General features: G+C 35.1%; 163 protein-coding genes, 32 tRNA genes, 6 rRNA genes, 7 pseudogenes and 1 other annotated feature (1 of these 209 only partly in view). Of the genes and pseudogenes, 26 read left to right on the forward strand and 182 right to left on the reverse strand.

Features of this window, described 5'->3' with window-relative positions; genetic code table 11:
• From MN187_RS08890 to MN187_RS08925, 8 genes are all read right to left on the reverse strand, one after another.
• On the reverse strand, positions 1-60 hold the 5' end (the start) of the coding sequence (locus tag MN187_RS08890) for a hypothetical protein (protein WP_241699545.1). It extends 507 nt beyond the left edge of the window; only the first 60 of its 567 coding nucleotides appear in the window; it begins with the start codon at positions 58-60; its stop codon lies beyond the left edge, outside the window.
• Positions 61-143: 83 nt separating this feature from the next.
• Entirely contained in the window at positions 144-1,028 is an 885-nt protein-coding gene (gene rsmA / locus MN187_RS08895) for a 16S rRNA (adenine(1518)-N(6)/adenine(1519)-N(6))-dimethyltransferase RsmA (RefSeq protein ID WP_241699544.1), read from the reverse strand.
• Positions 1,021-1,596, reverse strand: coding sequence for a ribonuclease M5 (gene rnmV, locus MN187_RS08900; protein WP_117973583.1), 576 nt, complete (start codon positions 1,594-1,596; stop codon positions 1,021-1,023). Before rnmV ends, rsmA begins: the two co-directional genes overlap by 8 nt.
• Positions 1,589-2,365: a TatD family hydrolase gene (locus MN187_RS08905; RefSeq protein WP_241699543.1), complete on the reverse strand. Its 777-nt coding sequence runs from the start codon at positions 2,363-2,365 to the stop codon at positions 1,589-1,591. The genes rnmV and MN187_RS08905 overlap by 8 nt, the downstream gene beginning before the upstream one ends.
• A 78-nt stretch (positions 2,366-2,443) precedes the next feature.
• Positions 2,444-4,453, reverse strand: coding sequence for a methionine--tRNA ligase (gene metG / locus MN187_RS08910; RefSeq protein WP_117973587.1), 2,010 nt, complete (start codon positions 4,451-4,453; stop codon positions 2,444-2,446).
• Positions 4,454-4,582: 129 nt separating this feature from the next.
• Positions 4,583-5,200, reverse strand: a complete 618-nt coding sequence (locus tag MN187_RS08915) for a DUF1054 family protein (protein WP_199500925.1) — start codon at positions 5,198-5,200, stop codon at positions 4,583-4,585.
• A 285-nt stretch (positions 5,201-5,485) separates the two neighbouring features.
• Positions 5,486-5,722, reverse strand: coding sequence for an MmgE/PrpD family protein (locus MN187_RS08920; protein ID WP_117973589.1), 237 nt, complete (start codon positions 5,720-5,722; stop codon positions 5,486-5,488).
• A gap of 139 nt (positions 5,723-5,861) precedes the next feature.
• Positions 5,862-6,032 (reverse strand): hypothetical protein, encoded by a 171-nt coding sequence (locus MN187_RS08925; protein WP_242093869.1) that lies wholly within the window; start codon positions 6,030-6,032, stop codon positions 5,862-5,864.
• Between the two features lie 290 nt (positions 6,033-6,322).
• On the opposite strand from MN187_RS08925, the gene MN187_RS08930 reads away from it, so the two are divergent.
• The 7 genes from MN187_RS08930 (at position 6,323) to MN187_RS08960 (ending at position 12,462) form a co-directional block, all read left to right on the forward strand.
• The gene (locus MN187_RS08930) at positions 6,323-6,919 is read left to right on the forward strand and encodes a TetR/AcrR family transcriptional regulator (RefSeq protein WP_117973591.1); all 597 of its coding nucleotides are present in this window, start codon (positions 6,323-6,325) and stop codon (positions 6,917-6,919) included.
• Positions 6,920-6,930: 11 nt separating this feature from the next.
• Positions 6,931-7,335, forward strand: coding sequence for a DUF2871 domain-containing protein (locus MN187_RS08935; protein WP_117973593.1), 405 nt, complete (start codon positions 6,931-6,933; stop codon positions 7,333-7,335).
• Positions 7,336-7,391: 56 nt separating this feature from the next.
• Positions 7,392-8,459 carry an ABC transporter permease gene (locus MN187_RS08940; protein ID WP_117973595.1) on the forward strand — a complete coding sequence of 356 codons (1,068 nt, stop codon included), beginning with the start codon at positions 7,392-7,394 and terminating at the stop codon, positions 8,457-8,459.
• A gap of 5 nt (positions 8,460-8,464) precedes the next feature.
• Positions 8,465-9,145, forward strand: coding sequence for an ABC transporter ATP-binding protein (locus tag MN187_RS08945; RefSeq protein ID WP_117973596.1), 681 nt, complete (start codon positions 8,465-8,467; stop codon positions 9,143-9,145).
• 142 nt (positions 9,146-9,287) lie between these two features.
• Entirely contained in the window at positions 9,288-10,241 is a 954-nt protein-coding gene (locus MN187_RS08950) for a glycosyltransferase family 2 protein (protein WP_117973598.1), read from the forward strand.
• Positions 10,242-10,243: 2 nt separating this feature from the next.
• Positions 10,244-12,025, forward strand: coding sequence for a putative glycosyltransferase family protein (locus MN187_RS08955; protein ID WP_147340783.1), 1,782 nt, complete (start codon positions 10,244-10,246; stop codon positions 12,023-12,025).
• Positions 12,022-12,462, forward strand: coding sequence for a GtrA family protein (locus tag MN187_RS08960; RefSeq protein WP_117973602.1), 441 nt, complete (start codon positions 12,022-12,024; stop codon positions 12,460-12,462). The genes MN187_RS08955 and MN187_RS08960 overlap by 4 nt, the downstream gene beginning before the upstream one ends.
• Before the next feature lie 25 nt (positions 12,463-12,487).
• Here MN187_RS08960 and MN187_RS08965 read toward each other — a convergent pair whose 3' ends face one another.
• The 5 genes from MN187_RS08965 to MN187_RS08985 form a co-directional block, all read right to left on the reverse strand.
• Complete coding sequence (locus tag MN187_RS08965) at positions 12,488-13,354, reverse strand: MurR/RpiR family transcriptional regulator (RefSeq protein WP_242093871.1); 867 nt, start codon at positions 13,352-13,354, stop codon at positions 12,488-12,490.
• 117 nt (positions 13,355-13,471) lie between these two features.
• Positions 13,472-14,431, reverse strand: a complete 960-nt coding sequence (locus MN187_RS08970) for a siderophore ABC transporter substrate-binding protein (RefSeq protein ID WP_117973606.1) — start codon at positions 14,429-14,431, stop codon at positions 13,472-13,474.
• Positions 14,432-14,449: 18 nt separating this feature from the next.
• Complete coding sequence (locus tag MN187_RS08975; protein ID WP_117973608.1) at positions 14,450-15,208, reverse strand: iron ABC transporter ATP-binding protein; 759 nt, start codon at positions 15,206-15,208, stop codon at positions 14,450-14,452.
• A complete protein-coding gene (locus MN187_RS08980; RefSeq protein ID WP_117973611.1) occupies positions 15,205-16,161 on the reverse strand; it encodes an iron chelate uptake ABC transporter family permease subunit in 957 nt (318 codons plus the stop codon). The genes MN187_RS08975 and MN187_RS08980 overlap by 4 nt, the downstream gene beginning before the upstream one ends.
• Complete coding sequence (locus MN187_RS08985; protein WP_242093873.1) at positions 16,158-17,105, reverse strand: ABC transporter permease; 948 nt, start codon at positions 17,103-17,105, stop codon at positions 16,158-16,160. The genes MN187_RS08980 and MN187_RS08985 overlap by 4 nt, the downstream gene beginning before the upstream one ends.
• Positions 17,106-17,248: 143 nt before the next feature.
• On the opposite strand from MN187_RS08985, the gene MN187_RS08990 reads away from it, so the two are divergent.
• Positions 17,249-17,716, forward strand: coding sequence for a DUF1694 domain-containing protein (locus MN187_RS08990; protein WP_242093875.1), 468 nt, complete (start codon positions 17,249-17,251; stop codon positions 17,714-17,716).
• 394 nt (positions 17,717-18,110) lie between these two features.
• On the opposite strand, the gene MN187_RS08995 is transcribed toward MN187_RS08990, so the two are convergent.
• The 16 genes from MN187_RS08995 to MN187_RS09070 form a co-directional block, all read right to left on the reverse strand.
• Positions 18,111-19,490: an aldehyde dehydrogenase gene (locus MN187_RS08995; protein WP_242093877.1), complete on the reverse strand. Its 1,380-nt coding sequence runs from the start codon at positions 19,488-19,490 to the stop codon at positions 18,111-18,113.
• 351 nt (positions 19,491-19,841) lie between these two features.
• Positions 19,842-22,124: a bifunctional glutamate--cysteine ligase GshA/glutathione synthetase GshB gene (gene gshAB, locus MN187_RS09000; RefSeq protein WP_117973619.1), complete on the reverse strand. Its 2,283-nt coding sequence runs from the start codon at positions 22,122-22,124 to the stop codon at positions 19,842-19,844.
• A 125-nt stretch (positions 22,125-22,249) separates the two neighbouring features.
• A complete protein-coding gene (locus MN187_RS09005) occupies positions 22,250-24,196 on the reverse strand; it encodes a PTS fructose transporter subunit IIABC (RefSeq protein ID WP_241699539.1) in 1,947 nt (648 codons plus the stop codon).
• A gap of 11 nt (positions 24,197-24,207) precedes the next feature.
• On the reverse strand, positions 24,208-25,128 hold the full coding sequence (gene pfkB, locus MN187_RS09010) for a 1-phosphofructokinase (protein WP_117973623.1): 921 nt from the start codon (positions 25,126-25,128) through the stop codon (positions 24,208-24,210).
• Complete coding sequence (locus tag MN187_RS09015; RefSeq protein ID WP_117973625.1) at positions 25,125-25,877, reverse strand: DeoR/GlpR family DNA-binding transcription regulator; 753 nt, start codon at positions 25,875-25,877, stop codon at positions 25,125-25,127. Before MN187_RS09015 ends, pfkB begins: the two co-directional genes overlap by 4 nt.
• Before the next feature lie 104 nt (positions 25,878-25,981).
• On the reverse strand, positions 25,982-27,676 hold the full coding sequence (gene argS / locus MN187_RS09020) for an arginine--tRNA ligase (RefSeq protein WP_117973627.1): 1,695 nt from the start codon (positions 27,674-27,676) through the stop codon (positions 25,982-25,984).
• Between the two features lie 218 nt (positions 27,677-27,894).
• A complete protein-coding gene (locus MN187_RS09025) occupies positions 27,895-29,355 on the reverse strand; it encodes a YfcC family protein (protein ID WP_117973629.1) in 1,461 nt (486 codons plus the stop codon).
• 57 nt (positions 29,356-29,412) lie between these two features.
• The gene (locus MN187_RS09030) at positions 29,413-30,105 is read right to left on the reverse strand and encodes a Crp/Fnr family transcriptional regulator (protein ID WP_117973631.1); all 693 of its coding nucleotides are present in this window, start codon (positions 30,103-30,105) and stop codon (positions 29,413-29,415) included.
• A 20-nt stretch (positions 30,106-30,125) separates the two neighbouring features.
• A complete protein-coding gene (gene arcC, locus MN187_RS09035) occupies positions 30,126-31,061 on the reverse strand; it encodes a carbamate kinase (RefSeq protein ID WP_117973633.1) in 936 nt (311 codons plus the stop codon).
• Between the two features lie 76 nt (positions 31,062-31,137).
• A complete protein-coding gene (gene argF / locus MN187_RS09040; RefSeq protein WP_117973635.1) occupies positions 31,138-32,160 on the reverse strand; it encodes an ornithine carbamoyltransferase in 1,023 nt (340 codons plus the stop codon).
• 28 nt (positions 32,161-32,188) lie between these two features.
• Positions 32,189-33,415, reverse strand: a complete 1,227-nt coding sequence (gene arcA, locus MN187_RS09045; protein ID WP_117973637.1) for an arginine deiminase — start codon at positions 33,413-33,415, stop codon at positions 32,189-32,191.
• 411 nt (positions 33,416-33,826) lie between these two features.
• Positions 33,827-34,306, reverse strand: a complete 480-nt coding sequence (locus MN187_RS09050; protein WP_117973639.1) for an arginine repressor — start codon at positions 34,304-34,306, stop codon at positions 33,827-33,829.
• Between the two features lie 154 nt (positions 34,307-34,460).
• Positions 34,461-35,972: a phosphohexomutase domain-containing protein gene (locus MN187_RS09055; protein WP_242093879.1), complete on the reverse strand. Its 1,512-nt coding sequence runs from the start codon at positions 35,970-35,972 to the stop codon at positions 34,461-34,463.
• Between the two features lie 1,092 nt (positions 35,973-37,064).
• Positions 37,065-38,057 carry a tagatose-bisphosphate aldolase gene (gene lacD / locus MN187_RS09060; protein ID WP_242093881.1) on the reverse strand — a complete coding sequence of 331 codons (993 nt, stop codon included), beginning with the start codon at positions 38,055-38,057 and terminating at the stop codon, positions 37,065-37,067.
• Positions 38,058-38,078: 21 nt separating this feature from the next.
• Positions 38,079-39,239 (reverse strand): SIS domain-containing protein, encoded by a 1,161-nt coding sequence (locus tag MN187_RS09065; RefSeq protein ID WP_242093883.1) that lies wholly within the window; start codon positions 39,237-39,239, stop codon positions 38,079-38,081.
• Between the two features lie 19 nt (positions 39,240-39,258).
• Complete coding sequence (locus MN187_RS09070) at positions 39,259-39,981, reverse strand: GntR family transcriptional regulator (protein ID WP_242093886.1); 723 nt, start codon at positions 39,979-39,981, stop codon at positions 39,259-39,261.
• Between the two features lie 171 nt (positions 39,982-40,152).
• Between MN187_RS09070 and MN187_RS09075 the strand changes: the two genes are divergently transcribed.
• Complete coding sequence (locus tag MN187_RS09075; RefSeq protein WP_242093887.1) at positions 40,153-40,878, forward strand: hypothetical protein; 726 nt, start codon at positions 40,153-40,155, stop codon at positions 40,876-40,878.
• A 3-nt stretch (positions 40,879-40,881) separates the two neighbouring features.
• A complete protein-coding gene (locus tag MN187_RS10655; RefSeq protein ID WP_371821038.1) occupies positions 40,882-41,157 on the forward strand; it encodes an FUSC family protein in 276 nt (91 codons plus the stop codon).
• Positions 41,158-41,239: 82 nt separating this feature from the next.
• Here the strand turns inward: MN187_RS10655 and MN187_RS09080 are convergent, their stop codons facing one another.
• The 14 genes from MN187_RS09080 to kduI form a co-directional block, all read right to left on the reverse strand.
• Positions 41,240-43,165 carry a heparinase II/III family protein gene (locus MN187_RS09080; protein WP_242093889.1) on the reverse strand — a complete coding sequence of 642 codons (1,926 nt, stop codon included), beginning with the start codon at positions 43,163-43,165 and terminating at the stop codon, positions 41,240-41,242.
• Positions 43,166-43,237: 72 nt separating this feature from the next.
• Complete coding sequence (gene yajC / locus MN187_RS09085; RefSeq protein ID WP_117973655.1) at positions 43,238-43,513, reverse strand: preprotein translocase subunit YajC; 276 nt, start codon at positions 43,511-43,513, stop codon at positions 43,238-43,240.
• 3 nt (positions 43,514-43,516) lie between these two features.
• Positions 43,517-43,969, reverse strand: coding sequence for a PTS sugar transporter subunit IIA (locus tag MN187_RS09090; RefSeq protein WP_242093891.1), 453 nt, complete (start codon positions 43,967-43,969; stop codon positions 43,517-43,519).
• A 15-nt stretch (positions 43,970-43,984) separates the two neighbouring features.
• Positions 43,985-44,800, reverse strand: a complete 816-nt coding sequence (locus tag MN187_RS09095; protein ID WP_079346280.1) for a PTS system mannose/fructose/sorbose family transporter subunit IID — start codon at positions 44,798-44,800, stop codon at positions 43,985-43,987.
• Positions 44,790-45,569, reverse strand: coding sequence for a PTS mannose/fructose/sorbose/N-acetylgalactosamine transporter subunit IIC (locus MN187_RS09100; RefSeq protein ID WP_117973659.1), 780 nt, complete (start codon positions 45,567-45,569; stop codon positions 44,790-44,792). Before MN187_RS09100 ends, MN187_RS09095 begins: the two co-directional genes overlap by 11 nt.
• Positions 45,570-45,587: 18 nt before the next feature.
• A complete protein-coding gene (locus MN187_RS09105; RefSeq protein ID WP_117973661.1) occupies positions 45,588-46,088 on the reverse strand; it encodes a PTS sugar transporter subunit IIB in 501 nt (166 codons plus the stop codon).
• A 12-nt stretch (positions 46,089-46,100) separates the two neighbouring features.
• On the reverse strand, positions 46,101-47,279 hold the full coding sequence (locus MN187_RS09110) for a glycoside hydrolase family 88 protein (RefSeq protein ID WP_117973662.1): 1,179 nt from the start codon (positions 47,277-47,279) through the stop codon (positions 46,101-46,103).
• A 131-nt stretch (positions 47,280-47,410) separates the two neighbouring features.
• The gene (locus tag MN187_RS09115) at positions 47,411-50,167 is read right to left on the reverse strand and encodes a sigma 54-interacting transcriptional regulator (RefSeq protein ID WP_242093893.1); all 2,757 of its coding nucleotides are present in this window, start codon (positions 50,165-50,167) and stop codon (positions 47,411-47,413) included.
• A 109-nt stretch (positions 50,168-50,276) separates the two neighbouring features.
• Entirely contained in the window at positions 50,277-51,083 is an 807-nt protein-coding gene (locus MN187_RS09120) for a hypothetical protein (RefSeq protein WP_117973666.1), read from the reverse strand.
• Between the two features lie 16 nt (positions 51,084-51,099).
• On the reverse strand, positions 51,100-52,113 hold the full coding sequence (locus MN187_RS09125) for a sugar kinase (RefSeq protein WP_241699532.1): 1,014 nt from the start codon (positions 52,111-52,113) through the stop codon (positions 51,100-51,102).
• Between the two features lies 1 nt (position 52,114).
• Positions 52,115-52,762, reverse strand: coding sequence for a bifunctional 4-hydroxy-2-oxoglutarate aldolase/2-dehydro-3-deoxy-phosphogluconate aldolase (locus MN187_RS09130; RefSeq protein ID WP_242093895.1), 648 nt, complete (start codon positions 52,760-52,762; stop codon positions 52,115-52,117).
• Positions 52,762-53,949 (reverse strand): MFS transporter, encoded by a 1,188-nt coding sequence (locus MN187_RS09135; RefSeq protein ID WP_241699530.1) that lies wholly within the window; start codon positions 53,947-53,949, stop codon positions 52,762-52,764. Before MN187_RS09135 ends, MN187_RS09130 begins: the two co-directional genes overlap by 1 nt.
• A 69-nt stretch (positions 53,950-54,018) precedes the next feature.
• Entirely contained in the window at positions 54,019-54,810 is a 792-nt protein-coding gene (locus tag MN187_RS09140) for a gluconate 5-dehydrogenase (RefSeq protein WP_117973674.1), read from the reverse strand.
• 15 nt (positions 54,811-54,825) lie between these two features.
• Positions 54,826-55,656, reverse strand: coding sequence for a 5-dehydro-4-deoxy-D-glucuronate isomerase (gene kduI, locus MN187_RS09145; protein WP_117973702.1), 831 nt, complete (start codon positions 55,654-55,656; stop codon positions 54,826-54,828).
• A 188-nt stretch (positions 55,657-55,844) separates the two neighbouring features.
• Between kduI and MN187_RS09150 the strand changes: the two genes are divergently transcribed.
• Positions 55,845-56,039, forward strand: coding sequence for a transposase (locus MN187_RS09150; RefSeq protein ID WP_371821060.1), 195 nt, complete (start codon positions 55,845-55,847; stop codon positions 56,037-56,039).
• A 655-nt stretch (positions 56,040-56,694) separates the two neighbouring features.
• Here the strand turns inward: MN187_RS09150 and MN187_RS09155 are convergent.
• Together MN187_RS09155 and MN187_RS09160 are read right to left on the reverse strand one after the other, a co-directional pair.
• The gene (locus MN187_RS09155) at positions 56,695-57,327 is read right to left on the reverse strand and encodes a DUF421 domain-containing protein (RefSeq protein WP_241699529.1); all 633 of its coding nucleotides are present in this window, start codon (positions 57,325-57,327) and stop codon (positions 56,695-56,697) included.
• A 14-nt stretch (positions 57,328-57,341) separates the two neighbouring features.
• Positions 57,342-57,782, reverse strand: a complete 441-nt coding sequence (locus tag MN187_RS09160; RefSeq protein ID WP_241699528.1) for a DUF3290 family protein — start codon at positions 57,780-57,782, stop codon at positions 57,342-57,344.
• Between the two features lie 786 nt (positions 57,783-58,568).
• Between MN187_RS09160 and MN187_RS10660 the strand changes: the two are divergent.
• Positions 58,569-58,663: pseudogene (locus tag MN187_RS10660) on the forward strand (IS6 family transposase); the annotation flags it as partial.
• Between the two features lie 112 nt (positions 58,664-58,775).
• On the opposite strand, the gene MN187_RS09165 reads toward MN187_RS10660, so the two are convergent.
• The 4 genes from MN187_RS09165 to amaP form a co-directional block, all read right to left on the reverse strand.
• Positions 58,776-58,973 carry a CsbD family protein gene (locus MN187_RS09165; protein ID WP_241699527.1) on the reverse strand — a complete coding sequence of 66 codons (198 nt, stop codon included), beginning with the start codon at positions 58,971-58,973 and terminating at the stop codon, positions 58,776-58,778.
• A 75-nt stretch (positions 58,974-59,048) separates the two neighbouring features.
• Positions 59,049-59,630 carry an Asp23/Gls24 family envelope stress response protein gene (locus tag MN187_RS09170; protein WP_241699526.1) on the reverse strand — a complete coding sequence of 194 codons (582 nt, stop codon included), beginning with the start codon at positions 59,628-59,630 and terminating at the stop codon, positions 59,049-59,051.
• A gap of 40 nt (positions 59,631-59,670) precedes the next feature.
• Positions 59,671-59,841 carry a DUF2273 domain-containing protein gene (locus MN187_RS09175; protein ID WP_117973682.1) on the reverse strand — a complete coding sequence of 57 codons (171 nt, stop codon included), beginning with the start codon at positions 59,839-59,841 and terminating at the stop codon, positions 59,671-59,673.
• A gap of 14 nt (positions 59,842-59,855) precedes the next feature.
• Positions 59,856-60,416, reverse strand: coding sequence for an alkaline shock response membrane anchor protein AmaP (gene amaP, locus MN187_RS09180; protein ID WP_241699525.1), 561 nt, complete (start codon positions 60,414-60,416; stop codon positions 59,856-59,858).
• A gap of 219 nt (positions 60,417-60,635) precedes the next feature.
• Here amaP and MN187_RS09185 point away from each other — a divergent pair.
• Positions 60,636-61,122 (forward strand): annotated as a pseudogene (locus MN187_RS09185) (DDE-type integrase/transposase/recombinase); the annotation flags it as partial.
• 260 nt (positions 61,123-61,382) lie between these two features.
• Here the strand turns inward: MN187_RS09185 and MN187_RS09190 are convergent.
• The 7 genes and pseudogenes from MN187_RS09190 to MN187_RS10665 form a co-directional block, all read right to left on the reverse strand.
• Complete coding sequence (locus MN187_RS09190) at positions 61,383-62,174, reverse strand: TraX family protein (RefSeq protein WP_256463828.1); 792 nt, start codon at positions 62,172-62,174, stop codon at positions 61,383-61,385.
• Positions 62,175-62,306: 132 nt separating this feature from the next.
• A complete protein-coding gene (locus MN187_RS09195) occupies positions 62,307-62,696 on the reverse strand; it encodes a DUF1093 domain-containing protein (RefSeq protein ID WP_242093897.1) in 390 nt (129 codons plus the stop codon).
• A 335-nt stretch (positions 62,697-63,031) separates the two neighbouring features.
• Positions 63,032-64,840 carry an FtsX-like permease family protein gene (locus MN187_RS09200; RefSeq protein ID WP_242093900.1) on the reverse strand — a complete coding sequence of 603 codons (1,809 nt, stop codon included), beginning with the start codon at positions 64,838-64,840 and terminating at the stop codon, positions 63,032-63,034.
• A 17-nt stretch (positions 64,841-64,857) separates the two neighbouring features.
• On the reverse strand, positions 64,858-65,610 hold the full coding sequence (locus MN187_RS09205) for an ABC transporter ATP-binding protein (RefSeq protein WP_117973691.1): 753 nt from the start codon (positions 65,608-65,610) through the stop codon (positions 64,858-64,860).
• Positions 65,611-65,875: 265 nt separating this feature from the next.
• A pseudogene (locus MN187_RS09210) lies at positions 65,876-66,438 on the reverse strand (IS30 family transposase); the annotation flags it as partial.
• A 704-nt stretch (positions 66,439-67,142) separates the two neighbouring features.
• Positions 67,143-71,564 (reverse strand): Ig-like domain-containing protein, encoded by a 4,422-nt coding sequence (locus MN187_RS09215; RefSeq protein ID WP_242093902.1) that lies wholly within the window; start codon positions 71,562-71,564, stop codon positions 67,143-67,145.
• 443 nt (positions 71,565-72,007) lie between these two features.
• Positions 72,008-72,833: pseudogene (locus MN187_RS10665) on the reverse strand (IS30 family transposase); the annotation flags it as partial.
• Here MN187_RS10665 and MN187_RS09230 point away from each other — a divergent pair.
• A complete protein-coding gene (locus tag MN187_RS09230) occupies positions 72,831-72,953 on the forward strand; it encodes a transposase (RefSeq protein ID WP_233519210.1) in 123 nt (40 codons plus the stop codon). The pseudogene MN187_RS10665 and the gene MN187_RS09230 overlap by 3 nt on opposite strands.
• A gap of 162 nt (positions 72,954-73,115) precedes the next feature.
• Here the strand turns inward: MN187_RS09230 and MN187_RS09235 are convergent, their stop codons facing one another.
• From MN187_RS09235 to MN187_RS09260, 6 genes are all read right to left on the reverse strand, one after another.
• Complete coding sequence (locus tag MN187_RS09235; RefSeq protein WP_242093904.1) at positions 73,116-76,820, reverse strand: Cna B-type domain-containing protein; 3,705 nt, start codon at positions 76,818-76,820, stop codon at positions 73,116-73,118.
• Positions 76,821-77,082: 262 nt separating this feature from the next.
• Positions 77,083-77,853 carry an IclR family transcriptional regulator gene (locus MN187_RS09240; RefSeq protein WP_242093906.1) on the reverse strand — a complete coding sequence of 257 codons (771 nt, stop codon included), beginning with the start codon at positions 77,851-77,853 and terminating at the stop codon, positions 77,083-77,085.
• A 96-nt stretch (positions 77,854-77,949) separates the two neighbouring features.
• On the reverse strand, positions 77,950-78,822 hold the full coding sequence (gene pepI, locus MN187_RS09245) for a proline iminopeptidase (protein WP_242093908.1): 873 nt from the start codon (positions 78,820-78,822) through the stop codon (positions 77,950-77,952).
• Positions 78,823-78,915: 93 nt separating this feature from the next.
• Entirely contained in the window at positions 78,916-80,028 is a 1,113-nt protein-coding gene (locus MN187_RS09250) for a VanZ family protein (RefSeq protein ID WP_117973869.1), read from the reverse strand.
• Between the two features lie 36 nt (positions 80,029-80,064).
• Entirely contained in the window at positions 80,065-80,385 is a 321-nt protein-coding gene (locus MN187_RS09255; RefSeq protein ID WP_199500931.1) for a PTS sugar transporter subunit IIA, read from the reverse strand.
• A gap of 151 nt (positions 80,386-80,536) precedes the next feature.
• On the reverse strand, positions 80,537-80,761 hold the full coding sequence (locus MN187_RS09260; protein ID WP_242093910.1) for a hypothetical protein: 225 nt from the start codon (positions 80,759-80,761) through the stop codon (positions 80,537-80,539).
• Between the two features lie 95 nt (positions 80,762-80,856).
• Between MN187_RS09260 and MN187_RS09265 the strand changes: the two are divergent.
• Positions 80,857-81,306, forward strand: a pseudogene (locus MN187_RS09265) (IS30 family transposase); the annotation flags it as partial.
• Here MN187_RS09265 and MN187_RS09270 read toward each other — a convergent pair.
• The 6 genes and pseudogenes from MN187_RS09270 to MN187_RS09295 form a co-directional block, all read right to left on the reverse strand.
• Positions 81,291-81,536, reverse strand: a pseudogene (locus MN187_RS09270) (C1 family peptidase). The pseudogenes MN187_RS09265 and MN187_RS09270 sit on opposite strands and share 16 nt — an antisense overlap.
• A 278-nt stretch (positions 81,537-81,814) precedes the next feature.
• Positions 81,815-83,338, reverse strand: coding sequence for an amino acid permease (locus MN187_RS09275; protein WP_241699606.1), 1,524 nt, complete (start codon positions 83,336-83,338; stop codon positions 81,815-81,817).
• 22 nt (positions 83,339-83,360) lie between these two features.
• Positions 83,361-84,761: a C69 family dipeptidase gene (locus MN187_RS09280; RefSeq protein ID WP_117973878.1), complete on the reverse strand. Its 1,401-nt coding sequence runs from the start codon at positions 84,759-84,761 to the stop codon at positions 83,361-83,363.
• Between the two features lie 77 nt (positions 84,762-84,838).
• The gene (locus MN187_RS09285; RefSeq protein ID WP_242093912.1) at positions 84,839-86,242 is read right to left on the reverse strand and encodes a C69 family dipeptidase; all 1,404 of its coding nucleotides are present in this window, start codon (positions 86,240-86,242) and stop codon (positions 84,839-84,841) included.
• Between the two features lie 29 nt (positions 86,243-86,271).
• Positions 86,272-87,603, reverse strand: coding sequence for a C1 family peptidase (locus MN187_RS09290; RefSeq protein WP_242093914.1), 1,332 nt, complete (start codon positions 87,601-87,603; stop codon positions 86,272-86,274).
• Between the two features lie 24 nt (positions 87,604-87,627).
• Positions 87,628-89,046 carry an APC family permease gene (locus tag MN187_RS09295; protein ID WP_117973885.1) on the reverse strand — a complete coding sequence of 473 codons (1,419 nt, stop codon included), beginning with the start codon at positions 89,044-89,046 and terminating at the stop codon, positions 87,628-87,630.
• An 837-nt stretch (positions 89,047-89,883) separates the two neighbouring features.
• Here MN187_RS09295 and MN187_RS09300 point away from each other — a divergent pair.
• On the forward strand, positions 89,884-91,455 hold the full coding sequence (locus MN187_RS09300; protein ID WP_117973887.1) for an Nramp family divalent metal transporter: 1,572 nt from the start codon (positions 89,884-89,886) through the stop codon (positions 91,453-91,455).
• Positions 91,456-91,546: 91 nt separating this feature from the next.
• On the opposite strand, the gene MN187_RS09305 is transcribed toward MN187_RS09300, so the two are convergent.
• The 10 genes from MN187_RS09305 to MN187_RS09350 all read right to left on the reverse strand — a co-directional run bounded on the left by MN187_RS09305 (position 91,547) and on the right by MN187_RS09350 (position 101,561).
• A complete protein-coding gene (locus MN187_RS09305; RefSeq protein ID WP_242093916.1) occupies positions 91,547-92,410 on the reverse strand; it encodes an SDR family oxidoreductase in 864 nt (287 codons plus the stop codon).
• Between the two features lie 154 nt (positions 92,411-92,564).
• Positions 92,565-95,072 carry a sigma 54-interacting transcriptional regulator gene (locus tag MN187_RS09310; protein WP_241699603.1) on the reverse strand — a complete coding sequence of 836 codons (2,508 nt, stop codon included), beginning with the start codon at positions 95,070-95,072 and terminating at the stop codon, positions 92,565-92,567.
• 178 nt (positions 95,073-95,250) lie between these two features.
• Positions 95,251-96,075 carry a PTS system mannose/fructose/sorbose family transporter subunit IID gene (locus MN187_RS09315; RefSeq protein ID WP_079346344.1) on the reverse strand — a complete coding sequence of 275 codons (825 nt, stop codon included), beginning with the start codon at positions 96,073-96,075 and terminating at the stop codon, positions 95,251-95,253.
• Complete coding sequence (locus MN187_RS09320) at positions 96,072-96,881, reverse strand: PTS mannose/fructose/sorbose/N-acetylgalactosamine transporter subunit IIC (protein WP_241699602.1); 810 nt, start codon at positions 96,879-96,881, stop codon at positions 96,072-96,074. The genes MN187_RS09315 and MN187_RS09320 overlap by 4 nt, the downstream gene beginning before the upstream one ends.
• Positions 96,882-96,893: 12 nt before the next feature.
• Positions 96,894-97,391 (reverse strand): PTS sugar transporter subunit IIB, encoded by a 498-nt coding sequence (locus MN187_RS09325; RefSeq protein ID WP_241699601.1) that lies wholly within the window; start codon positions 97,389-97,391, stop codon positions 96,894-96,896.
• 11 nt (positions 97,392-97,402) lie between these two features.
• Positions 97,403-97,819, reverse strand: a complete 417-nt coding sequence (locus MN187_RS09330) for a PTS sugar transporter subunit IIA (protein WP_117973893.1) — start codon at positions 97,817-97,819, stop codon at positions 97,403-97,405.
• 186 nt (positions 97,820-98,005) lie between these two features.
• A complete protein-coding gene (locus MN187_RS09335) occupies positions 98,006-98,971 on the reverse strand; it encodes a tRNA dihydrouridine synthase (protein WP_117973895.1) in 966 nt (321 codons plus the stop codon).
• Positions 98,972-99,292: 321 nt separating this feature from the next.
• Positions 99,293-100,405: a lactate oxidase gene (locus MN187_RS09340; RefSeq protein ID WP_117973897.1), complete on the reverse strand. Its 1,113-nt coding sequence runs from the start codon at positions 100,403-100,405 to the stop codon at positions 99,293-99,295.
• A gap of 45 nt (positions 100,406-100,450) precedes the next feature.
• The gene (locus MN187_RS09345; protein WP_117973899.1) at positions 100,451-101,158 is read right to left on the reverse strand and encodes an LrgB family protein; all 708 of its coding nucleotides are present in this window, start codon (positions 101,156-101,158) and stop codon (positions 100,451-100,453) included.
• Positions 101,148-101,561 carry a CidA/LrgA family protein gene (locus MN187_RS09350; RefSeq protein ID WP_117973901.1) on the reverse strand — a complete coding sequence of 138 codons (414 nt, stop codon included), beginning with the start codon at positions 101,559-101,561 and terminating at the stop codon, positions 101,148-101,150. The genes MN187_RS09345 and MN187_RS09350 overlap by 11 nt, the downstream gene beginning before the upstream one ends.
• Positions 101,562-101,734: 173 nt before the next feature.
• Here MN187_RS09350 and MN187_RS09355 point away from each other — a divergent pair, with 173 nt between their 5' ends.
• Positions 101,735-102,640: a LysR family transcriptional regulator gene (locus tag MN187_RS09355; protein WP_117973903.1), complete on the forward strand. Its 906-nt coding sequence runs from the start codon at positions 101,735-101,737 to the stop codon at positions 102,638-102,640.
• Between the two features lie 8 nt (positions 102,641-102,648).
• Here the strand turns inward: MN187_RS09355 and MN187_RS09360 are convergent, their stop codons facing one another.
• The 8 genes from MN187_RS09360 to MN187_RS09395 are packed head-to-tail and all read right to left on the reverse strand — an operon-like array spanning position 102,649 to position 110,775.
• On the reverse strand, positions 102,649-103,278 hold the full coding sequence (locus MN187_RS09360; protein WP_242093918.1) for a WxL domain-containing protein: 630 nt from the start codon (positions 103,276-103,278) through the stop codon (positions 102,649-102,651).
• A 16-nt stretch (positions 103,279-103,294) separates the two neighbouring features.
• Positions 103,295-103,933, reverse strand: coding sequence for a WxL domain-containing protein (locus MN187_RS09365; protein WP_117973907.1), 639 nt, complete (start codon positions 103,931-103,933; stop codon positions 103,295-103,297).
• A 26-nt stretch (positions 103,934-103,959) separates the two neighbouring features.
• Entirely contained in the window at positions 103,960-104,700 is a 741-nt protein-coding gene (locus tag MN187_RS09370) for a WxL domain-containing protein (protein ID WP_117973909.1), read from the reverse strand.
• Positions 104,701-104,727: 27 nt separating this feature from the next.
• Positions 104,728-105,522, reverse strand: coding sequence for a WxL domain-containing protein (locus tag MN187_RS09375; RefSeq protein ID WP_117973911.1), 795 nt, complete (start codon positions 105,520-105,522; stop codon positions 104,728-104,730).
• Between the two features lie 15 nt (positions 105,523-105,537).
• Complete coding sequence (locus tag MN187_RS09380) at positions 105,538-106,278, reverse strand: WxL domain-containing protein (protein ID WP_242093920.1); 741 nt, start codon at positions 106,276-106,278, stop codon at positions 105,538-105,540.
• A gap of 1 nt (position 106,279) precedes the next feature.
• Positions 106,280-106,666 carry a hypothetical protein gene (locus MN187_RS09385; RefSeq protein WP_242093922.1) on the reverse strand — a complete coding sequence of 129 codons (387 nt, stop codon included), beginning with the start codon at positions 106,664-106,666 and terminating at the stop codon, positions 106,280-106,282.
• Between the two features lie 26 nt (positions 106,667-106,692).
• On the reverse strand, positions 106,693-109,620 hold the full coding sequence (locus MN187_RS09390) for a hypothetical protein (protein ID WP_242093924.1): 2,928 nt from the start codon (positions 109,618-109,620) through the stop codon (positions 106,693-106,695).
• A 6-nt stretch (positions 109,621-109,626) separates the two neighbouring features.
• Positions 109,627-110,775 carry a WxLIP family cell surface protein gene (locus tag MN187_RS09395; protein WP_242093926.1) on the reverse strand — a complete coding sequence of 383 codons (1,149 nt, stop codon included), beginning with the start codon at positions 110,773-110,775 and terminating at the stop codon, positions 109,627-109,629.
• Positions 110,776-111,195: 420 nt separating this feature from the next.
• Between MN187_RS09395 and MN187_RS09400 the strand changes: the two are divergent.
• Positions 111,196-111,471: pseudogene (locus tag MN187_RS09400) on the forward strand (5-methyltetrahydropteroyltriglutamate--homocysteine methyltransferase); the annotation flags it as partial.
• Positions 111,472-111,519: 48 nt separating this feature from the next.
• On the opposite strand, the gene MN187_RS09405 reads toward MN187_RS09400, so the two are convergent.
• The 40 genes from MN187_RS09405 to rpsL form a co-directional block, all read right to left on the reverse strand.
• Positions 111,520-112,986, reverse strand: a complete 1,467-nt coding sequence (locus tag MN187_RS09405; protein WP_242093928.1) for a C69 family dipeptidase — start codon at positions 112,984-112,986, stop codon at positions 111,520-111,522.
• Positions 112,987-113,717: 731 nt separating this feature from the next.
• The gene (rpsI, locus tag MN187_RS09410; RefSeq protein ID WP_071457734.1) at positions 113,718-114,110 is read right to left on the reverse strand and encodes a 30S ribosomal protein S9; all 393 of its coding nucleotides are present in this window, start codon (positions 114,108-114,110) and stop codon (positions 113,718-113,720) included.
• 13 nt (positions 114,111-114,123) lie between these two features.
• Positions 114,124-114,567 (reverse strand): 50S ribosomal protein L13, encoded by a 444-nt coding sequence (gene rplM, locus MN187_RS09415; RefSeq protein ID WP_071457735.1) that lies wholly within the window; start codon positions 114,565-114,567, stop codon positions 114,124-114,126.
• Positions 114,568-114,695: 128 nt separating this feature from the next.
• The gene (truA, locus tag MN187_RS09420; protein WP_117973922.1) at positions 114,696-115,460 is read right to left on the reverse strand and encodes a tRNA pseudouridine(38-40) synthase TruA; all 765 of its coding nucleotides are present in this window, start codon (positions 115,458-115,460) and stop codon (positions 114,696-114,698) included.
• A gap of 63 nt (positions 115,461-115,523) precedes the next feature.
• Positions 115,524-116,321 (reverse strand): energy-coupling factor transporter transmembrane component T family protein, encoded by a 798-nt coding sequence (locus MN187_RS09425; RefSeq protein WP_241699591.1) that lies wholly within the window; start codon positions 116,319-116,321, stop codon positions 115,524-115,526.
• Positions 116,311-117,189, reverse strand: coding sequence for an energy-coupling factor ABC transporter ATP-binding protein (locus MN187_RS09430; RefSeq protein ID WP_242094606.1), 879 nt, complete (start codon positions 117,187-117,189; stop codon positions 116,311-116,313). Before MN187_RS09430 ends, MN187_RS09425 begins: the two co-directional genes overlap by 11 nt.
• Positions 117,165-118,004: an energy-coupling factor ABC transporter ATP-binding protein gene (locus MN187_RS09435; RefSeq protein WP_117973928.1), complete on the reverse strand. Its 840-nt coding sequence runs from the start codon at positions 118,002-118,004 to the stop codon at positions 117,165-117,167. Before MN187_RS09435 ends, MN187_RS09430 begins: the two co-directional genes overlap by 25 nt.
• A gap of 263 nt (positions 118,005-118,267) precedes the next feature.
• Entirely contained in the window at positions 118,268-118,654 is a 387-nt protein-coding gene (gene rplQ / locus MN187_RS09440) for a 50S ribosomal protein L17 (protein ID WP_117973930.1), read from the reverse strand.
• Between the two features lie 29 nt (positions 118,655-118,683).
• Positions 118,684-119,622, reverse strand: coding sequence for a DNA-directed RNA polymerase subunit alpha (locus MN187_RS09445; protein WP_071457741.1), 939 nt, complete (start codon positions 119,620-119,622; stop codon positions 118,684-118,686).
• A 77-nt stretch (positions 119,623-119,699) separates the two neighbouring features.
• Entirely contained in the window at positions 119,700-120,089 is a 390-nt protein-coding gene (gene rpsK / locus MN187_RS09450; protein WP_242093930.1) for a 30S ribosomal protein S11, read from the reverse strand.
• A 28-nt stretch (positions 120,090-120,117) separates the two neighbouring features.
• Positions 120,118-120,483, reverse strand: coding sequence for a 30S ribosomal protein S13 (rpsM, locus tag MN187_RS09455; protein WP_071457743.1), 366 nt, complete (start codon positions 120,481-120,483; stop codon positions 120,118-120,120).
• Positions 120,484-120,500: 17 nt separating this feature from the next.
• On the reverse strand, positions 120,501-120,614 hold the full coding sequence (gene rpmJ, locus MN187_RS09460) for a 50S ribosomal protein L36 (RefSeq protein ID WP_071457744.1): 114 nt from the start codon (positions 120,612-120,614) through the stop codon (positions 120,501-120,503).
• 32 nt (positions 120,615-120,646) lie between these two features.
• Entirely contained in the window at positions 120,647-120,865 is a 219-nt protein-coding gene (gene infA / locus MN187_RS09465; protein ID WP_071457745.1) for a translation initiation factor IF-1, read from the reverse strand.
• Between the two features lie 187 nt (positions 120,866-121,052).
• Positions 121,053-121,706 carry an adenylate kinase gene (locus tag MN187_RS09470; RefSeq protein WP_117973932.1) on the reverse strand — a complete coding sequence of 218 codons (654 nt, stop codon included), beginning with the start codon at positions 121,704-121,706 and terminating at the stop codon, positions 121,053-121,055.
• Positions 121,707-121,762: 56 nt separating this feature from the next.
• Positions 121,763-123,061 carry a preprotein translocase subunit SecY gene (secY, locus tag MN187_RS09475; protein WP_117973934.1) on the reverse strand — a complete coding sequence of 433 codons (1,299 nt, stop codon included), beginning with the start codon at positions 123,059-123,061 and terminating at the stop codon, positions 121,763-121,765.
• Positions 123,061-123,501 (reverse strand): 50S ribosomal protein L15, encoded by a 441-nt coding sequence (gene rplO, locus MN187_RS09480; protein ID WP_117973936.1) that lies wholly within the window; start codon positions 123,499-123,501, stop codon positions 123,061-123,063. Before rplO ends, secY begins: the two co-directional genes overlap by 1 nt.
• Positions 123,502-123,544: 43 nt before the next feature.
• Positions 123,545-123,724 (reverse strand): 50S ribosomal protein L30, encoded by a 180-nt coding sequence (rpmD, locus tag MN187_RS09485; RefSeq protein WP_117973938.1) that lies wholly within the window; start codon positions 123,722-123,724, stop codon positions 123,545-123,547.
• 12 nt (positions 123,725-123,736) lie between these two features.
• Positions 123,737-124,237, reverse strand: coding sequence for a 30S ribosomal protein S5 (gene rpsE / locus MN187_RS09490; protein WP_071457750.1), 501 nt, complete (start codon positions 124,235-124,237; stop codon positions 123,737-123,739).
• 20 nt (positions 124,238-124,257) lie between these two features.
• On the reverse strand, positions 124,258-124,614 hold the full coding sequence (gene rplR, locus MN187_RS09495; RefSeq protein WP_117973940.1) for a 50S ribosomal protein L18: 357 nt from the start codon (positions 124,612-124,614) through the stop codon (positions 124,258-124,260).
• 25 nt (positions 124,615-124,639) lie between these two features.
• The gene (gene rplF, locus MN187_RS09500; protein WP_079346405.1) at positions 124,640-125,176 is read right to left on the reverse strand and encodes a 50S ribosomal protein L6; all 537 of its coding nucleotides are present in this window, start codon (positions 125,174-125,176) and stop codon (positions 124,640-124,642) included.
• A gap of 29 nt (positions 125,177-125,205) precedes the next feature.
• A complete protein-coding gene (gene rpsH / locus MN187_RS09505; RefSeq protein ID WP_071457753.1) occupies positions 125,206-125,604 on the reverse strand; it encodes a 30S ribosomal protein S8 in 399 nt (132 codons plus the stop codon).
• 34 nt (positions 125,605-125,638) lie between these two features.
• Entirely contained in the window at positions 125,639-125,824 is a 186-nt protein-coding gene (locus MN187_RS09510; RefSeq protein WP_016184192.1) for a type Z 30S ribosomal protein S14, read from the reverse strand.
• Positions 125,825-125,842: 18 nt separating this feature from the next.
• Positions 125,843-126,382 (reverse strand): 50S ribosomal protein L5, encoded by a 540-nt coding sequence (rplE, locus tag MN187_RS09515; RefSeq protein ID WP_071457754.1) that lies wholly within the window; start codon positions 126,380-126,382, stop codon positions 125,843-125,845.
• Positions 126,383-126,408: 26 nt separating this feature from the next.
• Positions 126,409-126,720: a 50S ribosomal protein L24 gene (rplX, locus tag MN187_RS09520; RefSeq protein ID WP_117973942.1), complete on the reverse strand. Its 312-nt coding sequence runs from the start codon at positions 126,718-126,720 to the stop codon at positions 126,409-126,411.
• Positions 126,721-126,754: 34 nt separating this feature from the next.
• Complete coding sequence (gene rplN / locus MN187_RS09525) at positions 126,755-127,123, reverse strand: 50S ribosomal protein L14 (RefSeq protein WP_071457756.1); 369 nt, start codon at positions 127,121-127,123, stop codon at positions 126,755-126,757.
• Between the two features lie 50 nt (positions 127,124-127,173).
• A complete protein-coding gene (rpsQ, locus tag MN187_RS09530) occupies positions 127,174-127,440 on the reverse strand; it encodes a 30S ribosomal protein S17 (RefSeq protein ID WP_117973944.1) in 267 nt (88 codons plus the stop codon).
• A 23-nt stretch (positions 127,441-127,463) separates the two neighbouring features.
• Complete coding sequence (gene rpmC / locus MN187_RS09535; protein ID WP_071457758.1) at positions 127,464-127,655, reverse strand: 50S ribosomal protein L29; 192 nt, start codon at positions 127,653-127,655, stop codon at positions 127,464-127,466.
• Positions 127,645-128,079: a 50S ribosomal protein L16 gene (gene rplP, locus MN187_RS09540; protein WP_117973946.1), complete on the reverse strand. Its 435-nt coding sequence runs from the start codon at positions 128,077-128,079 to the stop codon at positions 127,645-127,647. Before rplP ends, rpmC begins: the two co-directional genes overlap by 11 nt.
• Before the next feature lie 2 nt (positions 128,080-128,081).
• The gene (rpsC, locus tag MN187_RS09545) at positions 128,082-128,738 is read right to left on the reverse strand and encodes a 30S ribosomal protein S3 (protein WP_117973948.1); all 657 of its coding nucleotides are present in this window, start codon (positions 128,736-128,738) and stop codon (positions 128,082-128,084) included.
• A 13-nt stretch (positions 128,739-128,751) separates the two neighbouring features.
• Entirely contained in the window at positions 128,752-129,102 is a 351-nt protein-coding gene (gene rplV, locus MN187_RS09550; RefSeq protein ID WP_071457761.1) for a 50S ribosomal protein L22, read from the reverse strand.
• Positions 129,103-129,121: 19 nt separating this feature from the next.
• Entirely contained in the window at positions 129,122-129,400 is a 279-nt protein-coding gene (gene rpsS / locus MN187_RS09555) for a 30S ribosomal protein S19 (protein ID WP_071457762.1), read from the reverse strand.
• 39 nt (positions 129,401-129,439) lie between these two features.
• Positions 129,440-130,273, reverse strand: coding sequence for a 50S ribosomal protein L2 (rplB, locus tag MN187_RS09560; protein ID WP_071457763.1), 834 nt, complete (start codon positions 130,271-130,273; stop codon positions 129,440-129,442).
• 33 nt (positions 130,274-130,306) lie between these two features.
• Positions 130,307-130,594 (reverse strand): 50S ribosomal protein L23, encoded by a 288-nt coding sequence (rplW, locus tag MN187_RS09565; RefSeq protein ID WP_117973950.1) that lies wholly within the window; start codon positions 130,592-130,594, stop codon positions 130,307-130,309.
• Positions 130,594-131,217 carry a 50S ribosomal protein L4 gene (rplD, locus tag MN187_RS09570; protein ID WP_117973952.1) on the reverse strand — a complete coding sequence of 208 codons (624 nt, stop codon included), beginning with the start codon at positions 131,215-131,217 and terminating at the stop codon, positions 130,594-130,596. Before rplD ends, rplW begins: the two co-directional genes overlap by 1 nt.
• A gap of 23 nt (positions 131,218-131,240) precedes the next feature.
• Positions 131,241-131,876, reverse strand: a complete 636-nt coding sequence (rplC, locus tag MN187_RS09575) for a 50S ribosomal protein L3 (RefSeq protein ID WP_117973954.1) — start codon at positions 131,874-131,876, stop codon at positions 131,241-131,243.
• Positions 131,877-131,900: 24 nt separating this feature from the next.
• A complete protein-coding gene (rpsJ, locus tag MN187_RS09580; RefSeq protein ID WP_071457767.1) occupies positions 131,901-132,209 on the reverse strand; it encodes a 30S ribosomal protein S10 in 309 nt (102 codons plus the stop codon).
• 356 nt (positions 132,210-132,565) lie between these two features.
• Positions 132,566-133,753, reverse strand: coding sequence for an elongation factor Tu (gene tuf, locus MN187_RS09585; RefSeq protein ID WP_117973956.1), 1,188 nt, complete (start codon positions 133,751-133,753; stop codon positions 132,566-132,568).
• Between the two features lie 135 nt (positions 133,754-133,888).
• Complete coding sequence (gene fusA, locus MN187_RS09590; protein ID WP_117973958.1) at positions 133,889-135,976, reverse strand: elongation factor G; 2,088 nt, start codon at positions 135,974-135,976, stop codon at positions 133,889-133,891.
• A gap of 71 nt (positions 135,977-136,047) precedes the next feature.
• Entirely contained in the window at positions 136,048-136,518 is a 471-nt protein-coding gene (gene rpsG / locus MN187_RS09595) for a 30S ribosomal protein S7 (RefSeq protein ID WP_071457770.1), read from the reverse strand.
• Between the two features lie 41 nt (positions 136,519-136,559).
• Complete coding sequence (gene rpsL, locus MN187_RS09600) at positions 136,560-136,973, reverse strand: 30S ribosomal protein S12 (RefSeq protein ID WP_071457771.1); 414 nt, start codon at positions 136,971-136,973, stop codon at positions 136,560-136,562.
• Positions 136,974-137,254: 281 nt separating this feature from the next.
• Between rpsL and rpiA the strand changes: the two genes are divergently transcribed.
• Both rpiA and gpmA read left to right on the forward strand, forming a co-directional pair.
• A complete protein-coding gene (rpiA, locus tag MN187_RS09605) occupies positions 137,255-137,935 on the forward strand; it encodes a ribose-5-phosphate isomerase RpiA (RefSeq protein ID WP_117973960.1) in 681 nt (226 codons plus the stop codon).
• A 32-nt stretch (positions 137,936-137,967) separates the two neighbouring features.
• Positions 137,968-138,654 (forward strand): 2,3-diphosphoglycerate-dependent phosphoglycerate mutase, encoded by a 687-nt coding sequence (gene gpmA / locus MN187_RS09610; protein WP_117973962.1) that lies wholly within the window; start codon positions 137,968-137,970, stop codon positions 138,652-138,654.
• An 18-nt stretch (positions 138,655-138,672) separates the two neighbouring features.
• On the opposite strand, the gene brnQ is transcribed toward gpmA, so the two are convergent.
• The 39 genes from brnQ to MN187_RS09805 form a co-directional block, all read right to left on the reverse strand.
• Positions 138,673-140,022: a branched-chain amino acid transport system II carrier protein gene (gene brnQ / locus MN187_RS09615; RefSeq protein WP_117973964.1), complete on the reverse strand. Its 1,350-nt coding sequence runs from the start codon at positions 140,020-140,022 to the stop codon at positions 138,673-138,675.
• Positions 140,023-140,096: 74 nt separating this feature from the next.
• Positions 140,097-140,168: transfer RNA gene (locus tag MN187_RS09620), tRNA-Glu, on the reverse strand.
• A 14-nt stretch (positions 140,169-140,182) separates the two neighbouring features.
• A tRNA-Ser gene (locus MN187_RS09625) sits at positions 140,183-140,270 on the reverse strand.
• Positions 140,271-140,287: 17 nt separating this feature from the next.
• Positions 140,288-140,361 (reverse strand) — tRNA-Ile (locus tag MN187_RS09630).
• Between the two features lie 13 nt (positions 140,362-140,374).
• Positions 140,375-140,445 (reverse strand) — tRNA-Gly (locus MN187_RS09635).
• Positions 140,446-140,458: 13 nt separating this feature from the next.
• Positions 140,459-140,531: transfer RNA gene (locus MN187_RS09640), tRNA-Asp, on the reverse strand.
• 3 nt (positions 140,532-140,534) lie between these two features.
• Positions 140,535-140,608 (reverse strand) — tRNA-Met (locus tag MN187_RS09645).
• Positions 140,609-140,617: 9 nt separating this feature from the next.
• Positions 140,618-140,707, reverse strand: a tRNA-Ser gene (locus tag MN187_RS09650).
• Positions 140,708-140,718: 11 nt separating this feature from the next.
• Positions 140,719-140,790: transfer RNA gene (locus tag MN187_RS09655), tRNA-Glu, on the reverse strand.
• 21 nt (positions 140,791-140,811) lie between these two features.
• Positions 140,812-140,885, reverse strand: a tRNA-Ile gene (locus MN187_RS09660).
• A 13-nt stretch (positions 140,886-140,898) separates the two neighbouring features.
• A tRNA-Gly gene (locus tag MN187_RS09665) sits at positions 140,899-140,969 on the reverse strand.
• A 9-nt stretch (positions 140,970-140,978) separates the two neighbouring features.
• Positions 140,979-141,051 (reverse strand) — tRNA-Phe (locus MN187_RS09670).
• Between the two features lie 8 nt (positions 141,052-141,059).
• Positions 141,060-141,132, reverse strand: a tRNA-Asp gene (locus MN187_RS09675).
• Between the two features lie 3 nt (positions 141,133-141,135).
• Positions 141,136-141,209: transfer RNA gene (locus tag MN187_RS09680), tRNA-Met, on the reverse strand.
• Positions 141,210-141,218: 9 nt separating this feature from the next.
• Positions 141,219-141,308, reverse strand: a tRNA-Ser gene (locus MN187_RS09685).
• Positions 141,309-141,328: 20 nt separating this feature from the next.
• Positions 141,329-141,402 (reverse strand) — tRNA-Ile (locus tag MN187_RS09690).
• Positions 141,403-141,418: 16 nt separating this feature from the next.
• Positions 141,419-141,492 (reverse strand) — tRNA-Met (locus MN187_RS09695).
• Between the two features lie 35 nt (positions 141,493-141,527).
• Positions 141,528-141,601: transfer RNA gene (locus MN187_RS09700), tRNA-Arg, on the reverse strand.
• Positions 141,602-141,610: 9 nt separating this feature from the next.
• A tRNA-Leu gene (locus MN187_RS09705) sits at positions 141,611-141,696 on the reverse strand.
• Between the two features lie 14 nt (positions 141,697-141,710).
• Positions 141,711-141,782: transfer RNA gene (locus MN187_RS09710), tRNA-Gly, on the reverse strand.
• 7 nt (positions 141,783-141,789) lie between these two features.
• Positions 141,790-141,862 (reverse strand) — tRNA-Thr (locus MN187_RS09715).
• Between the two features lie 9 nt (positions 141,863-141,871).
• Positions 141,872-141,953, reverse strand: a tRNA-Leu gene (locus tag MN187_RS09720).
• 5 nt (positions 141,954-141,958) lie between these two features.
• Positions 141,959-142,031 (reverse strand) — tRNA-Lys (locus MN187_RS09725).
• Between the two features lie 9 nt (positions 142,032-142,040).
• A tRNA-Val gene (locus MN187_RS09730) sits at positions 142,041-142,113 on the reverse strand.
• Positions 142,114-142,126: 13 nt separating this feature from the next.
• Positions 142,127-142,242: ribosomal RNA gene (gene rrf, locus MN187_RS09735) — 5S ribosomal RNA — on the reverse strand.
• A gap of 79 nt (positions 142,243-142,321) precedes the next feature.
• A 23S ribosomal RNA gene (locus MN187_RS09740) occupies positions 142,322-145,229 on the reverse strand.
• Positions 145,230-145,407: 178 nt separating this feature from the next.
• A tRNA-Ala gene (locus MN187_RS09745) sits at positions 145,408-145,480 on the reverse strand.
• Between the two features lie 68 nt (positions 145,481-145,548).
• Positions 145,549-147,106, reverse strand: a 16S ribosomal RNA gene (locus tag MN187_RS09750).
• 234 nt (positions 147,107-147,340) lie between these two features.
• Positions 147,341-147,414 (reverse strand) — tRNA-Pro (locus tag MN187_RS09755).
• 12 nt (positions 147,415-147,426) lie between these two features.
• Positions 147,427-147,500 (reverse strand) — tRNA-Arg (locus MN187_RS09760).
• 9 nt (positions 147,501-147,509) lie between these two features.
• Positions 147,510-147,595: transfer RNA gene (locus tag MN187_RS09765), tRNA-Leu, on the reverse strand.
• A gap of 14 nt (positions 147,596-147,609) precedes the next feature.
• Positions 147,610-147,681 (reverse strand) — tRNA-Gly (locus MN187_RS09770).
• A gap of 7 nt (positions 147,682-147,688) precedes the next feature.
• Positions 147,689-147,761 (reverse strand) — tRNA-Thr (locus MN187_RS09775).
• Positions 147,762-147,830: 69 nt separating this feature from the next.
• Positions 147,831-147,903: transfer RNA gene (locus MN187_RS09780), tRNA-Lys, on the reverse strand.
• 9 nt (positions 147,904-147,912) lie between these two features.
• Positions 147,913-147,985 (reverse strand) — tRNA-Val (locus MN187_RS09785).
• A 13-nt stretch (positions 147,986-147,998) separates the two neighbouring features.
• Positions 147,999-148,114: ribosomal RNA gene (gene rrf / locus MN187_RS09790) — 5S ribosomal RNA — on the reverse strand.
• Between the two features lie 79 nt (positions 148,115-148,193).
• A 23S ribosomal RNA gene (locus MN187_RS09795) occupies positions 148,194-151,105 on the reverse strand.
• 178 nt (positions 151,106-151,283) lie between these two features.
• Positions 151,284-151,356: transfer RNA gene (locus tag MN187_RS09800), tRNA-Ala, on the reverse strand.
• A gap of 68 nt (positions 151,357-151,424) precedes the next feature.
• Positions 151,425-152,982, reverse strand: a 16S ribosomal RNA gene (locus MN187_RS09805).
• The 16S, 23S and 5S rRNA genes sit together here with 32 tRNA genes alongside, the layout of an rRNA operon.
• A 438-nt stretch (positions 152,983-153,420) precedes the next feature.
• On the opposite strand from MN187_RS09805, the gene croR reads away from it, so the two are divergent.
• The 6 genes from croR (at position 153,421) to serS (ending at position 159,851) form a co-directional block, all read left to right on the forward strand.
• Positions 153,421-154,107 carry a response regulator transcription factor CroR gene (gene croR, locus MN187_RS09810; RefSeq protein WP_117973706.1) on the forward strand — a complete coding sequence of 229 codons (687 nt, stop codon included), beginning with the start codon at positions 153,421-153,423 and terminating at the stop codon, positions 154,105-154,107.
• Positions 154,097-155,251 carry a sensor histidine kinase gene (locus tag MN187_RS09815; RefSeq protein WP_241699656.1) on the forward strand — a complete coding sequence of 385 codons (1,155 nt, stop codon included), beginning with the start codon at positions 154,097-154,099 and terminating at the stop codon, positions 155,249-155,251. Before croR ends, MN187_RS09815 begins: the two co-directional genes overlap by 11 nt.
• Positions 155,252-155,336: 85 nt before the next feature.
• Positions 155,337-156,602, forward strand: coding sequence for a serine hydrolase (locus tag MN187_RS09820; protein WP_241699655.1), 1,266 nt, complete (start codon positions 155,337-155,339; stop codon positions 156,600-156,602).
• A 51-nt stretch (positions 156,603-156,653) separates the two neighbouring features.
• Positions 156,654-157,937, forward strand: a complete 1,284-nt coding sequence (locus MN187_RS09825) for a serine hydrolase domain-containing protein (RefSeq protein ID WP_241699654.1) — start codon at positions 156,654-156,656, stop codon at positions 157,935-157,937.
• Positions 157,938-157,952: 15 nt separating this feature from the next.
• Positions 157,953-158,252: a MazG-like family protein gene (locus tag MN187_RS09830; RefSeq protein ID WP_117973714.1), complete on the forward strand. Its 300-nt coding sequence runs from the start codon at positions 157,953-157,955 to the stop codon at positions 158,250-158,252.
• Positions 158,253-158,289: 37 nt separating this feature from the next.
• Positions 158,290-158,515: a binding site (T-box leader), on the forward strand.
• A 61-nt stretch (positions 158,516-158,576) separates the two neighbouring features.
• Positions 158,577-159,851: a serine--tRNA ligase gene (serS, locus tag MN187_RS09835; RefSeq protein ID WP_241699653.1), complete on the forward strand. Its 1,275-nt coding sequence runs from the start codon at positions 158,577-158,579 to the stop codon at positions 159,849-159,851.
• Positions 159,852-159,905: 54 nt separating this feature from the next.
• Here the strand turns inward: serS and MN187_RS09840 are convergent, their stop codons facing one another.
• From MN187_RS09840 to rpmH, 17 genes are all read right to left on the reverse strand, one after another.
• A complete protein-coding gene (locus MN187_RS09840) occupies positions 159,906-160,142 on the reverse strand; it encodes a Rossmann-fold NAD(P)-binding domain-containing protein (RefSeq protein ID WP_241699652.1) in 237 nt (78 codons plus the stop codon).
• Between the two features lie 34 nt (positions 160,143-160,176).
• Positions 160,177-160,521, reverse strand: a complete 345-nt coding sequence (locus MN187_RS09845) for a lactate/malate family dehydrogenase (RefSeq protein WP_117973719.1) — start codon at positions 160,519-160,521, stop codon at positions 160,177-160,179.
• A gap of 243 nt (positions 160,522-160,764) precedes the next feature.
• Positions 160,765-162,246 (reverse strand): IMP dehydrogenase, encoded by a 1,482-nt coding sequence (guaB, locus tag MN187_RS09850; RefSeq protein ID WP_241699651.1) that lies wholly within the window; start codon positions 162,244-162,246, stop codon positions 160,765-160,767.
• Between the two features lie 125 nt (positions 162,247-162,371).
• Entirely contained in the window at positions 162,372-163,073 is a 702-nt protein-coding gene (locus tag MN187_RS09855) for a DUF1129 domain-containing protein (RefSeq protein WP_241699650.1), read from the reverse strand.
• 21 nt (positions 163,074-163,094) lie between these two features.
• Positions 163,095-164,195 carry a redox-regulated ATPase YchF gene (gene ychF / locus MN187_RS09860; RefSeq protein ID WP_117973725.1) on the reverse strand — a complete coding sequence of 367 codons (1,101 nt, stop codon included), beginning with the start codon at positions 164,193-164,195 and terminating at the stop codon, positions 163,095-163,097.
• A gap of 34 nt (positions 164,196-164,229) precedes the next feature.
• Entirely contained in the window at positions 164,230-164,415 is a 186-nt protein-coding gene (locus MN187_RS09865; protein ID WP_241699649.1) for a DUF951 domain-containing protein, read from the reverse strand.
• Between the two features lie 94 nt (positions 164,416-164,509).
• The gene (locus MN187_RS09870) at positions 164,510-165,394 is read right to left on the reverse strand and encodes a ParB/RepB/Spo0J family partition protein (protein WP_241699648.1); all 885 of its coding nucleotides are present in this window, start codon (positions 165,392-165,394) and stop codon (positions 164,510-164,512) included.
• Positions 165,378-166,148, reverse strand: coding sequence for a ParA family protein (locus tag MN187_RS09875; protein WP_117973731.1), 771 nt, complete (start codon positions 166,146-166,148; stop codon positions 165,378-165,380). Before MN187_RS09875 ends, MN187_RS09870 begins: the two co-directional genes overlap by 17 nt.
• Positions 166,149-166,206: 58 nt before the next feature.
• Positions 166,207-166,926 (reverse strand): 16S rRNA (guanine(527)-N(7))-methyltransferase RsmG, encoded by a 720-nt coding sequence (gene rsmG, locus MN187_RS09880; protein WP_117973732.1) that lies wholly within the window; start codon positions 166,924-166,926, stop codon positions 166,207-166,209.
• Positions 166,927-167,093: 167 nt separating this feature from the next.
• Positions 167,094-167,333: a hypothetical protein gene (locus tag MN187_RS09885; protein ID WP_241699647.1), complete on the reverse strand. Its 240-nt coding sequence runs from the start codon at positions 167,331-167,333 to the stop codon at positions 167,094-167,096.
• Positions 167,334-167,501: 168 nt separating this feature from the next.
• A complete protein-coding gene (locus MN187_RS10550) occupies positions 167,502-167,627 on the reverse strand; it encodes a hypothetical protein (protein WP_256463833.1) in 126 nt (41 codons plus the stop codon).
• A 151-nt stretch (positions 167,628-167,778) separates the two neighbouring features.
• The gene (mnmG, locus tag MN187_RS09890) at positions 167,779-169,686 is read right to left on the reverse strand and encodes a tRNA uridine-5-carboxymethylaminomethyl(34) synthesis enzyme MnmG (RefSeq protein ID WP_117973737.1); all 1,908 of its coding nucleotides are present in this window, start codon (positions 169,684-169,686) and stop codon (positions 167,779-167,781) included.
• Between the two features lie 14 nt (positions 169,687-169,700).
• Positions 169,701-171,095, reverse strand: a complete 1,395-nt coding sequence (gene mnmE / locus MN187_RS09895; protein ID WP_241699646.1) for a tRNA uridine-5-carboxymethylaminomethyl(34) synthesis GTPase MnmE — start codon at positions 171,093-171,095, stop codon at positions 169,701-169,703.
• A gap of 209 nt (positions 171,096-171,304) precedes the next feature.
• Positions 171,305-172,054, reverse strand: coding sequence for an RNA-binding cell elongation regulator Jag/EloR (gene jag / locus MN187_RS09900; RefSeq protein WP_117973741.1), 750 nt, complete (start codon positions 172,052-172,054; stop codon positions 171,305-171,307).
• 18 nt (positions 172,055-172,072) lie between these two features.
• Positions 172,073-172,855 (reverse strand): YidC/Oxa1 family membrane protein insertase, encoded by a 783-nt coding sequence (locus MN187_RS09905; RefSeq protein WP_117973856.1) that lies wholly within the window; start codon positions 172,853-172,855, stop codon positions 172,073-172,075.
• Between the two features lie 50 nt (positions 172,856-172,905).
• The gene (gene rnpA / locus MN187_RS09910) at positions 172,906-173,244 is read right to left on the reverse strand and encodes a ribonuclease P protein component (protein ID WP_117973743.1); all 339 of its coding nucleotides are present in this window, start codon (positions 173,242-173,244) and stop codon (positions 172,906-172,908) included.
• A gap of 84 nt (positions 173,245-173,328) precedes the next feature.
• Entirely contained in the window at positions 173,329-173,463 is a 135-nt protein-coding gene (rpmH, locus tag MN187_RS09915) for a 50S ribosomal protein L34 (protein WP_071457793.1), read from the reverse strand.
• Positions 173,464-173,835: the final 372 nt, after the last annotated feature.

Genomic DNA, 173,835 nt, shown 5'->3' on the forward strand with positions numbered 1-173,835 from the left:
AATCCCCAACGCAATTAAAAAAGCTGCATAAGTCATATTTAATACCGAATTATTTTTCATTTTTTATTTTCACTCCGTTTATCATTTGTTTATATGATAAACAATGTACAAATTATTGTCAATGAACAATCACTACCGTAATTTTATTTTTTATTCGTGATTAACACGTTTGATAATTTTCCAAATTCTGCAATGCTTAATGTCTCACCACGACGTTTTGGGTCTATGTCACTCTCTTCCAATGATTTTTCTAACCACTGTTTTGTTTGGTCATCTTTTCCAAAATGACTCGTTAAATTGTTCCATAATGTTTTACGACGTTGTGTGAACGAAGCACGTGTTAATTCAAAAAAGAATGTTTCATCTATCACGTCAACAATCGGTGTCTCTCTTTTTTCTAACTTAATAATCGCTGAATCCACATTAGGTTGTGGAACAAAAGCTGTTTTTGGCACAATAAATGCGAGTTTTGCTTCCATATAAAATTGGACGGCGATTGATAACGAGCCATAAGCCTTCGTTGACGGTTTTGCTGTCATGCGATCCGCCACTTCTTTTTGCATCATCACAACCATTGTCGTGATATCTAGTGGTGACATCAATAAATGCATCATGATGGGTGTCGTAATATAATAAGGCAAATTGGCAACGACTTTGATTGGTTGCTCTTCATCAAATACTTTTTTTGCTTCGGCCACGACATCAGCTTTTAAAATATCTTCATTAACGACTGTAATATTATCATAAGGTGACAACGTATCTTCTAATACCGGAATTAAACGTTGGTCGATTTCAAATGCTAGCACTTTTCCAGCATGTCGTGCTAAATGTTCCGTTAAAGCACCGATACCTGGACCGATTTCAATCACACCATCTTCTTTTGACAAGTCTCCTGCTTCGGCAATTTTTCTTAAGATATTAGGTTCTGTTAAAAAATTTTGTCCTAAACTCTTTTTAAATGAGAACCCATGTTTTTTTAGTATTTCTTTCGTTCGACTAGGTGTTGCTATGTCTTTGTATTCATTCATTCGTTTCACCTTCTATTATCTCTTTCATTGCCTCTAAGAATTTTTCTTTTGTTATTTGAAACATACTTAATCGTTTTTTTAATTGTTTTCCATTTGTATAGCCGATATTAAGTAACTCACCTAGTTTTTCTCGTCTAACTCTCGAGCCATTTCCGGCTATTAATCCAAATTGAATTAAATCTTCCACCGTGATGTCAGATTCAAAATGATTGGTTGTGGGTGTTGAAACATCTTTTAGCGCTTGAATAATTGCTTCATTACTGGCATGTTCTACGCCCAAACTACCATGTTTCTTTTTAGGAACTCCCTTTGAGCGAGGGATAAAAGCATGTTTAGCATCAGGCACGACAGCCATAATCTGCTTACGGATTTTTTCACCAGGAAAATCTGGATCAGTAAACACAATCACACCACGCACACGTTGAGCGTGTTTAATTTTATCCAACGTTTCGTTATTTAACGCCGAACCATTCGTTTCTATCGTGTCAACGTCTAACACTTGCTGCAATCGTTTTGTATCGTCTTTTCCTTCTACAACCACTATTTCTGATATTTTTTCTTTAGTCATTTTCTTCTAACCTAAACAATCTATGTGCATTTTTTGTTGTTTCTTTTGCCACTGTTTGATAAGGTAAATTTCTTAATTCAGAAATTTTATCAACGACATAATGTGTATACCCAGGTTCATTACGTTTTCCACGATATGGCACAGGCGCTAAATACGGTGCATCAGTTTCCACTAATAATTTATCCATTGGGACAATTTTTGCTGCTTCTTGAACTTCTAGTGTTTTCTTAAATGTGACAACACCACTAAACGAAATATGCATCCCTAAATCTAAAAAACGTTTCGCCCACTCGCTATCGCCACCAAAACTATGCATAATGCCTCCAATATCTTGAATGCCTTCTGATTTTAAAATCTTATAAGTATCTTCCATCGCATCTCTTGTATGGATGCTAATTGGTAGATTCATCTCTTTAGCAATCGCAATTTGACGACGAAAGACTTTTTCTTGTACGTCAGGATCGTCATTCATCCAATAGTAATCTAATCCAATTTCTCCCAATGTCACAACACGAGGATTCGTTAATTTTTCTTGTAAATCTTTTTCAATCTCTTTTGTGTACCTTCCTGCTTCAGTCGGATGCCACCCAATAATACTATGAATAAAAGGGTACTGTTCACTTAACTCTAACGAGCGTTCAATCGTTGGTGTATCAAATCCTACTACTGCCATTTCAGTTACACCTAGTTGTGCTGCTCGCTCAATGACTTCTTTATAATCGTCATTAAATTGTTCTGCATTTAAATGTGTGTGTGTATCAAAAATCATAGTTTTCACTCCTATCACGATGATTTTAACATAAAAAGAGATTGAAAAAGACCACTTTTTCAATCTCTTTTACATTTTCTATCCAACGATACTGCCGTTTTCTGCTCCTTTTGGTGCTTCAACAACATATAATTTTCCATCTGAATTTTCAGCTGATAAAATCATTCCTTGACTGATATGTCCACGAATTTTTCTTGGTTTCAAGTTAGCCACAATCACCACTTTTTTACCAATTAAATCCATTGGTTCAGGATAAAATTCTGCAATTCCTGATAAAATTTGGCGATTGCCTTTGTCACCAGCATCTAATCTAAATTGCAATAATTTATCTGCCCCTTTAACTTTTTGACAGTCTAAAATTTCAGCCACTTTTAATTCAACTTCATCAAACGTTTCAAATTTTACTTCTTTATCTTTAACAGAAACAAGCTTCACATCTTCTGGTTTCCATTCTTCTTCTTCTGTCTGTTGATTCATACTTTGAGCCATCTGTTCTTTAATATAAGCTACTTCTTCTTCAACATCTAGACGTGGGAAAATAGGCGTTCCTTTGCTGACAACTCTGGTACCAGAAGGGAACTCTCCAAAACGAATATCAATCATAGAGACTGTTTCATCATCCAATCCTAATTGGCTAAAGATTTCTTTTGGTGCTTGCGTCATAATTGGTTGTAGTAAAATAGCAGAAATGCGTAAACTTTCGGCTAAATGAACCATGACACTATTTAATTCTGTTTGTTTTTCTTCATCTTTCGCTAAGTTCCATGGCTCAGTCTCATCAATGTATTTATTCGCACGAGAAATGAGACGCCATACTTCACTTAACGCAATGTTAAACTCTAATTTTTCCATTGCTTTATTATATTTACCAATCACATCTGCAGCAGTTGTTGATAATTCACTATCAAAATCTGTTACCTGAGAGGCGTAGTTTGGTACGACACCATCACAATATTTATTAATCATCGCAATCGTACGATTTAATAAATTACCTAAGTCATTGGCTAAGTCATAATTCACACGAGAAACAAAATCTTCTGGTGTAAACACACCATCTGAACCAAACGGAATTGCACGCATTAAATAGTAACGTAGTGCATCTAATCCGTAACGTCTTACTAACATTTCAGGGTAAACCACATTCCCCTTTGATTTAGACATTTTACCATCTTGCATCACTAACCAACCATGAGCAAAAATTTGTTTTGGTAACGGCAAATCAAGTGCCATTAACATAATTGGCCAATAAATGGTATGGAAACGGACGATTTCTTTACCAACCATATGAACATCAGCTGGCCAGTATTTTTGGAAGTTACTATCATCGTCTGTACCATAACCTAAAGCGGTAATATAGTTTGATAGCGCATCAATCCATACATATACCACATGTTTTGGATCACTTTCAACAGGAATTCCCCATTTGAAAGATGTACGGCTAACAGCTAAGTCTTCTAAACCTGGGTTAATAAAATTATTAATCATTTCATTTTTACGAGAAACTGGTTCAATAAAATCTGGGTGTTCTTCGTAATATTCTAATAAACGGTCTGCATATTTGCTCATTTTAAAGAAATAGCTTTGTTCTTTAACAAGTTCTACTTCATGACCACTCGGAGCTAATCCACCAATAACTTTTCCATCTTCATTTCTAAAGACTTCAGCTAATTGATTTTCAGTGAAATACTCTTCATCTGATACCGAATACCAACCTTCGTATTCACCTAAGTAAATATCTCCTTGGTCAACTAAACGTTGAAAAATCTTTTGAACAGATTGTTTATGAGAAGGATCAGTTGTACGGATAAATTTTGTGTAGTCAATGTCTAATAATTTCCATAATTTCTTAACGTCCATTGCCATATTATCTACGTATTCTTGTGGTTCAATTCCTAATTCTTCTGCTTTTTGTTCAATTTTTTGACCATGCTCATCAAGCCCTGTTAAATAAAAGACATCAAACCCTTTCATTCGTTTATAACGAGCCATTGCATCACACGCTATAGTTGTATACGAGCTTCCTATATGTAATTTCCCACTTGGGTAATAAATCGGAGTGGTGATATAAAAAGTTTTTTTATCTTCCACTGTTCGTCCTCCTTTAAGTCACTCTTCATAAAATTCAGCGACATATAATCACCGTTCATTATAGCATAATTCAATAAAAAAAATCATCATAAGCTAAAATTTCAATCTGTCTAGTTCTCTTACTGCATATTAATTAAACAATTGGAAACAAGCTTGATAAATTGGTATAAGTGATAGATAGGTTTGCAATATGTCGTCAAATAAGACATCAGTCGATTCGGTATTAAATCGATTCTTTTGTATCACTCGACCAATTTGAAATTCTCCTTTTTTAACATCTCTCCATCTAGTTAAATCTTTAATGACTCGTTCTTTTTCTAATGCATGATAGTTATTTTTTGTATGGTCTGTGTTTACAACAAAATCATTTGGCAATGACTCAAACCACTCGAGGTGATCCAAGCATGTTTGTGCCATTAAAACTTCATTTTGTGGGTTATCAATAAATGATAACCATATGACTACATATTCCGGTGTAATCCCCAACTGAAAATGAGGAAATTTTTTATAACCTCTTTTATTTCCACCCATTGCACTCCACGTAAAATTTGGTGCATTTGTTGTGCGTCGTCTGTGTTGTGCTATATGAATAGGCAATTTTTCACCCAACAAAGGTTCTAACTCTTCCACTAATTTTTCATCAATCGACTGAAAAACCGGTTGAATTTTTTCACGAATTCCAATCATTCGACTATCTAATCCTTCTATATTAAAAACTTCAAAACATGCTTCATTAAACATTAACATATACTAACTCCTAACAAATATTATCCACTAAAAAAGCGGTCTAAATAGATTACTTTAAATCTATCAGACCACTGTTATTCTGTCTATTTATTTGTGGTTGGATACTTAATGCCAGTTAAGATATCAACCAAATCTTTTATCGATCTGATTTCAATATCTTTTACGACTTTTGTTAATTTTTCAGCCAATACTGGATTAATATATCCTTTTGTTAAACAATCAAATTTATCGACTGATTCTTCCCAAGTAAATGGTCAACAAGGCATACCTGGGTAATTGCTTACTTCATAAGTTGTAACAGTACCATTCATTTGTGTAATTGGTAATACGTGCACAAAAATCTTTTGGATAACGTTTTGTGAAATCAGCATCTGGTTTCACAAGGGCTTTTTGAAGAAGTGCTTGAACATCAGGTTTTATAATACGTGATTCTTCAAACTGAGGTTGCATCACTTGTCTACCTAACACAGCAACAGCTAACAAGTATGGTAGGGAATAATCAGCTTGTTCTTTTGTTGTGATGGCTGCATCCGTATTACCATGTTATACACCGCCCAGAAAAATCATAGGTAATTTTTGGTACATCTGTTTCAATTGACTTGATACTTTCAGACTTAATAGGCGTTTTGGCTAATAATTCTAATATACATTCTATAGCTAGTTATGTATGAATCATTGCAACAAATTTTTTAATGGTTGATTGTGGTACACCTTTATAATTTTCATGTTCCCAATCAAGATCAATTGGTTGTCCTAGTAAATGTTCAATACCCTGAGTCTCTTCTACAATAAACTTGTTTTTTTCCAGCGAAAGAACCCAACGCCAATACAAAGATAATGGGTGTCACTATTGTGATAGATTGCAGAATATGCGACATTCATAAACCTCCCTTCTCTATTTATTCATAAAATAACCTGTGGATAAGAATGATTATCGGTTATTTTGATATTTTTATATCAAATTTTTTAAAAATTTTCAGTCATATCACCAAGGCATTAGAATTCTTACCATAAATTATATTTTATACTGTAAATCCCCAAGCAAGATAAGTGACAATATGTTACTTTTTGTGTTATCATTTTTTTTAGTTAATCAATTAATCTTTGAAGGGGGGTTATGATATGCCAAAAGATACATTCCTTAATCTATCTGCACCAAAAAAAGAAAAAATGGACATGATTTTATTAGATACTTTTTATAACCAATCTATTAGTCAAGTAAAAGTTTCACATATTGTTGAGCAGATGGAAATGTCAAGAGGTGCATTCTATAAATACTTTGTTGATTTAGAAGATGCCTACGCCTATATCGTGAAAAAACAATCCCTACTTATTCATCAAGATATTTTAGATTATATTGCTCAATATAAAAATGATTTTTTCCATGGAATCGAACAATATTTGGTTTTTTGTTCTCACTTAGAAACAGACAGTGCTTACTGGAAAGGACTATTGTTACTAACACGAGCGGATTATCAACGTACGATGAAACGATTAGATTTAGATGACTCTTCTTACATGTTAAAGGAATGGATTAGCCTATTATGTAACAACGACTTTCAAATCCATGAAACTCAAGAAGCTATTAGTTTTCTTTACTTTACTATGGAAGTAGTCATGAACTCGTTAACAGACTTTATTATTAATAATTGGTCTCCAGAAGAGTTGATTGTGGATTATCACTATAAAATTAAATGGATTATAAAAGGAATTAAATAGGAGGATTTAAGATGCAAAAGTTAGCTAGAGCTAGTTTAAGTTATATGATTATCGGATTGATTAGTGGCGTTTACTTCCGAGAAATGACAAAATTTAATGATTTTGATGGTTGGACGCAATTAAGTGTTGTTCATACTCATACCTTAATTTTAGGAATGTTTTTCTTTTTAATTGTCTTATTATTAGAAAAGAATTTTAATCTTACTAAACATAAAAACTTCAAAAAGTTTTATATTACCTATAATATTGGATTAGGTGTTACACTATTAATGTTATTAACTCATGGTACAATGACTGTCTTAGGAATCGAAAGTTCTGCTGCTATTAGTGGTATTGCTGGTTTGGGTCATGTTATTTTAACAATAGGCTTGGGATTTTTCTTTCAAGTGCTGTTGCAATCAATCAAAAAAGACTAGTTGTCTTTTTAATTATCTAGTGACAACTTGTTACTAAGTGAAATGGAGGAATATTTATGTTCTTAGCTTTAAAAGAAATGCGTTACTCAAAGTTACGTTATAGTTTAATTGTTGGTATTATGTTTTTAATCGGACTCGTTGTCTTTTTACTCTCAGGCCTTGCTGATGGGTTATCTCAAGAATTTAGACAAACAGTCGATGACTGGAACGCAAAAGAAATTGTGTTATCGGATGATGCAAATAACATCCTAGCAGCTTCTCAACTAAAATTAGAGGATGTCAAAGATATCTCTTCAAATGAAAAAGCCCCATTATCTCTTTACAGTGGAGCAATTGGCAAAAAAGATAATAAAGTAAATATTAGCTTATTCGGTACAAATGACGATGCTTTCTTCTTACCAAGTGTAACAAGTGGCAAGTCGTTTAAAAAAGATAATGAAGTAATTATTTCTCAAAATCTGGCGGATAAAGGATTTAAAATTAATGATACTATCACAGTAGGTAGCAATGATTTAAAAGTTAAAGTTGTCGGTATTGTTCCATCAACTTCTTATATTGCAACACCTGTTATGTATTCTAACATCAAAACTGCAACTGAAATTAAGTTTGGTGAAGACATGGTTAAAACAACTGATAACTATCCTATTAATGCTGTCTTAAGTAATGACTCGAATACAACCTTATCAAACGATTCACTCACTAAGCTATCTACACAAAAATTTATCGATAACTTGCCAGGATATACAGAACAAAGTTTGACACTCGATTCAATGATTTATGTTCTATTCGTTATTGCTTCGGCTGTTATTGGAATCTTCATGTATGTCATCACACTTCAAAAAACAGCTATTTTTGGTGTTATGAAAGTACAAGGAATTAATTCTTGGTTTATTTCAAAATCAATTTTAGCCCAATCATTCTTAGTTGGGGTATTCGGCGTCATTCTTTCTGGGGTTGCAACTTATTTTCTAAGTTTAGTATTACCTGAGGCTATGCCATTTGCCATTAACATTACCCAATGGTGCATTTATGGTATTATCTTAGTCATTGTCTCAACAATTGGTGGATTATTCTCAATTGTTACTGTTAATAAAGTTGATCCTATTAATGCCATTGGAGGTTAAATAAAATGAAAACTATTTTAAATATGTCACATATTACAAAAAAATTTGGTAAAGGTCACAATGAAGTGACAGCCTTAAATGATTTAAATTTTCAAGTGAACGAAGGAGAGTTTATCAGTGTTATCGGACCGTCTGGTTCTGGTAAGAGTACCTTTTTAACCATTGCTGGTGGATTACAAAGTACAACAAGTGGAAATATCAGTATAAATAATATTGATTTTACTTCTCTTCCAGAAAAAAAACGTGCAAAAATACGTTTTGATGAGATTGGGTTTATTTTACAAACATCAAATCTCATTCCTTTTCTTACAATTGAAGATCAATTTACTTTAGTCGCTAAAGTAAAAAAAGAGAAAGTCAACAAAGATAAGCTGGATAATTTACTAAAATCTTTGGATATAGACCATTTAAGAAACAGTTATCCAAGCGATCTATCTGGTGGGGAGCGTCAACGTGTAGCAATCGCTCGTTCATTATATAACGATCCTAGCTTAATTTTAGCCGATGAACCAACGGCTAGTTTAGATACAGAACATGCGTATAATGTTGTGAAATTACTGGTAAAAGAGGCTCATAACAAGAAAAAAGCAACAGTAATGGTAACTCACGATACTCGTATGATAAAATGGAGTGATCGTGTTTTCCAAATGGAAGATGGTACTCTTAAAGAAATTCATGATTTTTAATTTACACACCTTAGCCTTATAATAGGTTAAGGTGTTTCTTTTTTATGTAATTGAAATAGATACGACTATCTTTTCAATTTATTTTCATTTAGAATGTATATATTATGACGGGATTCGTTATTATTAAAAAGGGAGTATTATCATGTCAAAAAAAGTTTTATCCATTATTGTTCCTTGTTACAACGAACAAGATACCATTCACCCTTATATCAGTCAGATGACTGATATAGAAGCATTATTACCAGAGCTAACTTTTGAATACTGGTTTATTAATGATGGGTCTAAAGATAACACACTAAATGTATTGAAAGAAATCAGTAAGCAGTCTGAACAATATAATTACTTATCTTTTTCTAGAAATTTCGGAAAAGAGGCTGCTCTTTATGCTGGTCTAGAACATGCTAGGGGGAATTACATTACGGTGATGGATGTTGATCTACAAGATCCTCCCGAACTTCTACCTAAAATGGTAGAATTACTCCAACAAGATGATTATGATTGCATTGGGACGAGGCGTGTCACTCGTGAAGGAGAACCAAAGATTCGTTCTTTCTTTGCTAAAAAATTTTATAAAATCATCAATAAAATTTCAGATATTGAAATCGTAGATGGCGCAAGAGATTATCGTTTAATGTCACGTCAAATGGTAGATGCTATACTCGAATTAAAAGAATATAATCGATTTTCTAAAGGTATATTTAGCTGGGTTGGTTTCAATACATATTATTTAGAATTTGAAAATATTGAACGCGTTGACGGTGAAACGTCTTGGTCATTCTGGGATTTATTACAATATTCAATTGATGGGATTATCTCTTTTTCTGAATTTCCACTAAAATTATCGACGATTTTAGGATTTATATCCTTCGTTGCTTCCATCTTCGCACTGATTTTTATTGTTATTCGTGCACTTATATTTGGTGACCCAACTTCTGGTTGGCCATCACTTGTCTGTATTGTTTTGGCTTTAGGCGGATTACAATTACTTTGTTTGGGTGTTGTAGGACAATATCTAGGGAAAACTTTTTTAGAAACAAAACAGCGTCCTATATACATCATAAAAGATAAAAAAATATCATCTTTAAAGGAGGATTGATGGTGCTACTGAGGTTTAAAAATATAGGAAAAAAATGTTTTCCTTTTATCACTATTGTACTAATTGCACTATTTATTTTGTCACCTCAAATTAATATTCGCTTCATTCCTATTGGTTCTGATATTTCCTTTCATTACAATCGATTCTATGATTTATCAGAACAAATAAGAAGTGGCAACTACAATTATTTCATGTCATTATATGGTTTCAATACTAGTGGGAGAATTATTAATGCCTTATATGGGTATGATATCGCCTTTTTAAATGGGCTAATACTTTTCTTTACACAGTCATGGTTAAAATTTCAACTCATCTCGTCCTTTATTTGCCTTGTGATTGCGGGGATAACCATGTATTTTTTAATGCGAACATTTGACTGTGACAAACGATTATCAACAGTTGGTTCAGTAATTTATATGGCATCTTCTCCTATTATGTATTACGTTAGAGCACTAGGTTTCTCTGGTTGGGGAGCGGCATTTCTTCCTTGTATTTTTATTCAAGCTATTCGCTCGATAAAAAATAAAGAAAAACCAATTAATCCCATTTTTTTGGGACTATCAATGAGTTTACTAGTGAATACACATATACTTAGTGCTGTATTAGCTATATTGGCTATTATCCCTTTTTATCTAGTTAGTTTTATTCAGTCAGATAAAAAGTTAAATTGGATAAAACAATTATCCCTATCTATCACTATTTTTACTCTACTATCTTTAAACACTTTAGCGGCTTACATTGATGTTTTTTTATCAAATAACATCTTACAACCTTTTATCCCAAATTCATTCATGAAAAATTCTACTTACATATCTATTACTGAAATGTATGGCAACCGAAATATTGGTATATTTTTTGGGTTCATTTTTTTATTTCAACTCATTTACTTTATACGACATATAAAATATACAGATACACTAGATCGATTAATGACTACTATAGGCGGTGGATTTTTATTACTTTCAACTTCCTTATTTCCATGGGATAGTATCATAGATACCTTTCCTTTTTTATCAATCATTCAATTTCCATTTCGTTTTTCAGTTATCTCTTATATTTTATTAATTCCGGTTTTTTTAAAAACCATTCATTCTATCGAACAACATATTTCTATTAAACAATTTAAAGCTATTTCCCTTTCCTTGATGATTCTCGTTAGCTTTATTCTGTTTGAAGCAAACAGTATCATGGTAAAAAATGCTCAAAGGTGGCAAGATGATCCTGTGGCAATGGGGAATAATCGTCCCAATCTAATTGAAAAAGACCCTGATATGATTCGAAATAATCTTAGAGGAGCTGATTTGACAAAAATATTTGAGACGATTGAAAAAGGAACACCTGATTATCTCCCTATACCAAAAGAGACATCTAGCCAAGTTATTTATAGTGAAATGGACCCTTACGAAGTATATGAACAGGAAATCTTCAACAATCAAAAAAATATCACAACGACTGTACTGGAGAATGGATCCATAAAACTTACTTGGGATAATAAAAAAAATGTGACTACAAAGAAACAACTTCCTTTAATTGTTTATGATCATAGCATCATTGAACTAAACGGTAAATTATTAACTAAATCAGATTATGAAACGTCAGATATAGGAAGTTTGATTATCACACCTAAGAATGGAAAAAATACTGTCATTTTATCTTACAAACCATTTGTTAATATGACTTATGTTATCTTTATTAAAATAGCGGCAACATTGCTTGTTCTCCTATACTGTGCAAGATATAGCTATCAATATTTTACCGATAAAAAGAAAAGAGAGATCTTATGATTAAACTAAAACATTTTTTTACCCAAACGTTAGGTTTATCTGACACATTATTTGAATTATTTATGTATGTTGTGATGGGAGTCTTTACAACAATCATCAATATTGTCATCTTCTATATAATGGAAAATTTGCTTCATGTTAATTACATTATTTCCAACGTGATTGCGTGGGTTTTTTCCGTTTTATTTGCTTACTTATCAAACAAAAAATATGTCTTCGCTCATGAAGATAATACATCATTCATTAATATGAAAGAGATGATGTCCTTTTTTTCATTTCGCTTTCTATCACTTGGAATTGATACAGTTGTATTATTTGTACTAGTCCAATGGCTCAACCAACAACCACTTATCGCAAAAATTATTAGCAATATTGTCGTATTAATCGCCAATTATCTATTTAGTAAATTCATCATCTTTAAAAAACCATCCAACTAGGTCTTATAAACCTAATTGGATGGTTTTACTTTTTGGATGTTCTTTTTTTATATTCATCAACTAATTTTCTTGATTCTCGGATATTATCCATATTTTCATCATATTCTTCTAATACATAAACATGGAATAATAAATCAATTAAAATAAATTGAGACATCAACGAACTCGTCGCAGCGCTTCGAAGTTCTGCTTCTTTTGATTTCACTGTCTGCATAGAAACATCCACATGCTTGCTTAATGTACTCATCCCAAATTGAGATATTCCAATCGTTTTTATCCCCTGCTCTTTTGCAATACGGTTTATCTCTAATACTTCAGAAGTTTCACCAGAATGCGATATGCCAATAAAAATCGAATCTGGTGCAGCAGATGTTAAACTGGCTATTAACAAATGAATATCTGCTATGCAAATACACACCTTCCCTATACGATTCCACTTTTGAGCGATATTTTCAGCTACAAGATAAGATGACCCTATCCCATAAACATATACGAACGGTGCTTTAGAAATCAATTTTATCGCTTCTTTTAAAGTTTCTTCATTCACTAATTGAATGGTTTCTTGCATAGATTGATAAGCATTTCCTAATAATTTTGCCTTCACATCAGCCATTTTTTCAGTTGGTAAAATATCTGAATATTCTTTTGGAACATCCCACTGTCTCTCTGCAGATAACGCAATTTTTAACTCAGGAAAACTTGGAACATTAATGGATTTACAAAATCGAATCACAGATGCAGGACTGGTCTGAGATTCTTTAGCCAGCTCACTAGCTGTCATTTTTGTGACATCTTCTGGTCTTTCTAACACTAAGTTGGCAATTTTTTTTTCTGATTGTGTTAAATCATTATAGATACTCTTGACTCTTTGATGAATATGTTTGCTTTTCATAAGTATCCCTCCAACCTACATAAGTTATTTACTTCTATTATACTATCATTAAATAGATAAAACTATCCAAACAAAAAACTAGATACTTGATGTTACCTAAGTATCTAGCAAATTATGTTATTTATATGCTGTTTCTACATCTTCCATCATGATTCTTGTTGACTCAATTCCACCTGCAGCTAAATACCAAACATCTGGTGTTAAACTAATCACTTTTCCTTCTTTGCCTGCTGTCGTTTCTTTTACTAAAGCATTTTCTGCTACATTATTTTTACTTGTATCCCCACCGATAGCTTTCGTACGGTCCACTACAAACAAAATATCTGGATTTTTTTCTAAAACATATTCATAGGATACTTCTTGTCCATGGGGAGACGGTTTTATGGTCTCATCTGCTGGTAACACACCAAAGCCTTCATAAACAATACCAAAACGTGATTCAGGTCCAAAAACTGATAATGATCCTTCATTCACTAGACTCATCAATCCTTTTTTACCACTTTCTTTTGCTGTTTTTTCTAATGCTTCACGTTGTTTATTTAATGCGTCGACTTTTTCTTTAGCCACATCTTCTTTATCAAATACTGTTCCTAATGTTTCAATATTCGTCATTGTCGATTCCCACGCTTTTTTACTATCTACAGCAAGATACAATGTTGGCGCGATTTTTTCTAATTCTTTTTGCATATCTTGTTGACGTCCAGAAATAATAATTAAATCTGGTTGCATAGCATTTATTTTTTCCATATCCGGTTCTTTAATACCACCTGATGATTCCACATTTTTGTAACTTGATAAATAACTAGGTAATGTTTTTAGTGGTGCACCTACAACAACGTCTGATTTTCCAAATTCTCTAATCGTATCTAATGCTCCCATATCAAACACAACCACTTTTTTAGGGTGTGACGCTAACTCTAATGCTTTTCCATTACTGTCTGTCACCTTAACAACTTCTTGTTTTTCACTGGAAGTGTTGGTTGTTGTATCGGATGTTTTGGATGTCCCACATGCCCCCAACATCACTAACCCTATTATGGCTAAACTAACTAAACGCCATTTTTTTAATCTCTTCATCCATCTATCTCCTTTTATCTATTCATTAAAATATAAACAAAATCGTTTTCCCTCTAATTCACACACACGCATGTTCATATCATATAAGTCATCTAATACTTCTTTTGTGATAATCTCAGCAGTTGGTCCTGCTTTAAATACCTTCCCAGATTTCATCGCCACAATGTTATCCGCATAACTCGCTGCAAAATTAATATCATGCAACACAATCACCACAGTCTTATTTGCTTCATCAACTAACCGACGAATAGTTTTCATCAACATAACAGCATGATTCATATCCAAATTATTTAGTGGCTCATCTAAAAAAATGTACTCTGTATCTTGAGCAAGCACCATCGCAATGTAAGCTCGTTGCAATTGACCACCCGATAATGTATCAATTGTATCACTTGCCAAATCATCTAATCCTAAATAAGACAAAGACTCATCTATTTTTTTTTCATCAATTTGTGTCAATCGACCCTTACTATGTGGAAATCGACCAAAGGCTACCAGTTCTCTAACTGTTAAACGTAACTGAATCCCATTTGCTTGTTTTAGTATTGATAACTTTTTAGCAAGTTCATGTTGATTCCACGCCTTCACCTCCTCTCCATCTAAATAAATGCCACCTTGATCTTTATCAAGAAGCCGACTCATCATACCTAATAGTGTACTTTTCCCAGCACCATTTGGCCCAATAAAAGCTGTCAACGTTTGTGGCACAATATCATAATCAACTGTATCAACCACACGTTTTTCACCATATTTTTTAACCACTTTTTCAATGTTCATTGTCGTGTTTTCCCCCTTTCAGAGAGCAATTTCCATATAAAGTACATGCCACCACTAAACTCAATCACAACACTCAACGTTGTGTTCATATGAAAGACATGTTCCACTAAAAACTGACCTAACACAAGCATTAATATACTAAGTAGAGCGGCTAATGTAAACAGCCAGTAATGTTTGTATACAGGCAACCATTGATACGTCATGTTAGCCACTATAAAACCTAAAAAAGTAATAGGACCAATTAAAGCAGTTGATAAAGCTACACTCAAACTAATTAAAACTAAAATAAACCAACGAAATTTTTGGACATTAACCCCTAAATTTATTGCCTGACAAGTCCCTAAATGAAAGACATCTAAAATAGGTGCTACTAACCAAAATAACAAAACAATTCCAATCACAATTGGAATGACAATATATAACAAAGACACGTCAACATTAGAAAAACTAGCAAATAATTTTCCTTGTAATTTATCGTATTCATTTGGATCCATTAATACTTGAAAAAACGTGCTAACACTTTTAAAAAATGTTCCTAAAACCATCCCTATCATGAGTAGTAAAAATAAATCTTGAGTTTCTTTCTTCAATAAAAAACCAAACAATGTAACACTAAAAATGACCATTAGGCTAACATTTACCGCAAACATTAATAAGGGATGTGATGGTGATTGACCAAAATAAAAGAATAAAATAGTTTGAACTAATACATACAATGAATCAAATCCTAAAATACTAGGCGTTAAAAAATGATTTTGTGTAATGGTTTGAAAACTAATAGTCGATAAACTGGTTAATAATCCCACTATAATAAAAGCTAGTAATTTTTTCCCTCTAATAGATAACGCAAATTGCCAATTACCATATGTTTGATAAGTCATAAAGAAAGCGATACTAATTAATACGATAATAACTAAGCAAATCACCCTTATATAAAGACTTTTTTGGCTCATCTCTTTGCCCCCTTAACAAGTAATACGACAAAGATGATACTCCCTAAAGCACCAACAATTAAACTAACAGGTATTTCATATGGCGGATAAACTACACGAGATAAAATATCTGCCATCACTAAAAAAATACTCCCCGTAATAGCCGTCAACCACAACGTCTCTTTCATATGATCACCTAGAAACACAGAAACAATATTTGGGATAATCACACCCAGAAATGGTAACCCTCCAATTGTAACCAAAATAACACTACTAGCAATAGAAATTAATAATAGACCGATTAAATGAACAAATCTATAATTCATACCAACAGAAATAGAGAACTCTTCTCCCATTCCCACAATCGTAAATTGATAAGCATACATATAACAAATCAAAAGAACTGGTACAGTGACATAAATCAATTCATAATTTCCTTTTGAAATAGTTGAAAAACTGCCTTGTAACCAAGATGTCATATTTTGAATCAACTGGTATTGATAAGCAAAAAAAATGACAATTGAACCAATAATATTTCCAAACATAACCCCTATAAGTGGTACCATCAATTGATTTTTTCCTGGTAGAACTCGTATTAATTGAATAAATACTATTGTACCTAAAAAAGCAAAAATAAAAGCAATAATAGACTTTGTCAAAATAGTGCCATTTGGAAAAAATAACATTGCCACTAACATACCTAGACGTGCACTATCCATTGTTCCAGCTGTCGTTGGAGACACGAATTTATTTTGAGTTAGATGTTGCATGATTAATCCTGAAACGCTAATTGTTGCTCCAGCTATGATTAAACTAATCGTTCTAGGAACACGCGTGGTCCATAACACTAGTGACTGCATTTCACTTAGCTGAAAGATATCTTGAATAGGAATGCTTTGAACACCAATAAATAAAGAAAATGTTGCTAGTAATAATAAACTAACTATCGGTATACATTTTTTCATCCAAAACCCTCCTAATTGATAATGATTTTCATTTACAGTTAATTTTATCCAAATTTTAACTTAATTGCAATATCTTTTCACAAATTTCCCATGAGATGATATGTTATACTAAAAGTAATTGGCCAATAAAGGAGTGAATAACGATGGGAACAGATATTCAAGACTATTTAGATAAAGGACTATATGGTAGTCCCAAATTAAAACCTGATGAACAAAGGAAGTTTCTAGGTACTTTTAGAGAAAGAGTTGTCTTTATTTTATCCTTGTCTGATTTAACCTCTGCTTCTTACGAAAATTTTGCAATCAGTCAATTTCAAAAATATCCTGGTGGGACATTGCTTGTTAATGCGTTATTAAAACCAGCTATTCAAAAACAGTTAATCCATCTCACACAAACCAATCACGTATCTCTAAAATTAGTGGACACAGAAAACACCCTATTAGCTGATCAAGCTATCGTGGTGGTTTATACTCTCAATCATGCTGTTAATAAAGAAAATATTGAATTACCCTTACAAACTAAATTTTCAAACACCACTCACGATATAAAAAAAGCACCGACTACAACAAAATCTGAAAGTTTTTTTAAGTCCTTATTTTCAAAAAAATAAGATATTAGTTGCTTTATAAAAAAAGTAGTGTTAATACTACTAACAATAATAAAAACGAAAGGATGATCATCATGATAGTAGCAAATCACACAAAAACATGGCAAAACTGGCAAATATGAAGTTGTGTGTATGCTACATTTGGCATAGATGAAACTTTTAGAGTACTTTCTAAAAGCATCTATGTCGGTGATTATCTTTAAAATAGATAAAAGACCACACCGTCAATACAAGGACGGTGTGGTCTTTTTTAGAAGTACTCTCTTAATGGAACAAGTAACAAAGTATTTAAATATAACTGTTTAAATATTTAAGTTAAACCAAACGTGATTTTAAAAAAAAATTCTTTAAAAAACTGTAAAATCCGTTTACTAGACAACGAATTTTACAGGATTTTTCATTTCAGAACACGCTTAATCCATTTTAAATGGTTAGTTGTGTAAGGTGGGTAAATAAACGGAGTATCTATTTTAGGGGAAGATAATATGGCTCGTTTATGTGAAAAAGTATCAAAACTATATTTTCCATGATAGTTTCCTATACCAGATTCTCCTACCCCACCAAAAGGCAAATGACCAGAGACAAGATGAAAAATGGTGTTATTAATACTAACACCACCTGATGAGGTATGAGATACTATTTTTTCTTGTTCCTTCTTATCTTGGCTAAATAAATAAAGTGCTAGCGGTTTAGGTCGAGTAGTTATCTGATGAATCACATCATCTAATGACTGATAAGAAATAATAGGTAAAAGTGGTCCAAAAATTTCATCGGTCATTAATGGTGATTCCCAAGTAGAATCATATAATGTCGGTTCAATATAGCAAGAATTAACATCATACATCCCACCACTAATTAGATCGGCTTTTGATTCTTCCATTAAACGAATCAGACGGTTTGTATGTCGTTCGTTGACAATTCGTGAAAAGCTTTTACTTTGTTTAATATTCCTTCCATAAAATCGTGTCACTGTTTTTTGACACTCATGAATAAATTGATTTTTAACGGATTCATGCACTACCACATAATCAGGGGCGACACATGTTTGTCCTGCATTCATCATTTTTCCATAGATAATCCGTCTTGCCGCTAACGAAACGTCAGCTTTTTCTGTAACAATGGTCGGACTTTTCCCTCCAAGTTCTAGCGTTACAGGGGTTAAATGATTTGATGCAGCTTTCATCACACTTTTTCCAACGGTGGTACTTCCTGTAAAAAAGATGTAATCAAATGGTTGAGCTAATAGTTCAATCGTGATTTCTTTTTCACCTAAAAAAATATCCACATAAGACGAAGGAAATAAATGATGAATCATTTTTTCTATCACTTGCGAAAAAGTTGGTACCAGTTCAGATGGTTTTAAAATAGCCGTATTACCTGCAGCTATCGCTCCTACTAATGGTTCTATTAGTAATTGAAATGGATAATTAAATGGACCAATAATCAAAGCGACACCATAAGGCTCACTAATAACTCGGCTTTTGGAAGGAAGTAAGAATAAAGGAGTTGGCTTTTTTTCTTCTTTCATCCATTTTTTTAATGACTTTTGAGTTGTACGAATACTATTTAAAACAAATCCTATTTCTGTCGCATAAGTCTCTAATGGATGTTTCCCTAAATCTTGTTGTAACGCTTCAATTATTTCTGTTTCATAAGATAATATAGCCAATCTTAATTTTTCTAATTGTTCTAGTCGAAAACTTAATTCTTTAGTTTGCTGTGAATAAAAAAAAGCACGTTGGTTTTGTAAGACTGCTTGAATCGTTTTAATCATCATTCTCATTCTCCTCATTTTATGATGCTTACTTACAGTGTACCAAATAAAAAAGAAAAAAACGAAAAACAGTTTTTTTCTTTAAACGTTATTTAATTATAGCTGACCATTTCTCTTTAAGCTATTTGCAATACCATCCTCATAGGCACTATCGGTAGAATTTAAATCACCTCATTTAAGAAATAAAAAAACACCAAACCAAAGTAGTTATTCTACAATGGATTGATGGTGCCTGATCGTATCAGTTACACTCCGTCTGTTTTATAAATAAACTACAATACCATTAGAAAGCGATTTAGAATATAAAAGATAAAAAAATCTAGACTTGAATCTAGATTTTTTTGAAGATAGTAGTTATTTTTTTAGTTCTGGATATAATAACAACAACACATCCATCGTGAGTCGTTGTCCTGCACCGGCATAAGGGTAAATATGCATATGCATTGCTGGGTTGAAATTTGCTTCAATAATCCCATACGTTTGTCCATCTTCCTTATTCCCATTGATTGAACTATCAGGAATAATTAAATCAATACCACATATTTTAGCTCCTAATGCTTCTACAGCAGACTCAGCTATCTGTTTATAATGTTCACTCATCTCTTCTGTCACATCTAGTGAATCGCCACCTGTACTGACATTTGAATTTTCACGAAGGTAGACACGTTGATTTTTTTCAGGAATGCTTGATTTAGTCAATTTTTGTTCTTTCAACATCAGCTGTTCAATATCACCTAACTGAATTTTTTCTAAAGGCGCTCTATGGTGCGTCCCACGTAGACTATCTTTATTTTTTTCAGCTACCAATTCTTCAACAGTATGTTCCCCATCACCAAGGACATTAGCTGGTGTTCGCAACATAACCGCACGTGTTTTTCCATCTAATACAAAGAAACGATATTCAGTACCTGGAAGAAATTCTTCAACTAAAATGCTATTGTCTTCACTAAATGCAATTCGAACCGCTTCATCATAATCTTCCTTTGTCGCACCATCTTTGAAAATAGAAATACCTAAACCATAATTCGTTGTTTTAGGTTTGACAACAATCGCACTATCTTTAAAAATCGGATAAGAAATAAGCGCCTCATCTACTGTTGAGAATTCTTTTCCTAAAGGAACATGAAATCCTGCTTTATCTAATACTTTTTTAGTGACTGTTTTATTCTCCATCATAAGAGGGACAACATAAGAATCACGACTCGTCATATTCGCATTTTTAACATACTCAACTTGCCCGTTTAATGATAACTTTAAAAACTGATCTGTTCTATCTAACACATCAACTTTGACACCTTTTTGTATCGCATCAAACATAAAAATTTGTGTTGATAATTCCATGTCTCGGTAACCAGCTAACTGATATGGTTTAGCAAATGCTTCATCATAATATAAATCAGCAAAATAACGACCTAAGTCTTCGTTTGTCCAACTTTTTTCTGCCATTAATTCTAACATTTGTCCTGCTAATGTTTTAGTCGGATAATCCATAACATGTTTCATTTCATTAAGTAACTCCGTACAGTCAAATGGTGTCGTTAATTGCTCGTTTAATTCGGTCATTTTTTCTAGCAACCAAGATCCTTCTTCATGTAAAAAGGTCTTATCTAAAGGATGCTCTAATGACACTTTATTGTTATACTCAGTTCCTAAATCTAACATATGAGTCGCATCTGTTGATTCTTCATCTAAGAACAATAGTGTTAGTAAGAACAAGTGCAAGAACCTCAATGTTTCTTTTGAAATACCAATACGTTCAAATGGATCTAAGTCAATATTTCGAATTTCAATATAACTTACACCACGAGTTAAAAGTTCCTCTACTTTATCACTGCCACGTAAACGAACAGACGAATAAAATTCTTTCGTTTCGATTAACTCACCCTTATCTACTAATTCTTCTAAATCAGATACATATTGATCAATTGTTTGATAGGACACAGCAATCTCTGGCCGATTTGTATAACCATACTCGCTATTTCTAATACTACGAACAGGTTGTTCTGGTTCTTTATCTGTAAAATATCTTTTATCAGCAAACGGACTTGCACCAAATAAATAGGTAATTAACCAACGATAGCGTAAATATTGACGAGATACTTTTAAGTAAACATCCGTTCTAAACGCCACAAAGTCAGTGTAATCTGTTTGCAATTGGAACAAACTCATTAATAAATCATGTGAGAACTCAAAATTATAATGAATACCACTCACCATTTGTTTTCTCTTACCATAGACTTTCGCTAAGTAACGACGGTAGTTAATATCTCCTTGATGTTCTAATTTTGCAATTTTAATATCACGATCATCTTCTGGTAAATCAGGTGGCATACTAATTGGCCACAATCTCTCGCCATCTTCCATCGAACGCATCACAACGTCATGTAAGGCTTCTAATTGCTCGATAGCACCTTGATCTGTATCAAACACTTGAGTGATTAATTCAGTTTGTGTTTCACTAAAATCAGTTTGGATGTATGGATGAAAACTACGACTTCCTAAAGAAGACGGATGATCAGTTGTTGCCAATTCACCATTAGCATCGACACGCTGACTTTCTTTTTCTAATCCTATTTTAAAACCAGAAAGAACGGATTGGATTCTTTCATCTGTTAAATATGTTTGTAAACTTTTCATTGTTATTGACCTTTTCCCTTTGTCATTTCTATGAAATATTATATCATTCTATGTTTTGAAACCATAATTTTTTGTTTATCCCACATAAAAAAGCCAGCCATCAAATGTGATGACTGACTATAACATTAAGCATTTGCTTTTGCATGTTTTCTCTTAAGTAATGTTCCTAAAACAAGGGCACTAATGAACGCTCCTAAAATAATGAATAATAGATACATTAATGGATTACTTACTAATGCAATAACGAAGATACCACCATGTGGCGCCATTAATTTAATTCCTAATGACCCAACTAAACCACCTGTAACAGCAGCTCCAATCACAAAACTTGGAATCATACGTAATGGGTCAGATGCAGCAAATGGAATAGCTCCTTCAGTTATAAATGAGAATCCCATGATTAAGTTTGGTAATGCTGATTCTTGTTCTTTTTTAGTAAATTGATTTTTAAATAACATAATCGCAATAAAGATTGCTAACGGTGGAACCATACCACCCGCCATAACGGATGCCATCACCACACTACCACCACTTTCAACAGTTGCTGCAAGTGTTCCTGTACCAAATAAGTAAGCTGCTTTGTTGATTGGTCCACCCATATCAATAACCATCATACTTGCAAGTAACGCTCCTAATAACGCCGCATTTCCACCTGAAAGGTTAGCTAAGAAGTTATTCAATCCATTATTAATAGCAGACATTGGAATATTAATAAATAACATTAAAAATCCGGTAATCAATAACCCAAACACTGGATAGAACAAGATAGATTTAATCCCATCTAATGCTTTTGGTAAGCCTTTAAAGATATATTTCAAGAAAACAATTACATAACCGGCAAGGAAACCACCAACTAAAGCTCCCAAGAAACCTGAAGGAATAGTGTCAGTTAATTGACCAAATGCCACCCCACTTGCTGACATAGCACCTGCAGCAAAACCAACAACCAAACCTGGTCGATCAGCAATACTTGACGCAATAAATCCAGCTAAAACTGGTAACATGAAACCAAATGCAGTGTCCCCAATAGTTTTAAAGTAAGCCGCAATTGGATGATACGTCCCTAATTGACTTAATTGATTTTGTGGCACACCCATCATTTGGTCGATTAGGAAGGCTAAAGCAATCGCAATCCCACCACCGATAACAAATGGTAACATGTGACTAACACCGTTCATTAAATCTTTGTAGATTTTAGCTCCAACTGAACCTGACGTTGTTTCTTCGCTGGATTCTTCATTTCTACTTGATGAGTGGTGATAAACAGAGGCACTACCGTCAGTTGCTAAACGAAGTAATTCTTCTGTTTTCTTGATTCCATCACTTACTGGACGGTTAACTAATTTTTTACCTTCAAAACGAGCCATTTCAACATTTTTGTCAGCTGCGACAATAACACCTGTTGCTCTTGCGATTTCTTCATCAGTTAATTTGTGTTTAACCCCTTCAGAACCGTTTGTCTCAACTTTAATGTTAATACCCATTTCTTTTGCTTTGTTTTTCAATGCATCTTCTGCCATATAAGTATGAGCAATACCTGTTGGACAAGCAGTAACAGCCACAACAAATGGGGCATCTTCTACTTCTTCAACGACTTCTTTTTCTTCTTCGTCTAATTTTTTCTCTGCTTTATCAACAATTGATAATACTTCATCAGGTGTATTGGCTTCTTTCAAATCAGCAATCATTCCTGGATTTAGTAATAAACGAGAAAGACTAGCTAATGCTTGTAAATGGGTATCATTTGCGCCTTCTGGAGCCGCAATCATAAAGAATAAATAAGTTGGTTGCCCATCTAATGCTTCATAATCTAAGCCTGCTTTGCTTCTAGCGAATAAAACAGTTGGTTTAACTACCGCTTTATTTTTAGCATGAGGCATGGCGATTCCGTCACCTAAACCTGTTGTTGTTTGTGCTTCTCTAGCTAGAATCCCTTCTTCAAACACTTCTTTATCATCAATACGGCCTGTTTCATACAATTTGTTTACCATCTCTGTGATGGCACTTTTTTTATCAGTGGCTTTTAAGTCCAAGATCATACAATCTTTAACTAACAAGTCATTAATTTTCATTTTATTTCCCCCTAGTATTCTTTTAAAACGTCAATTTCAACACGTGATAACTGGTGTTTAATTTCTTCAGCTGTCGCTAAATCGGCACTAAATGCTGTCGCGCTTCCACACGCAATCCCTGTTTTAAATGCCTCTACAGCATCACTACCTTGACTTAGCTGACTAACAAACCCTGCAACAACAGAATCTCCTGATCCTACTGAATTAACTAATGTTCCTGTTAATCCTTTGGCACGATAAATACCTGTTCCATTAAATAAGACAGCTCCATTGGCACCCATTGAGATAATCACATTTCTAGCACCTTGTTGAACTAATTTTTCCCCGTAAGGCAACATGTCTTCAAATGTTTTAAACTCAACATTGTATAAATCGGCTAATTCATGTTCGTTTGGCTTAATTAATGATGGTTTGTACTGTAATACATCGAACAGACTAGCATCACTAATATCTACTACAAATGGAACATTTTGTTCATGTGCCATTTTTGATAATGTGACATAAATATCTTTTGGCACGCCCATTGGTAAGCTGCCTGATAAAATCAACCAATCTTCTGGTGTTAAACTACTGATTTGGACATTCAAATCATCTAAATCTTCTTGTTTAATAGAAGGTCCTAAACCATTAATCTCAGTCTCTTCTTCACCTTTTAATTTGATGTTAATTCGTGTGTCACCTGATACATGGATAAAGTTATTTTGCAGACCATGATTGATTAACTGCTCTTCAATAAATTTACCTGTAAACCCACCAATAAAACCAAGATTTTGAGATTGGACACCTAGTTGTGACAATACTCTTGAGACATTAATTCCTTTACCACCTGGAAATTTGTACTCTTTCGTCGTTTTATTCAACTTACCTTCTTCAAATCCTGGTACGCTAATCACATAGTCAATAGCTGGATTTAATGTTAATGCATAAATCATTTTATTACCTCCTTTATTGTTGCAACCCCTTGATACCGTGAGCGTTGTTTCTTTGTTAACTGATTCGTTATGATAATCCCTGTATCAATTGACTCGATTTGAGAAAAATTTAGCTTATCAAACTTTGTATCATCAACTAAAAAATAAACTTGTTGTGCTTGATGAATCGCTGTTCGTTTCATCATGGCTTCTTCTGGGTCAGCTGTCGTTAATCCATAAACTGGGTGAACGCCATTCGCACCCATGAAAGCCTTATCAAAAAAATACCGTTTCAATTGCTCGCCACCAAGCTGACTCACTGATGCTGTTGTGTTCTTTCTAATATTTCCACCGATTATAATCGTGTCGAAACCTAAATCAGTCGAAACGCACGCATGATGCACGGAATTTGTTACGATTGACACATTTTTTACTTTTATAAGTGATAATAATTCCAAGGTTGTCGTGCCAGCATCAATATAAACAACATCGCCTTCTTTTATTAATGATGCCGCATACTGAACAATTTCTTGTTTCTTTTGAACGTTTCTGAAAGATTTTTCCTTCATCGTTAATTCTGGTTCTAAACGAAATGTTAACTTTGCCCCACCGTGAATTCGGATTAGCCAACCTTCTGCCTCTAATTCCTGTAAATCTCGACGAATTGTGGATTCAGACACCCCAAGTTCTTCAATTAATTCTCGAACTTTTATGACCTTTTTTGCTTTTAATTCATCTAAAATTTTTTCTTGTCTTTCTTCAGTCAACATAACTCTCACTCCATACCTGTATTATACAATCAAAAACCGTCAAAATCAATCAAAAACCGTCAAAAAAATCCATAAAAAAGAAGAGGTTTCCCTCTTCTTTTTTATTACATGTTATCTGGTGATTGAATACCAAGTAAACGCAATCCTTCTTTAAGTACAACGGATACTGAATAGACTAAAGCAAGGCGTGCATCTTTTTGACTGTTATCTTCTAAGATTTTTGTTTTTGAATAATACTTATTAAATTTTTGAGCTAAATCGATCACGTATTTAGCCACTACAGAAGGCTCATATTTACGATAAGCTTCTTGTACTTTATTTGGGAAATTATATAAAGCTTTCACAACTTCCCATGATTCATCATCTGATAGTGAGTAATTTGCCTCACTAGTTGGAGCGATCCAGTCGGCTTTTCTTAAAATACTTTCACATCTTGAACGAGTATACTGGACGTATGGTCCTGTTTCTCCCTCAAACTGGATAATATGGTCTAGGTTGAAGTCAAAATTATTTAGACGATCATTTTTAAGGTCATGGAACACAACTGCCCCAACACCCACTTGATGTGCTACTTCTTCTTTGTTTTCTAATGTTGGATTCTTTTCATTGATAATGTTTTGTGTTGCATTAATGGCTTCATTCAACACTTCTTCCAACAGAATAACATTTCCTTTACGTGTCGATAACTTTTTACCATTTGATGTAATCAAGCCAAATGGAATATGTTTAATGTCATCTGACCACTCGTAACCCATCTCTTTTAGCACAGCTTTTAATTGTTTAAAATGAATAGATTGCTCGTTTCCTACAACATAAATTGATTCGTCGAAATCATAATTTTCTTTACGATACATAGCTGCCGCTAAATCACGTGTAATATAAAGTGTTGCGCCGTCTGATTTTCTAATCAACGCTGGATTCAAGTCATATTTTTCAAGATTTACAATATCTGCACCATCATCAGAAACTAATAATTCTTTCTCAAGTAACCTATCTATAACTGGTTGCATTTTATCATTGTAGAAGGCTTCACCATTATATGAATCAAACTCAATCCCTAACATATCATATACTTTTTGGAATTCTTTTAGTGATTCTTCACGGAACCATGTCCATAATTCGATAGCTTCAGTATCACCATCTTCTAGCTTTTTAAACCATTCACGTGCTTGGTCATCAAGTTCAGGGTATTTTTCGGCTTCTTCATGGAAATGAACATATAAAGCAAGTAACTCACTAATTGGGTTTTCTTTGACTTTTGCTTCGTCTCCCCATTTTTTATAAGCCACAATTAATTTACCAAATTGTGTTCCCCAGTCACCAACGTGATTGATTTTAACAGGTGTATAACCCACTTTGTCAGCTAATTCGGCTAATGAATTTCCAATAACTGTTGAACGTAAATGCCCCATTGACATTGGTTTCGCAATATTTGGTGAAGACATATCAATGACAACATTTTTCTCTTGACCCAAAGTTGAATCACCATAATGATTTTTTTCAGATACTACTTCATTTAACACTGCGTTACTCACTTCTGATTTTTTAAGGAAGAAGTTGATATACCCTCCCATTGGAGTAATTTGTTCGTAATTTTTTGTGTCAATTTCTTTTGATAATTCTTCTGCAATGACATTTGGTGCTTTCCTTTGAATTTTAGATAAAGAAAACACTGGGAAAGAATAATCCCCATGGCTACTCATTTTAGGTTTTTCAATTAGGTTTAAGATTTCCTCATAACTCAATTGCTCACCTAGTACTGCTGCTAAATCTTTAGCAATCATTTCTTTAAAATCCATAAATAAACCCCCTCGTTTTAATAAAAAAACGTCTCCTATTAAGTTAATATCTTAATAGGAGACGTCATAAATATTCATAAATCAAGTTTTTTATTCAATATAGTATCCTTAAAAACAGTCTACGATTCGATTGACTAAAACTTATTTTATTATCATTTATAGTTATTAATGAACATCATTCCTACTGTGTTCATTGTATCAAGAATTATCATAAAAATCTAACTAAAAATAAGCATTGCCCCAATTAAAATAATTAGATTTATAATCGTCATAATTATCAATGGTTTTGTTATAAATTTCACCCAAGTTGCATAATTAACTTTAGAGATTTCCAATCCTCCCATAACAACACCTGATGTTGGTGTGATTAAGTTAACCAACCCACACCCTGAAGCAAAAATCATTACCATAACATCTGGGCTTAATCCAACTTCTTTAGCTAACGCTCCCATAACTGGAATTGATACATACGCTAATCCTGAGGTAGATGGAATAAGGAATGACAAGAATAAGTACAATACAAATGCCCCAATGACAAATAATACTGGAGATAAATCTTTTAACATATTTGCCGCACGGTCTAAAATTAATAAATCTAGGTGGGTAGTAGACATCAATACTGACGCTCCACGAGCAACAACGATGATTAATACAACAGATAACATGTCTGCACACCCTGCAACAAATTCGTTAACAATATCTTTTTCTGGAATTTTATTAACAACAGCAATGATGACTGCCATAATAAAGAACCACATTGCCAAATCACCAAAGTACCATTCACCAAAACTATTACCTGTAAGAACCGCTGTCCAACCATCAAAAATCTTAATACCAAAGTCTTGCCAAGGAATTAATGATACAATCATGACAACAAACGTTACAGCAAATAACATCAAAACAGTTTTATGTTTTTTGGTAAATTCTAATTCAGTAGTTCCTTTTTGACCATAAGTTTCTTCCATTTCTTCTCGTTCTTGAAGAGATAAAATGGAAGAACCTTTATCTGCTTTTACTTTTTTCGCATAACCAGTCACAATATAGATAGAAAACGCAGTAGTTGTAATCCACAAAACAGTACCCACGCCTAGGATAACACCGACATTCGGTTGAATGCCTATCCCTTTTAACGCATCCATCGCTGTACCGGTTGAGAATGGGTTGACAGTTGATCCAATTACTCCTGAGCCAGATCCTAAAAGAATCGTTCCTACTGTCACAATGGAGTCAAACCCCGAAGCAACCATCGTTGCTCCAAGCAAAGCATAAAATGGAATCGTTTCTTCACTCATACCATAAGTTGATCCACCGATTGAGAATAATATCATCAAAATAACAATAATAACGATTTCATTACCTTTTAATTTTTTTACAACATTTTGAATTCCGGCTTCAAGAGCCCCTGTTGATGTTACAATATTTAAAAAACCACCCAATACTAAAATAAACACGCAAATGTCAATTGCTTCTTTAAATCCATTAAATGGTGCCATGACAACATCTGACACTGTTGCCCCAACAACATGATCAATCATTTCTTTTCCGCCATCAATCATTTGTGGCGTAAATGTTTGGCCATTTAATAACTTTGTGATAATACCTAATACAATGATAATAATAAACAAAATACTAAATGAAGTTAGTTGTTTTTTTTGCTTTTTCTGTTTTGTCTCAGCCATGTCTTTTTATGTATAACAGCTTGTCGTTGTTATACCTCTCCTCTCCATAAATTATTATTAATCGGTTAGAATCTTTTTGAAGAAATCAATATCTAAGAAACTAAAATACTTTCTGTTATATTTTATTTTTTTTTCTTTTATCAATTGTTTAATGACACCACTGGCTGTTTCTCTGGTCGTTCCACTTGACTTTGCTATATCACTAATTGTAATAGGATAAGGAACAGTCACTATTTTTATAGGGTACTGAACCTCACCTAAATTTTTAAAAATAATAGCCAGTGTAGTAACTACTCTGTAATACGAATTACTCATGTTACTTTTTTGTACCTTAATTATTTGAAGTTTCATAATTTCTGATTGATCATTTACTAATTGGATAAGTTGCGAACTATTTTTCCCAATAATCTCTTCATAAGTTTTAGTTGGAATCAAGACAATATCAATATCTGAATAGGCGACACAGGACAAAAAATATTTTGCATCACTAAATAAACCAATCTTAGGGATTATGGTTTTAGGCTTCACAAAATCTAAACAAGAAAAAGAATCTGTGTTATCTATTTTTTCTAACCGTATAACACCTGATTTTAAGAAGAAAACATGATTACGTTCATCGCCTGGATAAAATAAAACTTGTCCTTTTTTATAATGGCGAACTAAACAGACATCATTTAATTTCGTTATATCTTGTGCTGATAAGTATTGAAATTCTCTATATTGCGTACTAATTTCTTTTTCTACACTCATCTAACCAACCTTTACAAATATTATAGTGTAACGATTGTTCCGACAGAATTTGATCCATTAAACTCGCCTAAGCATTCTAATGAGGTAATCACTGCTTGTTTACCTGGATTATTTTTTGCAAATTGAATAGCCGCTTCAATTTTTGGTAACATACTACCCGGTGCAAAATGACCTTCTAATTTGTATTTTTCTAAATCAGCAACAGTGACATTCGTTAATTTTTCTTCATTTTCTTTACCATAGTTAATATAAACATTATCGACACCTGTCAAAATAACAAACATGTCAGCTTCGACAAGATGTGCTAATTTTTCTGATGCAAAATCTTTATCGATAACTGCTTCAACTCCTTTTAAGTTGCTTCCAACAACTGGAATTCCTCCACCACCACAAGAAATTGTGATAACATCATTATTTACTAAAGTGTTGATTGAGTCTGCTTCACAAATATCAATAGGTTTCGGACTAGCAACCACTTTACGCCAACCTCTACCAGCATCTTCTTTGAATACTGAACCAGTTTTTTCCTCTTCTTCTTTTGCTTGTTCTTCTGTTAAGAAGGGGCCAATTGGTTTTGTTGGGTTTTTAAATGCTGGATCATTTTCATCTACAACAACTTGAGTTAATAATGCTGCCACATCTTTTTGAATATTTGCATCTCTTAATTCATTTGCCATAGCATTTGACAACCAATATCCAATACTTCCTTGAGTCATTGCCACACATGTATCAAGTGGTAATGCAGGATTACTTGGTGAATCTGCTGCTTGTTGTTGTAATAACAGATTTCCTACTTGTGGACCATTACCATGTGAGATAATTAATTTAAAACCTTGCTTAACTAAAGCTACTAGGTATTTTGATGTTTGAATCAATGCTTGTTGTTGTGCTTGTGCACTAGCATCATCGGATAGAATCGCATTGCCTCCTAAAGCTACAACGATTTTTTGTTCCATAAAGAAAAACTCCTCTCCATCAATTAAATTTACTTTTAAAAAAAGCAGCATGTAAAACATGCTGCTTAAACGTTTTTTATACTCGTGGTATGAATAGATTACCTAGAGTAGCAGCCATAATAGCTTTAATTGAATGCATTCTATTTTCTGCTTCTTCAAATTGACGTCCATATTTACTTCTGAATACTTCGTCAGTAATCTCCATCTCAGAGATTCCAAATTTTTCTGCAACCATCTGTCCATATTCAGTTTCTGTGTCATGGAATGCTGGTAAACAATGAAGAACAATTAATTCACCATCTGTATTACCTGTTTTATTTACCATATCCATATTAATTTGGTATGGAGTTAATAAGTTAACACGTTCTTCAAACTTATCTTCTTCACCCATAGATACCCATACGTCTGTGTATAAAACATTCGCATCTTTTACTGCTTTATCTACGTCATCAGTAATCATTAATTGACTTCCTGATTTTTCAGCAAATTTCGTTGCATAGTTTACCACATCATCAGCTGGGAATAATGATTCTGGTGCACAGATTCTTACGTTAACACCTAAGATAGCTCCAGTTACTAATAAACTGTTTGCCATGTTGTTACGTCCGTCTCCAACATATACTAATGTTATACCTTCTAAACGACCGAAATTTTCTTTTATTGTCATAAAATCTGCGATCATTTGTGTAGGATGCCATTCATCTGTTAAACCGTTCCATACTGGGACACCAGAATATTTAGCTAGTCCTTCTACTACTTCTTGGCTAAAACCACGAAATTCGATTCCATCGAACATGCTTCCTAAAACAATTGCCGTATCTTCAACTGATTCTTTTTTACCTAATTGAATATCATTTTTTCCTAAATACTCAGGATGAGCCCCTAAATCAATTGCAGCTGTTGTAAACGCCGATCTAGTTCTTGTTGAAGTTTTTTCAAATAATAATGCAATATTTTTTCCTTCTAAGTAATGATGAGGGATATTACGTTTTTTCAAATCTTTTAAATGAATTCCAAAGTCAATTAGATATTCTAATTCTGCTTTCGTAAAGTCCTTTTCAGCTAATAAGCTACGTCCTTGAAATACTGATGATGTCATTTTAGTTCTCCCCTTTAATTTAATTTTTTTAAATTTCTTCTCTTTCTAATGGCATGCTCATACATCTTGGGCCACCACGACCACGGACTAATTCACTTCCTGGTACATAATTCAACTTAACGCCTGCTTCTTCTAATAATTTATTTGTAATTAGGTTTCTATCATAAACAACTACTTCACCTGGTGCGATAGCTAATGTGTTCGAACCATCATTCCACTGTTCTCTAGCAGCAGCAGTTAAGTTACCGCCACCACAACGGATTAAATGTACTTTCCCTAATCCTAAATATTTACATAAAATATTTTCTAATGTATCTTCTTCTTTAACTATTTGCATTTCACCATTATCATCTTGTGAAATAGAGTAAACTGTCAATTCCCCCTCAATTTCTGGGTGAATTGAAAATTTATCATAATCAACCATTGTAAACACTGTATCTAAATGCATAAATTTACGATACTCACCGATATTAAACGCTAAAATATGTTTGAATCCAATATTTTCATCAAAAATATTTTTTGCCATTTTTTGGATAGACGCTGCATCTGTTCTTTGAGAAATACCTATCGCTAACACATCTTTACTTAAAACTAATTCATCTCCACCCTCGATACGAGTTGTTTCTGTTCTATTGTATACTCGAGGAACATTTTTTCCTGCAAATCTTGGATGATAATCAAATATATACTGAGCGAATATTGTTTCGCGATTCCGTGTTTCTGCATACATATGGTTAATTGATACTCCGTTACCAATAGTAGCAAATGGATCACGAGTGAAATACAAGTTAGGCATTGGATCAATAACAAATGGATAAGATGATTCAACCATGTCTGTTAAGTTATTCATTTCAAAATCTGGCAACTCAACTTTTTGCATACCTGCCATTGCTTTGTCAATTAAATCGCGATTAGTTGGTAATGATAATAGAATTTCTTTTGCTTTTTCTTTAGCAGTTGTGCTCTTAATGTCTGCTTCTTCTAGGTATTGATCAACAAATTTCATTTTAACTTCATCATTAATCAACGCCTCCGCCGCTAAATCTTCTAAATAAACTACCTCCACGTCTTTGGATCTTAACAAGTCAGTAAATGCATCATGTTCTTTTTGTGCTTGTTCCAAATAAGGAATATCATCAAATAATAACCTTTCTAAATAATCAGGCATTAAATTTTCTAATTCTCCACCTGGTCGATGCACCAAAACCGTTTTCAATTTACCGATTTCTGAAAAAACTTTGATTGGACTTTCCATGTCAAAAACCTCCTTACGTTGTTTACATTCATAGATTAACAAATAGTTTATTTTTGAACAATATTGAAGTTAGAATTATAAATGCGAAGTATGCATCATTATGTCAATCACTGGATATAAAATACACAAAAACCTATTAAACACCACTAACTTCCCATTATAGATAAATATTTACCCATATTTATTTTTTTTATTCATAAAAAATATCAAAAAATGTAAGCGCTTGTTTTTTTGATTTTATACAACACTTTTTTCATTAATACATTTACATAAATTGTTAATCTATATATATGTCGTTAATATAGTTATAGTAAAATAAATAAGCCGATATTATTTAAAAGTAACATAACATCAGCTTATTTTAAAAAATATGTGAATCTTTTATCAATTGACGCTTAATTATTAAAAATACTATGCTGGAAAAAGGAAGCGTTCAAAATATTCATTTACAACTGCTGCATCTTCTGGGGACTTCGATAAAATCAAGATCGTATCATCTCCTGCAATACATCCCACAATTTCATCAAATGATTGTCTAACACTATCGATCAGCACACCAATTAGTTGTCCATTACCAGGTAAAACTGTTAAGACATTTGTAAATTCAATCTGATTTAGCGAGACACCTGTTTCAGAAACGGCGCTAATCAAACGTTCCTCATTGGTTAATTTCTTAGAAGTCAGAACCGAGTTGTTTAGCAGACGATAGTAAGAACTGCCATTGGTATTATGACTTTTTATTATATTTAACTCTCTCATATCTCTAGATATCGTTGATTGCGTAGCATTTACATCGTGTTGTTTCAATAAATTAATTAAATCTGATTGTTTTTCTATGTTATGTTCGGAGATAATTTTTTTTAAAACGGCTTGACGTGTTTGCTTATTCACCTTTATCCTCCTTGATGATTAGTTTTTCCAAATAACAGTTCAAATATTTTTATAAAAATCTCATACTAAGATAACTTAACCCAGTTACAATACTAATCTTACTAGATAAAATTTAAGTCATCAATCTTTATTTAAAGGTTATTTTCAATTAAGCCTATACCTTCAATTTATTTGTTAATTTATCTGTATTTAAAAAATCATATTGTGAGAAGAATGAAGACAATTTTTCTAATACTAATTGATTTTTTCCAACTTCATCATTTTCAACTTGAAGAACTAATAATGGTTCATGTAAACTCATACGTAATAAAAACCATCCTAGACCAAATTTTCCACTCACATTGACGCGAATTCCTTCTTCATTATCCATATCAATACTAAAACCTTGCGTTTCTGACACCAAATCATGCATCGCAGCAATAACCGATTCTCCTGATATTCGGTAATCTTCACCGCTAATTTTAAATCGAATTTCAGTTGTTTCTTCAGGTTGTTTTAAGTTGGCAATCAGGTCACTCAATTCTTGATTGTTTTCTTTTAATTTTGGCAATAACATCAGAATTTTAGCCACCACATAAGCACCATCATCTAAGAAATAATTTTCTTTAAACGCAGCATGACCACTTGTTTCAATAGATAGTGGTACATCGATTCCCTGGTTGTTTAATCCAATGCCTTTATTAATAACATTACGATACCCACATAAGTAACGCACTTGTTTTCCATCTAAACTTTCAATAAAATCTTTTAAATGACTAGATGTTGGGGAATTCGTTACAATCGTTGCCCCAGGAGATTCTTCTAACACAATGTGTGATAACACGGCAATCAAATTATTACGATTAATCACTTCACCTGTTTTGTCCACTACAGCTGCTCTATCAACATCCGTATCAAAAATCACACCTAAATCAGCTTGTTGATTTAAAACAGCTTGTTTAATACTCTCCATAGCTTCTTTGTTATCTGGATTTGGGATATGATTAGGAAAATGACCATCAGGATTTAAAAATTGACTACCTGTTGTGTCTGCTCCTAATACTTCTAATACTTTTTCAGCAAAAAAACCTCCCGCCCCATTTCCAGCATCTAAGACAATGCGAAATCCTTTAAGCGGCTCTTTGCTTCCAGTTTCTTTTTGTATTTTCTCTACTAAATCATTTGCATACGTTGATATCACTTCTCGTTTTTCAAGTGTTCCTTTTATCTCATTGTCTTCCATATGTGCGAGAGCATGTTCTAAAATGAACGCGATATCTTCATGCTCTGCTCCACCATCTTTGGTAAATAATTTAATTCCATTATAATAAAAAGGCAAGTGACTTGCTGTGATCATGATACCAGCGTCTGCATTGAATGAGTCAAATTGCGTAGCCATAAACATAGCTGGAGTTGTTGATAATCCTGTATCTATCACATGAACATCTTCTGTTAATAACGACTGAATCAGTCCCTCTTTTATCAAGTCTCCAGACAAACGGCTATCTTGTCCGATAGCAATCCTAATAGGTGAATGTGTCACTTTTTTCTCTGTTCTTAACCAAACAACTATTCCTTTAGCAATTTGTTTTGCTTGCTTTGCTTCTAAATTAGCTTCAAACCCCTCAGCAGAAATTGCTATACCTCGAATATCAGAACCATTTTGTAATCGTTTTAACTCTGTCATATAGACATCCTCCTAGTTAGATACTTATTTCACCTTAACACTATATCTATGATTTATATAGTTATGTGTCATACAAACATTATATCAAAAAAACACCTAACTTTTCCTTTTTACTTTATTTTCATAAACGTTTAAAAAGACAATAAATTTTGTTTTAACAAACCTTATCGTCTTTATTATTATTTATCGATAAAAATATTATCATAAACTTGATTAAATTGGGTCTCATCAACATAACCTGTCGTTTCCTCCATTGCAGTCAACATTCATAAAGTCATTTCATACTTTAAAATGTCTTCTATGGATAACTATTTAGCTAACCCAATCGTAAGCCCCGATAAATTTAAATCGCCACTTCCTGCCGGATTTGTTAGGAATTTTAACTCGGTAAAATGAGTCTTCGTATTTCACAAACGCCCCACTTTTACCTAGTGACAAAGTGATTAACATCACAGCCTTAAATAAGGGATGCCTTAACCTGGTACATTGGCATAATCTTCTGTTACTTTTTCTCCAATTAAAGCCTGTAATTCATCATTATGAGATTTGATGGCATGAGGTTTATATTTCCTTGTTAAATACTATCTCCTGATGTGTCTAAGATTACTTTTATTTGACTGTCAGATAATAGCATCCAACAATTGTGAATAGTAATATTCTGACACACCTTTTGGTAAGCTTCCTGATAATGTCACAACATGTCTTAGTTAAGTTTAAAAAATGGTTTCAAACGCGACAAGGTCTTATTCAGTGATAATCGGACCAAAATCCAACATTTCTGTTTGTTTATGGTTATCATGCCATATTGCAATACAATTTCGTGTGTCACCTTGTATATTGGAAAAATCATGCTTAATCCCTTCCTTGGAGAGTTTCTCTCGAATAAAATCACCTCACACACCACCTAACAGTCCAGTATTAATAACTTCTTCTTCCATTTGATGAATCACTCGTGTCACCTTTAATCCTTTACCACCCGCTGTTTTTTTACCTGATCACAACGATTGACATCGTCAAGTATCAATGTACTTAGTGGATACGAAATGTCGACTGATGGGTTCATCGTAACTGATACAATCATTTTTTCACCCACTATGATAATTTATTATGCCAAGATGAAGCTGTCGCATTTAGAGTCTCATTTAGCTCATCCATATTTTGTTTACCTTGTGTGTTTAACCACTCAACAGCGGCTTTTCTTCCTTCTTTGACAAATACTTCGACACTATCTTTCCATGTTGCACGTCCACACAGCACCCCATTAAATGTTGACTCTGACTCTTTTGCAAAATACAACGTGTCTTGGAATAATTTCGCACTCACGCCTGCACTTAAAAAGATAAACGGCAAGTGTGTGCTGTCACTTTGTTCTTTGAAATAGTTTAACGCTTCTTCTTTTGTATATACTACATCAGTTGCCTCTTTAGCGAATCCTTCCACATAATTCATGTTCACTGGCACTTCTACTTTTAATACATCCACTTGATAACGATCTTGTGAGAATTCTTTCATCATCTCATTGACTTTATGCGGTTTAACTTTTGCGTAATCTTTTCCTTTTGCATCATCTATTAGAGCATCATAAGTTAATAATTCAAGATAAAACGGCATATCTTCAGCCACGCATTCTGACCCGATACGTTCCACAAATGCTTGTTTACGCTCATTAATCTCATCAGACTCATCCACATCATAATAAAGCAAGAATTTCACCGCATCAGCTCCAGCTTCTTTCAATCGTAGCGCTGACCATTCAGGTAATAAATCAGGGAAACGTCCTGGTTCAGTCGCATCATATCCTGTTTTTTCATAAGCTAATAACAATCCTGCATCATCTACTTTTACTTTTGAAGCAGGCAAACCGTATTCTGGATCTAATAAAATCGAAGAGGAGTAAGGGGTTAAATATTCAGAAATAAGTTCTTTAAACTCGACAATCGCCGATTTAACATCTCCATTAAATCCTTGTTCTGACAACATACGTTTCAATGCCCCACGTTGGTCAATAGCAAGAGCCGCGATGATGCCGTCTTTTGTCGATAAATGAGTCATACGCGCTAATTTGTTTTCACTGATTTTTTTCATGATAATAATCCCTCTTTCGTATTAGTTAAATGGATGAATCGTAACACCTTGAACAACGCGATTAACTGTTCCTGTGGGTGATGGTGTGTCTGGTTTATTCTTAACTTTCACTGATGTTAATAAGGCAATGATTTGTGCAATCATCACTAAAGGCAACGCTAAAAATCCGTCTGCCAATTGATAATCATTTGTGAGTGATATATTTTTTCCGCTATATTGTGTTTTATTTTGTGATAAAGCAATTGTTTCGACTGCTATAGCGTTTCCATTAATTTCTTCCAAAATATCCACATCATACTGACTAGTGTATGTGTCATTGCTAATGAACCCAAATACTACTGTTTTATCATCCACAAATGATTTAGGGCCATGTCTAAATCCTAATGAAGAATCAAATACTGTTGCGATTTTTCCTGCTGTTAATTCTAGTAATTTCAACTGAGCTTCTCTTGTTAAGCCTGATAGACTCTCAGATCCTAAATAAACAACTCGATTGAAATCTTGCGCTACAATATTAGACAGCGTATCTTCCATCGTGACTACTTGTTCTCCCATATTTACTATCGTCGATACAATCGTTTCGTGATCAGTGTGAACCAAATCAAAGATTAATAAAGCAGCCAAGGTCATACAAGAAAAACTTCCTGTCATAGCAAACCCTTGATCATTCGAACGAGTTGGCATTAACATAACAAAAGAATTTTTATCATCTTTAGCATTAACTGCAAGTTTTCCCTCAGGAGCACAACTAATAATCAAATGCTTCACATTTTTTACAACTTGATTGGCTAAATCTATCGTCGCGACACTTTCAGGACTATTCCCACTTCTTGCAAAAGACACAAGTAACGTTGGAGAATCTTCTTTAAAATAATTTAAAGGCGCTGACACGATATCAGTTGTTGGGATAGCTTCAAAAATAAAATCAGATGTATTCCCATAACGTGTTAAATGGGGTTTAACAAGATCTCCCACGTATGCAGACGTTCCTGCTCCCGTAAAAATCACACGAATTTTTTCAGTTGTTTCTTTTTTAAACCCTTCTAAAAAAGCCTCTAAACTTTCTTTATGAGAATTAAAAATTTCAAGTGTTTCATTCCATAATTCTGGTTGTTGCTTAATTTCATTTGTTGTAATCACTGCACCTATCTCTTCTAACTGTTGTTTAGTCCAATCTAACATGTAAAGCACTCCTTCTCATTTAATTTTTATGGTGTAATACTTTGTATCTAAATTGATCGGCTCTTGCCACACTTAATGTGTATTCAATGATTTCATTTTCTTGATTCACTGTTTTTCTGACTAAGTTTAAGGCAGCTGAACCTATTGGGACTTCAATGTATTCGGCATCTTTGTCACTCACAATGCTGGCATAAAATTCTTCTTCTGCGTATTTTATTCGTTGATTATATGTGTCATAAAACACATCATACATTGGCTTTTCTTCCAACATCTCACTTGTTAACCCTTCAAAACGTTTGTATGGTAAATACGTTCTTTCTAACATCATTGGCTCCCCATCGGCTAATCTTAATCGTTTAATTTTAATTAACTGACTTCCCTTATGTACTCCCAGTTGTTCACTTAAATAGTTATTACTTTCAACAACTAAAAATTCTAAAATTTTTGTTGAGGGTTCTTTTCCTAAAGACTTCATTTGTTCTGTAAAACTGTAGGCTCCTGTTAGGTTTAAAATGCTATCTGATACACCAGAAACAAACGTTCCTTTGCCATGTTTTTTATAGATAAACCCTAAATTTTCCAATTCTTGTAAAGCTAATCTAACGGTTGTTCGACTAACACCGTGAATCTCTGCTAACTCTCTTTCTGATGGTAATAAATCATGCGCTTGATGTTCTTTTTCAATAGATTCTTTTAATTCATCAACTAGTTGACCATATAATGGTTGCTTCTTATTTTTCATATTCTCCTCCTAATACCACTTTCAATACCAACTGGTAGTAACCACTTATATTATCAATTATTTGTTATTAAATGTCAAGGGTGACATGGATTTAAAACAGACTTATTTACTCTAAATAGGGGATAAAACTGGTTATTCTGCTATAATATAACCATGAAAAGGAGTGTTTTAATGACGTACTTTAAACATCTATTTACCACAAGAAAAACAAATGATTCCTTTCTCCGTCTTTTAAGAGCTGGATTGGCCATGTTTATCACACTTTTATTTGCTATCGTATTAGATAATACTTTGATTGCGACAATTGGCATTATAGGGGCCTTCTCTTATTTGTATTTCCAATATACGTTGGTTAAACAAAATTTTATTTATATATTAGGACACGGTGTTAGCTTGTACTTAGCATTTACACTAGGCATACTATCTAGTTATAAAACGGAAATGATTCCCTTCTTAATAAGCAATATCTCTTTTATCTGTTTCATTACAACGAAATTATTTAATGTTCCAAAACCTGATTACTTTTTTATTTTAATGTTATTTGCTACAGGAACTAACTTACAGAATACTCATAATGTATTACAAACAAGTCATTATTTATTATACGGTATTTTAGGAGCTATTATTTCTGGTATCATTATTTCGTTATTATTAAAATTACCATTAAACCAACAATTAAAAACTAATAATAAACTGAGTGTACAAGACAAGTATTATATTATGATCTATAAAGACCCTGATATTATATTAAAAGCATTGCAATTTTCTTCTATCATTTTCTATTCAGCTTACCTTTCAACTCTGTTTAATGAGCAAAACGGCTATTGGATTTTAATTACTTCTGTCGCTATTTTAGGTGGAGAAAACATGGGTGATATCAAAATCTGTTCCCACTAAAGATTGATTGGTAGTATTGTCGGTTTAGTACTAGGTGTTATTTTAATTAACTTATATTTACCAAAAATCATTATCTATTTATCGGTTGTGTTACTAAATATTGGTGTTGTATTTTTCATACCAAGAAATTATGCCATCGCCAATTTTTTTACTAATCCACAAATCTTATTATTAAGTACCTTGAACTCTACCTCTGTCAACCTATTAATCGTACCTTACCGTTTACTTACTACTCTTATCAGTTGTCTTCATTGTGTTAATACTCATGTATTTATTTGATTACGGGCTATCTATTTCAAAAAAACAATACTAAAAACCACCACTTTACGGCTTAAAGCATAGTAAAGTGGTGACTTCATTTTTAAAACAATCTCATATAATTCTCTTCATTGTTTCTATCTATTTTCACAACACCGAATTGTCCATAGACTGGATGTCCATCTATTTTATATAATTTGTGGCCTGAATAAGTATCTTCAATCATCGAATAAATCAACCACTCTTGTCCATCTATTGTGATTGCCATTCCGTAACATTTTTCCTCTGAGCATAACTTATTATCAGTTTTTTGTACTGTGGTTTCTTTGACTACAACATTACTGTATTTAGTCAGAACAGTATATTGAGTTGGTTGACTACTTGTTGCCATAATTTTTTCATTAACAACTAAATCATTGTATGTTGGGGCAAAAAAACTTTCTTCTACATGTATTGATTCTTCACTGAAATAGGCATAATATCGCTTATTTTTTATATCCAAGCTAACATGATCCTGTTCTTGTCGTGCTTTTATCTTTGGATTTAAATTAAAATAGCGCGTCATATTAGAAAATGCATTATCTCCTATATCAACAACCTGATCTAAAATGATAAAACTATCTAATTCTTTTATATATAATACTGTCCGCACGACTTTAAAATCTCCATTAACTTGAGTGTCGACGTACGCACTTCTTACGGCCCAAAAACGATCATCTTCATAGACACGGTTAGATAAACTTGTTGGAACAGTTTCAAATCTCCATGAATCCAAGACCTCACCAAATGGATGACTATTTATCACAACGGTATTGTGTTGCGGTGCTTCTTTTAATAAATATCTAAGCGGTGACTCGACGTAAGTTAAACGTCCGCTATCTACCAAGATATTATCACCACCAAGTGTGACATCAATGTGGCATAAACTAAGATGCCCATGCCCGCTCCCTAATGGGCCATTGTATAAATGGGCGTACGATGACATAGAATCCCAATCATTGTGGTAATAATAATTCCCTGTAAAATCATCCGTCATTGTTTTCGGATAATTAGTGGCTACTTTTTTTGAAAGATTTTCTTGCCATGCTAAATACTCAGTTTTGTATCGACTAAAATAGAGCAATAAATAATCGACGCTCACTTGACGAGTAAAAAGTTCAGGTAAATCCTGTTGATAAAGTAATGATAATGTCTGTATCACATCTTCCACTCGCATCTCATCTGTGTCCCCTTGTAAAATAGTCGTGCCTTCTGGTGTCACAAAATGTGGCATAAAATGATACATAGATAATATTTTTTCTTCTAATAGTTTCTGTACCGGTTCATCTCTTAGTACTTGGCTTTGATGAATACAGACAATACTTCGCAACACCTCCATAAAATATAACGGCGATTGTTCCCAGTGATTTCCTGAAGGTTGGATTTGCAATCGTAATTGATTTGTTAAACGATTTAACATACGCTGATAGATACCTGATTCTTGTCGTATACCGATGCGTTTTGATGTAATAAAGAAGCCTGTTACTATTAGTATCCCCCAGTTACTCAAGTCATATTTATCAATATAATGATCATCTAGATAGCTTGTCTGTTGTTCGATACTATGTGCTATTTTTTCACTTTCAGAATTACTCAACATAGACCTCTCTTCTAAATAGTGAATCGTCATCTCCCAATACATCAAACGAATCCCCGTATCAATTGTTCGCCAATTTTCGGACGTTTGATTTTGAGTAATCCAATCTAGCAATAAATTTTTCCCTTTTTGTAAATAAATACTGTCCCTTGTGATATCAAAACTTAGACACAAATCTAGTAAATATTCTTGACGATTAAGCATATAATTCCACTCTTCATCTTCAAATGGGACATGTGTCCAGTCAATGCCATCAACAAACGCAATAATGTCACGGCATGGTTCCATATCATATGGGTGAATAAATTGAAATTTGTTTTCTAGTAATAACTGACTATTCGTATGCATCAACATGATATTTGCCTCTTGTTTATCAAAAAATGTCCTCTTCATTCTCTCGTCTCCTCTAACAAAAAGAAGCCACGTTCATCTATATAATAGAGTTATCGTGACTTCTTTACTTGATTATTTTTCTTCGTTGTATCGACCAATGAGTGAGTGTTTATCCACTCGAATAATGGTATCTTTAGCTATTTTTAGATGAACAATATGTTCGTCAATTCGACTAATTTTTCCAATAATCCCACTATTCATCATGACTTGGTCACCAACTGATAATTCATTTAAAAAAGATTGCATATCAACTAATTGCTTTTGTTGATATTTTTTCTTTGCAAGGGGTAAAACAACAACATAAAGTATGACAAGCAGTATGAGTAAGATAATCCCGAATGTTTTCATATTTTAGATACCTTCTTCTTCAGTAACCGATACATCTTCCACTTTTTCTTCAGAAATATCAGGCATTACCATCAACATTTCTTTGCTTTCAGCCATACTATTTGACAGCTCAACAGAAACATTATCTGTCGTTAAAATACCCATGCTGTTTTTCATATATAAATCTAAAATTAGATTTAAGGACACACTAGATAAGATAAATTGATTTTTTTTGCCTAGTTCTAATAACAAACGTGTTGCGATTTGATGAGGCGCGCCCCCTGTCATATCAGCAAAAATCAAGACATTGTCATTTTCTGTTAAAAAGGCTGTTAATTGTTGTTCGTACTCTCCATGAGTTAAATTGTGATCTAAATCAAAATAGTGTAACTGTTCATTACTTCCTGATAATAATTTTAAAGCTGAACAAACTCCTGACGGGAAATTCCCATGACCGACTATGCATACTTTAAACATTTTTATTCCACCCTACTATTTTAAGATTCCTAGCATTGATAAAGCGATACCTAACACAATAAGCAATGCAATCAAACGGTATGTTGACCATTTGTATTTTCTGATTAAGACATATACCCCTGCTGTAACTAAAACTGGTAAAAGATTTGGTGCTATTTTATCAAACACTGTTTGAAGAGCCACTACTTGATCTTTACCTTCAACTTTTGTCACATATTCAAGTGCTAAATTGGCTTTAACAAATGATACAGATAATCCTGAAATGACCGTTACACCAATTGTTGTCGCAATTTTTGCGATACTTGCCATTTTTTCACTCAATGTATCAATGACATTTGTTCCTAGTTTATAACCTAAGTAACCCATCAACATACGTAAACCAAATGTGATACCAAACATACACACGATGAAGAAGATAGGACCAGCTATTAAGCCATCTAATGCCATACCTGCTGCAATGGTTGAGAACAATGGTGCTAAACCAAATTGAGATAATGAATCCCCAATCCCTGATAAAGGTCCCATCAACGCAAACTTAATAGCACGTGTGTCTTCTTCATTTTGTCCACTATCATACATGGCTAATTGCATGCTTGTAATAAATGGAACTAACTGAGGGTTTGTGTTATAAAACTCTAAGTTAGAAATGGTAACGTCTTTCAATTTTTCTTCGTCATCTTTGTAAATTTTTCTAAGAGAAGGGAAAAGAATATTTGCATACCCTGTTCCTTGATAATTTCCATAGTTAAATCCGTTTTGTAACACATATGAACGTAAACTTGCTTTAAAATAATCTTTTTTCGTTAATACTGGTTGTTGGTTAGATGCCATCTTCGATTACCTCCTCTTGTTCGTCTGCTTGTCCATTGCCTTTGTTATAGAAGTTGTTTAATGCAAGGATTGCGCCGGCAAATGCTAACCCAATAACTGGCATTGCTAAATAAGAAATACATACATAACCTAATAAAATAGCTGGAATGAATTCTTTTTTCACCATAACGTTTAAAATCATCGCAAAACCAATAGCTGGTAACAAGCCACCTGCAACAGATAATCCTGAAATAAGTGCTTGAGGAATAATGTTAACAAAAGCACGTAATACTTCAATACTCATTGTTGCAACTAAACCAATGATAAATCCAAATACTCCAAAACCGATAAATGTTAAGTTTGATGTTAATTTAAATGATTTGTAATTTCCTTCTTGGATAGATTTTGTTGCCCAAGAAAGTGATCCGGCATTTAATGAATAGATAAATGTAATCACAAATTGAATCATCACAGCAAATGGGAATGATAAAGACAATGCTGTTGGCACGTCCATTCCTGTATCTTTTAAAGCAATTGCCATAATAGTCCCAACAACACCTGGTCCGATTGGGTTAGGTGGAACAGTTCCTCCAGCCCCAACACCAAATCCCATAAAGGCTAATTCAGCTGTCGCTCCCATTAATAACCCCGTTTGAACATCACCTAAAATAAGTCCGACACCAAATGATAAAAAGATTGCACGGTTAGTGTAAGTACCAATTAACTGACCGATTAAACAAAATGAAACAAATAACCCTACTAATAATGCCTGTACGAATGTTGCATCCATTTATTTTACCTCCAACGATTAATTTTCTTCGACGTATTTGTTTAAATCTAACCCACCACCAGCGTCGCCGCCCATTGGTGTTGTTTGTGTGTTGAAATGTATCCCGTGTTCATTGTGTAATGTTTTCAAGGCAGCTAAATCCTCTTCACCAAGTGAAATGTAATTAGTTAATTGTTTTTTACCTTCTGTAAAGTGAATGTTTCCAACGTTTAATTCTTTGATTGGCACGCCTCCTTCAACTAAACGTAAAACATCTTTAGGATTTTTAGCTACTAGGAAAATCGATTGTTTAGGTGATGCTTTATGGATTTTGTCACATGTTTCTTCTATGCTGAAAAAACGCATCCCAATTGATTTTGAAATTAGTGATTTCATTAATGTTTGTTGAATACTACTTGTTGATACCTCATCATTGGCTACAATTACTAAGTTTGCTCCAAGTGAATTAATCCATAATTGTCCTTGTCCATGAATCAAGCGTTCGTCAATTCTCACCATTTTAATATTTGGTTCTGTCATTGTTTTTTCCTCCTACCAGTATAATGTCCAATCTTTATAAAAACGAAGAAGTGCTTCCATGTAGAAATAATCTCCCCAGATATTTGCCTCATCCACACCTTTTCCTGAATGCCATGAGTAAACACCATGAGTTAATAACCCATTTTCTTTTGCTAAATCAGTGTACGTGTAGTTCTTAATCAAACTACCTAATATAGCGTGAGAAGCGTAACGATACGTCATTGCCAATTCATCTGACTCTGGTAAATATTTCAACATCTCATTCATACCACATACCGCAATCGCTCCAGATGATGAATCTCTTGATTGACCACTGCCATCAGTAAAGATTAAATCCCAATATGGAACTAAATCCTCTGGTAAACGATTTAATAAATAGTTTGTAACAGCTTTAAAATCTTCTACAATGTAATCATTGTGTGTTTGATAATATTGAAGTGCCATACCATACACAATCCATGCCTGTCCTCGTGCCCAACTTGAATCGTCTGAATACCCTTGACGAGTCACGCCTTTTAATGGTTCACCTGTTTTAGGGTCGAAGTAGAATGTATGGAAACTTGAAGCATTTTCTCGAATCGCTGTTTTTAATGTTGTTTGATAGTGCTTGTCCGCAATATCTGAATACGTCATATCTCCCGTTTCTTCTGATGCCCAGTAAAGAAGTGGGATGTTTAACATGCAATCAACGATTAAACGGTAATTATCTTCTGCACCTAACTCGCCCCAAGCTTGAATGAATTCACCTTTTTCTTGGTATCTAGAAATCAGTTGGTCTGCTGCTAAAATGCTAGCTTTTTTAGCCTCTTCATTTCCTGTTAATTTGTATGCGCTCACACAAGACGGGATGTAAAGAAACCCTAAATCATGATGGTCAACTTCTATTTTTTCTTCAATACGATGTAAAAAATCTGTGACATGTTTGTCAGCTAATTGACGATATTTTTCATCACCGGTGTATTCATAAGCCAGCCATAACATTCCAGTCCAAAAGCCATTTGTCCACTCAATGTTTTTCATTTTCTCATAAAAACCATTTTTAGTAGCAGGACTTGGATACGTCTCACCAAATTTTTTAATATTCTCATCTACTAAAGCCACTGCATGATCCAGTGCATCGGTAATGTCTTTTTTAGATAGTAATCCTGATCCATAATAACGTTGTGCATTTAATAAATCTTCTTTTATCATCGCCACTTCTCTCCTTTATTAGTCTCACTTTATATAAAGCAAGTCACGTGCCAACTTTTTAAAACGCTTTATTTATAACGTTTTAAAAACGATAAATTGGATGTATAACCAAAAAAATTGGATTTACTTTATTAAAAAGTAAATCCAATTAGATTTGCTTGAAACAATTGATGCAAGTAGGATATTTCCCCTAAATCAACCGAGACATGATAGACTGACTCAAACCTTTCCAACCCTTGTTTAATAACATTTATAAAATAGGAGTGATTTTTACTAAACTCTTCTTCATCCATTAAAGTGTTTTGAACATACTCTCTAGTAATCACACGCTCAATCATACAACTGATATGAATATATAACGCTGTCTTCAAATTATTGGGAATTTTTATATCAAAAGCTTGTTCCCAATAATCAATCATCTCTGAAATTAACTCAATGGTTTTTTCTGGATTTAAAATACTTAACATTGTAACCAAATTCTCTAATGACAAGGTCTTCATGACACCATTATTCAAATATTGAATGTCCAGTGGGTCTAAATAACGCTCAAATATGGTTGCCAAATGCTTGTACCCATCTTCAGATACCACATCATCAATCCCAATATATTTCACACCGTCAACTTGTGGATCAGCTGTGCCTAAAATGCCAATAATATCATAACGATTAAACATCGTAGTATTGGTTTTCATTTTTTTCAGATGTGCATAATCGGATAAAACAAGTTGAATTGGCGTATTTTTAGGTAAATTTTCAGAAATGACTTCTTGTAATTTCTTGGCTGTCCCCATACCTGATTGGCACGAAATAATTAATGCTGGGACTTTTTTCTTATCCGGTTGGAACATAGAATAAGTTGAAAAATGCTGACGAGAAGATTCTTTTCCAATCATTTCAATATGTTCATTATTCACAATTCTAAAACCAACATCTAGCGCTAGTTGAGTTGAGACATTGTTGATAATCACAATTGATCCGTCCACACGATGCTCGAGCGCTTCTTTTAAGTCTTGTGTATGACCAATATCAATCAATATAATCGTGCCATTGGCTGTTTCATGCAAGGAAAGATAACGTTGCAGCTTCACGATAATCTCATTAAAACTCACATCTAATGACATATCAATTCCTTGATACACCTTTTGACCAATCATAGCGTTCGTTGTTTCCGCTAGACTAGATGCCGTGCTTTTTCCATGGCAAATTATCACACCATTGATTTGTTCTTTATGTTTCAAACGACGATAATAAGTAAAAATCATATTTAAAATCAAATAGTCCCACTCATTTAATTCAATATGGCCGATATTTGACATCTCTTTAAACAAATAAACAAATAAATCAACGGTATTCGTAACATACTCTAGCTTTTCTTTAAACAATTGATTGTACTGTTTTGCTCTATCGACTGCATACTCACTGTCTGATTCTCTAGCTAACAACAGCTCGATAAATAATAATAAAATGTCACGTGTTTCTGGCAATACTTCGATTTGATGCGTTTCATACATCACACGACAAACCTCATCAATCATGGAGACTAACTTGATTTTTAATGGCTTGTCTATCAACACTCGGTTATTAATTGATTTAAACTGTTCCTCTATTTTTTCAAACGACACATTAATCCAGTAATGCGAGTTAAGTTCTTCTCTCAAATATTGCTTACCAATGCTATCAAGCTCTCCATATAACACATCAAAAAACGTCGCAATCGATCGATAACTTGGGTCAATGACCGTCCCAGTCGGTGTGATTTTTATTTTATCTTTTGGCGTTAAATCAATTGCTCGAAACGCTTCTTTTTTCATATTATCAGGTAAATCACTAATCGAAACCGTTAATTCTTCCCCTAAACCCTGACGAACAAAGGCATTACCACAAATGTAACGGATTAAATTTTGTAATTCTCCTACGTTTCCAACAAATTTATAAGCTAATAAAAAATGAAACAGGGCATCTTCAATTAAAATATCTTTTTTCAGTAACAAAGCTTCTTGTCTAAAAAAATGATACAAGAATTCACGTTTTTCTCTAATACCACGACTTTCTAGTGACGGTACTTTCGCTACTATCGGAATACGTCTTGTGAATGTATCAAGCAAGTAATCATCCAATGTTTCAGTTGTCGCAAACATTAATCTCACATCTGCATGTGACCATGTTTCATTTTCTCCTACTGGCTTGTATTTTCCCTCATCAATAAAATAAAATAGTTTCTCTTGATTTTCTGGTGTTAAACGATGGACTTCATCTATGAATAACACACCTTTATCAGCTAATGCTAATAGTCCCTTACTATCCTCATCGGCTCCTGTGAAACTTCCCTTTTTGTGTCCAAATAATTTAGAAGATAATAATTCTGGATTATCTGCATATTCTGCACAGTTAAACATAATTAATGGGGCTGTGTCATCTAGTAAATCCATTTGTTTCGCATAATCATAAAAGCGCTTAACTAAATATGTTTTACCAGAACCAGTTGGTCCGGTTAAAAGAAACGGCATCCCCTTTGGTGGATAACTTAAAGCAATTTTCCCTTGCTTAATCACATGATTCAAACTACTTTGACTGCCAATCAACTGATCAAATACGTCGGTTTTATCTGCCAATAATTCCTCAAAAGAGTCATAAACAGATTTGGATAATTCTTGATTTAAAAAATCTGAGACCAATTGTTTTGGTAAATAATAGACTGGTTTAGAATTAATTTTGATTAATTCACCTTCTTTAAATAAATTATTTAAGTGGTGATTGACAATATTTGTTTTCTTTCCGGTCACCTCAGATATATGATGAGTTGTTGCAAAGTCACATGATTCTTCATTTAATGTATCGACTAATTCAAATCCTTGTTCTAAAAGCAGTAAATAATTTACTTTATTCATCCCTATCATCCTATACTCTGACTTTCTAGTGAAAAAATCCACAAGACGGTTATCTTGCGGATATAACATTAGGTAAAAAAATTATAGTTCATCTCAATCTATTTGTAAATTACAAATCAAACTCTTGACTATATTCTTTTCCAAATACTTCAATTTGTGTTAACGCTGGAAACGGTGAATCATCCTCATGTTTGATGAGATTTTTTAATGTCACACTCGTCACAGCAGTTGATGGAATGTCAAAGAATTGACGATCAAGAGCATTCGTTGTTTCAAGCACATACTCATCTCCTGTCGATAACTCTAAAGTCACACGTGTCCAGTAACTATCATGTGGATAATCTCCACGTAACACAAGTGCTACTTTATCAATTAATACTTCACGCGCAAAATCAATGGTAATTTGAGCGTCGACACGTTGATTGATGCCCCATGACTGGTACGGATATGACCCATGATTTTCATTAGCAACTATGCCATCAATCGCATTTCTAGCAAAGAAAGTTGAATCATTTCGTGTTTCAACATTTGCATAGGCATGAGGATAGCCTTTTGAATCATCTTTCTGATCGTGCGAATTTTTAGCTAAATTTCTGTAGGCGTTAATTTCATCTATTGTCGGTAACCACGCTTTAACAAAATGTCTAGTTCCTTTAAACACGTTTGGCGAATAAGCTAAACCTAACTTTTCATCTAAAATCACTTGATAGCGCCACGTGGTACCCTCTACATAAATCAAACTAGGCTCAATTGCTGCATCCATCTGTACCCACACTAGTTGATTTGGCTCACTTAAAGTCAACTCAAAATAATCTCCTAATTGATAGGGATAATTCTTAAAAACTAAGTACGTCTCACCTTCTCTAGAACGTTCTTGTTTTATTGTTTCTTTATTTTTTAACGATAAAGTTAACATGTTCTCATCCTTTCGATTAACGATTTATTTTACTTGAATCACTATTGATAAACTGCTCGACTTCGTCTTTTGAAATATATAGCGAATCTCCTGAATAAGTATGCTTTAATACAGACATACCCGTAGCCAACTCTATACTGTGTTGTGGGTCATCTTGTGTGAGTAACCCATGTAACATACCAGAAGAAAATGCATCTCCCCCACCAATTCGGTCAACAATATATGGTATATGGAAATTTCTTGATTGATACAGCTGACCATCGTGCCACAAATTACCTTGAAGATAGTTTTCATCAGTTGATACCACGTCACGTGTTGTCGAATAAATCACTGAAATATTTGGATACATCTCTTGCATTTTTTGACTATAATAAGTCAATTCATCGACAGTTGAAGCTGCGTTCTCAAGCGGTGTGACACCGAGTAGATTAATGGCATCTAATTTACCTGCAGAAAAAATATCAACAAATGGTAAGATTTTTTTATAAACATCTGATGCTTTTTCTAACGACCATAATTTTGCACGATAATTGCTGTCAAAAGAAACTGTTACCCCTCGTTCTTTTGCTCGTTTCATCAAATCACATGTTATAGTCACTAGATCCTCACTTAAAGCAGGTGTGATACCAGACACATGGAACAAGTCTACTCCGTCAAATATCGTATCATCTGCCCACATCGTTTCTTTTAGTTCTGCTAAACTTGAGTGCTTTCTGTCATATACCACACTTGTTGCTCTAGGACCTGCTCCTACTTCAACAAAATAAGCACCTAGTCTGTCTCCAGAATAATAAACATCTGAGGTAACCACACCATATTTACGAAAATGCTGTAATGCTCCTTGACCTAATGGGTTTTTGGGAACCACCGACAAAAGTGACACATCATGAGATAACCCACTTAGACCAATACTCACATTGGCTTCACTGCCACCATAATGGAAAAAAAGGCGTGAACTATCTTCTAAGTGTTGACCTTTCTCAGTTGAATAACGAATTAATATTTCACCTAATGTGACAACTTTTCCCATGCTAGTTCCCTCTTATTTCATTTAGTTTTTTCACGTAAGTCTGAGCATTCTCAGTCACCACGTCATAATTATCTCCAGTTAATCCTTTAGTTAAATTGCTGCCAATTCCAACTGCAATCACACCATTATCAAACCATTCTTGCATGTTATCTAAACTCACACCACCAGTTGGCATTAAATTCACATGAGGAAGTGGTCCTTTCACGTCTTTAATAAAGCGTGGTCCCACAATATCTCCAGGAAACACTTTAATAATATCAACTCCATAAGCTAATGCTGTATTAATTTCAGTAATAGACATACATCCAGGTAAATAAGGTATCTGATACAAATTACATATTTGAGCTACATCGGCATCAAATGATGGACTCACGATAAAATCGGCACCTGATAAAATAGCTAATCTAGCTGTCGTCACATCTAAAACGGTACCAGCACCAATTACAACCGAATCATCTTCTTTGTATTCTTGTGCTAAGTCTTCAATCACACCACTCGCATTTGGTGTCGTATACGCCACTTCAATAGCTTTAATATTACCTGCAACTGTTGCTTTTGAAATATTAACACCATCTTCTTTTGAGTTTCCACGAATCACGGCTACTAACCCACATTGTTGTAATTTTGATAATACTTGTACTTTTTTCATCAAATTTCCTCTTTTCTTTGATTAACAAATTGGTACCAAAAGACACCTAATAACATCATAAAAATGGCCAATATAATGGCTACCATGCCCCAGAATATGGTAAATGTTTGGGCAAGATACCCTGTAACGATTGGCATAGTGATACCACCTAATCCACCAATCACTAATATCCAACCTAGTGACATTGGATGTTTTTTAATGGATGAGCCTGCTATTGTCATAGCTGTTGGGTAAATCCCACCCATTGAAATACCTAAACCTAATACTGATACTAAAATCATGGTGATACTGTTACTGGCAAGTAATAGCCCATAAAAAATGGCACTACCAATACTAATAAGAGTAATCAATGTTCCCCGTGACAGGCGACTACCTGAGAAAACACAACCTAATCGACCAATTAAAATTCCTACCCATAATAACGACGAAATCATTTGAGATTGTTGGATAGTTAATAAATCAGACTGAATAAAATATGTCACCAACCAACCTGTGATAGCAGATTCTGCACACAGATAGAAAAAAATAATGATAATCGTATTCCAAAACAGTGAATCTTTAAAAAACGTATAATCTTTTTCTTTAGTTGTTTGATCTTTTGCTAAGCTGTCTCCTTCAATTGGCATATTAAAAAACATCATTTGAGAGACTACAATCAATCCTATAATTCCGACTAATAACCAACGCCATCCATTTAACCCAAATAACTGACCAAATAGCATCACTAAAAATGGCGATAACAATGCCCCAATTGCAAATAAACTATGTAAAAAATTTAATGCTGAAGGGTTACTATCTGTAATATCATTGACCGTCTTATTGTTAAAATTTGAAATACTTCCTCGACTAATTCCGGTAAAGAAAAAAGCAAATAAAAGTATCCACGGTGTTCCTACACCAATTATTAATAAAAAACCAATAATTACAAAACTACTTAAAAACAAAATCGATTTTTTCCGGCCATAATACAGCGGTAATATTCCGGCCACAAAACCTGCAATCAAATTTCCAGCCTGATGACTTGATAACAACATCCCACTGACTGTTTCGTTTACTGAATAAGCGTCACTCAATAACGGTAAAATCGAACCAAATACCATTGAGTACAATCCATTAACAAAAAATATAAAGAAACAACACCATAAAATATATTTATCTACTGCATTTAATTGTTTATAAAACGACATTTTTTCTACTCTCTACCATCTTTCTATTTAAAATAAAAAAGTAGCACGAGAATCGTGCTACTCGCGTGATTAAGGTTGTTTTCCTATATACGCTAAAATTCCACCGTCTACATATAAAATGTGTCCGTTAACAAAATCAGATGCTTCAGATGCTAAGAAGACTGCTGATCCTTGTAAATCTTCAACCGTTCCCCAACGTGCAGCTGGAGTTTTGGCAATAATAAAGTCATTAAATGGATGACCTTCTTCACGTAATGGAGCTGTTTGAGGTGTTGCAATATAACCAGGGCCAATTCCATTACATTGAATGTTATGTTCACCAAACTCGGCACAGATATTTTTCGTTAACATTTTTAGTCCGCCTTTAGCGGCTGCATAAGCACTAACTGTTTCACGTCCTAATTCACTCATCATTGAGCAAATGTTAATAATTTTTCCATGACCTTTTTCAATCATGCCCGGTAACACAGCTTTCGACATAATAAATGGGCCATTTAAGTCAATATCAATAACTTGTCTAAAGTCTTCTACTGACATATCTAACATTGGCATACGTTTGATGATTCCAGCATTATTTACTAGGATATCAATTGTTCCAACCTCTTCTTCTATTTGTTTAACTGCTGCATTTACGGCTTGTTCATCTGTTACATCAAACACATAACCTTTTGCATCAATTCCTGCTGCTTTATAGTTTTCAGCACCTTGAGCCACTGATTCTTCATTAATACTATTGTAGACAATCGTTGCTCCAGCTTCATGCAACGCTTGAGCAATACCAAAGCCAATACCATAAATCCCACCAGTTATTAATGCCACTTTGCCATCTAATCTAAATGAATCCATTGAAAATTTTGTCATTTTCTTACACCCCTATTATTTTAAGTCATCCATAGCGACCATATCCATGTCACCGTATGTGATGTTTTCGCCACACATTGCCCAGATAAATGTATAATCTGCTGTTCCCACACCTGTATGGATTGACCAACTTGGTGAGATGGTTGCTTGTTCATTTCCCATAACTAAATGTTTTGTTTCATCAGGTTTACCCATAAAATGGAAAACTTTTGTATCTGGATCCATATCAAAGTATAGGTAAGTTTCCATACGACGCTCATGTGTGTGACATGGCATTGTATTCCATGAAGAACCTTCTGCTAAAATAGTGTATCCCATTTGTAATTGACAGCTTTCACAAACGTTTGGATGAATATATTGATAGATTTTACGTTTGTTTAATGTTGTTGATTCACCAGTTTCCATCGGTGTGATATTATCAATGCTGATTTTCACATTTGGATAAATTTTATGTGCTGGTACTGACACACAATAGAATTTAGCTGGATTGCTGGCATCATCTGATTTGAATTGAATTTGTTTTGTTTCTTTTCCAATATAGTAACCATCTTGTTTCTTCATAGGTTCTTCTGTTCCATTGATAATAATAGAACCAGGTCCACCAATATTAATGACACCTAACTCACGACGTTCTAAGAAGTAATCAACACCTAATTCTGTTGATAATTTAATTTCTAATGCTTCATTGGTTGGTGTTACCCCACCAAAAATCATACGATCATTATGTGTGTAAGTTAATAATACTTCTCCTGGGACAAATAACTTTTCAACTAAAAATTCATCTCTTAATTGTTCTGTTGAAAAATGACGAATCATTTCTGGACTGCTTCCATATCTTGTTTCCATCTTCATGCCAAATTACCCCTTTTCTTATTTGGAAATAATATTTCTTATTAAGAAATCTATAACCTGATTATAGCGACTTCACCAAAAAAATGCAACCATTTTCATCAAGAATATGTATTCATGAACTCTTTATGCTAATATAAATCGAAAAAAGATATACAAAATGGCTGATTCTTCTGCTTCAACAGATAAACAATGGTACACAAAAGAAAACAGATAAACTTTATAAACAAAGAAAAATTGATATAGAACCAGCCATTAGAAATCTGAAGACTAATTTGCCGTTCACTCGTTTCTCTGTTAGAGGAAAAGACAAGGTAGTTAATGAATTAGTTTTTACATTAATGACAATAAACATAAGAAAATTAACTAGCTATAGGTAGTTGAAAAGTATGAATGAACTCAGAAGGGGCTTCCTCAAAAGTATTAGAATAAAAAAAGTCCCATGAAATCCGTTAATTACAACGTTGGTTTCATGGGATTTTTATTTTTATAGTTAAGTAATTTTTATTAAAAAGTTACTTTTGAGTTAGCCTATTTCTCAATGGGAGGAAATTGAAAATCTGCTTAAAACAGCATAGACCATTACACAAAATCAGAATGTGTCTGTCTATTGTTTTAACATTGCAACAGAATCGTATAAAGCAAAAAAATCTTTTAAACTTAGCTAAAAATAAAAAGGGATTTTTTATTTTATAGCATTGATTTGTTTTTAAAACGGTTTTTTATTGTATTTTTTTATAAACGCTGATTATAAAATTAAGCTAGACAACTAAAAAAAATCATTTGTGATACACTCAAATTGGATTTCCAACCAAAGTGAACAAGGAGAGTGATCACAATGACCTATACACATCTGACTACAGACGAGCTAGTTTTGATAGATTCTTATTACCATCAAAAGTTGAAATTTAATCAAAACAAACTACTAGGCTATTAATATAGCTAACAGCTTTTGACTTCCGTATTTTGATGAAGTAGGTTGACAGATTAACGAGATTTTATCTAGTTTTTAGATTTGCAACACATCCATACTATCTATGTTGGATAAGGGAAAAATTTTAATTCGCCAGAAACATATTCACCAACAAATATTTGATTAATATTTTTCAATCCAGCCTTATTTACTTCTGAGTTTAGCCAATCTAGATCTTTATGAATCATTTCAAGTATATCCATATCAGGTTGTCCATCAATAATCACAGGATATCTAGTTGATTCATCACCGTATTCTGTAATTGTTAATTGTCCATTTTGCTCTATAATTGCTCGTTTAACTTGAGACACGTCACTAATCCCATTTTCTCTCAACTTTAACATCAATTCACGCCCCTGTATTCCCTGCTTCATACATTGACCTACATTAATCATCCCATCTTTAATTAGTACTGAGGTCTTTCCATCAACAATTACTTTCATAAAATGAAAATTTTCTTTTAAATATTTAACTATCATAACCAGTATTGTCCAAATTAATAAAACAACTAGAAATTGTAGTACTGTAACAGATTCATTATAAATAACGCCTCCTATAATCCCCCCCAATACATAATTTTGAATCTGATCCATTGGAGATGATGGAGCTAAGTTACTTTTTCCCATAAGATTAATCTGAAATACAAGACAAATAATGCCTAAAATAAACTTAATAACAATTCCATTCACATTCATTTATTTTCAACTCCCTAATTTTTTTTGATAATTTCTCCGTTTAACAACGTAACTTTTTTCAAACTAAATGCAGACTTATCAGCATTTAGTTCAACCGAATAATAGGATTCATTCAATTTTATAATCGTGTTATCATTTAATTGATATGAATTTATGTATATATTATCTTTATCAATTTTTTCCTTTTCTGATAAAACATTAATAAAATTTAGAACTTCAGAAACTTGATGTTTTTGATTTAAGGATTGAGAATAATCCATGTATTGCATACAAGAAATTAATAATAGTGACAAAAAAGCTATAACTGCTAGATCTCTATACTTTGTTTCAAATCTTTTTTTTAAGAATACAATAATAAGAATAATAAGGCCAAATAGCAAAAACATACCTATGTATCGAATAATGTTATTTATACTTACTTGATTTTCAAGAATATCAACACTGTAAAAATCCATAAAAATTTCCCTCCTTCATAAAATTAACTTATTTCTAAAAATTGTTCATGATGCATGGGCACTTATTTTAAAACATAGTCTTTCCACTAATTTATTATCCTCTCAATTCTCTAGTATGCTCTGCACATTTGATTCAAGTTGAATCTTTAATAGTTACTTTGATATGAATATTTTTTAAAGGATGATCTATGAATAAAAGCAGTAATAGCAATATCCAAATTCCTTGTACAACATCTGTTAAAATCATTGGTCACTTTTTTACGAAGCATTCTACAAATGAGTTAGCGAACATTCCTCCCAACAATTTAGTTAGTAAAATGGACACGCAGCTAAGAATGAAAGTAACACACGTCTTTTTTCTTAATATATCCAATTTTAGATTGTAAAACTAGACATTTTACTACCAAAAGACGCAATAAGTTGATGATTGTCCTTTTATCATTCCTAGTGTGCTATTCTAATCAACATGATATTATTTCCTTTTCCCTACCTACATCCGTTAGTTTAAGTTTAGAATTATATATACCTAAATTGTACTAGTAATTTTAAAAACGCCCCTGTCAATACCCCAAAGGCTAGCGAAAAATATGGTTATGTTGCAAAGGTTAATGAAGTGTGATTTTTCGATATAATGACTTTAACTAAAATGATTGGAGGAACGATGGTGAAATAATATTTTAAGAGAAAACCATACAACTATCAAAATATTATTGAGCCCGTTGACGTATACTGTCATTTTCCTTTAAATTATCGTGATTGTTCTATTATAATAATGAAGTTAGCCACACAACGATTAAAGAAATTGAGGTTGTTTCGGCACTATATAAAGAAAGTCGAAGAGAAATTAACCTCTTCGACTTTTCACGTGGGATAAAATTGAGCTCTGCTTAAAGCAGCATAGCCCATTAAACAAATTTGGGATGCGTCTGTCTAATTTTTTAACTTTGCAACACAAATACTATCAATTTATTGACACTTCTACTTAGCTTTAATTTATTTGTTATCAAACTTTTCTTTAACGTCACCAATAACTTCTTCTGTTTTGTCTTTTATATCAGAACCAACTTCTGTAATTTTACCTTCAACTTGTTTTAAAACACCTTCACCTTTTAATTCTTCATTGTCTGTAACATCACCAGCAGTTTCTTTTGCTTTGCCAACTAATTTATCTGTTTTTCCATTATTTGTCATAATAATAACCTCCTGTTCTTAATTCAATATCGTTATACTATCTTCTAATTCTTACTACTTGCTGAAGTTAATCATCTACTTTACTCTTGAACCCATAACATTATCCTCAATATTTGATACTTGATCGCTTAATTTATCTCTAACATCTGAAGTAGCTTCTTTTACGTTATCTGTCTTTTTAGAAACAAAATTACTCGTATTTTCTGCAGCTTCTGATAACTTATCTTGTACTGTTGTATTCTCTTCTTCGTATTGTTCTTTGGATTTTACATCCACAACATTTACATTTACCTCTACAACATTTAGACCTGTCATCTTTTTGACTTCTCTAGTAGTAATTTCTTTTATGCTATCATAAATGTTATTCATATTTCGACCGTATTCACAAACAACATCTAAATCGACAGCGACTTGTTCTTTACCAACCTCTACATCAATACCCGATGTAACATCATCTGTATTGACAATTTTTCCTGCTAAATTAGATAAAAAACCGCCATCAACAGTTAATAATCCCTCAATTTCTTCCAAAGCAATACCTATTATTTTTTGTATTACTTTATCATCAAACGTCAAATCTCCTTTTATTGTTTGATTTTGATTCTGTCCTTTAGTATCTGTTACTTTACTTTTTTTGTCTTCATTTTTATTACTCATTGTAATTCCTCCTTATATTGTATTAATTATATTAATCAACCTAAAAAATTTTAGATTGTAAATAAAAACCGATATAGCATCCAAGTAATGTGAATATTAGGACAAATAATGTTTTAAAGAAACCAACTATTATAATTGATAAACTAATAAATAGCCCTATAATACCAAATAAAACAGTAAGTTTGTAATCGTTCAAAAGTTCTTGTAACAAAGTTATCCCCTCCTTTAAATAACTCGACTTTTATTAGAATCGCTAGATTTATAGTTCTGAAAATTTACTCGAACTGTCATATTTTCCTCTATACCAAATAGGGTAAACAACCTATGTTCAATAGTCTTTGAAATACTTTCTTTTCTCTTAACTAAATCATTAGTGGATTCGTTAATATTGGCTTCTATATTAACGATAATTTTATTTTTTTTAAGAATAGATGTTACCTTCGGATCATTTAAAAAATACTCCTTTTTTAAAACATTTAGTACAAAATTATCAATTGCTTTGTTTTGAACTGATAAATACCCAGAACTTTCTTTAATTTTTATTTGGTTCTTTTTAATAGGGATAAAAAGAAGAACGACTATGGAGACCAAAGACATACCAATCCAAAAAATACTTAACCAAAAAATAACACTTGATAGATAGGTGTTAAAATATGGATAGTTTTGAATTTTAATTAAAGAGAAAGGTAAACTAACGGCATATTGTGAGATAGTAACAGCAGAAAATAAAGGAATAATTAAAGTCAAAATTAGAATAGTCAAGAATATTTTTATACTAGTTTTCAAACTACTCACCTTCTTTCGAAATGTAATTGTTTAATTAATTGTACTATATTTAAAAAAAAAAAGAAAGTAATTTAAGTGATAATGACAATAGAGATGATCAATTGATGGTTGTGTTACCCAGTTTAATTAAGGGTTGTTTTTCGATATAATAATTTAACTAATATTACTGGAGGAACGACGATGAATAAACATTTTAAGGGAAAATAAAACGACTATCGAATTATTATTGAAGTCATTGGCTTATACTGCCATTTTCCTTTAAGTTATCACGATTGCTCCATTATAATAAATAAAATGCAGCATTAAAATTAAACAAACAACGATTTATTACATGGTAAATTGTTGTATTATATTTGGAAAAAAAGAAATAGAAGTAAAAGGTTTAGTGATTCCTGGAGAATTTACGAGACGTATGTCAAAATGAAAGGGAAGGAGTATTACCTTTATCGTGCGATTGATTCAAATGGAAACTCTCTAGATATGTGGTTGCGAAATCATCGCGATATAGTCTCTACTAAAACTTTTATGAAGCAAATCATTCAAGATTATGGTCAGCCCTATTATATTGTGACGGATAAATGGGATTTTCTTCACTCAAGGTAATTAAAGAACTAAAAGAAAAAAGTATTCTTGATTAAACAGTGAGTCATTTTATACTGTTGCAGCAACGATTAAAGGATTTGAGGTTGTTTCGGTACTACATAAATAGGCTGTACACTAAATTGTGTTAATAGACTAAAATTAGAAAGTAGTCTAATTATGTTACAAAATGTTATTAGTTAGATTTTCTACAGATAATGAATCTCTTGAACCTCTCCTGACTTCTGTCATGAGAGGTTCAAATACTCTTTGTTTTTCGAAACGTGATAAAAAGGTTAAATTTAATCAAAAAAGACTGCTAGTATATTAATACATCTAACAGTCTTTTAATTTCTTTATTTTGTTTAAGTTTCGTGAACTGAAATGTTAATGATTATATAAAAAAGCAGATATTAGATAAAGTAAAGCAATGTGTGCAGGATAGAAGATATAGAAGAAGTACTTCATCCCTTTACCTTTTTGTCCGTTATACATCATAATAGGTATAATAGCAAATATCATAATCCATTGTGTAGACCCCATAAATAAATAGAATAACGCTGTTATTATAATCATCAAAATTTGTATGTTTCGCTTGTTTCTAAAAATATATAACAACGGTATCAATAACACCCTAATACCATTCTCAGCTAAAAATATTGCAGGCACAAACGTCATAATGAGTGTCATGATACTAGAATTTTGTAAAATGGTTGGATTAGATAAAGCAATACTTACTAGAATAGAAGAAATAAATGGTAACAAAATCAATAAAAAGCCACACAATATGTTTAATACTTTCTTATGTTTCTTTCCAGAAATAATTAAATCTATCCCCGCCATCATTAAAGTTCCGATAAATAAATCTCTGAAAATATTATTTATTAAAACCACTTGATCATAGTGTACAATTTTTTCCAAAAAGAATGTAAGGAAAGACATTAAAATCATTGAAATATAAAGTCTTAGCATGTATCTTTTTTTACTTTTGGTATGAGAAAAACCAACAACACTTACAAAAAAGAACAGAGTTGCTACTGGTCTTCCAAACCAATCTACCCAGTTTGGAATACCAAATGGTACAAACATTTGATGTATATGATCAATAAACATCAGTATAATGCCTATAATTTTAATATCAAAAATGGATAACCTCTTAGTCTTTAAAACATTATTCAAATTAATTCCTCCTAAAAAATCATGAGTGTACTATATAACAAATTCAGTAGTAAATACAAATTTAAACCTATTATTCAGATTAAATAATAGGTTTTTCATCTACCAAATAAACAAAATTAACTAACACTCTTGTTATTCATGTAATTTATTTAATACATTTTTGGGGATTTTAGTTTTTGATATCTCGTTAGGTCCTTTAGTAACACGTTTTTTACTTATTTCAGCTTTTACATATGAACCAGGTGTTAGTGGTTTTAATTGATCACTCTCTCCAGTTAAATCGTATTCCATTTTTTGTACACTTCCATCTTCTTTAACAAAATAAAAATCATAGCTGTAAGTTTTACTTCCAGCAACTACACTTCCATCTTGATATTTTGCGTCTTTTATTTCTGGAATTTTATCTGAAACTTTGGCGTAAGCAACTTCACTTTTATATGTTTCAGCATAATATTTATAACCTTTATATCCTACAAATACCATTACTACTAGTAATACACTTAAAATAACTTTTTTTATCATAAAATATCGCTCCTTTATAATTCATATAAAATATTTTTTTAAATTAATTAAACCTTCCAGACATATATAAAAGTATTAATCCTATGATAGATAGGATAGTTCCATAAAACATCTGAGAGATCATGGAAATGTCACCCAATAACAAACGAAAAAGGAACCACTTCCTACCAAAAACAAACAGAAAAACACCGATTAAAAATATAAAGACTCCTAAAATAACTAAAGGATTATCTACATAGTTAGCATTCATTGAATTCTCCCCATTTCTTACCGATATTATATAATAACGTGTAGTATTTTCTAATAATAAAATATATTTGATTGATCTATATTTTTTAATAATCATCTAATTCTTTAGGTATAACGATACTGCTATATAAAACTACGGTTAATACATAATAAATAGTATATAAAAATATAAATATAGAAAAAGGTATCCAAATTCCTTCGTATGGATTACTTATAAACTCTTTGAACATTTGTAAACCAAACAGTACATGGATAATACCTAAAATGCCAGGTAAAAAGAATAAAACACCGATTTCTTGTATGACTGCTTTTTTTAGAAGTGATTGTCTAGTTCCTATTTTACGTAACATTTGGAAACGTGCTTTATCAGTGTTAGCAGATGATAAAATTTTAAACATTAAACAACTTGCTAACATCGTTAAAAATGCTAATCCTAAAAAGAATCCCATAAATTGAAATCCAGCAGAGATAGAATTTATTGTTTGATATGTTTCATATTTTTGTGATACGTTATCCATTTCATTATTCGAATTCATACTTGGGTTATTACGATTATTTTCTAAAACTAATTTTTTGATTTGTGGCAAACTGTCTTTAAAGTTAACTACTTTGATTAGTTCTAGGTTTGTCTTAGGTAGATTTAGTATGTTAAACTCCGCATTAGAGACAAATTTTATCTCTTTATTTCTTTGGTCGGGTGTCATATATTTTTTTAAAATGGTAATCCCATCTTGATTTTCCTTTAATTGATTTCCAGTGTATTCATTAATTTTTTGATTATCTACATTTTTATCTTGTAATGGCTGCTTATTAAATTCATCTGAATTATAATATAAAGTATTCGAATCTTCTTTTTGACTATATTTTGCATCAAAATTTATATCTAAATCATTTATTTGTTTTTGATTTATCTTATCTGAATTATTTAATACCAAGTCATATGTTTCACTATTATTAGCTATTTTAATTGGCTGAGATCTAAATGCCAGACCAACGGTAATAGCCCCCATCGCTAGTGCAAATAAGATAGACACCATTGTTAAAATTTGAGTGTATTCCCTAATTCTAAAAGTTAATTGTGATAGTGTAAAGTTTGTTAGTTTTTTCATTGATATGGAATCAATATTTTTCATTAAACTCAAAACAACAATAGCAATCGCATGAAACAAGCAATAACTTCCTATTACTATAGTGACAAGTGCTACCTCAATTGAAAATAATTTATATGTTTGAATATTATCCAACATATAATATCCAAGACCTAAACTTAAAGATCCGAATATTGCTTCAAGTATAGAGAGAATTGGACGTCTCACTAATTTTTTCGCAGTTGATTGTTCGTTTAATAATTGTAAAATTTGTTTACTCACAACAGAACTCGAATTAATAAGTGATGTTATGATAAATAAAATACTAAAGATTGAAAGTGTCCAAACAATAGCTAGTAAGTTAAATGGTGAAAATCCTGTAACCACTATATCTAATTGACTCATTAAAAAATAATTAACAACATAAGTAAGACACACGCCTAATAAAATACCGATTAATGTAGCAGATAATCCTATAATAAATGTCTCTAAAAAGATTATTTGAGCAATTTTTTTAGTTTTTGCACCTAACATCATGAGCATGGCATACGTTCTTTGTCGTAATGTCATCAAAAAAGAATTGGCGTAGAGTATGTATACAATTGTAATAATAGTTAATAAAATAGTTCCTAGTTGAAAAATCATCGTTGCCATACTGATACTGGTATTTCCTTCTAAAAAAGCTTTATTTGTTGCAAGACTTTGAAACATGTAAAAAATAGCTGAGGCAATAGTTAAACCCGAGAAGAGAATCATATAATCTCGTAATCGACTCTTTATACCTGTCATAGATAACTTCCAAATCATCGTTTTTTCTTTCCTTTCTATTGCTCTAAATTACCTAAAGAGACTAAAATTTCTCGGTAAAATTCATCGCGTGATTTTTCTTCACGATTTAATTCTTGGTGTATTACACCATCTTTTATAAATAAAATACGTTTACAGTAGCTAGCCGAGAATGGATCATGCGTTACCATTAAAACCGATACATTATCCTCATAATTTAGCTCATTCATCATATCGAGCAAATCTTTTGCACTTTTAGAATCCAAAGCACCTGTTGGCTCATCTGCTAATAAAATGCTGGGGTCAGTGACTAGTGCTCTCGCTGCAGCGACACGCTGTTTTTGTCCGCCAGACAGAGCAGTAGGGTATTTGTCTAAAATGTCACTAATTCCCAAATGATGTGCTACAGTATTTATTTTATTTTTAATGATTTTAGGCTTTAAATTTTGTAATGATAGAGGAATCGCAATATTTTCTGAAGCAGTCATGGTTTCTAATAAATTGAAATCTTGAAAAATAAACCCAATCTTTTGTCCTCTAAAATCAGCTAATTTATCTCCTCTTAGTTTCATAACGTCTTCACCAGCTATTTTTACGTCACCGTTAGTTGGTTTATCAAGAGTGGACAAAATGTTTAATAAGGTTGATTTTCCTGAACCAGATGCTCCCATAATCCCAATGAATTCCCCTTCTTCTACATCAAACGTTACATCGTTTAAAGCAGTTGTTTGTTTTTCATTGTTTTTTCCATATACTTTTTTTAAATTTTTTACACTTACTACTAATGCCATATACATTCCCCTTAAAGTTAGATTTAAATAATAAAACCAAAGATATATATAGACCTTACACTAAATAAAAAAAATAATATATAGTACTTTAGTATGATTTATTTAAAACAACGTAGTTTAAGGTGAATACAAGAGATTTTTTTATATAAAAAGCTTTATAATTTAAAATAACTAGAAATACAAGCAGGTTTTTAGTCAGAATGATTAATTGTTTTTTTAACGATATTTTATTGGTATTTTTTAAAATTTTCATTGATTAATGAAGCTAGATAAAATATCGTTTGTCTACATAACTCAAAAATACTACTTCCAATAGTGTTTTATAATTTAATGATTTTCTAGGAATATTATTTCTTTTAAATGCGATAGATTGGATAAAAAATTCTTCAACTTTGTTGAAATCCATTTGTTTAGGCAATCCATCTTTACGTAATAAGCCATTAGAGTGTTCATTTAAGCCTCGTTGTGAGGATATTCCTGGATTGGCAAAATAACTATCAATATCATTTAGATTGCTGATTGATTTCCAATTAGAAAACTCTTTACCACAATCGAATGTGATTGTTTTAAATACATGGCATGGAAACTTTTTAAACCAATTATTTAAACTATTTTCGATACCTATGCTCGTCTACCTATTGGTTTTAACGTAATAATCACTTTCGACAGCCTTTCAATGAGTGTGATAACAGCACTTTTATGCCCTTTCCCAACAATTGTGTCACCTTCAAGGTGACGTAAGTCATTATTAAAGAGTTGATAATCCTTATGACGTTGATGTATGGTTCTTTTAAAGGCTTGTTTGTCATTTTTTTCTTTATAACCATTCGCTATAGATAGTCTGTTTTGCTCGTTTCAATTGTTTCGCAATGTATGTTCCTTTTTAACTTGATGGTAATAAGATGCTATCAAAACTAGCTCGTCTGTAGTCAGATGTGTATAGGTCATTTTTGATCACTCCCTTTGTTTTATTGGGGTGGAAAGACCATTTGAGTGTATCACAAATGATGTTTTTTAGTTGTCTAGCTCAATGTTACAATCGGCGACATTTAAAAAGCATCGAGAAGAAATTAAAAATACAGTTGAAACATCTTATTCAAGAAGTTTTTATAATTTTAAGCTACGACTACGACTATAAATTCAATTTACTTAAAATAATCTGTCTTTAAATCACCAAAAAAGATCTAGAAAACCAAATGGTTTCTAGATCTTAAATTCTAACGTATTACTCTCAACAACAGTAGTTGACAAAGAGATGATATTTTCATTCTTAAATCCTTATTTTAGAGACTTTTAAAAAAACTTAGACGGAACGAGTATACTACGAATTTAAATCATTTAATAATGTGAGAATAATAATTTTCTTCCAACACACTAATTAATCTCATTTCATGTTTGAGACTTTTTTATCTACATTATTGTCCATCAACATGATTTGGTGTACAGCCATTTATTTTTTACTTGTCAACTTAAATTGCAGCAAACTTGATTATTACCATTAATCAATAAAAATAGATTCATAGCTGTTTAGTTTATTTATTCCGTTTCAATTTCCACCCTAACAATCCTCCTGCTAACGTTAATAATAATAGTCCTGTACTTAATAATGATTTATTATCATATTCACCTGTAGATGGTAATTTTTGTTTACCTACGGTTCCTTTTCCAATCACCTTATTGTCTTTATCTTTGATCGTGATTTTATCGCCACCAACCCCTTTGCCGGATACTACTTGCTCTCCTTCTATTGGTTGGTTGACGGTTGGTTTATGGGCGTCTTTATCGAATGGTTTTTCAGCCACCGTTGTGGTCCCCGGGGTCCCTTCTTTGCCATCTGTCGTTGGGATAACGGTTAATTCTTCCCCTTTTTCTAACGGACGATCGGTTTTAACAGTAAACGTGCCATCTTCCGCTACGGTTCCTTTTCCAATCACCTTATTGTCTTTATCCTTGATTGTGAGCTCATCGCCACCAACCCCTTTGCCGGATACTACTTGCTCTCCTTCTGTTGGTTGGTTGACGGTTGGTTTATGGGCATCTTTATCGAATGGTTTTTCTGCCACCGTTGTGGTCCCTGGGGTCCCTTCTTTGCCATCGGTCGTTGGGATCACCGTTAATTCTTCCCCTTTTTCTAACGGTCGATCGGTTTTAACAGTAAACGTACCATCTTCCGCTACGGTTCCTTTTCCAATCACCTTATTGTCTTTATCTTTGATTGTGAGCTCATCGCCACCAACCCCTTTGCCGGATACTACTTGCTCTCCTTCTGTTGGTTGGTTGACGGTTGGTTTATGGGCATCTTTATCGAATGGTTTTTCTGCCACCATTGTGGTCCCTGGGGTCCCTTCTTTGCCATCGGTCGTTGGGGTCACCGTTAATTCTTCCCCTTTTTCTAAAGGTCGATCGGTTTTAACAGTAAACGTACCATCTTCCGCTACGGTTCCTTTTCCAATCACCTTATTATCTTTATCCTTGATTGTGAGCTCATCGCCACCAACCCCTTTGCCGGATACCTTTTGATCTCCTTCTGTTGGTTGGTTGACGGTTGGTTTATGGGCATCTTTATCGAATGGTTTTTCTGCCACCGTTGTGGTCCCTGGGGTCCCTTCTTTGCCATCGGTCGTTGGGATCACCGTTAATTCTTCCCCTTTTTCTAAAGGTCGATCGGTTTTAACAGTAAACGTACCATCTTCCGCTACGGTTCCTTTTCCAATCACCTTATTATCTTTATCCTTGATTGTGAGCTCATCGCCACCAACCCCTTTGCCGGATACTACTTGCTCTCCTTCTGTTGGTTGGTTGACGGTTGGTTTATGGGCGTCTTTATCGAATGGTTTTTCTGCCACCGTTGTGGTCCCTGGGGTCCCTTCTTTGCCATCGGTCGTTGGGATCACCGTTAATTCTTCCCCTTTTTCTAAAGGTCGATCGGTTTTAACAGTAAACGTACCATCTTCCGCTACGGTTCCTTTTCCAATCACCTTATTATCTTTATCCTTGATTGTGAGCTCATCGCCACCAACCCCTTTGCCGGATACCTTTTGATCTCCTTCTGTTGGTTGGTTGACGGTTGGTTTATGGGCATCTTTATCGAATGGTTTTTCTGCCACCGTTGTGGTCCCTGGGGTCCCTTCTTTGCCATCGGTCGTTGGGGTCACCGTTAATTCTTCCCCTTTTTCTAAAGGTCGATCGGTTTTAACAGTAAACGTACCATCTTCCGCTACGGTTCCTTTTCCAATCACCTTATTATCTTTATCCTTGATTGTGAGCTTATCGCCACCAACCCCTTTGCCGGATACTACTTGCTCTCCTTCTGTTGGTTGGTTGACGGTTGGTTTATGGGCGTCTTTATCGAATGGTTTTTCTGCCACCGTTGTGGTCCCTGGGGTCCCTTCTTTGCCATCGGTCGTTGGGATCACCGTTAATTCTTCCCCTTTTTCTAAAGGTCGATCGGTTTTAACAGTAAACGTACCATCTTCCGCTACGGTTCCTTTTCCAATCACCTTATTATCTTTATCCTTGATTGTGAGCTCATCGCCACCAACCCCTTTGCCGGATACTACTTGCTCTCCTTCTGTTGGTTGGTTGACGGTTGGTTTATGGGCGTCTTTATCGAATGGTTTTTCTGCCACCGTTGTGGTCCCTGGGGTCCCTTCTTTGCCATCGGTCGTTGGGATCACCGTTAATTCTTCCCCTTTTTCTAAAGGTCGATCGGTTTTAACAGTAAACGTACCATCTTCCGCTACGGTTCCTTTTCCAATCACCTTATTATCTTTATCCTTGATTGTGAGCTCATCGCCACCAACCCCTTTGCCGGATACTACTTGCTCTCCTTCTGTTGGTTGGTTGACGGTTGGTTTATGGGCATCTTTATCGAATGGTTTTTCTGCCACCGTTGTGGTCCCTGGGGTCCCTTCTTTGCCATCGGTCGTTGGGATCACCGTTAATTCTTCCCCTTTTTCTAAAGGTCGATCGGTTTTAACAGTAAACGTACCATCTTCCGCTACGGTTCCTTTTCCAATCACCTTATTATCTTTATCCTTGATTGTGAGCTTATCGCCACCAACCCCTTTGCCGGATACTACTTGCTCTCCTTCTGTTGGTTGGTTGACGGTTGGTTTATGGGCGTCTTTATCGAATGGTTTTTCTGCCACCGTTGTGGTCCCTGGGGTCCCTTCTTTGCCATCGGTCGTTGGGGTCACCGTTAATTCTTCCCCTTTTTCTAAAGGTCGATCGGTTTTAACAGTAAACGTACCATCTTCCGCTACGGTTCCTTTTCCAATCACCTTATTATCTTTATCCTTGATTGTGAGCTCATCGCCACCAACCCCTTTGCCGGATACCTTTTGATCTCCTTCTGTTGGTTGGTTGACGGTTGGTTTATGGGCATCTTTATCGAATGGTTTTTCTGCCACCGTTGTGGTCCCTGGGGTCCCTTCTTTGCCATCGGTCGTTGGGGTCACCGTTAATTCTTCCCCTTTTTCTAAAGGTCGATCGGTTTTAACAGTAAACGTACCATCTTCCGCTACGGTTCCTTTTCCAATCACCTTATTATCTTTATCCTTGATTGTGAGCTCATCGCCACCAACCCCTTTGCCGGATACCTTTTGATCTCCTTCTGTTGGTTGGTTGACGGTTGGTTTATGGGCATCTTTATCGAATGGTTTTTCTGCCACCGTTGTGGTCCCTGGGGTCCCTTCTTTGCCATCGATCGTTGGGATCACCGTTAATTCTTCCCCTTTTTCTAAAGGTCGATCGGTTTTAACAGTAAACGTACCATCTTCCGCTACGGTTCCTTTCCCAATCACCTTATTATCTTTATCCTTGATTGTGAGCTCATCGCCACCAACCCCTTTGCCGGATACCTTTTGATCTCCTTCTGTTGGTTGGTTGACGGTTGGTTTATGGGCGTCTTTATCGAATGGTTTTTCTCTCTCTACTGAAACTGCTTTAATTTTAGCGACACCTTCCGTAATTTGGCTCAGAACGTCTTTTCCAGTAGCATCAAAAGTACTCTTTCTATATTGTGACAATAAACTATCAACTTCTTTTAAAGCTTTTTCTTTTGCACCTTTTTTAGCATCTGTAACTGCATTTATTTCTGCCCTTTTAGATTTGGCCTCATCTTCAAATTGTTTAAACCCTGAATCTTGATTTGTAAAATCTTCGCTAGCTTGCTCTAATTTTGCTTCAATTGTTTTCTTATATAAACTATTTACATCAGACAAGCTATCAAAGTCAGTTACTTCACTTAAAGATTTCATATCGTCTATATAAGCTTTGTCTACAATAGATATAGACTTTTCAAAAGTTTTATTTTTTTCTTCTTCCGTAAAGTTACTTAGATCCATTATGCCTCTTCTATTGCTCTCAACATCCTGCTTAGAAAAAAGAAAAATAATATTTCTATTTGGATTAATGACTAGAGAAGTTCCATCGATAAAATGGATAACCGTATTACCGTCTACAAGAGCTCTTTCATTGTCAAATGCCTCACGACCTGAGAAATCAACTCTTAACATAACAGTAGGTTGCCCTAAAATATTAATTCCGCCTGTTATTTTTGCTTTAGGATTAGACTTAGTGCTATTTGTTCCATTATTTAATTGGAACTCGATATAATCTACATCAGTAGCTTTTTTACCATTAATTTCATAGAGTAGGTTTAAATAAGAATTACTACCATCTGTCTGTGCTGTAGATCCTGATTCAACTCTCAATATTGGTGGATAATATTGTTGTTTATAGTTTACTACAGTATCTGCATGAACAGTAATAGAAGATAATCCTGACAGAGTGTTTACATTACTAGAAATTGACTCTAAACCAATCATCGTCGTGATAATTGCTGCATAAACCCATACTTTTTTTACTTTCCTCCTTTTATATCTATGTATTTTATCTTGAGGTTTAGCATTTAAAAAGTTCACTATCTTCTTCTTTTGTTTATCATTCATAAATTAACACTCCCTATTTATATATTTTTTCACTGTGCTGATTAGTTTAATATTAATACAAAAAAGCAGCAGTTTTTTATCTATATTTGCTTTTTTATAACTTAAACAACACAATATGAAGCGCAATACATACTTTTTAACAATAAACAACCTTATAGCCATCATATTGTAGATATATATATATTTATGCCATTCGTTTTATATAAATGATACAATTTAAGTTTTAAAAAGTAAAGAATAAAGATCTAATTTCAAAAAATGCGCTTTTTTTATTATTTTACGTCTGATAAATATACAAAATTTGATTATACATTATATGGGTTTTACGGACTTCGTTTATTATAAGAAAATAGAGGTAAGTAGCGTACCCACAAAAGTTAAGCTGTATATTTTTGACATGGATAAAAAACTCACCTACCTTTATTTTTTTACATTTCCATTTGTCAAATTAATCTAGGCAAAATATCATTGTCTACATAACTTAAAAATACTACTTCCAATAGTGTTTTATAATTTAATGATTTTCTAGGAATATTATTTCTTTTAAATGCGATAGATTGGATAAAAAATTCTTCAACTTTGTTGAAATCCATTTGTTTAGGCAATCCATCTTTACGTAATAAGCCATTAGAGTGTTCATTTAAGCCTCGTTGTGAGGATATTCCTGGATTGGCAAAATAAATATCAATATCATTTCGATTGCTGATTGATTTCCAATTAGAAAATTCTTTACCACAATCGAATGTGATTGATTGAAATAGATGGCATGGTGGCTGTTTAAGCCAATTATTTAAACTATTTTCGATATCTATTTCTCGTATAATTATTGGTTTTAACGTAATAATCACTTTTGATAGTCTTTCAACGAGTGTGATAACATCGGTTTTATGGGCTTTCAAAAAAAGAGGTTGACTCAAAAGTAACTTTTTTATGAAAATTACTAAACTAAGGAAACAGAAATACCATGAAGTCATCGTTCTAACAAACTTATTTCATGGAATTTTTCTATTTTAAGACTTTTGGGTCCAGCCACTTTATTATTAAAGAGTTGATAGTCCTTATTACGTTGATAGATAGTTATTTAAAGGCTTGTTTGCCTCTTTTTTCTTTATAACCATTCGCTTTCCTTTTACCTTTCATAGGTAATGCAGTCAACTCAAACAGACCTTGCTTAAATAATCTATAAAGAGTACTGATAGAACATGAATTAGAAAACTCAGCACGACCAATAATGACATCTGGAGTCCATCCTTGAACAACCTTCTTTTGTTAGACGGTCTTAACAATAAAATTAAAGTAATTAAACGTGTGACCTATGGCTATCGAAACTTTCTACTATTCAAACGACCTATCTTTTTGATTCAAGATCAAGTTTTTCAGGTTAAATAAAAAAGCGAGAGAATTTCTTCCCTCACTTCAATTAATTCTATTTCATTTTTAAGACTTTTTTATCAACATTATTGTCCATCAACACGATTTGACATAGAGCCTATTTTCTTTGGTTGGAAATACAATTTAAGTATATCACAAACGTTTTTTTAGTTGTCTAGCTTAATTTTTAAATCGACGTTTTAAAAAGTAAAGCAGTATAATTATCAAAATAGTTACTAACCCTATTATAGAGAATATATAATTATACGATTCACCAGTTTTTGGTAATATTTTACTAAGAAGGCTTTTATCTGAATGATTTGTTGATGATCGTGTAATATTATGAGAATTAGTAATAATAATATTACCTTTGTTAGTATCATCTATGGTCATTGTATAACCATCTATTTTATCGATTTCTTTTACTGTATAAATAACATCAGTACCATTTTGCTTTAACGCTAAATCGTTCCATGTTGTTGTCCACTTGTTGGAATCATTTAATTCTACTGGTTTTCCTGACTTAATGCCATTTGCGTACAATTGAACAGAAATTTTATTCGGTCTTAATCCATCTTGGTTATTGCCATCATTCCATGCCTTTGTTACAGATACGCTAGTTTTTCCAGGAGTATAAGTATTGATAATATCCGTACCAGAAATTTCAGTTGAATAATCAGGAATAGTATTTTCTGTAATAGAATACACAATTTCTTTACCATCATTGAATTTATCTAAATCGGTAAAATTATAACTCCAATTATCTTTCTTTGATACTTCTTTGGAATCAACGATTTTGCCATCCGCTAAGAGGTTAACGGTAATAGAGTCTGGGCGTTTTCCTTCTCTATTATTGTCATCGTTCCATATCTTCCTGCCGCTAATAGCAGTTTTTTCAGGTGAATAAGTATTAGTTATATTATAACCATCAATAGATGTTGTATATCCATTAACGGGTTCTTCAATAACTGTATAAGTAATCTTTTTCCCATCTTTATATACAGGTAATCCGGTAAAACTATACTCCCAATTAGTCGTTTCATCGACTATTTTTTTAGCTTCAGGTTCTTTTTCATTTCCATTAGCAATTAAATAAACAGTAATAGATTTAGGTCGCTTTCCATCTTTATTGTTAGCATCATTCCACGTTTTGATACCTTTAATATCAGTCACTTCTGAAGTATAATGGTTAACTAAATTTGTTCCATTAATAGTAGTTTCATAATGAGGGATTGGTTCTTCTTGAATAGTATATTTTATTTCTTGTCCGTTTTTATATTTATCTAAATTATCAAATTCGTATGACCAAACACCAGACTTATCAGGTGTTACCTCTTGTTGCTTTATACGCTCACCATCTGCATAAAGATACACAATAATTGATTTAGGACGTTTCCCATCGTTATTGTTATCATCATCCCACGTTTTAGTTCCTGATATTTTTGTTTTATCTACAGCATGAGTATTTAATAAATTTATGTCATTTACTGTTAGATTGTATCCAGGTACAGGAATTTCCTTAATAGTATACTCTATTTCTTTCCCATTACTATTTTTAGGTAGATCTGTAAATGTGTATACCCAATTGGTTTCTTCTGTAACTATTTGACGATCAACTTCAACGCCATTTGCATATAAAATAGCTGTAATTTTATTTGGCCGAATGCCGTCTTGATTATCTTGGTCATGCCACAATTTTGATCCAGTAACTGTTGTTGTTTCTGGAGTATGTGTGTTTGTTATATTCACTCCATCAATCTTTGTTTCATATCCCTCTACTGGTATTTCCTGTACAGTATAGTTAATTTTTTTCCCTTGTGAATAGACAGGCAGATCATTAAATTCATATAACCAATTATCTGATGCCGTCACAATTTTTCGAGCTGTTTCAACGCCATTTGCGTATAAAATGATTGTAATTTTATCCGGTCGAATACCATCTTGATCATTGCCATCATTCCAAGTCTTTTCACCTTGAATCTTTGTTAATTCAACATCATGCTTATTTGTAATAATAATATTTCCATGATCAGCATCATCAACAGTTGTTGTATAACCTGGTATATTTTTAGAACCATTCACTTCTTCAACTGTATATTTAATTTTTTCTCCACTATCCATTAAAGGTAAATCCGGCCATGTTGTTGACCAGTTATTCTTTTCATCTAACAATACAACAGAACCTACCTCTACCTTACCTTTTTCAGTTTGTTTATAAAGTTGAACTTCAATACTACTTGGTCGAATATTATCTTGATTATTATTGTCATCCCACATCTTAGCGACTGAAACGCTCGTTTTTCCTGGAGTATAAGAATTTGTAATCGTTGTGCCATTCACTTCAGTTGAATAGTCAGGAACGGTATCTTCTGCAATGCTATAAACTATTTTCTTTCCATTCGCATATACAGGTAAATTTGTAAATTCATAAGTCCAATGACCTTCTGAATTAGGTGTTACAATTTTTTCATCTATTTCCTCACCATCTGCTAATAAATTAACAGTCACTGAATTAGGGCGCTTATTATCCTGATTATTCTGATCATCCCAAATTTTTTCACCGGATATTTCAGTCACTTCTGGACTATAAGAATTCGTAATGGTAGTAGATAATTGATCTCTATCTGTTGTGATAGATGAACTATAAGGATCTATTTCTCCTAACTCTTTCACACTATACTCGATTTTTTTCCCATTCGTAATAGCATCTAATTCATTCCATGTATATTGCCAATTATTGTTAGTATTTAATGTTATGGGATCTCCTAATTTTTGATTATTAGCATATAACTGGACAGTTATCTCTTTTGGTCTTTTACCATCTTGATTATTCTGATCATCCCATTTTTTGTAGACAGAATAATGTGTTTGATCGACGATGTCAATTGATTTTTCAGTCGATAGTACTTTACTAAATTTATACCCACCCAATACTGGTTGTTTATTATTTCTATTGTCATAATGAGTAGTAAATGCTTTATCTGAAGTAACTGTTGCACTTGCTGATACTATAAGTTTTGATTGTGATTCTTGCAAAAGATTTTTAGGTACTTGTATATATATTTTATTATTTGATTGCGGTGTTATAGTAACGTCCTTAGTCACATCACGTTTTTGACTCTTATCTTCGATTGACACTGTGTACTTGATATCTTTAACATCGAACGATTCAGTTGATCCTGACTTTACAATAGTAGTTGAAAAAATATATGTATCATCATCTTCACTTTCTTTAGATAATTCTGTTGCTTCATATTGAATATTATTAATAACATTTAACGAATCGGTATACGTTGGATTATAAAAATTTTTATTTTTATTTGCTTCGTTAATTAATGCAATAACCTCAGGATTATTTTTAATTACATTACGACTCATCGGAAATTGTGTAGGATTAGTAAAATGCCAAATTGCTAATTGTGTATAGACATACTTATTGTAAAAATTAGCCTTATTAAAGCTATCTATAGGACTTTTTCCACCACTTTTATTTGGTGTGTTTTTATTCCATTTAAGGTTTTCAATATTATTATAAAAATTTGACGATAACCAATTAATTTCTGGTATTAATTGTTTACTAGGTTCTAACGTATTTAATTCTCCATCAGTTGGATTATATTTGCGTTCGTCTAAACAAAAGTACATATTATTTTCCTTATCTCCAATAATAGAAATATTAAAAACATCATTAGCACTGTTCAATTTAACAATATCTTCCTTAATTTGATATCCATAGACTAGGTAAACACGATCATCAATATGTTTATTTTGATTAGGTAATATCCCCGTGATTTCTGAATTCGATGATGCCCATACCAAATCAGTTTTAATAACTAGACAAATAGAAAAACAAATTAGCATCATAATAAAATATAGTTTTTTCAATTTTTTCTCCTTTAACATATTTATTTAAATTTTCATTTTAGTTTAAATTATACCGTAAAAAATACTTTGTAACAACATTTTTAAGATAGTGTCAATAACTTTATTGCTAGGCAGTGATAGTGTTCTAAGTAACCTGAAAAACAAAAATCATTTATGATGTACTCAAATTGTCTTTCTAACAAAAGAAAACAAGGAGAGTAATCACAAATGATTTTTTTTAGTTATTTTGCTTAATTTTACAATCAACATAATTTGTTTACATTTAATTCAAATTTTTTTCAATAGTATTTTTTGCCTCTAACATGTTATCAATCACATAATTTCTAAATTCTTCATTTACTCTAAATTTCGGCATACTAACACTAAATGCTCCTTCAATCCGTCCTTGTTTAGTCATTATAGGCATAGCAATACAATAACAATCTTCTTCCATTTCCTCATCATCATAGGCAATATTCGTTTCTTTTATTTTCTGTAATTCTTTCTTCATCAAAAATTTATTAGTAATAGTATTTTCTGTATAAGCCTGTAGCGGAACTGTTTTAAAGTAGTGATCTAATTCTTCATCATTATATGCCGATAAAAATACTTTTCCCATTCCTGTCGAATAAAGAGGTTTTCTTGCTCCAACCTTAGATGACATATAAATCGACTTTTCCTTAGGTTCTAGTTTATCGATATAGATCAATTCATTATTATTTGACATCCCTAAATGAATTGTTTCATCTACTTCTAACTGAAGTTTTTCTAAACTGGGCTCAGCTATGTTTTTTAACATCGAATTACTTGAATATACTTGACTATATTTTACTATGCTAGGACCTAAATAATATGTTTTACTTTTTTCATTTCGTGTTACATATCCAATCAGTATTAATGTATCTAATATTTTTAACGCGGTAGATGTTGTCAGCCCTGATAATTCTGCAACCTCTTTCAGTGTAACATCGCCTGTTGTTTCTGCTAAGCAATCTAATATTTTAGCCGCTTTAATCAATACTGTTCCATATGGTTTCAATTGATTGTCTTTCACGCTTTCACCTCATTATTTCCTAATAAGAAACGGAATATTCTTATTAGGAAATTGTACCATAGATTAGTAAAAATAGGTAGTATCCTCTTAACCTGCTCACTTTTCAAGCCAACTAGCTAGTAGGTTAATGTATTTATCTCGTTCTTCTACAAACGGCATATGTCGACTGTGTTGAAATAACTCCCAGGTTGCGTTTGGAATTTCATCATACATTGTTTTGGCAAGTACAGGGGTACACAAGTCATTCGCCCCACTAATAATTAAGGCAGGCACCTTAATCTGATGCAATTGAGCGGTATAATCAAATGTTTTTAATGTTCCCATAGGAAAGAATTCATTTGGTCCCCACGCATACAGATAAGCTTGCTCTCCTCTGGTTTTTTGACGTCTAAGAGGTTCCGGAGATGTTTTAGTTGGCATATCACCTGCATGTCGTTGCATAAATAGGTCATTTGCTTTTAAATACTCTGGTTTTGAGAAATCATTGTTTGCTTCAGCATATGCTATAGCCTCTTGCTCTTTTTCATCCATTAATTTGATTAAACGATGTTGCTCTTGTTTCCATAATTCCGCAGACGATAAGGTACTCGATAAAATAATACTGTCTACACCACTAGGTTTTTTGTCACACATATATTTAAGAAGCAACATCCCTCCCCATGACTGCCCAAGGATATGTACTCTCTCTAGACCTAAATATTCTCTTAATGTAATCAACTCATCTAGCCATGTTTTAGCTGTCCATAGCTCTGGTTTATTAGGAATAGATGACAAACCACACCCTAATTGATCATACATGATTAGTTGCCGCCCATCCTCTGCCAGTTCATCCAATAATTCAAAATAATTGTGTGTCGACCCTGGTCCTCCATGTAACAACAATAAAGGGGGTTTTTCAGATGCTTCTCCGACAATGCGATAATATGTTTGATAATCTAAAAATGGCATGTATCCTTCGGTAACCTTCATTTTCTCTCCTACTTTCTCATGACTATTTATAAAGTATCATATCATTTACACACAATGAAACCTACCTCTTCATGTTAAAAGGTAGGTTCATATTTATTTTCTGATGAAAATTATTCTAGATAAGTGATTAAAAAATACAACATCTTTTTTATTAATCCAATCTCTTACAATAATAAATAAAAAACTCGCCCACACAAAATATACGATAAGTGAATACAATAGTTGGAATAGAATCATATAGATATTCTCTGAATAAAAATCATAAATACTTTGCCCCAAACGACTGACAAGTGACGGAGTAAAAATAAGAATAAAACGATAGATAAGCGACGTGATGGGTTTCTTTTCTGGCAAGCGTATTGTGAGTTTGATTATTTTCCCTCCTACAGTTGTCCCTTTCATCATAAAAGGCAGAACTACCATGAAAAGAAAACTTATCACTAATTTTATTGAATACATATCACTTTCTCGAAAAATAAACGTTGATAACAGCGAGCCAATCATTTGAGAAACAGCCAATGTTAGTAGGACTTCAACTAGTTGAGACCCATAGGATGCAATATGATCGGATGTGTAACTATCATCTTGTTTATGTAGTTGATCTCGACTCGGAACAAAGAATAATAATATTGGCGCAACAAAAAAGCCAATCATTCCTCCTAAAGTATTCATCATCAAATCATCCACATCAAATAAACGATATGGGTACTCATAGTATCCAAATAAAGCCGTTAACTGTGATACCTCAAAAAATAATGTCGTACTAAATATAATCGGTAATGCGACGCACCATTTGTTCGCTTTCTTAAAAAAGAAACGTAAATACACCCCTAAAGGCAATAGTAACATGATATTAAAAATAACTTGTAAAAACGTAAAAGACTTCACTAACTTGATATATGTCCTAGGATTGCCTGCTTCAAATCCTGGTATGGTTGTAAAATCCTTTAAAAAATTAAAAGGTTTTAACTGAGTATACACATGATGCTTAAATTCTATATCGTGTCGATTTTTAGGTAGTGGCAAGCTCACTAGAAAAAAAGCGGTCAAACAATAATAGATAAAACTAAAAAATACTAAGTTACGCCAAAAGTTAAAATAACCATATTTTCGGTATTGATAAATCGTCCACGGAGCAGTCCCAATAAATGATATTACAGCAAAACAAATAATTGCCGTTGATAAGGGGACAGCGTATGATGGCATAATATTCCCTTCTTTCTAAAATTATAAATTTTTCTTTTACCTTCCATTAATCACTTTATATAAATCAACCATTTCTTTGGCTAAATCAGTAAAGGATATACTCGTCATCAAATGGTCTTGACTATGTACAGTAAGAAGTGTTACCTCTATTGGATCTCCTTGAGCTTCTTTAGTTAGCATCTCCGTTTGAGATTGATGCGCCCTTATCAAAGATTCTTTCGCCTCATTTAAACTTACTTCTGCTGCTGAAAAATCGTTTGCCTTTGCTGCCTGAATTGCTTCCATCGCATGACTTTTAGCATCTCCACTATGCATAATGAGTCCCATAACCATTTGCATATTTTTCTCATCCATCACACATCACCCATCCTTATGTCTATAGTCATTCATCGCTCAAAAAAGGTATACATAACGCTGACCTAATTTTAGTTCACTTTCTTAGGATTTGTCAATAAAATAAAAGGTTCATAAATGGGCTGGCTTAACCTCTTAGACAGTCATTATACTGTTATTTTTTAGTTGTATCATTTGGTGTTGTAGATAAACTTGATCCGGTTGTTGTATCAAGACTTTCGTTGATTACTGCCGTGGTTTGAGTGATGACTTTACTTCCTAATTGTTTATTAAATTCATTCATGGTTTCATTTGAAACAAACGTCTGTTTAATTGGCATGCCCATTTGATATAAAATGTCTGTTGGAATATTGGATAATGCGTTTTTGGGGTTAGTCAAAGTCGTCAATTTCTCATGTAAATGGGGCCTTTATCTACCTAATCATAACGTTTAGAAGCTTGATAAATACCAAACGCAAGTAGTAATACAATCATGAGTTTCCTAATTCATGTTCTATCCGTACTCATTCTAGATTCTTTAAGTAAGGCCTGTTTGACTTGATCGCATTTCCTATGAAAGTTAAAAGGAAAGCGAATGGTTATAAAGTAAAAAGAGGCAAACAAGCCTTTAAAAGAACTATCCATCAACGTCATAAGGATTATCGACTCTTTAATAATAAACTTGGCCACCCTCAAGGTGACACAATTGTTGGAAAAGACCATAAAAGTACTGCTGTCATACTCGTTGAAAGACGATCAAAAGTGATTATTACGTTAAAATCAATAGGTAGAAGAGCAATAGATATCGAAAATAGTTTAAATAATTGGTTTAAACAGCTTCCGCGCCATCTATTTAAATCAATCACATTTGATTTTGGTAAAGAATTTTCTAATTGGAATTCAATTAGTAATTCGAATGATATTGGTATTTATTTTGCTGATCCTGAAATGTCATAGAAAAATAGATAATTTTGTGATAATTCAATGTTGTATTGTTTTTCTATTGGTAATCGGATCACATTCACACATGAAAATATTCAGCAGAGTCCACTATGACGCTGATTCGTTACTTGGTGAGTATCCACCTCAATTGAAAAGTTAAAATTATTAACGTCAATTGAAAAGTTAAAATTATTAACGTCAATTGATTGGATATTTTCTGCTGCTTTAAACAAGCCACTAGTTGTCGCAGCTGTTTGGGCAACTTGATTTCCTCAGTTTGAATTGAAAGCTTTCTTCATTTCATTGAGTCGTTCACTAGTAAGTGGTCTAGACATATAAAACACTCCATTCCTAAATTTATCGTTTTATTGATACACTTATATATCACTCCATTTGTATGTATATCTCTCGTTTTTTTGGGGAATCTCACACAACTTTTTATGGTGTGTTAACTAAATTTTTGTACAAAATAATAACTGCTTACCTAAAAAGATAAACAGTTATTTCGTTATTATTTATTTGTTGTTTGGGTACTATCTTTTGCCATCTCTTTTTGTACATCAGTTAACCAGCTAGCTTTTTTCTTGTTATAGATGATTAAAGGGATACTAAATAGAATACCGACAAAGATTAAAACAAAGATTAAGTTTTCAATCGTATTACTCATAAAGGTTAACGTTAAAGCAAACACGATAGTTACCATCAGTAAACCAGCAAAGAAGAATCCAAGACCATTTCCTTTTTTACCTACACGGAAAGGGTGTTCTGTATCAGGTGATTTTCTTCTCATCGCAATAAATCCTAAAGCCATTAATGTATAAGCTAGACAATAGATCATTGTGCCACTATTTGTGATAATAACGAATACTTTGTTAATTCCAGGGATGACAACGTATGCTCCTGACAAAATAGTAATCGCAATCGCTTGAACAAATAGTAAGGTATTTGATGAGTTAAATTTATTTGTTTTCCAGAATTTGAATTTTTCTGGGAAGTCTCCTTCTCTTGCACTTGCAGTGATTGTTTTTTGAGCACTGATAAACCATGTGGACATATTAGTCAACACACTCACAATAGAAAGTAAGCAGAAGATTTGGACAACAAAATATGGTAATCCTAAACGATCAGCAAACAATTGTAATGGCTGAGCACCATTGTTTAATTGGATTTTACCTGCTGGGATAACATTTGCTACTAAAAATGAGTTAACCAATGAGAACAACGCTAATAAAATAAGGGATGTAATAACACCTTTAGCATATTGTTGAGATGGTTTTTTCAGACGAGTAATAAACACAGAAGACATCTCTATTCCTAAGAAAATAAAGATAATCCCACTAAAATACATTCCAGAACCACTGGTGAACGATTTAGGAACTAATTTTGACCATGAAAAGGTTCCTAATATACTATCTGGGTTTAAACCAATTTTTACAAAGGTAAACACACCAAGTATAAATAGCATCACAACAGGAATATACAAACCTAACCAAATACCAAATTTACCATTTACTTTTGCCATGTCGAATTTTAAATTCAACAGTGTCATACACCAAACTAATCCTAAAATAACCGCCAATGTAAACATCGAATTCTCGATTAAACTTTCTTTCTTCAGTAACAACGCAACCATTGGTGCAAACCCAGTTCCTACTACAACCATAGAAGGAAACATCGCTGCCCAAATGAGCCAAGAGGTCACAAATCCCCACTTAGGTCCCAGGGTGTTTTTAACCCACAACTCTGGACCACCTTGACCAGGAAATGTTGTCCCAAACTCTCCAGACATTAAAGCAATTGGTAAAGCAAACCCAATCACGGCAATACCCATGAATAAAAACATGTTCCATCCTGTTGCCGTCAATGTTGAATAATACGGACCTGCTACAAGAGAGAATGTTAACCCAATAAATGTTGCTAATGTTATTTTTGATAAAGCACCTTTTTTACTTGCAGTGTTATTTCCTTGTGCATTAGTTGCTACCGGTTTAACACTTGAAGCAGTAGATGCCTTACTACCACTTTTGTTTTCCATAATACGTTCTCCTCACTTATTTTTATACGTCTTTGGTTATATCAAAGGTGAGTTTAGATAGGCCTAACCCTTTCTTAACCAATTCACCGATATGAGTCATGGTTAAATGATTCATTTCTTCTATATTTTGTTTGTTTTGTTTTGTTAAAAAGTCTGTTACATCTCCAGATTGCATGGCTTTGTACGCACGATCTGTTTCCAATACCATGTGATTTGCCAGTTGTCTAGCGGCACTTAGGTAATCAAAATTAACTGTTTTTAATACGTCATAATCACGCTCTACTAAAACAGCGAGTGTACGGTGCATCCAGTAAGCTTGAGTGATATCATAAGTCATACTTGTATTGTTGTATGATGGTGCTGTGTCGTTACTATTTGCGTAGAAAGGCACATACGGATTGAAGGCGGTTGGACCACTATTAATCCAAGTAATCGCTGCAATCTCTTCTGGTACATCATTTCTGATTTCTAAAATATGCGACTGTGATGTACGATTCATTGAAATCGGTCTAAATAATTTTCTAGATGCATCATCTGACGCGTTAAATGGATCATAAATTGTTTCATCATAGTGTGAACTTAATACAGCCCCTACATCTTCATAACTCAATTTACGATTTGGTTTAAACACAAATGGCATGTCACTACTTCTTGGGTCTTCTACTTTATGCCCCAAATAATTTTGGCCGTACCATACACGTGGTGTGTTGTATTCTCTATCTTCTTTTGAACTTGTACCAAAAATATGACGGAAGTTAAATCCTTCATAATCTGGGTTCAAATGATAGGTTTCGACAAATTCTCGTAATCCTTCTGAATACATAAAGTTTTCTGGGTCATTGAAATCAACTTCTTCAATGATTGATTGATTGGCAATCACCGCACAACAGTCATCTGGTACGCGTTGTGCGATCCAATGATGGCCACATGGTATTTCCATGTACCATATTTCGTCTTTATCGCTAAAGATAACGCCGTTTCCTTCATGAGAACCATATTCTTCAATGAGTTTTCCTAAATAAGTCACTCCTTCTCTAGCAGAAGAAATATAAGGTAATACCACACTAACTAAAGAATCTTCACCAAGTCCATCTGTTAAAGGATCAATAGCCAAAACTTTTGTGTTGCTGAAAATACTTTCAGTTGCACTCATTGCCACATTTTTTGAGTTGATACCAGACTCACCAAAAATACCGTATTTTTTATATTGAATGTAAGGCACCATTTGGTATCTAAGTGATTTCTTAGGGTAGTTTTCTTTAAAATGTGTTAAGTATGATTTGTAAACACCTTCAGTCACATCATTTTCAGGAACCACAATAAACTTTACTGGTTCAATAACGATTTCTGCGTCACAGTTTCTAGCGATGAGCGTTGCTCCATTCATCGTTGCCTTTTTTCCTACTACAACAGTTGTACACATAAATATTCCCTCTTCCTTCATTTCCATAGTTTTAATGAGAAAAGGATAATCGCTGGGATTATCCTTTCAACGGCTTACTAAACGTCTTTAGTAATATCAAAAGTCAGTTTAGATAATCCCAAACCTCTTTGAACTAAATCACCAATATGTTTCATAGCTAAAGCATTCATTTTGTCAATATTTTTATTGTTTTGTTCTGTTAGGAATTCTTCAACGTTTGACACGTTTCCTTCTTTAAAAGCCTTGTCTGTTTCCAACACAAGATGTGTGGCTAGCGTTTTTGCAGATGTTAAGTAGTCAAAGTTCACTGAAGATAATTTATTGTAATCACGTTCTACCAACACAGCTAATGTGCGATACATCCAGTATGCTTGGTTAATATCATAGCTATCTGTTGTATCACGGTAGCTTTTTGGTGTATCTAAACTATTAGCGAAGAATGGTACATATGGGTTAAAGGCTGTCGGAGCACTATTTAACCAAATGATTGCAGCGATTTCTTCAGGTACGTTGTTTCTGATTTCTAAAATATGAGATTCAGCCGTACGGTTCATAGAGATTGGTCTAAATACATTGCGATCGACATCACTCTCAGAATTAAATGGATCATAGATTGTTTCATCAAAGTGTGAACTTAGTACAGCAGCCACATCATTAACTGTCAGTAAACGATTTGGTTTAAAGACAAACGGCATATCGCTACTTCTAGGATCTTCTACTTTATGACCTAAATAGTTTTGACCATACCACACACGGGCAGTATTATATTGTCTGTCTTCTTTTGTACTTGTTCCAAAAATATGGCGGAAATTAAATCCTTCATAATCTGGGTTTAATTGATACTCATCAACAAATTCACGAATTCCTTCAGAATACATAAAGTTTTCTGGGTCGTTAAAATTAATTTCTTCAATGATTGATTGGTTGGCAATCACAGCGCAGCAATCATCTGGCACGCGCTGAGCAACCCAATGATGACCACATGGGATTTCCATATACCACACTTCATCTTTATCACTAAAAATGATACCATTTCCTTCATGAGAACCATGTTCTTTAATCAGTTGACCTAAATAAGTCACACCATCTCTTGCTGATTCAATATATGGTAAGACCATATTAAGTAATGAATCTTCACCTAAACCAGCTGGAGTTAATGGGTCAATGGCTAAAACATCTGTATTTGAGAAAATACTTTCTGTTGAGCTCATGGCCACATTTTTTGAGTTAATTCCAGCTTCACCAAAAATCCCTAACTTACTTTCATCTAAAAATGGCACCATTGTATATTTCAATGATTTATTAGGATATTTTTCAGTAAACTTCGTCATATTACTTTTATAGATACCACTCACATGAGCATCTTCAGCAACGGTAATAAAACGAACGGGTTGGATAGGTTCTTCAGAGTCACAGTTTCTAGCAATCAATGTTGATCCTGTTCTAGAGGCTTTTTTTCCCACAACAACGGTTGTACACATACTATTTCCTTCTTTCTATTAATAAACGCTTAGGCAATTGGATTCATAGGATTCCAAAATGGTAATTCGACAGGTTCTGTTACTAAGGCTTGTTTTAAATCTTCTGTTAGATAGTCTTTTTTCACAACGACTTCAAAGACAAATTCCTCCATCCATTTGTCATCCATCACGCAGTAACCTTGGTCACCGATTTTTTCTCCCCAACTATTTTCTACTTTCCATTTAGTTGGCATATCATCCACAAGGTTTACACCACCAATTACCATAGCATGTGTTGGTAAGCTTTCTTTGTAGTTAAAACAATCGCCTTTTGTCATTGAAAAATCCATGTTGAATAATTCTTCAAATTTATATAAATCATGAGACATGATCCCTTTTTGACGATCAAAATGTTTTAACACATCACAACCAAACCAAACTGGTTCACCAGCTTTTAGTTGTTTGATTGTGGCTTGTTTTAGCTCATCCATTTCAATGTTTAAATAACGGTTTGGTGTGCCACCTACCATGTTTCCTGATAAAGCCACTTCGTAAACTTTACCAAAAGGCATGTTTTCAGCTGGAACGTTGATTAATCCAACATAGTCCGTTACATCAATATCAATGTAGTCAGTGTAAAGTTGTTGAGGTGTTAACCCATGGTAAGAAGTGTATTTTTTGTCTTTATCTCTGAATGTAAAGTCAATTGTTTTTGGTGGTGTCCCTAAAGCAATTGATAATAGTCGGTAAACTTCAGATAAACTTTTTTCAATGTAATCATTGATGGTGGATTCTGTCGCATTATCTTTGACAAGTTGTCTTAACTCAACAGCGTCACGTCGTAATTTGCGATTTAACATCGTATTTAATTCAGCTGATGTAACACTACAGCTAGAGTCGTTCATTTCATAAATTGGTACGACACCATATTTTTCTACTAATGAGATGATTAAGTTCCAATCGCCACCATCTTGTTGCGGTGAGTTGATTAAAAATTGAACGTCGCGACTAGAAATAGGTTCATTCGCTGTATTAAGAATATTTTGATAGAAGTAATTCGCTTTTTCTAATTTGTCATAGAAGAATAAGTAGTTTTGTGATAATTCAAAGTTTTCAATGTTGTATTGTTTTTCTAATTGGAAACGAATGACATTTAAACAAGCAAACATCCAACAGCGGCCACTTTGATTTTGATTAGTCACTTTATGTGAGTCAATATCAATCGAAAAGTTAAAATTCGCATCATCAATTGCACGAATATTTTCAGATGCTTTAAAAATACCGTTTGTTGTAGCTGCTGTTTGGGCGATTTCATTTGCTCTGTCACCTGTAAAAAGTTCTTGCATATGATTAATTTGATCAAAAGTTAATTCGTTTGTCATAATAAAACACTCCATTCAGTTAATTTATTTTGTTGATGCATGAGTTGGTGCACTTTGAGTAGTGGTTGCTACTTTGTCAGCCAATTTAGTTGTTGCTTGAGCGACTTTACCTTTTGGTGCTTGTGGTGCAGATGGTGAGTCTGGTTTATTTTTGATACTTGTGTAATACATGATCAACCCAACGACAAATACACCGATGATTAGTAATAAAACATCTAATCTAAAATTAGTTAATAAATACATTGAGATAACCAACGCAATAATTGGAATGGTATCTCCTCCCTTTAAAGAGAACCCATTATTTGGAAATTGTTTTGTATGTTTAAATTTAATCACGGCTAAAATTGATGGAACATATTGGATAAATGATGCTAACACAATGGCCGCTACTAAGAAAATATAACTAAATGATACTAAGAAAATACTGATAATCATCGTAATAATGACCGCAATATAAGGTGCATCATTTTTATTTCTTTTACCAAAAGCTGAAGGTAAAAGGTTATGTTCTGTTGATAAAGATGCAGCTAAAACTGGTGTGTTAAATGATACGGCAAAAGCCACGCCAAAAATGGAAATAATCATACCAATGACAATCAGTACATATGCCCAATGACCAATAGAAGCGTTTAGTGCTTGAGCAATAGGAATATCAAATTTTGCAATATTTGGTCCTAAGATACCAATCGCTATTGCTTGTACTAACACATAAATAATAGTCACACTAGACATAACGGCGATTAATGCTTTTGGAATATTTTTTTCTGGGTTGTTCATTTGTCCAGCTGCTACTGGGATAAATGAAAATCCAGTGAACATGTAAAATACGACACTAAAGGCTTGACCAAAGTGACCAAAGAAGCTACCTGTTGTTTTAACACTTTCAGGAACAATAGGGGTAAAATGTGCTGTTTTAATAAAGAACACACCGACAACAAGGAAAAATACCAAAGTAGCAATTTTAATAATTGAAGACACGCTGTTGATTTTTTTAACAATACTTGTACCAAAAAGATTGATAATACTTAATAGAACTATCATACCAATTGGAAAAGCATATTTTGCAATTGGATTATCTAACACGGGATACATGCTTTTTAATGTTCGATGTAAGGCAACAGATTCTGCTGTAAATGTCAGACATCCTAAAAACCACGAAAATAAGCCAATTTGAAACCCAGTAAATTTACCAAATGCGTTATACGAATAAAGCCATGCTGCTCCTGATCCAGAAAATCGACTTGATAAATCCGCATAACATAATGCAACCATACTCACTGTTAATGCTGCAGTAAGAAGAACCAGAATACTCATTACCCCAATATTTTTATAAATTTGTTGCGGTAATAAGAACGCTCCTGACCCGACAATTGCATTGATACCTAAAAAATAAATTGATGTAAACGTCAACTTTTTATTAGGCGTTGCTGTTTTCGCACTCATGACATATCATCTCTCCTCTTCATCCATTTCTCATGAATTCGTTTTTAATATTGCTTGTGAGTAAATCATAACTCTTTTTTTTTTTTAAAACAATCTTTGATACATTAACAACAAAATAATCATATTAAATATTATTTTTAGATAAATTCAATACCTTTATGAATTAAAAGTAAATTATTTATGGATTATCTTTTATTTATTTGTAATCAGTTAGTGAATGTTACGTTCTAAATAAGAATAGAATGCTTATTTTTTTTGCCTTACTCATTCTTTATTCATCATTTCATCATATATATTTTTTTCGTCAAAAAAATAACTAACTTATTTCAATGTTTTGTATAAAAAGGCTTTTTATATACTAATCTCAGTATCATTAGATAATTAATTCATCATAACTTTATAAACTACTCATTTTATTGCAAATAAATAGAAAAAAATGAGGCTGGCCCAAAAGTAATTTATTAAGTAAAAATCACCAAACTAATAAAACAGAAATCCCATGAAATCAATATTTTAATAAATTGATTTCACGGGATTTTTTCTATTTTAAGACTTCTGGGTCAGCCTCATACCTATAATTTTATCACTTCATTAGTTTTAGCCAATGAGGTTGTATCTATGCGATACCATCATAATTAGTCGATTATATCGTTCTTTCTTTATAGATTATAAAATAACCGAAATAGGGTGTTGATTATAATTAAAAAATATTCTCACCTTTAATGAACTGTCTTATGTCCTACTATTTCTCAGATGTCAATCTTTCAATAAACTTTACTTTCACATTTGCAGGTTTAAGTGTATGATATGTACAGAAAAAACTAAAGGAGGGGTAAAATGAGTGAACCTCATAATAATCATGAACCTCACAAACTAATGGCCCATACAAATGGACGCTCTTTAGAAGAAATAAATGGATCAGTTGAGGTGCCTGTAGGAAAAGGATTTTGGCGAACATTACTCGCCTATTCAGGACCTGGAGCGTTAGTTGCTGTTGGGTATATGGATCCAGGTAATTGGTCAACATCCATTACAGGTGGACAAAATTTTCAGTATCTATTGATGTCTGTCATTTTGATGTCTAGTTTAGTTGCTATGCTCTTGCAATACATGGCTGCTAAGTTAGGGATTGTCACCCAAATGGATTTAGCCCAAGCGATTCGTGCTAGAACAAGTAAAAGACTGGGAATTGTCTTATGGATTTTAACTGAGTTAGCTATTATGGCCACTGATATTGCTGAAGTTATTGGAGCCGCAATTGCCTTGTATTTACTGTTTGGTATTCCACTGCTCTATGCCGTACTTATTACTGTATTTGATGTTTTGCTATTATTGCTTTTAACAAAAATAGGGTTTAGAAAAATTGAAGCGTTAGTTGTCTGCCTAATTTTTGTCATTCTTTTTGTTTTTATTTATCAAATTGCCTTATCAAACCCATCATGGGGAGCTGTTTTTGAAGGCTTAATTCCTACTAAGGACACCTTTGCTGACTCACCAAGAATCGGAGGACAAACACCTTTAACTGGTGCACTAGGAATTATTGGGGCAACGGTTATGCCACATAATTTATATCTGCATTCAGCGGTATCTCAAACAAGAAAAATTGACCATTCTGATGAAAATCATGTCGCTGAAGCCGTTCGTTTTTCGACTTGGGATTCAAATATTCAATTGACTATGGCATTTTTTGTCAATGCCTTACTGTTAATTATGGGGGTTGCGGTATTCAAATCAGGAACGGTTAAAGACCCGTCATTCTTTGGTTTATATGAAGCGTTGTCAGACCCTAATACTTTAAGTAACGGACTTCTTGTCTCTGTTGCCAAATCTGGTGTCTTATCCACTCTTTTTGCTGTCGCACTTTTAGCATCAGGACAAAACTCTACAATTACAGGAACGTTGACTGGACAAGTCATCATGGAAGGATTTATTCATATGAAGCTTCCAACTTGGTTAAGACGTCTAGTGACACGTTTAATTTCAGTCATTCCCGTTATTATCTGTGTCATGATGACAAGCAAAAAAGGGACATTAGAAGAACACGAAGCACTTAATAATTTAATGAATAATTCTCAAGTCTTTTTAGCATTTGCTTTGCCTTTTTCAATGATTCCATTACTCATGATGACTAACAGTGAAGCTGAAATGGGACATCGCTTTAAAAATAATTGGCTCGTCAAATTTTTTGGTTGGATTTCAGTTATTGCATTAACCTATCTAAATTTAACTGGACTGCCAGGACAAATGGAAGCTTTCTTTGGAGATGAACCATCAGCTAATGAATTAACCTTAGCTCATGGTATTGCTTATACACTTATTATTGGTGTCTTACTGCTTCTTGCATGGACCATATGGGATTTATATAAAGGAAATAAACGAATTATCGAACAATCCCAAAAAAAGATTTAATAAATACCAATTAATTTAAAAGAGAGCTCTTCCAAGTCATAAATAAAAACCCCTCAGAATGTATTTTCCACACATTCTGAGGGGTACTTTTTTAACCGTTTAATACTGCTCCACCATTAACATGTAAACATTGACCACTCATGTAACTACTATCTTGGTTTGAAGCTAAAAAGACAAAACTAGGTGCTACCTCATAAGCTTCACCACAACGTTTCATCGGTGTATCTAACCCAAATTTTTCATGAGTCATGCCCTTCATTGTAGCGGGGATAAGTGGTGTCCAAATTGGACCTGGCGCTACGCAATTTACACGGATTTTTTTCTTAATAAACTCTTCACGCACTGATAATGAACGAGTATATCCTACAACAGCACTTTTAGTTGTTGAATAAGTCAATAAATAAGGATGTCCACGATAAGCATTGACAGACGCGTTATTTATAATAGCTGCTCCTTCATTGAAATATGGGAAAAGGTATTTTGTAAAATACATAAAACTATAAATATTTGTCGCAAATTCACGTTGAACTTCGGCTTCCGTAATATCAACGATACTATCACGTTCATGCTGTTCAGCAACATTATTAACTAGTATATCAATTGATTTAAACTTATCGATAAAGTAATCAACGGCTTCTTTTACAACATGTTCATGCCCAACGTCTCCCTTGTAAAGATAAACAGTTGCACCTAATTCTTCTGCACGTTGTTTTACTTGTAACGCATCAGCAGCATTTTCATGATAGACAATTCCAATATCTGCCCCTTCATGTGCATACGCTATAACAACAGCTGCTCCGATTCCACTATCTCCACCTGTGACAATCGCTTTTTTTCCTTTTAACTTATTCGCTGACAAGTAATTAGGATTTTCAACCAACACTTCTGTTGACACGAATTCATTACTGTCTTTTTGATGATAATCTTCTTTAGGTGTTCTTAATTTATGTTCCAATGATATCTCTCCTTTTCTAAACTAACGTTAGTAAAAAATACACTCATTGTTTTAATATAACTACAATTTGAATACTATCATAAAAAAAGTATTTTTGTTAAATGATAAACATCAAAAAAACAAATAATATATAAATATTACACTTAAAAACTGATTAACTGGCAATAATTTCGTGTAAGACATATAATTCCCAATCAGAAATACTAATGCGATAAAAATCTTCAATAGAGGATAGTAAGTCTTTTATATTCCCATAAAAATAGTTATCATTTATTTTTAACTGCGATAAATCTGTTGGCACAGGATAATCAACTGACCCTAAAATCGTACGTTCAATCATCAATGCTAAATGCATCGTCAAATTAAATTTAATTTTGACGTTAAATTTAATGCCAAAACGTCGCTCACATTTTTCGATAATTAGCTCTACTTGTTTAATAATGATTTCCGGATTTAAGAAATTTAATTTTTCAGATAGACCTTCTTTTGAGAAGAAATAAATACATTTATTCGTCAAATCGGTCATGTATTTTTCGTGAATGGTATTACGAAACGTATATTTCATGGCTTGATGTTCAGTATCTTCATCTAAAATATCCAATAAATTAACGGAAGACACAGCTGTTTTATTATCTAGATAAGACGTTGTAATAATGAGTTCTGTTGTATCAAGATAACCTTTATCTGAGTTTTCACGATCTAAAATATCGAGTAATTCATTAAAATGCATCACAATGATTTTTATTTCTGGATTAATAAACGGTTCGAATAATTTCTTCAGTTTTTTGGCAATATCATAACCCAAAATACTTGAAATAATAACATTGCGGTCATTTGAAAATCCCTCAAAATACTGAATATCTGTGATAAATTTTTGTTTAATATTTTTTGTGATGTCATAAAAGGTATGATGATTCAGTAGTTGTTGACCAATTTCCAGTGCAAATGACGTCGTAAGATTATTAACAACCAATAATTCTCCCATAATCTCTGGTTTTAAACTCTTATAAAAATGAACCAATGAGCCCATATCTACCAACATAATGACCCCTTCAGAAGTATCTCGCTCAGAAAGCCACGACTTCACTTCTAATACAATGTCTTTAATGGAGGCATCAAGTGGCATGTTAATTGCGTCAAACACATAATTGCCACATAATTGATTGGACACCGCTTGTATACTACTTGCTGTCGTATCACCATGAGCAACAAGTAAGGCATGATAAGCAATTTCTTCTTTTATAGACCCTATTAAAAATAAACTCAACAAAAAACGTGCTTCTTTTTTATATTCAACGGGTAGTTTAGACGTAATTTTTTTAGCAAAAAGTGCCGTACGTGGATAGTCCATACTAATCATTTGTTTTATTGGTTGATGATCAAACTTGATACAATCTTTTAGTAATAGGTATGTAGTTAGTTTTTCAAGATAAGGTGTCACACTATCTACTTTACCCATTATTTGTTTAGTATTAGCAAGTATTTTTTCTCTAATTTGTTTTAAAACATAGGTTTCTCCACCAAAATCATCTTTGAATAGCGGAAAACCCAGTAGCGTTTCTCGTAACTCTAATACATCACTCGTGGAATGTAGTAGCACATTTAGTTTTTCTACCCTCTCTGTTGACACATCCACTAGTTGATTAAGTGGTTCATCATAAATCACTTTCACCACATCATCATGATTATCCCCTATGTAAAGTACGTCTTGATCCTCTTGATAATGAAGTGCATCAGCACAATATAACTTGACCTTATTGGCTAATTGTCCAATATTCCCTGACATTTTTTCATGTAAAAAGTGATCAAAAATCAAACGATCAATCATCATGTCCTTTTTCAACAATTTGGCTTCTTTTAAAAATAAAACGCTTAAAATCGTCTCTCGCTCTTGTAATGGCCGTAGATGATAATCTGCTAACTCCAATACAGCTGAAATACGACGTAAGAAAGTTGGTAATAATACCTCTTTAGGATCTTCTGTTGTCGCAAAAATCAAGCGAACGTTAGCTGTTTCTATTTTATCTTCCTCCCCAATTAAGCGAAACTGACCTGAATCCATAAACTGAAATAATTTTTCTTGATTTTCATATGACAAACGATGGACTTCATCTAAAAATAAAATACCGTTGTCTGCTTTACTAAGTAACCCTTTTTTATCTTTGTCAGCACCTGTATAAGCCCCTTTTTTATGACCAAATAAGGTGGAAGACAACAATTCAGGATTATTCGCGTAATCCGCACAGTTAAATACCACGATATTATCTGAGCAATTCGCCTGTTGTTGATTAAGGTAATCAAAAATCAAGTGTGCTAAATAAGTTTTCCCTACCCCACTATTTCCATGAATTAAAACAGGTAGCCCTTTTGGTGGATAAGACATCGCAGCTTTACAGATTTTTATCATAGATTTGGCACTACCTTTACTGCCAATAAATTGTTCGAACACATCTTGTGACGTATGGTACTCGTGACTAGTTAGTCGCCAAACGATTGGATATGTTTCACTTTTAATAACCTCTTTATCTTTGGCCAACTCATTTAAATATAAACTCGTGACTGAGCGACTTAACCCAATTTTTTTAGCTAATTCAGTTGTCGTAATCCCACCTTGTTCTTCTCCTATACCTTGAAGCAAATGTCTTCTAGTCGACTCCTTCATTCTACCAATCCTCCTACATACTAAAAAACGCATGGCACGTATTGCCCATGCGTTTCACTCTTACATACCGATAACATAACGACACACAACTACTTTGCTTGTTAAATTTTAGCATAGTTTACCTGATTAATGTGTCATGATTTATTACCAAAACCCTATGTATTGTGTAATAAATTGATTAACAAATACCAAGTAACCCTAAAATAATTCCAAGAATCATAATGCCAAACATCACAACATTGATATTTACTTTTTTACGTAATAACCAGAACGTAATCAATGTCACAGTTAATGGCACAATCCCTACAAATAGTTGATCTAAGTAATCTTGAATTTTAATTGGATCAGAACCACTGACTGTTACTTCTAAAATCGTTTTGAATTTTACAGTTGAAGCAGTCATACTTCCCATCATCAGTAACCCAACCATACTAGATGCTTTAGTTAGTATTTTCATACCGCCACTTTCATATAGTTTTTGAATGAAGTTGGCCCCAACAGAATAACCTGTATAAAGAGCATAATAATGAATAATAAAAGCCGGAATATTGTAAAGGGCTAAGAAAACGATGGCTCCCATAACTGATCCAGTACTGGCAATTGAAATCCCAATACTTGCAGCAATGACACGTAAAATACCCCAAAAGAATGAATCTCCGATACCTGATAAAGGTCCCATCAATGATGCTTTAACAGCAGTGATTGAGCTTGCATCAAAATTCTCATCTTCACTATTTTGTTTTTCCATTGAAGTCACAAGACCCATAATAAAGTTATTAATATGCATGGTAGCATTAAACCACGTTGTATGACGGACAATCGCGTCTGCTCGTTCTTCCTCTGTTTTGTAGTAACGATTGATGACTGGAAGTAAAGTATAGATAACGCCTAACGCATGGTATTGTGTCGCTCCTGTACGACTGGCATTCATTGTCCATGAACGCCAAAAGACTGAGCGCATCATTTTTTTATCTTCAACTGACATATCTTGTTTTAGTTTCATGCGAAAAAGTCCTCCTCTTCTTCTTCTTTACTCATTTCACCACTGGCAACTTTTCCTTGTGTAGTTGGTAAATTCATCATTTGTACATCACGTTGAACCATCATCACACAAATGACAATTCCAACAGCCGCCACCGCAACAGCTGGTAATTTCAAGTAAGCTGTTAAAATAAACCCTAATAAGTAAAAGACAGATAATTTATTGTCCCAAAGCAATTTCATCAACATCGCAAACCCAACAGCTGGTAATAAGCCGCCTGCCGCACTCAAACCATTCATCACATTTTGAGGAATGTTGTTTACCATAACGGCAACAGGTTCACTTCCAAGTAGGACCCCAACAAATGAAATCGCGGCAATAATAAAGTAATAGAAAATCCATGTCCCATAATGTAGTGCCACAATTTTTCGTTGATTATTTTCACGTGCAACACGATCCAGCATTGGGGCAAAAATATTCATCAAAACATTTTTCAAGAACATCACCACAAACGCTGCTAACATCCCAATTGGAATGGCTAGTGTAATTGCCGCTTTTTGTTCAACGTTTGCAATAATCGCGAATGTTGTCGCAAGGGTTGTTGCTGTCACTGGTTCGGCAGAAATCACGCCACCAATATTCACATTTCCCATAAACACGGCTTCAAGTGCTGCTCCCATCAAAACACCTGTTTTTAAATCTCCCATCAATAGCCCTGTTACCAGTCCAACAACTAACGGACGTTCCAACATACTTTGACCTGTTAAATAGTTACCAGCAAAACAGATAAACACACTAAGTCCTGCCATAAGTGCATGCATTAACATTTTTTATCCCCCTTAGACATTTTTCAATGCTTTTTTCAATTCTAATTTTGGATTAGTCGGTAAAACTTGATTGTAGCTATCCACCTGTTCTAACTCTGATAATTCTTTGGCAGCCGTTAATTCATCTGGATTAAGTAACACGCTTGGAAAAATCGTTGTTTTGTCTTTTGGATCTGATTTATCAAAACGACCCGCATTTGCTACGTTCACTGTTTCTACAGCATCGACGTGTTGTGCAATTTTATTCGCATCAGACACACAGTTCACAATCACAAACATGCGTTTATCTTTCCCGCGAGGGTCATTAAATAATTCAATCGCATCATCTACTGAACGAACTAACAACTTCATCCCATTTGGTACAGCCATTTTTAATGTCATTTGCATCACTTGATTTTTTGCCGCCTCATCATTTGCTACTACTAAAAGTGGGGCATTTAATTCTTTTGTCCATACAACTGCTACCTGTCCATGGATTAATCGGTCATCTACTCTAATTTGTGTAATCATCTTTTCTCCTCCTAAAAAATATCGTCCTCTTCTTCTATTGTGGTTGAAACCAGTTGAACCTGTGATTCTTGAATTGCAGCTAATACCTCTTCTTTTGACAACATGCCAGTATTTTCATGGAACATAATGGATAAAATAATAGCTAAATTTGAATTTGATACCAACATGATATTGTCTTTCCCTGACGTCATAATTTCTGCTGCGATTTTTTGATTCACACTTCCACCATATAAATCTGTGAATACAATTCCCTGACTATCTTCACTAACCTCTTGAATAAATTGTTGAACTTCCGGTGTGTAATCATCATCCGTGACATAAGCATCTATTACTTGGACGTTGTCTCCACTACCTGTTAAGATGTTCAACGAGTTTTGTAACCCACTAGCAAATTTGCCATGTGTGGCAATTAAATAACTTCTCTCCATTCTTTTCACCTCTTCACTTTTATATAAGCAAGTATGATGCCAACTTTCAAAACAATAGAATGCGGTTACAAAAGCCTTTTAGGTAAATTATACTGTTTAAACACTTTTCTTTTTTCCTAAACAACCTAAACACTTAAAAAAGACAGTGTTTCTTAAAGTTAAGAAACACTGTCTTTTAATGATTATTTAATTATCTTTTTGAAAAAAGGCATCCAATAAGGCACGTACTTCATCTGTTGATTTGGTATTCATCAAACTAACACGTAAATCACTGGCTCCTGGAAAGCCTTTAACATAAATTTTAAAGAATCGATGCAAACCAACAATGGAACGTGGCACTTGTTTAGCATACTCATCTTGTAAGTCTAATTGAAGTCTCAATAGCCCTAATAAGTCTTCTGTTGAATGATTTTTAGGTTCTTTCTCAAAGGCATAGGGATTTTTGAATATCCCTCTTCCTATCATGACACCATCCACACCATATTTTTCGACTAACTCAAGCCCCATCTGTCGATCAAGCACATCACCATTAATGGTAATGAGTGTATCAGGAGCAATCTCATCTCTTAATGCTAATATTTCTGGAATTAATTCCCACTTAGCAGGTACTTTACTCATTTCATCCCGTGTTCTTAAATGAATCGACAAGTTAGCGATGTCTTGTTTTAAAATATGTGCCAACCAATCAATCATCTCATCTTGCGAATGATACCCTATACGTGTTTTCACACTAACTGGTAGTCCACCTTCTTTTGCTGCGGCGATTAATTCAGCTGCTACATCTGGACGTAAAATTAATCCACTGCCTTTCCCTCGTGTGGCCACATTAGGAACCGGACATCCCATATTAATATCAATGCCTTTAAATCCCATCTCTTTTAATTCTTTACTCATCTGTCTAAAATATTCTGGATTATCTCCCCAGATATGTGCCACAATAGGTTGCTCGTCTTCTTCAAAGACTAATCTTCCTTGAACACTTTCTTTACCATCCGGATGACAAAAACTATCCGAGTTAGTAAATTCGGTAAAAAATACATCTGGTGCTCCTGCCTTTTTCACCACATGACGAAATACCACATCCGTCACATCTTCCATCGGAGCTAAAATAAAAAATGGCTTTGGTAAATCTTGCCAAAAATTGGTTGTCATATCAGTTTCTCCGTTCTAAATCCTTTTACTAAGTCACTTGGTATTATACTAATAATGATAGAAAGACGCAAAGCAGAAAACTCCCTTCCGAATTTACACTAGATAAATACACCATAAGTCTGATATATATATTTCAACTTATCATCTATCATAAAATTAATAAAACAACAACATTAATTTAGTTAACGTATATTCCTTATTTAAAGAAATGAAAGTAATAGCTCTTATCATTATACTGAAACACACCTACCCAAATAAAATTTTAATAATAAAAAACCATCTACCTAATATAACTTAGTTAGATGGTTTAAAGTGCGTATACTATTTTTTCATATCATATAATCGTGCATGTTTGACATCTTCAATTGTTTGTGTTCCTGCTAATTGCATCACTCGTTTTAAGTCTGTTTCAAAGTATTCTAAAACAGATTTAACACCTTTCCATCCACCTAAAGCCAAACCAAATAATACTGGACGACCTAGAGCAATGATATCTGCTCCACTTGCTAGTGCTTTAAAGATATGCTCTCCACGACGAACACCACTATCAAATACGATTGGCACACGTCCTGCTACAGCTTCTGAAATGTCAGCTAACACTTCAAACGAGCCTGGCGCATTATCTAATTGACGTCCACCGTGATTTGATACCCAAATACCTGCTGCTCCAGCACCAATCGCTAATACCGCATCTTCTGGTGTTTGCACTCCCTTAACAAAAACAGGTAAACCAGAGTATTCCGCAATAAACTTCACATCGGCTGGTTCAATTTTTTGTTTTGATTGAGCGTAAATGTTATTTAGTGACATGTTTTCTCCAGAACCTGTTAAGTAACGAGAAACAATTGGCATACCAAATGGGTAAACAAATTTATTTTCTAAGTCACGTTCACGGTTACCACTCAATGTTGCATCTGCTGTTAAAATAATGGCTGTTGCCCCATCTGCTTTTGCTTCATCTAGGATGTTTTTATTCATCTCTTCGTCTTTACTCATATAGATTTGGAACCAACGTGGATTACCATTTAAACCAGCATCAATTTCTTCAAACGTCGCACCAGAATAAGCGCTAATTGACATAATGGTTCCACCAAATTCTGAAATTCCTTTAGCTGTTCCTGCTTCTTTTGTTGCATGAGCTAATCCGTGAGCTGCAATTGGAGCCATAATAAATGGTACTTTCAAGTCATGTTCGAAAATTTTTGTTGAGGTATCTGGGTGTTCGACGCCAGCTAATACACGAGGTAAAATCCCTTTACTTAACCATGCTTCGTCATTACGTTGTAGCGTAAATTCTTTTCCTGAACCACCTGAAATATAGTCAAATCCACCTTTAGGAACGACTTTACTTGCTGCTTCTTCTAATCTATATGTACTAATTACGTCGATTTCTTGCTCAATTGTTGGTGCGTTATATGTTTGTTGTTCTGTCATGTTTTTTCATCCTTTTTAAACGTTTTTTTAAGTGTTGTTTTCTAATTAAAATAAAATATTGGTGACTGGTACAGTAAATGGTGCTAATGCTACGACCGTTAACCCTGTTACCACGATTGACAGGCCAGACATTGCGCCTTGAACCTCTCCCAGTTCAATTGCTTTTGCTGTTCCCATAGCATGAGATGAGCTACCTAGTGCGACGCCTTGAGCCACTGGATCTGTGATGTTAAACCATTTAAAAATCGTTGGTCCCATCATGGCTCCAATAACCCCTGTAAATACTACTACCGCAACCGTTAATGAGACAATACCTCCTAATGAATCCGATACACCCACAGCAATCGCTGTCGTAATAGATTTTGGTATCAATGTTGCGCCCATCTCTCGTTCAAATCCAAATAACAAACTAAACGCATAAATCATCACAGTGTGAAAAATAACACCGCTAAAAATCCCGGTTAAAATCGCTGGATAATATTTTTTCAAATACACGAAATTTTGTTCTAACTTAATGGCTAACGCCACTGTTGCTGGTGTGACAAAGAGGCTTAAAAACTGTCCACCTTTTTTATAAGTGTCTAGTGGAATATCCATAAAAACAAGTATTAAAATAAGCGCGACAATCGCAAATACTAATGGTGTAAATAAGGGATTCTTTGGCCATTTCTCTTTTAATTGTCCTGCTAATAAATACAAGCCTACTGTCAAGCTAATCCATAAAAACGGACTTTCTAACACATTAGATAACATCAACTTCCACCTCAATTTCTTCAAGAGAATCTGTTGCATTTGTTTCCGCTTTCAATTCTTTGGACTTAATAGCTTGGACAATGCGTCCAACAACCCCCATCATTAACATGGTGGTAATCGCCATAATAACAAGTAATTGCCACCATGTATTGGCTAGCACGCCAAAGTTTGATATCAACCCAACACCAGCAGGGACAAAAAAGATTCCCATATTATTTGTTAACCATGTTCCCACTTCATTGACTTGATCCATCTTAATCCATTTGAAATGAAGAGCACAGAATAATAGCACCATACCAATCACACTTCCGGGAATTGCGATTAATTGGGATAGTAAAGCAGATATCACTTCACCTATTAATGAAAATAAAAAAATCCAAAAAAGTTGTTTAATTTGCTTCATAAAAATCAACTCTCTTTCGTTTTGTAAACGTTTTATTAAGACTAATATAGCATGAGAACCATTCTTTGGATAATATTTTTTGCTTATGGTATTATAAATATTACTTATGTAAATAGCATTTATATACATTTTACTTATGAGTGTTTTTTCACAATATTTGAAAGGGGTTTCTCATGAATTTAAAAGATTTATTATACTTTAATCACTTAGCTCATACACTTAGCTTCACAGCAACAGCCGAACATTTTTACGTTTCTCAGCCATCTATTTCAATGGCTATAAAACGATTAGAAAACGAACTAGATACCATTCTAATTGATAGAAAAAGAATTCACAAGAAGCTTAGTTTGACTGAAACCGGTGATATTTTATATCGTTATTCTCATCAAATTTTAAAGTCAGTTGAACAAGCTGAAGAAGAAATTCATGATTTTAAACATCAAATCGTCTATTTTGGGTTCTTACCAACGATTGGTGGATATTTTATGTCCCGCCTTTTACCTCATTTAAAGAAATTTTCTTCCTCAATGAAATTTATTGAAGAAGAAAGTTCCGACACGATGCTAGAACTCGTCAAAACTGGTAAAGTTCCCATTGCCATTATTGGGAGTGATGAACCAACGTTCAATGATAACTCACTCATCCAAATTCCTTTAAAACAAGAAGACATGGCGTTATGGGTTTCAAAAAGCAACCCTCTTTCTACCAAAAAAAAAATCTCCCCTACAAGTTGTAAGGAAGATGTGTTTATTTCACTTGAGAAAGGCTACATGCACCACCGTATTTTTGATGACTGGGTTCGCTCTCACCATTTAAATTCTATTCAGACAATTTACACAAAAGAAATTCAAACAGCTCTCTCTATTGCCAGTTCAACTAATATGATTGCTTTTTTAAGCGACATTTTAGTGCGCGAACATTCTGGACTGGTAAAAGTTGAACTAGAGCAACCTCCTCAAATCTATATTAGTCTTATTGTGAATAAAAAAATTCATCAATCCAATACGTTTCAAACTGAATTTAATCAAACGATTATTGATTTGACTAAAAGCTTTGGGAAACCTTTTAAAGTAGAGTAATCATCTATTTAATGTGACGTTGGTGAGTCGGTTAATGTATAGGTCAATGTTGCTGTATAAGTATCTTGTAAATTTCCAGCTGGGATTTTTAATTGAATTTTATCTGTTGGATACTGTATAGTCCAGCTACCATAACCTTTACCGACATCAGCTGTCACAATATTAACAGCATCTTCACCAGAAGACACAATCTTTCCTTTGTCATCTCCAGTAAAGGCATTATCTGTTGTCAATGTATTAGGTAAAATGGCGCTAGTATCACCATTTGTTGTGGTTGTTGGTGTCACACTAGGATAAAACAATTGAGCACCAGTCAGTTGCTTATCTTTAGTACTTCCTGTAAAATGACTCAATTTGGTAGACAATTGCCATCCAGGAGCATTACCACTTAGTTCTTGAATAGAAATATTCACATCATTTGAATTAGTCGTTACGGTATCTTCTGCTGAAATAGTCGCATCTTTAAATGTAATATCTGATGCCTCTGTCAATTTTAATGTCTCTGTCGGAGCCACCAATTTAAATGTAGCAGTCGCATCTTTATTAACAGATTCAGCAAACGTCACACTACTTGTCATTAAAGCAATAGCGGACAAGCTTAACCCAAATAGTATGTTCTTTATATTATGTGATTTCATTCTATCTCCTCCTAAATTATATTGTTGGTCCATCTGTTAAGGTATAAGTCAATGACGATTCATAGTTTCCCGCAAGGTTACCTGCAGGTATGTTTAATTCTAATTTATGAGTTGCATCATACGTTCCCGTCCATTGACCATTTCCTTTTCCAGATACAGATTTTATTAATACTTTATTACTTGGTGTATTTGAAGAGTTAATCCTTATACCCTTGACTAAAGAATCTTCAAAGCTTTCATCCGTTGCGAGAGTTTCAGGTGTACGCTCAGCCACATCAACTGTTGCATTTGTCGTCAATGTAATGGCTGGATAAAACAATTGAACACCTTTTAATACTCGACTATTGGAGGAATCTTTAAATTCGCCTAAAGATACAGAAAGAGACCAACCCGGAGCATCTCCACGAATGTCAGTTATGACAAGATTAGGTGATTGTTCTTCTGTTAATGTCATATCTGTAATACCTATTGCCTTAGATCCAAAATTTAAATCAGATGCTTTAGTAATCTCTAACAATGAAACAGAAGGATCGGTATTTTGGATTAAGTTAACTGTCGCTTTTTGTGTCTTAGTATCCATATCTACTGCTAATACAGTTTCTCCTATGATTAGAGTAGATAAAAGTAAGGTAAAACAAAACAATATTTTTTTCATAGTACTTCTCCTAACTTGTAATCTGTTTATTTTACGCCATCAACTAATTGCCAAGTCAATGTTGCTTTATAACCAGTATTTGCAGTAATACTATTAGTTGGAGCACTAAAAACTATATGTTCATTATCTGTTGCACCAGCTTCTGCTGTATATCTTGCTAACCATGTTCCTCGTCCTGTTCCCTTATCAGCTGATAATAAGGTTTGTACCCCTGTATTACCAGCAGACAAACTAATATCATGTGTCTTAGCAAGGTCAACATCACTACCATCTACAGTATCATTACTTGTAACAGCTTCACCATTTTTAAATGATATAGTAGCACCCGTAATTGGCTTATTCGTATTTTTAGTATCAGTTGGAACAAAATCTCCTAGAGATACATTTAATTTCCAACCTGCTGCAGTTCCTCTTAAATCACTCACTTGATAAAATCTAGGCGTATCATTCTTAACATTGGCTGTCACAGTTTTACTTGTAATCTCAATATCACTACCAAAATCTAAGTTAGATAAATAGTTAATTTGTAAAGCACCAGTTTGTCCAGTTGTATTTCCATCATTTGGATCGGTTGGACCTGGTTTAGTAGGGTCTTTGGGATCAGTTGGGTTAACAGGTTTCACAGGAGTATTTCCTCCTGCAATAGCTTTAATCGTTGCGTTTGATTCAGCATTTTCTCCTTCTGCTGCCATAATGGTTGTACCAAAAGATGCCATAAAAATCGCACTTAAAGAAATCACACTGATTAATTTGACTTGTTTTTTCATTATACTCTCTCCTTTTTATACTCTCTCTTATTCAGCAGTTGGTGCAGCTGGTGAGTCTGATAAGTTCCATGTAAGTGTTGCTTGATATTGACCTGCATAATTATTTCCTGGAACAGATAATTGAATCGGTTTTTTTTCAGTGGTTGATCCATCTGATAATTCTAGTGCTCTAGAATTATAACGTGCTTCCCATAATCCCATACCTTGATCTTTAGCAGCAGACATCAACACTTTTGCCGTACCACCTGCATCAAACGTTTTAGCAAAACTGGTAGGTGCTACACTATGAGAGGCATCTTTGGTTGTATTAGGTGTAATTTCTGGGAAAGATAATTGTGCCCCTTTTAACGTATGTTCAGTATCATCTGATGCAACATTTTGTTCAACAAAATCACCCAATGTTAAGGTTAAATTCCAACCAGCACCTGTCCCACGACGGTCAGTCACACTATAACCTGGTGTATAGACAGTATCATCTTTTGATATATCTGTATTGTCCACCACACCAATATTAGTAATAGGTGTACCGGTAGATTTAACATATAGCGCATCTCTGGTTGTAGTCGTTGATGTTAATGATATAGCATCAAAATACAGATCCGTTGCACTCGTAATCCCCAAATCTTTTACTGGTAACATTGGGCCAGTAGATGGATATGGGTCTGTACTTGGAGGTGTAATAACGTCAGAACCTGCAGTAATTTGAACATTGGCTGTACCAGTTTTATTAAGACCTTGCGCTTCTTCAGCTACAGTTAATTGGCTAACACTAAAAAGAGTTCCTAAAACTAACAAACTAGATAAATAAATATTTTTTTTCATGTGAATTCTCCTTTTTTATTTTACTGGACTTGCTGATGGGCTATCAGATAATGCCCAGGTAACCGTTCCTTGATACGTTCCAACCATATTACCTGATGGAACAACTAATTGAATATCATCTGCTACGTCCTTCTCCAAACCTGTTGCGTCTTTATTATAAAAAACTTTAAACGTCCCCATACCTTGACCTTTTTCAGCCGTTATAATTTTTTGAAAACTATTTTTGTTTTCAGCATTTGGTGCGTATTCATTTAACGTTGGTGTAATACCAGCGTCATCTTGTGCCACAGCGTTGTCACTACCTGCTACAACTGATCCATTATTTAATGTGATATAAGCACCTCTTAACGTATTCGTTGTTCCTGGATTCGTCGTTGAATCAGTTAGTTCACTTTGTTTTATTTGTAAGTTCCAACCAGCACCTGTTCCTCGTGTATCGGTTACTTGAATGTTTCTTTTAGCAATAGATTCTGCTCCATCATTTTTTAACGAAATTTTTTGTGTTCGTCCACTTAAATTCATGTCTTTAAAATTAAAAACAATGACATTATCGATACTTAGAGGACCACTTTGTCCAGTCTCGCCAGAAGGGGTATCAGGATTTTCTGGTTTTGTCGGCTCTTTAGCACCAGGATTTACCGTAATAGTTGCCTCCGAGTTAATTTGTCCATTTTCTTCGACAGTCACTGCATAGGTTTGTAACCCTGAGACTAATACAGTTGAACTAATTAGTAATGTTCCTAACATTTTTTTCATTTTATATCTTCTCCTTTTGACTAAATTTTTTATCAATAAAAATAGATTTGATTTCCTTTCTAAAAATAATAAAAAGTAATAAAAAACCTATCATCGATACTCCTATACCTAATGCTTCCCCAGTAGAAGGAAGCCGTGCACCTGAACTGGGAATGGTACTTGACGCCTGATTAGTTGACGATGAATCACTATTTCCATTCGTTTCTTTTATAGTTTTTCTAGAAAAACTGATGGTTGCATGAGAATTCACCTTGGCGCTTGATGATGAAATATCAGATTCTGAAATAATTGTTTCAGATGTACTCTCTTTTGTCTCAGCTGTCACTTGGACTTGATAACCGAATACAAAAATCATCGCTAAAGAACATAGAAAAAGTAATTTCTTCATTTTCACATCCCTCTCTTTTATTTATGCTAAGGTGAATCTTCCAACGTCCATAAAAGTTCCCCTGAGTAACTACCTTTTAAATTACCAGCCTCTTGCTTTAAGAATATACCCGTGTCTTTATTTTTTAACTGTATGTGACTAAATAACTGATTATCTTTTTGTGTCTCAATAATAGTCGCTGATTGCCCTATACGTAAGGTATCTCCTAGTATATCTTTATAGATAACATTCCCTATAAAAGGAGACTTTTTCCCATTGACTTGTGTGATGCCTGAAGGTAGCGACGCTTTTAATTTCCACGTTGACTCTTGAATGGTATTTATAATAGAAAGAGACTCATCACTTGAATCACTCAATGGTGTTTCAGTGTCTTCTGCAGAGATAGTAACCGAACCAAAGTCTAATTTCTCAGCAATATCTTTAAATTTTAATTGCCCTTCGTATTCATAAATAATGGAAAAATCGTCATTTGGTACAGTGGTTGACTTAGTCACTTCTTTATCATGTTGATAAATTTTGTAATCTGACACAATTACAGGATTATACCCTTCATAATTTAAAACTATTTTTTTATCAGAAATTAACTTATTTAAAACTTCTTCTATATTGTCTCCAATGGTTTCTTCATAAGCATCATTTTTTACTAGTGATTTAGTTTCTAAATCACTATAAATAGGTGTATCCGTTCCCTTATATACTTGTTTAATAGTCATCTTAACAGTACTAGGCACCAAGGTAACTTTTATTATTTTGGTATAAGAGTTAACCTTTACAGGAATATCATACGTTTTATTTGGCTCCCAGTTGTTACTAGGTATAGTTATCAACATGTTACTTGGATCAGTCGACACATCTGTAATGCTGTTTCCCGATATAGCATATCCCTTTGTATTTCCATAATCCTTGGATAAGACGAACTCTCTTTTCTGACTGTCTGACGCGTTTACCCATGTTAGATAATCGATATTGTAGTCTTTTCCGAAAACATAACCATCTGTAATATTTTCGCCTTTTGGATGTACAATCACTTTTGTTGATACGAGTGTTTTGTTCCCCGCTTCATCAATAACGTTTATACCAATATCATGAACACCTAACTCATTGACCATCTTAGTTCGTTCAGCATCGCTATTGACAAATTCGACTGTCATCTTGTCATTTGTTGTGGTTTCGTCGCTATAAGTGGAAATACCATCCAATGGATTATTTAATTTAGTGGTATTCCCTAAATCAGCTTTTATTAATTTAGGTGTAGCTTTTGGTGGGATGGTATCTTTTACGGTAAATTTGATTTGAGTTGCTAGTCGTTTGTCTGTGTCCACTAAGTCAACGGTACCTATCGTTCCACCTTTAACTGTTGATAAATCCAAGTCTGTAAAGCGCCATGTCCCATCGTCTGTTGTTTGTGTCGTATAAGTCTTTCCATTTAACTTCATTGTTACAGTTGCATTTGACGCTGCTTTATCTAACTTCACGTTTCCTGGTAAATAATAATCTGTTGTACCGCTAAAGGTAGTAGCCCCATTATTTAAAAAGGCTTGATCAGATTCATTGATAAATGTCGGATCCAAAACTAACATAGGAAGCTCGACATTATTAGATATACGACTGTAATCGTTTATTTTAAATGTGTCAGGTGTTAATGTCGGATCAGACGAGCTAACGTTATTTGCACTATTTATAGTAAAATGAAGCAAACTCATCCAATTAACATTTTGCCAAATTCTTGTAGGATTTCCGATCCCTTTATCATTTTTAAGCCAAACACCGATACTTTGATCATATAAAAATAAATTAGATTGTGGTGACGTAGCATAAGCGTAGAAAAAATTTCCTGTACCAAAGTAGCGCATATCCAACACATCAGGTTTATAAACATATAAATTAGTATTGTAAGTATATAATGCCCCTCTTACTCCACTTACACTTGTCGACGCTACTTTAAAAGTAGCTCCTTGATTGACATATATATTCGCTTGACCATTAAACGTACCAGCTTGATTATTGTATGAGGTACCATTGTTATTCTGAGCTGCTGTTGTTCTTAAAGACGTTCCAACTGATGTTGCTTCTAAACTTCCATCAATATTAATAATTGAAAAGTTTCCAATATTATTAGCATAAGCTAAATAACCTATATTGTTATTACCATTATTAGTATTGTTTAAGACAACATGACTATTTTTACCAATGTATATTCTCCTATCCCCTACTGATTGAGACATTGATGTTTGTCCCTGATTATTTTTATTAATATATGAATAACCCTGGCCACCAAATGTTAAGTTAACTCCACCTGTTCCTTGACCAAATTCGTCAGGATAATTATTACCAAAAGCTTTCCCAGTAAAGTCGCCTAAGAATGTCATATTTCCAGCACGTATATTTTGTGCATAGGTCTCCACTGTTACTGTACCTAAAGAGAACACATTCGTTGCCAATCCAACAAAAAAGTTACCACCAGTATCATTACTTTTATACGCTATGTCTTCAAATACAACATTTATATTTTTTTGATAAGAAACATTTAAAAAGGCCGAATTCTGAGTAGTGGGTCTTCCTGGACTTTGTGTAACAGGTCCTCCGATGATTTTTCCATTAAATAATTTAAACTGATTTGTCGTACTATTTCCATCTATCAATAAATAACCGTTTGTCCCTGCACTTAATGTATGACCATTTAGGTTTAATTCTTTATCGCCTTTAACAATGATACTACTGGTTATGGTCATATCATTTTGAAGTTCAATACTTACTTTAGAAGTGGAACTATTAAGTGCTGTACTTAATTCAGATAATGAACTAACCTTTGTTACGGTGTAATCATCGAACGTCGGAACATCTAAAGGGGCTTGATCAATTGTGTATGGCTCTCCTACCGCTTCAACAAAACTTGGATAAGATAAACTCCAAAAAAGAATGAGACTAAATACTATCACCCATGTTTTTTTCAATCTTTTCTACTCCTTCCTATCAGATTTTCTACTCCTTTTTTTACCACCTCCCCTATTACCACCTTTTGTTTTATAACTTGTAGCATGAGAACTTCTTTTCGCTTTGTTTTGTTGCTGTTTTAATTTTGCTCTATGTCGTAAAACTAAGACTAATAAAATCAAAGATAAAAGGATAAATATGGCAATGATTAGAATATATAGCCAATACGGTTTTTCTGGTTCTTCTAGTTCTACTGCCTCTTTGTTTAACTTGTTACTCTCATCCTTAGTAATCGTAAAATCTTTAGTAAATTGCCATTTTTTAGTACCCGATGTTGCTAACAGAGATAACGTATATTTTCCTGGATTTAATCGCTCGTTATTCCACATAATAGGGTAGTCAAAATTAGAGTTAGGTGCCATCTCTAACCCCTTTTTAGTATCACTTTTTAAAACCTCTTGTTTTCCTTTTTCAGTCACTTTGGCTTCTACTGTCATATCTCCAAACATAGTTGGTTCCGTATTCTGTAAATTAGCTGTAACTGCTGTACGATAAGACACTAAATCAGGTTTTACCTCATTCAGTACCACTTCAGGTTTTACCGTTTCCTCACTTTCTCTTAACATAACCGCTTTAACCAGTTGAAATTTATTAACAATTTTTACCCCTCCAGATGCGGAATTATCTGTTCCTTGTTCAGATTCAACCACATCTACCAAAAAACCACCGAGAATCATTCCTTTGAACGGCTCTTTAGGAACCGTCATCTCAAACCTAACCTCTTCGCTTTTACCAGCCGGAACGGTTACTTGCTTTTCCTTCTCAACCAAACTTGTAAAAGGTATTTTTAGATTAGAATCGTACTTGTAATCTTTATCTTGTCTAGAGTAGTCAATAACACCATTTTGATTAGTAATAGCATTTGTTGGCGTCACTCGTAATGTTTTTTCCTCTTTGCCAGTGTTGCTCACAATCACTGTTAATGTTTCTTTTTGACTTGGTTCAACCAATAAATCATAATATGTTGCTTGCTTATCTATTTGGTTAGATACCGGTTTGACAGATATGGTATATGTCAAATCTTCATTTGAAGCATGCGCAACTTTTGTAAAAATAACTGGACTAGTCAATACAACCAATAGGCATACTCTTTTTATCAATTTTTTTAAATCCATTTTTTTACTCCTTCACCTATTTTTTTATAAAAGTTCAACTATCTTTTTATACAATACCCCCCCACAATAAAGAACAAAAAAAACAACTATTTCTGTATAAATAAATATTTAAATAGTTTTAACTGTATAAAAAAAATATTTAATATATAATTTTTCAAAAAAATATCTTATTTATATATATATATTACACTATTTTCATTTATTTTCCATTAATATACTATATAAAATAAAAAAGTAACAATAAGCATACTAAATAACATATAATAATTAACAAGTTTAATTTTTGAACTAGAACATATTTAAAAAAACGCCCATTGTTTTATTGAGCTATTTTAATTAAATAACCATTTTTTATTAAGTATTCTGTATAAATATAAATAATTTACTCTTACAGACTATTTCTTTGATTAATTTTATTGTGGTAGTTACCAAGCGATTGCGAAAAAATTCTTAGGTGAACAATATTATGATCGCTTCTTCTTAGAGTGGGATGATGAAACAAGAATCTATCAATTACTCGAAAAAGCGAGTCAAATTTTATCTAAAGAAAGATTATTACTCTCTCATCAATGTGAATTTGCTTCATGTGATTGTGGGAATGAATTAACCCAAGCACAACAATGGGCAAAAATCGACCAAGGACAAAAAATCGCGACACACTTTTGGTCAGATAGCTACGTAAATCAGTATAATTAATCAGAAAAACTCCATGAAACCTAAATTACTGTTTCATGGAGTTATTTTTTATAAATCTTTCTTATGCTCTACTTTTGTTTTTTCAGTACTCTTAATGATTAAATCTTTGTTTAACTGTTTGTATCGATTTAGAGTATAATCAGAAAAACCTTTTGTTTGTTCGTTTAAGTAGTCTGGTAACTTTTCAGGATTTTCTTTGATGATTTTTTCAGCTTCTTTATCTGTCTTTTTCATCTCTTGTGTCAAATGGTTTCTAACTTCTTTTCTCACAGGTAACACTTGATCATTTTTAAATTCTGCATAATAAGGAACTGTCAAAACATTCGTCATACGATAATTCCAGTAAGCTGATTCTGCATCTGGCTTATCGGTTCCCATTTGATATTCTTTAGGTGTTTGCGTGATTCCTGAATAAAACGGTACATAAGAACTCGTATCAGGCACACCCATTGCTAACCAGTGAATCCCGCTAATTTCCTCTGGCACATCGTTTCTAACTTGTAAGATATGCGACTCCATTGTTCTCGGTACGTTGATTGGTCGAAACTCTTCTGGTTTGCTTCCTGTATAGGTATCATTCTTAGTATTATTAAAATGATTTCTTAAAACAAATCCTACTTTTGCCACAGAAACTTTGTCATCTGGCTTTTTGAATAAATCAAAACTATCATTTTTCAAATCTAATTTTTTTGCTTCAGAGGGCGTTAAAATTTGCTGTCCTATTAATGTACGTGGAATATTGTATTGAGCATCAGACTCTTTGTCTGCAAACACATCGCGAATCGACACATCTTCTACTTTATCCGCTAGTTTATTCTTTTTAATAAAGTCTTTCAACCCTTCTGAATACATCACATTATCTTTATCATCCCAATCAATTTTTTGAATGGACAATGTATTGGCTATCACTGCATATTGATCATCTGGAACACGTACTGCCACCCACTCATGACCAGTCAATAATTCCATATACCAAATATCGTTTTTATCTGAAAAAATAATCCCATTTGTCTCGGCAGAACCTTTCTCTTTTACAATATTCCCCAAGTATTCAACACCATGCTTAGCCGATGTTATATAAGGTAATACAACAGTCACAAGAGAATCTTCCGCTATACCGTCTTTTACATGAGGATCAATTTTTAAAACTTTTTCTTTTGTTGTTGCTGATTCAGTCGCACTCATTGTAATATTTTTACTATTGATACCTGCTGACTCATACAATCCTTCAGAGTCATCCCACTCCGGCGTTGCTGTGTACTTCATTTGCTCTTTAGGTAATGTCATTTTAAAGCCATTGCCTTTAGAAACGTACTCTCTTTCATTTGAATTTTCAGGACGAACGTAAAAATGTTTAGCCCAAGCAGTCCCCATGTCTTCATTTCTTGCTATCAATGTCGAGCCATCAACTGATGCATCTTTACCAACTAACACCGTTGTACACGCTTGCACAGAGGTTGGTATACTTAACGCTAGTGCCACAAAACCTATAACTCCTGTTGCCTTTTTTATCATTTTCATTCTCCTCTCAGTTGCCATCATAGTAGCACCTAAAGAAAGCGTATACAACGAAATAAAGATGAGTTTAATTATACTTTCACAATATTAACTATAAATTTCATGTTCTTTTAATAGTAAAAAGAATTACCGAATAAACGCTGGTAAAGTCGCATTTATAATGACTATAAGCATTGGATTTTATAGTAAAAAAGACATCGTTTCAAATGACGATGTCTTTTGACTATTTACCTTTGAGTATTAAGTTTATACTTATAATTTATATTATTAAATTAATAGTAAAAAAATTTTCTAAATTCATACTTTAATTCTAAAACACTTCATAATCATAATATATTCATCTCTAGTCAGATGAACGCTAACTGTCTTAATCAAACCCAAGATAAATTTTCTTAGCTACATTCTTTTCTTTTTTAAACTCGTTAACAAGTTCTAAACAAAAAATCTTTTCAAAATCATCTGTAAAAATAACTAATTTATTTAAAAATAACTTTTTCAAATTTACCAAATGGAATCTATAGAAAATAGACAGATACTTTTTTTAATCTTGCATATATCCCATTATGCTTGAATCTCATTACCACCACCAAATGGATTCCATTTATTGATAATAAGCTAGTCTGAATCTATAAATTTGTATTATACTATTCAAAGCAAACAAAACCATGTTCAACAAAAAAACACCCTCCAAAAACGGAGAGTGCTTTGGTATTCTGTATAAAAACGAATTAACGTTTTGAGAATTGAGATGCTTTACGAGCTTTTTTAAGACCTGGTTTTTTACGTTCAACCATACGAGCGTCACGTGTTAATAATCCTTCACGTTTAAGAGCTCCACGGAAGTCAGGATCTACTTGTAATAATGCACGAGCAATACCATGACGAGTTGCGCCAGATTGTCCTGCATATCCACCACCATTAACGTTTACGAAAACGTCATATGCGCCTTTTGTTTCAGTTAAAACAAGAGGTTGCATAATTACTTCACGTAAATCAGCATGTGGAATATATTCTTCGATGTCTTTGTTGTTCATAACTACTTTACCTGTTCCAGGTACTAAGCGTACGCGAGCAACAGATTTTTTACGACGGCCTGTGCCGATATATTGTACTTTAGCCAATCTATTTTCCTCCTTAAATTAGGTTTGTAATGTCTAATACTTCTGGTTTTTGAGCTTGTTGTTGATGTTCGCTTCCACCATAAACGAATAATTTAGACCATTGTTTACGTCCTAAAGTATTCTTTGGTAACATACCTTTGATAGAATTTTCAACTAAACGACGAGAGTTTTTATCACGTAGTTCACCAGCAGTGATAGATTTCAAACCACCTGGATGTTGGCTGTGACGGTAATATACTTTGTCAGTTGCTTTTTTACCAGTTAATTTTACTTTATCAGCATTAATTACAATTACATAATCACCAGTATCCACATGTGGTGTGAATGTTGGTTTATTTTTTCCACGTAAGATAGATGCTACAACTGTTGATAGACGTCCTAAAGGAACATCTGTTGCATCCACTACATACCATTTACGATCTACTTCGCCATTTTTGGCCATATATGTTGTACGCATGGGTGTTTTTCCTCCAATTTTCTTCTGTTGTTTGACATAACACAATAAGTTTCCGGGGCTCATCGTGGGGCAAACAATACCACTAACCATATTATCCTTATTTTGTTGATATGTCAACAAAATTCATATTATTTATGACACTTTTTCTCGCCGTTATAATCGACTTTCATTAAAAATAACCCCTCTGGTTGAGCAGTTGGTCCTGTCATTTTCTTGTCTTGGTTCGCTAGGGCACGTTGTATAGCGTCTTCTGGCAGTTGTCCATTTCCTATTTTTAATAACGTCCCAACAAGCATGCGCACCATTTTATATAAAAATCCATTTCCCTTAAAAATAAATAATAATTCATCTTCGCCAACTTCTTCTATTGTCACGCTGTAAACAGTTCGTGTCTTATCTTCCACAGAACTTCCTGTCGCGCAAAACACGCTAAAGTCATGTTCTCCTTCAATAAAACGTACGGCACGCCTCATAGACTCTAAATCAAGCTCATAACGATAGTGTGCTGCGTACAATCGTTTAAATGGATTGGGAGATTTACCTGTATCAACATGATAGTGGTATTCTTTACCTGTCGCCAAGTATCTCGCATGAAAATCTTCTGTCACTTCTTCAATCGATAAAATACTAATATCCTCTGGTGTTTGAGTATCCAGTGCAAAACGTAATTTTTCAACCTCTCGTTTTTGTGGCAAATCAAAATGGATCACCTGACCGACTGCATGAACCCCTGAGTCCGTTCTACCAGACGGATGGATTGTCACAGGCTTTCCACTGTTTAATCGCTTTAGAGTGGCTTCTATGACCTCTTGGATGGTCACAGCATTAGGTTGAATCTGAAATCCCGCATAGTTTGTTCCATCATAACTAATAATGGCTTTATATCTTGTCATTCACTTTATCTCCTTTATTTTTTCCAATGAAAAAACGAGGCACAAGTCCTCGCTTTTAATGTCTTAATTTCTAACTAGTACCAGTACAATCGTCAATACGACAAATGACAACATAGCTAGTGTATCGGTTTTATTCCAGTTTAGAACACGATATTTCGTACGGCCTTCGCCACCACGATAACCACGTGCTTCCATCGCAATCGCTAATTCTTCAGCTCGGTTAAAACTACTTACAAATAACGGAATCAGAAGTGGCACAATAGCTTTCATCTTATCCATTAAGTTTCCTTCGCCAAAATCAACCCCACGAGCACGTTGCGCATTCATGATTTTTTCTGTTTCATCCATCAACGTTGGCACAAAACGCAACGCAATAGATAACATCAATGAAATTTCATGCGCTGGAAATTTTACTTTTTCCAACGGTCTAAGCAAATACTCAATCGCATCTGAAAGTGATAATGGGGGTGTGGTTAGCGTTAAAAGTGTCGACATAAAAATAATCAACACAAAACGTGTAAAGATAAAGAACCCATTGACCAAACCGAATTGGCTAATGCTTATCCAACCCCACTCAAAGTACACATGTCCCCCACGCGTAAAGAGTACCTGGAGTCCCACTGTAAATAAAATCAACCAAATTAATGGTTTCACTCCTTTAAGGAAGAAACTTAGTTTAATCTTTGATAACCAAATACAAAATAGCGTGAAAGCAAACATCACACCAAATGATAAAAAGTTATTACAAATAAAGATAATCCCAATAAAGTAAAAACTAGCGATTAATTTGGCACGAGGATCCATACGATGAACCACTGAGTTACCTGGTATGTATCGACCCAAAATTAATTTATTCATCATCTGAAAGCACCTGCCTTTTCTCAAGTATCGGTAAAAGCTCTTCAGATAATTCTTCTGCAGTTAGTGGCAAGCGACTAAATTCCATGCCCTTTGCCATTAAATCAAAAGCAAATTCTGTCGCTGTTGGAACGCCTAATTGTTTTTCACGTAACCATTTTACATCATTGAAAATATCACGTGGATGTCCTTGTTTTTGGATGTTTCCTTTTTCAAGAACCACCATAAAATCAGCATACTCAGCCACATCATCCATTAAATGCGTCACTAAGATAATGCCAATCCCTCTTTCCTTATGTAGACGATAAAACATATCCATCATGTCTTTTCTACCCTTAGGATCAAGTCCAGCTGTTGGCTCATCTAAAATCAACACTTCAGGTTCCATTGCCAAAACTCCCGCAATGGCCACACGTCGCATTTGTCCTCCTGAAAGATCAAACGGGGAGCGCTCAAGATAGCTATCATCTAGACCAACAAGTTTTAACATTTCACTAGCTAAACGTGCACTTTCTTCTTCAGACACACCAAAATTTTTCGGACCAAAGGCTATATCCAAAGCAACTGTTTCATCAAATAATTGTGATTCAGGAAATTGGAACACAATTCCTACTTTTTTACGAATTGGCTTCAAATTTTTATTGCTAGTCTCAGGAGTAATCACTCGGTCTCCAATATATACTTTCCCACTTGTTGGTTTTAGTAATGCATTCAAATGTTGCAACAAGGTTGATTTCCCACTACCAGTATGACCAACAATCGCACTGTAGCTATTACTTGGAATGTCTAAGTCAATATCAAACAAAACACGTTGCTCAAATGGGCTATTAGGTTGATACGTAAAGTCTACTTTCTCAAACCGTATGTCCATAGCCATTCCACCAATCCTTCCCTTGTCAAATACTCATTTGGTACATTAATTCCTTTTTTACGCAATGACGCTTTTAATTTTTCGGGAAATGGTATATCTAACCCCATCCCAATTAATGCTTCACCATGAGAAAATATTTCCTCCGGTGTTCCTTCATGGATAATCTCACCTTGCTTCATCACAAGAACACGATTAGCATAAGCAGCTTCATCAATATCATGTGTAATCGAAATAACTGTTAAATTTGTTTCTTCTTTCAATGCACGAATCGTTTCAATCACATCTTGTCTACCTTGTGGATCAAGCATGGAGGTTGCCTCATCTAAAATAATCACGTCAGGTGCTAAAGCAATCACCCCTGCAATAGCAACACGTTGCTTTTGTCCACCTGATAGTCTAGCTGGCTCTTTTATCTTAAAATCAGACATACGAACTCTCTCAAGCGCGTTGTTGACCCTTACAATCATTTCATCACGAGGAATTCCTTGATTTTCTAAACCAAAAGCCACATCATCTTCAACTGTTGAGCCGACAAATTGGTTGTCAGGATTTTGGAATACCATCCCAACCATTTTACGAATGTCCCAAATATTTTCTTCCGTTAACAACTCTCCATTAACTTTTATTTCGCCAGATTCCGGTGAGATTAAACCATTAATGGTTTTTGCTAAAGTAGATTTACCTGACCCATTATGACCAATTAACGCTACCCATTCACCTTTATTAATGGTAAGTGATACATCATTTAACGCTTTATGTTCCTGTCCATAATATTGGAAGGATATATTATTTAATTCAATTAAGGGATTTTTCATTTTACTGCCTTCCTTAAATAACGTCATTTTAATTTTTAAAAAATGCTTCTTTCTAAACTCAAACTTTTTGAGGATACAAAGAAACATTTTTATGTATAATAACCATTTATCATAAATGATGATATAAAAAAAGCACTTTATATGATGAGCGCAAGTCCTCTATCACAAGAGACAGAGGACTGCACCGAGCTAGACTCGGAGAAAACTCTCCAACATCATAACACTCTAAAAAGATCATCTATAAAGTGATGCAATTATCAAAATTAAACAAGTTCAATGATAACCATTGGTGCTGCGTCTCCACGGCGTTGTCCTTTTTTAAGGATACGTGTGTAACCACCTTGACGGTCAGCATAACGAGGTCCTAAGTCATTGAATAATTTTTGTAAAGCACTTTCTTCAATGATAGTTTCTTCTTTTTCGTCTAAACGAGCATCTAAGTATTCGTTTCTTACGAATGCTGCTGCTTGACGACGAGCATGAAGATCCCCACGTTTACCTAAAGTAATCATTTTTTCAGTTGTTGAACGGATTTCTTTTGCACGAGCTTCAGTTGTCTCAATGCGTTCATTGATAATTAAATCAGTTGTTAAATCACGTAACATTGCTTTTCGTTGGCTGCTTGTGCGACCTAATTTACGATAACTCACGTCGTGTTCCCTCCTTTAATCGGTTTAGATTAGTCCTCTTGGCGTAATCCTAAAGAAAGATCGGCTAGTTTAGCTTTAACTTCTTCAAGTGATTTACGTCCTAAATTACGAACTTTAATCATTTCTGCTTCTGATTTATTGGTTAATTCTTGTAAAGTGTTGATGCCTGCGCGTTTCAAACAGTTATAAGAACGAACGGATAAATCAAGCTCTTCGATTGTTGTTTCTAACATTTTTTCTTTTTGTGTTTCTTCTTTTTCAATCATGATTTCGGCATTTTTTGCTTCATCAGTCAAGTTAACAAAAATATCTAAATGCTCAGTCAAGATTTTAGCAGATAAACTGATAGCTTCTTGTGGAGCGATAGATCCATCTGTCCAGACATCTAAAGTTAGTTTGTCGTAATCATCACGACGCCCAACACGTGTATTTTCTACTTGGTAGTTTACACGATTAACTGGCGTGTAGATAGAGTCCACTGGTAATACACCAATAGGCATATCTTCACTTTTATTTTCTTCTGCTTGTACATAACCACGTCCTGGCTTAACAGTTAAGCTTGCACGGAAAGTCGCACCTTCAGCAACGCTACAAATGAATAAATCTTTATTCATAATTTCAACATCACTGTCAGTAAGAATATCTCCAGCAGTCACGTCAGCTGGGCCAGTTATATCAATTTCAAGTGTCTTTTCTTCATCAGCATAAAGCTTTAAAGCAAGTCCCTTGATATTTAGAATAATTTGAGTGACATCCTCACGTACACCTTTGACAGTTGAAAATTCATGCAACACACCATCGATTTGTAAATTAGTGATGGCAGCCCCTGGTAGAGACGATAATAAAATACGGCGCAAAGAGTTACCTAAAGTCGTACCATATCCTCTTTCAAGTGGTTCGATGACGAACTTGCCATAATCTCTATCTTCATCGATTTTTGTGATTCTTGGTTTCTCAAATTCAATCATTCTTGTCTATACCCCTTTCAAAACGAAAGTGTCTTGTTCAATGTCGCTATAATTCCTATCCAATGAATAAACTCTCACTAAACACGACGGCGTTTTGGAGGGCGACATCCATTATGTGGAACTGGAGTAACGTCACGAATTGCTGTCACTTCTAATCCTGTTGCTTGTAATGAACGAATAGCTGCTTCACGACCAGAACCAGGTCCTTTTACAGTTACGTCAACAGTTTTCAAGCCATGTTCCATAGCTGCTTTTGCTGCAGTTTCAGCTGCCATTTGAGCTGCGAATGGAGTTGCTTTTTTACTACCTTTAAATCCTAATGAACCTGCAGATGACCATGCAATGGCATTTCCATGTATGTCAGTTAACATTACGATTGTATTATTGAAAGTAGAGTGGATATGTGCCACACCTGCTTCAATATTTTTTTTCACTCGGCGTTTTCTTGAAACTTTTTTTGCTACCATGAAGCTTTAAACCTCCTTCACTCTAATCTTATTTTTTCTTACCAGCGATTGAACGAGCTGGTCCTTTTCTAGTACGAGCATTGTTTTTTGTGTTTTGACCACGAGTTGGCAAACCACGACGATGACGCATACCTCTGTATGAACCAATTTCCATCAAACGTTTGATGTTTAAGTTCACTTCACGACGTAAGTCACCTTCAACTTTTAATTTATCTACTGCAGCACGGATGCTATCAGTTTGTTCGTTAGTTAAATCGCGCACACGAATATCTTCAGAAACTCCTGCTTCTTTTAAGATTTCTTGAGAAGTTTTCTTTCCAATACCGTAAATGTAAGTAAGCGAAATAACAACACGTTTATCACGAGGAATATCTACACCTGCAATACGAGCCATTATTCGTTACACCTCCTTTATCCTTGACGTTGTTTATGTTTTGGGTTTTCACAGATAACCATAACTCGACCTTTACGACGAATTATTTTGCATTTTTCACAAATTGGTTTTACTGATGGTCTTACTTTCATGATTATACCTCCTTGAATTTTACGGAGTACAATTATTTAAAGCGGTAAGTAATACGACCACGAGTTAAATCATATGGAGATAACTCAACAGTTACTTTGTCACCAGGTAAAATACGAATGTAATGCATTCTGATCTTTCCTGACACGTGAGCCAAAATAACATGGCCATTTTCTAATTCAACTTTAAACATTGCATTCGGCAAAGTTTCGACGACTGTACCTTCGATTTCAATCATATCTTCTTTCGCCACAACTAGTACCTCCTTATACAGTGTTTACATCTGACAATTGACAAAAATAGTACTCACACCTATTTCATTTCAACTTTTGTATTATAGCATAAAAGCTACACAAAGAAAAGATACCTGCATCAATTCAATGAAAAAAATGCGGGTAAGAAATAGTAAGTGACATAGAATAGATAACTAGATGAGCTTTCTAATTGGCTTTATCTATGATTGATTTCACATCTTCAAAAACAGCATCAATATCACGATCTCCATCAATAGTGTGTAATACACCTTTATCTTGGTAATACGCTAAAATTGGTTCGCTATTTTTAATGTTAACTTCTAGACGATTCTTAACTGTCTCAGGCTTATCATCTTCTCTTTGATAAAAATCATGACTACCACAACGATCACAAGTACCTTCCACTTTGGGTGGATTGTTTGTTTTGTGATAAGTTGCGCCACAACTTCTACAAATGATACGACCAGCAAGACGGTCAACTAATACATCTTCTGCTACATGGATGTTTAGAACATCATCTACTTTTTTACCTAACTCCTCTAAAATTGTATCTAATTCTTCTGCTTGAGCTAGTGTACGAGGAAATCCATCTAATAAAAATCCTTTTTCTGTATCAGCTTGTGATAAACGATCTTTTACAATCCCGTTTGTCACAGAATCCGGAACTAATTCGCCTTTATCGATATAAGATTTTGCTTCTTTACCAAGAGGTGTTTCATTCTTCATTGCTTCACGGAACATATCTCCAGTAGAAATATGTGGGATTTCATAAACATCGACGATTCTTTCCGCTTGAGTACCTTTACCTGCTCCTGGCAACCCCATTAGGATGAGATTCATTTGTTTTCCTCCTTAAGTTCGAGAAAAGTGCTGAGGTAAAACCTCAACACACACTCTTACTCTCTGATAAAACCAGTGTACTGACGCTTCAACAATAACCCTTCAAGCTGTTTATTTGTTTCAAGAGCCACACTAATGACAATCAGTAAACTTGTTCCTCCCAATCCAATTGATTGAGGTAAGCCCCAAATATTTTGTGCAATAATTGGTAGAATTGCCACTAATCCTAAGAAGACAGATCCAACAACACTTAATCTCATTAATAAAGACGAAATGAATTTTTCTGTTTCTTGGCCAGGTCGTACACTTGGAATATAACTTCCTTGCTTCTGCAAATTCTCAGCTACTTTCTCAGGATTAACCTGAACAAAGGCATAGAAGAATGTAAAAGCAACAATCATAATTGTATAAAGTATTCCACCTGGGATAGTTGAATAATTAAACAATGTAGTCAACACGTCAAACCAACCTTTTCCGCCTTGTGTTGTTTTAAAGGCAGTCAAAATAGCTTGCGGTGTTGCTATAATTGAGCTGGCAAAGATGACAGGAATAACTCCTGCTGCATTTACTTTTAATGGTAAATAACTACTTTGTGGTGCACCAGCTACACGTTTTGTATATTGAATTGGTATCTTTCTTTCTGCTTGTTGCACATAAGTTACCATAACTACTACTAAAAGAACAGCAATAACTAAGGCAAGTATGAATAATACAGATTTCCACATATCAGATTTATCAATATTGACAAAATAGTCTACGTAGATTTCTTTGATGCTTGATGGGAATCTGGCGATAATTCCAGCAAAGATAATCATTGAGACACCATTTCCAATTCCTTTTTCAGATATTTGCTCGCCCATCCAAGTAACTAACATGGTACCAGCTGTTAAGATGATTCCGATACTTACATACGTAAATACACTTGGACTTTTCACTAGTCCGGCATTTGCATACAGGTTAAAACCAGCTGTGATAGCAATCGATTGAACAAAGCCTAACACCAACGTAATATAACGTGTTGCTTGGTTTAATTTTCTACGTCCTACCTCACCTTGTTTTGACCATTCAACAAATTTCGGTACGATATCCATTTGAAGTAATTGAACAATAATAGATGCAGTAATGTATGGCGATACTCCCATTGCGAACAATGAGAATCTCTCCATGGCATTACCACTGACTGTGTTGAACATCGCCATTAAAGCTAAATCATTAAGATTTGTTAATGCTTTTGCGTCAACACCAGGTACTGTAATATGTGCTCCAACTCTAAACGCGAAGAGAATGAAAAGTGTAAAAAATATCTTATTACGGATATTTTCTATCTTAAACGAATCCTTCAACAGCTTAAACATTAGATCACCTCAACTGACCCACCAGCTGCTTCAATTGCAGTTTTTGCAGATTCAGAGAATTTAGCTGCTTTCACAGTTAATTTTTTAGTTAATTCACCATTACCTAAAACTTTGATTCCTGATTTTTCGTTTTTAACGATTCCTGCTTCAATTAAAGTAGTTGGTGTTACCTCAGTACCATCTTCAAAACGATTTAACACGTCTAAGTTGATTACTGCATAATCTTTACGGTTAATGTTAGTAAATCCACGTTTTGGTAAACGACGGAATAAAGGAGTTTGTCCCCCTTCAAAACCTAAACGTACACCACCACCTGAACGTGATTTTTGACCTTTTTGTCCACGACCTGATGTTTTACCGTTACCAGATGATGATCCACGACCTACACGATTACGTACATGTCTTGATCCTTCTGCCGGATGTAACTCATGAAGTTTCATATATTCGGCACCTCCTTAAAAATAGTCTACCTACAAATTACACTTAAATTTCTTCAACGTCCACTAAATGAGATATAGTGTTAACCATTCCTTTAATTGCTTCGTTGTTTGGTTTAACAACTGTAGAATTAGTTTTTTTCAAGCCTAAAGCTTTCACTGTATCGCGTTGGTTTTGAGGACGTCCAATGATACTACGTTTTAAAGTAATTTTTAATTCGCTCATTTTTGGTCCCCCTTATCCGATTAGTTCGTCAACAGAAATGCCTCTAAGTTCAGCCACTTCTTCTGCACGTTTTAGTCTACTTAATCCTTCAACAGTTGCACGAACAACGTTGACAGGTGTGTTTGATCCTAAAGATTTACTTGTAATATCAGAAATACCCGCTAACTCAAGGACGGCACGCACTGGTCCACCAGCAGCAACCCCAGAACCGGCTACAGCAGGTTTCATAAGGATACGTCCACCACAGAATGATCCAATCACTTCGTGAGGAATTGTTGAGCCTACCATTGGTACTTCGATTAAGTTTTTCTTAGCATCTTCTACTGCTTTACGAATTGCTTCAGGTACTTCTTGAGCTTTACCAGTACCAAATCCAACGTGACCATTTCTATCTCCAACTACTACTAAAGCAGCAAAGCGTAGACGACGTCCACCTTTAACAACTTTAGATACGCGGTTAATAGCTACTACGCGGTCTTCTAAGTCGAATTGTCTAGCATCTAAATTAGCCATGAATGGTGTTCCTCCTTTTCCTAAAATTCTAGTCCATTTTCACGTGCTGCTTCAGCTAATGCAGCTACACGTCCATGGTAAAGGTATCCACCACGGTCAAAGACTACTTCTTTAATACCTTTTTCTGTTGCTTTTTTAGCGATTGAAGCTCCTACAGCTGTAGCTGCTTCTGTTTTGTTTTCTCCTGCGATATCTTTATCAACAGTAGAGGCACTTGCAAGTGTCACACCCGCTACGTCATCAATTAATTGAGCGTAGATGTTTTTGTTAGAACGGAATACGTTCAAGCGTGGGCACTCGGCAGTACCAGAGATTTTACTACGTACGCGTTGATGTCTTTTTTGGCGCACTTTATTTTTATCTGGTTTTGAAATCACACTTGTCACCTCATTAGTTTATTTGTTATTTACCAGTTTTACCTTCTTTACGTCTTACGTGTTCGCCAACATAGCGAATACCTTTGCCTTTGTAAGGTTCAGGAGGACGTACTCCACGAATGTTTGCTGAAAGTTCACCAACAACTTCTTTGTTAGACCCTTTAACAACAATTTGTGTATTTGAAGGAACTTCAATTGTGATGCCTTCTGGTGTTTCAAACTCAACTGGATGTGAATATCCAACGTTTAAAACAAGTTTTTTACCTTGTAATTGAGCACGGTAACCAACACCAATTAGTTCAAGAGCTTTTTCAAACCCTTCACTAACACCAACAACCATGTTGTTTAAGTTAGCACGCATTGTACCATGTAAGGTTTTGTTTTCTTTAGTATCATCAGGACGAGTTAAGACAACTTCACCTTCTGAAATGTTTAACGTAATATTTGGTGAAAACTCACGAGTTAATTCACCTTTTGGACCTTTAACCGTAACAGTGTTTCCTGATTGCGTTACTGTAACACCTGCAGGAACTACGACTGGTTTATTTCCGATACGACTCACTCTAGGCCACCTCCTTGATTAATAATTTTTTACCAAACGTATGCTAGTACTTCTCCACCAGTATTACGCTCTCTTGCTTCTTTATCAGTTAAGATACCTTCTGAAGTTGAGATAATAGCTATACCTAAACCATTTAATACTTTAGGCACTTCATCAGCTTTTACATAAACACGTAAACCTGGTTTTGAGATACGTTTTAAGTTAGTAATAACGCGTTCGTCGTTTTTACCATATTTTAAGAAAACACGGATGATTCCTTGTTTGTCATCTTCGATGAATTCTACTTCACGCACAAAACCTTCACGTTGTAAGATTTTTGCGATTTCAAGTTTGATTGTTGATGCAGGCACTTCTAATGATTCGTGTTTTACGATATTCGCATTACGAATACGAGTTAAGAAGTCTGCAATTGGATCTGTCATCACCATTGAGTCCTTTACCTCCTTTTGCGGTTTACTTTTTTTACCAGCTTGCTTTCTTCACGCCGGGAATTTGTCCTTTATAGGCAAGTTCACGGAAGCAAATACGGCAAAGTTTGAATTTGCGATAAACTGAATGTGGACGTCCACAACGTTCACAACGAGTATATTCTTGAGTTGAGAATTTTGCTGGACGTTTATTTTTAGCAATCATTGATTTTTTAGCCACGTAGTTCGCCTCCTTAAATTATTTTTGGAATGGCATTCCAAGTTGACCTAATAACTCACGAGCTTCCTCATCAGTATTAGCTGTTGTAACAATAACAATGTCCATTCCTCGAACTTTATCTACTAAATCATAATCAACTTCAGGGAAAATTAATTGTTCTTTTACACCTAAAGTGTAATTTCCACGTCCGTCAAATGATTTTTTGCTGATACCATGGAAGTCACGTACACGAGGTAAAGAGACAGATACTAATTTATCTAAAAATTCGTACATTCTTTCTCCACGTAAAGTTACTTTACATCCGATTGGCATTCCTTCACGTAAACGGAAACCAGCGATAGATTTTTTAGCTTTTGTAATAATTGGTTTTTGTCCAGAGATTAAAGCAAGTTCTTCAACAGCTTTATCTAAGTTTTTACTATTTGATACTGCATCACCAACACCCATGTTAATAACGATTTTATCAACTTTAGGTGTTTGCATAACAGAAGAGTAATTAAATTTTTCCACCAATGATGGTGTTACTTCATTAAGATACTTTTCTTTTAGGCGGTTCATTCAACATTGCCTCCTTCCTGATATTCTTATTTATCTAAAACTTCTCCAGTTTTCTTAGAAACACGTACTTTTTTACCATCTACTTCTTTGTATCCTACGCGTGTTGGTTCACCATTAGATGGATCAACCACCATTACATTAGAAACGTGAATAGATGCCTCCATTTCGATAATTCCACCTTGTGGAGCTGCCGCGCTAGGTTTTTGGTGTTTTTTCATAACGTTAACACCTTCTACGATGACGCGATCTTTCTTCGGAAATGCTTGGAGTACGATTCCCTCTTTATTCTTATCTTTACCTGAGATAACTTTTACTTTATCGCCTTTTTTAACGAACATCTTGTTTCGCACCTCCTTTAAACATGAGTATGTATTATAACACTTCTGGTGCTAGTGAGACTATTTTCATAAAGTTGTTGTCACGTAATTCACGAGCAACTGGCCCAAAGATACGAGTACCACGTGGGCTCTTGTCATCACGAATAATCACACATGCATTTTCATCAAATTTGATATAAGAACCGTCACTACGACGAGCTCCTGATTTTGTACGAACGATAACAGCTTTAACTACTTCGCCTTTTTTAACAACTCCACCTGGTGTTGCTTGTTTAACCGTACAAACCACAACGTCACCGATATTTGCTGTTTTACGACCAGAACCACCAAGTACTTTAATTGTAAGTACTTCACGAGCTCCTGAGTTGTCAGCAACTTTCATACGACTTTCTTGTTGGATCACTTGAGTATCCTCCTTTCAAACTTTCAGGTTTCTCTATAGGAAAATTCGAATTAAATAATTACTGCTTCTTCTACAACTTCTACTAAACGGAAGCGTTTTGTCGCAGATAATGGACGAGTTTCCATAATTTTAACGATGTCTCCCGTTTTTGCTACATTGTTTTCATCATGAGCTTTATATTTTTTAGAGTATTTAACTCTCTTGCCATAAATCTTATGAGTTTTCTTTGTTTCTACTACAACAACGATAGTTTTATCCATTTTATCGGAAACTACTCGCCCAGTGTAGACTTTACGTTCATTTCTTTCTTGAGTCATCTATCAATGGCCTCCTTCCACTATTACTTAGCAGCTTCTTCACGCAAAACTGTTTTGATGCGTGCAATCGATTTACGAACTTCTGAAATTCGCGCTGTGTTTTCTAATTGACCTGTTGCTAATTGGAAACGTAAGTTGAAAAGTTCTTCTTTATACTCTTTCTCTTTAGCGATCATTTCGGTAGTGGTTAACTCTCTGATATCTTTAACCTTCATTCGATTCACCACCCATTTCTTCACGTTTTACAATTTTTGTTTTAATAGGTAACTTATTAGAAGCAAGTCTTAATGCTTCACGAGCTACATCTTCTGGAACGCCAGCAACTTCAAACAAGATTTTTCCACGTTTTACTGGTGAAACCCAGCCTTCAGGAGCCCCTTTACCAGAACCCATACGAACACCAATTGCTTTTGATGTATATGACTTGTGAGGGAAAATTTTAATCCATACTTTCCCACCACGTTTCATGTGACGAGTCATTGCGATACGGGCAGCTTCAATTTGACGGTTAGTAATCCAATGAGAATCTACAGCTTGTAAGCCATATTCACCAAATGCGATTTCTTTTCCACCTTTAGCTTCACCACGCATTTTACCTCTAAATTCACGACGGTGTTTTACACGTTTAGGTACTAACATGATTATTTCCCTCCTTTCTCAGTGTTTTTCTTTTCAGGAAGAATTTCTCCACGATAAATCCACACTTTAACTCCTAGTTTTCCGTATGTTGTATCTGCTTCTTCCCAAGCATAATCAATATCTGCTCTTAATGTGTGCAATGGAACAGTTCCTTCAGAATAACCTTCAGAACGTGCCATGTCAGCACCATTTAAACGTCCAGATACAAGAGTTTTGATACCTTGAGCACCTGATCTCATTGTACGTTGGATAGCTTGTTTTTGAGCACGACGGAATGCTACACGATTTTCTAATTGACGTGCAATTCCTTCTGCTACTAATTTAGCATCTAAATCTGGTTTTTTGATTTCAACGATGTTAATATGAACTCGTTTACCAGTTAATTTATTTAATTCTTTACGTAAAGCTTCAACTTCAGATCCGCCTTTACCAATAACCATACCAGGTTTAGCAGTATGAATTGAAACGTTCACGCGATTTGCAGCACGTTCGATTTCAACGGTTGAAACAGAAGCATCAGCCAATCTAGTCGAAATGAATTTACGAATCTTCAAATCTTCATGTAGGTATTCAGCGTATTCTTTTTCTGCATACCATTTCGCATCCCAGTCACGAATGACGCCGACACGCATTCCAATTGGATTAATTTTTTGACCCACTGGTTGTCCCTCCTTATTTTTCTGATACTACTACTGTAATATGACTTGTTCTTTTGTTGATAGGTGAAGCAGATCCTTTTGCACGAGGACGGAAGCGTTTCATTGTTGGTCCTTCATTTACAAATACTTCTGATACTACTAAATCTTCAACATCTAAATCAAAGTTATTTTCTGCGTTAGCAATAGCTGACATAAGCACTTTTTCAACAATACCTGCTGCTTTGTTAGGTGAGAATTTCAAGATTGAAATTGCTTCTCCTACTTGTTTACCTCTGATTAGGTCAACAACAAGTCTTGTCTTGCGAGGTGAAGTGCGAATTGTTTTAGCAGTTGCTTTAGCTGAAGTAATTCTTTCTTCTGACATATTCGTGTCCTCCCCTCAATTAGCGATTTGTTTTTTTATCGTCAGCAGCATGTCCGCGATAAGTTCTTGTTGGTGCGAATTCACCTAGTTTATGGCCTACCATGTCTTCTTGAATGTAAACAGGAACATGTTTTCTTCCATCATATACTGCGATAGTATATCCTATAAAGTTTGGAAAAATTGTAGAACGACGTGACCAAGTTTTAATTACTTTCTTTTTCGGTTGATCTTTTTGTGCTTCCACTTTTTTCATTAAGTGTTCATCGACAAAAGGTCCTTTTTTTAAGCTACGACCCATGGTGAACCTCCTCTCACATATTTCATATTAGCTATCAAATTATTTAGTTTTACGACGACGTACAATAAGTTTATCTGATTTAGCTTTTTTGCTACGTGTTTTGTATCCAAGTGTTGGTTTGCCCCATGGACTCATTGGAGATGGACGTCCGATAGGTGCTTTACCTTCACCACCACCGTGTGGGTGATCATTAGGGTTCATTACGCTACCACGTACAGTAGGACGTTTACCTAACCAACGATTACGACCAGCTTTACCGATGTTGATTAATTCGTGTTGTTCGTTACCTACAGTACCGATTGTTGCACGACAAGTTCCTAAAATCATACGAACTTCTCCTGAATTCAAACGAACTAATACATATTTACCTTCTTTACCTAACACTTGAGCGCTAGTACCAGCTGAACGAATTAATTGTCCACCTTTACCAGGTTTTAACTCAATGTTATGGATAACAGTACCAACTGGGATATTATTCAATGGTAGAGCATTTCCTACTTTGATATCCGCATCTGGACCTGAAGAAATTTGTGCACCTACTTGGATGCCTTTTGGTGCTAAGATATATGCCTTCACACCATCAGTGTAATGGATTAATGCAATGTTAGCAGATCTGTTTGGATCATACTCAACTGTTTTTACAGTACCAACCACATTATCTTTATTACGTTTAAAGTCAATTAAACGATATTGGCGTTTGTGTCCACCAGCTTGATGACGTACAGTAATTTTACCTTGGTTGTTACGTCCAGCGTTTTTACTTAATGGTTGTAATAACGTTTTTTCTGGTTTAGATGTTGTGATTTCAGCAAAATCAGAACCAGTCATGTTACGACGACCATTTGTGGTAGGTTTATACTTTTTAATCGCCACGTGATTTCCCTCCTACTTTAGTTGATGCTGTAATTATTCAGCATCAAAAATTTGAATTTCTTTTGAATCTTCTGTTAGTTGTACAATTGCTTTACGGCGTTTTTTAGTATAACCAGCATGTTTACCCATTCTTTTAAGTTTAGGTTTTACATTCATGATGTTCACTTTTTTAACTTTAACGTCGAAAACTGATTCTACAGCTTGCTTAACTAATGTTTTGTTGGCTCTTACGTCAACTTCAAACGTGTATTTTTTTTCGTCCATAGCTGCTACAGACATTTCTGTAATAACTGGACGTTTAATTACGTCGATTAATTCCATTATGCAAGCACCTCCTCTATTTGAGTTAGAGCAGTTTTAGTTACTAATAGTTTGTCAGCAGCAACTACGTCAAGTACACTTACGTTATTTGATTCTACAATAGAAACGTTTGGTAAGTTACGTCCTGATAAAGCAGCAAAATCATTGCCACCTTCTAGTACTACTAAAACTTTAGTGTCAACACTTAAGTTTGCTAAAACTTGTTTAAATTCTTTTGTTTTTGGTGCGTCGAAAGCTAATCCTTCAACAACAACTAGTTTGTTTTCAGCAACTTTTTCTGATAAAACAGATTTAATTGCTAAACGACGAACTTTTTTAGGTAATTTGTAGCTGTAAGAACGTGGTGTTGGTCCAAAGACAACTCCACCTCCACGCCATTGTGGTGAGCGGATAGATCCTTGACGCGCACGACCTGTTCCTTTTTGACGCCATGGTTTACGTCCACCACCGCGTACAGCGCTACGGTTTTTAACAGCGTGAGTTCCTTGTCTTAAAGAAGCACGTTGCATGATAATTGCATCGTAGACAACACTTTCGTTTGGCTCGATACCAAAAATAGCTTCATTTAATTCAATTTCGCCATTTTGAGTTCCATCTTGTTTAAATAATGCTACAGATGTCATTCTTAGTTCCTCCTCTCCCACAATTATTTAGCAGCCTTAACAGCTGTTTTTATTTCAATTAATGATTTTTTAGCACCAGGTACATTACCTTTTACTAAAATAACATTTTTATCTGCATCTACTCTTACGATTTCAAGGTTTTGAACGGTAACACGATCTCCACCCATACGTCCAGCAAGTTTTTTGCCTTTAAATACACGTGATGGATCAGACGCTCCACCCATTGAACCTGGACGACGATGGTATCTAGAACCATGTGCCATTGGTCCACGAGATTGTCCATGACGCTTAATAACCCCTTGGAAGCCGTGTCCTTTAGTTGTACCTGTGACATCAACAATGTCTCCTGCTTGGAAAACATCAACAGTGATTTCTTTACCTACTTCATATTCTCCCAGCTCAACATCATTGAATTCTCTAATGAAGCGCTTAGGAGTCGTATTTGCTTTTGCAACATGACCCTTAGCAGGTTTGTTTGACAAAATATCACGTTTATCTTGGAAACCAACTTGGACAGCTTCGTATCCATCAGTTTCAACAGTTTTAACTTGTAAAACAACGTTTGGAGTTGCTTCGATTACTGTTACGGGAATTAATTCGCCGTTTTCTGTAAATATTTGTGTCATACCTACTTTTTTACCTAAGATTCCTTTGGTCATGAGTACACCTCCATCTTTTTGTTATTATAATTTAATTTCAATATTTACACCACTTGGCAAGTCTAGCTTCATTAAAGCGTCAACTGTTTTTGGTGTTGGGCTCACAATATCAATTAAACGTTTGTGAGTACGCATTTCGAATTGTTCACGTGAATCTTTGTATTTATGTGTCGCACGAATTACTGTATAAACTGAACGGTCAGTTGGTAATGGAATTGGTCCAGAAACCTCAGCACCTGTTCTTTTTGCTGTTTCTACAATTTTTTCTGCAGACTGATCTAATACACGATGTTCATACGCTTTTAAACGGATACGAATTTTTTGTTTTGCCATTTTGTTCCCTCCTTCGCCTATTTTAAAAGTAGACATAGCTCCTCGAAAATATCCAACACGCCACCATGGCAATGCTTCCTGGCGTGTCGCAACCTCTCGATTCAACGCCTCCGTATTTTTATACGAGGTACTAATACACTTTTTTATCAGCACCTCTAGAATTATACTAAAAAAGAATGCTATAAGCAACCCTTTTTTACATTAAATTCTTTTTATTTTCACCTTATTAGATATTTTTTTTATTTTATGCCTTAAATAACAAAGTTTGAAAACCATTAAACAAAAAAAGGTTGAAAACAAATGTTTTCAACCTTACGTCCTTACACAACAATGCTTTATTTGAATAGATTAAAAAATTAACCTACGATTTCAGTTACAACGCCTGAACCAACAGTACGTCCACCTTCACGAATTGAGAAACGAGTTCCGTCTTCGATCGCGATTGGGTGAATTAATTCAACGTCCATAGCTACGTTATCACCAGGCATTACCATTTCAGTTCCTTCTGGTAAGTTACATACACCAGTTACGTCAGTTGTACGGAAGTAGAACTGAGGACGGTAGTTTGTAAAGAATGGAGTATGACGTCCACCTTCTTCTTTAGATAAAACGTAAACTTCAGCTTTAAATTTAGTATGTGGAGTGATTGTTCCTGGAGCAGCTAATACTTGTCCACGTTGGATATCTTCACGAGCTACCCCACGTAATAAAGCACCAATATTATCTCCAGCTTCAGCGTAATCTAATAATTTACGGAACATTTCAACACCTGTTACAGTTGTTTTAGCAGTTTCTTCAGCGATACCTACTAATTCTACTTCGTCACCAACGCGAACTTGTCCACGTTCAACACGACCAGTAGCAACAGTACCACGACCAGTAATTGAGAATACATCTTCAACTGGCATCATGAATGGTTTGTCAGTATCACGTTCTGGTGTTGGGATATACTCATCAACAGCAGCCATTAATTCTAAGATTTTTTCTTCGTAAGAAGCGTCGCCTTCTAAAGCTTTTAATGCTGAACCAGCAACGATTGGAGTATCATCTCCTGGGAAGTCGTATTCAGATAATAAGTCACGAACTTCCATTTCTACTAATTCTAATAATTCTTCGTCGTCAACCATATCCATTTTGTTTAAGAAAACAACGATGTATGGAACACCAACGTTACGAGATAAAAGAATGTGCTCACGAGTTTGTGGCATTGGACCATCAGCAGCAGATACTACTAAAATCGCGCCGTCCATTTGAGCAGCACCAGTGATCATGTTTTTAACGTAGTCAGCATGTCCTGGGCAGTCAACGTGTGCGTAGTGACGAGTGTCAGTTTCATATTCGATATGAGAAGTAGAAATTGTGATTCCACGTTCTTTTTCTTCTGGAGCGTTATCAATATCAGCATATGATGAAGCTTCTCCACCGTTTTTCTTAGCTAAAACTGTTGCGATTGCTGCAGATAAAGTTGTTTTACCGTGGTCAACGTGTCCGATTGTACCAATGTTTACATGGGCTTTCGAACGGTCAAATTTTTCTTTTGCCATTTTGTATATATCCTCCTAAAATTTAAAAGTTGTTTATTTATATTATAATGATGAAGGAAGAAAATCAATTAATGAGTTTCATACCCTCATTCATCATCATTCTACATGAAATTTAGAAAAAAGCCTAGTCAAAAATTAATCTTGAGACCCGCCATTTTTCTTGATAATTTCTTCTTGAATAGATTTTGGTACATCTTCATAGTGGTCAAATACCATCATAAATGTACCACGTCCCTGAGTTGAAGAACGTAATGTTGTTGCGTATCCAAACATTTCAGCAAGTGGAATCATTGCGTTAACAATTTGTGAGTTACCATGTGCTTCCATACCTTCAACGCGTCCACGACGACTTGTAACATGTCCCATGATATCACCTAAGTTATCTTCTGGAACAGTAATTGTTACTTTCATCATTGGTTCAAGAATAACTGGTTGTGCTTTCTTAGCTGCTGCACGTAAAGCCATAGAAGCCGCAACACGGAATGCTGTCTCGTTCGAGTCAACATCATGGTAAGAACCATCATATAATTTAGCTTTAATATCAACTAATGGGTATCCAGCAAGAACACCATTAGCCATAGAATCTTCTAATCCTTTTTCAACAGCTGGGATGTATTCACGAGGAACCACACCACCGACGATAGCATTTTCAAACTCGAAGCCTTTTCCTTCTTCGTTTGGTGTGAACTCAACCCATACGTGACCGTATTGACCTTTACCACCAGACTGGCGAACGAATTTACCTTCCGCTTGAGTCATAGGCGCTCTAAATGTTTCACGATAAGAAACTTGAGGAGCTCCTACGTTTGCTTCTACTTTGAATTCACGTTTCATACGGTCTACTAAAACGTCTAAGTGCAACTCACCCATACCTGAGATAACAGTTTCACCTGTTTCAACGTTTGTTTCAACACGGAATGACGGATCTTCTTCAGCTAGTTTTTGTAAAGCAATACCCATTTTATCTTGGTCAGCTTTAGATTTAGGTTCTACCGCTACTTGAATAACTGGTTCTGGGAACTCAATTGATTCAAGAACAACTGGTGCATCTAATGCACACAATGTGTCCCCTGTTGTTGTATCTTTCAATCCAACAGCAGCTGCGATATCTCCAGCATAAACTGTACTGATTTCTTCACGTGAGTTGGCATGCATTTGTAGAATACGTCCGATACGTTCTTTTTTGTCTTTAGACGCATTTAAAACGTATGAACCACTATCTAATGTTCCAGAGTAAACACGGAAGAATGTTAAACGACCTACGAATGGGTCAGTCATAACTTTAAATGCTAATGAAGCAAACGGTGCGTCATCACTTGATGGACGTTCTGTTTCTTCATCAGTTTTAGTATCAATACCTTTAATTGCTTCAACATCAGTTGGAGCTGGTAAATAGTCTAAAACAGCGTCTAACATTAATTGGACACCTTTATTTTTGAAGGCTGAACCAGCTAATACAGGGAAGAATTCAACATTGATTGTCGCACGACGAATTCCTTGTTTTAATTCTTCTTCAGTGATTTCTTCACCTTCTAAATATTTCATCATTAATTCTTCATCAGTTTCAGCTACAGCTTCAACTAATTTTTCACGCCATTCATTAGCCATATCCATATATTCTTCAGGGATGTCAGTTTCTTGGATATCTGTTCCTAAGTCATTTGTATAGATTTCAGCTTTCATTTTGATTAAGTCGATAATTCCAGTGAAGTTATCTTCTGAACCAATTGGTAATTGAATTGGGTGAGCATTTGCTTGTAAACGGTCATGGATTGTTTTAACTGAGTATAAGAAATCTGCACCAGTTTTATCCATTTTATTACAAAATACAATACGAGGTACTTTGTATTCAGTTGCTTGTCTCCAAACAGTTTCTGTTTGAGGCTCAACACCTGATTGTGAGTCAAGTACGGTAACAGCACCATCTAATACACGTAATGAACGTTGAACTTCAATTGTGAAATCCACGTGCCCAGGAGTGTCAATGATGTTTACACGGTAACCTTTCCATTGTGCAGTCGTTGCTGCAGATGTAATCGTAATACCACGTTCTTGCTCTTGTTCCATCCAGTCCATTTGTGAAGCTCCCTCATGGGTTTCACCTAATTTATGGATTTTACCAGTATAATAAAGGATACGCTCTGTTGTTGTTGTTTTACCAGCATCAACGTGGGCCATAATTCCGATATTACGAGTTTTTTCTAATGAAAACTCTCTTGCCATTCTATTCTAACTCCTCTCAAACTTGATTGATTTAAATACAACTGTATTCTCTTCGTTTTAAAAAGAGGATCTTACCAACGATAGTGAGCAAATGCTCTGTTGGCTTCAGCCATTTTATGCACGTCTTCACGTTTTTTAACTGAAGAACCAGTGTTATTAGCTGCATCCATAATTTCTTTTGCTAAACGTTGTTCCATTGTGTGCTCCCCACGTAAACGTGAATAGTTAACAATCCAACGTAATCCTAAAGTTGAACGACGTTCTGGACGAACTTCAACCGGTACTTGATAGTTAGAACCACCAACACGGCGAGCTTTAACTTCAAGAACAGGCATAACATTTTCCATTGCTTGTTCGAAAACTTCTAATGGATCATTCCCTGTAGACTCTTTAATAATATCAAATGCATCATAAATAATGCTAGAAGCAACACCACGCTTACCGTCAACCATTACACGGTTGATTAAACGAGTCACTAATTTTGAGTTATAAATCGGATCTGGTAATACATCACGTTTTGCAACAGGACCTTTTCTTGGCATGTGTAACTCCTCCTTCCAAAAATTTTATTTAATCAATTTAATTATTTTTTAGGTTTTTTAGTACCATATTTAGAACGGCTTTGTTTACGATCAGTAACACCAGCAGTATCTAAAGCACCACGTACGATATGATAACGAACCCCTGGTAAATCTTTTACACGACCTCCACGGATTAAAACCACACTATGTTCTTGCAAGTTATGTCCAATACCTGGAATGTAAGCTGTCACTTCAATTAAGTTTGACAAACGAACACGAGCATATTTACGTAACGCAGAGTTAGGTTTTTTCGGTGTCATCGTACCCACACGTGTACAAACACCACGTTTTTGTGGAGAGTTCACGTTAGTTTGAGATTTTTTGAAACTATTATAGCTTTTACCTAAAGCAGGTGAGCCAGATTTAGTTGTTTTTGATTTACGAGATTTACGTACCAATTGATTAATTGTAGGCATGATAAAGTTCCTCCTTCCTTATAGAGCTTTTCTAGAGCCACACATCCAGGTGGTTCTTTTTCAAATTTAAAAAATTAATGCAAGAAATCCTGCATCGTAAAATAGGCTTTAATACAGTCGATACATTTAAAAAGACTTGTTCTCAAGCACCTTTGTAATATTAACACACTCTATTAATAAACGTCAATACTTTAATTTATAAAATTTAATTTTTTAGTGTATCTTTTTTTTAAGATAATGCTTACAATAAATTTATAGAATACTAGGAGGAATTTTTTATTATGAATCTTAAAAAATTAGTTGGCATTGAATCAGCAAATTATGTAAAAGACGGTATGATTGTCGGTCTTGGTACTGGATCAACAGCTTACTATATGGTAGAAGAAATTGGACGTCGTGTAAAAGAAGAAGGATTAAATATTACCGGGGTAACCACATCCAAAGCAACACAGGTACAAGCTTTAGCTTTGGATATTCCTTTAAAAAGTATCGATGAAGTAGACTACGTTGATTTAACGATTGATGGTGCTGATGAAATCTCTGATGACTTCCAAGGAATAAAAGGTGGGGGTGCTGCCCTTCTATTTGAAAAAATTGTCGGAACTTATTCAAAAGAAATCATTTGGATAGTTGATGAATCAAAAATGGTGAAACATTTAGGTACTTTTCCACTTCCTATTGAAGTGATTCCTTATGGAAGTGCTCAACTATTTAAAGTATTTAATGAAAATAAGTTAAATCCAATTTTACGTCTAACGGACGATGGTAATCCTTTGCTAACAGACAGTAAAAATTATATTATAGACTTACACCTAGAAAAAATTGAGAATCCTGGAGAATTAGCTGCTTGGCTAGATACTCAAGTTGGTATTGTTGAGCATGGCTTATTCTTAAATATGGTGAATCGAGTAATTGTTGGCACACAAAATGATGGGGTTAAAACAATCGACATTTCTAGATAATAACTTATATATACGAAGGGTAGATGAACCAGATGAAAACATTAGTTTTTATTCGACATGGACAAAGCGTATGGAACTCTCTTAACTTATTTACTGGATGGGTAGATGTTGATCTAAGTGAACAAGGAGTAAAAGAAGCTCAAGAAGCTGGTAGAAAAATAAAAGAAGCTGGTATTTTATTTGATGTTGCATATACATCATACTTAAAACGGGCTATAAAAACATCTCATTATGTTCTAGAAGAATCAGACCAACTCTCAACACCTGAATTTAAATCTTGGCGTTTAAATGAACGTCACTACGGTGCATTACAAGGATTAAACAAGGCTGAAACGGCTGAAAAATATGGGGTAGATCAGGTTCAACTGTGGAGACGCTCATATGATACACTACCTCCATTACTTGACCCAAGTAGTCCTGAGTCATCCACACACGATCCAAAATATCGTTACTTGGATAAACGAGCAATTCCAGAAGGAGAAAATTTAAAAGTAACACTTGAACGTGCCTTACCTTTTTGGAATGATCATATTGCTCCATCTTTATTGAAAGATGATGTCGTATTAGTTGCCGCACATGGTAACTCACTACGCGCTTTAGCAAAACACATTGAAAATATTTCTGATGACGATATCATGGCTCTAGAAATTCCAACCGGTCAACCTTTAGTTTACGAATTGAACGATGACCTAAGTGTCTCTAAGAAATATTATTTATAAACCAAAAACCCATCTAGCTTAGATGCTTGATGGGTTTCTTTTAATATTAAATAGTAATGAAATAATCAGTCCTACAAATGCAAAAATAATCCAACTTAAACCACTACTAAAAAATGGAATAGATTGTTCAGAAAAACTTAAAATAGATGTGATTAAATTATTTTGTTGCATCCACTCAGGCAATGCTCGAATTGCATCTAAAATAGATGAGATAACCGTAAATCCTATCACTATTTTATAACAATTTCTAATATTATCTGTCCACTTGCTTAACAATGATAATAAAATCAAAACCATTGCCAAAGGATAAATAAACATTAATACGGGAATAGATGCTGTAATAATCGCATTTAATCCTATATTAGAAATCATCAAGGCCATAAATAAACATCCCAATACAAATGATAAATAATGTCTATCAGAAAACATTTCTGAATAAGATTTACCAAATGAAGTTGCTAATCCAATAGCCGTTTTTAAACAGGCTACAATCACGATTAAACCTAATAAAATATTACCAGGTACACCTAAATAATAATCTGCCAATTGGGACAATGTTACACCACCATTTTTATTTAACGATAAAGTCCCTAAACTCATCGCTCCCATAATTGATAACAACGTATAAATAACACCCATAAGGACAATACCAAAAATTCCAGATTTCATTGTTTCAATGGCAATTCTTGATTTTTTTTGAATCCCAAATCCTTTAACACTTTCAATAATAATAGCCCCAAATGCTAATCCTGCCAAAGCATCTAATGTATTATATCCACCTAAAAATCCTTTTATAAAAGGAGTAGATTTATATGAAGCTTGCACGGAAGCATTTTCTATCGATCCCATAGGTTTTATAAAACTTACTAAAATGAGACAACTTAATAAAATTAAAAATAATGGCGTTAAATACTTTCCAATATAATCTAAAATTTTACTTGGTTTAAATGAAAATAATAAAACAAATGAAAAAAATATAGTACTAAAAATAAAAAGAGATAATGTTGATTTATCCTTAGGTATAAAATGAGCAAAAGACATTTCATATGAAGTTGTGGCTAACCTCGGCATTGCAAAGAATGGACCTATAATTAAATATAAAACAACAGTAAAAAAATAAGCAAAAGCCGAGGATACTTTACTCGCTAGTTCAAAAATTTTATTTGTCCCAGTCGCACCAAAAGATATAATAGCTAGAAAAGGAATTCCAATCGCTGATAATAAAAATCCATTATTTGCTAATAACACATTTTGACCCGCTTCTTGACCCATTTGAATCGGAAAAATTAAGTTACCTGCTCCAAAAAACAAACCAAACACCATCATTCCAATATATAACTTTTCCTTGTATGATAATTTTTCTTTCATATTAATTTAATTTCCTTTCCTTTATATTTTTGTATAAAAAAAAGCTTGAAATTGTATATACAATTTCAAGCTTATGACCCGTACGGGACTCGAACCCGTGTTACCGCCGTGAAAGGGCGGTGTCTTAACCGCTTGACCAACGGGCCTAATAAAAAAGCTATGGAGAAGGAGGGATTTGAACCCTCGCGCCAGTTACCCGACCTATACCCTTAGCAGGGGCACCTCTTCAGCCACTTGAGTACTTCTCCAAAAAATTTAAAACTAATGGGCCTAAATGGACTCGAACCATCGACCTCACGCTTATCAGGCGTGCGCTCTAACCAGCTGAGCTATAGGCCCTATTTAATTCTAAAGCGGGTGACGAGAATCGAACTCGCGACAACAGCTTGGAAGGCTGTAGTTTTACCACTAAACTACACCCGCTAATATAAAAGAACGGTCCCGACGGGAATCGAACCCGCGATCTCCTGCGTGACAGGCAGGCATGTTAACCCCTACACCACGGAACCTAATTGCGGAGACAGGATTTGAACCTGTGACCTTCGGGTTATGAGCCCGACGAGCTACCTAACTGCTCCACTCCGCGATATTAATAAGGAGGATAAGGGATTCGAACCCTTGCGTGCTTTTACACACCTGACGGTTTTCAAGACCGTTCCCTTCAGCCGGACTTGGGTAATCCTCCATAATAAAATATGACCCGTACGGGACTCGAACCCGTGTTACCGCCGTGAAAGGGCGGTGTCTTAACCGCTTGACCAACGGGCCAAAAATACTACTTAAAACTAATGGGCCTAAATGGACTCGAACCATCGACCTCACGCTTATCAGGCGTGCGCTCTAACCAGCTGAGCTATAGGCCCTATTTAATTCTAAAGCGGGTGACGAGAATCGAACTCGCGACAACAGCTTGGAAGGCTGTAGTTTTACCACTAAACTACACCCGCTAATATAAATGGCGCAAGACAGAATCGAACTGCCGACACACGGAGCTTCAATCCGTTGCTCTACCAACTGAGCTACTGCGCCATTAAATACGGTCCCGACGGGAATCGAACCCGCGATCTCCTGCGTGACAGGCAGGCATGTTAACCCCTACACCACGGAACCTAATTGCGGAGACAGGATTTGAACCTGTGACCTTCGGGTTATGAGCCCGACGAGCTACCTAACTGCTCCACTCCGCGATATTAATAAGGAGGATAAGGGATTCGAACCCTTGCGTGCTTTGACACACCTGACGGTTTTCAAGACCGTTCCCTTCAGCCGGACTTGGGTAATCCTCCATAATAAAAATAACTTTCAATGGACCTTGTAGGACTCGAACCTACGACCGCCCGGTTATGAGCCGGGAGCTCTAACCAACTGAGCTAAAGGTCCAAAGGTCGAAAATTTATCGCGGCGGAGGGGATCGAACCCCCGACCTCCCGGGTATGAACCGGACGCTCTAGCCAGCTGAGCTACACCGCGAAATAAACAATTACTATAAAATATAAGTAATTAAACGCGCCCAAGAGGAGTCGAACCCCTAACCTTCTGATCCGTAGTCAGACACTCTATCCAGTTGAGCTATGGGCGCTATTAATGATGCCGAGGACCGGAATCGAACCGGTACGGTGATCACTCACCGCAGGATTTTAAGTCCTGTGCGTCTGCCAGTTCCGCCACCCCGGCTAGAACTTATGAAAAGCGGAAGACGGGGTTCGAACCCGCGACCCCCACCTTGGCAAGGTGATGTTCTACCACTGAACTACTTCCGCTTATAGATGCCGGCTAAAGGACTTGAACCCTCGACCCTCTGATTACAAATCAGATGCTCTACCAACTGAGCTAAGCCGGCAAATATAAATGCGGGTGAAGGGACTTGAACCCCCACGCCGTTAAGCGCTAGATCCTAAATCTAGTGCGTCTGCCAATTCCGCCACACCCGCATATATGACCCGTACTGGGCTCGAACCAGTGACCCTCTGATTAAAAGTCAGATGCTCTACCAACTGAGCTAACGAGTCAAAAATGTATGGAGGTTAACGGGATCGAACCGCTGACCCCCTGCTTGTAAGGCAGGTGCTCTCCCAGCTGAGCTAAACCTCCATCAATACAAAAAGCACGGCAACGTCCTACTCTCACAAAGGGAAACCCTTCACTACCCTCGGCGCTAAGAAACTTAACTTCTGTGTTCGGCATGGTTACAGGTGTATCCTTCTTGCCATCGTCACCGCACTTATATGTTTTTTATTGAGTGATGATTCACTCAAAACTGGATGTTAAGTTAGTATCAATATAATGGTCCACCGCTATCTTGGTTAAGTCCTCGACCGATTAGTACTAGTCCGCTCCATACATCACTGTACTTCCACTTCTAGCCTATCTACCTGATCATCTTTCAGGGGTCTTACTTCCTTAAAGGAATGGGAAATCTCATCTTGAGGGGGGCTTCACGCTTAGATGCTTTCAGCGTTTATCCCGTCCATACATAGCTACCCAGCAATGCCCTTGGCAGAACAACTGGTACACCAGAGGTATGTCCATCCCGGTCCTCTCGTACTAAGGACAGCTCCTCTCAAATTTCCAACGCCCGCGACGGATAGGGACCGAACTGTCTCACGACGTTCTGAACCCAGCTCGCGTGCCGCTTTAATGGGCGAACAGCCCAACCCTTGGGACCGACTACAGCCCCAGGATGCGACGAGCCGACATCGAGGTGCCAAACCTCCCCGTCGATGTGAACTCTTGGGGAGATAAGCCTGTTATCCCCAGGGTAGCTTTTATCCGTTGAGCGATGGCCCTTCCATGCGGAACCACCGGATCACTAAGCCCGACTTTCGTCCCTGCTCGAGTTGTAACTCTCGCAGTCAAGCTCCCTTCTGCCTTTGCACTCTACGAATGATTTCCAACCATTCTGAGGGAACCTTTGGGCGCCTCCGTTACCTTTTGGGAGGCGACCGCCCCAGTCAAACTGTCCATCTGACACTGTCTCCCACCACGATAAGTGGTGCGGGTTAGAATGGTCATAACACAAGGGTAGTATCCCACCAGCGCCTCCATCGAAACTAGCGTTCCGATTTCTACGGCTCCTACCTATCCTGTACATGTGTTACAAACATTCAATATCAAACTACAGTAAAGCTCCATGGGGTCTTTCCGTCCTGTCGCGGGTAACCTGCATCTTCACAGGTACTAAAATTTCACCGAGTCTCTCGTTGAGACAGTGCCCAAATCGTTACGCCTTTCGTGCGGGTCGGAACTTACCCGACAAGGAATTTCGCTACCTTAGGACCGTTATAGTTACGGCCGCCGTTTACTGGGGCTTCAATTTTGAGCTTCGCTATTGCTAACCCATCCTCTTAACCTTCCAGCACCGGGCAGGCGTCAGCCCCTATACGTCATCTTTCGATTTTGCAGAGACCTGTGTTTTTGATAAACAGTCGCTTGGGCCTATTCACTGCGGCTGAACTTGCGTTCAGCACCCCTTCTCCCGAAGTTACGGGGTCATTTTGCCGAGTTCCTTAACGAGAGTTCTCTCGCTCACCTTAGGATTCTCTCCTCGACTACCTGTGTCGGTTTGCGGTACGGTCATTTGTTTCTAACTAGAAGCTTTTCTTGACAGTGTGACATTGAGACTTCGGTACTCTATTTCCCTACTCATCACAACTTGTTCTTAAAGATAAAAGCATTTGACTCTTATCAAAACTTGTTGCTTGAACGTGCACTTCCAGTCGCACGATCTCATAGCCTCCTGTGTCCCTCCATTGTTCAAACAAAACAAACGAGTACAGGAATCTCAACCTGTTGTCCTCGCCTACGCCTATCGGCCTCAGCTTAGGTCCCGACTAACCCTGGGAGGACGAGCCTTCCCCAGGAAACCTTAGTCATTCGGTGGACAGGATTCTCACCTGTCTTTCGCTACTCATACCGGCATTCTCACTTCTAAGCGCTCCACCAGTCCTTACGATCCAGCTTCAACGCCCTTAGAACGCTCTCCTACCATAGAACCAAAGGTTCTATCCACAGCTTCGGTAACATGTTTAGCCCCGGTACATTTTCGGCGCAAGGGCACTCGACTAGTGAGCTATTACGCACTCTTTAAATGGTGGCTGCTTCTGAGCCAACATCCTAGTTGTTTGTGCACCCTCACATCCTTTTCCACTTAACATGTATTTTGGGACCTTAGCTGGTGGTCTGGGCTGTTTCCCTTTCGACAATGGATCTTATCACTCACTGTCTGACTCCCGGATATAAATGAATGGCATTCGGAGTTTTATCTGAATTCGGTAACCCAAGACGGGCCCCTAGTCCAAACAGTGCTCTACCTCCATCATTCTCAAATCCGAGGCTAGCCCTAAAGCTATTTCGGAGAGAACCAGCTATCTCCAAGTTCGTTTGGAATTTCTCCGCTACCCACACCTCATCCCCGCACTTTTCAACGTACGTGGGTTCGGTCCTCCAGTGCGTTTTACCACACCTTCAACCTGGACATGGGTAGGTCACATGGTTTCGGGTCTACGACAACATACTCATTCGCCCTATTCAGACTCGCTTTCGCTACGGCTCCGCTTCTTCAGCTTAACCTCGCATGCTATCGTAACTCGCCGGTTCATTCTGCAAAAGGCACGCTATCACCCATTAACGGGCTCTAACTTCTTGTAAGCACACGGTTTCAGGTTCTATTTCACTCCCCTTCCGGGTGCTTTTCACCTTTCCTCACGGTACTGGTTCACTATCGGTCACTAGAGAGTATTTAGCCTTGGGAGATGGTCCTCCCGGATTCCGACGGAATTTCTCGTGTTCCGCCGTACTCAGGATACTCATAGGTGTGTTGTCAATTTCATCTACGGGGCTTTTACCCACTACGGCTGACCTTTCCAGATCGATTCGACTATCCACAACAGCTACCACAATTGAGTCCTACAACCCCAATAAGCAAGCTTATTGGTTTGGGCTGTTTCCGTTTCGCTCGCCGCTACTAAGGAAATCGATTTTTCTTTCTCTTCCTGCAGGTACTTAGATGTTTCAGTTCTCTGCGTCTACCTTCTAATAGCTATGTATTCACTACTAGATAATATCCTATAAAAGATACTGGGTTCCCCCATTCGGAAATCTCCGGATCATAGCTTACTTACAGCTCCCCGAAGCATATCGGTGTTAGTCCCGTCCTTCATCGGCTTCTAGTGCCAAGGCATCCACCGTGCGCCCTTATTCACTTAACCTTTTCTAACCTTACGGTTAGCTTTTTTTCATTAACTATTAACTAGCGATAGATAATAGTTAATACATTTCACAGTTCTTTAAAAGAAACTGTTCAACGCGGTGTTCTCGGTTTATGTTGATGTCTAACTTCAACTATCCAGTTTTCAATGAACAATCTATATGATGATTTCTCATCAATGGAGCCTAGCGGGATCGAACCGCTGACCTCCTGCGTGCAAGGCAGGCGCTCTCCCAGCTGAGCTAAGGCCCCTATTTAAGAGTAGACCTCTCAAAACTGAACAAAGTAAAACGTAATGTGTTTTCCGTAATTATCCTTAGAAAGGAGGTGATCCAGCCGCACCTTCCGATACGGCTACCTTGTTACGACTTCACCCCAATCATCTATCCCACCTTAGGCGGCTGGCTCCAAAAGGTTACCTCACCGACTTTGGGTGTTACAAACTCTCGTGGTGTGACGGGCGGTGTGTACAAGGCCCGGGAACGTATTCACCGTGGCATGCTGATCCACGATTACTAGCGATTCCGGCTTCATGTAGGCGAGTTGCAGCCTACAATCCGAACTGAGAACAGCTTTAAGAGATTAGCTAAACCTCGCGGTCTCGCAACTCATTGTACTGTCCATTGTAGCACGTGTGTAGCCCAGGTCATAAGGGGCATGATGATTTGACGTCATCCCCACCTTCCTCCGGTTTGTCACCGGCAGTCTCGCTAGAGTGCCCAACTAAATGATGGCAACTAACAATAAGGGTTGCGCTCGTTGCGGGACTTAACCCAACATCTCACGACACGAGCTGACGACAACCATGCACCACCTGTCACTTTGTCCCCGAAGGGAAAGCTCTATCTCTAGAGTGGTCAAAGGATGTCAAGACCTGGTAAGGTTCTTCGCGTTGCTTCGAATTAAACCACATGCTCCACCGCTTGTGCGGGCCCCCGTCAATTCCTTTGAGTTTCAGCCTTGCGGCCGTACTCCCCAGGCGGAGTGCTTAATGCGTTAACTGCAGCACTGAAGGGCGGAAACCCTCCAACACTTAGCACTCATCGTTTACGGCGTGGACTACCAGGGTATCTAATCCTGTTTGCTCCCCACGCTTTCGAGCCTCAGCGTCAGTTACAGACCAGAGAGTCGCCTTCGCCACTGGTGTTCCTCCATATATCTACGCATTTCACCGCTACACATGGAATTCCACTCTCCTCTTCTGCACTCAAGTCCTCCAGTTTCCAATGACCTTCCTCGGTTGAGCCGAGGGCTTTCACATCAGACTTAAAAGACCGCCTGCGCTCGCTTTACGCCCAATAAATCCGGACAACGCTTGCCACCTACGTATTACCGCGGCTGCTGGCACGTAGTTAGCCGTGGCTTTCTGGTTAGATACCGTCAAGGTGATAACAGTTACTCTATCACTTGTTCTTCTCTAACAACAGAGTTTTACGATCCGAAAACCTTCTTCACTCACGCGGCGTTGCTCGGTCAGACTTTCGTCCATTGCCGAAGATTCCCTACTGCTGCCTCCCGTAGGAGTCTGGGCCGTGTCTCAGTCCCAGTGTGGCCGATCACCCTCTCAGGTCGGCTATGCATCATGGTCTTGGTAGGCCGTTACCCCACCAACTAACTAATGCACCGCGGGCCCATCCACCAGTGACACCGAAGCGTCTTTCATACTTTCGCCATGCGGCAAAAGCAATTATGCGGTATTAGCACCTGTTTCCAAGTGTTATCCCCCTCTGGTGGGCAGGTTGCCCACGTGTTACTCACCCGTCCGCCACTCACTTCTTTTCGGTGGAGCAAGCTCCGGTGAAAAGAAGTGCGTTCGACTTGCATGTATTAGGCACGCCGCCAGCGTTCGTCCTGAGCCAGGATCAAACTCTCAATAAAAAGTTGATAACATCTTGCGATGTTTAGCTCATTTGTTTTAAAAACTTGCTAGCGAATTGTATTCACTAAATATGGTTTGTTTCTACATAGTAGAAACGCCCTACACATTTGGTTCGTCTTACTTTGTTCAGTTTTCAAAGGTCTAAACTTTGTTGTCGTAACAACTTTTATATCATAACAAGTTGTCATCTTATTGTCAACACTTTTTAATTTTTTTTGAGAAAAATCTCAAAATCGGGAAGACAGGATTCGAACCTGCGACCCCTTGGTCCCAAACCAAGTGCTCTACCAAGCTGAGCTACTTCCCGTATTAAATTAAACGCGCCCAAGAGGAGTCGAACCCCTAACCTTCTGATCCGTAGTCAGACACTCTATCCAGTTGAGCTATGGGCGCTATTAATGATGCCGAGGACCGGAATCGAACCGGTACGGTGATCACTCACCGCAGGATTTTAAGTCCTGTGCGTCTGCCAGTTCCGCCACCCCGGCTAGAACTTATGAAAAGCGGAAGACGGGGTTCGAACCCGCGACCCCCACCTTGGCAAGGTGATGTTCTACCACTGAACTACTTCCGCTTATAGATGCCGGCTAAAGGACTTGAACCCTCGACCCTCTGATTACAAATCAGATGCTCTACCAACTGAGCTAAGCCGGCATGTTCTATCAATACGAATTTTAAACAACAAAAAAATACTAACTTTCGTATTATGGCTTAATATAGTAATGACCCGTACTGGGCTCGAACCAGTGACCCTCTGATTAAAAGTCAGATGCTCTACCAACTGAGCTAACGAGTCAAAAATGTATGGAGGTTAACGGGATCGAACCGCTGACCCCCTGCTTGTAAGGCAGGTGCTCTCCCAGCTGAGCTAAACCTCCATCAATACAAAAAGCACGGCAACGTCCTACTCTCACAAAGGGAAACCCTTCACTACCCTCGGCGCTAAGAAGCTTAACTTCTGTGTTCGGCATGGTTACAGGTGTATCCTTCTTGCCATCGTCACCGCACTTATATGCTTTTTATTGAGTGATGATTCACTCAAAACTGGATGTTAAGTTAGTATCAATATAATTGTCCACCGTTATCTTGGTTAAGTCCTCGACCGATTAGTACTAGTCCGCTCCATACATCACTGTACTTCCACTTCTAGCCTATCTACCTGATCATCTTTCAGGGGTCTTACTTCCTTAAAGGAATGGGAAATCTCATCTTGAGGGGGGCTTCACGCTTAGATGCTTTCAGCGTTTATCCCGTCCATACATAGCTACCCAGCAATGCCCTTGGCAGAACAACTGGTACACCAGAGGTATGTCCATCCCGGTCCTCTCGTACTAAGGACAGCTCCTCTCAAATTTCCAACGCCCGCGACGGATAGGGACCGAACTGTCTCACGACGTTCTGAACCCAGCTCGCGTGCCGCTTTAATGGGCGAACAGCCCAACCCTTGGGACCGACTACAGCCCCAGGATGCGACGAGCCGACATCGAGGTGCCAAACCTCCCCGTCGATGTGAACTCTTGGGGGAGATAAGCCTGTTATCCCCAGGGTAGCTTTTATCCGTTGAGCGATGGCCCTTCCATGCGGAACCACCGGATCACTAAGCCCGACTTTCGTCCCTGCTCGAGTTGTAACTCTCGCAGTCAAGCTCCCTTCTGCCTTTGCACTCTACGAATGATTTCCAACCATTCTGAGGGAACCTTTGGGCGCCTCCGTTACCTTTTGGGAGGCGACCGCCCCAGTCAAACTGTCCATCTGACACTGTCTCCCACCACGATAAGTGGTGCGGGTTAGAATGGTCATAACACAAGGGTAGTATCCCACCAGCGCCTCCATCGAAACTAGCGTTCCGATTTCTACGGCTCCTACCTATCCTGTACATGTGTTACAAACATTCAATATCAAACTACAGTAAAGCTCCATGGGGTCTTTCCGTCCTGTCGCGGGTAACCTGCATCTTCACAGGTACTAAAATTTCACCGAGTCTCTCGTTGAGACAGTGCCCAAATCGTTACGCCTTTCGTGCGGGTCGGAACTTACCCGACAAGGAATTTCGCTACCTTAGGACCGTTATAGTTACGGCCGCCGTTTACTGGGGCTTCAATTTTGAGCTTCGCTATTGCTAACCCATCCTCTTAACCTTCCAGCACCGGGCAGGCGTCAGCCCCTATACGTCATCTTTCGATTTTGCAGAGACCTGTGTTTTTGATAAACAGTCGCTTGGGCCTATTCACTGCGGCTGAACTTGCGTTCAGCACCCCTTCTCCCGAAGTTACGGGGTCATTTTGCCGAGTTCCTTAACGAGAGTTCTCTCGCTCACCTTAGGATTCTCTCCTCGACTACCTGTGTCGGTTTGCGGTACGGGTCATTTGTTTCTAACTAGAAGCTTTTCTTGACAGTGTGACATTGAGACTTCGGTACTCTATTTCCCTACTCATCACAACTTGTTCTTAAAGATAAAAGCATTTGACTCTTATCAAAACTTGTTGCTTGAACGTGCACTTCCAGTCGCACGATCTCATAGCCTCCTGTGTCCCTCCATTGTTCAAACAAAACAAACGAGTACAGGAATCTCAACCTGTTGTCCATCGCCTACGCCTATCGGCCTCAGCTTAGGTCCCGACTAACCCTGGGAGGACGAGCCTTCCCCAGGAAACCTTAGTCATTCGGTGGACAGGATTCTCACCTGTCTTTCGCTACTCATACCGGCATTCTCACTTCTAAGCGCTCCACCAGTCCTTACGATCCAGCTTCAACGCCCTTAGAACGCTCTCCTACCATAGAACCAAAGGTTCTATCCACAGCTTCGGTAACATGTTTAGCCCCGGTACATTTTCGGCGCAAGGGCACTCGACTAGTGAGCTATTACGCACTCTTTAAATGGTGGCTGCTTCTGAGCCAACATCCTAGTTGTTTGTGCACCCTCACATCCTTTTCCACTTAACATGTATTTTGGGACCTTAGCTGGTGGTCTGGGCTGTTTCCCTTTCGACAATGGATCTTATCACTCACTGTCTGACTCCCGGATATAAATGAATGGCATTCGGAGTTTATCTGAATTCGGTAACCCAAGACGGGCCCCTAGTCCAAACAGTGCTCTACCTCCATCATTCTCAAATCCGAGGCTAGCCCTAAAGCTATTTCGGAGAGAACCAGCTATCTCCAAGTTCGTTTGGAATTTCTCCGCTACCCACACCTCATCCCCGCACTTTTCAACGTACGTGGGTTCGGTCCTCCAGTGCGTTTTACCACACCTTCAACCTGGACATGGGTAGGTCACATGGTTTCGGGTCTACGACAACATACTCATTCGCCCTATTCAAACTCGCTTTCGCTACGGCTCCGCTTCTTCAGCTTAACCTCGCATGCTATCGTAACTCGCCGGTTCATTCTGCAAAAGGCACGCTATCACCCATTAACGGGCTCTAACTTCTTGTAAGCACACGGTTTCAGGTTCTATTTCACTCCCCTTCCGGGGTGCTTTTCACCTTTCCCTCACGGTACTGGTTCACTATCGGTCACTAGAGAGTATTTAGCCTTGGGAGATGGTCCTCCCGGATTCCGACGGAATTTCTCGTGTTCCGCCGTACTCAGGATACTCATAGGTGTGTTGTCAATTTCATCTACGGGGCTTTTACCCGCTACGGCTGACCTTTCCAGATCGATTCGACTATCCACAACAGCTACCACAATTGAGTCCTACAACCCCAATAAGCAAGCTTATTGGTTTGGGCTGTTTCCGTTTCGCTCGCCGCTACTAAGGAAATCGATTTTTCTTTCTCTTCCTGCAGGTACTTAGATGTTTCAGTTCTCTGCGTCTACCTTCTAATAGCTATGTATTCACTACTAGATAATATCCTATAAAAGATACTGGGTTCCCCCATTCGGAAATCTCCGGATCATAGCTTACTTACAGCTCCCCGAAGCATATCGGTGTTAGTCCCGTCCTTCATCGGCTTCTAGTGCCAAGGCATCCACCGTGCGCCCTTATTCACTTAACCTTTTCTAACCTTACGGTTAGCTTTTTTTCATTAACTATTAACTAGCGATAGATAATAGTTAATACATTTCACAGTTCTTTAAAAGAAACTGTTCAACGCGGTGTTCTCGGTTTATGTTGATGTCTAACTTCAACTATCCAGTTTTCAATGAACAATCTATATGATGATTTCTCATCAATGGAGCCTAGCGGGATCGAACCGCTGACCTCCTGCGTGCAAGGCAGGCGCTCTCCCAGCTGAGCTAAGGCCCCTATTTAAGAGTAGACCTCTCAAAACTGAACAAAGTAAAACGTAATGTGTTTTCCGTAATTATCCTTAGAAAGGAGGTGATCCAGCCGCACCTTCCGATACGGCTACCTTGTTACGACTTCACCCCAATCATCTATCCCACCTTAGGCGGCTGGCTCCAAAAGGTTACCTCACCGACTTTGGGTGTTACAAACTCTCGTGGTGTGACGGGCGGTGTGTACAAGGCCCGGGAACGTATTCACCGTGGCATGCTGATCCACGATTACTAGCGATTCCGGCTTCATGTAGGCGAGTTGCAGCCTACAATCCGAACTGAGAACAGCTTTAAGAGATTAGCTAAACCTCGCGGTCTCGCAACTCATTGTACTGTCCATTGTAGCACGTGTGTAGCCCAGGTCATAAGGGGCATGATGATTTGACGTCATCCCCACCTTCCTCCGGTTTGTCACCGGCAGTCTCGCTAGAGTGCCCAACTAAATGATGGCAACTAACAATAAGGGTTGCGCTCGTTGCGGGACTTAACCCAACATCTCACGACACGAGCTGACGACAACCATGCACCACCTGTCACTTTGTCCCCGAAGGGAAAGCTCTATCTCTAGAGTGGTCAAAGGATGTCAAGACCTGGTAAGGTTCTTCGCGTTGCTTCGAATTAAACCACATGCTCCACCGCTTGTGCGGGCCCCCGTCAATTCCTTTGAGTTTCAGCCTTGCGGCCGTACTCCCCAGGCGGAGTGCTTAATGCGTTAACTGCAGCACTGAAGGGCGGAAACCCTCCAACACTTAGCACTCATCGTTTACGGCGTGGACTACCAGGGTATCTAATCCTGTTTGCTCCCCACGCTTTCGAGCCTCAGCGTCAGTTACAGACCAGAGAGTCGCCTTCGCCACTGGTGTTCCTCCATATATCTACGCATTTCACCGCTACACATGGAATTCCACTCTCCTCTTCTGCACTCAAGTCCTCCAGTTTCCAATGACCTTCCTCGGTTGAGCCGAGGGCTTTCACATCAGACTTAAAAGACCGCCTGCGCTCGCTTTACGCCCAATAAATCCGGACAACGCTTGCCACCTACGTATTACCGCGGCTGCTGGCACGTAGTTAGCCGTGGCTTTCTGGTTAGATACCGTCAAGGTGATAACAGTTACTCTATCACTTGTTCTTCTCTAACAACAGAGTTTTACGATCCGAAAACCTTCTTCACTCACGCGGCGTTGCTCGGTCAGACTTTCGTCCATTGCCGAAGATTCCCTACTGCTGCCTCCCGTAGGAGTCTGGGCCGTGTCTCAGTCCCAGTGTGGCCGATCACCCTCTCAGGTCGGCTATGCATCATGGTCTTGGTAGGCCGTTACCCCACCAACTAACTAATGCACCGCGGGCCCATCCACCAGTGACACCGAAGCGTCTTTCATACTTTCGCCATGCGGCAAAAGCAATTATGCGGTATTAGCACCTGTTTCCAAGTGTTATCCCCCTCTGGTGGGCAGGTTGCCCACGTGTTACTCACCCGTCCGCCACTCACTTCTTTTCGGTGGAGCAAGCTCCGGTGAAAAGAAGTGCGTTCGACTTGCATGTATTAGGCACGCCGCCAGCGTTCGTCCTGAGCCAGGATCAAACTCTCAATAAAAAGTTGATAACATCTTGCGATGTTTAGCTCATTTGTTTTAAAACTTGCTAGCGAATTGTATTCACTAAATATGGTTTGTTTCTACACAGTAGAAACGCCCTACACATTTGGTTCGTCTTACTTTGTTCAGTTTTCAAAGGTCTAAACTTTGTTGCCGTAACAACTTTTATATCATAACAAGTTTATAATAACTTGTCAACATTTTTTTAAAATTATTTTCATAATGATTTTCTGTTACCGATGCAACTTAATGATAATAACATGTCGATACATAATCGTCAACATTTTTTTATCTTTTTTGTTTGAGTTATTAATATAAATAACAATGAAATTAATATACTACTTATTTAAAAAAAAGTAAACATATTTTTAAACAATTTTTTATTTCAAATTATTTGGTACAATAATAATATATTTAATATATTAGGAGGAAATAACATGAAAATTCTAGTAGCAGATGATGATAAAGAAATTGTGGAACTATTAAGTATCTATATAAAGAATGAAGGTTATGATGTTATACAGGCCTATGATGGAAAGGAAGCTCTTAGCAAAATTATTACAAACCCTGATATAGACTTACTTATATTAGACATCATGATGCCAAAAATGGATGGATTAGAGGTCGTAAAAGAATTAAGAAAAGACTCACAAATCCCCATCATTATGTTAACTGCTAAAACAACTGATATGGATAAAATTCAAGGTTTAATTACTGGAGCTGATGATTATGTTACAAAACCTTTTAATCCTCTAGAAATTATGGCTCGTGTAAAATCACTATTAAGACGAACTAACATGCAAGTTCAAACAGATATACCAGACTTATTAGAAGTGGGTCCACTTATTATAAAAAAAGATTCTCACGAAGTTGAGACTGAGAAAGGAATAAAAATTCAATTAACTGCTTTAGAATTTGGTATTCTTTACTTACTTGCAAGTCATCCGAACCGTGTCTTTAGCGCTGAAGAAATTTTCGAGAGAGTTTGGCAACAGGAAAGTTTAGTTTCTGCTAAAACTGTTATGGTTCATGTAAGTCATTTACGTGACAAAATTGAAGAAGCGACTAATGGAGAAAAAGTTATTCAAACAGTTTGGGGGGTAGGATACAAAATTGAAGGGTGATGAAAAAAAGACACGTATTAAACTTACCTCAAAAGAAACCAGTGAGTTAATTATTGAGGGGATTATTACTGTCATCTTGCTTATTCTTCTTAATTTAGCCTTATTTATCTTAATTGATCAAATTGTGAATACATCGTTACCCATCGATCAATTTCTGTGGCACATTCAATACAATATATTTTATGATCCTCGTCCGCCCATGTTTTGGCAGCGCCCTTTAATTTTTATGATGATAGTTGCAGATATTATTGTATTATATTGGCGATTAATTAGGCGTTATAAGCAGATGCAACAACAACATATTATTAGTGAACTACACTATATATCAAACGGACATTACGATCACCGTATTCCATTTGAATTAAAAGGGGATTTAGGTAGGCTTATTACAAGTATAAATGCTTTGGTAGATAGTACAGTGGAAGCCCTAGAGGAAGAGCGTCGTATCGAACAGTCAAAAGATGAATTAATTACTAACGTTAGCCATGATATTAGAACACCGCTCACATCAATTATCGGATACCTTGGCCTAATTGAAGAAGGAAAATACAATAATAAAGAAGATTTATTGAAATACACACATACTGCTTATTTAAAATCTAGACAAATGAAAGTATTGGTTGATGATTTATTTGAATACACCAAAGTGAGACAATCAAATGTTCCACTAAATGCTATGACTTTTGATATGAACCAACTCATTGGCCAACTAACAGTTGATTACGAATTAGAAGCATCCAAAAAGGATCGTGTCATTGATTTTTTACCACAAGAAGATACCTTAATGATGAAGGGTGATACTGAAAAACTAGTACGTGTTTTTGATAATCTTCTGTCTAATGCACTCAAATACGGTGTGAATGGGACACAGATTATCATCACATCAGAAAAAATTGGTAATGAGGCGATTATCGTCGTTAAAAATGATGGTAAATCTATACCCCAAGAATCTTTAGATCATTTATTCGATCGTTTTTACCGAGTAGAAGAATCGAGATCTCAACAAACAGGAGGAACTGGACTTGGGTTGGCTATCGCTCAAAGTATTGTAGCACTGCATGGTGGCTATATTTATGCTACATCAAATAATAACTGGACATCATTTACCATACATTTACCATTAGAAACAACTAGTCATTCTTGATTTTTTTGTGCTCTTTAATAAAATCTATTGTTTTCTATTGGTTAATTTGTTAAATTAATTTCAGTTAAATATTAGGAGATTGTTTATGACATTACTAAAAAAAAAACGTGCTCTATTTTTTCTACTGTTATCTTTTTTATTCATTCTTCCTGTATCAGTTGTTGCTGAACAAAACAGTTTTGATGTTCCTGCAAAAGCTGCAATCGCTGTTGATTTTGATACGGGAAAAATTTTATATGAAAAAAATAGTGAAGCCCCTCTTCCTATTGCTTCAATGTCCAAGTTATTATCAGCATACTTAGTATATGAAGCAATTGATACAAAAAAAATAAACTGGAATGATAAAGTGCCTTTTGATGATGCTTTAATCAAACTAACTGAAGACCCAGATTTATCTAATATTCCAATCAAAAAAGAATTAACTTATACAGTTGATGATAATGTAAAAGCCATGCTCATTTCTTCTTCAAACGTTTCAACAACTGCACTTGCTAGACTGGTTTCGGGTAGTGAGCAAGCTTTTGTTGATAGTATGAATCAACATATTAAGGATTGGGGTATCACTGATGGCGTATTTATTTCTGCCTCTGGTTTAGATACACAAGATCTTTTAACAGTAGATCGTTACCCAAACTCTAAACCCGAAGATAGTAATATTTTATCAGCAAAAGACATGGTAATCGTAGCTCGACATCTCATTTCTGATTATCCTGAAGTATTAGATATTACGAAACAATCTCACTACACATTATTTCAAGGAACTGATAATGAAGAAACTTTCTGGTCATCTAATTTAATGTTACCGGATTTGTATTACTATACTGAAGGTGTCGATGGATTAAAAACAGGGACAACCCCAAATGCTGGAGCTTGCTTTATTGGTTCAACCATACAAAATGGGCACCGTATTATTACGGTTGTAATGAATGTAGACGAAGAATATGATCGATTTGAAGTCACGAAAAACTTACTCAATTATGTTAATACGAATTGGGAATATAAAACTATTGTTAAAAAAGGCGATAGCGCCGTTGTGAACAACCTCGATGTACCAAATGGAAAGTCTGAATCAGTTGCACTAACCTTAGCTGAACCTATTTCATTATGGGTCAATAAAGAGACGACTGAATTAAAACAAGTTTTTGCTTCAACTAAAGATGCAGTCTCTGCTCCTCTTAAAAAAAATGAAGTAGTAGGCCAACAAATTGTATCAGATAGTGCAGATAAATTAGGTTATCTAAGCGACACAGACAAACATGATGCCACCGGTAAAGTGATCACAAAAACAGACGTACAAAAAGCAAATATTTTTGTAAGAGTATGGCGTTCTTTGAAAAACAGCATACACTAATGCTGTTTTTTATATTATTAATTATTAGAAACGGAAATTGGAGAATAATTTATGAAAAAATCACGTATCGCATATGACAAACTTAAAAGAAAACAGAAGTGGATTGGCTTATTATTCTTTATCATTGGTGTCCTCATAAGTATTAGTATATTAATTACTCTATTGGTTATCTATCCTGATGAGCTAACGGCTATCATAAAGAGTAATAAAACAACCACGCAAACAATTATATCTTCCGAAACAAAAGAATCAAGTCAAACGACAACACAGTCATCTGATAGAAATACAGAAGGAGATTTTATTCCTAGGACAAATTTTGCTCAGACAGCATCGACTCCTTTACTATATCAACCATTAAAACAAGCCTTAGAGCAAAATATCGCCTCAAGAGAACTCTCTGGGACGCTGTTAGCCATTAAAGATAATCAAGTAGTTATGTATAATTCATTTGGCTATGCCAAAGATGTATCATGGAAAGCTCAAGATAGTACCTACATGATTGCCTCTATTCAAAAATTTTATACTGCATTACTTATCTCAACTTTAATCTCTGAAAAAAAATTGACATTAGATACTACTTTAGATAAATTTTATCCAGAAATACCTGGAAGTAATCAAATTACGATAGATTCTCTTCTATCAATGACTTCCGGACTGAAATTAGATTCTAGTAAAATCCCTACTTCCATAAACGAACAAACTGAATGGGAGGAATATGTCTTAAAAAATACGACACATCAAAATTCAAATAAATGGGACTACTCTCCGGTTAATTTTAATTTGCTTGCTATGATTATTCAAAAAATAACTGGACAAACATATGAAGAATATTTTAAGAAGGCAGTAACAGAACCTCTTAATTTAAAGCAAACAGGTTTTTATACCGATTTATCAGATAACACTCATCTTGTCCCTGTATATGAAGAAAATGGAACACTAAGAAAAAAAGATATTCCTAATTATGCTTATGTTAGAGAACTAGGTACTGGAAACATGTTTGTTTCACCGAAAGATTTTGCAACTGTCGTCCAAGCTACTATGGATGGTAAATTTGGAGATTTAAATGTAGTTAAATCTATGTGGTTAAAAGACTCACCTTACGGTACAACTTATTATAAATCCGGTCTTTACAGAAAAGTACTCGATGAAAACGGACCGACCATTTTCTGGGGACACGGTATTTTTAGGGGCTATGAACCCACTGTTATTTTTAATAATGATGCCAGTGACATGGTTATTTATTTCAGTAATCAATACTTAACCAATAAATCGAATACCATCGCAACAAAAGAATTTTATGATATCATTTCTCAAAATGTCACCTTCAATCAATAAAGGAGATTCATATCAATGGATTTAATACGTTTAATTAATTTAGCAAAAAAAGAACCAAAATCTCTTGAAGAAATGGGTTTAAAATTATCAGAAGAAACTGGAGAAGTAGCTGAAGCCATTTTAAAATATAAAAAATCCAGTGGAAGTCAATACAAATGTGGTACGTTAGATGATTTGAAGGAAGAGTGTGCGGATACTTTACTTGTGGCTCTTTCCCTATATTTTCAATTAGAAGATAGTTCTATAGGTGAGCTAAACAATATCATTAATATAAAAGCTGACAAATGGGAAAAGAATATGAAAATCAAAGATTAGTTGACATAGATACCAAAACTAGCTATAATTTTGCTAAATAAACAAATTGTGAAAGACTAGTATTTATATTGCTTGTTTTAAGAGAGTTAGCGGTTGGTGTGAGCTAATAACAACAGATAAAGAATCCACTTTCAAAGCATTTCTAGCGAACTCTATGCACTAAGCTAGAACGGGAAAAGCAATCCGTTAACATACTTACTTAGAGACAATATCTATTGTCTAAAATTTGGGTGGTACCGCGAATTCAATCTCTCGCCCCAGAAAATCAATTGATTTTCTGGAGTGAGAGATTTTTTTATTTTAAAAATTTAAGGAGGAAATATCATGTTAGATTTAAAATTTATACGTCAGAATACTGAATTAGTTAAGGAAAAACTCATGACTCGTGGAGTAGATGGAGAAAAAATTGATGAATTTATCCGTTTAGATCAAGAGCGTCGTGACAATTTAGTAAAAGTTGAAACACTTAAAAAACATCGTAACGATGTGTCTCAAGACATTGCAAAATTAAAAAGAGAAAAACAAAATGCTGATGATAAAATTCAAGAAATGAAACAAGTCGGAGAGGATATCAAAGTTTTAGATGAAAACATCAATGCAATTGATGAAAAGTTAGAATATATTGCTCATACACTTCCTAACCTTCCTGCTGAAGGTATTCCTGTTGGGGAAGATGAAGAAGAAAATATTGAATTAAGAAAATGGGGTACTCCTAGACAATTTGATTTTGAGCCAAAACCTCATTGGGAAGTAGCGGAAGAATTAGATATTCTTGATTTTGAACGTGGTGCTAAAGTATCTGGTAGCCGTTTCCTTTTCTATAAAGGTGCTGGGGCTAGATTAGAACGCGCGGTATATAACTTAATGCTAGATACTCATATCTATGAACATGGTTATACAGAAATGATGCCACCATATATCGTGAATGACAAATCTATGTTTGGTACAGGACAATTTCCTAAATTTAAAGAAGATGTTTTCCAACTAGAAAATTCAAACTATACATTAATCCCGACAGCAGAAGTTCCATTAACAAACTATTATCGTGACGAGATTTTAGATAATGATGCCCTACCTGTTTACTTTACTGCTTTAAGTCCAGCCTTTCGTTCTGAAGCTGGAAGTGCCGGGAGAGATACACGTGGATTAATTCGATTACATCAATTTAATAAAGTAGAGATGGTTAAATTTAGTAAACCCGAAACATCTTATGAAGAATTAGAAAAAATGACCAATAATGCTGAAGCCATTCTACAAAAATTAAACTTACCATATCGTGTCATTGTATTATGTACTGGTGACATGGGATTCTCAGCTGCGAAAACATATGATATCGAAGTTTGGATTCCAGCTCAAGAAACCTATCGTGAAATCAGCTCTTGTTCTAATTGTGAAGACTTCCAAGCTAGACGTGCAAAAATTCGTTACAGAGATGAAGAAGAAAAAGTACAATATGTTCATACTTTAAACGGTTCTGGTTTGGCTGTTGGTCGTACCGTTGCAGCTATTTTAGAAAATTATCAAAATGAAGATGGCAGTGTAACAATACCTGAAGCTCTTGTTCCTTACATGGGCGGAATGACTAAAATTACAAAATAATAAAAAAGCTCCTCCGTTTAGTTTCATTTTAAATGAATTCAACGGAGGAATTTTTTATTGTTCCAGATATTGTGTTACTTGCTCAACAAATTGTTTAAATAATAAGTCTTCTTTTTTCGTTAAGTCTAAAGATAGTGCTTTAACAATACATCCTTTACCTAAAACTGCGGGATAACCTATATGAATATTATCTTTTTCTTGATAAATCAACAAAGGATAAATCTTTTTTTCATCTTTTAAAATAGACTGAATCACCTGGATGTAGTTGAAGATATTCCATAACTTGTCCAATTTTTACGTTGAGATTTCCTATCCCCCAAAACGATTAGCCTCTTTCTTTCATTTTTTCCAATTCATCTTCTGATAACGACACAATGTCTAATAATTTTTGTGTGCCTACCACCACTGTAGTCCATGTGACAAACTGACTTTCCCTATGTTCACCTAACACATCACCATTGATAGATTGACCAGAAACACCTAATTTTTCCCCAACAATACGTTTCATACGATTAGTATCTAAACTCATACCGGTCCCAATCACTCGATATGTTGGAAAACTACTTTCTTGGTAAACAAGGGTTGTAATCACATCGCAAGGATTAGTAATGACTAAGAATATTCCTTTAAACCCACTAGAAACAACTTGTGAGATAATGGCGATACTCATATAATAAAATAGTGGTTTTTACATCTGTTCATCATCAAGCTATCTGTGAGTTTTAAATATTCTACCATTACTTTTCTTTGTTTTTATCAATTAACACTAATCCATCTATTTGACCTTTTGTATATAAGGTATAAGCAATATCTGATTCAACATACCCTAATCCAATAATTCCAACTTTCCTTAAATATAATTCCTTCTTTCTAAAAAAAGAGGCAGGAAAATCCCGACCTCTTTTAATCCATTTTATGAAATTGAATAGTTTGGTGCTTCTTTAGTAATTTGAACATCATGAGGATGAGATTCTCTTAGACCAGCGCCACTCATTTCAACAAATTGTGCGTTGTCTCTTAACTCTTTTAAGTTTCCAGCTCCAACATAACCCATTCCAGCACGTAACCCTCCTAGTAATTGGAAGATAATATCTTGTACACTACCTTTGTACGCTACACGACCTTCAATACCTTCGGGAACTAATTTGTTTGCTTCATTAACAGAACTTTGGAAATAACGGTCACTTGAACCTTTTTCCATAGCTCCTAAAGAACCCATTCCACGGTATGTTTTAAAACGACGACCTTGGAAAATTTCAAATTCACCAGGGGATTCATCTGTTCCAGCTAACATTGAGCCTAACATAACAACATACCCACCAGCTGCTAGTGCTTTAACAATATCTCCAGAGTACTTAATACCACCATCAGCGATGATTGTACGACCATATTCACGAGCGACACCTGCTGCATCATAAATAGCTGTTAATTGTGGGACACCAACACCCGCCACAACACGTGTTGTACAGATTGAACCAGGGCCAATTCCGACTTTTACAACATCCACCCCAACGTCATATAATGCACGTGTTGCTTCAGCAGTCGCAACGTTTCCTGCAATTAATGTCACATCTGGAAAGGCATCACGAATTTCTTTAATTTTACGAATAACACCCGCACTATGTCCATGGGCGGTATCAATAACTAACGCATCAACGCCTGCCTCAATTAAAGCACCCGCACGCTCAAATGTATCACTCGTTACCCCAACAGCCGCAGCAACTAATAAACGTCCATGCTCGTCTTTTGCGGCATTAGGAAATTCAATCACTTTTTCAATATCTTTAATCGTAATTAAACCACTTAATCGACCTTTAGCATCTACGATAGGTAGTTTTTCTATTTTATGTTGCTGAAGGATTTTTTCTGCATCTTTTAAAGATGTTCCAACTGGAGCTGTTACGAGACCTTCTTTTGTCATAACATCTTTAATCATTAAATTATAGTCAGTCACAAAACGTAAATCACGGTTTGTTAAAATACCAACTAATATTCTATTTTCTAATGTATCAACAATAGGTACACCACTAATACGATATTTAGCCATTAAATGTTCTGCATCACTTACTTTATGTTCTGGAGTTAAAAAGAATGGATCGATAATCACACCACTTTCAGAACGTTTTACTTTGCGTACTTCATCTTTTTGTTGTTCCACACTCATATTTTTATGGATAACACCTAGACCACCTTGTCTAGCCATAGCAATAGCCATTTTACTGTCTGTCACAGTATCCATACTGGCACTCATAATTGGAATATTCAACTTAATCTTAGATGATAATTCAACACTTAAATCGACATCGTTTGGCAATACATGACTTTCTGCTGGAATTAATAGAACATCATCAAATGTATACCCTTTTTTTGAAAATTTAGTTTCCCAATTTGACATTAGAAATTCGCACTCCTTTAATTTTGTTTTATTAACAAACTTACCAAATAATCTGTTATTCGTCAATCTTATATAAACGAAAAACCAAACAAATTTTCTTTAAAAAATGTTTGGTCTTCTTATTTTTAAGGACGTAAGAACATACTTCCTTGAATATTGTATTTTTTCTTTAATAAGTAACGGATACCAAATGCTACCACACCTAAAATAAGCGTTAAAACTGGGTCAAGTGATGGATTGATTGCATGTGGGATAAACGCAGATAATGAAAAAATCATTAACCACGGGATAAAGCATAATGCCATAATCCCACCTGTCTTCCATACACCAGGTCGTTTACTTCTATCAGCTCCTGGCATATCGTATATATAAATATAACGATAGATTAAGTAAAATGATAGACCACCTGACATCGCACCAATCGTGATACTTAATATGCCTTGTGTCGGTTGCGGTGTTTTAGAAATCATCGTTAATACACCCGTCATAACAGCTAAAAATGTAAACAATAATAAACTATTATCTAACCACATCGAAGCAAAATTAGTTTTCGTTGGCGTTGCTGGTTTTGTGGTAACAAACACAACAGCTTCCGTCGGTGTCCCATATAATTGTTTAGCGGTTACTCCTGTTTTTTGTCCTTCAACTAATGCTTTTAACATGGTGTTAAAGACTTCTATTTTTTGACGTTCATCAATCACTACACCATCATCTAATAATTTATTTAAATCAAACATAAATTGATTATTTTTTTTTGTTAATTGTTTTTCTAATTCACGATTTTCTGAGACTTTTTGTTGTAACTCTTCATTTGTTAACTCAGTCATTGTTGTCACCTATTCTTTCCATTAAACATTAAAACGGAAGAGCATTACATCACCATCTTGAACAACATAATCCTTTCCTTCTAAACGCACACGACCAGCTTCTTTAGCTGCATGCATGCTTCCATATTCTTTTAAATCAGTGTAAGAAACTGTTTCCGCGCGAATAAATCCTCGTTCAAAATCAGTATGAATAATACCCGCACATTCTGGTGCTTTCATTCCCACTTTAAATGTCCAAGCACGTACTTCTTGCTCACCAGCCGTAAAATAAGTAGCTAGCCCTAGTAAATGATATGCTGCACGAATTAATTTATCTAAACCAGATTCTTCAATACCTAATGCTTCAAGGAAATCTTTTTTATCATCTTCATCAAGCTCTGCTATTTCTTCTTCTGCTCTAGCACATACAGTAATGACTTCAGCATTTTCAGTTGCTGCAAATTCTTTTACTTTTTTTACGTAATCATTGTTTTCTGTATCTGCTATTTCATCTTCCGCTACGTTTGCAACATACAATACAGGTTTTGTTGTTAATAAAAATAATCCTTTTACAATAGGTAATTCTTCATCAGTGAATGCAATCGATCTAGCTGATTTTCCTTCTTCTAAAACAGGCTTAATTTTTTCTAATACTGCTAATTCTGCGACTGCTTCCTTGTCTTTTGTTTTAGCAATTTTTGATACACGTGCAAAACGTTTATCAACTGACTCTAAATCTGCTAACACAAGTTCTAAATTAATGGTATCAATATCTGCTAATGGATCCACACGCCCTTCAACGTGAGTGATATTATCATCATCAAAACAACGAACAACATGACAAATCGCATCTACTTGTCGAATATGACTTAAAAACTTATTTCCAAGTCCCTCGCCCTTACTAGCTCCACGAACAATTCCCGCAATATCTGTAAATTCAAAGGTCGCTGGGACTGTTTTTTTCGGTTTAACTAATTTTGTTAATTCTTCTAATCGATAATCTGGCACTTCTACCATTCCTACATTTGGATCGATTGTTGCAAAAGGATAATTGGCAGCTTCTGCACCTGCTTTTGTTATTGCATTAAATAAAGTTGATTTTCCAACGTTTGGCAATCCAACAATTCCTGCCGTTAATGACATAGTTATTTTCCACTCTTTCTTTTTAATCTTTAAATTAATCTTCTTTTTTCACTAATACCTTTTTCATCTTCTTATCAAATTCACGTCGGGGCATCATCACAATATGCTGACAGTTTAAGCATCTAATTTTGATATCCATTCCCATACGAATAATCTCCCAACGGTTTGTTTGACACGCATGTGGTTTTTTCATTTCGACTATATCGCCTAAATCGTACATACTAAACGTCCCTCCTTGATTCATTTTCTACGTGATATATCTTAACATAATTTTATCAGATTCATACTCATTTATCCTATTTTTATAAGTACAATTAATCAAATTCAATATTTAATAAATCTAAAATACGTGTCAAATCCGAAGAAGAAAGATATTCGATTTCTATTTTTCCCTTGCCTTCTTTTTCTTGGATATGAACACTTGTACCAAATTTATCCATTAATCGTTCTTCACTTTCAATGATATAATAAGGCTTCGGTTGTTGCTCTTTCTTTTTAACAAGCTCTTTTTTAGGCATATCATTCATCTGAGTGACCATCTGCTCTAATTGTCGGACGGTGAGTCCTTCTTTAATGGCTCGATTTGCTACGACTAAAATATCTTCTTTTTTCTTCAATCCAAGTAATGTTCTTGCTTGTCCCATTGAAAGCGACTCTTTTTGTACTAAATCTTTTACTACTTTTGGTAATGCTAATAAACGTAGATAATTTGCGATATATGGACGACTCTTACCTAATTTTTCAGACAGTTCTACCTGTGTTAAATCTAAATTTTTCATCAACATCTCATATGCTTCTGCTTCTTCAAGAGGATTTAAATCTTCTCGCTGTAAGTTTTCTAATACAGCAATCTGCATCATACGCTCTTCATCAAACTCACGAATAATTGCTGGTATTGTTTCTTTTCCTGCCAATTTAGATGCTCTAAAACGACGTTCACCCGCAATAATTTCATAACCTTTTACAGAAGATTGTCTCACAATGATTGGTTGAAACACACCTGATTGTTTAATAGATGAAGCTAACTCCTCTAGAGCCTTTTCATCAAATGTTTTACGTGGTTGATAAGGATTAGGTCTTAATTCTGCTAACGGAATATCTTGAACAGCCTCTGACTGAATATCTACTTCTTCAATTGTCGATAAATCTTGGAATAATGCGTCAATCCCTCGCCCTAATCCTTTATTCGACTTGTTCACGATTCATCACTTCCTTTGCTAATGCTTGATACACTTCTGCACCTCTAGATTTTGGATCATAATCAATAATCGCTTTACCATGACTGGGTGCTTCAGACAGTCTTACATTTCTTGGAATAATAGTATCATATACTCGCTCTCTAAAATAAGTTCGAACTTCTTCTACTACTTCTGAACCTAAATTAGTCCTAGCGTCATACATCGTCAACAACACACCTTCTATACGTAAATCCGGATTAAAGTGTTTTTGTACTAAACGTATCGTATTTAATAATTGACTCAATCCTTCTAGTGCATAATATTCACACTGAACAGGAATTAAAATGGAATCACTCGATGTAAATGAATTGATTGTTAAATGGCCTAACGATGGTGGACAATCGATTAATATATAATCATATTTAGCTTCCACTTCTTTTAGAGCGAGTTTTAATCGTGATTCTCTTGCCATCATAGATGTTAACTCAATCTCTGCTCCAGATAGTTGAATCGTCGCTGGTGCGATATCCATTCCTTCTCTATTCGTTTTTTGAATGACTTCAATGATGGGAACTTCATTAACTAAGACATCATAAATATCTTGAGATACATCCGCTTTACGTATGCCTATACCACTTGTCGCATTTCCTTGTGCATCCATATCTACTAATAATACTTTTTTTCCTTCGTACGCTAAACACGCACCAAGATTGACTGTAGTAGTCGTTTTACCAACTCCGCCTTTTTGGTTTGCTACAGAAATAATTCTAGCCATAATAGGTCCCTCCGTTTCTTACTCATTGTGTCTAATGATTTATCAGGCACCTTCATTTTTATACTAATGGTTTTTTATTTGGTAATCCTGCTTTACGAGGATATTTATTTGGTGTAACTTTCTTTTTATCTATTTCAATAATAAAGCGTTCATCTTGTGTTATAGGTAAACTAACCTCATGTTCTGATACAACTTTACCACCAAGTGTTGCTATTGCTTTTTTAGCTTCTAATAATTCTTCTTCACTCTTAGCTGCTTTCATTGCTAAAAATTGTCCATCTTGTTTAACTAAAGGTAAACACAACTCTGCCAACACATTTAATCGTGCAACCGCTCGAGCTGTCACCAAGTCAAAAGACTCTCGATATAATTTATTTTGTCCGAAATCTTCCGCTCTTGAATGATACAAATTGACATTATCTAATCCCAATTCTGTTGTTAATTCCGTTAAAAATTTAATACGTTTATTCAACGAATCAACAATCGAAATAGTGATATTAGGGAAAACAATTTTCAAAGGAATACTTGGAAACCCTGCACCCGATCCCACATCACACAAAGTTACTTCCTCTTTTGTCATATCTCGTTCAAACGCTAACGTTAATGAGTCGTAAAAGTGTTTTAAATACACTTCTTTTTTGTCTACAATTGCGGTTAGGTTTATTTTTTCGTTCCATTCAACAAGGCGTTTAAAATACAATTCAAACTGATTCATTTGTTTATCACTCAACACGATACCATGTTTTTTCAAATTCTTTTTAAACTCTTCTGGTGTCATTTTTATTCTCCTTCATGTGAAACAATCAGTGTTTCACGGATATGTCCACTTTATCGTATCCATCTTAAAAGTTCAATGCTTAATACGTCAGTTTTAATAAAAAAGCAACCCTAAATAACGAATAAGTTTACTTTTTTTTATTTATAAAATGTTTCACGTGGAACATTTTAATTTACACGACTATTTTCAAAATACTTACGTAAAAAAACAACTATATTTTCGCGAATTGTTTCACTTGCGTTTATACTAGATAATGTATCATTTAAAAAGTCTTCAATTGTTTCATTCGTTACCGATTCGTAGCTAAAATAATTAAAATGTCGTTGCTGAAATTCACGTAAGTCTTTAATTATTTGCTGAAATTCATTAAATAGCTTTTCTTGGATAAATGGTTCATATTGATTCAACTAATTATCTAACTCATTAAGAGATTCACTACTTTTGACTACTCCTTCTTGAATCAATTTAACATACGTTTCTTCTAACGTTAATTCACTATTTTCTTTCAACAACTGTAAGCTTCCTTTAATGCTTCTTGTCCTATCTATCGTTTGTTGCAATAAATCAAATAAATTTCAAAACAAATGATACTCTTTTTCGTACTGTTTTTGTGTCATAAAAATAAAACTATCTTGTTTTGCTAACATTTTTACTAGTTCTCTATCTTGCTTTATTTGTTTGCTTTGTATTGTTCGCTGCATTTGATACGTCAAAAAATCGACACACTACTAATCAATATTGCTAATATAGCCATACCTATTGTCAAATATGCCATAATAGTCACCTCTTCTTAATTATACCAAAACTTCACTTGAATCCTTAAGTATTTATATAAAAAGAAAAGGCCTAATATTAGGCCTTTTCACTATCTATCTTTGCTATTTTCCCTTGTTCGATATAAACCATCAAAATGCTTATATCTGAAGGATTAACTCCACTTATTCGACTTGCTTGAGCAATTGTTTCTGGGCGGATTTTTTCTAATTTTTGAACTGCTTCTGTTGCCAAGCTGTTTATTGCCTTATAATCAATATTTTCTGGGATACGTTTTGCTTCCATACGCTTTAATTTTTCAACTTTATCTTTTGCTTTTTTTATATATCCTTCATACTTCACTTGAATTTCTACTTGTTCAATCACATAACGAGGTAATGGTTTTTCTGGTTTTGGGATAAATTGACCCAAATCATGATAAGTAATTTCAGGGCGTTTTAGAAAATCGCGAGCTAAAATCCCATCTTTTAGCGGAGCCAGTTCTTTTTCTTCTAAGAATGCTTGAATGTCTTTGGTTGGTTTCAAACGAATTTTTCCTAATCTTTCTAATTCATTTTCCACCATCATTTTTTTCTCTTGATATTGTTCATATCTTGAGTCATCTACTAACCCAATGTCATGTCCCATCTCTGTTAGACGTAAATCTGCATTATCATGACGTAATAGTAAACGATACTCTGCACGAGATGTTAGCAGTCGATAAGGTTCATTCGTTCCTTTCGTTACCAAATCGTCGATTAACACTCCGATGTACGCATCGCTTCTTTTTAAAATAAATGGTTCTTTGCCTTGTATTTTTAAGGCAGCATTTATTCCTGCCATTAATCCTTGACAAGCGGCTTCTTCATACCCTGATGTTCCATTAGTTTGTCCTGCTGTATAAAGACCTGAAATCTTCATTGTTTCAAGTGTTGGACGTAATTGATGAGGCACAACGACATCATACTCAATCGCATAACCACTACGCATAATTTTCGCTTTTTCCAATCCTTCAATGCTTTGAACCATCTCTTTTTGGACATCTTCTGGTAATGAAGTTGACAGACCTTGAACATAGACTTCTTCAGTATGTTCTCCTTCTGGTTCTAAAAATATTTGATGGCGAGGTTTATCACTAAAGCGAACGATTTTATCTTCAATCGACGGACAATATCTTGCCCCTACACCTTCAACAATTCCTGTAAACATTGGAGCACGGTGTAAATTGTCGCGAATAACTGTATGTGTATCTAAGTTTGTATAAGTTAACCAACATGGTAATTGATCTGTACGGTACTGATCATCTGTGCTTTCAAAACTAAAATGGTTGGGTTGTTTGTCCCCTGGTTGTTCTTCTGTCACTGAATAATCAATCGTACTTGATTTTACTCGTGGTGGCGTTCCTGTTTTAAATCGTTCTATCTCTAATCCAATTTCTTTTAAGTTATTTGCTAATCCAATTGAGGGCAATGAGTTATTTGGGCCAGAAGAATATTTCAATTCACCAATAATAATTTCACCACGCAAAGCAGTTCCTGCTGTAATGATAACTGCTTTACTTGTATATTGTGTACCCGTACTTAGCTCAACCCCATAACACACATCATCTTTAACTAATAATTTTTCTACGATACCTTGCTTAACAACTAAATTATCTTCTTTTTCTAATGTATGCTTTAATTCTGATTGATACGCATGTTTATCTGCTTGTGCTCGTAGGGCTCTTACAGCTGGTCCTTTACCAGTATTCAACATACGCATTTGAATATAGGTTTTATCAATATTACGACCCATTTCTCCACCTAGTGCATCAATTTCACGAACCACTACACCTTTAGCTGGTCCCCCTATTGATGGGTTACAAGGCATAAACCCAATCATATCTAAATTTAATGTCACAAGTAGTGTACTCATGCCCATTCTTGCTGCAGCTAAAGAAGCTTCTGAACCTGCATGTCCACCACCAACAACAATGATATCATAATCTCTCATTTCAATAGTTTCCATTAATGTTAATCTCCTTATTTTCCTAAACAGAACTGACTAAATAACTGGGTAATTAATTCATCTTGAACATTTTCACCCATAATTTCTCCTAATAAGTCCCAAGCTCTTGTCATATCAATTTGTAATAAATCTACAGGCATCTCTGATTCGATTCCTTTTAATAACTCATCAAGAGCCATATCAGCTTGTTCTAACAATGACACATGTCTTGTGTTAGAAATATATGTTGCATCTTTTTCAGACGTATTAGAAGCAAAGAATGTGTCTTTTATTAACTGTTCTAATAAATCAATACCTCTACCCTCTAAAACTGATATCGGTAAGAATGGTGTTTCCCCTAATATATTTTGTAACTCATCTTTATCTAATTTATTTGGTAAATCATTTTTGTTCAGTAATACAATACGTTGCATATCTTTTGTTAAAGAGATTAGCTCACGATCCATCTCTGTAATAGATTCGCTTTGATTTAACACAAGTAACACTAAATCTGCTTCAGATAATGCTTTCCGACTTCGTTCTACCCCTATTTTTTCAACAATATCTTCTGTTTCACGAATACCTGCCGTATCAATTAATTTTAACGGTACACCACGTACATTAACAAACTCCTCTATAACGTCTCTTGTTGTTCCTTCTACATCTGTTACAATGGCTTTGTCTTCACGCAATAAATCATTTAATAGACTTGATTTTCCTACGTTTGGACGCCCAATAATAGCAGTTGCTAATCCTTCGCGTAAAATCTTTCCTTGTGTTGCTGTTTCTAATAAATGCGAAATATCTTCTTTCACCTCTAACGCTTTTTCCTTCATAAGTTTCGTAGTCATTTCTTCTACATCATCATACTCCGGGTAATCTATGTTTACCTCTACTTGTGCTAACGCTACTAATAATTTTTGTCTTAATGAATGAATTAATTGTGATAATCGTCCATCAAGTTGACCTAAAGCTAAGTCCATTGATTCACTTGTTTTGGCTTGTATTAAATCCATCACGGCTTCTGCTTGAGATAAATCCATACGACCATTTAAAAACGCTCGCTTGGTAAATTCTCCTGGTTCAGCTAACCTTGCCCCCTGTCTTAACAACAACTGTAACACTTGATTAGCTACAACCATCCCACCATGACAGTTTATCTCCACTATGTTTTCTCGTGTAAAGGTTTTGGGCTCTAACATCACAGAATACATCACTTCATCAATCACTTGATTTGTTTTTGGATCCTTGATATGTCCATAGTGAATCGTATGCGTCTCTACTTTGGTCAAATCCTTTTCTTTATAGTTTGTCACGCTTTGCGCAATTGTTACGGCATCATCTCCACTTAAACGAACAATACTAATAGCTCCCTCACCCGGTGGTGTTGATATCGCTACAATCGTATCAAACTCTTTTGTAATATTCATTTTTTACCTTCCTTTCTTAAAAAATACATATAAAAAAGTGCCCACTCCACCTCTTTATTTATCCCATAAGCATAAATAAAAAAGTAGATAAGCACTTTGACTGCTATCTTATTTATAATCATAGAAATAATAGCATACTTTTATAGCTATTGACAATGGATATGATAACAAAAAAAGAAGTCATACAAGGGATGTATGACTCAATAGAATTATTTTTTTAATTCAACAACTAAATAACGATGAGGTTCGTTACCTTCAGAATGCGTTTTAATGTCCTTTTCATTTGATAAAATCGAATGAACTTGCTTTCGTTCAAACGCAGGCATTGGCTCCAAAAATACAGGTTGAGTAGTATCTCTTACCTTATGAACTGCTTGATTAGCTAATCGTTTAATGATTGCTTCTCGTCTTTCACGGTAATCTCCAACATTCACTATAACAGTTAATCGATTTTTCACTAAACGATGAATATAAACCTGTGATAGATACTGAATAGCGTTTAATACTTTTCCATGTTTACCAATCAACAAACCTTTTTTGTCTGTGTCTAAATGTAACACTACATGATTATCATTACGTTGTACTCTTGTCATTGCTGGTGCTCCTAAAGCCGTCGTTATATCTGTTAAATACACCGATAACTTCGTAATAGCCTCATCAAGTGATATGTCTTGTGATTCAACTGGAGTTTCTTTTATTTCTACTTTAACTGGCTCTTGATATTCTATCATGACTTCAGATTCTATTTCTGGTTCTTCGATAATTTCTGTCGTTACTTGAATTTCTTCCTCTTTTTCTTTGGCGTTAATAGAAACAATCGCTTCTTTTTTACCAATTCCTAGAAATCCTTTTTTACCCTCTTCTATAATGGAGATAGCCGCATCGGCACGATTTATACCAAGTGAAGCCAAACCTTTTTTTATAGCTTGATCAACAGTTTCTCCCGTAAATGTTGGCATGATACGAACCCCCTCAATTTATTTTTTTCGTTTTTTTGGAGCATTTGCTTTACGCAGTGCTTTTTCTAATTCTTTTTTTCGTTGTTCTTCTGCTTCTTGTTCACGTCTAATTTTAAATGGATTATTAATCAATAATGTTTGAATTACTTGGAATGCATTTGATATTACCCAATAAAGTGATAAACCGCTAGCTAATTTAACACCCATAAATAAAATCATTAAAGGCATCACATAATTCATCGCCTTCATCGCACCTTGAACATTTGATTGGCTCATTGTTGTTAATCTTGTACTAATAAAAGTAAAGATAGCAGCTAGAATCGGTAAGATATATGTTGGATCAGGTTTACCTAACTCTAACCATAAAAATGTTCCCTCCGTTAATGCTGGAATACGAGAAATTGCTTGCCACAACGCCATCATAATTGGAAGTTGTACAACTAATGGTAAACAGCCTGATAACGGATTAACTCCTGCATCGCTGTATAAACGTTGCTGCTCTTCTTGTAATTTTCTAACCGTTTCAGAATCTTTTGAAGCATACTTTTCTTGTAATTCTTTTAATTTTGGTTGTAATTCTTGCGTTTTACGCATGCTTTTTGTCTGGTAATGCATTAAAGGTAATAAAATAATCCTAACAATAATCGTAAATAGAATAATCCCAATACCAGGATGCCCAAAAGATAACGCTTTTATCGCTTGACCAAAATAATAAACAATATATCGATCCCATAAACCAGTACTACTTTGATTGATTTCACCTGTACCACATCCTGTCAAAATAAAGACAAGAACAAACATGGACAGAATAAATAGCCATTTTTTCTTATTTTTCACTGACTAACCCTCTCTTATTTCATTAAATTAGCTAATTTAAACACATGCTGAATATTTTTCTTTACTTCATCTAAAGATAAATTAATGACTTGAGGTCTTGCAATTAATACAATATTGTAATTCGATTGAACCATCTCCTTCATATCATACAAGGATGTTCTCATTAATCGTTTCACCCGATTACGCATAACAGCATTTCCTACTTTTTTGCCAACAGATAACCCTACACGGAAATGAACGTTTTCAGGTGACTCATAGACATACACTATAAAATTTCTATTTGCAAAAGATTGCTTATTCTCAATAATTTGTTGAAACTCTTTTTCTTTTTTAATTCGATACGCTTTTTTCATATTAAATCACTCTTATCATAGCATAAAGATCGCTTTTTTTTAATTTATTATAAAAAAAAATCACTGATTCGTAGAGTCAGTGATTTATGCCGCTAATACTTTTCTTCCTTTACGACGTCTACTTGCTAATACACGGCGACCGTTTTTAGTACTCATACGTTTTCGGAAACCATGAACTTTTTGACGTTTACGTTTTTTTGGTTGATATGTTCTTTTCATTCTCATACACCTCCTATAAACTAATATGCTTTCTAAATAATCACATTAGACAGACTATGACATTATACAAATAAAATAGTCATTTTGTCAACTTTATTTAAAATCTTTCTCATTATATAGTTATCCACAATGTCTTTTTTTATTCACATTCCTGTTAAAAATTAGACACATCACATTTTTTATCCATAACTTTAATACTAGTTATCAACAATATAACAACTTGTAAAAAAGTTATTAACATTCTAAAAAAATATTGTTAAAAACTCTTTTAAACTTTAAAAAAACAACTCTTGTATTTGTGTAAAACTTGTTGATAACTAAACTGATTATAAAAAATATTCACATTTTTTTAAACTTGTTGATAACTTTTAT

Source organism: Vagococcus sp. CY52-2 (genome assembly GCF_022655055.1).
In the GTDB taxonomy this organism is placed as follows: Bacteria; Bacillota; Bacilli; order Lactobacillales; family Vagococcaceae; genus Vagococcus.

What these genes read in the sequence shown, in the direction of transcription:
- rsmA (WP_241699544.1), bottom strand. Translation starts at nt 1,028, where the DNA reads ATGAATGAATACAAAGACATAGCAACACCTAGTCGAACGAAAGAAATA.
- rnmV (WP_117973583.1), bottom strand. Translation starts at nt 1,596, where the DNA reads ATGACTAAAGAAAAAATATCAGAAATAGTGGTTGTAGAAGGAAAAGAC.
- MN187_RS08905 (WP_241699543.1), bottom strand. Translation starts at nt 2,365, where the DNA reads ATGATTTTTGATACACACACACATTTAAATGCAGAACAATTTAATGAC.
- MN187_RS08915 (WP_199500925.1), bottom strand. Translation starts at nt 5,200, where the DNA reads ATGTTAATGTTTAATGAAGCATGTTTTGAAGTTTTTAATATAGAAGGA.
- MN187_RS08930 (WP_117973591.1), top strand. Translation starts at nt 6,323, where the DNA reads ATGCCAAAAGATACATTCCTTAATCTATCTGCACCAAAAAAAGAAAAA.
- MN187_RS08935 (WP_117973593.1), top strand. Translation starts at nt 6,931, where the DNA reads ATGCAAAAGTTAGCTAGAGCTAGTTTAAGTTATATGATTATCGGATTG.
- MN187_RS08940 (WP_117973595.1), top strand. Translation starts at nt 7,392, where the DNA reads ATGTTCTTAGCTTTAAAAGAAATGCGTTACTCAAAGTTACGTTATAGT.
- MN187_RS08945 (WP_117973596.1), top strand. Translation starts at nt 8,465, where the DNA reads ATGAAAACTATTTTAAATATGTCACATATTACAAAAAAATTTGGTAAA.
- MN187_RS08950 (WP_117973598.1), top strand. Translation starts at nt 9,288, where the DNA reads ATGTCAAAAAAAGTTTTATCCATTATTGTTCCTTGTTACAACGAACAA.
- MN187_RS08960 (WP_117973602.1), top strand. Translation starts at nt 12,022, where the DNA reads ATGATTAAACTAAAACATTTTTTTACCCAAACGTTAGGTTTATCTGAC.
- MN187_RS08965 (WP_242093871.1), bottom strand. Translation starts at nt 13,354, where the DNA reads ATGAAAAGCAAACATATTCATCAAAGAGTCAAGAGTATCTATAATGAT.
- MN187_RS08970 (WP_117973606.1), bottom strand. Translation starts at nt 14,431, where the DNA reads ATGAAGAGATTAAAAAAATGGCGTTTAGTTAGTTTAGCCATAATAGGG.
- MN187_RS08975 (WP_117973608.1), bottom strand. Translation starts at nt 15,208, where the DNA reads ATGAACATTGAAAAAGTGGTTAAAAAATATGGTGAAAAACGTGTGGTT.
- MN187_RS08980 (WP_117973611.1), bottom strand. Translation starts at nt 16,161, where the DNA reads ATGAGCCAAAAAAGTCTTTATATAAGGGTGATTTGCTTAGTTATTATC.
- MN187_RS08985 (WP_242093873.1), bottom strand. Translation starts at nt 17,105, where the DNA reads ATGAAAAAATGTATACCGATAGTTAGTTTATTATTACTAGCAACATTT.
- MN187_RS08990 (WP_242093875.1), top strand. Translation starts at nt 17,249, where the DNA reads ATGGGAACAGATATTCAAGACTATTTAGATAAAGGACTATATGGTAGT.
- MN187_RS08995 (WP_242093877.1), bottom strand. Translation starts at nt 19,490, where the DNA reads ATGATGATTAAAACGATTCAAGCAGTCTTACAAAACCAACGTGCTTTT.
- gshAB (WP_117973619.1), bottom strand. Translation starts at nt 22,124, where the DNA reads ATGAAAAGTTTACAAACATATTTAACAGATGAAAGAATCCAATCCGTT.
- MN187_RS09005 (WP_241699539.1), bottom strand. Translation starts at nt 24,196, where the DNA reads ATGAAAATTAATGACTTGTTAGTTAAAGATTGTATGATCTTGGACTTA.
- pfkB (WP_117973623.1), bottom strand. Translation starts at nt 25,128, where the DNA reads ATGATTTATGCATTAACATTAAATCCAGCTATTGACTATGTGATTAGC.
- MN187_RS09015 (WP_117973625.1), bottom strand. Translation starts at nt 25,877, where the DNA reads ATGTTGACTGAAGAAAGACAAGAAAAAATTTTAGATGAATTAAAAGCA.
- argS (WP_117973627.1), bottom strand. Translation starts at nt 27,676, where the DNA reads ATGGATTTTAAAGAAATGATTGCTAAAGATTTAGCAGCAGTACTAGGT.
- MN187_RS09025 (WP_117973629.1), bottom strand. Translation starts at nt 29,355, where the DNA reads ATGGCTGAGACAAAACAGAAAAAGCAAAAAAAACAACTAACTTCATTT.
- MN187_RS09030 (WP_117973631.1), bottom strand. Translation starts at nt 30,105, where the DNA reads ATGAGTGTAGAAAAAGAAATTAGTACGCAATATAGAGAATTTCAATAC.
- arcC (WP_117973633.1), bottom strand. Translation starts at nt 31,061, where the DNA reads ATGGAACAAAAAATCGTTGTAGCTTTAGGAGGCAATGCGATTCTATCC.
- argF (WP_117973635.1), bottom strand. Translation starts at nt 32,160, where the DNA reads ATGACATCATCAGTATTTCAAGGACGTAGCTTATTAGCTGAAAAGGAC.
- arcA (WP_117973637.1), bottom strand. Translation starts at nt 33,415, where the DNA reads ATGGAAAGTCCAATCAAAGTTTTTTCAGAAATCGGTAAATTGAAAACG.
- MN187_RS09055 (WP_242093879.1), bottom strand. Translation starts at nt 35,972, where the DNA reads ATGACAGAGTTAAAACGATTACAAAATGGTTCTGATATTCGAGGTATA.
- lacD (WP_242093881.1), bottom strand. Translation starts at nt 38,057, where the DNA reads ATGAAAAAAATCAGTGAAAACAAATTAGCGCGTATGACTCATTTATCG.
- MN187_RS09065 (WP_242093883.1), bottom strand. Translation starts at nt 39,239, where the DNA reads ATGTTAGATTGGACTAAACAACAGTTAGAAGAGATAGGTGCAGTGATT.
- MN187_RS09070 (WP_242093886.1), bottom strand. Translation starts at nt 39,981, where the DNA reads ATGAAAAATAAGAAGCAACCATTATATGGTCAACTAGTTGATGAATTA.
- MN187_RS09075 (WP_242093887.1), top strand. Translation starts at nt 40,153, where the DNA reads ATGACGTACTTTAAACATCTATTTACCACAAGAAAAACAAATGATTCC.
- MN187_RS09080 (WP_242093889.1), bottom strand. Translation starts at nt 43,165, where the DNA reads ATGAAGAGGACATTTTTTGATAAACAAGAGGCAAATATCATGTTGATG.
- yajC (WP_117973655.1), bottom strand. Translation starts at nt 43,513, where the DNA reads ATGAAAACATTCGGGATTATCTTACTCATACTGCTTGTCATACTTTAT.
- MN187_RS09090 (WP_242093891.1), bottom strand. Translation starts at nt 43,969, where the DNA reads ATGTTTAAAGTATGCATAGTCGGTCATGGGAATTTCCCGTCAGGAGTT.
- MN187_RS09095 (WP_079346280.1), bottom strand. Translation starts at nt 44,800, where the DNA reads ATGGCATCTAACCAACAACCAGTATTAACGAAAAAAGATTATTTTAAA.
- MN187_RS09100 (WP_117973659.1), bottom strand. Translation starts at nt 45,569, where the DNA reads ATGGATGCAACATTCGTACAGGCATTATTAGTAGGGTTATTTGTTTCA.
- MN187_RS09105 (WP_117973661.1), bottom strand. Translation starts at nt 46,088, where the DNA reads ATGACAGAACCAAATATTAAAATGGTGAGAATTGACGAACGCTTGATT.
- MN187_RS09110 (WP_117973662.1), bottom strand. Translation starts at nt 47,279, where the DNA reads ATGATAAAAGAAGATTTATTAAATGCACAACGTTATTATGGATCAGGA.
- MN187_RS09115 (WP_242093893.1), bottom strand. Translation starts at nt 50,167, where the DNA reads ATGAATAAAGTAAATTATTTACTGCTTTTAGAACAAGGATTTGAATTA.
- MN187_RS09120 (WP_117973666.1), bottom strand. Translation starts at nt 51,083, where the DNA reads ATGTTAACTTTATCGTTAAAAAATAAAGAAACAATAAAACAAGAACGT.
- MN187_RS09125 (WP_241699532.1), bottom strand. Translation starts at nt 52,113, where the DNA reads ATGGGAAAAGTTGTCACATTAGGTGAAATATTAATTCGTTATTCAACT.
- MN187_RS09130 (WP_242093895.1), bottom strand. Translation starts at nt 52,762, where the DNA reads ATGAAAAAAGTACAAGTATTATCAAAATTACAACAATGTGGGTTAGTA.
- MN187_RS09135 (WP_241699530.1), bottom strand. Translation starts at nt 53,949, where the DNA reads ATGTCGTTTTATAAACAATTAAATGCAGTAGATAAATATATTTTATGG.
- MN187_RS09140 (WP_117973674.1), bottom strand. Translation starts at nt 54,810, where the DNA reads ATGACAAAATTTTCAATGGATTCATTTAGATTAGATGGCAAAGTGGCA.
- kduI (WP_117973702.1), bottom strand. Translation starts at nt 55,656, where the DNA reads ATGGAAACAAGATATGGAAGCAGTCCAGAAATGATTCGTCATTTTTCA.
- MN187_RS09155 (WP_241699529.1), bottom strand. Translation starts at nt 57,327, where the DNA reads ATGAATGTGAATGGAATTGTTATTAAGTTTATTTTAGGCATTATTTGT.
- MN187_RS09160 (WP_241699528.1), bottom strand. Translation starts at nt 57,782, where the DNA reads ATGGATTTTTACAGTGTTGATATTCTTGAAAATCAAGTAAGTATAAAT.
- MN187_RS09165 (WP_241699527.1), bottom strand. Translation starts at nt 58,973, where the DNA reads ATGACAAATAATGGAAAAACAGATAAATTAGTTGGCAAAGCAAAAGAA.
- MN187_RS09170 (WP_241699526.1), bottom strand. Translation starts at nt 59,630, where the DNA reads ATGAGTAATAAAAATGAAGACAAAAAAAGTAAAGTAACAGATACTAAA.
- MN187_RS09195 (WP_242093897.1), bottom strand. Translation starts at nt 62,696, where the DNA reads ATGATAAAAAAAGTTATTTTAAGTGTATTACTAGTAGTAATGGTATTT.
- MN187_RS09200 (WP_242093900.1), bottom strand. Translation starts at nt 64,840, where the DNA reads ATGATTTGGAAGTTATCTATGACAGGTATAAAGAGTCGATTACGAGAT.
- MN187_RS09205 (WP_117973691.1), bottom strand. Translation starts at nt 65,610, where the DNA reads ATGGCATTAGTAGTAAGTGTAAAAAATTTAAAAAAAGTATATGGAAAA.
- MN187_RS09215 (WP_242093902.1), bottom strand. Translation starts at nt 71,564, where the DNA reads ATGAATGATAAACAAAAGAAGAAGATAGTGAACTTTTTAAATGCTAAA.
- pepI (WP_242093908.1), bottom strand. Translation starts at nt 78,822, where the DNA reads ATGAAGGTTACCGAAGGATACATGCCATTTTTAGATTATCAAACATAT.
- MN187_RS09250 (WP_117973869.1), bottom strand. Translation starts at nt 80,028, where the DNA reads ATGCCATCATACGCTGTCCCCTTATCAACGGCAATTATTTGTTTTGCT.
- MN187_RS09275 (WP_241699606.1), bottom strand. Translation starts at nt 83,338, where the DNA reads ATGGAAAACAAAAGTGGTAGTAAGGCATCTACTGCTTCAAGTGTTAAA.
- MN187_RS09280 (WP_117973878.1), bottom strand. Translation starts at nt 84,761, where the DNA reads ATGTGTACAACTGTTGTAGTAGGAAAAAAGGCAACGATGAATGGAGCA.
- MN187_RS09285 (WP_242093912.1), bottom strand. Translation starts at nt 86,242, where the DNA reads ATGTGTACAACCGTTGTTGTGGGAAAAAAAGCCTCTAGAACAGGATCA.
- MN187_RS09290 (WP_242093914.1), bottom strand. Translation starts at nt 87,603, where the DNA reads ATGACAAACGAATTAACTTTTGATCAAATTAATCATATGCAAGAACTT.
- MN187_RS09295 (WP_117973885.1), bottom strand. Translation starts at nt 89,046, where the DNA reads ATGAGTGCGAAAACAGCAACGCCTAATAAAAAGTTGACGTTTACATCA.
- MN187_RS09300 (WP_117973887.1), top strand. Translation starts at nt 89,884, where the DNA reads ATGAGTGAACCTCATAATAATCATGAACCTCACAAACTAATGGCCCAT.
- MN187_RS09310 (WP_241699603.1), bottom strand. Translation starts at nt 95,072, where the DNA reads ATGAAGGAGTCGACTAGAAGACATTTGCTTCAAGGTATAGGAGAAGAA.
- MN187_RS09315 (WP_079346344.1), bottom strand. Translation starts at nt 96,075, where the DNA reads ATGAAACTAAAACAAGATATGTCAGTTGAAGATAAAAAAATGATGCGC.
- MN187_RS09320 (WP_241699602.1), bottom strand. Translation starts at nt 96,881, where the DNA reads ATGTTAATGCATGCACTTATGGCAGGACTTAGTGTGTTTATCTGTTTT.
- MN187_RS09325 (WP_241699601.1), bottom strand. Translation starts at nt 97,391, where the DNA reads ATGATTACACAAATTAGAGTAGATGACCGATTAATCCATGGACAGGTA.
- MN187_RS09330 (WP_117973893.1), bottom strand. Translation starts at nt 97,819, where the DNA reads ATGGAGAGAAGTTATTTAATTGCCACACATGGCAAATTTGCTAGTGGG.
- MN187_RS09335 (WP_117973895.1), bottom strand. Translation starts at nt 98,971, where the DNA reads ATGACAACCAATTTTTGGCAAGATTTACCAAAGCCATTTTTTATTTTA.
- MN187_RS09340 (WP_117973897.1), bottom strand. Translation starts at nt 100,405, where the DNA reads ATGACAGAACAACAAACATATAACGCACCAACAATTGAGCAAGAAATC.
- MN187_RS09345 (WP_117973899.1), bottom strand. Translation starts at nt 101,158, where the DNA reads ATGTTATCTAATGTGTTAGAAAGTCCGTTTTTATGGATTAGCTTGACA.
- MN187_RS09350 (WP_117973901.1), bottom strand. Translation starts at nt 101,561, where the DNA reads ATGAAGCAAATTAAACAACTTTTTTGGATTTTTTTATTTTCATTAATA.
- MN187_RS09355 (WP_117973903.1), top strand. Translation starts at nt 101,735, where the DNA reads ATGAATTTAAAAGATTTATTATACTTTAATCACTTAGCTCATACACTT.
- MN187_RS09360 (WP_242093918.1), bottom strand. Translation starts at nt 103,278, where the DNA reads ATGAAATCACATAATATAAAGAACATACTATTTGGGTTAAGCTTGTCC.
- MN187_RS09365 (WP_117973907.1), bottom strand. Translation starts at nt 103,933, where the DNA reads ATGAAAAAAATATTGTTTTGTTTTACCTTACTTTTATCTACTCTAATC.
- MN187_RS09370 (WP_117973909.1), bottom strand. Translation starts at nt 104,700, where the DNA reads ATGAAAAAACAAGTCAAATTAATCAGTGTGATTTCTTTAAGTGCGATT.
- MN187_RS09375 (WP_117973911.1), bottom strand. Translation starts at nt 105,522, where the DNA reads ATGAAAAAAAATATTTATTTATCTAGTTTGTTAGTTTTAGGAACTCTT.
- MN187_RS09380 (WP_242093920.1), bottom strand. Translation starts at nt 106,278, where the DNA reads ATGAAAAAAATGTTAGGAACATTACTAATTAGTTCAACTGTATTAGTC.
- MN187_RS09385 (WP_242093922.1), bottom strand. Translation starts at nt 106,666, where the DNA reads ATGAAGAAATTACTTTTTCTATGTTCTTTAGCGATGATTTTTGTATTC.
- MN187_RS09395 (WP_242093926.1), bottom strand. Translation starts at nt 110,775, where the DNA reads ATGGATTTAAAAAAATTGATAAAAAGAGTATGCCTATTGGTTGTATTG.
- MN187_RS09405 (WP_242093928.1), bottom strand. Translation starts at nt 112,986, where the DNA reads ATGATAAAAAAGGCAACAGGAGTTATAGGTTTTGTGGCACTAGCGTTA.
- rplM (WP_071457735.1), bottom strand. Translation starts at nt 114,567, where the DNA reads ATGCGTACAACATATATGGCCAAAAATGGCGAAGTAGATCGTAAATGG.
- truA (WP_117973922.1), bottom strand. Translation starts at nt 115,460, where the DNA reads ATGACAAGATATAAAGCCATTATTAGTTATGATGGAACAAACTATGCG.
- MN187_RS09425 (WP_241699591.1), bottom strand. Translation starts at nt 116,321, where the DNA reads ATGATGAATAAATTAATTTTGGGTCGATACATACCAGGTAACTCAGTG.
- MN187_RS09430 (WP_242094606.1), bottom strand. Translation starts at nt 117,189, where the DNA reads ATGGACATACGGTTTGAGAAAGTAGACTTTACGTATCAACCTAATAGC.
- MN187_RS09435 (WP_117973928.1), bottom strand. Translation starts at nt 118,004, where the DNA reads ATGAAAAATCCCTTAATTGAATTAAATAATATATCCTTCCAATATTAT.
- MN187_RS09445 (WP_071457741.1), bottom strand. Translation starts at nt 119,622, where the DNA reads ATGATTGAATTTGAGAAACCAAGAATCACAAAAATCGATGAAGATAGA.
- rpsK (WP_242093930.1), bottom strand. Translation starts at nt 120,089, where the DNA reads ATGGTAGCAAAAAAAGTTTCAAGAAAACGCCGAGTGAAAAAAAATATT.
- rpsM (WP_071457743.1), bottom strand. Translation starts at nt 120,483, where the DNA reads ATGGCTCGTATTGCAGGTGTAGATATTCCTCGTGATAAACGTGTTGTT.
- rpmJ (WP_071457744.1), bottom strand. Translation starts at nt 120,614, where the DNA reads ATGAAAGTAAGACCATCAGTAAAACCAATTTGTGAAAAATGCAAAATA.
- MN187_RS09470 (WP_117973932.1), bottom strand. Translation starts at nt 121,706, where the DNA reads ATGAATCTCATCCTAATGGGGTTGCCAGGAGCAGGTAAAGGTACTCAA.
- secY (WP_117973934.1), bottom strand. Translation starts at nt 123,061, where the DNA reads ATGTTTAAGCTGTTGAAGGATTCGTTTAAGATAGAAAATATCCGTAAT.
- rplO (WP_117973936.1), bottom strand. Translation starts at nt 123,501, where the DNA reads ATGAAACTTCATGAGTTACATCCGGCAGAAGGATCAAGACATGTACGT.
- rpmD (WP_117973938.1), bottom strand. Translation starts at nt 123,724, where the DNA reads ATGAGCGAATTAAAAATTACTTTAAAACGTAGTATCATTGGACGTCCT.
- rpsE (WP_071457750.1), bottom strand. Translation starts at nt 124,237, where the DNA reads ATGGCTAATTTAGATGCTAGACAATTCGACTTAGAAGACCGCGTAGTA.
- rpsH (WP_071457753.1), bottom strand. Translation starts at nt 125,604, where the DNA reads ATGGTGATGACAGATCCAATTGCAGACTTCTTAACTCGTATTCGTAAT.
- rplE (WP_071457754.1), bottom strand. Translation starts at nt 126,382, where the DNA reads ATGAACCGCCTAAAAGAAAAGTATCTTAATGAAGTAACACCATCATTG.
- rplX (WP_117973942.1), bottom strand. Translation starts at nt 126,720, where the DNA reads ATGTTCGTTAAAAAAGGCGATAAAGTAAAAGTTATCTCAGGTAAAGAT.
- rpsQ (WP_117973944.1), bottom strand. Translation starts at nt 127,440, where the DNA reads ATGACTCAAGAAAGAAATGAACGTAAAGTCTACACTGGGCGAGTAGTT.
- rpmC (WP_071457758.1), bottom strand. Translation starts at nt 127,655, where the DNA reads ATGAAGGTTAAAGATATCAGAGAGTTAACCACTACCGAAATGATCGCT.
- rplP (WP_117973946.1), bottom strand. Translation starts at nt 128,079, where the DNA reads ATGTTAGTACCTAAACGTGTAAAACACCGTCGTGAATTTAGAGGTAAA.
- rplV (WP_071457761.1), bottom strand. Translation starts at nt 129,102, where the DNA reads ATGTCAGAAGAAAGAATTACTTCAGCTAAAGCAACTGCTAAAACAATT.
- rpsS (WP_071457762.1), bottom strand. Translation starts at nt 129,400, where the DNA reads ATGGGTCGTAGCTTAAAAAAAGGACCTTTTGTCGATGAACACTTAATG.
- rplW (WP_117973950.1), bottom strand. Translation starts at nt 130,594, where the DNA reads ATGGAATTAATCGACGTAATTAAACGTCCAGTTATTACAGAAATGTCT.
- rplD (WP_117973952.1), bottom strand. Translation starts at nt 131,217, where the DNA reads ATGACATCTGTAGCATTATTTAAACAAGATGGAACTCAAAATGGCGAA.
- rplC (WP_117973954.1), bottom strand. Translation starts at nt 131,876, where the DNA reads ATGACCAAAGGAATCTTAGGTAAAAAAGTAGGTATGACACAAATATTT.
- rpsJ (WP_071457767.1), bottom strand. Translation starts at nt 132,209, where the DNA reads ATGGCAAAACAAAAAATTCGTATCCGTTTAAAAGCGTATGAACATCGT.
- tuf (WP_117973956.1), bottom strand. Translation starts at nt 133,753, where the DNA reads ATGGCAAAAGAAAAATTTGACCGTTCGAAAGCCCATGTAAACATTGGT.
- fusA (WP_117973958.1), bottom strand. Translation starts at nt 135,976, where the DNA reads ATGGCAAGAGAGTTTTCATTAGAAAAAACTCGTAATATCGGAATTATG.
- rpsG (WP_071457770.1), bottom strand. Translation starts at nt 136,518, where the DNA reads ATGCCAAGAAAAGGTCCTGTTGCAAAACGTGATGTATTACCAGATCCG.
- rpsL (WP_071457771.1), bottom strand. Translation starts at nt 136,973, where the DNA reads ATGCCTACAATTAATCAATTGGTACGTAAATCTCGTAAATCAAAAACA.
- rpiA (WP_117973960.1), top strand. Translation starts at nt 137,255, where the DNA reads ATGAATCTTAAAAAATTAGTTGGCATTGAATCAGCAAATTATGTAAAA.
- gpmA (WP_117973962.1), top strand. Translation starts at nt 137,968, where the DNA reads ATGAAAACATTAGTTTTTATTCGACATGGACAAAGCGTATGGAACTCT.
- brnQ (WP_117973964.1), bottom strand. Translation starts at nt 140,022, where the DNA reads ATGAAAGAAAAATTATCATACAAGGAAAAGTTATATATTGGAATGATG.
- croR (WP_117973706.1), top strand. Translation starts at nt 153,421, where the DNA reads ATGAAAATTCTAGTAGCAGATGATGATAAAGAAATTGTGGAACTATTA.
- MN187_RS09820 (WP_241699655.1), top strand. Translation starts at nt 155,337, where the DNA reads ATGACATTACTAAAAAAAAAACGTGCTCTATTTTTTCTACTGTTATCT.
- MN187_RS09825 (WP_241699654.1), top strand. Translation starts at nt 156,654, where the DNA reads ATGAAAAAATCACGTATCGCATATGACAAACTTAAAAGAAAACAGAAG.
- MN187_RS09830 (WP_117973714.1), top strand. Translation starts at nt 157,953, where the DNA reads ATGGATTTAATACGTTTAATTAATTTAGCAAAAAAAGAACCAAAATCT.
- serS (WP_241699653.1), top strand. Translation starts at nt 158,577, where the DNA reads ATGTTAGATTTAAAATTTATACGTCAGAATACTGAATTAGTTAAGGAA.
- MN187_RS09845 (WP_117973719.1), bottom strand. Translation starts at nt 160,521, where the DNA reads ATGAGTATCGCCATTATCTCACAAGTTGTTTCTAGTGGGTTTAAAGGA.
- guaB (WP_241699651.1), bottom strand. Translation starts at nt 162,246, where the DNA reads ATGTCAAATTGGGAAACTAAATTTTCAAAAAAAGGGTATACATTTGAT.
- MN187_RS09855 (WP_241699650.1), bottom strand. Translation starts at nt 163,073, where the DNA reads ATGACTGAGTTAACAAATGAAGAGTTACAACAAAAAGTCTCAGAAAAT.
- ychF (WP_117973725.1), bottom strand. Translation starts at nt 164,195, where the DNA reads ATGTCATTAACGGCAGGAATTGTTGGATTGCCAAACGTTGGAAAATCA.
- MN187_RS09865 (WP_241699649.1), bottom strand. Translation starts at nt 164,415, where the DNA reads ATGTACGATTTAGGCGATATAGTCGAAATGAAAAAACCACATGCGTGT.
- MN187_RS09875 (WP_117973731.1), bottom strand. Translation starts at nt 166,148, where the DNA reads ATGGCTAGAATTATTTCTGTAGCAAACCAAAAAGGCGGAGTTGGTAAA.
- rsmG (WP_117973732.1), bottom strand. Translation starts at nt 166,926, where the DNA reads ATGACACCAGAAGAGTTTAAAAAGAATTTGAAAAAACATGGTATCGTG.
- MN187_RS10550 (WP_256463833.1), bottom strand. Translation starts at nt 167,627, where the DNA reads ATGCAGCGAACAATACAAAGCAAACAAATAAAGCAAGATAGAGAACTA.
- mnmG (WP_117973737.1), bottom strand. Translation starts at nt 169,686, where the DNA reads ATGGAAACTATTGAAATGAGAGATTATGATATCATTGTTGTTGGTGGT.
- mnmE (WP_241699646.1), bottom strand. Translation starts at nt 171,095, where the DNA reads ATGAATATTACAAAAGAGTTTGATACGATTGTAGCGATATCAACACCA.
- jag (WP_117973741.1), bottom strand. Translation starts at nt 172,054, where the DNA reads ATGCCAACATTTACGGGAGAAACTGTTGATCAAGCTATAAAAAAAGGT.
- MN187_RS09905 (WP_117973856.1), bottom strand. Translation starts at nt 172,855, where the DNA reads ATGTTTGTTCTTGTCTTTATTTTGACAGGATGTGGTACAGGTGAAATC.
- rnpA (WP_117973743.1), bottom strand. Translation starts at nt 173,244, where the DNA reads ATGAAAAAAGCGTATCGAATTAAAAAAGAAAAAGAGTTTCAACAAATT.
- rpmH (WP_071457793.1), bottom strand. Translation starts at nt 173,463, where the DNA reads ATGAAAAGAACATATCAACCAAAAAAACGTAAACGTCAAAAAGTTCAT.